This is a genomic window from Cellulomonas endometrii, assembly GCF_949769265.1.
GTDB classification, from domain to species: domain Bacteria; phylum Actinomycetota; class Actinomycetes; order Actinomycetales; family Cellulomonadaceae; genus Cellulomonas; species Cellulomonas endometrii.
This window is the reverse complement of sequence record NZ_CATKPC010000004.1, coordinates 1-230,686: the sequence shown is the minus strand read 5'-3', so window position 1 is coordinate 230,686 and position 230,686 is coordinate 1. Positions and strand designations below refer to the sequence as shown.

The window sequence follows — 230,686 nt, the reverse complement described above, 5'->3', positions numbered from 1 at the left end:
TCCCGAACTACACCCTGGTCGCCGACCTCGGCTGGCTGAACACCTACCAGGGCATCCTCGTGCCCGGGCTGGCCAGCGCGTTCGGCACCTTCCTGTTCCGCCAGCACTTCCTCACGCTGCCCACCTCGATCCTCGAGGCGGCGGAGCTGGACGGCGCCGGGCACTGGCGCAAGCTCTGGCGGTTCGTCGTCCCGATGAGCGCGCCCACGATCGCGGCGGTCACCCTCGTGTCCGTCGTCACCGAGTGGAACGACTACCTCTGGCCGTTCCTGGTCATCGACCGCGCCGACAAGATGACGCTGCCGATCGGCCTGACACTCCTGCAGAACATCGACGGCCTCACCAACTGGGGCGTGCTGCTGGCCGCCACGGTCGTCGTCACGCTGCCGATCCTCGTCGTCTTCCTGGTCCTGCAGCGCCGGCTCGTCGCCGGCCTCACCGCGGGGGCCGTCACGGGCTGACACCCGCCCAGCACCCCCCGCACCCCCGAGACGTGGCCGGTCCGCCGGCCGCCTGAGACGGCCGCGCCCCCGCGCGCCCGTCAGCCGAGCACCGCACCGCGGTGCACGACCCCCCGAAGGAGCACCACCGTGTCCCACCCCCAGAGGCGTCGCCGCGGTCTTCCCGCCCTCGCCGCTGTCGTCGCCGGCACGACCCTCGCCCTCACCGCGTGCGGCGGCCCGAGCACCGCCGCGAGCGGGTCGGAGGCGTCCGAGTCGACGGAGTCGACCGACTGGTCGCAGGTCGAGCCCGCCTCCGAGATCACCTGGTGGAGCAACCACCCCGGCCAGTCCCAGGCGGTGGAGGAGCAGCTCATCGCCGCGTTCGAGGCCGAGAACCCGGACATCACGGTGAACCTGGTCACCGCCGGCGCCAACTACGACGAGGTCGCCCAGCGCTTCCAGGCCGCGTCGCAGACCGACGAGAAGCCGGACCTGGTGATCGCGTCCGACGTGTGGTGGTTCCGCTACCACCTGAACGACCAGATCATGCCGCTCGACGACGTCTTCGAGTACCTGGACGCCGACGCCGAGGACCTGCAGCCGGGCCTGTACGGCGACTACGAGTACGACGGCCAGCACTGGGCCGCCCCGTACGCGCGGTCGACGCCGCTCTTCTACTACAACAAGACGATGTGGGAGGCCGCCGGCCTGCCCGACGAGGGCCCGGAGACCTGGGAGCAGCTCCAGGAGTGGAGCACCGCGCTGGAGGCCCAGGTGCCCGAGGGTGGCTCGCCGTTCGGCCTGAGCCTGGGCACGTCCTGGTCGGCCTGGTGGTTCGAGAACATGATCTGGGGCCAGGGCGGCCAGTACTCCGACGAGTTCGAGGTCACCCTCGACTCGGAGGAGGCGCTCGCGGGCGGGGAGTTCCTGCGCGACCTGTTCCACGGGGACCAGGCCATCGCCACGGTCTCCGCGGACGACTCGATGACGGACTTCGCGTCGGGCCTCATCGCGTCGACCATCGGGTCCACGGGCTCGCTCAAGGGCGCGCTCGACGCCGCGCAGTTCGAGGTCGGCACGGCCTACCTGCCCGACGGCCCGCAGGGCGGCGGCACGCCCACCGGCGGCACCGGCCTGGCGATCTCCTCCTCCAGCACCCCCGAGGAGCAGCTGGCGTCGGCGATGTTCCTGGAGTTCCTGACGAACACCGAGAACACCGCCACCTTCTCGCAGGCCACCGGCTACATGCCGGTCCGCACGTCGGCCGTCGAGTCCGACACCATGAAGGCCGTCTACGAGCAGTACCCGCAGTTCCGCACCGCGGTGGACCAGCTCGCCGAGAAGGCCCGCCCGCAGGACTACATCCGCGTGTTCGTCCCCGGCGCCGACGCGCTGCTGACGGACGCCCTGGAGCAGATCGTGCTGGAGGGCACCGACCCGGCCGCGGCGTTCGAGTCCGTCGCGCCGCAGATCGAGACGGCCTACCGCGAGAACGTGGAGCCGTACCTGTGACCGACGCCGTCACGACCGGGACCGGGGTCGCCCGCACGGGCGGCCCCGGCCTCGGGGTCCCCGCGGTCGTCGCGCACCGCGGGAACTCCGCGGTCGCGCCGCAGAACACCCTCGCCGCGTTCGAGGCCGCATGGCGGGCCGGCGCGGCGAGCATCGAGATCGACATCCAGCTCAGCGCCGACGGGCACGTCGTGGTCATCCACGACGACACCGTCGACGCGACGACCGACGGCCAGGGCGTCGTCGCCGAGCTGGGCCTCGACGCGCTGCGGTCCCTCGACGCGGGCTCGTGGTTCGCCGCGGCCTACGCCGGGCAGCGCGTGCCGACGTTCGCCGAGGTCCTCGACCTCCTGGCCCGCCGCCCCGGCATCGACCTGCTGCTGGAGCTCAAGGGCCCTTGGTCCGCCGAGCAGGTGCGGCCCGTCACCGACGCGATCAGCGCCGCGGGGCTGGCCGACCGGGTGATCGGGCAGAGCTTCTGGCCCGAGTCGGTGGAGGCGCTCGCGGAGGCCGACCCGGAGCTCCGCCGGGGGCTGCTGGTGTTCCAGGTCCCGGCCGACCCGGCCGAGCTGGTGCGGCTCTGCGCCGACCTCGGCGTCATGACGTGCAACCCGTACGGGCCGCTGCTGGTCGAGCACCCCGACCTGGTCGAGCGACTGCACGCCGCGGGCCTGCAGGTCATGGTGTGGACGCTCAACGAGCCGGAGCACTGGGCGGCCGCGACGGCGCTCGGCGTCGACGCGGTCATCACCGACCGCCCCGACCGGCTCGCGGGCTGGCTCGCCGCCCGCGCGTAGCCGCGGCACGGCCACCAGGCGCCGCGCACCGCGTCCCCACCTCGGACGCGGTGCGCGGCGGCCGGGGGCGGGGCGGTACCGTGGGGGCATGCTCCCCGCCACCCCGTCGCGTCCGTTCGGCGCGGTGCTCACCGCCATGGTGACGCCGATGCGGGAGGACGGATCGGTCGACCTGGACGCCGCCGTCTCCCTGGCCACGCACCTCGTGGACCACGGGCACGACGGGCTGGTGCTGAACGGCACCACCGGGGAGTCGCCCGCGACGCACGCCCCGGAGAAGGCCGAGCTGATCCGCGCGGTCGTCGACGCGGTGGGGGACCGGGCGGCCGTGGTCGCCGGCGCGGGCTCCAACGACACGCTGCACGCCGTCCGGATGGCCGAGCAGGCCGCCGACGCCGGCGCGGACGGGCTGCTCGTCGTGAGCCCGTACTACTCGCGGCCGTCGCAGACCGGCGTGGTCCGGCACATCCAGGCCGTCGCGGACTCGACCCCGCTGCCCGTCATGCTCTACGACGTGCCGGGGCGCACCGGGGTGCGGTTCGCGCAGCCGACGCTCGACGCGCTGGCCGCGCACGAGCGCGTCGTCGCGATGAAGGACGCCACCGGCGACCTCTACGCGGCCGCGACCGCTGCCGCCCGCACGGGGCTGGCCTGGTACAGCGGGGACGACTCGCTCTACCTGCCGTTCCTCGCGCACGGCGCGGCGGGCATCGTCAGCGTGGTCGGCCACGTCGCCGGCCCGCAGCTCGCCGCGATCACCGCGGCGCACGACGCGGGGGACCACGCCCGCGCCCTGCAGATCTTCCTGTCGATCGCACCGGCGGTCGACGCGCTGAACGGCCAGGGGTTCCAGGCGGTCGCGGCCAAGGCCGCCGTCTGGTCCCTCGGTCTGATCCCGTCCCGGCACCTGCGGCTGCCCAACGTGGCCGCCACGGACGAGGACGTCGAGGCGGTGCGCGCGGGTCTCCGCGCGGCCGGTCTCGCGGGCGTCCTCGCCACTGCGCCGTAACCGACCAGGAGAAGAATGTCCCACCCGCACCCTGACCTCGCCCTGCCGCCCGCCCTGCCCGAGGGCGGTCTGCGGATCGTGGCCCTCGGTGGCCTCGGCGAGGTCGGCCGCAACATGGCCGTCCTCGAGTACGACGGCCGGCTGCTCATCATCGACTGCGGCGTCCTGTTCCCCGAGGACCACCAGCCCGGCGTCGACCTGATCCTGCCGGACTTCGACTACATCGCCGACCGCATGGCCGACATCGACGGCATCGTGCTCACCCACGGGCACGAGGACCACATCGGCGCCGTCCCGTACCTGCTGCGCCTGCGCAAGGACATCCCGCTGATCGGCTCGCAGCTGACGCTCGCGTTCGTCGAGGCGAAGCTCAAGGAGCACCGGATCACCCCGCTGACCCTCGCGGTGAAGGAGGGGCAGACCGAGCAGGTCGGCGCCTTCTCGTGCGAGTTCGTCGCGGTGAACCACTCGATCCCGGACGCCCTGGCCGTGGCCGTGACCACGCCCGCCGGCACCGTGCTGCACACCGGCGACTTCAAGATGGACCAGCTGCCGCTGGACGGCCGCATCACCGACCTGCGCGCGTTCGCCCGCCTGGGCGAGAAGGGCGTCGACCTGTTCATGGTCGACTCCACCAACGCCGAGGTGCCGGGCTTCGTCGCCCCGGAGCGGGACATCGGCCCGGTGCTCGACGGGGTGTTCGCGACGTCCGCGCGCAAGATCGTCGTCGCGTCGTTCTCCTCGCACGTGCACCGCGTGCAGCAGGTCCTGGACGCCGCCGCCGCGCACGACCGCAAGGTGGCGCTCGTCGGCCGGTCGATGGTGCGCAACATGACCATCGCCGCCGAGCTCGGCTACCTCAAGGTGCCCGAGGGCGTGCTGGTCGACCAGAAGCGCATGGGGGACATCCGCGACGACGAGCTCGTGCTGATGTGCACCGGCTCCCAGGGCGAGCCCATGGCCGCGCTGTCCCGGATCGCCAACAACGACCACAAGATCTCGGTCGGCCTGGGCGACACGGTGATCCTCGCGTCGTCGCTGATCCCCGGGAACGAGAACGCCGTCTACCGCGTCATCAACGGCCTGACCCGGCTCGGCGCGCGCGTCGTGCACGGCGGCAACGCCAAGGTGCACGTCTCCGGCCACGCCAGCGCCGGCGAGCTCCTGTACTGCTACAACATCCTCAAGCCGCGCAACGTCATGCCGGTGCACGGCGAGGTCCGGCACCTGGTCGCGAACGGCGCGCTCGCCGTGAAGTCCGGCGTCCCGGCCGACCGCGTGGTGCTCGCCGAGGACGGCGTGGTCGTCGACCTGGTCAACGGGCGGGCCAGCGTCGTCGGCGCCGTGCCGTGCGGGTACGTGTTCGTCGACGGCTCCAGCGTCGGCGGCATCACCGAGGCCGACCTCAAGGACCGCCGCATCCTCGGGGACGAGGGCTTCATCTCGATCTTCGTGGTCGTCAGCAGCACCGACGGCAAGGTCCTGGCCTCCCCGCAGATCCACGCGCGCGGATTCGCCGAGGACACCGCGGTGTTCGAGGACATCCTCCCCGAGGTCGTCGCCGCGCTCGAGGACGCCACCCGCGGCGGGGCCGTCGACACGCACCAGCTCCAGCAGGTCGTGCGCCGCGTCGTCGGCCGCTGGGTGTCCAACCGCCTGCGCCGCCGGCCGATGATCATCCCGGTGGTCGTCGAGGCCTGAGCCCCGCGCGTCCCCGGCGCCCCGGCCCGGTCCCGCACGCCCCGGCGCGTGCGAGGCCGGGCCGTCGTCGTCCCTGCCGCGCGCGAGGTCGTCACTCGCGCACGAGGTCGTCACGCAGGACGGACGACCTCGGACCGATGTGACGACCTCGCCGGACCGGTCACGCGACCTCCGCGCCGCGGAACGCCGCCAGGCGCGCGTGCTCGGCGGCGACCGCCTCCTGGAGCCCGGCGTCCCACGGGACCCACGGGTCCAGCTCCAGGGCGAGCCGCCGGCCGCGCGCCCGCGGGCGCCACGTGCCGACGACGTCCCCGTCCGCGAGCACCGCGCCGGGCCGGCCGAGCACGGGCCACAGCGCCTTGTGCCGGTCGGCGTCCGTGACCAGCACGTGCCGGTCGCGCGCCTGCAGGAACAGGTCGTACGGGCCGAGCAGCCGGACGACCGGCGCGTCCCCGTCGCGGGCGGCGTCCTGCAGCGCCGGCAGGTCGTCGGCGAGCACCGCGACCTCGGCGCCGTCGAGCTCGACCGGGACCGCGTCGGCCGGCCACCGGCGCCGGACGTCCGCGGGCGGGGCGTCGAGGAACGCGGCCACGTGCTTCGGGTCGGTGGGACCCAGCAGGTGCAGCACGCCCCGGACGAGGTCGAACGGCCCGTCCGCGTCCGGTGCCTCGTCGGCGGGGCGCTCGACGGCGCCGACCTGCCGCGCCGGGAACCGCGGGGCGCGGCGCAGCACCGGGGGAGACGTGTCGGGCTCCAGCTCGAGCCCGCCGTGCAGCGCGGCCAGCCGGAACGGCATCTCCCACATGTGCGTGACGCCGCACGACCGGCACCACCGCAGGTACGGGCCCGGCAGCTCGCGGGTCATCCGGGTGGAGACGCCGCCCTTGTCGAGCGGCTCGTCGACGACCTCGCGCATGGTGCGTGCCACGCGCGCCAGGGCGTCGAGGGGCCGCAGGTCCGCGGCGCGCAGCGGCTTCGCGGCGTCGTAGATCCGCTTGCGCGCGTCCGCGTCGGAGTACGGCCGCACCGCGCGCTGCACGGCGGGCAGGTCCGCCCGGCGGTACGCGTGCGGGGCGCCCCGGACCGTCCAGGCGAGCGCGAGCGCGTCGTCCCACGCGTGCGCCGCGACGGGCACCCCGCGCAGCGCGAGCGCCCACAGCGCGCCGTCCGGGCCGGTGTCCTGCACCCCGAGGTCGAGCACGGCGGCGTCGGTGACGGCGCGGGCCGGGTCGACCGGGCGGTCGAGCTGCTGCACGCGCAGCCGGTGCCGGCGGACCTGGGCCGCGGTGACGACGGGGTTCCCCATGCGGCCCACCGTGCCACCGCGCACCGACACCCGCTACGGCGTGGGCGCCGCCCCGAGCAGGGCGGGTCCGGCCGCCCGCAGCGCGGAGGTGTACCGGGCGGCGCGCTGGTCCGGGGTGCCAGGCAGCAGACCGTGCAGCTCCAGCTCGACGAGCCCGTGCACGAGCGCCCAGAGCGTGAGCGCGGGCTCGCGGGCGTCGGCGGCGCGGCCGGAGCCGGCCAGGACCGCGGCGACGGCGGCGTGCAGGCGGTTCTCGAACGATGTTCCATAACAACGTTCGCGAACGCGAGGGGGTCGCCATGATCGAGCTCACGGACGCCGCGCGCGTCACCGCCGGGGTGGTCGCCCTGACGATCGTCGCCATCGAGTCGGGCGGTTGGTTCCTGCTGCGCGTCGTCACCGGGCGCGAGCCGGCGACCGACCTGCAGCGCTCGTTCTACCGGGCGGGCCACGCCCACGCCGGGGTGCTCGTCACGCTCGGCCTGGTGTGCCTGCTGCTCGGGGAGGCGACGGACCTCACGGGCCCGTGGCGCTGGCTCGCGCAGACCGGGGTGCTCGTCGGGGCGGTCGCGCTGCCGGCCGGCTTCTTCCTGTCCGCCGCGGGCCGCGGCCGCACCCGGCCGAACCGCGCGGTGGTGCTGCTGCCCGTCGGCGCGGTCGCCGTCGCCGCGGGCGTGGTGACGCTGGGCGTCGGGCTCCTGACCGCCTGAGCCGCACGGTGCTGCGCAGGGGCGCGGTGTGACGCCCGGCACCGACACGCGACCGCGGCGGGGCAGATCCGCGGGTCGCGGGGGCTCGGCGACTACCGTGAGGATCATGGCCGCCCGTCCGTCCTCCACCGCCACCCGTGCGGCGGCCCCCGCCCGCGCCCGCCCCCCGGCACCCGCCGCGCGCGCCGGCGGCGCCGCGAGCCACCCGCCCCGCCCCGCGACCCGCCCTCCCGCTGCGGATCGTGCGCGGCATCTGGATGGGCGGCGCGCACGTGATCGGCGGTGCCGCCCGCAAGGTCGGGCACGGCGCCCGCGACCTCGACCCCGCCCTGCGCCGCGACGGCGCCGCGTTCTTCCTGCTCGCGCTGGCGATCGTCGTGGCGGCGCGCGAGTGGTGGGGCCTGGACGGCATGGCGGGCGACGCGGTGCACGTGGTGGTCGCCGGGACGTTCGGCCGGGTCGCCGTCGCGGTGCCCCTCGCCCTGGTCGCCGTGGCCGTGCGGCTGATGCGGCACCCCGAGCAGAACCAGGCGAACTCCCGGATCGGCATCGGCCTGACCGCCATCACGCTCGCCGCGTGCGGGCTGGTGCACGTGCAGCAGGACCTGCCTGCCCCCGCGAACGGCTTCGAGGCGGTCCGCGACGCGGGCGGCATCGTCGGGTACCTGGTCGGCACGCCGCTGGTCAGCCTGGTCACCGCGTGGGCGGCCGTCCCGCTGCTGGTGCTGCTCGCGTTCTTCGGGCTGCTCGTCGTGACGGCGACCCCCGTCAACCAGATCGGCCCGCGCCTGCGCGGCGTGTACGACCGGCTCACCGGCAACCACCGCGACGAGGAGCCCGAGGACGACGACGCCCCGCTCGTCATCAACGCCGGCCACACGGCGGTCGAGGAGCCCCCGGCCAAGCCGCGGCGCTCGCTGCTGGGCCGGCGGAAGAAGGACCGCACCGAGGAGGAGCTCGAGGCCGACCGGCTCGAGGGCTACGCCGGTGACGAGGCGTTCGAGCGGGCCGCCTTCGTCGAGCGCGAGCGCCGGCGCCGCGAGGAGGAGGACGCCACCGCGGTCCTCGAGCCCGACGACGTGGCCCCCGACGTCGACGCCCCGCGCCCGCCCACCGCGCCGACGCAGGCGGTCACGGCCGTCGGTGCGGCGGGGGAGGCGGCGCGTCCCGAGCTCGTCGCACCGCCGACCACCGGCGTCCCGCGCGGCGAGCAGCCGGTGCTGGGCGGCGACGTCCTCTACACGCTCCCGTCGGAGGACGCCCTGGCCAAGGGCGCGCCGCACAAGGTCCGGTCCGCCGCGAACGACCGCGTCGTCGAGGCGCTCACCAGCGTGCTCGAGCAGTTCGAGATCGACGCCCAGGTCACCGGCTTCACCCGCGGCCCGACCGTCACGCGGTACGAGGTCGAGCTCGGCAAGGGCATCAAGGTCGAGCGGGTCACGGCGCTGTCGAAGAACATCGCCTACGCGGTGGCGAGCGCCGACGTGCGCATCCTGTCGCCGATCCCCGGCAAGTCCGCCATCGGCATCGAGATCCCGAACACCGACCGCGAGACCGTCTCGCTCGGCGACGTGCTGCGGTCCAGCGCCGCCCGCCGCACCGAGCACCCGATGGTCATCGGCGTGGGCAAGGACGTCGAGGGCGGGTACGTCACCGCGAACCTCGCGAAGATGCCGCACCTCCTGGTCGCCGGTGCGACCGGCGCGGGCAAGTCGTCCTTCGTGAACTCGATGATCGTCTCGGTCCTGATGCGTGCCACGCCGGACCAGGTCCGCATGGTGCTCGTCGACCCCAAGCGCGTCGAGCTCACGATCTACGAGGGCATCCCGCACCTGATCACCCCGATCATCACCAACCCCAAGAAGGCCGCCGAGGCCCTGGAGTGGGTGGTCCGGGAGATGGAGGCGCGGTACGACGACCTCGCGATGTTCGGGTTCAAGCACATCGACGACTTCAACGTCGCCGTGAAGGCCGGCAAGGTGAAGCCGCTGCCCGGCTCGGAGCGGAAGATCGCGCCGTACCCGTACCTGCTGGTCATCGTGGACGAGCTCGCCGACCTCATGATGGTCGCCCCGCGCGACGTCGAGGCGTCGATCCAGCGGATCACCCAGCTCGCGCGCGCCGCCGGCATCCACCTGGTGCTCGCCACCCAGCGGCCCTCCGTGGACGTCGTCACCGGTCTGATCAAGGCGAACGTGCCGTCCCGCCTGGCCTTCGCGACCTCGTCGCTCACCGACTCCCGCGTGGTGCTCGACCAGCCCGGCGCCGAGAAGCTGATCGGCCAGGGCGACGCGCTGTTCCTGCCGATGGGCGCCGCGAAGCCGATGCGCACCCAGGGTGCCTGGGTGAGCGAGTCGGAGATCCACGCGGTCGTCGCCCACGTGAAGACCCAGCTGAAGCCCGTGTACCGCGAGGACGTCGCGGTCGTCGCCGCGAAGAAGCAGGTGGACGAGGACATCGGCGACGACCTGGACCTGCTGCTGCAGGCCGCGGAGCTCGTCGTGACGACGCAGTTCGGCTCCACGTCGATGCTGCAGCGCAAGCTGCGGGTCGGGTTCGCGAAGGCCGGGCGCCTGATGGACCTGCTGGAGTCCCGCGAGATCGTCGGCCCCTCCGAGGGGTCCAAGGCCCGCGAGGTGCTCATCACGCCGGACGACCTGCCCGGGACGCTCGCGATGCTCCGGGGCGAGCCGGAGCCCGCGGCCGCGGGCAGCGGCGGCGGGGCTGCCGCGGACGACCGGTACGCCGCGCCCGAGGGCCGGATGCCGGGGGAGCCGCCGGAGGCCGTCGACTACTTCGACGACGCCGACGACCTGCGCTGACGGCGTCCGGCGCGGTTCCGCGCACCGCCTGCCCGTAGGCTGTGGGGGTGAGCCGCCCTTCGCCGATGAACGTCGCGAACCTCGTGACGGTGCTGCGCATCGCCGTCGTGCCGTTCTTCGCCTGGGCGCTGCTGATGGAGGGCGGCGACGACGTCGCCTGGCGGCTGGTCGCGACGGGCATCTTCGCCCTCGCGGCGGCGACCGACCGGCTCGACGGCTACCTGGCCCGGCGGCTCGGCCTGGTCACGGACCTCGGGAAGCTGCTCGACCCGATCGCCGACAAGGCCCTGATCGGCACCGCGCTCGTGGGGCTGTCGCTGCTCGGCGACCTCAGCTGGTGGGTGACCGGGGCGATCCTGGTGCGCGAGATCGGCATCACGATCATGCGGTTCTTCCTGCTGCGGTACCTGGTGCTGCCGGCCTCGCGCGGCGGCAAGATCAAGACCGTGCTCCAGTCCCTCGCCGTCGGGCTGTTCCTGCTGCCGCTCGACCACCTGCCGGTGGCCGTCCTCGTCGTGGCGAGCGTGCTCATGGGCGCCGCCGTGGTCGTCACCCTCGTGACGGGCCTGGACTACGTGCGGACCGCCGTGCGGGTGCACCGCGAGCACGTCGCCGGCACCGCGGACCCGGTGCCGTCGCCGCGGTGACGGAGACCGGTGCGGGCAGCGTCGCGGCGGAGCTGCTGGCGGCGCTGGAGGACCGCGGCTGGACCGTCGCGACCGCCGAGTCGCTCACCGGCGGGCTCGTGGCCGCCACCCTGGTCGACGTCCCCGGGGCGTCCCGCTCCCTGCGCGGGGGCGTCGTCGCCTACGCCACCGACGTGAAGGGCTCCGTGCTCGGGGTCGACGCGGGGCTGCTCGCCGAGCACGGCGCGGTGCACCCGGAGGTCGCCCGGCAGCTCGCGGAGCGGGTGCGCGGCGTCATGGGCGCCGACGTCGGCCTGGGGACCACCGGGGTCGCCGGCCCGGACCCCCAGGACGGTCGGCCGCCGGGCACGGTGCACGTCGCCGTCGCGACACCCGACGGGACCCTCGTGCGCACCCTCGCGCTCACGGGCGACCGGGCGGCCATCCGCGCCGCGACCTGCGCGGCCGTGCTGCGCGAGGCGCTGGAGGCCGTGCGCGGCGACCACGACGCCGGCGCCCCGGGAACACGGCGGGGCCCCGGCGCGTTGGGAAGATCGTGATGAACAGCAGGCCGTCCACCCGTCCAGGCGCTGCCCGTCGGGGCAGTGACATGTACGGTGGGAGCCTCCCCGAGCGGGGCCACAAGGGTGCCGCACTCGTCCGGACCGTCCCTGCGGGCGGACCGGCCGTGCGGCAGGAGCAGGATCGGGACTCGAGAGGGGGACGCCAGATGGTCGTATTGCGCCGAGAGATCGGTGACGTGCTGCGGGACGCCCGCCAGCGGCAGGGTCGCACCCTGCGCGAGGTGTCCTCCGCCGCCCGCGTGTCGCTGGGCTACCTCAGCGAGGTCGAGCGCGGTCAGAAGGAGGCGTCGTCGGAGCTGCTCGCGAGCATCTGCGACGCGCTGAACACGCCGATGTCGCTCGTCCTCCGCGAGGTCAGCGACCGCATCGCGGTGGCCGAGGGGCTGCTGATCCCGGACACGGTCCCGGTCGACCTCGCGTCGGCCCTCACCGGCCCGGACAGCCCCTGGAACCGCCGTCGCCCGGAGCTCACCCCGATCGGCTGATCCGCTCGCCGGTCCCACCCGAGCACCGTCCACGCCCGGTCTGCCCGCCCTCGCCGGCGGAGCAGGCCGGGCGTCGGCGTGCCCGGGGGGCGGAGGCAGGCCCGCGCCCCGCCGACGGCCGCCGCCGACGCCGGGTCAGGCGGGTGGCGCTCCCTCCGGCGGTCGCTGGCAGACGCCGCAGAAGTACGCCGGCCGTTCCGTGGGAGGCGTCCCCGCGAGGCCTCGCCGGATCGGCGCGCCGCACCGGCGGCACGGCTCGCGCAGCCGACCGTGCACCCACGTCGTGCGGCCGCGGTACGTCTCCCCGGTGGTCGAGGGCGTGGACGTGCCCACCGACCGGAGCATGATCGCCCGGGCCACGCGGAGCAGCCGCCCGGCGTCGGGGACCTCGTCGGCCGGCGTCCACGGCCAGATCCGCTCCAGGAACAGCGAGTCGGCCATGTAGATGGTGCCGATGCCCGCGACGACCGTCTGGTCCAGCAGCACCTCGCAGACCGGGGTCGCGCCGCGGGCGGCCCACCGGAGCAGCGCCTCGGGCAGCCCCGCGGTCTCGAAGTCGTCCGCGAGCAGGTCCGGCCCGAGGTGCCCGACGAGCGTGTGCTCGTCGCGGGTGGGCACCACGTCCAGCATCCCGATCAGCTCGCCGACCGCCGTCCAGGTGCTGTTGGCCAGCACCGCGCGGACCGCCGGGTTCGCGGCGCGCGCACCGGGGGAGCCGGTGCGGGCGATCCGCCAGGACCCGTCCATCCGCAGGTGGGTGTGCAGCGTCCGGCCGTCGTCGAACCGGGTGAGCAGGTGCTTGCCGTAGGACGCCGTGCCGAGCACGGTCCGGCCGACCAGGTCGACGGTGGCGGCCGTCGGCCAGCGCAGGTCCGCGCGGACCAGCTCCCGGCCGACGAGCGCCTGGTCCAGGCGGGTGGCGGTGCGCCGCAGGATGTCGCCCTCAGGCACCGGCGGTCACCGCGCACCCCGCAGCCGCATGCCCCGCGGTGTCGGCGCGAAGCCCACCAGGGTGAGCGCCCGGCCCAGCGCGGTGGTCTCCACGCCGCCGGACAGCAGCTCCTCGCCGTCCCCGCGCACCAGCGTCACGCGCCCGAGCCGCCCCTCCCGCACCGCGTCGGCGAGCCGGTCGGCGGCGAGGCGCAGGACGGTCTCGTCGTCGCTGAACGTGAGCACGGTCCGTCCGCCCCGCTCCAGGTAGAGGGCCAGCTCGCCGTCGACGAGCACCACGACCGACCCCGCCTTCCGCCCGGGGCGGTGGCCCGTGGCGGCGTCGGCGCGCACCGGCCAGCCGAGCGCGGCGCCGTACGGGTTCGCGGGGTCGGTCGCGGCGAGCAGCACCACGGAGCGGTCGGCGTCCGCGGGCACGGACTGCTCCGCGATCCGCTCGAGCTGCCGGGCGTCGGCGCGCAGCTGGTCCACCGCCCCGGGCAGCGCGAACTGGGAGCCGCCGAGGTGCTCCACGAAGTACCCGCGCCGCACCTGCCCCGCCTGCTCCAGCGCCGCGAGCACCCGGTACACGGCCGCGAACTGGTTCGAGACGCCCTCGGCGGGCGCCACCGCCCGGGTGAGGACGCCGTGCCGGTCGAGCAGCTGCGCGGCGAGGGCGTGCGCGCGGCGCGTGGGGTCGGGCTCACGGGTCGCGGAGCAGGACGGCCCAGCGCCCGCCCGCCTCGCCGCCGACCGCCACCCCTGCGGCGCCGCCCAGCCCGGTCCCGCCCAGCCCGGCGCCGCCCAGCCCGGTGCCGCGGAGCCCGAGGCCCGCGCCCCGCAGCCCGCGGGTCCCGTAGCGGCCCGTCGTCAGGGCCCGGGCGCGCGGCGGTGCCGACGAGGCCGTCCGGTGCGCCGTCCGCCCGCCGGCCAGCCGGGCGCGCAGCGGTGCCAGGCCGTCGTTGGTGACGAGGCCGGCCCACACGAGGTCCCAGAGCGCCTCGACGAGCGCCGCCTGGGACGGCGGGGTCTCCAGCTGCTCCGCGACCCGTGAGCCGAGGGCCCCGAGGAAGTACGCGCCGCCGCCGCGCAGGGCGTCCACCAGGGCGCGGTGCAGCGGTGTGTCGAGGTGCTCGGCCGGGGTGACCTCCTCGCCGGGCGGGGCGAGCAGCGGGAGGGTGAGGTCCGCGGTCGCCGCCAGGTGCAGGCTGACGAGCCCGTCCTTGCCGGGCAGGGTCCCGTGCCCGGCCCACAGCACCTCGCCGGCCGAGGTCAGCTCGTCGAGCAGGGCCGGGGTGTAGTCCGGCACGCGCGCGGGCAGCACGAGCGACTCCAGGGCGGACGCCGGCACCACGGCCCCGGCGAGCTGCTCGACCGCGCGCGCCAGCCCGTCGAGGCCCCGCAGCGCGCCCGGCCCGGGCCGGCCGGTGGCGTGCTGCCACGCGGGCAGGAAGCGGCCGAGCGCGACCTGCGGCACCGGCTCGACCTCCGAGCGCAGCGCGGCGAGCGACCGGCGGCGCAGCGTCCGCAGCACGTCCGCGTCGCAGTACTCGTCACCGACCCCGCCGAGCGCGTCGGGCCGCAGCCGGCCCTGCACCACCACGCCGGCGCGCTCGAGCGGCCGCAGCGCGGACTGCACCACCGCGGTGCCCAGGCCGAACCGCGCGGCGGCCTGCGCGGCGGTGAACGGCCCGTGCGTGCGGGCGTGCCGGCGCAGCAGGTCGCCCAGGGGGTCGGGCAGCACCTCGGTGAACACCTCCGGCACGCCCACCGGCAGGGCCACCCCGAGCGCGTCGCGCAGCCTGCCGGCGTCCTCGACGGCCGCCCACTGCTCGGCCTCGGCGGGCTGCACGCCGGAGATCCGGACGCGGATCAGCCGCCGCGCGTGCTCCAGGTCGGCGAGCCAGCCCGCGACCTCGCCCCGCACCTCCTCGCGGGTGCGGGCCTCGACGCCGGGGAGCGGCAGGGGGCCGTGCCGGCGCACGACGTCCGCGACCTGCTCCGCCGTCCGGGCCTGCCGGTCCGGGTCGGTCGCCGTGAGCTCGGCCTCGGTGCGGAGCACGGCGTCGGGGTCCAGCAGGTCCGCGATCTGCGACCCGCCGCCCCCGCCCAGCAGCTCGTCGAGCAGCGTGGGGTCCAGGGTCAGGGCGGCGGCGCGGCGCTCGGCCAGGGGCGCGTCCCCGTCGTACAGGAACTGCGCGGTGTAGCCGAACAGCAGGGACTGCGCGAACGGCGACGGCCGCGTCGTGGTGACCTCGACCACGCGGACCCGGCCGGCCGACACGTCCCGCATCAGCTCGATCAGGGCGTCGATGTCGAAGTCGTCCTGCAGGCACTCGCGCACGGCCTCGAGCAGGATCGGGAAGTCGGGGTACCGCGACGCGACGCTCAGCAGCTGCGCGGACCGCTGCCGCTGCTGCCACAGCGGCTGGCGCCGGTCGGGGCGCCGGCGGGGGAGCAGCAGCGCGCGGGCGGCGGCCTCGCGGAACCGCGCGCTGAACATCGCGGAGCCCCCGAGCTCCGCGCGGACCGCCTCGGCGACCTCCTCCGGCTCGATGAGCAGGTCGGCCGCGTCGACCGGGGCGGTCTCGGGCGCGCCGCCGCCGGCCGGTGAGCCGTCCGCGGACCACGCGTCCGGGGCGGACCAGCCGAGCAGGTCCCCGATCGGGTCGGAGGCCGCGGCCAGCATGTCCGGCAGCCGCAGGACGATGCCGTCGTCGGCGTGCAGGGCCGCCGCGTCGACGCCGAACCGCTCGCGCAGCCGGGCGCCGAGCACCAGCGCCCACGGCGCGTGCACGCGGGCGCCGAGCGGGGAGTGCACGACCACGCGCCAGTCGCCGAGCTCGTCGCGGAACCGCTCGACCACGACCGTGACGTCGCTCGGCAGCACGCCGGTGGCCTCGCGCTGCTCGCGGAGGTAGCCGAGCAGGTTGTCCGCTGCCCAGTCGTCGAGGCCCGCCTCGCGCACCCGCGCCCGCGCCTCCCCGTCGGGCAGGTCCGTGACCTCGCGGGCCCAGGCGCCCATCGCGCGGCCGAGCGACGCGGGCCGCCCCTGGGAGTCGCCCTTCCAGAACGGCAGCCGCCCCGGGACGCCCGGGGCCGGGGTGACGAGCACGCGGTCGGGGGTGATGTCCTCGATCCGCCACGTGCTGGAGCCGAGCGTGAACGTGTCCCCGACGCGGGACTCGTAGACCATCTCCTCGTCGAGCTCGCCCACGCGCTTGCCGCCGCGGGTCCGGCCCCCCGAGCGCTCCGCGTCGACCGGCACGTCCGCGGTCTCGGCGCCCGTGGCGAGGAACACGCCGTACAGGCCGCGGTCCGGGATCGTGCCGCCGCTCGTCACCGCCAGCCGCAGGGCACCGGGGCGGGCGCTGAGCACGTCGGTCGCGCGGTCCCACACGATCCGTGGCCGCAGCTCGGCGAACTCCTCGCTCGGGTAGCGGCCCGCCAGCATGTCGAGCACCGCCCGCAGCGTCGCGTCCCCGAGGGTCGCGAAGGGGGCGGACCGCCGGACCACCGCGGCCAGCTCGGCGACGGTCCAGTCCTCGGTGGCGACCATGGCGACGACCTGCTGCGCGAGCACGTCGAGCGGGTTCGCGGGCACGGACACCGGCTCGATCTGCCCGGCGCGCATCCGCAGCGCCGTCACGGCCGCGGGCACGAGGTCGCCGCGGAACGTCGGGAACACGACGCCGTGCGAGACCGCGCCGACCTGGTGCCCGGCGCGCCCGATGCGCTGCAGGCCGCTCGCGGCCGACGGCGGCGCGCCGACCTGCACGACCAGGTCCACCGCGCCCATGTCGATGCCGAGCTCGAGCGAGCTGGTCGCGACGACCGCCGGCAGCCGGCCGGCCTTCAGCTCGGACTCGGTGCGGGTGCGCTCCGCGCGGCTCATGGACCCGTGGTGGGCGCGGGCGATGATCGTGTCCGCGTCCCGGGCGTCGACGCCCACGGCAGTGCCGGACTGCGCGGTGACCTGCGCCGCCCAGAGCGTGCCGGGGTCGGGGACGTCCTCGCCCTGCCGCTCGGCCCACACCTCGTTCATCCGGGCGGTCAGCCGCTCGGCGCCGCGCCGGGAGTTGGTGAACACGAGGGTCGAGCGGTGCTCGGCCACGAGGTCGACGACCCGCTCCTCGACGTGCGGCCAGATGGACGGCCGCGTGCCGCCGGAGCCGGCGGCCTGGCCGGTGAGGTCGGCCTCGCCGGGGGCGAGCGGGGGCAGGTCCGCGTCCTTCGCCCGGGGCGCGCGGGTACCCGACCCGTCGTCGGGCAGCGGCGCGCCCAGGTCGGTGAGGTCCGGCACGGGCACGACCACGTCCACCTGGATGACCTTGGTCGACGGCGGCTGCACGACGACGACCTCGCGGCCGCCGTCCGCCGGCGCGCGCCCGCCCGCGAGGAACGCGGCCACCCGGTCGACCGGGGTCACGGTCGCCGACAGCCCCACCCGCTGGGCCGGACCCGGGCCGCCCGGGCGGTCGAGGAGCGCGTCGAGCCGCTCCAGCGAGACGGCCAGGTGCGCGCCGCGCTTGGTCCCCGCGACGGCGTGGATCTCGTCCAGGATCACGGTCTGCACGCCCGCGAGCCCGGCGCGGGCGCCCGAGGTCAGCACGAGGAACAGGGACTCCGGCGTCGTGATGAGGATGTCCGGCGGCTTCGTGGCGAACGCGCGCCGCTCGTTCGGCGGGGTGTCGCCGGTCCGCACGCCCACCCGCACGTCCGGGAGCGTCAGCCCGCGCCGGGTCGCCGCCTGCCGCACGCCCACGAGCGGGGAGCGCAGGTTGCGCTCCACGTCGGTCGCGAGCGCCTTCAGGGGCGAGACGTACAGGACCCGGCAGCGCTCGACCGGGTCGGCGGCCTCGTCCACCGGCTCGGCGGCGATCCGGTCCAGCGCCCACAGGAACGCCGCGAGGGTCTTGCCGGATCCCGTCGGGGCCACCACCAGCGCGTGCCGCCCGGTCGAGACCGCGTCCCACGCCCCCGCCTGCGCGGCCGTCGGCTCGGCGAACGCACCGCGGAACCAGTCCTGGGTCGACTCGGAGAACCGGCCGAGCACGTCGTCGGCGCTCCGGTCGGGCTCGGGGGGTGGTGTCACCGCGCCATTCTGTCCCCCGGCACCGACACCCGCGTGCCGGGCGCCTGGTCAGGGCGGCACCCGCTCACCGGGACGCCTGCGCCCGGAGCGCCTGCGGCCGGGGCGCCGGCCCTGCCATGATCGAGCATGCCGATCGACGAGGTGACCCAGGCCGCCGTCCACGCGCTGTGGGAGGCCGGGGCGCGGCACGGCCGGCCGCCGGCGCCCGTGCCGGAGGCGGACCCGTGGGACGCCGCCGACGTCGACGGGTCCGCGGACGCCCTCGACTCCGCGCGCGGCCGGGTCTCGGTGCTGTTCGACGGCGCGCCCGCGCTCGCGGTGCACCTGCATCGCGACGGCCGCGACACCGTGCGGGTGGAGGACGTGGTCGACCTGGAGGTGCCGCGCCGCGACGTGGTCGCGGTGGTCGACGCGCTGCTGGCGGGCCGGGCGCGCCGCCGTGCCACGGTGCGCGGGCTGTGGGGCAACCTGCTCGGCGTCCTGCTGAGCAACCCGGCGCCGTCGGACCTGGTCGTGCGCGTCGGCGGGGACGACGGCACGGCGCCGCGCGAGTACACCGGACCCGTGCTGCTCGCGGTGCCGCTCAGCGGCTGGCTCATGTCGCTGCGGGCGCCGGACTGACGGCGCAACCCGCACCGGCAGCGTCGTCGTGGTCATGAGGCGTGGACGAGGCTCCCAGGGTTCCAAATTCAGGGGAGGCGGGGAGCGTCGTCAGTGGTTTCCCCTACCGTGACTGTGCGGACATGATGGTGGCCGCCATGGGTGCCGACCAGTCTGTCGAGATCCTTGTTCTCCGAGCGACTAGGGGCAGCGGCACACGCGGCTCGTGACGATGAGGGCTGGATCACCACGATGAAACGGGCGCGTGAGGAGTCGCCGACATGAGCGCGGACCAAGCCGCATGACGCCACGGACGCCCGGTTACCCTCGATGAAGGCGCGGCGGCTTCGCACGCTCCTCGAGCGGAACCTTGGATACCGCACCGTGCGGTCGACCGGTTCGCACCGAACGATGCGGTCACCGGGAAGACCGACACTCACGTTCGCGTTTCATGAGGGAGACACAGTCGGCGGGCACCTTGTGCGCAACGTGCTTGTGAAGCAGGTAGGACTGACTGATGATGAGGCCAGGGAGGTGGTCCGCGGTGCCTGACACGGTGCATCTCATCGTGACGTTCGACGACGGTTGCATCTGGGCGGAGTCACCACAGCTGCCCGGGTTCGTCATGGCCCGTCCTACTCAGACCGAGTTTCTGAGGGACTACAAGCGTGTCCTCGGCGAGCTCGGCGTTCGACAGGTCGTGGGTCACAGCCAGCATCTGTACGAGACACCAGAGGGCATCGAGTACGCCCTGCGCTTCCGTGACGGCGTCGGCAGCGGCGAACGGGCCGCCCTGGCGAATGGAGTCCAGCGGATGCTGGCGACTGACGCTCGAGACGAGTTCCTGGCGGACAGCCGTACGGACGCCTCCGGTGTCGTCGTGATCGTATGCGCCCGCACCATCGACCAGCTCGGCGACATCTTCGAGGAGATCGACCAACGAGGCGAGACCATCGTCCTTGCCGCACCATGGGGCGCTGACATGGTCTGGACGACTCAGCTCGCTCATGGAGATCTCGCGGACAACCCTGGATGGATCTCTCTCGAGCAGTACGGTCTGAGTCACGAGAGCACGGTCGGGCAGCTGATCGCTGCGCTGGGCGACCCGTCCGCCGCCAAGAACCGCGTGTTGCTCGCGGTCTGAGGCGGCTCCTGCCCCTTCAGGCTTGGCTGTCCAGCGCGGTCGAGCTTCGGACCCTGGTGTCCACGAAGCGCGGCTCTCGGAGCGCTCTGGGCCAACTGTCGGCGCTGAGGGCCCTTGAATCGCGGGCATCGGACGGAAGTCGGTTTGAGGTCGCGCGTATGGGCACCGCGTCTCAACCGCCGAGCTCCGCGTCATCAGGTCAGGAGGATGAAAGTGCGCTACCGCGAGTTCTGGCAGCTCGTCGACGAGGTGCTGGGCAGCGCCCACGGCCGCGCCCTGGTCCGCGAGCTCGTGCTGCCCGCGCTCGGCGACCGGACCCCCGAGCAGGCGCTGGACGCCGGGGTGGAGCCCCGGGACGTGTGGCACGCCCTGTGCGACGAGCTCGACATCCCCGACCCGCAGCGGTGGGGGTCGGACCGCCACCGGCAGGCGCCCCCGCACCGCTGACGGCCCTGCCGCCCGCGCGCGGTCGCGTGGGAGGCTGACCTCGTGCCCGACGTCCCGCGCAGCCCCGGCCGCTGGTCGGTCACGCTCAGCGACGTCGGCGACGCGCTCCTCGGGCTGGTCACGACCGCGCTGGGGATGGGGTTCGCGATCGCCGTGGTCGACGGGGTGCACGCGACCAACCCCGGCTCGGTGCTCGTCGCCGCGGCCTGCGTCGCGGTCGGCGACCTCGTGCTGCGGCCGTCGCTGCGCGTGCTGGCGCGCGTGGGCGGCGCGATGGGCGCCCTCGTCGCCGGGCTGGGCGCGCAGGTGCTCGTCGCGTGGCTGGCGCTGACCCGCGTGCCGGGCCTCGAGGCGGTCAACCCGTGGGCGGTCGTGCAGGTGCTGGTCATCACCGCGTGCGTGATGGCGGTCGGCCGCTGGGTGTGGGGCGCGTCGGACTCCGACTACGTCGTCGGTGACGTGCTGCGGCGGGCGCGCTCGCACGCGCGCCGCGCGGGCGAGGGCGGTGGCGCGGTCCCGGACGAGCGGCCGCCGGGCCTGCTGGTCGTGCAGCTCGACGGGGTCGGTGCCGCGGTGCTGGCGCAGGCGGTCGACGCCGGGCTGGTGCCGACCATCGCGCGGTGGGTCGAGTCCGGGTCGCACCGCTCGCGGACGTGGTGGGCGCAGGCCCCGTCGACGACGCCCGCCAGCCAGGCCGGCCTGCTGCACGGCGCCGCGGACTCCATCCCGTCCTTCCGGTGGTGGGACCGCGAGACCGGGCGGCTGGTCGTCACCAACCACCCGGACGACGCGGCCCTGGTCGAGCGCCGGATGTCCGACGGGAGGGGGCTGCTCGCCGACGGGGGAGCGGCCGTCGCCACGATGTTCTCCGGGGACGCCGAGCGGCAGCTGCTCGTGATGAGCCAGGCCCGGCGCGGCATCGGGCCCGGCACGTCGTACCTGCGGTTCTTCGCCAGCCCGTTCGTGCTGGCCCGCGCCATCACCCTCACGTGCGGGGAGATGGTCAAGGAGCTGTACCAGGGCCGCCGGCAGCGGGTGCGGGACGTGCGCCCGCGCGTCCCCCGGCGCGGCTGGTACGTGGTGCTGCGCGGCGTGACCAACGTGCTGCTGCGGGACCTGGCGACGTCCCTGGTGGCCGAGCAGCTGGTCCGCGGCGCCCCGGTCGTCTTCGTGGACCTGGTCGACTACGACGAGATCGCGCACCACGCAGGCCCGACCCGGCCGGAGTCGCTGCGGGCGCTGGAGGGCCTGGACCGCGTGCTCGACACCCTCGTGCGGGTCGCCGAGGCGGCGCCCCGCGACTACCGCGTCGTCGTGCTGTCCGACCACGGGCAGTCGCTCGGGGAGACCTTCGCGCAGCGCACCGGCCGCGAGCTGGTCGACGTGGTGCGGCACCTCATGGCCGAGCCCGGCGTCGACGCGGTGCAGGCGGCGACGGACGAGGAGTGGGGCCCGCTCAACGCGTTCCTCAGCAGCGCGGCCGCGCGGCGCGGCGAGGACCGCGCGCCCGGTCGCCCGTCGATGGTGCTCGGACCGCACGGCCGGGACCGGCGCGAGGACCCCGACGGCTCCACGCCGTCCACGGGCGACGAGCCGCCGGACGTCGCGGTGGCCGGCTCCGGCAACCTCGGCATGGTCTGGTTCCCGCGGGCGGGGCGGCGGCTCGTGCTGGAGGAGGTGGAGCAGCGCTGGCCCGGGCTGGTGCGCGGGCTCGCGGCGACGCCCGGCGTGGGGCTCGTGCTCGTCGACACCGCCGCCCGCGGCCTCATGGCGATCGGCCCGGGCGGCGTCGCGTGGCTCGAGGTCGACGGGTCGGACGGGGCGCAGCCGGTGGACGGGGCCGACCCCGTCGCCCGGTACGGGTCGATGGCCGCCGGCGACCTGCGGCGGCTCGGCCGTCTCGAGCACGTCGGCGACCTGGTGCTGCTGTCGGACGTGACGCCCGGCGGGCACGTGCACGCGTTCGAGGGCCAGGTCGGCTCCCACGGCGGGCTCGGCGGCCCGCAGAACCTCGCGGTGCTGCTGCACCCGGCGGACCTGCCGCTCGACGACGACCTGCTCGACGCGGTCGGCGGGGAGCGGATGCATGTCGGCGCCGACCGGGTGCACGAGCAGCTGCTGCGCTGGTCGGCCACGCTGGGGCTCCGGCCCGGGGCGGCGCGGCGCGCGGCGCAGGACGCCGTCGGGGACGGCGCGCCGTGACGGCGGGCGACCCGACGGGCGCGGGCGCGACGGTGCGCTGGCTGGGCCACGCGACGGTCGTGCTCGACGTCGGGGGCGCCCGGGTGGTGACCGACCCGCTGCTGCGCCCGCACGCGGGGCTGCTCCGCCGCCGCACCGAGCCGCCCCGCCGGGAGGACTGGGCCGGTGCGGGCGCGGTGCTGGTCTCGCACCTGCACCACGACCACGCGGAGCTCGGCTCCCTGCGGCTGCTGGGGGGCTCGCCCGTGCTCGCCGGCCGGTCGAACGCCCACTGGCTGGCGCGCCACGGCGTCCCGGGCACGGTGGGCCTGGCCGCCGACGAGTGGTGGACGGTGCCCGGCACGGCCGTCCGGGTGCGTCCCGTGCGCGCCGACCACGGGCACCGGCCCATGCCGCACCGGCCGAACGGCACGCACGGGTTCCTGGTCGTCGCGCCGGGCTTGCGGGTGTGGTTCGCCGGGGACACCGCGCCGTACCCCCAGATGCGCCGGCTCCCGGACCTGGCGGGCGGGCCGATCGACCTGGCGCTGGTGCCGGTCGGGGGCTGGGGGCCGCGGCTGTCCGGCGGGCACATGGACGCGCACCAGGCCGCGGCGGTGTGCGAGCAGCTCGGGGTGCGGTGGGCGGTCCCGGTGCACTGGGGGACGCTGCACCCGCCGGCGTCCCGGCGGCTGCCACCGGGGTGGATGGACCGCGCCGGGCCGGCGTTCGCCCGCGCGCTCGCGCGGCGCGGGAGGGTCGAGCCGCTGCTGCTCGCCCCGGGGGAGGCGGTCCACCTGGGCGACGCCGTCGAGCGGCTGGGCGGCGCGGTCCCGGCGTCGTAGGGGCGGTCCCACGCCGGCGACGCGCCGGCGTGTCGGTCCAGCCCGGTCGAACATGTGTTCGGCTAGAGTGGTTCTCGGTGACGCGCCGCGAGGTCGGCGCGGCCCGCGAGACGTCCACAGGTGGGGCGTCGGGTGCGGGTCGTGGACGGCTCCGGGGTGCATGTCGGTGGTCGGGCATAGCGTCACCGCACGACACGGAGACCAGCCCCCGCAGGCGCAGCGCGACGCTGCACGAGACGCACGAGGTGGAACATCATGCCCGCTCCCCAGGACCGCGAGAAGGCCCTCGAGGCCGCCCTCAGCCAGATCGACCGTCAGTTCGGCAAGGGCTCGATCATGCGCCTCGGCGACGACGGCCGTGCCCCCGTCGAGGTCATCCCGACCGGGTCCGTCGCCCTCGACGTCGCGCTCGGCATCGGCGGGCTGCCACGGGGCCGCGTCGTCGAGATCTACGGCCCGGAGTCCTCCGGCAAGACGACCGTCGCCCTGCACGCCGTGGCGAACGCCCAGCGCGCCGGTGGCATCGCCGCGTTCATCGACGCGGAGCACGCGCTCGACCCCGACTACGCCAAGAAGCTCGGCGTGGACACCGACGCGCTGCTCGTGTCCCAGCCGGACACCGGTGAGCAGGCGCTCGAGATCATGGACATGCTGATCCGCTCCGGCGCGATCGACATCGTCGTCATCGACTCCGTCGCGGCCCTGGTGCCGAAGGCGGAGATCGAGGGGGAGATGGGCGACAGCCACGTCGGTCTCCAGGCGCGCCTCATGTCCCAGGCGCTCCGCAAGATCACCGGCGCGCTCAACGCGTCGGGCACCACCGCGATCTTCATCAACCAGCTGCGCGAGAAGATCGGCGTGTTCTTCGGCTCGCCCGAGACCACCACCGGTGGCAAGGCGCTCAAGTTCTACGCGTCGGTCCGCATGGACATCCGACGCATCGAGACGCTCAAGGAGGGCACGGACGCCGTCGGCAACCGGACCCGCGTCAAGATCGTCAAGAACAAGATGGCCCCGCCGTTCAAGCAGGCCGAGTTCGACATCCTGTACGGCGTGGGGATCTCCCGTGAGGGCGGCCTCATCGACATGGGCGTCGAGCACGGGTTCATCCGCAAGTCCGGCTCGTGGTTCACCTACGAGGGCGACCAGCTCGGCCAGGGCAAGGAGAACGCCCGCGGCTTCCTGCGGGACAACCCGGACCTGGCGGTGGAGATCGAGAAGAAGATCCTCGAGAAGCTCGGCATCGGTGCCAAGGTCGACGCGCCCGCCGGCGCGGAGGTGAAGGTCGACTTCTGATGTCGACCGAGCACGACCCGACCGGGGACGGGCGGGGGTCCCGGGGCGCGCGGCGCTCCGGGGACCTCGTGCCGTCCCCGGCGGCGCAGCCGGACGGATCAGCCTGGGCGGTGCCGGACGCGGCGGACTCGGCGTGGGAGGACGCGCCGGACGGCGGGCTGGCGGCGTGGGACGAGTCGGCCCTGGCGAGCGGTTCCGCGTGGGACGCGTCGGCCGGGCCGGGCGGTTCCGTGTGGGACGACGACGCTCCTGCCCCCGCGTCCGTCTGGGACGAGGCGCCGACCCCCGGGCCGGAGCGCAGGCGCACGGTGCGGGAGCGCAGGGACCCGGGGCCGTCGGCGCACGCGCCGGTGCCGACCCCGGCGCCTGCGGACGTCGCCCCGGCCCGGGAGACGTCGGAGGGCACCTCGACGGTGTCTGACTCGACGGTGCCGGACCAGGTCGCCGCGATCGCGGAGCGGCTGGCCGCGATCACGGGATCGTCGAGCAGCGCCCCGGGCGGGACGGGCGACCCCGACGACGCCGGTCCGGCGACCTCGCGGCAGCGCGGACGGTCGGCGGGACGCGGGTACGGCGGCGGTGCGGCCCGGCGGACCGGTGGCGGCCGTCGGCGTGCCCCGGCCGGCGAGCCCCCGGAGTCGGGCGCCGCGAGCACGGACGCCGAGCCGGACCCCGAGTCGGTGGCCCGGTCCATCGCGCTCCGTCAGCTCACCGCCGCCCCCCGCAGCCGCGCCCAGCTCGCCGAGGCGATGGCGAGGCGCGACGTCCCCGAGGACGTGGCCGACCGGGTGCTCGACCGGTTCACCGAGGTCGGCCTCGTGGACGACGTCGCCTACGCCGAGATGCTCGTGCGCAGCCGGCACGCCGAGCGCGGCCTGTCCCGCCGCGCGCTCGCGATGGAGCTGCGCCGCAAGGGCGTGGACGACGGCATCGCGCACGAGGCCCTGAGCCAGGTCGACGACGCCGACGAGGAGCAGGCCGCCCGCGCGCTCGCGCGCAAGAAGCTCCGCTCCACCCGGGGCCTGGACCGCGAGGTCCGGCTGCGGCGCGCGTACGGCGCGCTCGGCCGCAAGGGCTACGGCGGCTCGCTGGTGTCCCGCGTGGTCCGGGAGGAGCTCGCGGCCGAGGGTGCCGCGGACGACGACGCCGACGACGGAGGCGGCTGGCGGGCCTCGGGCGTCGACGACTGACCCGCCACGCCTCGCGCGGTCGCGCGCGTGACGGCCCGCGCTCTCGCGCGCGTGACGGCCGGCCGGACCCGCCGGGACGTCACGCTCCCCGGGACGGCGCCGCCCGTGGTGAACAATGGACGTCTCGCGCCGCTGGTCACGGGTGCCGGCCGCGGCCGGTCCCGTCCCGCCGGGCGCCGCGCGAGCCCGCCGCCGCGGACCCGCCCGGCCGCCGGGCGCAGCACCACCGATCAGGAGTGTGACCCATGCAGGACGTCGCGATCGTCGTCGGACTGCTCGCCGCGTGCCTGGTCGCGCTCATCCTCGTCCTGCTCGCCCGGCGGGAGGCCGCCGCCGTCCGGCAGCAGGCGCTGGAGGACGTGCAGTCGATCCGTGACGAGGCCCGCGCCGCGCTCGTCGACGCGCAGCGCCGGGAGGCCCGCGCCGTCGAGCGGGAGGAGAGCGCCGCGGTCGCCGAGCGCACCGCGACCGAGCGCGAGCGCGCCGCCCGCGCGGCCGAGGACGCCGCGGCCGAGCTCCGGCGCCGGGCCGCCGAGGAGACCGCCGCCGCGGCGGGCGCAGCCGCGGAGCGCACCTCGGCCGCGGAGCGCGCCGCGTCCGAGACGGTCGCCGCCGCCGAGCGCCGTGCCGCCGAGGCCCTCGCCGCCGCGGAGCGGACCGCCGTGGAGCGCGTCGCCGCCGCCGACCGGGAGGCCGTCGAGCGGCTCGAGGCCACCTCGGGGCTCACCGCCGCGGAGGCCCGCGCGGAGCTCCTGCGCCAGCTCACCGCGGAGGCCACCACCGCGGCGACCGCGTCCGTCCGCCGCATCGAGGCGCAGGCCCGCCGCACCGCCGAGGCGCGGGCGCGCCGGGTGCTCGCCACCGCGGTGCACCGGACGGCGGTCGCGACCAGCAGCCAGAGCACCGTGACGGTCCTGCCGCTGCCCTCGGACGAGATGAAGGGCCGGATCATCGGCAAGGAGGGCCGCAACATCCGGCTCTTCGAGGCCCTCACCGGTGTCAACGTGCTGGTCGACGAGGCGCCCGACTCCGTGGTGCTGTCGTGCTTCGACGCCGACCGCCGGGAGGTCGCGCGGGTGGCGCTCGAGGCCCTGATGGCCGACGGGCGGATCAACCCGCAGCGGATCGAGGCGGCGTACGCGGAGGCGCTCGCCGGGGCGGACGACCGCGCCGACGAGGCGGGGCACGACGCCGCCGAGCGGGCCGGCGTGCGGGGGCTCGACGAGCAGCTCGTGCGGGTGCTCGGGCGGCTGCGGCTGCGGACGTCGTTCGGGCAGAACGTGCTGGAGCACCTGGTGGAGTCGGCGCTGCTCGCCGCGCAGGTCGCCGCCGAGCTCGGGGCGGACGTCGAGGTCGCCCGGCGCGCCGCGCTGCTGCACGACATCGGCAAGGCGCTCACGGGCGAGGTCCCCGGCACCCACGCCCAGGTGGGCGCGGCGCTGGCCGCCCGGCACGGGGAGTCCGCCGTGGTGGTCAACGGCATCGCCGCGCACCACGACGAGGTCCCCGCGGAGACCGTCGAGGCGGTGCTCGTCCAGGTCGCCGACGCCATGTCCGCCGCCCGGCCGGGCGCGCGCCGGGAGGACGTCGACCAGCACGTCGAGCGGCTGGAGCAGCTCGAGGAGCTCGTCGCGGGCCACGCCGGCGTGCGGCGGGCGCTCGCGATGGCGGCGGGCCGGGAGATGCGGGTGGTCGTCGAGCCCTCGCAGGTGCCCGACACCGACCTCGGCCGGCTGGCGGTCGAGATCGCCCGGCACATCGAGCACGACCTGTCCTACCCGGGCGAGATCAAGGTGACGGTCGTCCGCGAGGTGCGCGCGAGCGCGACCGCGGGCTGACCGCCGGGTCCGGGACCGTCAGACCGGTCCCGCCCCGCCGGCGCCGGCCGCGAAGCCCCCGTACCCGCCGCCAGCCGATCCGGCCGGGAGCGTCGGGTCGACCGTGAGCTTCCCGGCGGTGCGGGTGCTGCGGCCCTGCAGCCAGACGGCGAGCCGGGTGAGCGACAGGTTCACCACGAGGTAGATGCCCGCGCCGAGCACGAACAGCGCCACGTAGTACGTGTTGCCGAAGTACTGGGCGTTGTTCTGCATCGCCTTGAGCAGCTCCGGGTAGCCGACGATGAAGCCGAGCGAGGAGTCCTTGAGCAGCACGACCATCTGCGCGATCAGGCTCGGGAGCATGGTCCGCACCGCCTGGGGCAGCAGCACGAGCCGCAGCGTCTGCGCGCGGGACAGCCCGATGGCGTAGGCGGCCTCGGCCTGCCCGCGGGGCAGCGACGCCAGCCCGGCGCGCAGGATCTCCGCGATGATCGCCATGTTGTAGACGGTGAGGCCGAACACGACGGAGCCGAACGCGTCCCAGCCGAACCCGAGCAGCGCGAACAGCATCATGAGCAGCACGGGCAGCCCGCGGAACAGCTCGATGACGGCGGTCGCGGGCAGCCGCAGCCACCGGTACCGCGTGGTCCGCCAGACGGCCAGGACGATGCCGAGCAGCAGCGCGAGCGGGGCGGCCACGGCGGCGGCGCGCAGGGTGGCGCCGAGCCCGCGGACCACCATGGAGCGCCAGACGTCCTCGGCGGACTGGTTCTTCGGCGGGTCGTACAGGACGTCCCACCGGTCGGCGCCGAACAGGCCGCGCTGGTCGGCGTACCGGAAAGCGAGGGCGAGCAGCACGATGATCAGCAGGCCGCCGACGATCGAGCCGATCCGCTCGCGGCGCCGGGCGACGGGTCCGGGCTGGTCGTACAGGACGGAGCTCATCTCGGGGTCCCCTCGGGCTCGTGAGCGCAGCGAACGAGGTCGTGGGGTGGGATCATCGGGCGAACGCCACCTTCCGCTCGAGGACCCCGGCCAGGTAGCCGGCGGGGACGGTGATGACCAGGTAGAACAGCCCGACGCCGGCGAGCGCCAGCGTCGCCTCGCCGGGGTTCGCCAGGGCGATCCGGCGGCCGGAGGCGAGCAGCTCGACGACCGCGAAGCCGGCGGCGACCGAGGTGTTCTTGGTCAGGGCGATGAGCACGTTGATCAGCGGGGGGATGACCGACCGCACGGCCTGCGGCAGCACCACGAGGCTGAGGGTCTGCCCGAACGTCAGGCCGATCGCGCGCGCCGCCTCGGCCTGCCCGACGGGCACGCCGTTGACGCCCGAGCGCACGGCCTCGCAGACGAACGCCGACGTGTAGGCGGACAGCGCGATCACGGCGGTCCAGAACCCGAGGGGCGGCAGGACGCCGAACTGCGGGGCGACGAACACCAGGAAGAAGAACACGAGCGTGAGCGGGGTGTTGCGCAGCACCTCGACCCAGAGCACCGCGAGCGCGCGCAGCGGGGCGACGGGGGAGACCCGCATCGCGGCGAGCACGGTGCCCACGACCAGGGCGATCGCCCCGGACAGGGCAGCGAGGCGCAGGGTGACGAGGAAGCCGCTCCAGTAGGCCGGCAGGTTGTCGGCGATCAGGTCCACGCAGGGTCCTCCACGAGAGGGTGCGGCGCCCGGCCCGCGGGTGCGGGCCGGGCGCCGGTGAGGTCAGTACCGGTCGACGGCGGGCGGCTCGGGCGTCGGCAGGACGGTGCCCGCGGTCGCCTCCCACGCCTCGGTCCAGCTGCCGTCCTCGAAGCTGGCCTCCAGGACGTCGTTGATCCACATCCGGAAGTCGGTGTCGTCGAGGGCGAGCCCGATGCCGTAGGGCTCCTCGGTGAACGGCTCGCCGCGCACCTCGAAGGTCGGGTCGTCGGCCGCGAAGCCCGCGAGGATCACGTTGTCCGTGCTCATCGCGTCGACCTGCCCGCCGCGCAGCGGCTCCAGGCAGTCGGAGTACGCACCGAAGGGCACGACCTCGGTGTCGGGGAAGTTCTCCAGCAGGTTCGCCTCGGGCGTCGAGCCGCTGACGGTGCAGACCTTCTTGCCCGCCAGGTCGTCCGGGCCCTGGATGTCCTCGTTGTCGGCGAGCGTGAGGATCGACTGCCCGGCCTCGTAGTACGGGCCCGCGAACGACACGACCTCCTTGCGGGCGTCGTTGATCGTGTAGGTCGCGATGACGAGGTCGACCTGGCCGGACTCGATGAAGGACTCGCGGTTCGCGGAGATGGTCTCCGTCCACTTGATGCCGTCCTCCGGGATGCCGAGCGCGCCGGCGATGATCTTGCCGATCTCGACGTCGAAGCCCTCCGGCGTGCCGTCCGGCCCGACGAGGCCGAACAGCGGCTGGTCGAACTTCGTGCCGATCGTGATGGAGCCGGCCTCGGCGAGCTCCGCCATGGTCGAGCCCTCGGGGAAGTCGGCCGCCTCCACCTCGGAGACCTCCGGGCTGGCGCCCTCGTCGGCGTCGTCCGAGCCGCCGCAGGCGGTCAGGGTGAGGAGGGCGGCTGCGGCGAGGGCGATCGGTCCAGCGGTGCGGGTTCTCATCGGGAGCTCCTTGCGTCGCGTGTCGGATGCGTGTCGTGTCGTGTCGTGCGGCTGGGTGCGGCTCAGTGGGTGAGGATCTTCGACAGGAAGTCCCGGGCGCGCTCGCTGCGCGGTGCGGTGAAGAAGGTCTCGGGGTCGGCCTCCTCGACGATGGCCCCGCCGTCCATGAACACCACGCGGTCCGCGGCGCGGCGGGCGAAGCCCATCTCGTGCGTGACGACGACCATCGTCATCCCCTCGGCGGCCAGCGCGACCATGACGTCGAGGACCTCGTTGATCATCTCGGGGTCCAGGGCCGAGGTCGGCTCGTCGAACAGCATGACCTTGGGCTCCATGGCGAGCGCCCGGGCGATGGCGACGCGCTGCTGCTGGCCGCCGGAGAGCTGCGCGGGCAGCTTGTCGGCCTGGCTCGCGACGCCGACGCGCTCCAGGAGGGCCATCGCGCGCTCCTTCGCCGGGGCGGCGCCCAGGCGCCGGACCTTGCGCAGGCCGAGCGTGACGTTCTGCAGCACGGTGCGGTGCGCGAACAGGTTGAACGACTGGAACACCATGCCGACGTCGGCCCGCAGCTTCGCGAGCGCGCGGCCCTCCGCGGGCAGCGGCACGCCGTCGAGCGTGATGGTGCCGGACTCGATGGTCTCGAGGCGGTTGATGGTCCGGCACAGCGTGGACTTGCCGCTCCCGGACGGGCCGATCACCACGACCACCTCGCCCCGGTGCACGGTCAGGTTCACGCCCTGCAGCACGTGCAGGGCGCCGAAGTGCTTGTTGACGTGGTCGAGGACGACGAGGGGCTCGCCGCTGTGGGAGGGGCGGGCCGGGGCCGGGTCGGGCTGTGCCATTCCTGGAACCTATGGGGCGCTTGTTAACTGCGCCACCCCTTCAGGTCACAGATGAGAAACGTCTCGGTCATGTCCGGGTCGTCCCGATGTCACTACGGCCGGACAGGCTGACGCACGCACGGACGGACGCGCGGATACGCGGACGTACCCTTGTCGGCGATGAGCACGACGACCACGCCCCCCGCCCGCACCGCGCTCGACGCACCGCCGTCGACGGCGGCGGCACCCGCGCGCACCTACCTGGTGAAGACGCTCGGCTGCCAGATGAACGTGCACGACTCGGAGCACATGGCGGGCATGCTCGAGCAGGCCGGCTACGTCGCCGCGTCGCCCGAGGCGGCGGCGGCCGAGGAGGCCGACGTCATCGTCATCAACACGTGCGCGGTGCGCGAGAACGCGGCCGACAAGCTGTACGGGAACCTCGGGCGCCTGGCCGGCACGAAGCGCGCGCGCCCGGGCATGCAGATCGCCGTCGGCGGCTGCCTCGCGCAGAAGGACCGCTCCGGCATCGTCGAGCGCGCGCCCTGGGTCGACGTCGTGTTCGGGACGCACAACCTCGACGTCCTGCCGGTGCTGCTGGAGCGGGCGCGGCACAACCGCGCGGCCGAGGTCGAGATCGAGGAGTCCCTCAAGGTCTTCCCGTCCACCCTGCCGACGCGCCGCGAGTCCGCCTACGCCGGCTGGGTGTCGATCAGCGTCGGCTGCAACAACACCTGCACGTTCTGCATCGTCCCGCACCTGCGCGGCAAGGAGCGCGACCGGCGGCCCGGCGACGTGCTGGCGGAGGTCGCCGCGCTGGTCGACCAGGGCGCCATCGAGGTGACCCTGCTCGGCCAGAACGTGAACTCCTACGGCGTCGAGTTCGGCGACCGGGGCGCGTTCGCGAAGCTGCTGCGCGCGGCGGGCACGATCCCGGGGCTGGAGCGGCTGCGGTTCACGTCGCCGCACCCCGCGGCGTTCACGGACGACGTCATCGCCGCGATGGCCGAGACGCCCGCGGTGATGCCGAGCCTGCACATGCCGCTGCAGTCGGGCTCGGACCGCGTGCTGCGCGCGATGCGGCGGTCCTACCGGTCGGAGAAGTTCCTCGGGATCCTCGACCGCGTCCGCGCGGCGATGCCGGACGCCGCCATCACGACCGACATCATCGTGGGCTTCCCGGGGGAGACCGAGGAGGACTTCGCCGAGACGCTCCGCGTCGTCGAGGCCTCCCGGTTCTCGTCGGCGTTCACGTTCCAGTACTCGCCGCGCCCGGGCACGCCCGCCGCCGACCTGCCGGACCAGCTGCCCAAGGCCGTCGTGCAGGAGCGGTACGAGCGCCTGATCGCGCTGCAGGACCGCATCGGGCTGGCCGAGGCCCAGCGCCAGGTGGGCCGCACCGTCGAGGTGCTGCTGGCCGAGGGCGAGGGCCGCAAGGACGGCGCGACCCGCCGGCTCTCCGGCCGCGCGGCCGACAACCGCCTGGTGCACCTGGCGCTCCCGGACGGGCTGGCGGAGGCCCCGCGGCCCGGCGACCTGGTCACCGTGGAGATCACGCACGCCGCCCCGCACCACCTGGTCGCGGACTCCGCGGTGCAGGGCGGCACGTTCGCCGTGCGCCGCACCCGGGCGGGCGACGCGTGGGAGCGGGCGCAGGCCGGCGGCGACGACCACGCGCACGGTGGTGCCGGCGACGCGTGCGGCACGGGCGGTGCGGCGGGCGGGCCCGCGGCGCCGGTCCTGCTCGGCCTGCCGACCATCGGCGTCGGCCCCCGCTGAGCCGGCGCCCCCGTCGTCAGATCTGCGGCGGCAGCAGCTGGTCGAACGACGCGAAGCTCTGCACCCCGGTGCCGAGCCCGCAGGAGATCAGCTGGTCCAGCTGCTCGACGGTGACGCCGTGCTCGAGGTCGGTCGACACCTCGCTGTAGACGGCGAGCTCGCCCTCCTCCTCGCGGAGGTAGAGCTTCGGCCAGATGCGCTCGCGGTTCCAGTCGTTCAGGGCCAGCGCGACCGCGCGGCGGCTGTCGACGGGGAGCTGGCGGTGCCAGCGCCCCCGGACCTGCAGGATCTCGTGCTGCTCGCCGAGCAGCAGGAACCAGAACCGGGAGTCGTTCCAGACCCCGGTGAGGTCGCCGTCGTCGTCGACCCGGTAGTGGTAGCCGCGGGCGGACAGCAGAGCCGCGACGCGGTCGCGGGTGAGCGGGGTGGGCTTCGCCTGCGGCGGCACCTTCCGCTCGGGCTGCGCCGCGGCGGGCCGGGTCGCGAGCACGCGGGACAGCCAGCCGGGGGTGCGGGGTTCGGTCACGGGGCCACCGCCGCCGGGTCGGGGTACAGCTCGTCGATCGCGTCGAAGAACGTGCTGGACGTGCTGAGCCCGCAGAACAGGATCTGGCTGAGCTGCGCGTCCGTGGCGCCGTGCTCCAGGTCGGTCGACACCTCGGCGACGACGTGCACCATGCCGTTGTCCCGGACCCGCACGTACGCCTTGGGCCAGATGCGCTCGGCGTTCCACTCGGTGCAGGCGTCGAGCACCTCCTCCAGCCGCTCGATCGTGATCTCCCGGTTCCACTGCCCGCGGACCTGGAGGATCTCCTGCCGGTCCCCGAACAGGAAGAAGTAGAACAACCGGCCGCGCCACAGCCCGCCGAGGTCCCCGTCGTTGTCCACGAAGTAGTGGAAGTCGTTGCGCTCGAACCACTGCACGATCCGCTCGGGCGACAGCGGGGTGGGGCGGCCGTCGTCGACTGCGACGCCGGCGGGCTCGGGGACCGGGCGCAGCCCGCCGCGGCCGGGGTTCGGCGGCACGGGGCCCGCCTGGTTCGCGGTCGCGGGACGGTCGGGCCCGCGGCGCGGCCGGCGGTTCCGGAACAGACCCATGCGCACACCCTACGCGCGGCGCCCGGGGGCGCCAGCGGCCCGCCGGAAGTTCACACATGCGGGGAGCGGGGGCGGCGATGAGGTGCCGCGGCCGGGCTAGGCTCGGACCACGACGGGTGCGCAGAGCCGCCACCTGCACCGACGCGAGCGCCGCGGTCCGGCTCAGGGCCGCACGACAGGACGAGGACGAGATGGGCTTCTTCACCAAGCCGGACGGCGACGCGGCAGGCCCGGGGCCGCAGGCGCTGTCCCACCAGCGGATCATCGACGTGCTGGACAGCCGCGACATGCGGTACGGCGTGGACGACGACGGCGACATCGGCGGCTTCTGGGACGGCCACCTCTTCTACTTCTTCCGCATGGGCGGCAACCAGGAGTACCTCCAGGTGCGCGGCCGGTGGAACCGCCGGGTCGGTACGGACCAGTACGCCCGCGTCGTGGACCTGGTGAACACCTGGAACTCCGAGAAGCTGTGGCCCAAGGGCTACGTGCGGGCGGAGGACGACGTCGTCGGGGTGTACGCCGAGCACACCGTGGACTACGAGCACGGCGTGACGGACGAGCAGATCGACCTGCACCTGGCGTGCGGCATCACCACGGCGCTGAGCCTGTTCGAGCACCTCGACGAGCACTTCCCCGCCGAGGCGGCCGCGGCGAAGGCCGCCGAGGCCGCCGCCGAGGACGGGTCCGCGTGACCCGGACACGATGACGGCCAGCGCCCCGCGGGCCTTCCAGGTCGACCTGCACGGCGTCGTCGACCTGCTCGCCCGGCACCTGTACTCCGGCCCGCGCGTCTACGTGCGCGAGCTGCTGCAGAACGGCGTCGACGCGATCACCGCGCGGCGGGCGCTCGACCCGGCGTGCCCCGCCACGGTCCGGCTCCGGCCGCTCGCCGACGGGTCGCTGCTGGTCGTGGACTCCGGCGTCGGCCTCACGCGCGCCGAGGCGGAGGAGCTCCTGGCCACCGTCGGGCGCTCGTCCAAGCGCGACCTGGACCTCGGGCTCGGTCGCGAGGAGTACCTGGGGCAGTTCGGCATCGGGCTGCTGTCGGCCTTCATGGTGGCGGACGAGATCGAGCTGGTGTCCCGGTCGGCCCGGGACCCGCACGCGCCCGCCGTCCGGTGGCGCGGGCACGCCGACGGCTCGTACGACCTGACCGAGCTGCCGGACGCCGGCCTGCCCGCGGGGAGCACCGTGCGGCTGCGCCCGCGGCGGGACATGGAGCACTGGCTCGCGGGGGAGACGGTCGCGGCGCTCGCGGCCGAGTTCGGGTCGCTGCTGCCGGTCGACGTGGCGGTCGAGGTGCCGCTGGGCACCGTGCCGGCGGTCCGGGCCGGCGACCACCCCGAGGACCTGCCCGGCGACGGCGCTCCGCGGGCCGGCCACGTCTGGCGGCGCGTGTCCGCCCCGGAACCGCCCTGGGCGCGCACGTACCCCGACGCGGCGGCCCGGGCCCGCGCGCTCGCGCAGCACTGCGAGCAGACGTTCGGCTTCACGCCGCTGGCGCACGTCGACCTGGAGGTCCCGCTCGCGGGCGTCACCGGCGTCGCGTACGTGCTGCCGGCGGCGGTCCCCCCGGGCGGCGGCGGGTCGCACCGGGTCTACCTCAAGCGGATGCTGCTCGGGGACCGCGTCGAGGGGCTGCTGCCCGAGTGGGCGTTCTTCGTGCGGTGCGTGATCGACGCCTCGGGGCTGCGCCCCACCGCCTCGCGGGAGCAGCTCTACACCGACGAGGTCCTGCTCGCCACGCAGGAGGCGCTCGCGGGGGCCGTCCGGTCCTGGACGCTGCGCACCCTGGAGCAGTCGACGGCGCTCGCCCAGCAGTTCGTCGCGACCCACCACCTGGCGGTCCGCTCCCTGGCGCTGACCGACGACACGATGCTCGACCTCGCGGCGCGGATCCTCCCGTACGAGACGACGGACGGGACGCTCACCCTCGCGGAGGTCGCCCAGGAGCACGGGCGCGTCGTCTACGCCCCCACGCTGGAGGACTACAAGCGGATCGCCCCCGTCGCGCGGGCGCAGGGCGTCGCGGTCGTCAACGCCGGGTACGTCTACGACGCCGACCTGCTCGCGCGGCTCGCCCAGCGGTCGCCCGGCGAGGTGCGGCCGCTCGGCGCCGGCGACATCGCCCAGGTGCTCGCCCCCCTCGCGCCGGAGCGGGAGCTCGCGACGCTCGACGCCGTGCGGGCGGGCGGCGACGTGCTGCGCCCGCTCGACACCGACCTGGTGCTGCGGACGTTCGAGCCGGCGGAGCTGCCCGCGGTGCTGCTGCACGACCGGGACGGCGACCACCAGCGGGACCTGCGAGCCGCGATGGCCGAGGCAGACGACGTGTGGAGCGACGTGCTGGCCGGGTTCGCCGAGCCCGCGGCCGCCCGCCAGCTCGTCCTCAACGACGCCAGCCCGCTCGTGCGCGAGCTGCTGGCCGCCTCGCCCGGCGAGGTGTTCGCCGCGGGGCTGCGCTCGCTGTACGTGTCGGCGCTCCTGCTGGCCGGCGAGCCGCTGCGCGCGCGGGAGTCCGCGCTGATGACCGGGTCGATGGCCGTGCTGCTCCGGGCGGGGCTGCAGGCCGCCACGGAGCCCGGGGAGGGCCACCGGCCCGACGACGAGACGGCCGGGGGACCGGCCGGGGAGGAGCGCGCGTGACCCGCACGCTGGACGAGGCGAACCGCGAGATCAGCCGGGTGCGGGAGATGCCCTACGGCCTCGCCCGCACGCAGGCCGCCGAGCGGCAGGTGCGGCTGGTCGACGCCGAGGGCCCCGACGCCGCGCGGGCCTACGCGCTGGGCACCCTCGTCGAGGCCTACCAGTGGGGCGGGGAGGTCGACCGGTCGTTCGTCGCGTTCGCCCGGCTGCTGCGCTGGTGGGACGAGCACCCCGAGCACTTCGACGCGCACGACCGGCACGGGCTGTTCTGGTCGTTCAAGTGGATGATCAGCGGCCTGGCGGACTTCCCGACCGTGCCCGCCGAGCAGATCGACCGGACGCTCGCCGACATGGAGCGCCGGTACGCCCTCGCGGGCAACGGCATGGATGCGGTGGCGTACGAGCGGTTCGCGTGGGCCCGCCGGCGGGGCGCGGCCGACGCCGAGGCGGCCTACCAGGTGTGGATCGCGACCCCGCGCGACGACTTCTCGCAGTGCGAGGCGTGCGACCCGGGCGACCGGGCCGCGTGGCTCCTGGCCACCGACCGCACCGAGGAGGGCATCCGGCTCATCGAGCGGACCCTCGAGCAGAACCCGTCCTGCGCGTCCGAGCCCGCCGACATGCTGTCGTACCTGGCGGAGGCCTACCTCGACGCCGGCCGCCCGCAGGACGCCGCCCGCACGCACCGCCGCGCCGTCGCCGCGCTCGCCGAGGCCCAGTCCGACATGGTGGGCGCGCGCGGCCGGCGGGTCCGGCTGCTCGCGCGCGGGGGGCAGGCCGACCGGGCGCTGCGGGCCGTCGAGGCGGACCAGCAGTACCTCACCGGCGGCGACACGCCGTACTCGCGGCTGGCCTACGCGCGGCTGGTCGGCGCGGCCACCCACGTGCTGCGTCCCGAGCACGGCGACCGGCCGGTCCGGCTGACGTCGGTCCCGGCGGCCACGGTCGCGGAGCTCGACGACTGGCTGCGTGCCCAGGCCGACGCCCTCGCGGCGCAGTTCGACGCCCGCAACGGCACCGCGGTCGAGAGCGAGGCCGTCGCGCGGGCGTGGCGGACCGAGCCCGCCGCGCACGCGCTGGACCTGGACGTGCTGCCCCGCGGGCTGACGTCCGGACCCGGCGCCGGGGTCGGGCCCGCGGTGGCCGTGGCGACGGGGCCGACGGGCGCGTCCGAGCCCGCGGGGCCGGCGGGCGCCGCGGAGCTGCTCGCGGCCGCCGAGCGGCTGTCGGCCTCGGGCGACACGGAGTCGGCGGCGGGCGCGTACCTGGAGGCGGCGGCCGCCGCCGAGTCGGCCGGCCTGCTCGTCGAGGCGGGGTTCGCCTACGCCGAGGCCGCGCACTGCGCGCAGGTGCTCGGCGACGACGACGGCGCGGCGTCGGGGTACGCCGCCGCGGTGGCGTACCTGCGGGCCGGCGGCCTGGCACCGGCCGGCGTCGTCCCGGTCGTGGTGGCCTGGGCCCGCGCGGCTGCGGCGACGGGGGAGTCCGAGCGGGTCCTCGCGGAGGCCGACCGGCTGGCGGCGTCGCTCGCCGACCCGGCGGGCGCCGTGGACCCCGCGGAGCGGGCGCCGGAGCTCGTGGCGCGGGACGAGGCCGCCCGGCGCCGCGCCGCGGCGGACCTCGACGACGCCGCCGCCCGGCTGCTGGCGACGCTCGGCGGGCCCGACCGGTCAGCGACCGCCGCGGTGCGCGCGCAGCAGGCGGCCGAGGCGTACGCCGGGCTAGGGGCGCTCGCGGACGCGGCGCACGCGTTCTGGCTCGCGGGGCGGCTGCACGACGACCTCGGCCACGTCGAGGAGGCGGTCTGGCACCTGGAGTCCGCGATGGAGGGGTTCGAGGCCGCGCGGCGGCGCGGCCCGCACGGGGAGGTCGCGAACGCCCTGGTCGAGGTCCTGCGCCGCACCGGCCAGACCGCCCGCGCCGACGACCTGGCCCGGACCCTCACGTCCTGACGCGACGCGTGCGGGCGCGGGCGACGGGGTCCGGGCGGGATACCGTCGGGGGGTGCGTGCGGCCGTGGTGTTCCTGCCCGACACGGCCCTGCTCGTGCGCGGGGCCGCGGGCCGCGCCGACCCCGGCGCCGGGCTGCGCGACGCGGCTGTCGCGGCGCTGCGGGCGGCGGCACCCGGACCCGGGGGGCGGGTCGTGGTGGTCGCGCCCGGGGGCCGTGCTCGGGAGCTGACCCACCCCGTCGGGCCCGGGCTGGGCGCCGCCGGGCTGCGGCTGCCGGAGGACGGTCGCCCGGCCGCCGAGCCGTCCCGCCGCGCGGACGTGCCGGCGTCGGTCGCCCTCGTGCTGCTGGACGAGGCCGGGATCGGCGCCCCGGTGGCCGTGCACGAGATCCCGCGGGCCGACCCTCCGGCCGCCGGGACGCTGCGCGCGCTCGGCGCCGGCCTCGCGGCGGACCTGGTCGTGGTGGTCGGCTCCCCGAGCGCACGGCACGGGGCGGAGGCGCCGCTCGCCGACGACCCGCGCGCGGCCGACGTCGACGCCGCGCTCACCGCCGGCCTCGCGGCGGGCCCGTCCGCGCTCGGCGCCGCCCTCACCGCCCTCGGGCCCGGCGGCGGCGGCGCGCTCGCGGTGAGCGGCTGGGCGCCGTGGCAGGTCGCCCTCGGCCTGGTCGGGTCCGCCCCCGTGCAGGTCGCCGCGCACACCGCCGCCGTCGTGGCCGGCGCACCGCACGTCGTCGCCGCCTGGCACGCCGTCGCGGCGGGGCGCGCCACGGCCCCGACCGCGACCGGCAAGTCCGACCTGGGCGTGGCGCTCGCGGAGCAGCTCGGCGGGGAGGTCCTCAACGCCGACGCCCTGCAGCTGTACCGCGGGATGGACGTCGGCACCGCCAAGCTGACCCCTGCCGAGCGCCGCGGGATCCCGCACCACCTGCTCGACGTGCTCGACCCCCACGAGGACGCCTCCGTCGCCGGTTACCAGCAGGACGCCCGGGCGGCGGTCGCGGGGATCGCGGCCCGGGGGCGCCGGCCCGTGGTCGTCGGGGGCTCGGGGCTGTACGTGCGGGCGCTGCTGGACCGGATCGACTTCCCGGGCACGGACCCCGCGGTGCGGGCCGGGCTGGAGGCGCGCGTCGAGGCGGAGGGCTCGCGCGCGCTGCACGCGGAGCTGGCCCGGCTCGACCCGGTCGCGGCCGAGGGCATCGGCCCGCGCAACGCGCGGCGGGTGGTCCGGGCCCTGGAGGTCATCGCGCTGACCGGCCGGCCGTACTCGGCGAACCTGCCCGGGCACGACTACGTGCGCCCGACGGTGCAGATCGGTCTCGACTGCGACCGCGCCGTCCTCGACGAGCGCGTGCAGGCGCGCGTCGACCGGATGTGGTCGGCGGGGCTGGTCGACGAGGTGCGCGGCCTGCTCGGGCGCGGCATCGGCCGCACGGCGTCGCGCGCCGTCGGGTACGCCGAGGTGCTGGCGGCGCTGCGGGGCGAGATCACCGAGGACGAGGCCCGCGCGCAGGTCGTCGCGGGGACGCGCCGGCTCGCGCGCAAGCAGATGGGCTGGTTCGGCCGCGACCCCCGGGTGCACTGGCTGGACTCCCGCGACCCGGACCTCGTGGCCCGCGCCCTGGACCTGGTCGCCGCGGCGGACGCGGGCGACCTCGGACCGGCCACGGACGACCCGGCCCCGCGCCGTAGTCTGGGCTCATGACCGCCCCCGCCAGCACGTCCACGCCCGCGACGGCCGGCACCGACCGGGTGCTGCGCGTGTCCAAGGGGCACGGGACGCAGAACGACTTCGTGCTGGTCGACGGCCGCACGGGCACGGCGCTGGACGCCCAGCTGGTGCAGGCGCTCGCGGACCGGCGGGCCGGCGTCGGCGGCGACGGCGTGATCCGGCTCGTGGCCAGCGCGGACCTGCCCGAGGGCGCCGCGGTGCTCGCGGAGGACCCGGCGGCGACGTGGTTCATGGACTACCGGAACGCCGACGGCTCCATCGCCGAGATGTGCGGCAACGGCGTGCGGGTCGTGGCGGAGTACGCCCGGGCGCTCGGGCTGTGGGACCCCGCGGGCGGCGAGCTCGTGCTCGGCACCCGGGCGGGGGTGCGGCGGGTCCGCGAGGCGGCCGGGCCGGCGGGCGAGGCCTGGTACGCCGTGGACATGGGCCCGTGGCACCTGCCGGGCGGCGCGGACGCCGCGACCGCCGGCGCGGACGCGCAGGTGACGGTCGCCGGCCTCGACGTCCCCCGCGCCGCGCTGAGCGTCGACGTCGGCAACCCGCACACGGTGCTCGCGCTCGCCGACGACGCGGAGCTCGCCGCGGCCGACCTCACGCGCGCCCCGGCCGTCGAGCCGCTGCCGCCGCACGGCACGAACGTCGAGCTCGTCGTGCCGCTCGGCGAGGACCGGGCGGCGGACGGGACGGTGGTCGGCCGGGTGCGGATGCGCGTGCACGAGCGCGGCGTCGGCGAGACCCGCTCGTGCGGGACCGGTGCCTGCGCCGCGGCGCTCGCGGTCCGCGCGTGGGCGGGGCCGCAGTCGCCGGACGTGTGGCTGGTGGACGTCCCGGGCGGCACCGTGCGGGTCGCGGTGCTGCCGGACGGGCACGTGGAGCTCGCCGGACCGGCGGTGCTGGTCGCCGACCTCGACGTCGACCTGGACGCGCTGGCCGTCTGACCGTCGCTGACCGTCTGGCCGCCGCAGCAGGGCGCGCCGGGAACACGACGGCCTCCTGTGCCGTTGCCGATCGACGTGACCACCGACGCCGCGCCGCACCCGGCGCCCGCCCTCGACGCGGCCGCGCTGCGCCGCCCGCTCGGCGCGACGGCGACGTTCCTCCAGCTCTCCTCGGGCTTCTGCGCGCCCTGCCGGGCGACCCGCCGGGTCCTGGAGCGGGTGGTCGCGACGACGGACGGGGTGGCGCACGTCGAGGTCGACGTCGCCGACCGCGCGGACCTCGCGGAGCGGTTCGCGGTCACCGAGACGCCCACGGTCGTGGTGCTCGACCGCGACGGCGCCGTCGTCGCCCGGGCGACCGGCGTCCCGAGCCTGGCGCAGGCGCGCGCCGCGGTGGCGGTGCTCGCCTGAGGCGGCCCCGGGCGGCGGCGCGGGCGTCAGCCCCGCACGACCCGCAGCACCCGGAACCCCCGGTCGGTCGCGACCCGGTCGACCGTCGCGACGCCGTCCAGCTCGGTCGCCAGCCAGCGCAGCAGCGAGTCCGAGCCCAGGTTCTTCGCCACGACCAGGTACGCCTCACCGCCCGGGAGCAGGCGGTGCAGCCACTGCCGCAGCATCGCGTGCAGCGTCTCCTTGCCCACCCGGATCGGCGGGTTCGACCAGATGGCGGCGAACCGCACGTCGTCGGGCACGTCCTCGGGCCGCACGGCCGTGACGTGCGGCAGCTCCAGGCGCTCCGCGTTCCGCCGGGTCAGGTCGAGCGCCCGCTCGTTCACGTCCACCGCCCACACCCGGGCGTGCGGCGCCCGGAGCCCGAGGCTCAGCGCGACCGGTCCCCAGCCGCAGCCGAGGTCGAGCAGATCGCCCTCGCGCGGCGGGTCGGGCACGTGCCGCAGCAGCACCTCGGTCCCGCCGTCGAGGTGGTCGGGGGAGAACACGCCGCCGGCCGTCTCGACCGGCACGTCCCGCCCGGCCAGGTGCACGGTGCGCGCGCGGCGCTCGTCGGGGGAGGCGGGCTCGGCGGTGAAGTAGTGCTCGGTGCCGGTCACGCCCGCGACCTTATCGCCGCGTCAGCCCGTGGCGAATTGCCTCGCGGACGCCCCGGCCGCGTGCCACGCTGGAACCCGGGCCGCTGCGGCGGCCCCGCCTGATCCACGACCCGTAAGGAACCGCGTGAACGACGCCCAGAACCCCACGACTCGCGAGCAGGACGTCCCCGACGCCCCGGTCGACGCGCAGCAGGCCGCGCGCGACGCCCAGCGGGTCGCCGACGACGTCGTGGCACGCGTGCTCGCCCGGGCGGGCACCGCGGTCCACGAGGGGGACACGGTCCACACCACCTACGACGGCGACCAGCTGGACCTGGAGGAGCGCACGTCGCTGCGCCGGGTCGCGGGCCTGTCCACGGAGCTCGAGGACGTCACCGAGGTCGAGTACCGGCAGCTGCGCCTCGAGCGCGTCGTGCTGGTCGGCCTGTGGGGCTCCGGGTCCCAGGAGGCCGCGGAGATCTCCCTGCGCGAGCTCGCGGCGCTGGCCGAGACGGCCGGCTCCGAGGTGCTCGACGGGCTGCTGCAGCGCCGGCACACCCCGGACCCGAGCACGTACCTCGGCTCCGGCAAGGCGCAGGAGCTCGCCGGCCTGGTGGCGTCGGTCGGCGCGGACACCGTGGTCGTCGACGGCGAGCTCGCCCCGTCCCAGCGTCGCGCGCTGGAGGACGTGGTGCGCGTCAAGGTCGTCGACCGCACGGCGCTGATCCTCGACATCTTCGCCCAGCACGCCAAGTCCCGGGAGGGCAAGGCCCAGGTCGAGCTCGCGCAGCTGGAGTACCTGCTCCCGCGCCTGCGCGGCTGGGGCGACTCGATGTCCCGGCAGGCCGGTGGCCAGGTCGGCGGGGCCGGGGCGGGCATGGGCTCGCGCGGTCCCGGTGAGACGAAGATCGAGCTCGACCGCCGCCGCATCCGCGACCGGATGGCGAAGCTGCGGCGCGAGATCGCCGCGATGGAGCCGGCCCGGCAGACCAAGCGCGCCTCGCGCCGCAAGAACGCGATCCCGTCCGTGGCGATCGCCGGGTACACCAACGCCGGCAAGTCGTCCCTGCTGAACCGGCTCACCGACGCCGGCGTGCTGGTCGAGAACGCCCTGTTCGCGACGCTGGACCCGACGGTCCGGCGCGCGCAGGCCGCGGACGGCCGCGTGTACACGCTCGCCGACACCGTCGGGTTCGTGCGGAACCTGCCGCACCAGCTGGTGGAGGCGTTCCGGTCGACGCTCGAGGAGGTCGCGGACGCGGACCTCGTGCTGCACGTCGTGGACGCCTCGCACCCGGACCCGGAGGGGCAGATCGCCGCGGTGCGGCACGTGTTCGCCGACATCCCGGGCGCGATGGACGTCCCCGAGATCATCGTGCTGAACAAGGTCGACCTCGCCGAGCCCGAGGCCGTGGCCCGCCTGCGCTCCCGCGAGCACGGCGCGGTCGTCGTCTCGGCGCACACGGGCGAGGGGATCGACCAGCTGCAGGCCGTGATCGCGGACCAGCTGCCGCGGCCCGGCGTGACCGTCGACGTCGTCATCCCGTACGACCGCGGCGACCTGGTGCACCGGGTGCACGAGAGCGGCGAGATCGACGTCGAGGAGCACACGCCGCTCGGCACCGCGCTGCGCGGCCGGGTGGACCAGGGCCTCGCGACGGAGCTCACGCAGGCGGCCGTCGAGGTGCACTGACCGCTCGCCCGACGCGACTACCCTTGCCGGGTGCCTGAGCCCACCCCCGACGTCGACGCCCTGCTCGACGTGGCGGTGGCGGCGCTCGGCGGCAGCCCGCGCGAGGGCCAGCGGCGCATGGCCCGGGAGGTCGCGGAGGCGGTCGAGAAGGGCGAGCACCTCATGGTGCAGGCCGGCACCGGCACCGGGAAGTCCCTGGGCTACCTGGTGCCGTCCGTGCGGCACGCGGTGCTCGCCGACGAGCGCGTGGTCGTCTCCACGGCGACGCTCGCGCTCCAGCGGCAGGTGATGACGCGGGACCTCCCGCTCGTCGCGGACGCGCTCGCGCCGCAGCTGCCCCGGCCGCCGCGCGTCGCCCTGCTCAAGGGCTGGCACAACTACGTCTGCGTGCACAAGACCGGCGGCGGCTACCCGCCGGACGACCAGGGGATGCTGTTCGACCTCGGCGACCGGGGCGCGGCCGACCACCCCTCCACGACGGACGCCGCGGACGGCGAGGCGCCCGAGAAGGAGTCCCTCGGCGCGCAGGTCGTGCGGCTGCGGGAGTGGGCGGAGGAGACGGAGACCGGCGACCGGGACGACCTGGTGCCGGGCGTCAGCGACCGCGCGTGGCGCCAGGTGTCGGTGACGTCGCTGGAGTGCCTGGGCCAGCGGTGCCCGCTGCTCGAGGAGTGCTTCCCGGAGCGGGCCCGGGCGGCCGCGCGCGCGGCCGACGTGGTGGTGACGAACCACGCGATGCTCGGCATCGCGGCGTCGGGCTCGCCGCACGTGCTCCCGGAGCACCAGGTGCTCGTCGTCGACGAGGCGCACGAGCTGGCCGACCGGGTCACCGCGCAGTCGACCGCGGAGCTGTCCGTCGGCACCGTCGAGCACGCGGGCCGGATGGCGCGCCGGCACGGCGGGATCGCCACGACCGACCTGGACGGCGCCGCCGCGGCGCTGGGCGCGGCGCTGATCCACCTGCCCGAGGGCCGGTTCACCCAGGGGCTCCCGGAGGGGACGCGGCAGGCCGTCGCGCAGGTCCGGGACGCGGCCCGCGGGCTGCTGTCGGCCCTGCGCCCCGAGAAGCCCGCGGCGGGCGAGGCGGCCCCGGCCGACTCCGGCCTGAAGATCGCGACGTCGGCCGTGCTCGCGCTGTTCGAGGTCGCCGAGCGGATGGCCGCCGACGCCTCCGACCAGCGGTACACCGTGCTCTGGTGCTCCCGCGGCGAGCGGGACGGCGCCACGCGGCTGTACACGGCGCCGCTCGCCGTCAACGGCCTGATCCGCACGCACCTGCTGGCCGGGCGGGCGTCCGTGCTCACCTCCGCCACGCTCAGCCTGGGCGGGGAGTTCCGCGCCATGGCCCGCAGCATCGGGCTCGAGGGGGCGGGCGAGGCCGCGGCGGCGACGGCGTCCGCGGCGACCGTCGCGGTGGCGGCGCCGGGCGGGAGCGAGGGCACGACGCCGCCGGACGCGCTCGACGTGCCCGCCACGGCGGCGAGCACGCCCTCGGCCACCGCCACGCTCCCGTGGCACGGCGTCGACGTCGGCAGCCCGTTCGACTACCCGCGGCAGGGCATCCTCTACATCGCGCGCCGCCTGCCGCCGCCCGGCCGGGAGCCGGCGACCGACGCGCAGCTCGACGAGATCGAGGCCCTGGTGACGGCCGCGGGCGGGCGGACGCTCGGCCTGTTCTCGTCCCGGCGCGCGGCCGTCACGGTCGCCGAGGCGATGCGCGAGCGCCTCGACGTGCCGGTGCTCGTGCAGGGCGAGGACCAGCTGCCGACGCTCGTGCGGCAGTTCGCCGAGGACGAGCCCACCTGCCTGTTCGGCACGCTGTCGCTGTGGCAGGGCGTCGACGTCCCGGGGCGGTCCAACCAGCTGGTGATCATCGACCGCATCCCGTTCCCGCGGCCCGACGACCCGGTGAAGTCCGCCCGGTCGGAGGCCGTCGCGGCGTCGGGCGGCAACGGGTTCATGTCGGTGGCGGCCACCCACGCGGCGCTGCTGCTGGCCCAGGGCGCCGGCCGGCTGATCCGCTCCGTGCACGACCGGGGCGTCGTGGCGGTGCTGGACCCCCGGCTGTCGACGGCGCGCTACGGCGAGTTCCTGGCCCGGTCGCTGCCGGCGTTCTGGCGCACCACGGACCGCGAGGTCGCCCTCGGTGCGCTGCGCCGGCTCGCCGTGGAGGACCCGGCGCCCGCCGTCGAGGAGCCGAGCGCCGCCCCGGGCCGCTAGCCTCGTGAGCAGGGCGCCGACCGGCGCCGGGGCACCGAGGAGGACCGCCGATGAGCGAGCAGACGAACGACGTCGAGGGCGACGAGCTCGGCCTGGCGGGCAGCGCCGTCGCCCCCCGCCGCACCACGAAGCTGGCGGTGGTCGGCGCGGGCGCCGTGGGCTCGACGATGGCGTACGCGGCGCTGATGCGGGGTGCCGCCCGCAGCGTCGTGCTCTACGACATCAACAAGGCCAAGGTCGAGGCCGAGGCGCTGGACCTCGGGCACGGCATCCAGTTCATGCCGATGGCCGAGGTGATCGGCTCCGACGACATCGCGGCGTGCGCGGACGCGGACGTCGTCATGATCACCGCGGGCGCCAAGCAGAAGCCCGGGCAGACGCGGATCGACCTGGCCGAGGCGACCATCTCGCTGGTCAAGAAGATCCTGCCGTCGCTCGTCGAGGTCGCCCCGAACGCCGTGTACGTCATGGTCACGAACCCGGTGGACATCGTCACCTACGCCGCGCTGCAGTTCTCCGGCCTGCCGCCGACGCAGCTGTTCGGCTCCGGCACCGTCCTGGACTCCTCCCGGCTGCGCTACCTCATCGCGCAGTACACCGGCGTGGCCGTGCAGAACGTGCACGCCTACATCGCGGGGGAGCACGGCGACACCGAGCTCCCGCTGTGGTCGTCGGCGACCATCGGCGGCGTGCCGATCCTCGACTGGAACGCCATCGAGGGCCACGTGCCGCTGACGCACGAGGTCCGCGAGTCGATCGCCCGCGAGGTCGTCGACTCGGCCTACCGGATCATCGCCGGCAAGGGTGCGACCAACTACGCGGTCGCGCTGGCCGGGTCCCGGATCATCGAGGCGGTCATGAAGGACGAGCGGCGCATCCTGCCGGTGTCGTCGCTGCTGGACGGCTACCACGGGATCAGCGACGTGTGCCTGTCGGTCCCGACGGTGGTCGGGCGGTCCGGGGTCGGCGAGCGGCTCCAGGTGCCGATGTCGACCGACGAGCTGGCCGGTCTGCGCCGGTCCGCCGAGTCCCTGCGGGCGGTCGCGCGGCGCTTCGGCCTCTGAGGCGGGCTCGGGGCCCCGGCTTCAGCCGACGGGGCTCAGCGCGGGCTCCGTGCCCCGGGCGCGCGCGGGCCGGACGAGCGGGTGCTCGACCGCCCCGGCGGCGTCCCGCAGGGCGCTCAGGGCGGCGGCGACCGCCGGTACCCGCGCCGTGCCCTCGTCGGTCACGGCCTCGACGACGCGCGCCGGGAGCGCGGGCGCGCGGTGCACGGTCACGCCGGGGTGCGGCAGCACGGCCAGCGCCAGGCCCGGCAGGGTCGCCACGCCCAGCCCCGCCCGGACCAGACCGACCACCGCGAGGTAGTCGTCGGTGGCGTAGTCGACGCGGGGGCTGAAGCCCGCCCGCTCGCACGTGCCCACCAGCTGGGCGCGGCACTGCGGGCAGCCGGCGATCCACGGGCGGCCGGCGAGCTCCGCCAGGTCGACCTCGGAGCCCGCCGGCCGGGCGTCCGTCGCCGGCAGCAGGACCACGACCTCGTCGCGCAGCAGCGGGACGCGGACCCGGCGGGGCTCGTCCGGGGCCGGGGCGGTGGCGTCGCGGAACGTCACGGCGACGTCCACACGTCCGGCGTCCAGCTCGGCCAGCGCCTCCGGGGGCTCGGCCTCCGTGAAGGTCGACGCCAGGCCGGGGTGCCGCGTCCGCAGCGTCGCCAGCGCTCCGGGGAGCAGCGCCGCCGCGGCGGACGGGAACGCCGCGACCCGCACGCGGCCGGCCCGCAGGCTGGCCACGGCGGCGACCTCCTCCAGCGTCGCGTCGAGCGCGGACTGCACCGCGGGGGCGTTGCGGGCGAGCACGTGCCCGGCCTCGGTGAGGCGGACCCCCCGGCCCGCGCGGACGACCACCGGCGTGCCGACGGCGCGCTCGATCATCCTGAGCTGCTGGCTGGCGGCGGGCTGGGTGAGGCCGAGCGCGTGCGCGGCGGCGGTCACGCTGCCGGTCTCGTGCACGGCGTGCACGAGGCGCAGGGCGGCGATGTCGAGCGTGCGGGCGGGCATGGCCCGGAGCGTAAGCCCTGCCTATGGATCCGGTCGGAAAACGTGGTTGCGTGCATGGGCCGGAACCGGGGACAGTCGAGGGCATGCGCTCGCTCGACGACCTCCGCTCCGAGTTCGACCCCGCCCCCGGGTACCTCAACGCCGCGACGGCCGGGGTCGCCCCCCGGCGGACCGTCCGCGCGCTGAACGAGGACCTCGCGCGCTGGGGCGCGGGCGGCATCGACGTCCCGCGGTACGAGGCCGCGGTGGCCACCGCGCGGGCCCGGTTCGCCACGCTCGTCGGCGTGGCACCCGCCCGGGTGGCGATCGGTGCCCAGGTGTCCGTCATGGCGGGCGTGGTGGCGGCCTCGCTCCCCGACGGCGCGGAGGTGCTGTGCGTCGAGGGCGACTTCTCCTCCATGGTGTTCCCGTTCCTCGCGCAGGGGCCGCGGCTCCGGGTGCGGCACGTCCCGGCGGACCGGCTCGCCGACGCCGTGACGCCCGGCACCGCGCTCGTCGCGTACTCGCTGGTGCAGTCCGCCACGGGCGCGGTGCTGGACGACGACGCCGTCGTCGGTGCCGCCCGGGCCGCGGGAGCCCGCACGCTGTGCGACCTGACGCAGGCGGCGGGGTGGCGCCGCGTGGACGCCGGCCGGTACGACGTCAGCGTCACCGCGGCGTACAAGTGGCTGTGCGGGCCGCGGGGCGTCGGGTTCCTCACCGTCACCGAGGAGGCGCAGGACGAGCTGCGCCCGGTCCAGGCGGGCTGGTACGCGGGGGAGGACCCGTGGGCGTCCTGCTACGGGCCGACGATGCGCCTGGCCGCCGACGCCCGGCGGTTCGACGTGTCCCCGGCGTGGCAGGCGTGGCTCGGCGCGGCCGAGTCCCTGGACGCGTTCGCCGGGACGGACCCCGACGCCGTGCGGGCGCACGCCGTGGGGCTGGCGGACGCGTTCCGCGCCGGGGCGGGGCTCGCGCCAGGGGACAGCGCCATCGTCACCCTGCCCGATCCCCAGGGGGCGCTCCGGTGCGCCTTGGAGGAGGCCGGCTGCCGCGTGGCCGGGCGCGCGGGCCGGGTGCGCCTGGCGTTCCACGTCTGGAACGACCCGGCCGACGTGGACCGGGCTCTCGACGCGCTCGCCGGCGCGTCGGCGGTGCCCACCGCCTGACGGGCCCGGGCCGCCCGGCCGCGAGGGCCGAGGCGGCGCGGGCCGGAGGCCGAACGGCTCAGAGGCTGCGCAGCACCGAGACCACGCGGCCGAGCACCTGCGCCTGGTCGCCGTCGATCGGGGAGTACGCCGGGTTCTGGGGCAGCAGCCACACGTGCCCGTCGGCGCGCTTGAGGGTCTTGACCGTGGCCTCGCCGTCGAGCATGGCCGCGACGATCTCGCCGTTCTCGGCCACCGGCTGGCGCCGGACGACCACCCAGTCGCCGTCGCAGATCGCGGCGTCGATCATCGAGTCGCCGACGACCTTCAGCAGGAACAGCTCGCCGGCGCCGACGAGCTGGCGCGGCAGCGGGAACACGTCCTCCACCATCTGCTCGGCGAGGATCGGCCCGCCGGCGGCGATCCGGCCGACGACCGGGACGTACGCGGCCTCGGGCGCGCCCTCGCGCAGCGCGCTGTCGGCGTCGCCGATGCCGGGCACCCCGGGCAGCGTGGCGACGCCGCGGGAGTCGTCGGGCTGCACGACCTCGATCGCGCGGGGGCGGTTCGGGTCGCGGCGCAGGTAGCCCTTGCGCTCGAGCGCCGTCAGCTGGTGCTTGACGCTCGACGGGCTCGTGAGGCCGACGGCGTCGCCGATCTCGCGCATGCTCGGCGGGTAGCCGCGGGACTCCACGGAGGCACGCACCGTCTCCAGGACGAGCCGCTGACGCGGGGTCAGGCCGTCACCCTCGCCGAGCTCCACCACCGTCACGGCCCCGTCGTCGGGACCCGCCGCGGCGTCCGTTCCCTGGCTCGCCATGTCCACTCCCGTCCTCGCGGCGCCCGCGGCGCCGTGCCGGCCTGCTCGTCCCGCACCGCGCGTGCTGCGCCGGTGCGGCGTCCGCACCCGAACCGCCTGGTCACCACCGTTCCCGTGGGCCCGGTGAGGGGCCGTCCGGCGGTCGTGTCAGTGCCTCGTGGTGCGCTGTACCCCGTTGCCCCGAGCGTAGGGCGCGGCGGCGGGTGGATCAAACACCTGTTCGATCGTGTCTCGACATCGTGGGCGGGACGTGGTTACATCGTACAAACGTTCGAACGAACAGGTGTTCGACGGGCCCGAGGGCCCAGGAGGGGAGTGGTGGGGATGAGCGCCATCGCAGTGCAGCCGCGGTTCGTGCCGGGGGTCGGCGTCCGCCGGGCACCCGGGGCGGCCTCGCCGCAGCGGGCGTCCGTGCCCGCCCGGGCGGCCGGCGTCGCGCACGTCCCCGGCGTCGCGCAGGTCTCCGGCACCGCGCCGGTCGCCAGCGCCGCGCACGCAACCGCCGCACCCCTCCGTCCTCTCGGTGCCCGATCCGGTGGTGCGCGTTCCGCCGACGCTCGCCCCGGAGCGGCGCGGCGCGACGCCGCGGCGGGGGGTGTCGCCGTCGGGGAAGGACGGCTGCACCTCACTCGCCGCGGCCGCGCCGTGCTCGTCCTGCTGGCGCTCCTCGTCGTGGCCGCGGGGGTCATGGGCGGCCGCGCGGTGGCCGACGCGCCGCAGCGGGCGACCGAGGTGACCACGCACGCCGTCCAGGCCGGCGAGACGCTGTGGGAGATCGCCGCCGACGTCGCGGCGCCGGGCGAGGACGTCCGCGACGTGGTCCTGCGCCTGCAGGAGCTGAACGCCCTGGCGGACGGCTCGCTCCAGGCGGGCCAGGTGCTCCTTCTGCCCGCGGGGGCGTGACGGGAACGGTCCTGGTCAGGGCGCCGCGCATGTCTCGGTGAGATAACGAAACCCGAGGCTTGCGTAATTGATTCGGCCGCCTCTAGGGTGGTGCCACCTCGAACGGCTGGCTGGGGGGCTCGCCGCGGGGGACGCATCGTCGTCGCGGTCCTCGGACCCGTCGCAGAGGCGTGCAGCAACCGTCCTGACGAGGCGAGTCGTCCGGACGAGACGGGACGGGGGCGTCCCCACGAGGGTGGCCGCGCACAGCGGCCACCCTCGTCGTCTGTCCGGGGAACACCGGACGGCCGGACGCGTGTTGCACCGGCGCGCGGGCGGGTCCTACGGTGTCCCGGTCGTCCGGGCGGGCGCCGCACCGACGCCGGCCGCCGACCCGGCCCGCGACCTACCCCGGAGGAGGCGTCCATGCACTGCCCGTTCTGCCGTCACGCCGACTCCCGCGTCGTGGACTCCCGCACGTCCGACGACGGCCTGTCGATCCGCCGCCGCCGCCAGTGCCCGCAGTGCAACCGCCGCTTCACCACGATCGAGACGGCCAGCCTCTCGGTCGTCAAGCGGTCCGGCGCCACCGAGCCGTTCAGCCGCGAGAAGATCGTCAACGGCGTCCGCAAGGCCTGCCAGGGCCGGCCCGTCAGCGAGGACGACCTCGCCCTGCTCGCCCAGCGCGTCGAGGAGACGCTGCGGGCGAGCGGCAGCGCCGAGCTGGACGCGTACGAGATCGGCCTCGCGATCCTGGGTCCGCTCCGCGACCTCGACGAGGTCGCCTACCTGCGGTTCGCGAGCGTCTACCAGGCATTCAGCTCGCTGGACGACTTCGAGGCCGCGATCACCGTGCTGCGCGCGGAGAACGAGGTGGCGGACGCCGCGCGCAAGGCCGCCGCGGGTGCCGGCGACGCCGGCGCGGGAGACGCGGAGCAGACCCCGGCGTCCTGACCGCCCCGGCCGTCGCGCACGGGGCGGACGGGGCGGACGGCGCACGCCCGCCGGTCAGGCCGGCGTCCCGCCACCGTCCGGGCCGTGCCAGGTGAGCGCCACGACGCACACGTCGTCCTCCGCGCCGTGGTGGGGCAGGGCCGCGTCGACGACCCGCGCCACGTCCAACCCGCGGCGCCCGGCCGGGCCGCCGCCGGTGCCGACCTGCTGCCCGACCAGGAGCGCGAGCGCGGCCAGGCCGGCCGGGAGGGTGCGGGTGCGGCGCTCGACCAGCCCGTCCGTGTAGAGCACCAGGGTGTCGCCGGCGCCGAGGCGGGCGTGCGCGGACGTCCGGGCGCCGAGGCCGGTCAGCCCGAGCGGCGTCGACCGGGCGCCCCACAGGTACGACGTGCTCCCGTCCGCCCGGAGCACCAGGGGCGGGAGGTGACCGGCGACGGCGAACTCGAGGTCCCCGGTCCGCAGGTCCAGCTGCGTGTGCACGGTGGTCGACATGAACCCGGACCCGGCGTGCTCCACGAAGTGGTCGAGGTGCTCGAGCACGAGGTGCGGTCGCACGTCCGGCCCGGTGACGGCACGCCCCGCGCTGCGCAGCTGGCTCATCGTCGTGGCCGCGTGCAGGCCGCGACCGACCACGTCGCCGACGGTGACGGCCAGCATCCCGTGGCGCACCGCGAAGGCGTCGAACCAGTCGCCCCCGACCTCCAGGTCCCGCACCCCGGGGCGGTACTCGGAGGCGATCGTGAACCGCGGGTCGGCGGGGATGTTCGTGGCGAGCATCGCCCGCTGGAGCTCGAGCGCCACGGACGCGTGCTGGTCGAAGAGCCGCGCCCGGTCGAGGGCGGACGCGGCCTGGTGTCCGGTCGCGGCGAGCAGGTCCGGGTCCAGCGGGTCGGCGCCGGGCCGGCCGGACGGGCGCACGCGCAGCACGCCGAGCAGGCGCGTCCGGCCCCGCAGGGGCACGACCAGGCAGCCGTCGGCCTCCCGTCGCACGGCGTCCCCCGCGACCGGCACCCGCTCGGGGCGCTCGCCGGGTGTACCGGCGCGCGGGGTCCACACGCCGTCGGCGACGGTCCAGAGCGTCACGCCGGCACCGCCGAGCGTGAGGGCGAGGGTGTCGACGACGGCGTGCGCCACCGAGTCCACGTCCGCCGCCTCCGACAGCTCGGACGCGAGCCGCTGCAGGACGTGCACGTCGCCGACGGCGCGGTCCGCGGCGGTGCGGGCGGCGAGCAGCTCGTGCTCGTACCGGGAGCGCTCGGCGGCGCCCGACAGCGCGACGTCCACGGTGCCGTCGTCCTCCCGGACCACGGCCGTGAGCAGCACGGGCATCCTGCGGTCCGGTGCGCGCAGCTCGACCGCGACCTCCTCCACCCGGCCCTGCATGTGCAGCAGCGGCGCGACGTGCGTCTCCCAGTAGATCCGCCCGCCGACCGACAGCAGCGCCGCGAGGCGGACCGTCCCCACCAGCTCGGCGGCCGGACGCCCGACCCACCGGGCGAAGGTGGCGTTGGCGTCGAGCACCGTCCCGTCGGCGTCCAGGCGCAGCAGGGCCACGGGGGCGGCGTCCCACGCGCCGGCTCGCTGCTCCGCGTTCACCGGTCGAGGTACCCCCGCATCGCCGTGACCAGCGCGTCGGGCGCGCTCAGGTTCGGGCAGTGGCCGACGGCGTCGAGCAGGACCAGCTCGGCGTCGGGCAGGTGCGCGGCGACGTACTCGCCGACCTCGACGGGCGCGATGGCGTCCTCGCGGCACTGGACCACCAGCGTCGGCGTGCGGACGTGGGGGAGGTCCGCGCGGTTGTCGGACAGGAACGTGGTCCTTGCGAAGCGGCGGGCGATCGCCGGGTCGGTCCGGCAGAACGACCCCGTGAGCTCCGCGCCCAGCTCGGGCCGGTCGGGCCGGCCCATGATGACCGGCGCGATGAAGGCCGACCAGCCCAGGTAGTTGTCGTCCATCGTCGCGAGCAGCTCGTCGATCTCGTCCCGCGTGAAGCCCCCGCGGTAGCCGTCGTCGTCGATGTACCGGGGGCTGGGTCCCACCATCACCAGCCGGCTGAAGAGCTCCGGCCGGGCGGCCGCGGCGAGGGCGCCGATCATCGCGCTGACCGAGTGGCCGACGAACGTCACGGGGCCGCACCCGAGGTGCTCGAGCAGCCGCACGACGTCCTCCGCGTACCCGGTGAGGGAGGAGTGCCGCCGGGGGTCGTAGGCGGACAGGTCCGAGCCGCCCGCGCCGAGGTGGTCGAACAGGACGACCCGGTGCGTCCGCTCGAACGCCGGTGCGACGAACCGCCACATGGTCTGGTCGCACCCGAAGCCGTGGGCCAGCACCAGCACCGGCCCGTCGGCACGGCCCGTGCTGGTCACGTGGTGCTGGGTGGCGGGGTCCATGCTCGGATCGTAGGTGCGGGGCCGGCGCACGTCCGCCCCCGGCCCTCTCGTGTCGCCCGTGGGCGCCCGGCGGCGGCGGCCGTACTACGGTCGTCGGGTGATCCCTGCCGACCTCGCGCTCCTGCACGCCCCCGGAACCCCCGCGCTGGCGCCCGACGGCTCGATCGCCGTCGTGTCGCGCACCGCGCCCGACCTCGACGCCGACGAGTACACCGGCCAGCTGTGGCGGCTCGCGACCGACGGCTCCGCGCCCCCGGTCCGGCTGACCCGCGGGCACCGCGACACGGACCCGCAGGTCTCGCCCGACGGCCGCTGGGTCGCGTTCCTGCGCGCCGAGCCGAAGGGCCGGCCGCAGCTGCACGTCGTCGAGGCGGCGGGCGGCGAGCCCGTCCGGCTCACGGACGCGCCGCTGGGCGTCCAGACCGCCCGGTTCTCGCCCGACGGGACCGTGCTGGCGTTCCTGGCACGCGTCCCGGACGAGGGCCGGTACGTCGCCGACGGCGACCCCTCGGCCGAGCGGCCCCGGCACATCACCACGCTCCCGTACCGGCACGACGGCGTCGGCTACACCCGGGACAAGCGGCGGCAGCTGTTCGTCGTGGACGTGCCCGCCGACCCGGCCGTGCGCTCGACCCTCCCCTCGGGTGACGGCGCGGAGCCCGCGGCGCGGCAGGTCACGTGGGGGGACGTCGACGTCGACACCCTCGCGTGGCTGCCCGACGGCCGGCACGTCGTCGCGGTGGCCGCCCGGCACGCCGCCCGCGACGAGGACCTGCGCAGCGACGCGGTCGTCGTCGACACCGCACCCGGTGGGGACGGCGAGCTGCGCCCCCTGACCGACGCGGACGCCGGGAGCACCCTGGCGGTCGCCGCGGCCCTGCCGGACGCGGACGGCGCCGCGCTGTGGCTGCTCGCGCAGGACATGGGCCCGACGGGCCGCGACTTCGTCGCCCGGCAGACCATGCTGTTCCGCCTGGAGCTCGCCGCAGCCGCCGCCGGTCCCGCCGCCGCCGGGTTTCCCGTGCGGCTGACCGACCCCGAGGCGGTCGACCTGGACCCGGGCACGTTCGCCGTGACGGCGGACGGGGTGCTCGCCGGCGTGCTGCACCGGGGCACCGTGCTGCTGCGCGAGCACCGGGCGGACGGGTCCACGCGGGACCTCCTCGACGGCACCGTCGCCGTGCACGGCGTCGCCGCGTCGGCCACCGCCCCGGTGGCGGTCGCGACGGTCGCCGGACCGCTCACGTCGGGCGACGTGCACGCCGTGGACCTCGGCACGGGGGAGTCGCGGGTGCTCACCGACTGGTCCGCGCCGCTGCGCGCCACCGGGCGGCTCCGCGAGCCCCGGGAGCTCACCGCGACAGCGCCCGACGGGTACCCGGTGCACGGCTGGGTGGTCACGCCGGACCCGGAGCGGTTCGCGGGCCCGCACCCGACGATCCTCATGATCCACGGCGGGCCGTACGCCCAGTACACCGTGGCGCTGTTCGACGAGGTGCAGACGCTCGCCGAGGCCGGCTACGCCGTCGTGTACGGCAACCCGCGCGGCTCGGCCGGCTACGGGGCGTCGCACGGGTCGGCGATCCGTCGCGCGTTCGGCACGGTCGACACCGACGACGTCCTCGCCCTGCTGGACGCGGCGCTGGCCGACCCCGCGCTGGACTCGGACCGGGTGGGCGTCATGGGCGGGTCGTACGGCGGCTACCTCACGGCGTGGCTGACCACCCGCACGGACCGGTTCGCCGCGGCGGTCGTGGAGCGCGGGTTCCTCGACCCGGTGAGCTTCGTCGGGTCCAGCGACATCGGCTGGTTCTTCGGGCTCGAGTACCTGGGCGACGGCGACGACGACGAGGCCCGCTCCGCGGTGGCCGCGCAGTCGCCGATGGCGCACGTGTCCCGCGTGACCACGCCGACGCTCGTGATCCACTCCGAGCAGGACTGGCGCTGCCCCGTGGAGCAGGGTCAGCGGTGGTTCGCCGAGCTCAAGCGGCGCGGCGTGCCGTCCGAGCTGCTGCTGTTCCCGGGGGAGGGCCACGAGCTGACCCGGTCGGGCCGCCCGCAGCACCGCCTGGTCCGGTTCGAGCACGTGCTCGACTGGTGGGCGCGGAACCTGCCGGTCACCGCCGGCTGACGCCCCCGGGGACCACGACGGACCCGAGGACGACGACGGCCCCGCACCGGCGAGGTGCGGGGCCGTCGTGCGTCACGCGTCAGGCGGTGCCGGCCATCAGGTCGTCGCGGACCACCCGGCGCAGGACCTTGCCGATCTGGGAGCGCGGCAGCTCGGTGAGGATGACGAGCTCGCGGGGGACGGCGTACCGGGCGAGCCGGTCGGTGCACCACTCGCGGACCGCGTTCAGGTCCACGTGCGCGCCGAGCTCGGTGACGATCGCCGCGACCACCTTCTCGCCCAGGTCGCCGCCCGGCAGCCCCACGACGGCGACGTCACGGATCCCGGGCATCGTGCGCAGCCGCTCCTCGACCTGCGAGGGGTACACCTTGAAGCCGCCGGTGACGATCATCTCCTTGATCCGGTCGACCAGGACCACGAAGCCGTCGTCGTCGAGCCGCACCACGTCGCCCGTGCGGAGCCAGCCTCCCTCGAGCAGCTGCTCCGCCGTCTCCTCGGGCCGGCCCCAGTAGCCCTGGAACACCTGGGGCCCGCGGATCAGCAGCTCGCCCTGCTGCCCGGGCTCGACGTCGCGGGTCGGGTCCTCCTGGTCGACGACGCGGATGTCGGTGCTCGGGAACGGCAGGCCGAGGGCGCCCGGGCGCCGGTCGGGGGACAGCGGGCTGCCGAGCGCGACGGGGGAGGTCTCCGTCATCCCGTAGCCCTCGATCACGAGCCCGCCGGTGAGGGCCTCCCACCGGTGCGCGGTCGCGGGGGACAGCGACATGGCGCCCGAGATCGCGTACCGGAACGACGTCAGGTCCGCACCCTTCTTCTCCGCCGCGGCCGCGAGCCGGTCGAGCATGGGCGGCACGGCGGGCAGGAACGTGCCGGGGCGCCGCTTCTGGGCGGACAGCACGGCGGCCGGGTCGAACTTGGGGAACGCGACGAGGGTGGCGCCGACGCGCGTGGCGTAGGTCAGGCAGAGCGTGAGCCCGAAGGCGTGGAAGAACGGGAGGATGCCGTAGATCGTCTCGGTGCCCGCCTCCGCCTGGGTCCACGCCTGGCCCTGCACCGCGTTCGCGACCAGGTTCCGGTGGGTCAGGACGGCGGCCTTCGGGGTGCCGGTCGTGCCGCCGGTGTACTGCAGCAGCGCGACGTCCCGGGAGGTGGGGCGCGGGTGGTCCACCGGCAGCGGCGGGGCGGCGGCGACGAGCCGGTGCCAGACCGGGGTGCCGGCGGGCAGGGCGGCGCGCAGCGCGGCGCGGGTGGCGCGGGCGGACGGCACCGGCAGGCGCAGGGCGAGCCGCTTCACCGCGGGCAGGTCGGCGGACACGTCGACGGCCACGACGGTGCGGAGGTCCGTGCCGGGCTGCGACTCCAGCGCCGCGGCGACGGCCTTCTCCCACACGAGGGCGACGGTCGCGCCGGAGTCGGCCAGCTGGTGGCCGAGCTCCCCGGCGCTGTACGTCGGGTTGTGCTCGACCACGACGGCGCCGAGCCGCAGCGCGGCGTAGAACGCGACCATGTGCGAGGTGCAGTTCGGCAGCGCGATCGCCACCCGGTCGCCCGCGCGCACGCCCAGGTCGCGCAGCACGGTGGCCCCGCGGGCGACGGCGTCGGCGAGCTCGGCGTAGGTGGTCGCCGCGCCCAGGAAGTCGACGGCCACCCGGTCGGGCCAGGCGGCCGCCGACCGGTCGAGAGCGTCGAGCAGGGGCTCGTCCGGCACGTCGACCTCCGGCGGGACGCCGGGGGCGTAGGAGGAGTGCCAGGGTCGCGTGAATGCGGTCACGAGCCCACCGTAACCTACGCGGCCGTAACCTACGCGGGCGTAACCCGGGACTTCCGGGTGGGTGGTGTGCAGGTCGCCGCGCCGCTCACAGGTCCGAGGACCGCGAGCCCCACAGGTTGATCCCCGAGTCCACCGCGTGCCGGTCGATCTCCGCCAGCTCCGCGTCCGTGAGCGCCGGGCCGCGCACCGCGGCGAGGTTCTCGTCCAGCTGCTCCGGCGTCCGGGCGCCGAGCGCCACCGACGTCACCCGCGGGTCCCGCAGGACCCAGGCGATCGCAAGCTGGGCGAGCGACTGCCCCCGTGCCTCCGCGACCGCCGCCAGCGCCCGGACCCGCGCGAGGTTCTCCTCGCTCAGGTACTCGGCGCGCAGCGGCCCGCCCCGCGCGGCGCGGGAGTCCTCCGGCACGCCGCCGAGGTACTTGCTGGTGAGCATGCCCTGCGCGAGCGGCGAGAACGCCACGACGCCCAGCCCGGCGTCCGACGCCACGTCGAGCAGCGCCCGGCCGCCGGCCGCGTCGTCGGGCTGCTCGACCCACCGGTTCAGCATCGAGTAGGACGGCTGGTGCAGCGCGAGCCGCAGCCCCATCGACTCCGCGACCCGGACGGCGTCCTGCGTCCTGCGCGCGGAGTAGGAGGAGATGCCCGCGTACCGCGCGCGGCCGGAGTCGACGGCCGTCCGCAGCGCCCCGATCGTCTCTTCCAGCGGGGTGCTCGGGTCGAACCGGTGGCTGTAGAAGACGTCGACGTGGTCGGTGCCGAGGCGGCGCAGGGACTGGTCCAGCGACGCGAGCAGGTACTTGCGGGACCCGTGCTCGCCGTACGGGCCGGGCCACTGCCGGTACCCGGCCTTCGTCGCGAGGAGCAGCTCGTCCCGGTACGGCGCGAGGTCGGTGGCCAGCAGCCGGCCGACGCTCTCCTCCGCGGCACCGGGCGGCGGGCCGTAGTTGTTCGCGAGGTCCAGGTGCACGACGCCGCGGTCGAACGCGCCGAGCACGAGCGCGCGCTGGTCGGCGAACGGCGTGGCGTCCCCGAAGTTCTGCCACAGCCCCAGCGTCACCGCCGGCAGGTCCAGCCCGGTGCGGCCGGCCCGGCGCAGGGGGAGACGGTCGTGACGGTCGGGGTCGGCGAGGTGCACGTCCCCGACCGTATCGGGCCGGGGCGTCAGGAGACGACGCGCAGGCGGATGGTCTCCGGGCGGGACCGCAGCGCCTCGACGACCTCGCGCTCCACCGAGCCGGCGTCCGTGACCACGTAGCCGACCTCGCCGCGGGTGGCGAGCAGCTGGCCCTCGATGTTCGCGCCGTGCTCCGCGAGCGTCTGGTTGACGGCCGCGAGCACGCCGGGCACGTTGCGGTGCAGGTACGCCAGCCGGTGCACGCCCTCGCGCGGCTCCAGCGTGAGGTTCGGCAGGTTGACGCTGAGCATCGTCGTGCCGGTGCCGAGGTAGTCCCGCAGCTTGTTGGACACGAACTGGCCGATCGCCTCCTGCGCCTCCTCCGTGGAGCCGCCGGTGTGCGGGGTCAGGATCACGTTGGGCAGGCCGCGCAGCTCGGACTCGAACGGGTCGCCCTTGCGCTTCGGCTCGACGGGGAACACGTCGACCGCCGCACCGGCGACGTGGCCGGACAGGACCGCGTCGCGCAGGGCGGCGTAGTCGACCACGAAGCCGCGGGACAGGTTGAGGAAGATCGCGCCCTCCCGCATGCGGGCGAACTGCTTCGCGCCGAACAGCCCGGCGTTGCCGCTGCGGCCGTCGACGTGCAGCGTGACGATGTCGGCCACGTCGAGCAGCTCGTCGAGCGAGTCGGCGCGCCGCGCGTTGCCCAGGGCCAGCTTCTCGGCGGTGTCGTAGAACACGACCGACATGCCCAGGTTCTCGGCCAGCACCGACAGCTGGGTGCCGATGTTGCCGTAGCCGATGATGCCCAGCGTGCGGCCCCGCACCTCGTGCGAGCCCTCGGCCGACTTGTTCCAGACGCCGTCGTGCATCGAGCGGTCGAGCACGGTGAGGCGCCGGGTCAGCGCGATGATGTCGGCGAGCGCGATCTCCACCACCGAGCGGGTGTTGGAGAACGGCGCGTTGAACACCGCGACGCCGCGGGACGCCGCCGCGTGCAGGTCGACCTGGTTGGTCCCGATGCAGTACGCGCCGATCGCGACGAGGTCCGTCGCGGCGTCCAGCACGGCCTCGGTGACCTGCGTCTTGGAGCGGATGCCCAGCAGGTGCACCCCCTGCAGGGCCTCGATCAGCTCGGACTCGTCCAGCGCGCCGGAGCGCGTGACGACCTCGTAGCCGGCCGCCTCCATGATGGCGCGGGCCTGGGGGTGCAGGTTCTCGAGGAGCAGGGCGCGTAGCACGCCCCTATGGTGCGCCTCGCCGCTCCCGGCTCCAAGCCGGTCCCGGTCCTCGGACACTCAGTCCCCGTCCGGCCCGTGCCACCCCGCCGGCAGCGGGCGGGAGTGCACCACGCGCAGCCCCTGCGTCGGGCGGGTCATCGCCACGTACAGGTCACCGGCGCCGCCCTTGAGCACGTCCGCCGGCTCGACCAGCACCACCACGTCGAACTCCAGGCCCTTGCTCTGCGTGGGGGTCATCAGCGTCAGCGGCGCGTCGAGGTCCGGCGCCCCGGCGCGGGTGGCGCCGGCCCCGGGCAGCACCGCGGCCAGCACGCGCACCGACTCGGGGGCCGCGATGACCGCCACGCGCCCGGCGCCGTTCGCGTCCCGCACCTCCGCGAGGGCCTCCTCCGCGACCCGTGCCACCGTCTCCGCGACCTGCGCGGCGTCGACGCTCTCGGTGCGCAGCGCGTCCTCGACGTCCCGCGCGGAGGTCGTCGGGCTCAGGGGCAGCCCCGCCGCGCGCCCGACGCGCTCGGCCGTCCGGGCCACCGACGCCGGCGTGCGGTAGTTGACGGTCAGCTCCGCGAGCCGCCACCCGCCCGCGAGCACGCGGTCGAACGTGGCCGCCCAGTCCCGCGTCCCGGCGGCCGTCGAGGTCTGCGCGACGTCGCCGACGACCGTCAGCGAGCGGGTCGGGACCCGGCGCAGCACCATCCGCCACGCCATGGGGGACAGCTCCTGGGCCTCGTCGACGACCACGTGGCCGTACGTCCACGTGCGATCGGCTGCGGCGCGCTCGGCGGTCGTCAGGGCGGGTCCGCTGGACGCGAACCGGTCGGCCAGCAGCTCGGCGGACACCAGGCCGCCCCCGGACTGCTGGAGCACCTGGCGCGCGTAGTCGAGCTCCTGCGCGCGCTGCGTCGCGTCGTGCTTGGCCTGCGCCCGCGCGGCCTGGTCGTCCTCGCCGAGGAGCTCGGCCGCCTCGTCCAGGAGGGGCACGTCCGCCGCGGTCCACGGCGCGTCGGCGTCGCGCAGCAGGGCCGCGCGCTCGTGGGCGGAGAGCTCGGGCGCCGCCGCGTCCAGCCGGGCCGGCCGGGACAGGAGCGCCGCCACCAGGCCCTGCGCCGTCAGCGGCATCCACGCGAGGTTCAGCGCGACGCGGATCTCCCGGGTCGTGCGCAGCTCCTCGATGATCTCGCCGCGCTCGTCCGGCGCGACCGACCAGCCGAGCTGGCTGACGTACTGCTCGGCGAGCCGACCCAGCATGTCGCGCACGAACGTCACGCGCGCCTGGTTGTGCGGCCGGTGCCCGCGGCGGGCGTGGGCGATCGCCGACCGGACGTCGTTCGGGCGCACCACGATCGTGCGGCCGTCGATCTTCACGGTCGTCGGCTGCTCCGGCACCCGCTGCCGCTGGCGCACGGCCCGCTCGATGATCCGGCGCCACACCAGGCGGCCCTTGATCTCGGCGACGACGTCGTCCTCCTCGCCGGAGGCCACGAGGCCCGGGAACAGCTCGCCCACCGTCGTCGACACGACGCCGGTCTCGCCGAGCGAGGGCAGCACCTGGTCGATGTACCGCAGGAACGTCCGGCTGGGCCCGAGCAGCAGCACGCCGGAGCGCTCCAGCGTCCGGCGGTGCGCGTAGAGCAGGTAGGCCGCGCGGTGCAGCGCCACGGCCGTCTTCCCGGTGCCCGGGCCGCCCTGGACGATCAGCGCGCCCGCGAGCTCCGCGCGGATGATCGCGTCCTGCTCCGCCTGGATCGTCGCGACGATGTCGCCCATCCGGCCGGTGCGCCGCGCCGCCAGCGCCGCCAGCAGCGCGCCCTCACCCGACAGCTCGCCGAGCTGGTCGGCCGCGTCGCCGTCCGCCAGCGCGTCCAGGTCCAGGACCTCGTCCTCGAGCCCGGTCACCCGGCGTCCGCGCGTCACCAGGTGCCGGCGCTGCAGCACGCCGTCGGGCTGCGCGGACGTGGCCCGGTAGAACGACTGGGCCGCGGGCGCGCGCCAGTCGGTCAGCAGCGACGCGTGCTCGGCGTCGTTCAGCCCGATGCGGCCGATGTACCGGCGCCCGCCCTCCGACAGGTCGAGCCGCCCGAACGCGAGGCGGTCCTCGACGGCCTCGAGCCGGGCCAGCCGGTCCTCGTAGAGCGTCGCGAACGCGTCCCGCTCGGAGCGGTTCTGCGGGGAGCCGGACGGGCCGACCCGGCGCACCTCCGCCAGGCGCTCGCGGGTCTGCTCCCGCAGCTCGTCGAGCCGCGCGTACAGCCGGTCCACGACCTGCTGCTCGGCGGCCAGCTGCGCCTCGATCCCGCTCACGCCTGCTCCCGTCGGTCGTCCTGCCGCGCGTGTCCGCCGGGGTGCACCCGGCGCGAGCGGCCGTCCATTATCCGCCATCGCCGGCGTGCCGTGTCACGCACGTCCGCGTCCGGCCACCCGTCCGGCCGCACCTGCGAGGACGCGTGTCCGGACGCGGGAAGAGGTGGGTGGCCCGCGGTGTTGTGATCCTCGGAACGCCGTCGCAGCGACGGCACAGCTCTTCGCGACACCAGGAGGACCCATGCTGGACCCGAGCGAGATCTACGCCGTCGACCCGGTCGTGGCCGCCGAGGTCGAGGCGCGGGCCGCGGGAGGCAGCGGGCCGGTGCTCGTGCACGCGGTGCGGGGCTTCGTCGACGCCGGCGGCGCCGGGCGGCTCGCCGCCGAGCACCTGACCGAGCAGCTGTCGAGCGAGCGGCTCGCGACCTTCGACGTCGACCAGCTGCTCGACTACCGCTCCCGGCGCCCCACCGTCACGTTCGACTCCGACCACTGGGGCGAGTACGACGAGCCGGAGCTCGCGATCGACCTCGTGCGCGACACGTCCGGGGTCCCGTTCCTGCTCCTGCACGGCGTCGAGCCCGACGTGCAGTGGGAGCGGTTCGCCGCGGCGGTGCGCCAGATCGTCGAGCGGTTCGACGTCCCCCTGACGGTCGGCATGCACGGGATACCCATGGGCATCCCGCACACCCGGCCGCTCTCGGTCACCGCCCACGCGAACCGCCCGGAGCTGGTCGCCGACTACACGTCCTGGTTCGGGACCGTGCAGGTGCCGGCCGACGCCGGCTCGCTCCTGGAGATCCGGCTCGGCCAGTCCGGGCACGACGCCATGGGGTTCGCGGTGCACGTCCCGCACTACCTCGCGCAGTCGCCGTACCCGCAGGCGAGCATCACCGGCCTCGAGCACGTGCAGCGCGCCGCGGGGCTGGAGCTCGACCTGGGCGAGCTGGCGTCCGCCGCCGAGGAGACGCTGCTGGAGGTCGAGCGGCAGGTCGAGGACTCGCCCGAGGTCGCCGCCGTCGTGCACGCGCTCGAGCAGCAGTACGACGCGTTCAGCCGGAACATCGGCCGGCCCAGCCTGCTGGCCGAGACCTCCGAGATCCCTACCGCGGACCAGCTCGGCGAGGAGTTCGAGCGGTTCCTCGCGGAGCAGGGCGGCGAGAACCCGGGGCGCTGACCCCCGCACGACGACCGCGCACGGGCGCGGCGGTCCGGCACGGCAGAATGGCTGCACGTGACCTCCGACCGCCGCGCTCTGCTCGTCTGGTCCGTCGGCGTCGGCGCCTACGTCGTCGCCATCATGAACCGGTCGTCGTTCGGCGTCGCGACGCTGGAGGTCACCGAGCGGTTCGGCATCTCGTCCGCGCTGCTCGCCACCGTCGCCGTCGCGCAGCTGGTGGTGTACGCGCTGCTGCAGGTGCCCGTCGGCGTGCTGCTCGACCGGTACGGCCCGCGCGTGCTCGTCGCGACCGGCGCGCTGGGCATGGCGCTCGGCCAGACGGTCCTGGCGCTCGCGCCGTCCGCGACCTGGGTGCTCGCCGGCCGGGTGCTGGTCGGGGCCGGTGACGCGCTGACGTTCGTCTCGGTCGTCCGGCTGGTGCCGGCGTGGTTCGCGGTCCGGCGGGTCCCGCTGATGACGCAGCTCACCGGGTCGGTCGGCCAGGTCGGGCAGGTGCTGTCGGCGGTCCCGGTCGTGGCGCTGCTGCACGCCGAGGGCTGGCGGACGACGTTCCTGTCGGTGGCGGCGGTCGGCGTCGTCGCGGCGGTGGCCGTGCTCGCGGTCGTGCGGGACGCGCCGGAACCGCCGCAGGTCGCGGACGCCGGCCGGTCGGCCCGCGGGCGCCGCGTGGGCCTGCTGCGGCGGCGCGTCGGCCCGGCGCGGGTGCGCCCGCCCCGGGAGCCGCGGGCGCTGCGGGCGGTCCTGCGGGACCCCGGCGCCTGGCTCGGGTTCTGGATGCACCTGTCCGGGCAGTTCAGCAACCACGTCGTCGTGCTCCTGTGGGGGTTCGCGTTCTTCGTCGAGGGGCAGGGGCGCACCGCGGGGGAGGCCAGCGCGCTCCTGACGCTCAACGTGGTCGCGGCGGTCGTCGCCGGGCCGGTCGTCGGCGTGGTCGTCGGCCGTCACCCGTCGGCGCGGACGCCGCTCGCGCTCGGCACCTCCGTCGCGATCGGGCTCGCGTGGCTCGCCGTCACGGTGCCCGACGTCCCGGTGCCGGCGGGCGTGCTGGCGCTGTTCGTCGTCGTGGTCGGCGTCGGCGGGCCGACGTCGCTCGTGGCGTTCGACGTGGCGCGGTCGTGCACCCCGCCGCAGCGGCTCGGGACGGCGACCGGGTTCGTCAACACCGGCGGCTTCGTGGGTGCGCTCGTGACCATGCTCGTCGTGGGCGTGGTGCTCGACCGCGTCGGGGGCGGCGCGCGCGACCTCGACGCGTTCCGGGCCGCGTTCGCGTGGGTGGCCGTGCCGTGGGCCGTCGGCGTGGTCGGCATGCTGGTCGGCCGCCGCCGGGCCCGCCGGGCCCACCCGGGGCTCGTGGTCTGACGCGGGGGCGGTGCGCGTCTCGGCTCCCGGCGCTGCCTGTCGCCGCCCGACGTGGCCCGTGGTCGTCCTGTGACCGTTCCGTGACCGGATCGTTGTCGGGGAGCCGGATCCCGGGCGGGAAGAACCATGGCGCGCCGATGACCTGCGTGAGAAGATCGCCGTGTTGCAGTGACGTACTGACGCTTGACCGGCGCCGGCGGGAACCCCTCGGGGAGAGCCCGGCGGCACCTTCCAGCCATCCGGCTGGTGCACCCGGTGCAGGACGCGGGATAGGCATTGCGGCACGGTCCGGGGCACGGGGCCCCGCATCGTCACCGGATGGACAGAAGGACAAGAACATGGCACAGGGTGCTGTCAAGTGGTTCAACGCTGAGAAGGGCTACGGGTTCATCGCCCAGGACGGCGGCGGCGCCGACGTCTTCGTCCACTACTCGGCCATCGACTCCTCGGGCTACCGCAGCCTCGAGGAGGGTCAGCGCGTCGAGTTCGAGATCACGCAGGGCCCCAAGGGCCCGCAGGCCGAGCAGGTCCGCCCGCTCTGATCCGACGGACGCGCCCGTCACCGACGGGCTCTCCGTGACGAGGCCGCATCCCTTCGGGGGTGCGGCCTCGTCCGCGTCCGGGGTCGCCGCCGCCGCTCGTCCCCGGTGCCGGTCGCGCTCGGTGCCGGTCGCGCCCGGTGCCGGTCGCGCCCGGTGCCGCTAGCCCGCGTCGACGTCGCCGTCGGGCTCCACCTCGGGCGCCGCGTCGCGCAGGGGCGGGGTCCGGCCGACGAACGCGCGCAGCTCGTCACCGGCCAGCAGCCGGGCCGGCACGGGCAGCGACCGCAGCGCCCGGGCCAGCGGGGCGCTCGCGAGCACGTCCGGGTCGTCGGTGCCGACCACGAGCAGGTTGCCGTACCGGCGGCCGCGCAGCAGCGCCGGCTCCGACACCACGCCCACGTGGGCGAACACCGTCGCGACGGTCGCCGCCTCCGCGCGCGCCAGGGCGAGCGGGGGCCGGTCGGCGCAGTTCGCGAGGTAGACGCCGCCGGGCCGCAGCACCCGCGCGACGTCCCGGACGAACTCCTCGGTCGTGACGTGCGGGGGCGTGCGGTCACCGGCGAACACGTCCCGCAGCACGGCGTCGGCGCTGGAGCCCGGCAGCGTGGCGAGCTCCGCCCGCGCCTCGCCCGCGCGCAGCCGCAGGGCGGGCGAGCGGGGCAGGTCGAACCACTCCCGCACCAGCGAGACCAGCACCGGGTCCAGGTCGACGGCGACCTGGCGGGCGCCGGGGAACCGGGAGTGCGCCCAGCGGGCCATCGCGCAGCCGGCAGCGCCCAGGTGCACGGCGCGGAACGGGCCGTCGGCCGGCGGCAGGTGGTCGAGGACGGCCGCCATCTGCTGCATGTACTCGAAGTCGAGCCGCTCGGGGTCCGCGAGGTCGAGGTGCGAGCTCGGCACGCCGTTGACCAGGAGCGTGACGGCGTCCGGGTCGTCCGGGGAGGTCTGGACCTCGGCGGTGCCCGTCGCGATCGGGACCGGCCCCTCGGGCCACGCGGGCGTCCGGCGCGCAGCGGCCCGTGTCGGTGGTCGGTGGGAGGCTGGCCTGCCGGATCGGTCACGGGACGCCATCGCCCCACCGTACGGGTTGACGCGTTCGAACAGGTGTTCGATACTGGGGAAGTCGAGAGAGGGAGGTGCGCGATGCCGGTCAACACCCTTCGTGCCCCGCGGAGCGCCGCACCGGGGCTGTCCGGCCGCGCGGCGGAGCTGCTGCAGCGTGCGGACGCCGAGCTGGTCGCGGCGCAGTTCTCCCCGGAGCCCTGGGAGCAGTTCACGCACGCCCACCTCGCCGCGCTGCGGGCCGGTGCCGCGGTGCTGGCCGAGCGGCAGCCGCTGTCCGGCCGGCGCGCCCCGCGGACGGTCTGGGAGCTGCTGGACCAGGTCGCGCCGGAGCTCGGTCGCTGGTCCAGCTACTTCGCAGGCGGCGCCGGACTGCGCGCCGCGATCGACGCCGGCCGGTTCGACGCGGTGAGCGCGGCGCGCGCCGAGCAGGTGCTGTGCCACGCGGAGGACTTCCTGGACATCGTGCGCCAGGAGCTCGAGGCCGCGGGCATGGCCGGCGGCATCGGCGAGGCGCGCGCCGGATGAGCAGAGGCCCCCGCTCGCAGGAGGCGCGGCGGGACTGGGGCGCCGAGGAGGACGGGTGCTCGATCCTGCACGTGGACATGGACGCCTTCTTCGCGTCCGTGGAGCTCGCGCGGCGCCCCCACCTCCGCGGCAAGCCGGTGATCGTGGGCGGCTCGGAGCGGTCGGTCGTGCTCGCGGCGACCTACGAGGCCCGGGCGTTCGGCGTGCACTCGGCGATGCCGATGTCGGCCGCGCGCCGCATGTGCCCGCAGGCCGTCGTCGTCCCGCCCGACCACCACGCGTACGACGAGGTCTCGCGCAGCGTGATGAGCATCCTGCGCGACGTCACCTCCCTGGTCGAGCAGGTGAGCGTGGACGAGGCGTTCCTCGACGTGAGCGGTGCGCGCCGGCGCCTCGGCAGCCCGACCCGGATCGCCGCGCTCGTCCGGGAGCGCGTGCAGGCGGAGCACGACATCACCTGCTCGGTGGGGGTCGCGGCCACGAAGTTCGTCGCGAAGCTCGCCTCCGGGCACGCGAAGCCGGACGGCGTGCTGCTCATCCCCAAGGACGCGACCGTGTCCTTCCTGCGGGTGCTGCCCGTCGGTGCCCTGTGGGGCGTGGGGGAGCGCACAGCGGCCTCGCTCGAGCGCTGGGGCATCCGGACCGTCGCCGAGCTGGCGGACAGCGACGTCGGCACCGTGCAGCGGGCGGTCGGCCGCGTGGCGGGCGCGCATCTGTACGACCTGGCGTGGGGCCGGGACCCGCGGCCCGTCACGCCCGGCCGTGAGGAGAAGAGCGTCGGCGCGGAGGAGACCTTCGCGGTCGACGTCCGCGACATGCGCGTCGTGGAGAGCAAGGCGCTCGAGCTCGCCGACCGGTGCGCCGGCCGGCTGCGCGCGCAGGGGCTCGCGACCCGGACGGTGTCGGTGAAGGTGCGGACCTCCGACTTCCGGACGCTCACCCGCTCGCGGACGCTGCCGCAGCCGTCGGACGTCGGGCGGGAGATCTACCTCGCGGCGAGGGAGCTGCTCGCCGCGGCGGACCTCGGCGGCCTCCCCGTGCGGCTCGTCGGCGTGCGTGCGGAGGGGCTGGTCCCGGCCGCGGACGCCGTGCGGCAGCCGACGCTCGAGGAGGCGGTGGCGGAGAACGTCGACGCCCGCCGCGACGCCGAGCGGGCGATGGATCTGGTGCGCGAGCGGTTCGGCCGGTCGGCCATCGGCGCGGGCACCCCCGCGGTCGGGCGGACCGTGCGGCGGGGCGACCCGCGGCAGCCCGGAGACACCGGCGAGGCGCCGTTGCAGCCCGAGCGCCCGATGTCACTCGGGACGGGTGAGGCGCCGACTACCGACTTCCGCGAACGCCATCTATCCTGAGGCGAAGAAGTCCCGACGGCGGAGCACGGGGGTCGGAATGCCTCTCTCCGAGTACGAACAACGTGTACTGGAGCAGATGGAGCGTCAGCTCACGTCTGACGATCCCCGGCTCGCGAACACGCTCACCTCGCGTGGTCGACGGCCGGTCCTGCGGTATGTCCTCGGCGGCATCGGTGCCGTCGTCGGCCTGCTGCTGCTCGTGGGCGGCGCCGCGTCGTCCGAGGTGTGGCTCGGGGTCCTGGGCTTCGTCGTCATGTTCGCCTCCGTCGCGATCGCGTTCACGCGTCCGCGTCGGGCCGGTGGACCTGTCGGTGTCGTCCGTCCCGACGGCACCGCGACGCGGCCGGCGCCCCCGAAGAAGAAGAGCTTCATGAACCGCATGGAGGACCGCTGGGACCGGCGTCGGGAGCAGGGGCGCTGACCCCTTCCCCGCTGGGCTGAGCGGCCGCCAGGCGGCACCGGCTCGGACGATCACGCGCGCCCGGACCCGGCCATGCGACCGATCGGCGCCGCTCGGCCCGCGACGGCCGCGACCGGCGGACGTCCGCAGTCGGCCGAGGTCGGCACCTCGTGGCCGACGTCGGCAGCTCCCGGTGCCGACCTGGGCCGCGGAGTGCCGATCTCGGCGAAACGACGTCGGCGCGGTGCGCGTCACGCCTGCGCGGGGAGCGCCTCCGGCGACTCGCCCCGGGTGGACGTGCTCACGTCGGTCAGCACCGTCGCGATCCACTCCTGCAGCTCCGCCGGCTCGTGGGCGTCCGGGTCGGGGGCGTACCGGTCGCGCTCCACGGCGCGGGCCAGCGCGGTGAGCGCCCGGTCGCCGTCGGGGGAGAGCGGGCGCCCGCGGCGCGCCAGCACCTGGTCCCGCACGGAGGCCGCGGCCTGCCGCGGGGTGTGCGCGTCGGACCAGGTGATCCCGGCGCGCTGCAACCGGTCGCGCAGGCGCCGCCACGCGAGCTCGGGGGTCAGCCGGTGCGCGGGGCCGCGGCGCCGCCGCAGCGCGAGCGCCCCGAGGGCCGCGGCGACGCCGGCGACCAGGAGTGCGACGACGACGAACGGCGCCCGTGAGGCGTCGTCGGTGGTGCCGCCGGGCAGGCCGCTCCCCGAGCTGCCGGGCGCGGTGCTGGCCCCGGCGGAGGGCACGGCGTTCGGCAGGGGGACGGCGGCGCTGGGCGAGGACGACGGCGCCGTGGCGCTGTACGGGTTGCTCCACGCGGGCGGCGGGCCGGTCTGCACGGCGGGGGTCGGCTCGAAGCGCACCCAGCCGGTGCCGGGGAAGTACAGCTCGGGCCAGGCGTGCGCGTCGGCCCCCGTCACCCGGTACACCTGGTCGGAGCCGATGTCGCCGGGCAGGAACCCGACCCCGAGCCGGGCGGGGATGCCGAGCGTGCGGGCCAGGACGGTCATCGCGGTGGCGTACTGCACGCAGTACCCGCGCCGGCTCTCCAGGAAGTCCCAGACGGCGTCGTCGGTGGTCGCGGCGTCGACGGAGGTGTCGTAGCGGAACCGCGTGCCGTCCCGGAAGTACGTCTGGAGCGCGAGCGCCTGGTCGTAGGCGGTCTCTGCGCCCGAGGTGACCTCGGCGGCGAGGGCGCGCAGGTCGTCCTCGTGCTCGGTCCCGGGCACGTCGAGGTATCCGTCGACGTCGTCGGGCAGGTCGCCGGTCGAGGTGCGGAGCAGCTCGGGGCTGAGGTCCGGCACCTCGACGAGCATCTGGTACGTCGTGCCGACCTCGGTGCGGTCCCGGCCGACGACCTCGTCGCGGGCCGGGTCGTAGCTCCAGGCACCGTCGATGTCGACCGTGCGCGGGAACGTGCTGACGGGCAGCCGCTGCTCCCGCAGGGCGCCGACCTCGACCCGCACGTCGGCCAGGGTGCCTCGCCCGGCGTCGGGCGCGGCGCCGACCAGCTCCGGGTCGGAGGACAGGAGCCGCTCCGGGTCCCACTCGGCGAGCTGCGCCTCGGGGTCGCGCTGCCAGGTGCGGCCGTCGAAGTCGCGGAGCGTGAACGACCGCAGCGGGCCGACGAGCGACGCCGTCGCGGCGGGCGCGTCGCTCTCGTCGTCGTCCGAGCGCACGCCGTCGACGGTGTAGCGGAGGACCACCTGCGACGACTGCTCCCGCAGGCTGTCCCGCAGGTCCAGGTCGTCGGCCAGCCGGACCGGGCCGACGGCGCCCGTGCCGACGTCCGGCAGCTCCAGCCACGACCACGCGGGCACCGCGGCGACGACCGGGCCGGCGGCCAGGGTGACCACGACCAGCCCGGCGGCGCCGGTGACCACGACCGCCGCCCGGCGTGTGCCGCGCTCCCGGCTCACGGGCACCTGCGCGAGCGCGAGCAGCAGGAGGTACAGGAAGCCGGTCGCCGCCAGCGCCCACGTGCTGCCGGGGAACCCGAGGACGACCGCGGGGGTCCACACCGCGAGGTACGCAAGCCCGGCGAGCGCGGGCATGCCGCAGCCCACGGCGAGCAGGTCGGCCGCGAGGAACACGAGCAGCGCCGCGCCGACGAGGACGAGCTCGACCGGCGGCCACACCGGCATGGGCACCACGGACGTCTCGATGAGCTGCGTGGCCTGGCCGAACAGCTGGCCGGCGCGCTCGACGGTCCCGGGGCCGGGGAGCAGCGGGTTCGACCCGGGTGGCGTCGCGTACCAGGCGAGCAGCCCGTACGCGCCGGCGACGAGCCCCGCGAGGGACGGCAGCCACGTCGACCGGGTGATGCTGCGGACGCCGCCGACGACGGCGGCCGTCCCGGCGACGGCGAGGGCGGCGTGCCAGGACCAGGAGCCGCCGGCGAGCAGGCCGGAGAGCGCGCCCAGCGCCGTGCAGGTGGCGAGGGCGACCAGGGCGGTGGCGGCCGGGGACCGCCACCCGCTGCGCAGCGCCGTGCCCCCGGTCATCGCCCGCCCCCGGTCATCGCGTGCTCCCGGTCAGCCGCCACCAGGTCTCGGCGAGGTCCTCGCCCGGGACGGCCTGGACCACCCGCCAGCCGGCCCGGCGCAGGGAGCGGGCCGTCGCGACGGCGTGCTCGTCGTGCTCGCCCCCGCGGACGACGGCCCAGGCCGGGCGGGTCTGGCTGACGCCTGCCAGGGCGGCGCGCCCGGCGGGGCCCTGCGCGCCGAGGACCGCGACGACGAGGCCGAAGCCGCCGTCGGCGTCGTCGAGCCCCCGGATCTCCGCGAGCAGCGCCCGTTCGGCGGTGGCGGCGTCGGGCCGGCCGCCCAGGTCAACGGTCGCCTCCAGGAGCTGCGCGCGCCCGGGGGCCTCCATGCGCACCGCGCGCGGGTCGTCCATGGCGGCGCCCGTGAGCAGGTGCGTCGGGTGGCCCGCGGCGTGCAGCGCGACCGCGACCGACGCGGCCAGCGAGATGCTCCACTCCAGCGCGTCGCCGGGGGCCGGCTGGTCCAGCAGCACGGTGACGGGGCGCATGCCCGCGCGCTCGTCCGAGCGCACGACGAGCTCGCCCCGCCGCGCGCTGCTGGGCCAGTGCACCCGGCGCAGGTCGTCGCCCATCCGGTAGTCGCGCAGCGCGGCGTCGTCGGCCGCGGGGGACCGGGCGCCGACCACCGACCGCTCGGGCTCGGCGACCAGCAGCTCGCGGGGCACCGGCAGGTCCACCACGGTCGGCCAGACGGTGACGGTCTCGCGGTCGCCCAGCGTCGCCTGCACCCGCGCGACGCCGAAGGGGTCGGTGCGGGACACCACGAGGGGGCCGAGCGCCCACCGGCCGCGGCGGGTGGCCAGCACGGGGTAGCGGAGCCGGACGGCCCGCGGCTCGCGGGCGACGGTGGCGCGCAGCGGCCGGCCCCCGGACAGCTCGACGGCCGCCTGCTCGCGCAGGCGCAGGTCGGTGAGCCGGGCCCGGGAGGCGCCGCGGGCCAGCGCGACCTCGACCTCGACGTCGGCGGTGCGGCCGACGTGCACCGGGTCGGGCCGCACGGAGCGGCGCGTCTGCAGCCCGCGCCCGCGGCCGGGGTCGACGACGCCGACGCCGATCAGCCCGAGGACCACCAGCAGCACGGGCAGCGTGCCGATGGTGAGGAGGTCGGTGGACCCGAACGCGGTCCCGGCGGCGCCCACGACGAGGCCGAGGACCACGAGGCCCACGCCGCGGCGGGTCGGGCGGAGCCGCATCAGCCCGCGGCGGTCCGGTCGCGGACCGCCGTGCGCACCGGGGCGGGGACGCCGGTGCGCGCGACGAGGTCGCCGATCACGTCCTGCGCGGTGCGCCCGGACAGGCGGGACTCCGCGCTGAGGATCACGCGGTGCGCCAGCACCGGCTCCGCCAGCTGCTGGACGTCGTCCGGGAGCACGTGGTCGCGGCCGCCGACCGCCGCCAGGCCCTTGGCGGCGCGGAGCAGCTGGATCGCGGCGCGGGGGGAGGCACCGAGGCGCAGGGCCGGGTCCTCGCGGGTGCCGGAGACCAGGTCGACCACGTACTGCTTCACCGCGGGGGACGCGTAGAGCTGCCGGGTGACCGCGATCAGCCGGCCCACCTGGGCGGCGTCGGTGACGGGGGACAGGTGCGCGAGCGGGTCGGACGTCTCCTGGAGGTCCAGCATCGCGAGCTCGGCCTCCTCGCTCGGGTAGCCGACGGTCAGGCGGGCCATGAACCGGTCGCGCTGGGCCTCGGGCAGGGGGTAGGTGCCCTCCATCTCGACCGGGTTCTGGGTCGCGACGACGAGGAACGGGTGCGGCAGGGGGTAGGTCGTGCCGTCGACGGTGACCTGCGCCTCCTGCATCGACTCCAGGAGGGCCGACTGCGTCTTGGGGGAGGCGCGGTTGATCTCGTCCCCGATGACGATGTGCGAGAACACGGGCCCGGGGCGGAACTCGAACTCCTGGGTGGCCGCGCGGTAGATCGTGACGCCGGTGAGGTCGCTCGGCAGCAGGTCCGGCGTGAACTGGACCCGCCCGACGGTGCAGTCGATCGTGCGGGCGAGCGCCTTGGCGAGCGTGGTCTTGCCGACGCCGGGCACGTCCTCGAGGAGCAGGTGCCCCTCGGCGAGCAGCACGGCGACCGTGGTCCGGACCAGCTCGGGCCGGCCGGTGACGACGCGGTCGATCCCCGCGCGCATCCGGTCGGTCACGTCGATGAGCTCGTCCATCTCGGACGTGCCGGGCAGTGCTCGCGGCATGGGACCCCCTCGGTCGGCTGGGGGAAGCCTAAGCGGCCGGGCCGCTGCGTGGGGGGTGCTCCGGTTCCCTCCCTCCTCCACATCCCCCCACCCGGCCGGTGCGGGGCCGCTCCACGGTGCTCCACGGCACTCCCGGCTCGGGGCAGGGCGCAGGTGCGTCCTGGCCGGAAACCGCTGGTGACCTGCGCCGATGCGCTGGCTGCGGCGATTCGCCCCGCCGCGAACCACGGTCGCGCGGTGGCGCCAGCGCCGTCCGGTCCGCCCCGCGTCCTCCACCCCGCTCCACCGCTGCTGACCTGGGCGGACGCCTCAGAATCACCCGCCTGCCGCCGATTCCTCCGTTACAGGTGGAGTGAAGTGGAGTACCGTGGAGCCACAGGGTGCCGAGGGGTGCCCGGGGGCGCGGTCCGGGGGAGGTGGACGTGGGGTTCGAGCAGGCGCTGGCCGGTATCGGCGCCTCTGTGCCCTTCCTCGGGACGCACACACCGAAGCTGGACGACAAGGGGCGGCTGATCCTCCCGGCCAAGTTCCGCCCCCAGCTCGCCCAGGGCCTGGTCATGACCCGGGGCCAGGACCGCTGCCTGTTCCTGCTGCCGCTCGACGAGTTCGCGCGGATGCACGACAAGCTCCGGCAGGCCCCGGTGACGAGCAAGCAGGCGCGGGACTACCTGCGCGTGTTCCTCTCCGGCGCCTCCGACGAGGTGCCCGACAAGCAGGGCCGCATCTCGATCCCGTCGATGCTGCGGACCTACGCCGGCCTGGACCGGGACGTCGCCGTGATCGGCGCCGGCACCCGCGTCGAGGTCTGGGACCTGCAGGCGTGGGAGACGTACCTGGCGCAGCAGGAGGCCGGGTACGCCGAGACCGCCGAGGAGGTCTTCCCCGGCGCCTTCTGACCGACGCACCGCACCACCCCGGACCACCGCACCACCCGCACCGCCCGCTGGACCCGCACGAGACGCACCACCACCGCCCGGTGAGACCTCCCCCCGGCAGCTCTGACGCACTTCCCCGGCGTCAGAGGGCCGGTGGGGGATCTGGTCGGACGGCGGAGGGGCTGCCCGACCACCCCGGTCCAGCGCGACGAGCACCACGCAGCACCGCACCACGCAGCACCCCACCGCAGCACCCCACCGCAGCACGGCCGAGAGGAGGCCCGCATGACCGAGCGCGACCCCGCGTCCCGGCACACGCCGGTGCTCCTGCAGCGCTGCCTGGACCTGCTGGCCCCGGCGCTCGCGGAGCCCGGCTCGGTGCTGGTCGACGCCACGCTCGGCATGGGCGGGCACACCGAGGGCGTGCTGGCCGCGATGCCGCACGTGCGGGTGGTCGGCATCGACCGCGACCCGGAGGCCCTGCGGCTCGCGTCCGGCCGGCTGGAGCGGTTCGGCGACCGGTTCACCCCGGTGCACGCGGTGTACGACGAGATCCCGGACGTGCTGGACGAGCTGGGGCTGCCCGGCGTGCAGGGCGTGCTGATGGACCTCGGCGTCTCGTCGCTGCAGCTGGACGAGGCGGAGCGCGGCTTCTCCTACGCGCAGGACGCGCCGCTGGACATGCGGATGGACCCGACGCGCGGCCTGACCGCCGCGGAGGTCCTCAACACCTACAGCGAGGCGGACCTCACGCGGGTGCTGCGCGAGTACGGCGAGGAGCGGTTCGCCGGCCGGATCGCCCGCCGCATCGTGCAGGCGCGGGAGAAGGCGCCGGTCGAGCGGTCGGGCGAGCTGGTCGACCTCGTGCGCGCGGGCATCCCGGCGGCGGCGCGGCAGACCGGCGGCAACCCGGCGAAGCGCACGTTCCAGGCCCTGCGCATCGAGGTGAACGACGAGCTGGCGGTGCTGGCGCGCGCGGTGCCGGCGGCGGTCGAGTCGCTGGTGGTCGGCGGCCGCATCGTCGTGGAGGCCTACCAGTCGCTCGAGGACCGCCTGGTGAAGCGGGCGTTCGCCGCGGGGGCCGAGATCAGCGCCCCGCCCGGGCTGCCCGTCGTGCCGGACACCCACGAGCCGTACCTGCGGCTGCTGACGCGGGGCGCGGAGGAGGCCGACGAGGCCGAGCTCGCCCGCAACCCGCGCTCGCAGTCCGTGCGGCTGCGCGGGGCGGAGCGGGTGCGGGCGACGCCCGAGCACCTGCGCCCCGCTGCCCCCGACGACCGACCCCGCGGCGGCCGCAGCACCCGCCCCCGTACCGGACCGAGGAGAACCGCATGAGCGCCGAGCAGGCCGCAGCGCGGGTGCCTGCCCCGCGCGTCCGCCCCCGTCCGTCCGCCGAGCCGGCCCAGGCGCCGGCGCGCCCGCGGCTCCGGCTCGTTCGCCCGCCGGCCCAGGCACGCACGCACGTGCCGTTCGTGGTCACGTGCATGGCGATCCTCGCGGCGGCGCTGCTGTCCGCGCTGCTGCTCAACACCCAGCTCGCGGCGGGCGCCTACGCCACGCGCACCATGGACGTCCGCCTCGCGGAGCTGGCCCGCACGGAGCAGCAGCTCTCGGCCGAGATCGACGCGAACAAGGCCCCCGCGAACCTCGCCCAGCGGGCGCGGGAGCTCGGCATGGAGCCCGCCGGCCCGACGGCCTGGCTGCGGCTGGCCGACGGCACGGTGCAGGGCGGCGCGGGAGCGGGCCAGTGACGGCGCCGACCCGCCGGTCGAGCGGCCCGGCGCGCCCGGCCCGTCCCGGCGGGGCCGTGCGTCCCGCTGCTCGTGCCGCCAGCGCCGTCCCGACGCAGCGCGGCCCGGTCGGCCCCCGCGGCCCCCGGCGTCCCGGCGGCCCGAGCGTCCGGACCCTCAACCGGCGCCGCGGCGTCCTGGTCGTGGTGGTGGCGCTGCTGCTGTCCGTGTTCTCCGGCCGGCTCCTGTGGCTGCAGGGCTTCCAGGGCGACGCGATCGCCGCCGAGGCGCTCGAGGACCGGCTGACGACCGCGCAGATCGTCGCGGCGCGCGGCCAGATCACCGACTCCCAGGGCGAGGTGCTGGCGACCTCGGTGGACCGGTTCGACATCGTCGTCAACCAGAAGCAGGTCGCCACCTGGTCGGCGAAGGTCGACGGCGAGACCTACTCCGGCGCGGCGGGCGCGGCGCAGCTGCTGGCCCCGCTGCTCGGCGTCAACGCCGCGGAGCTGGGCGCGAAGCTGGACGGCGACGCGGGGTGGCGCAAGGTTGCCGACAACGTGCTGCCCGAGGTGTGGCAGGCGGTCAGCGAGCTGCGGATCAACGGCATCAGCGCCGAGCAGGTCGCCCAGCGGATGTACCCGAACGGGAACCTGGCGGGCAACATCCTCGGCTGGGTGAACGGCGAGGGCGTCGGCGCGCAGGGCATCGAGGCGATGCTCGACGAGGAGCTGTCCGGCACGCCCGGCACCACGACGTACGAGCGCGGTCGCGGCGGCCAGCAGATCCCGGGCGGCTACGAGGAGTCCACGCAGGCGACGGACGGACGCAGCGTGCAGCTGACGATCAACGCCGACCTGCAGTGGAAGGCCATGCAGGCGATCGAGGCGCAGGTCGCGGCGACGGGCTCGGACTCGGGCTCGATCGTGGCCCTCGACCCGAAGACGGGCGAGATCCTCGCGATGGCCGAGTCGCGCACCGTCGACCCGAACAACCCCGGCGCCACCACGGACCTGCTGGGCGGGTCCAGCGCGGTGTCCGACGTGTTCGAGCCCGGGTCGACCGCGAAGGTCATCACGATGGCCGCCGCGATCGAGACGGGTCTGGTCGACCCGCTGAGCCAGTTCGAGGTGCCGTACCAGTACACGACGTCGAACAACCAGACGTTCAAGGACTCGCACGAGCACAGCGGCCTGCGGCTGACCACCACCGGCATCCTCGCAGAGTCGTCCAACACCGGCACCGTCATGATCGGCCAGAACATCCCGCAGCAGGTCCGCTACGACTACCTGTCGAAGTTCGGGTTCGGCCAGCGGACGGGCATCGAGCTGCCGAACGAGTCGCCGGGCATCCTCAAGCCGGCGGAGGACTGGGACGGCCGGTCGAAGTACGCCGTGCTGTTCGGGCAGGCCGTGTCGTCCACCGCGCTGCAGGCCACCGACGTGTTCGCGACCATCGCGAACGACGGCGTCCGGATCGCGCCGCACCTCGTCAAGGGCTGGTACGAGCCGGACGGCACGTACACCCCGGCGGCGGCGCCCACGGCCACTCCGGTCGTGTCGCAGACCACCGCGGACACCGTGCTCACGATGATGGAGAGCGCGGTCGACGAGGGCACCGGCTCGTCGGCGAACATCCCGGGCTACCGGGTGGCCGGCAAGACCGGCACCGCGCAGTCGTGGGCGGCGGACGGCTCGCAGGGCATCACCGCGTCCTTCATCGGCGTCGCGCCGGCCGACGACCCGGCGATCGCGCTCAGCGTCGTGCTGCACAACCCGCGGACGTCCGAGTGGGGCGGCACCGTGGCCGCGCCCGTGTTCTCGGAAGTGGCCGGCTACGCCCTCACCGAGCTCGGCGTCGCGCCCAGCGGCACGCCGCCGCAGCTGTTCCCGACCACCTGGTGAGGCACGCGTGAGCACCGTCCGTCACACCGTTGCGGTCGCGGGGGTCACCGACCTGCGCGGTAGATTCTCCCTATGACGTCCCCGCAGGGCCGGCTGCGGCCGGAGCAGCCCCGAAGCCGCCGGGTCGCCGACCTCGCCGACGCCTTCGGGCTCCTCCGGGCCGGCGCGCCGGTGCCGTCGGACCTCGTGACCTCGGGCATCACCGTCGCCAGCGGGGACGTGCTCCCCGGCGACGTCTTCGTCGCGGTGCCCGGCGCGCACACCCACGGCGCCGCCCACACGCCGCAGGCGGTCGGCGCGGGAGCCGTGGCGGTCGTCACGGACGCCGCCGGTGCCGGGCTGCTCGCGGACCTCGCGGCGGACCAGCCGGCGCTGCGCGCGCTGCCCGTCCTCGTGACCGACGACCCCCGGGCCGTGGCCGGACCGATGGCCGCGTGGCTGCACGACCACCCGGGCCGTCGCCTCGCCACGGTCGGGATCACCGGGACCAACGGCAAGACCACCACCACCTACTTCGTCGACTCGGCCCTGCGCCGCGCGCACGAGCGCACGGTGGTCATGGGCACCGTCGAGCTCCGGATCGGCGACGAGGCGATCGAGAGCCCGCGCACCACCGTCGAGGCCCCGGTCGTGCAGTCGGTGCTGGCGCTCGGGCTGGAGCGCGGTGCGACCGCCGCCGCGATGGAGGTGTCGTCGCACGCGCTCGCGCTCGGCCGGATGAACGGCCTGGAGCTCGGCGTCGCCGGCTTCACCAACCTGCAGCGCGACCACCTCGACTTCCACGGCGACATGGAGGGCTACTTCCAGGCGAAGGCCCAGCTGTTCCGCCCCGGGCACGCCCGCCGCGGCGTGGTCGTGGTCGACGACGAGTGGGGCCGCCGGCTCGCCGCCGAGGCGGAGATCCCCGTCGAGACCGTCGCCACGCACGTGGGCACGCCCGAGGCGCAGACCGCCGACTGGGCGGTCGTCGACGCCGAGATCGGGCTGGACGGCGTGGGGTCGACCTTCACGCTGCGCGGGCCGGACGGCGTCGAGCACGCGGCGGCGAGCCCGCTGCCCGGGCTGGTGAACGTGTCCAACGCCGCGCTGGCCGTCGTGCTCGCGCACCGCGCCGGGGTCGACCTGGACGTCGCGATCGACGCGGTCGGCAGCTCCCAGGGCGTGCCGGGCCGGATGGAGCGCGTCATCGAGCGCCGCGGGGGCCCGTCGGCCCGCCCGCTGTGCCTCGTGGACTACGCCCACACGCCGGACGCGCTCGTCCTCGCCCTCGAGGCGGTGCGCCCGATCACGCCCGGCCGGCTGGTCCTCGTGTTCGGCTCCGACGGCGACCGCGACCAGGGCAAGCGCCCGATCATGGGCCGGATCGCCGCGCGCCTCGCCGACGTGCTCGTCGTCACCGACGAGAACCCCCGCTCGGAGGACCCCGCGTCCATCCGGGCGGCCATCCTCTCCGGGGTCCGCGACGAGCGCCCCGACCTCGCCGACGTGCACGAGGCCACCAGCCGCACGCAGGCCATCCACGACGCCCTCGACCTCGCGACGGAGCTGGACACCATCATCATCACCGGCAAGGGCCACGAGCCGACCCAGGAGATCGCCGGGGTCTTCCACCGGTACAACGACCGCGACGTGCTGCGGGCGGCCGACGCCGCCCTGACGGCGCGCGAGGGGCGGCAGGCGCAGGAGCAGCACGCGTGATCGCGATGACGGCGGCGCAGGTGGCGGCCGCGACGGGTGGCCGGCTGTCCCCGAAGGACCTGGACCCCGCGACGGTGGTGACCGGGCCGGTGGTCGTCGACTCCCGGCAGGTCCAGCCCGGCTCGCTCTTCGTGGCGCTGCCCGGCGAGCACGTGGACGGCCACGACTACGCCGGCGCCGCGGTGCGCGCGGGCGCGGGCCTGGTGCTCGCCGCGCGGCCGCTCACCCACGACGGGCCGGACGACGGCGGCCCCGTCCCGCTCCCCGCGGTCGTGGTGGACGACGTCGAGAAGGCGCTCGGCGACCTGGCGCGCGCCGTGCTCGCGCAGCTCCGGGAGGCCGCGGTCGAGCCCGGCGGCACCGACCTGCGGGTCATCGGCGTGACGGGGTCGGTCGGCAAGACCACGACGAAGGACCTGCTCGCGCAGCTCTGCGCGGCGGCGGGCCCGACGGTCGCGCCGGAGAAGTCCTTCAACAACGAGATCGGCCTGCCGCTGACCGTGCTCCGCGCGGACGAGCAGACCCGGTTCCTCGTCCTCGAGATGGGGGCGTCCGGCATCGGGCACCTGCAGTACCTCACGGAGATCGCCTCGCCGGACGTCGCGGTGGTGCTGGTCGTCGGGCACGCGCACCTCGGCGGCTTCGGCGGCATCGAGGCGGTCGCGCGGGCGAAGGCCGAGATCGTCGAGGGCCTGGTGCCCGGGGGCGTCGCGGTGCTGAACGCCGACGACCCGCGGGTGATCGCGATGGCGGAGAAGGCCCCCGGGCCGGTCGCCACCTTCGGGACCACGTCCGCCGCCGACGTGCGCGCCGTCGACCTGAGCGTGGACCGCGCCGGACGCGCGGCGTTCACGCTCGACGCCGGGCCCGTGCCCCCCGTCGAGGACGGCCCCGCGGGGGAGCGGCGCCGGGCCGACGTGCGCCTGCGCCTGGTCGGCGAGCACCACGCCCACAACGCGCTGGCCGCCGCCGCCGCCGCGCTCGCCGTCGGCATCCCGCTGGAGGACGTCGCGGAGGGGCTGAGCGCCGCCGACGCGCTGAGCCCCCACCGCATGCACGTGGTCGAGCGCGCCGACGGCGTCACCGTGGTCGACGACTCGTACAACGCGAACCCCGACTCCATGCGGGCCGCGCTGCGCGCGCTGGCCGTGCTGTCCGGGCGTGAGCGCCGGTCGATCGCCGTGCTCGGCGAGATGATGGAGCTCGGCCCCGACGCGCGCGCCGAGCACGAGGCCATCGGCCTGCAGGTCGTGCGCCTCAACATCGACCTGACGGTCGTCGTCGGCACGGGCGCCCAGGGCATCGCCGCGGGCGCCGTCCGCGAGGGGTCCTGGGGCGACGAGGTCGTCATGGTGCCGGACGTGGACGCCGCCGCCGAGCTGCTCGAGCAGGAGCTGCGCCCCGGCGACGTCGTGCTGGTGAAGTCCTCGCAGGACGCCGGGCTGTGGCAGCTCGGCGACCGGCTGACGTCCGGGACGGGAGTGCGCGCGTGATCTCCGTCCTCATCGCCGGCGGCGTCGCCATGGTCGTCGCCCTGCTGGGCACCCCGCTGTTCATCAACTTCCTGGTCAGCAAGCAGTACGGCCAGTTCATCCGCCAGGACGGCCCGACCGCGCACTACACCAAGCGCGGCACGCCGACCATGGGCGGCGTCGTCATCATCGCCGCGACGCTGCTCGGCTGGGCGGTGGCCGCGGTCGCCACCGGGAACCTGCCGAGCGCGTCGGCCGTGCTGGTCCTGTTCCTCATGACCGGCCTCGGCGTGGTGGGGTTCCTGGACGACTTCATCAAGATCTCCCGCCAGCGCAGCCTCGGGCTGTCGGCGCGGTGGAAGATCGTCGGCCAGGGCTTCGTCGGCATCACGTTCGCGGTGCTGGCGCTGCAGTTCCCCGACGCGACGGCGCGCACCCCCGCGTCCACCAGCATCTCGTTCATCCGCGACACCAACCTGGACCTGGCGTTCGCCGGGGCGACGCTCGGCGCGATCCTGTTCGTGGTCTGGGCCAACTTCCTCATCACCGCGTGGTCGAACGCCGTGAACCTCACGGACGGCCTGGACGGGCTCGCGACGGGCGCCTCGCTCATCGTGTTCGGGTCCTACGTGATCGTCTGCGTGTGGCAGTTCAACCAGCGGTGCGCCCTCACCGGGGGCGCGCGGTGCTACGACACCCGCGACCCGCTCGACATGGCGGTGGTCGCCGCGGCCATCACCGGCGCGTGCTTCGGCTTCCTGTGGTGGAACGCCAGCCCGGCGAAGATCTTCATGGGCGACACCGGCTCGCTGGCGCTCGGCGGGGCGCTGGCCGGCCTGTCGATCGTCACCCGGACCGAGGTGCTCGCGGCGATCATCGGCGGCCTGTTCGTCATCATCGTGATGTCCGACGTCATCCAGATCGGGTTCTTCAAGCTGACCGGCAGGCGGGTGTTCAAGATGGCACCGCTGCACCACCACTTCGAGCTCTCGGGGTGGGGCGAGGTCACGATCGTCATCCGGTTCTGGCTGATCGCCGGGCTGTTCGTCTCGCTCGGCGTGGGCATCTTCTACGCCGAGTGGGTGGCGGGCTGACCGTGGCCGGGGACCCCGCGGGGCTCACGCGCGCCCGGCTCGCGTCGGCGCGGGTCGTCGTCGCCGGGCTGGGCGTCTCCGGGCGCGCCGCCCGGGACGTGCTCGGCGGGCTCGGCGCGACGGTGACCACGGTGGACGACCGCGCCGCGGACGCCGACGCGCGCGACGTCCCCGCGTTCCTGGCCGGCGGCGGGCTCGAGGGCGTGGACGTCGTCGTCGCGTCCCCGGGCTGGCCGCCCGCGCACCCGCTGCTGGCCGCCGCGCGCGACGCCGGGGTGCCGGTGTGGAGCGAGGTCGAGCTCGCGTGGCGGCTCCGGGTCGACCGCGACACCGGCGACGGGCCCGCGCCGTGGCTGGCCGTCACGGGGACCAACGGCAAGACCACCACCGTCGAGATGCTCGCCTCGGTGCTGCGGGCCGCCGGCCGGCGCACCGCCGCGGTCGGGAACGTCGGCACGCCCGTCGTGCTCGCGGCCACCGACCCCGCGCTCGACGTGCTGGCGGTCGAGCTCTCCTCGTTCCAGCTGCACCACACCACGTCGATGGCCGCCCAGGCCGCCGTCGTGCTCAACGTCGCGGCGGACCACCTGGACTGGCACGGCTCCCTGGAGGCGTACGCCGCCGACAAGGGCCGGGTGTACGAGGGCGTCGAGGTCGCCTGCGTCTACAACGCCGCCGACCCCACCACCGAGCACCTGGTCCGCGAGGCCGACGTCGCCGACGGTGCCGTCGCCGTCGGCTTCACCCTGGGTGCGCCGTCGGTCGGGCAGCTCGGGCTGGTCGACCGGGTGCTCGTCGACCGGGGCTTCGCCACGCTGCGGCACACGCACGCCGCGGAGCTCGCGACGTTCGACGACCTCGCCCACCTGGCCGGCCCCGACGGGCTCGCGCCGCACGTCGTGCAGAACGCCCTGGCGGCCGCCGGCCTCGCGCTCGCGCACGGCGTGCCGCCCGAGGCGGTCCGGGAGGGCCTGCGCGCCTACGAGCCCGGCGCGCACCGGATCGCGACCGTCGCCGAGGTGGACGGCGTCCGCTGGGTGGACGACTCCAAGGCCACGAACGCCCACGCCGCCGCCGCCGCGCTCGCCGCGTTCGCGCCGGGCAGCGTCGTGTGGATCGCCGGCGGCCTGGCCAAGGGCGCGACCTTCGACGAGCTGGTCGCCTCGCGCGCGGACCGCCTGCACGGCGTGGTCCTCATCGGGGTGGACGCCGCCCCGCTCGCCGACGCGCTCGCCCGACACGCCCCCCAGGTCCCCGTCGTGCGCGTGGATCCCGGTGACACTGGGACGGTGATGACCCGCGCCGTGACCGAGGCCCGCCGCCTGGCGGACTCGCGCGCCGGCGACGGCACCACCGTCCTGCTGGCGCCGGCGTGCGCCTCGATGGACCAGTTCTCCTCGTACGCCGCGCGAGGAGAGGCGTTCGCCGCCGAGGTCCGCGCCCTGCTCCCGAGGGGGTGACCCCGGCCCCGATGGCCCAGACGACCCACGCCCCGGCCGACGCCGCGGCGACCCCGACGCCGTCGCGGCTCGGGCAGTGGAACAGCGCCGTGACGAGCTACTACCTGCTGGTCGGCGCCACCCTGCTGCTGCTCGTGCTCGGGCTGGTCATGGTGCTGTCGTCGTCCTCCGTCGAGGCGCTGGCGAGCGGAGAGTCCCCGTACTCGGTGTTCTTCAGCCAGGCGCAGTACGCCGTCATGGGGCTGCCGCTCATGTGGGTCGCCTCCCGCCTGCCGGTACGCGCGTACCAGCGCCTCGCGTGGCCACTGCTCGCCGTCGGCCTGCTCGCCCAGCTTCTCGTCTACACCCCGCTGGGCGTGGGCAAGGGCGGCAACCAGGGCTGGATCGCCATCGGCGGGTTCTCGGCGCAGCCGTCGGAGGCGCTCAAGCTCGCGCTGGTCGTGTGGCTCGGGGCGGTGCTGGCGCGCAAGCAGCCGATGTTCGACGACTGGAAGCACGCGGCGGTCCCGGCGCTGCCGATCGCCGCGGGCGCCGTCGGCATGGTCCTGCTCGGCCACGACCTCGGCACCGCGATCATCATGCTGATCCTCGTGGCGGGGGCGCTGTTCGTCGCCGGGGTGCCCATGCGGATCTTCGCGGGCGCGTCGGTCGCCGCGGGCCTCGCCGTCGCCGTCCTCGCGATCGGCAGCCGCAACCGCGTCAGCCGGATCACCGACTGGTTCAGCGGCAACTGCGACCCGACCGCCGGCTGCTACCAGACGAAGCACGGCCTCCAGGCGCTCGCCACGGGCGGCTGGGCCGGCCTCGGCCTCGGCCAGAGCCGCGAGAAGTGGTCCTACCTGCCCGAGGCGCACAACGACTTCATCTACGCGATCATCGGCGAGGAGCTCGGCCTCATCGGCACGCTGCTCGTGCTCGCCCTGTTCGGGGTGCTCGCGTTCGCGATGTTCCGCATCATCGCCCGGCACCGCGACCCGTTCGCGCAGATCGTCACCGGCGGCGTCGCGGCCTGGATCATCGGCCAGGCGCTGGTGAACATGGGCGTCGTGGTCGGGCTGCTGCCGGTGATCGGCGTCCCGCTGCCGCTCGTCTCGGCGGGCGGCTCGGCGCTGATCACGACCCTGGTGGCGCTCGGGGTCGTGATCTCGTTCGCCCGGACCGAACCCGGCGCCGCGGAGGCGCTCGCCGCGCGGCCCAGCGTCGTGCGGCGCTCGCTCGCGGTGATCGGCCGCACCCGTGCCTGACCGCCGGACCCCGCGGGCCCTGCCCGCACCGCACCAGCCGCACCGCCCGCACCACCGGCGCCACCGCGCCTGAACCGGAGGACCACGTGACCGCACCCGACGCCCCGCAGGACCTCCCGGCGGAGGGCTCGGCGGACGACGCGGCGGCTCGGCCCCGCGCGGTGCTGCTGGCCGGCGGCGGGACGGCCGGGCACGTGAACCCGCTGCTCGCGGTCGCCGAGGAGCTGCGCGCGCGCGACCCCGAGCTGCGGCTCGCGGTGCTCGGCACCGCGGAGGGCCTCGAGTCCCGGCTCGTGCCCGAGCGCGGGCTCGACATGTACGAGGTGCCGAAGGTCCCGCTGCCGCGCCGGCCCACACCCGACTGGTTCAAGCTGCCGCGTCTGCTGCGGACCGCGATCGACGCCGCCGGCGCGGCGATCGACGACCTCGGCGCCCTGGCGGTCGTCGGCTTCGGCGGGTACGTCTCGACCCCCGCGTACCTCGCGGCGCGGTCGCGCGGCATCCCGGTGGTCGTGCACGAGCAGAACGCCCGGCCCGGGCTCGCGAACCGGCTCGGCGCGCGCGGTGCGGCCGCCGTGGCCGTCACCTTCCCCGGCACGCGCCTGCCGCGGGCGCAGGTCACGGGGCTGCCGCTGCGGCCCGAGATCGTCCGCCTGCTCGCCGAGCGGGCCGCCGACCCGGGCGCCGTGCGCCGCCGTGCCGCCGCGGAGCTCGGCTTCGACCCCGACCGGGTCACCCTGCTCGTGACGGGCGGCTCGCTCGGCGCCGTCTCGGTCAACCGCGCGATCGCCTCGCAGGCGCGGGCGGTGCTCGCCACCGGGGCCGAGGTGCTGCACCTGACCGGCGCCGGCAAGGCCGAGGCCGTGCGCGCCGCGGTCCGAGGGGTGCCCGGCGCGGAGCGGTACCACGTCCGCGAGTACCTGGCCGAGATGGAGCAGGCGCTCGCCGTCGCGGACGTCGTGCTGTGCCGCTCCGGCGCGGGCACCGTCGCCGAGCTCGCCGCCCTGGGCATCCCCGCCGTCTACGTCCCGCTGCCCGTCGGGAACGGCGAGCAGCGGCTCAACGCGCAGCCCGTGGTCGCCGAGGGCGGCGGCCTGCTCGTCGCCGACGAGGCGCTGACGGGGGAGTGGATCGCGGAGCACCTGCTGCCGCTGCTCGCCCCCGCCGCCGCCGCGACCCGGCAGGACATGGGCGCCGCCGCCGCGCGGGTCGGCGTGCCCGACGCGGCCGCCCGGGTGGCGGACCTCGTCGAGGACGTGCTCGCGGACGCGGAGCGGCGGCTCGCGGAGGCCGAGCGGCTGGAGGCGGAGCGCCAGGAGGCCGAGCGGGTGGCGGCGGCGGAGGCGGCCGAGGCCGAGCGGCTGGCGGCGGAGGCGGCCGAGGCCGAGCGGGCGGCCGAGACGGAGCGCGCGGCAGCGGGGGTCGCGGCGGGTGCTGCCGGCGACGGCGGTGCGCAGACCCCGGCAACGGTGCCCCCGGGGCGGACGCCCCCGGTCCCGCGACCCCGTCGTGGACGCCAGCCCCCGCCCCCCCGCCCCCCGCGGGTCTCGCCGGGCTCGGCCGGGTGCACCTGGTCGGCGTCGGCGGTGCCGGCATGTCGGCCGTGGCGGGCCTGCTCGCCGCCCGCGGGCTGACCGTGTCGGGTTCGGACGCGAAGGAGGGCCCGGCGCTGGCGGGCCTGCGCGCGGCGGGTGTCACGGTGCACGTCGGTCACGACGCCGCGCACGTCGAGGACGTCGACTCCGTGGTCCTGTCGAGCGCGATCCGGGAGTCCAACCCCGAGCTCGCGCGCGCCCGGGAGCGCGGCCTGCCGGTCCTGCACCGGTCCGAGGCGCTCGCCGCCCTGATGACCGGGCGCATCGGCATCGCGGTCGCCGGGGCGCACGGCAAGACGACGACCTCCACGATGGTCGCCGCGGCGCTGACGGCGGCGGGGCGCGACGACGTCGTCCTCGACCCGTCCTACGCGATCGGCGGCACCGTGCTGACGGCCGACGGCGCGACCCCCGGGTACCGCACGGGTGCGGGCGAGGCCTTCGTCGCGGAGGCCGACGAGTCCGACGGCTCCTTCCTGGCGTACGCGCCCGCGGTGGCCGTCGTCACGAACGTCGAGCCCGACCACCTGGACCACTACGGGTCCGCCGAGGCGTTCGAGGCGGCGTTCGAGGCGTTCGCCGACCGGGTCCTCGACGGCGGCGCGCTCGTCGCCTGCCTCGACGACCCCGGCGCCGCGCGGCTGGTCGCGGCCGTCCGGGACCGGCTGACCCGGCGCGGCGTCCGCATCCTGACCTACGGCACCGACGCGGCCATCGGCACCGACGAGCACGGGCCGGACCTGGTGCTCGGCCCGGTGCGGCCCGAGGGCGGCGCCTGGCACGTCACGCTCACCTCGCGCTCCGCCGAGGTGCCCGGCGCGGACCTGACGCTGGCCGTGCCCGGCGAGCACAACGCCGCGAACGCCGCGGCCGCCTACCTCGCGGCGTGGGCCGTGGGCGCCGACCCGGACGCCGTCGTGCGCGGGCTGGGCGAGTTCCGCGGCACGGGCCGCCGGTTCGAGGACCGCGGCACCGTCGCCGGCGTGCGCGTCGTCGACGACTACGCGCACCACCCCACCGAGGTCGCCGCCCTGCTCCGCACGGCCCGCGGCGTGGTCGGCGACGGCCGGGTCCACGTGCTGTTCCAGCCGCACCTGTACTCGCGCACCCGCACGTTCGCCACCGAGTTCGGCGCGGCCCTCGACCTCGCGGACACCGTCGTGGTCACCGACGTCTACGCGGCGCGCGAGGACCCGGACCCGGAGGTCTCGGGCGACACGATCGTCCGGCAGGTCCCCACCCCCGGGCGCGCGGCCTTCGTCGCCGACCGGCACGAGGCGGCCCGCACGGTCGCCGCAGCGGCGGCGCCGGGCGACCTCGTCCTGACCGTCGGCGCCGGGGACGTCACCGAGCTGGGGGCCGTGGTCCTGGCGGCGCTCGACGCGACCTCCGGCGCGCCCGACGCCACGTCCGGCGCGCCCGACGCCGCGGCCGACGCGCTCGACGCAACCTCCGGCGCGCCCGACGCCACGCCCGGAGCGGAGCAGGCGTGACCCCGCAGCGCCCGCGTCCCCCCGCACCCCGGCCCGCGCCGCCGCGCGCGCGCCCGGGGTCGGCGGCGGGCGCGACCGCTGCGCAGCCCAAGGCCGGGCAGCCCAAGACGGGGCAGCCGAGGACCGCGCAGCCGAGGACGGGGCAGCCGACGACCGCGCAGCCGACCGCCCCGACCGCGTCGGTCCCCGCGTCGACGGCTCCCGCGGCTTCCGGCGGCCCGGCGCCGCGCGCGCCCCGGACGGCCGGGCAGCCGGCGACCGGGCGCCGCACCTCGGGCTCGGCCGTGGCCGCCCGCACCGGCGCGTTCCCGGTGCGGCCGCCCGTCGTGAGCCAGGGCTCGGCCGCGCGGTTCGCCGAGCGCGCGCGTGCCCGTCGCCGGCTGGCGTGGCGCCAGATCCTCATCGCCGCGGGGTCCGTGGCGGCGGTCGGCGCGCTGGCGTGGCTGCTCCTGCTGTCCCCGGTGCTCGCGCTCGACGCGGAGCAGATCCGCGTCTCCGGCGCGGGCACGGTGGTCGCGGTGGACCAGGTGCACGCGGTGGTCGACACCGAGGCGGGCACCCCGCTGCCGCGCCTCGACACCGCCGCGCTGCGCTCGGCCCTGCTCGACGTCCCGGGCGTCCGGGACGCGCAGGTCACCCGCGACTGGCCGCACGGCCTGTCGGTGGCGCTCGTGTCCCGCGAGCCCGTCGCCGCGGTCCCGGAGGCCGCCGACGTCGTGGCGGCCGCCGAGGGGGACGAGGCGGCGGAGGACGGGGGCTACGCCCTGGTCGACGAGGAGGGCGTCAAGGTCGGGCGCGCCGACACGCCGCCGGAGGGGCTGCCCGTCGTGGAGGTCCCGGTCGGGGAGGCCCGCATCCTCGCGGCGACGCTCGGGGTGCTCGAGTCCCTGCCCGACACGCTGCTGGTGGACATCGGCCAGGTCTCGGCGGGGACCCAGGACACGGTGCGCCTGGTGCTGCGCGACGGGGCCACGGTCGAGTGGGGGAGCGCCCAGGACCCGGCGCTCAAGGCGGCGGTCCTGCAGGCCCTGCGCACGGCACCGGACACGGCGGGTGCGGCGCGGTACGACGTGTCGGCGCCGACGATGCCGGTCGTCGGGTGATCCGGTCCCGACACGCGCGCGCCGGTCGTTGAACGGCTCGGTCGCGGCACATACCGTCACGTCTAGACAGAACTGACATAACTATAACCCTCTAGTTGAGGGTGAAGGTTCGTCGACATCGCAACGAGAGGCACCCACCGTGGCAGCTCCGCAGAACTACCTGGCGGTCATCAAGGTCGTCGGCATCGGCGGCGGCGGCGTCAACGCCGTCAACCGGATGATCGAGGTCGGCCTCAAGGGTGTCGAGTTCATCGCCATCAACACCGACGCCCAGGCCCTGCTCATGTCCGACGCCGACGTCAAGCTCGACGTCGGCCGCGAGCTCACCCGCGGGCTCGGCGCCGGCGCCGACCCCGAGGTCGGCAAGAAGGCGGCCGAGGACCACGCGGAGGAGATCGAGGACGTCCTGCGCGGCGCCGACATGGTCTTCGTCACCGCGGGCGAGGGCGGCGGCACCGGCACCGGCGGCGCGCCCGTCGTGGCCCGGATCGCGCGCTCGCTCGGCGCGCTCACCATCGGCGTCGTCACGCGCCCGTTCACCTTCGAGGGCCGCCGCCGCACCGTGCAGGCGGACTCCGGCATCGAGGCGCTGCGCGCCGAGGTCGACACCCTCATCGTCATCCCGAACGACCGCCTGCTGTCGATCTCCGACCGCTCGGTCTCCGTGCTCGACGCCTTCCGGTCCGCCGACCAGGTGCTGCTCTCCGGTGTCCAGGGCATCACGGACCTCATCACCACGCCGGGCCTGATCAACCTCGACTTCGCGGACGTGAAGTCCGTGATGCAGGGGGCGGGCTCCGCGCTCATGGGCATCGGATCGGCGCGCGGCGAGGACCGCGCGGTGCAGGCCGCGGAGCTGGCGATCTCCTCGCCGCTGCTCGAGGCCAGCATCGACGGCGCCCACGGCGTGCTGCTGTCCATCCAGGGTGGCTCCGACCTCGGCCTGTTCGAGATCAACGAGGCCGCGCGCCTCGTGCAGGAGGCCGCGCACCCGGAGGCCAACATCATCTTCGGTGCGGTCATCGACGACGCCCTGGGCGACGAGGTGCGCGTGACCGTCATCGCCGCCGGGTTCGACAGCGGCTCCCCGACGGTCCGGCGCGACGCCCGCGGGCTCGGCCAGGTGGCCGCTGGGGCGGGGGCCGGCCGCCCGGCGGCGATCCCGCCGTCGGCCGCGGTGCCCACGACGACCGCCGCGCACGCCGCCGTCCCGCCGCGCCCCGTCGGGCCGGACGACGACCGCCCGTCGGACGTCCCCGCGTTCCTCACGCCGGACCAGGCCAGCACCAGCCAGCTCGAGGTCCCGCGGATCTTCGAGGAGGAGGTCGCGCGCCGCAAGGACGACGACCTCGACGTGCCGGACTTCCTCAAGTAGTCGCCGTGCCGCTCCCCGTGCTCGAGGTCGACCTCGGCCCGGGCGTGCGTGCCGGCTTCACCACCCGCCACGGCGGGGTCAGCGCCCCGCCCTGGGACACGCTCGACCTCGGCCTCAACGTGGGGGACGACCCGCAGCACGTCCGGGCCAACCGTGCCCGGGTGGCCGGGTGGGCCGGCGTGCCGCTCGCGTGGGCGAGCCAGGTGCACGGCACCACGGTGCACGTGGTGGGCGGGCCCGGGGACGCGGCGCGGGACACGGTCGGCGAGGCGGACGCACTGGTGTCGGCCGACACCGGCACCGGCGTCGGGGTCCTCGTCGCGGACTGCGTCCCCGTGCTGCTCGCCGACGCCGAGGCCGGGGTGGTCGGCGCGGCGCACGCCGGCCGGCGCAGTCTGGCGGCCGGTGTCGTCCAGGCGGCCCTCGCGGCGATGGTCGCGCGGGGTGCCGACCCGCGCCGGGTGCGCGCGGCCGTCGGGCCCGCCATCAGCGGCCCCCGGTACGAGGTGCCCGAGGCGATGCAGCGGGAGGTCGCGGCCGTGGTCCCGGAGACGGCGTGCCGCACCGACCGGGGCACCCCCGGCCTGGACCTGCCGGCGGGCGTCGCCGCGGTGCTGCGCCGGGCGGGCGTCGCGGAGGTGCTGCTCACCGGGTGGTGCACGGACACCGACGAGCGGTTCTTCTCGCACCGGCGCGCGCAGCGGGCCGGCACCACGACCGGCCGGTCCGCGGGAGTCGTGGCACTGACCGGGGGATGACCCGCGCCGACACACCGCGTGTCGCAACCGGGCCGCACCCGGGCGCGTTGCTAGCGTGACGACGCAGGACACATCAGTTTTTTCGGGGATGGAGCAACCGCGATGGCCGGAGCGCTGCGCAAGACCATGCTGTACCTCGGGCTTGCCGACGACCGTGGCGAGCACGACCAGTACGTCGACGAGTACGACGAGCCGGAGGCGACGGTGGGACAGGACTACGAGGCCGAGGTCACGCCGCTGCACCGGACGGCCATGCCCGTCGAGCGGCCCGTGGCCCCCGCGCCGCGCCACGACGGCGAGGTGCGGCGGATCACGACGATCCACCCCCGCTCGTACAACGACGCGCGCAAGATCGGCGAGGCGTTCCGCGAGAACACCCCGGTGATCATGAACCTCTCCGACATGGACGACTCCGACGCGAAGCGCCTGGTCGACTTCGCGGCGGGCCTGATCTTCGGCCTGCACGGGGCGATCGAGCGGGTCACCAACAAGGTGTTCCTGCTCTCGCCGTCCTCGGTGGAGATCACCGGCGACGGGCGGCCCGCGGAGGCCTCCCGTGCCGGCTTCTTCAACCAGAGCTGACCGGGACAGGGGAGACTGGGACGCGTGACCTTCGTCCTCGGCCTGCTGCAGCTCGTCGTCCTGGCCTTCATCCTCGTCCTGTTCGTGCGCCTGGTCCTGGACTGGGTGCAGTACTTCGCGCGGGAGTGGCGCCCCCGCGGTGCCGCTCTCGTGGTGGCGGAGGTGACCTACTCGGTCACCGACCCGCCGCTGCGTGCCCTGCGCCGCGTGCTCCCGCCGCTGTCGCTCGGCTCGGTGCGCCTCGACCTGGCGTTCCTGGTGCTGATGCTCGGCTGCTGGTTCCTGCTCAGGCTGCTGGGCTGGCTGGCCGTATGACCGGCACGACGGCGCAGCGCACCGGCCCCCGGGCCGATCAGACGACGGGCCCCGCGTGGCGGGTCGCGTGCAAGTCCCACAATGTCCGCTACGGTGGCCCGAGGTGGTCGGCGGACTACCACCGGCTCGACCCAGTACGACCGAAGAGGTGACGACGATGGCCCTGCTGACAGCAGACGACGTCCTGAACAAGAAGTTCCAGGCGACCAAGTTCCGCGAGGGGTACGACCAGGACGAGGTCGACGACTTCCTCGACGAGGTCGTGAACACCCTCCGGGAGACCCAGAACGAGAACGAGGACCTCAAGGCGAAGCTCGCCGCGGCGGAGCGCCGCATCGCGGAGCTGAGCCGGCAGGGTGCCCAGGCGGCGCCCGCCCCGAAGCCCGAGCCGGTCGTGGAGAAGCCCGCGCCCGTCGTGGCCGCCGCTCCCGCCCCGGCCCCGGTCGTGTCCGCCCCGGTCGCACCGCCGCAGCAGCGGCAGAGCGAGCCCGAGTCGGCGACCGGCATGCTCGCCCTGGCCCAGAAGCTGCACGACGACTACGTGCGCAGCGGCCAGGAGGAGGGCGACCGCATCGTCAACGAGGCGAAGGGCCAGGCCCAGCGCATCGTGCGTGAGGCGGAGGAGACCTCCGCCCGCACGCTCAGCGAGCTGGAGCAGGAGCGTTCGGTGCTCGAGCGGAAGATCGACGAGCTCCGGGTGTTCGAGCGGGACTACCGCACGCGCCTCAAGAGCTACCTCGAGAACCTGCTCGGTGACCTCGACAACCGGGCCAGCGCGCTCCCGCAGCGCGGCGCCCAGGGTGCGACGCCGTCCGGCGACCGCATCTGACGCAGAGCGCGCCCGGCTGAGCCGCCGCTCGTCACCCACGACACACCACGCCCGCTCGTTCGGGCGTGGTGTGTTGTGCGTCCAGGCCGTGGGCGCATAGTCTCTGCGGACTCATCTGAGGAAAGAAGGACCCACGTGGCCATCAACGACTCGCTCAGTGCGCCCGCTCCCCGCGCGCTCCCCGACCTGACGGACGCGGCCACCCGGTTCCCGGTCCGCGCGGGGGAGGACCCCTGGACCGAGCAGGAGGTCCAGGAGATCGCCGCCGAGCTCGTCGCGGAGGTCGACCGGCTGACCGCGGAGCTCGCGGCCGCCGACCAGGGCCTGTCCGAGCTCCTGCGCAACTCCGGCGACGGCGCGGGAGACGACCAGGCGGACTCGGGGTCCAGCGCCCTGGAGCGCGAGCACGAGCTCACGCTGGTGAACAACACCCGGGACATGCTGGAGCAGACCACCCGCGCCCTGGCGCGCATCGACGCCGGCACGTTCGGCCGGTGCGACTCCTGCGGCGAGGCGATCGGCAAGGCGCGGGTGCAGGCGTTCCCGCGCGCCACGCTGTGCGTGTCCTGCAAGCAGCGCGAGGAGCGTCGCTGACGTCGCCCCGCACCACCCGACGGCCCCCGGTGACCCCGGGGGCCGTCGTGCGTCGTGGGGTGGTCGTGCCCCGCGAGGTCGTCGTGCGTCCCGGGTGCCCGGCGCGCCCGTAGACTCCTGCGCGATGTCCGCCACCTCCGGCCCCGAGCCCGACGGCACGCGCCCCGGCGCCGTGCGTCCCGCGTCCGAGCCCGCCACCGTGCCCGCGCCCGTGCCCGCCCCCGCGCCCGAGCCCGCCGGCGCGTCCGAGACCGCCCTCGAGCCCACGCCCGCGCCCGTCCCGCCGGCCCGCCGCCGGCGGCTCGTGGTCGCGCTGGTCGTGCTCGCCGCGGTCACCCTGGTGCTCGACCAGGCGACGAAAGCCTGGGCCCTGCAGGCGCTGGACGAGGGCGTGCGCCGGCAGGTCGTCGGCGACCTGCTCGGCCTGCAGCTCCTGTTCAACCCCGGCGCCGCCCTCGGGATCGCGACCGGCGCCACGTGGCTGCTCACGCTCGTCGCGATCACGGTCGTCGTGGTGATCGTCCGCGTGTCGCGCCGGCTGGGGTCCCGCGGCTGGACCGTCGCGCTCGGGCTGCTGCTCGGCGGCGCGCTCGGCAACCTCACCGACCGGATGATCCGCGAGCCCGGGGTCGCCCGCGGGCACGTCGTCGACTTCATCGCCTACGGGGACCTGTTCGTGGGCAACGTCGCGGACATCGCGATCGTGGCCGCGGCCGGCCTGCTCATGCTCCTGTCGCTGCTCGGCGTCCGGCTCGACGGGACGCGCGAGCCCCGCCGCTCGGACGCGCCCGACGCCCCTGCGACCGAGACCCCCGCGGTCGCCGCGGCCGCCGACGAGACGCGGGGGACCGATGGCTGACGTCCGCACCCTGCCCGTCCCGGACGCGCTGGCCGGCGAGCGCGTCGACGCGGCGCTGTCCCGGATGCTCGGGCTGTCCCGCACGCGTGCGGCCGAGCTCGCCGAGGGCGGGTTCGTGCGCGTCGACGGCGTCGCGGTGGGCAAGTCCGCGCGGCTGCCGGGCGACGCGTGGCTCGAGGTCGAGATGCCGTCGCCCGAGACCGCCTCCCGCGCCGTGGCGTCCGAGGAGGACGTGCCGGCCCTGCGGGTGGCGTATGACGACGACGACCTGGTGGTCGTGGACAAGCCGGTGGGCGTCGCGGCCCACCCGTCGCCGGGCTGGACCGGACCCACGGTGATCGGCGTCCTCGCGGCGCGCGGGTACCGGATCTCGACGTCCGGTGCCGCCGAGCGGCAGGGCGTCGTGCACCGCCTCGACGTCGGCACGTCGGGCCTCATGGTGGTCGCGAAGAGCGAGCACGCCTACACGGTGCTGAAGCGCGCGTTCAAGGAGCGCACGGTCGACAAGGTCTACCACGCGCTGGCCCAGGGCCATCCGGAGCCGACGACCGGGACCATCGACGCGCCCATCGGCCGGCACCCCGGGCAGGACTGGAAGTTCGCGGTCACGGCCGACGGCAAGCCGTCGGTGACCCACTACGAGGTCCTCGAGATGCTGCCCGCCGCCTCCCTCACGGAGGTGCACCTCGAGACGGGCCGCACGCACCAGATCCGCGTGCACTTCGCGGCGCTGCGCCACCCCCTGGTCGGGGACCTGACGTACGGCGCGGACCCCGCGCTCGCGCAGCGCGTCGGCCTCACCCGGCAGTGGCTGCACGCGATGCGGCTGGGGTTCGCGCACCCCGCGGACGGCCGGCACCTCGAGGTCACGAGCGAGTACCCGGAGGACCTGGCGCGGGCGCTCGAGACGCTGCGCGACGGGTACCGCTGACCCGCCGGGCGTGACGTCCGTCGCGTCGGCTCGCGCCGCGCGCGAGGCGTGACGGGGGGTGTCGGAGGCGGCACCTAGGATGGCGGGCATGGCATCTGGCACGCGCAAGGACTCCGACTTCGTCCACCTGCACGTGCACTCCGAGTACTCGATGCTCGACGGTGCGGCGCGGGTCGGGGAGATGCTGGCGGAGGCCCAGCGGCTCGGCCAGTCGGCCATGGCGATCACCGACCACGGCTACCTGTTCGGCGCGTTCGACTTCTACTCGCAGGCCCGCAAGCTCGGCATCAAGCCGATCATCGGGGTCGAGGCGTACGTCACGCCGGGCACCAGCCGCTTCGACCAGACGCGCGTCCGGTGGGGCGAGGCGCACCAGGCCGCCGACGACGTGTCGGCCCGCGGCGCGTACACGCACCTCACCCTGCTGTCCCGCACCACCGAGGGCATGCACAACCTGTTCCGGCTCGGCTCGCTGGCCTCGCTCGACGGCCAGATGGGCAAGTGGCCGCGCATGGACCGCGAGCTGCTGGAGACGTACAGCGAGGGCCTGATCGCGACGTCCGGCTGCCCGTCCGGGGAGGTGCAGACCCGGCTGCGGCTCGGCCACTACGACGAGGCCGTGCGCGCCGCGGGCGAGCTGCAGGACGTGTTCGGCAAGGAGAACTTCTTCGTCGAGGTCATGGACCACGGCCTCGAGGTCGAGCGCCGCACGGTCAAGGACCTGCTGCGCCTGGCCGAGACGATCGGTGCCCCGCTGGTCGCCACCAACGACCTGCACTACACGCGCAAGGAGGACGCGCACGCGCACGAGGTGCTCCTCGCCGTGCAGTCCGGCTCCACCCTGGACGAGCCGACCTACGACCAGGGCGGCTCCCGGTTCGCGTTCGGCGGCGACGGCTACTACGTGAAGTCCGCGGAGGAGATGCGCCGCACCTGGGCGGAGCTGCCCGAGGCCTGCGACAACACGCTCCTCATCGCCGAGCGGTGCGAGGTCGAGTTCCCGACCGGCGCCAACTACATGCCGCGGTTCCCCGTCCCCGAGGGCGAGGACGAGAACTCCTGGTTCATCAAGGAGGTCGAGCGCGGCCTGCAGCGCCGGTACCGCGGGAACGTCCCCGACGACGTGCGCAAGCAGGCGGAGTACGAGACGGGCGTCATCGTCCAGCTCGGGTTCTCCGGCTACTTCCTCGTGGTCGCCGACTTCATCGGCTGGGCGCGCGAGCAGGGCATCCGCGTCGGACCGGGCCGTGGGTCCGCCGCCGGGTCGATGGCGTCGTACGCGATGGGCATCACCGAGCTCGACCCGCTGCAGCACGGCCTGATCTTCGAGCGGTTCCTCAACCCCGAGCGCGTGTCCTGGCCCGACGTCGACGTGGACTTCGACGAGCGCCGGCGCGGCGAGGTCATCCGGTACGTGACGGAGAAGTACGGCGACGACCGCGTCGCGCAGATCGTCACCTACGGCACCATCAAGGCGAAGCAGGCCCTCAAGGACTCCTCGCGCGTGCTCGGCATGCCGTTCGCGATGGGGGAGAAGCTCACCAAGGCCATGCCGCCCGCCGTCATGGGCAAGGACATCCCGCTGTCCGGCATGTACGACCCGGAGCACCCGCGCTACGCGGAGGCGGAGGAGTTCCGGCAGGTCGTGCAGGCGGACCCGGAGGCGCAGCGCGTCCTGGAGACCGCCCGCGGCCTGGAGAACCTCAAGCGCCAGTGGGGCGTGCACGCCGCCGGCGTCATCATGTCCAGCGAGCCGCTGATCGACATCATCCCGATCATGAAGCGCCCGCAGGACGGGGCGATCATCACGCAGTTCGACTACCCGACGTCCGAGGGCCTCGGCCTGATCAAGATGGACTTCCTCGGGCTGCGGAACCTCACGATCCTCGACGACGCGCTGCGCAACATCACCGCGAACGGCAAGGACGCCATCGAGCTGGAGGACATCCCGCTCGACGACAAGGCCACCTACGAGCTGCTCGGCCGGGGCGACACCCTCGGCGTGTTCCAGCTCGACGGCGGCCCGATGCGCGCCCTGCTGCGCCAGATGCGCCCCGACAACTTCGAGGACATCTCCGCGGTCATCGCCCTGTACCGGCCCGGGCCGATGGGCATGAACTCGCACACCAACTACGCGCTGCGCAAGAACGGGCTGCAGCCGAACACGCCGATCCACCCGGAGCTCGAGGAGCCCCTGGCGGAGGTCCTCGACGGCACCTACGGCCTCATCGTCTACCAGGAGCAGGTGCAGAAGGCCGCGCAGGTCCTCGCCGGCTACTCCCTGGGTCAGGCCGACCTGCTGCGCCGCGCGATGGGCAAGAAGAAGAAGGAGATCCTCGACAAGGAGTTCGTGCCCTTCGAGGCGGGCATGAAGGAGCGGGGGTACTCCACCGCGGCGATCAAGGCGGTGTGGGACACCCTCGTCCCGTTCGCCGGGTACGCGTTCAACAAGGCGCACTCCGCCGGGTACGGCGTCGTCTCCTACTGGACGGCGTTCCTCAAGGCGAACTACCCGACCGAGTACATGGCGGGCCTGCTCACGTCCGTCGGCGACGACAAGGACAAGTCGGCGCTGTACCTCAACGAGTGCCGCCGCATGGGCATCACCGTGCTGCCGCCGGACGTGAACTCGTCGTCCGCGCTCTTCACGGCCGTCGGGGACGACATCCGGTTCGGCCTCACCGCCGTCCGCAACGTCGGCGCCAACGTCGTCGACGCGATCGTCCGCACCCGCGAGGAGAAGGGCGACTTCACGTCGTTCACGGACTTCCTCGACAAGGTGCCGGCCGTCGTCTGCAACAAGCGGACCATCGAGTCGCTGATCAAGGCCGGGGCGTTCGACTCCCTCGGGCACGCCCGCCGGGCGCTGCTGCTGGTGCACGAGCAGGCCGTCGAGTCCGTCATCGGCGTCAAGCGCAAGGAGGCCGAGGGGCAGTTCGACCTGTTCGCCGACCTCGGGGGCGACGACGGCCCGGGCTTCTCGGTGCAGGTGCCCGACGTGCCGGACTGGGACAAGAAGCAGCGCCTGCAGTTCGAGCGGGAGATGCTCGGCCTGTACGTGTCCGACCACCCGCTGTCCGGCCTGGAGCACGTGCTCTCCGCCGCGGCCGACGTCTCCATCGCGACGCTCAACGCCGACGAGGCGCGTCCCGACGGGTCGACCGTCGTGGTCGCCGGCCTGGTGACGTCCCTGCAGCGCAAGATGTCCAAGCAGGGCAACCCGTGGGCCGCCGTGACGCTGGAGGACATGGAGGGCTCGGTCGAGATCATGTTCTTCGGCGAGACCTACCTCGCCTACTCGACCGTGCTCGCCGAGGACGCCGTCATCGTGGTGCGCGGACGGGTGCGCCGGCGCGACGACGCGATGCAGCTGCAGGCGATGGAGGTGTCCCTGCCCGACCTGTCGGCCGTCGCGGACGCGCCTGTCGTCGTGACGCTGTCCGAGGCCCGGTGCATCCCGCCGGTGGTCGAGCGGCTGCGGGAGGTCATCTCCACGCACCCCGGCATCACCGAGCTGCACCTGCGGGTGACGCGGCCCGGCGGCCGGACGACCGTGCTCCGCGCCGGGGAGGCGCTGCGCGTCGAGCGGTCGCCGTCGCTGTACGGGGACCTCAAGGCGCTGCTCGGGCCGGGCTGCCTGCAGTCCGCGCAGACGCCCGTCGGAGTCTGACGGCCGACGCCGTCCGGGTCAGCCGACCTGGGCGGTGTTCGAGCCCCGGGGGTCGTCGACCTCGACGACGTCGCCGCGGTGCAGCTGACGGCCGCGGCGGGTCTCCGGCTCGCCGTTGACCTTCACCTCGCCCTCCTCCAGGAGGGTGCGGGCGTCCGCGCCCGAGTCGGCCAGGCCGGCGAGCTTGAGGAACTGGCCGAGGCGGATGGTGTCGTCGGAGATCGGCACGATGGTCACCGGCCCATCCTGCCAGCGCGCCGGACAAGCGCGCCGCGCGGCGGGCGGGTGCCGGGCCCGCGGCCGGTGGGCGGGGCACCCCGGCCCGGCGGGCACGCCTAGACTCGGGCAGGTGATCTCCCGCATCGACCTGCGTGGTCGCAGCCTGTCCCGCCGTGAGCTGCTCGAGGTGCTGCCCCGGCCCGAGCTCGACGTCGAGTCCGCCACCGCGGCCGTCGAGCCGATCCTCGCCGACGTCCGCGCACGCGGCGCCGCCGCGCTCCGGGACCTCGCCGAGCGCTTCGACGGGGTCCGGCCCACCCACCTGCGGGTCCCGGCCGACGCCATCGCCGCGGCCGTGGACGTGCTCGACCCGGCCGTGCGCGCCGCGCTGGAGGAGACGATCCGGCGGGTGCGGACCGTGCACGCCGCGCAGCGCCCCGCGGAGCACACCGTCCAGGTCGCGCCCGGCGCGCAGGTGCGGCAGCGGTGGATCCCGGTGCGGCGGGTCGGGCTGTACGTGCCCGGTGGCCTCGCGGTCTACCCGTCGTCCGTGATCATGAACGTCGTCGCCGCGCAGGAGGCCGGTGTCGGCTCGCTCGTCGTGACGTCCCCGCCGCAGAAGGACGCGGGCGGCCTGCCGGACGCCGTCGTGCTCGCGACGTGCGCGCTGCTGGGCGTCGACGAGGTGTACGCCGTCGGCGGCGCGCAGGCCGTCGGGATGCTGGCGTACGGCGCGGCGGGCTCCGACGACGTCGACGGGGTGACGCTGTGCGAGCCGGTCGACGTCATCACCGGCCCCGGCAACGTCTACGTCGCCGCGGCGAAGCGCCTGGTGCGCGGGGCGGTCGGCATCGACGCGGAGGCGGGCCCGACGGAGATCGCCGTGCTGGCGGACGGCACCGCGGACGCCGACCACGTCGCCGCCGACCTCGTCTCGCAGGCCGAGCACGACCCGCTGGCCGCGTCGGTGCTGGTCACCACGTCGATCGAGCTGGCGGGCGCCGTCGAGTCGAAGCTCGTGCACCGCGTGCAGAGCACCCGGCACGCCGCCCGCGTCGCCCAGGCGCTGTCCGGGCCGCAGTCGGCGATCGTGCTGGTGGACGACCTGGACGCCGGGCTGGACGTCGTCAACGCGTACGGGGCGGAGCACCTGGAGATCCAGACCGCCGACGCCGCCGCGGTGGCGGAGCGGGTGACCAGCGCGGGCGCCATCTTCGTCGGCGCGTACTCGCCGGTGTCCCTGGGGGACTACATGGCCGGGTCGAACCACGTGCTGCCCACGGGGGGCTGCGCCCACTTCTCGTCCGGCCTCGGCGTGCACTCGTTCGTGCGGGCCGTGCAGGTCGTGGAGTACGACGCGGACGCCCTGCGGGAGGTCGCCGGGCGGATCGTCGCGCTGGCGGACGCCGAGGGCCTGCCCGCGCACGGCGAGGCGGTCCGCGCGCGGTTCTGAGCCCGCGACGTCGTGGGGTTCCGGGCGGTCCTCCTCGACTTCCGGGGCACTCTCGTGCCCGCGCCGACGTACCGCGATCTCGTGCGCCGCGGGCTGGCGCGGGTCGGGCGGGCGTCCGAGCCCGAAGATGTCGAGGCGGTGCTCACGCTGCTGCGCGCCGGTGACCGCTCGCTGGTGGAGGCGCCCGACGTCGATGCGGACGCGGAGCGGCACCGAGCCGCTCACGACCACTGGTTCCGGACGGCGCGGATCGATGAAGGCCTCGCCGCTGCGCTGTACGCGGTTGAGTCTGACGTGGCCGCGTCGCCGTTCGCCTGCGACGCGGCACCGGTGCTGTCCGCGCTCTCGGCGGCGGGGGTGGCGCTCGCGGTGGTCAGCGACATCCACGTCGACCTCCGCCCTGCCTTCGCCGCGCAGGGGGCAGCCGGCGGCGGGTCGCTCGCCGATCTGGTGAGCGCATGGGTGCTGTCGTTCGAGGTCGGCGCGTCCAAGCCGGACCCGCGGGTTTTCCGGGCCGCGCTCGACGCGCTGGGCGTGCCCGCCGCTGGTGCCCTCATGGTCGGCGACCGCGGGGCGTGGGATGGCGCAGCCGCCGAGCTGGGGATGACCGCGCTGGTGCTGCCGCCGCTGACCTCCCCGGAGGAACGCCGGCTGCACCGCGTGCTGGACCTCGCGCTGCCGCGCTGATCCGTTGCCGGGTGCCCTGAGGCGCACCCGTGGAGTGGTTTGTCTGCCCGGTACTGGACTGGACACTCGGCGTTGTGCCGAGCCGCGCTGCCCAGCGCGGCCGGCCGGACGGCGTCAGCCCACGCCGAGCACGAACGGCAGCACCGCCGCGGCCCCGGCCTGCCGCAGCAGCCGCGCCGCCACGGTGAGCGTCCACCCGGAGTCGGTCCGGTCGTCGACCAGCACGACCGCGCGGCCGGGCAGCCCCTGCGCGGCCGCCGGGCTGAGGTCGAGCTCGAGGCGCCGGGCGACCGCCGCCAGCCGGTGCGCGGAGTTGACGTCGTGCCGGCTCGGCGGGCTGTCCGGGCGCGGCGCCACCGCCCCGACGAGCGGGACGCCGAGGTGCCGCGCGACGCCCTCGGCGAGGTGCTGCACCAGCGCCGGCCGGGTGCTGGACCGGACCAGGACGACCCCCTCGGGCGGCTGCTCCGGCCGCCACGCGTCCAGGGTCGCCAGCACCGGGTCGCGCAGCGCCACGGGGAGTCCCGCCTCGGGGTCCGGCTCGCCGCCGAACAGGTCGCGCAGCAGGCCGCCCCAGCCCACGGAGTCCAGCCGCGCGACCGCCCGCCCGGGCTCGGCGCCCTCGTCCGCGGCGATCCGGCCCTTGAGGTCCACGCCGAGCGTCGCCATGCCCGAGGGCCACTGCCGCCGCGGGTCGACGGGGACGCCGGCGGCCGTCAGCAGCGCCTGGGCCCCGGCGACGTGCTCCGCGTCGGGGACGGTCCCGACGGTGGCACCGGTGCACCGGTCGCACCGTCCGCACCGCCAGCCCGCGCCCTCGGGCCCGGCCAGCTCGGGGTCGTCCAGCGCGCGACGCAGGTGCGCCATCCGGCAGCCCTCGGTCGTGACGTAGTCGACCATCGACTGCTGCTCGGCCCGGCGGGTGGCGGTGACCCGGTCGTAGCGCTCGGCGTCGTACGACCACGGCTGCCCGGTCGACTCCCACCCGCCGCGGACCCGGCGGACCGCACCGTCGACGTCCAGGACCTTGAGCATCTGCTCCAGCCGGGACCGGCGCAGCGAGACGTGGGTCTCGAGCGCGGCGGTGGACAGCGTGCCGCTCTCGCCCAGCGCGCGCAGCGCCGCCCGGACGTCCTGCTCCGGCGGGAACGCCGTGGAGGCGAACCACTCCCAGATCGCGCGGTCCTCCCGCCCGGGCAGGAGCACGGCGGTCGCGCGCCCGCCGGAGGCCTCCGCGGCGCGGCCCGCGCGGCCGACCTGCTGGTAGTACGCGATCGGGGAGGAGGGGGCGCCGACGTGCACCACGAACCCGAGGTCCGGCTTGTCGAAGCCCATGCCGAGCGCCGACGTCGCGACGAGGGCCTTCACGCGGTTCGCGAGCAGGTCGGCCTCGGCGACCTCGCGCTCGGCCGGGTCGGTCTGGCCGGTGTACGAGCGGACGTCGAGCCCCGCGGCCCGCAGGTGCTCGGTGACCTGCTGCGCCGCCGCGATGGTGAGGCAGTACACGATGCCGGAGCCCTCGAACGCGGGCAGGTTCTGCGCCAGCCACGCGAGCTGCGCCGCGGTGTCGGGCAGCCGCACCACGGACAGGTCCAGGCTCGACCGGTCCAGGGGCCCGCGGAGCACGAGCACGTCGTCCCGCACCGCCGTGCCGAGCTGCTCGGCGACGTCCGCGGTCACGCGGGCGTTCGCGGTCGCCGTGGTCGCGAGGACCGGGATCCCGTCGGGCAGCTCCGCGAGCAGGGTGCGGATCCGGCGGTAGTCGGGCCGGAAGTCGTGGCCCCAGTCGGAGATGCAGTGCGCCTCGTCGATCACGACCAGGCCGGCGTCGGCCGCGAGCCGGGGCAGCACCTCGTCGCGGAACGCGGGGTGCGTGAGGCGCTCGGGGGAGACGAGCAGCACGTCGATCTCGCCCGCCGCGATCCGGGCGTGCACCTCGTCCCACTCGGTGACGTTGGCGGAGTTCAGGGTGGCGGCGCGCACGCCGGCGCGCTGCGCGGACGCGACCTGGTTGCGCATGAGCGCGAGCAGCGGCGAGACCAGCACGGTCGGGCCGGCCCCACGGGCGCGCAGCAGGGCCGTCGCGACGAAGTACACCGCCGACTTGCCCCACCCGGTGCGCTGCACGACGAGCGCGCGGCGGTGCCCGGTGACGAGCGCGTCGATCGCGCGCCACTGGTCGTCGCGCAGCCGGGCGTCCTCCCGGCCCACGAGGCGGCGCAGGACGGCCTCGGCCTCGTCGCGCAGGTCGGATCCGGTCACGGGGTGCTGCTGGGTCTCGGTCATCGCCACCGACCCTAGCCACGGCCCCCGACACGTGTGCGCCCGGGGCGACGGCCTGTGGACGCCGCGCCGGCGCGTCCCGGGCACGCGGATACGATCGCCGGGTGACTGCCCCCGACCTCGCACCCGAGCCCGGCGCCACGGGCGTGCTCCCGGTGCTCCCGGTGCGCCCGGAGCTCGCGGGCAGCGCGCCGTACGGCGCCCCGCAGCTGGCCGTGCCGCACCTGCTCAACGTCAACGAGAACCCGTACCCGCCGTCGCCTCAGGTCGTGGCGGACATCGCCGCCGCCGTGGCCGAGGCCGCCGCGGGGCTCAACCGCTACCCGGACCGCGAGTTCCTCGCGCTGCGCGGCGACCTCGCCGACTACCTGGCGGTCGAGTCGGGCGTCCGCGTGGCGCCGGAGCAGGTGTGGGCGGCCAACGGGTCGAACGAGGTGATGCTTCACCTGCTGCAGGCGTTCGGCGGCCCCGGTCGCACCGCGGTGTCGTTCGCGCCGACGTACTCGATGTACCCGGAGTACGCCCGCGACACGCACACCCGCTGGGTGACCGGCCGGCGCACCGACACGTTCGACGTGGACCCGGCCGAGGCCCGCGCGCTCGTCGCGCGCGAGGAGCCGTCCGTCGTCCTGCTGACCAGCCCGAACAACCCGACCGGCACCGCGCTGGCGCTCGACACGGTCCGCGCGGTGCTGGACGCCGCGGCCCGGGTGCCGGGCGGCTGCGTCGTGGTGGTCGACGAGGCCTACGCGGAGTTCCGGCGCGAGGGGGTGCCGTCGGCGCTCACGCTGCTGGCCGAGCACCCGCACCTCGCCGTCAGCCGCACGATGTCCAAGGCGTTCGGGCTCGCCGGCGCCCGCGTCGGCTACCTGGCGGCGTCCCGGGAGCTCGTCGACGCCCTGCGCGTGGTGCGGCTCCCGTACCACCTGTCCGCGGTGACGCAGGCGGTCGCCCGCGCCGCGCTCCGGCACGCCCCGGAGCTGATGGCCCAGGTCGGGTCGCTCCGCGCGGAGCGCGACCAGCTCGTGCTCGACCTGCGCGACCGCGGGATCCGGGTCGCGGAGTCGGACGCGAACTTCGTGCTCTTCCAGGTGCACGAGGACCGGCACCAGGTGTGGCAGGCGCTGCTCGACCGCGGTGTCCTGATCCGCGAGGTCGGTCCGGAAGGATGGCTCCGGGTGTCGGTCGGCACCCCGGAGGAGACCGCGGCGTTCACCGCCGCGCTGTGGGAGGTGCTGGGACTGTGAGCACGACGACGGGCGGGCGGACCGCGAGGATCGAGCGCACCACGAGCGAGTCGAGCGTGGTCGTCGAGGTCGACCTCGACGGCACGGGGCGCACGGACATCAGCACCACGGTGCCGTTCTACGACCACATGCTCACCGCCCTGGGCAAGCACTCCCTCATCGACCTGACGGTGCGGGCCACGGGTGACACGCACATCGACGCGCACCACACCGTCGAGGACGTCGCGATCTGCCTCGGCGAGGCGCTGAAGCAGGCGCTGGGCGACAAGCGGGGCATCGCCCGCTTCGGCGACGCCACCGTGCCGCTGGACGAGGCGCTCGCGCAGGCCGTCGTGGACGTGTCCGGGCGCCCGTACCTGGTGCACTCCGGCGAGCCCGCGGGCCAGGAGCACCACCTCATCGGCGGCCACTTCACCGGCTCGCTGACCCGGCACGTGCTCGAGTCCATCGCCCACCACGCCGCGTTCGGCATGCACGTGCGCGTGCTCGCCGGCCGGGACCCGCACCACGTCGTGGAGGCGCAGTTCAAGGCGCTGGCCCGTGCGCTGCGGGCGGCGGTGGCGCTCGACCCGCGGGTCGACGGCATCCCGAGCACCAAGGGCGCGCTGTGACCGCCGGCGGCCCGGACCTGCCGGACCTGCCCGACGACCTCGGCTTCGAGATCCCGGACGACCTGTCCGGGCTGGACGCCGCCGCCGCGGAGCCCGACGAGCCGGTGGTCGCCCTCGTGGTGACCCAGGTCGCCGGGGCGCGCCCGCTCGCCGCGGCGTGCTCGATCGCCGGCGTGGACGTGGACGCGGTGCCGTCCCCGGTCGGTGCGCTCGCCGTGCTGCGTGACACCGCGGACGCCGCGCGCACGGCCGAGGCCGCCGGCGCGATCTCGAAGATGCTCGGGCAGTCGCCGGTCGTCCTGCTGGACCGCCGCAGCGGCCGGATCTCCGCGAGCCGCTGGATCGGCGGCGAGCGGGACGACGACCTGCCCCCGGGGCTCGTGCTGTCCGGCGCGCCGGAGGTGCTGGAGGACCTGCTGGTCGGTGCGACCCCGGTCTCCGAGGTCGACGGCGTCGAGACGAGCGTCGGCATGTCGCGGTGGGCCGCGATGCGCGCGCTGTCGGCGGGCCGGCGCCACAAGGACTGACGCCGCCCGCCCGGGCTGCCGGCGCCCGGCGGGTCCGCGCACCGGACGCGGGCGGCCGGTGCCGGCCGATCCGACTACCCTGTGGTGGTGCCCAGCCAGCCTCGCGTCGTCGTCCTCGACTACGGATTCGGGAACGTCCGCTCGGCCGTGCGCGCCCTCGAACGGGTCGGCGCCCAGGTCGAGCTCACGTCCGACGCGAAGCACGCCGCCGACGCGGACGGGCTCGTCGTCCCGGGCGTCGGTGCGTTCGCCGCCGTGATGTCCGGCCTCCGCGGGGTCCGCGGCGACCAGATCGTCGACCGGCGCCTCGCCGGCGGCCGCCCCGTGCTCGGCATCTGCGTCGGCATGCAGGTCATGTTCGACGACGGCGACGAGCACGGCGTGCGGACCGACGGCCTGGGGGAGTGGCCCGGCACCGTCGACCGGCTCGAGGCCGACGTCGTGCCGCACATGGGCTGGTCGACCGTCGACGCCCCCGAGGGCAGCCGGCTGTTCGCGGGCATCGAGGACGAGCGGTTCTACTTCGTGCACTCCTACGCCGCCCGCAGCTTCCCGCTGGCCGACACCGCCGACCCCGAGCGGATGGCGCCGCCGCTCGTGACGTGGTCCGACCACGGCGGGCGGTTCGTCGCCGCCGTCGAGAACGGGCCGCTGTCCGCGACGCAGTTCCACCCCGAGAAGTCCGGGGACGCGGGCGCCCAGCTGCTGAAGAACTGGGTCGACTCGCTCGACTGAGCGCGCGGCCCGTCCCCACCGTCCCGCACCCCGGGCACCGAACCCCGCACGACCGCACCGCCGCACCGCGCACGCCCCCGAACGAGGAGTCCCATGTCCGACCGTCTGCAGCTCCTGCCCGCCGTCGACGTCGCCGACGGCCAGGCCGTCCGGCTCGTCCAGGGCGAGGCCGGCTCGGAGACCTCCTACGGCGACCCGCTCGCCGCCGCGCTCGACTGGCACGCCGGCGGCGCCGAGTGGATCCACCTGGTCGACCTCGACGCCGCCTTCGGCCGCGGGTCGAACGCCGACCTGCTGGCGGACGTGACGCAGGTGCTCGCGGGCAAGGGCGTGAAGGTCGAGCTGTCGGGCGGCATCCGCGACGACGCGTCGCTGGAGCGCGCGCTCGGCACCGGCGCGACCCGCGTCAACCTCGGCACCGCCGCCCTCGAGGACCCGGAGTGGACCGCCGACGCGATCTCCCGGCACGGCGACGCGATCGCGGTCGGCCTCGACGTCCGCGGCACGACGCTCGCGGCGCGCGGCTGGACCCGCGAGGGCGGTGACCTGTGGGAGGTGCTGGCCCGGCTCGACGCCGCGGGCTGCTCCCGGTACGTCGTCACCGACGTCACCAAGGACGGCACCCTGCGCGGCCCGAACGTCGACCTGCTCCGCGAGGTCTGCTCCCGCACGGACGCGCCGGTCGTGGCCTCCGGCGGCATCTCGTCGCTGGACGACCTGCGGGCCCTGCGCGCGCTCGTGACCGAGGGCGTCGAGGGCGCGATCGTCGGCAAGGCCCTGTACGCCCGGGCGTTCACCCTGCCCGAGGCGCTGGACGTCGCCGGGCGCCCGTGACCGGCAGGGAGCTGCCGCCGACGTCGGCGTTCGCCGGCGACGACGGCAGCGCCGACCCCCGGGTCGTGGCGGCGCTCGACGCCGTCGCCGCCGGGACCGGGACCGCGGCGGGGGTCGTGGCGGCGCTCGCCGGTACCCGGGTGCTCGTCCCGGTGCTGGCGGAGCTGGAGGCGTCGGAGACGGTCGAGGTCGCCGGGCACGCGCACACCGTCGACAAGGAGGCGTCCGCGGGCATCGTCGCCCTGCAGGCCCCCGACGGCCGGACGGCGCTGCCGGTGTTCTCGTCCGTGGCGGCGATGGCGGCGTGGCGCTCCGACGCCCGGCCCGTGCCGACCGAGATCGCGCGCGCCGCGCTGTCCGCGGTCGACGAGGGCTGGGAGCTGCTCGTGCTCGACGCGGGCGGCCCGACGACGGTGCTCGTCCCGCGGCCCGCGGTGTGGGCGCTCGCGCAGCAGCAGCCCTGGCGCCCCGCCGTCGCGGACGACGGCACGGGGCCGGCGGTCGACCCGGAGGTGCGGGACGCGGTCCGCTCGGCCGTGCTCGCCGCGGTCGGGCCGGTAACCGCGGAGGCGTCGCGGCGCTCGCTGTTCCGGCGTCCCGCAGCCCCGGCGTCGCCCGTGGTCGACGTCGACGCGGTGCCCGGGAACCGCGCGGAGGTCGCCGTCGTGCTGACCCTCGTGCCGGGCCTGGACCGCACGGCGCTCGACGCGGTGCTGGCGCGCGTGGGGGAGGCGCTCGCCGCTCAGGAGGCGGTCGCGCAGCGCGTGGACTCGCTCGAGGTCCGGCTGCGCTGAGGCGGTCGGGCGGGCCGCCTCACCGGCGCCGGCGACGCAGCGCCCACGACAGCGCGAGCACCGCCACCGCTCCGACGACCTGCCCGCCGAGGATCACCCGGTTCAGGTCGAGCGCGGGCTGCCAGCGCACGCCGTCCGCGGCGATGACGTAGACCCCGAGCGGCTTCACGCGGGCCGCGAACGCGCCGGCGTCCGCCTGCGCGCCGCCCCGTCCGGAGGGGCGCGCGCCGCCGAGCCCGTGGCCCGGCCGGCCGTGCCACAGCCCGCGCGCGGCGACCTCGGGTGACCCCGCCGGTGCGCCGGAGCCGCCGTCGCCCGCCTGCGCCGGCAGGTCGTCCGCCGGGCCCTCCGCCCCGGGCGCCGGTGATGCGACCGCGACCCCGGGAGCCGTCGGGCCGCCGCGGGCGCCGCGGCGCAGCCCGAGCCGCGCGTCGCCGTGCGCGTCGGCGGCGGCGTGCCCGCCCATCACCTTCGCCACCGGCACCACCAGGGTGCCCTCGTGCGCGTACGGCTCCCCGAAGACGCGGCGCACGGACAGCAGGTCGTCCGCGGCTCGGGTCAGGGCGGACAGGTCGAGGCGGGAGTCGTCCGGCATGGTGGTCCTCCGATGCGCAGGTGCGTCCCTCCACCGTGGCACGACGCCCCCGGCCGCACCAGGGGCCGCGCGCCGGCGGCTCCGGGTCCCGGGCTCAGCCCTCGCAGGAGGTGGTGGCCGTGAACGAGGCCTCGTCCGCCAGCAGCTGGCGCAGGGTGCTGACGGGGACGACGAAGCTCTGGCCGGTCGAGTTCTTCGCGTACACGACGCCCACCACCCGTCCCTCGGAGTCGAGGACCGCGGAGCCGGAGCTGCCGGGCTCGACCTCGGCGTTGGTCACGAGGACCTGGCCGAGGTTCTCGTTCAGCGGGTCGGTGGTCGCACCGATGACCTGCCCGCTCGTCACGGTCAGGGCGCCGCCCTCCGGGTAGCCGACGACCGTGACCTCGTCGCCCGGGTCGGGGTCGGCGTCCGCGAGGCCCGGCGCGGTCGGCAGCGGGTCGGCGGTGCGCACCACGGCGAGGTCGGCGAGCGCCGCGGTGGACGACGCCGTGACCGCGACGTCCCGGCCGTCGTACGTCGACAGCTGCAGGTCCGCCGAGTCCGCCACGACGTGCCGGTTCGTGATGAGGGTCGACTCGTCGATCGCGAAGCCCGACCCCGTCGACAGGGAGTTGCAGCCGACGTTCCGGATCCGCACGGCCATCCGCTGCGCCGCGTCGAAGCCGTCGGGGGACAGGTTGCCGGAGGACGACGGGGTGGCGACGGGGACGCTCGACGGCACGAGGTCGGTCGGCGCGGGGCCCGGCATCGGGGGCAGGACGCCGCAGCCCGCCAGGAGCAGCACGACGACCACGCCGCCCGTGCGGGTGGTGCGGGCGGTGCGGCTCACCCGGTGGCCCCGGCCGCGAGCTGGCGCTGGAGCTCGGTGTTCGCCTCGGTGGCGACGGCGCAGACGCCCTGCACGTCGCCCTTGAACCGCGCGAGGTCCGCCGGGTCGTAGGCCGCCGCGTCCTCGAGGTAGGTGATCAGCTGGTTCTGCGCCTCGATGCACGTCGACAGCGCGGAGGCGACGTTGGCCGCCGCCTGGGAGACCCGCTGCTGGTAGTCGACGAGCTGCCGCTGGACCTCCCGGTCGTCGCCGACCTGGGCCTTCTCGTCGGCGAGCTCGGTGATCCGGGTCTGGGCCGTCGCGAGCTGGTCGTTCACGGCGGCGAGCTCCCCGACCGTGCCCTCGTGCTCGGTGCGCAGCGTCGCGAGCTCGGTCCCGATGGTCCGCGCCTGGTCCTCGACGTCCTGCGCGTACTCCTCGTACCGGACCGTGCGGACCCACAGGTACGCGGACAGCGCGGTGACGAGCACCAGCAGGACCGACAGGACCACCACGGCCCAGGGCCGGCGGCGACGCGGCGGCGCGGGTGCGACGTGCGCGTGGTCGTGCGGGGGGCGCGCGGGCTCGGCGGGACGGACGCCGTCGGCGTCGTCGGGGTGCACCGCGGTGGGGCCGGGGGCGGTGCCGGGGCCCGGCCACGACGAGGACCCGGTCGGCCGCGGCGGGCCGGTCGGGTCGAGCGGCCCGGTGGCAGACGTCACGGCACCACCATACGGTCGCCCGCCGAGGACGTGCCCAAGATCACCGCGGGCCGGACGGCGCGCCCGGCGCATTCCGGTCGTCGGGGGCGGGCCGGGCAGGACAGAATCCTCGGGTGTCCCTCGCCCCCTACGCCCGCCTGCTGCGCCTGCCCGGTGTCCTGCCCCTGGTCCTCGTCGCCTTCGTCGCCCGCGTCCCGCACGCGATGACCGGGGTGGTGCTCACCCTGCACGTGGTGGGCCCGCTCGGCCTCGGGTACGCCCGCGCCGGCCTGGTCGCCGCGGCGATGACCGTCGGCGTGGCGATCGGGTCCCCGTGGCGCGGCCGCCGGGTGGACCGGCTCGGGCTGCGCCGGGCGCTGCTGCCCTCGGTGGTCATCGAGTCGGCGGTGTGGCTGATCGCGCCGCGGCTCGGGTACGAGGCGCTGCTGGTCGCGGCCGTCGTCGCGGGGGTGTTCCTGGTGCCGGTGTTCTCCGTGGTGCGGCAGTCGCTCGCGGTGCTGGTGCCGCCGGAGCAGCAGCGCACCGCCTACGCGCTCGACTCGGTGGGCACCGAGATGACCTTCATGCTGGCGCCGACCGTCGGGGTGCTCGTCGCGACCCAGGTGTCCACGACCGCCGCGCTGACGCTCGTCGGCGTCGCCACGGTGGGCGCCGGGCTGCTGCTCATGTGGTTCAACCCGCCGACGCGGTCCGCCCAGACCGGTGCGGGGCCCGCGCCCGCCGGTCGCCCCGGCCGCCTGCTCACCCCGGGCCTGCTCGTCGTCCTGGCCGCCGCGTCCGCCGCCGCCCTGATCCTCAACGGCACGGACGTCGGCATCGTCGCGGCGCTCGAGGGCTGGGGGCAGGAGCCCGCGGTCGGCTGGATGATCGCGCTGTGGTGCGTCGGGTCGGTCGTCGGCGGGCTGGTCTACGGCGCCCAGAAGCGCGAGCTGCACCCGCTGGCGCTGGTGGCCCTGCTCGGCGCGGCCACGCTCCCGGCGGCGCTCGCCCAGACGCAGGCCCAGCTGGCGGTCGCCGTCGTGATCGCGGGCCTCCCGTGCGCCGCGGCGCTGTCGGCGATCAACGCGTCGCTCGTCCGCATGGTCCCCGAGCACCGGCGCGGCGAGGTCATGGGCTGGAGCGGGACCGCCAACACGGTGGGGGCGGCCCTCGGTGCGCCGGTCGTCGGCGCGGTGATCGACTCGTTCGGCCCGTGGTCCGGGTTCGCGGCGGCGGGCGGTGTCGGGCTCGTGCTGTCGGTGCTGGGGCTCGTGGTGCTGGCGGCGGTGCGTCGCCGCTCCGGGGGCGTCGCGGCCGCGCCGGCGGTCGAGCGTGCCGGGACCGCGCCGGAGGGCGTCGTCCCGACGCCGGCACCCGCGGGTGCGGACGACGTGCCGGCCCGCCCGCTCCCGCAGGACGCGCCGACCGCCGGCTGACGCACCCCGCCGGGACCGCGCGGGGGCGGGCCGCCCGCGACGCGGGTCAGGACACGTAGCCCGTGAACTTCTCGCCGGGGCCCTCGCCGGGGGCGTCCGGGAACGGGCTCGCCTCGCGGAACGCGAGCTGCAGCGACCGCAGGCCGTCGCGCAGGGAGCGGGCGTGCTGGTTGCCGATGTCGGGGGCCGAGGCGGTGACCAGCGCGGCCAGGGCGGTGATCAGCTTCCGGGCCTCGTCGAGGTCCAGGTAGTCGCTGCCCGCGGTGTCGTCGGTGTCGGGGGACAGGCCGCACTTGACGGCGGCGGCGCTCATCAGGTGCACGGCGGCGGTCGTGATGACCTCGACCGCGGCGACGTCGGCGATGTCGCGGGTGGCGGTCGAGGGGTCGGGGGTCTCGCTCATGCGGGCGATCCTCTCATCGCCGGAGCGGCGACCGCGGCACGACGACGCCCGCCGCCCGGGACTGCTCCCGGACGGCGGGCGTCGTGCTGCAGGGCGCTGTCGCCCGGGTCAGGCGACCGGGGTGCTCGCGGTCGCGGGCTCGCCGGTCTCCTGCGGGGCGGTGCCGGCCAGCGCGGCGGCGAGCGCGGCGCCGAGGCCGGCGTCCACGTTCGTCCAGTACTGGACGGCGCGGGCGCGGATGACGTCGCTCTTCACGCCGCCCACGTGGCCGGTGATCGTCTCGAGGAACCGGGCGCGGGCCGCGTCGTCGAACACCTCGCGGTACAGCGTGCCGGCCTGGCCCCAGTCGTCGTCCTCCGGGTGCAGGGTCGCGGCGGAGCGCACCATCTCGCCGTCCGACTCCCAGCCGCCGGACTCGGCCGCGCGGGCCGGGTCCGCCGCCGGGCCGCCGATGGAGTTCGGCGCGTAGACCGGGACGTCGGGCGCGTTGAACGAGTACCGCGCGGCGCCGTCCTTGGAGTACGAGTGCACCTCGGACCGCGGCGCGTTCACCGGCAGCTGCTGGTGGTTCGTGCCGACGCGGTACCGGTGGGCGTCCGCGTAGGAGAAGATCCGCGCGAGCAGCATCTTGTCGGGGCTGGTCGCGATGCCCGGGACGAAGTTGCTCGGCGCGAACGTCGCCTGCTCGATCTGCGCGAAGTAGTTCTCCGGGTTGCGGTTCAGCTCCATCACGCCGACCTCGATGAGCGGGTAGTCCGCGTGCGGCCACACCTTCGTCAGGTCGAACGGGTTGAACCGGTAGGTCTTCGCGTCCTCGTACGGCATGACCTGGACCGACAGCGTCCAGCGCGGGAAGTCCCCGTCGGCGATGTGCTCGAACAGGTCGCGGATGTGGTGGTCCGCGTCCGACCCGGCCAGCTGCGCCGCCTCGTCCGCCGTCAGGTTGTCGATGCCCTGCTGCGTCGTGAAGTGGTACTTCACCCAGAACCGCTCGCCGGCCGCGTTGATCCACTGGTAGGTGTGCGAGCCGAAGCCGTCCATGGTCCGCCACGACCGCGGCAGGCCGCGGTCGCCCATCAGCCAGGTGACCTGGTGCGCCGACTCGGGGGACAGGGTCCAGAAGTCCCACTGCATGTCGTTGTCGCGCAGGTTGGAGCCGGGCAGGCGCTTCTGCGAGCGGATGAAGTCGGGGAACTTGATGCCGTCGCGCAGGAAGAACACCGGGGTGTTGTTGCCGACCAGGTCGTAGTTGCCCTCGGACGTGTAGAACTTCAGCGCGAAGCCGCGGGGGTCCCGCCACGTGTCGGGGGAGCCGTGCTCGCCGGCCACGGACGAGAACCGCGCGAGCATCTCCGTGGCGACACCCGGCTGGAACAGGGCCGCGCGGGTGTACCGGCTGACGTCGCCCGTGGTCGTGAAGGTGCCGAAGGCTCCGCCGCCCTTGGCGTGCACGACGCGCTCGGGCACGCGCTCGCGGTTGAACTGCGCGAGCTTCTCCACCAGGTAGTGGTCGTGCAGGACGATCGGGCCGTCGGCGCCGACCGACAGCGAGTGCGCGTCGGAGGCGACCGGGGCGCCGGAGTTGCTGGTGGTGGGGTGGACCTGGGTCACACGTGTCCTTCCGGGTCGGCGGCACGCCGTGCGAGGGCGTGCCGGGGACCGGTGGGGCGGGGTCGCCCGACCGGTGGTCAGTGGTGATCGGTGGTGCTGCGCCGGTGCGGGGTCAGCCCGCCGCGCGGCAGTCGGGGCACAGGCCCCAGAACGTGACCTCGGCGGTCTCGACCGTGAAGCCCGAGGTGGAGCTGGGTGTGAGGCAGGGCGCCTCGCCGACGGCGCAGTCGACGTCGCCGACCGCCCCGCACTGCCGGCAGACGATGTGGTGGTGGTTGTCGCCGACGCGCCGCTCGTACCGGGCGGGGTGCCCGGCGGGCTCGATGCGACGCAGGATCCGGGCGTCGGTGAGGGCGTGCAGCACGTCGTACACCGCCTGGACGGAGACCGTCGGCAGGGCGGTGCGGGCGTGCCGGAGGACGGCGTCCGCGTCAGCGTGCGGCAGCGCCTCCACGGCCTCGAGGACCGCGAGGCGGGGCGCCGTCACGCGGAGCCCGCGCTCCCGGAGGACGTCGGCGGGCGACGCAGGCGCTGGCGGCGCCGGCGGCGTCCCCGGTGCGTGCTGGTCGAGTGTCACGAGCACCACCTTGGCACGCTTTCTGGAATGGTTCAAGGAGGTATCTGACGGCGTGTCACGTCGGCCCGCGGGCGCGGTCGGCTCCCGACCCGGCCGGGGCGCGGGCTCTGGTACAGTTGTCTGCGACTGGCCTGGGTCGGACTGCGTCCTCGCACTCGCGGGACGCCGGACGATCCAGGTGCACAAGTGGAGCTGATCCCACCTGAGTCCCGCCCGACCGGTTCGCCGGCGACAGGGTCCAGGTCCCGGTCCAGGCCGTGCGCCCCTCGCGGGGAGCCCGGCCCGACGGCGTACCGCCTCGCGTGGCGCGCCGTGGATCCGATCGGCCCCCGCCTGTGCCCAGGTCCGGGGGCCGTCCTCGTTCCTGGCGGTCGTCACGACGACTTCGAGGAGCACCACATCAGCGAGCCCCGCATCAACGATCGGATCCGCGTCGCCGAGGTCCGCCTGGTCGGCCCGAACGGCGAGCAGGTCGGCATCGTCCGCGTGGAGGACGCACTGCGCCTGGCCCAGGACGCCGACCTCGACCTGGTCGAGGTCGCCCCGGACGCCCGTCCGCCCGTCTGCAAGATCATGGACTACGGCAAGTTCAAGTACGAAGCAGACATGAAGGCCCGCGAGGCCCGGCGCAACCAGAGCAACACGGTTCTCAAGGAGATCCGGTTCCGGCTCAAGATCGACCCGCACGACTACGGCACCAAGAAGGGCCACGTCGAGCGGTTCCTCGCCGCGGGCGACAAGGTCAAGGTCATGATCATGTTCCGTGGCCGTGAGCAGTCGCGCCCCGAGATGGGCGTGCGCCTGCTGCAGCGGCTGGCGGCCGACGTCGCCGAGCTCGGCTTCATCGAGAGCATGCCGAAGCAGGACGGCCGCAACATGATCATGGTGCTCGGCCCGGTGAAGAAGAAGGCCGAGCAGAAGATCGAGCAGCGCAAGGCCCGCGCCCAGCGCGAGCCGCTGCCGCAGGCCGCCGAGGACGAGGCCGTGCAGGACGAGGCGCCGCAGACCGCGGCCCCCGCCGCTGCGCCGGCCGCTGCCCGGCACCCGCCGCTGCCCCGGCTCCCGAGCCGGCCGCCGCGCCGGGCCGGAGGCCGAGCCCGCTGCTCCGGCCCCTGCCGCCGCGCCCGCGCCCGCTGCTGCGCCGCGTCCGGCTGCGGCGCCGAAGCCCGCACGGCCCCGAGGCCGGCTGCCGCGCCCGCCCGGCCGCCGCCCCGAAGCCCGCCACGGCGCCGAAGCCGGCCACCCGGCCCGCGACGCCCGCCGCACGCCCGACCCCCAGCCCCGCGGCCGGGACGACGGCGACGCCCACCCCGCGGCCCGCGCCGCGGCCGGCACCCAGCCCGCGCCCCTCGGCGCGACCGGCCCCCCGGGGCCAGTCGTCCGGCGGGTCGCAGAACGCCTGACCAGCACCACCATCGCCCGGACCCCGCCGGGACCGGACGGACGAGTCGCGCCCCTCGGCGCGATGCGACGACAAGGAGACACGGCAGCCATGCCGAAGAACAAGACGCACTCCGGTGCGAAGAAGCGCTTCCGGATCACCGGAACCGGCAAGATCATGCGCGAGCAGGCCAACGCCCGCCACCTGCTGGAGCACAAGTCCAGCCGTCGCACGCGCCGCCTCGCGGCCGACCAGGTCATGTCGCCCGCCGACGCCCCCAAGATCAAGAAGCTGCTCGGCAAGTGACCCGTCGGCGCGCGAGCGCCGCGGCCCCACGCCGACCTGATAACGAAGCAAGGAGCATCACGTGGCACGCGTGAAGCGGGCGGTCAACGCCCAGAAGAAGCGCCGGGCAACCCTCGAGCGCGCCAGCGGCTACCGCGGGCAGCGCTCGCGCCTGTACCGCAAGGCCAAGGAGCAGGTCACCCACTCCCTCGTGTACGCCTACCGCGACCGCAAGGCGCGCAAGGGCGACTTCCGCAAGCTGTGGATCCAGCGGATCAACGCGGCGGCGCGCGAGCAGGGCATGACCTACAACCGCCTCATCCAGGGCCTTAAGCTCGCGGGTGTGGAGGTCGACCGTCGCGTGCTGGCCGACATGGCCGTCAACGACGCGCCGGCGTTCAACGCGCTGGTCCAGGTCGCCAAGAACGCGCTGCCGGCCGACGTCAACGCGCCGCGCGCCGCGGCCTGACGCACCGCAGCACCCGCGCAGCGCCGGTCCGCCGGCGCCACGCATCCTCGAGACCCCCGCGAGCCCCCGGGCACGCGGGGGTCTCGCGCGTCCGGAGAGCCCCGGGCGCGGGTCTGCCCCTCCCCGGCCGGGGGGCTGAGCCCGGAGGCGAGTGCGCCTCGGGGTGGGGACTGCGCCCGGTAGCGGAGACTGCGCCCGCTGCAAGGGGCGCAGTCCCCGCGGAGGGGCGCAGTCCTTGTGCGGGGGCGGTTGCGGGGCGACCGCCGGAGCGGCGTGCCGGGGCGGCCTGCCGCACGGGTGCCGGGACGGGCGGTGCCGGGATCGGCCGGCCGGGGACGGCGCGGGCGCCGGCCGGTCGGACCGGTGCGGGAGGATGGTCCCGTGTCCAGCACCTCGCACGCCGGCCCCGGGGCCGCTCGCCCGCCGCTCGCCCCCCTGCTCGCGAACCCGCACGCCGACCGCGTGAAGGCCGTCCGTGCCCTCGCGGCGCGTGCGGGCCGCCGGCGCGCGGGCCGGTACCTGGTGGAGGGGCCGCAGGCGGTGCGGGAGGTCGTGCGCTGGGCGCCGCACCTCGTCGTCGACGTGTACCTGACGCAGGAGGCCGCCGACCGGTACGCGGAGATCGTCGAGGACGCGGCGGCGGCCCGGCTGCACCTGCACCTCGGCACCGACGAGGTGCTGACCGCGATGTCGCCCGACGCGCAGGGTGTCCTCGCGGTCGCGGACGCCGCACCGGGGGAGCGCCGCCCGGACGACACCGGCCTCGTCGGCCCGCTGGACGCCGGCGCCCTCGACGCCGTGCTCGCCACCCGGCCGTCGCTCGTCGCCGTGCTGGCGCGCGTGCGGGACCCCGGGAACGCCGGGACGGTGATCCGCGTCGCGGACGCGGCCGGTGCGGACGCCGTGGTCATCGCCGGGGAGAGCGTCGAGGCGACGAACCCGAAGGTCGTCCGGTCCACGGCCGGCTCGCTGTTCCACCTGCCGGTGGTGTCCGGGGTCCCGGTCGCGGACGCGGTGGTCGCCCTGCGCGCCGCCGGGCTGGCCGTGCTCGCGGCGGACGGCTCCGGGGACCTCGACCTGGACGACCTGCAGGACGCCGCCGCCCGGGACGCCGGGACGGGTGCCGCGGCCGACCTGCGCGCCCCGACCGCCTGGCTGTTCGGCAACGAGGCGTGGGGTCTCCCGTCCGAGGACCGCGACCGCGCCGACGCCGTCGTCCGGGTGCCGCTGCGGGGGCGGGCGGAGTCCCTGAACCTCGGCACGGCGGCGGCCGTCTGCCTGTACGCCTCGTCGCGCGCGCACCGCTGACGGTCGGGAGCGCGCGCCCCGCGCCCGGTCACCCCGGGTCGGGCATGCTGGTGCGGTGCGCGTCTTCGCGGGCCTGTGGCCCACACCGGAGGTCCGGCAGCACCTCGCCGGGGCGCTGACGACGGCGATCGGCGTCGACCCCGAGGCGGCACCGGGGCGCTCCGGCCCGGACGGGGTCCGGTGGACGGCGGCGGAGAACTGGCACGTCACGCTCGCGTTCTTCGGCGACCTCGGCGAGGGCCGGGTGGACCTGCTGGCCGAGGAGCTCGCCGACGTGGCGGCCGGCGGGCACCCGTTCGACCTGGCCCTGACGGGCGCCGGGGTGTTCGCGCACCGGACCCTCTGGGCGGGCGTCGGCGGGGAGGTGGAGGCCGTCCACGCGCTGGTCGACGGCTGCCGGGTCGCCGGGGAGGCCATCGGTGCCCGGCAGGACGACCGCGTGCGGTCCCGCCCGCACCTCACGCTCGGCCGGGTCGCGCAGCCCCGCGGGGGCCGCCGGCGCCGGGACCTGGCGGTGCCCGACCCGGGCGACCTTCTCGTGCACGCGCTGGCGGTGTACCGGGGGCCGCGGTGGCCGGTCACGGAGCTGGTGCTCGCCGAGTCGCGTCCGGGCGAGGGGCGCGCGGGCGGGCCCCTGTACCGGACCCTCGCGGCGTGGCCCCTCGGGGCCGAGGGCGCGGCCTGACCCGGCGCGCCGCCGCTCAGCCGGCCGCGGGCCGCCCGGCGATCACGTCGAGGTCGCGGACCGCGTAGCGGTGGTGCTCCCACTCCTCCTCGAGGACCACGTGCAGGCACGACAGCACGGTCTCCGGCTGCCCCGGGGCCCAGGGGTTCGCGCGGGTCTCCGCGAGCAGCTCGGGCGTCGCGTCGGCGAGCAGGTCCCGCACCATCGCGACCCGGCCGGCGCGCACCTCGAGCACCTCGGCGTACGTCGGGGCCCGCGTGGTGAACACCGACGCGTCGTAGCCGTCCGTCGCGTACTCGGCGTTCGGGAGGCCGTACGGGTGGTACGGCTGATCCACCCCGAGGACCGCGCCTCGCAGCCACGTGTCGGTCGCCATCACCAGGTGACGCAGGGTCTCGGCGAACGACCACTCGCCCGCCACGGACACGTCGACCGTGCCGGCCGGCATCGCGGCGACGCGCTCGAGCGTGGCCTCCCAGGTGCGCTCGACGGCCGCCCACGCGGCACGCAGGCCGTCGGGGTCGTCGGCGCGCCGGGCGGAGCGGCCCGGGAACCGCCGGTCCAGCTCGGCCCGGACGAACGGCACCACGTCCACCCCGTTGACGAGCAGGGAGCCGCCGTCGAGCAGCCACGGGGCGTCCAGGTCGGCGCCGTCCAGCTCGACACCGCGCATGACCGCCCCCGACAGGTCCGCCCGCACGAACCGGGCGCCGCGCAGGTCGGCGTCGACGAGCTGCGCGGCGCCGTCGTCCGGACCCGTTGGTGCGGCGGCCATGGTCTCTCCTCGTCGTCCGCCGGGAAAGGGTGGCCCGCGGCCCGGGCCCCTGTGGCAGCATGGCACGCGTGACTGACACGCCCTCGCGGTCGAGCCGCCGATTTCCCGGGCCCGTTCCCGGGTCCGTCGTCGGCTCCCGCTGACGCGCAGCACAGGTCCCGTCCGGCTCCGCCGCGGACGGTTCCCGGGCCCCGGAGCGGGCGCCACTAGACTCGCCCGTTGGCCGGTGCGTTCGCGCGGGGTGCACCCCCGCTGCGACCGTCGCGCCGCCGCTCCCGCTGTGCCAGCAGAGAAGGTCTGGATGTCCACGCCCGACACACCCCTGTCCCCGCTCGACGCCGACGCCGTCGAGCACGCCGTGTCCGACGCGCTGGCGGCGCTCGCCGCCGCGCGCGACCTCGACGAGCTGAAGGCCGCCCGCCTCGCGCACACCGGCGAGCGGAGCCCCCTGGCCCTCGCGAACCGTGCCATCGGCGGCCTGGCCCCGGCCGACAAGGCCGTCGCCGGGAAGACCGTGGGCCAGGCGCGCGGCCGGGTCAACGCCGCGATCGCCGCCCGGGAGGCCGAGCTCGCCGCCGAGCGCGACGCCCGCGTGCTCGCGGAGGAGTCGGTCGACGTCACGCTGCCGTCCGACCGCCGGGCCCGCGGCGCCCGCCACCCCCTGGAGCTGCTGCAGCAGCGCGTCGCCGACGTGTTCGTCGCCATGGGCTGGGAGATCGCCGAGGGCCCCGAGGTCGAGGCCGAGTGGTTCAACTTCGACGCCCTGAACTTCGGCCCCGACCACCCCGCCCGGCAGATGCAGGACACGTTCTACGTCGCCGCGCCGGACGGCGAGCCGGACCCGCACCTGGTGCTGCGCACGCACACCTCGCCGGTGCAGGCGCGCAGCCTGCTCGAGCGGGACCTGCCGCTGTACGTCGCGTGCCCGGGCCGGGTGTTCCGCACCGACGAGCTCGACGCGACGCACACCCCGGTGTTCCACCAGGTCGAGGGCATCGCGGTCGACAAGGGCCTGACGATGGCGCACCTCAAGGGCACCCTGGACCACTTCGCGAAGGCGATGTTCGGCCCGGACGCGCGGACGCGGCTGCGCCCGTCGTTCTTCCCGTTCACGGAGCCCAGCGCCGAGATGGACCTGTGGTTCCCGCAGAAGAAGGGCGGCCCCGGCTGGATCGAGTGGGGCGGCTGCGGGATGGTCAACCCCAACGTCCTGCGCGCGGCGGGCGTCGACCCCGAGGTGTACTCCGGCTTCGCGTTCGGGATGGGCATCGAGCGCACGCTCATGCTGCGTCACGAGATCGCGGACATGCACGACATGGTGGAGGGCGACGTGCGCTTCTCCACCCAGTTCCGGGCGGTGATCTGATGCCTCGCATCCCCCTGACGTGGCTCGCCGAGCACGTCGAGCTCCCTGACGACATCACGGCCGAGCAGCTCGCCGCCGACCTGGTCCGCGTGGGCCTGGAGGAGGAGGCCGTGCACCCGGCCGCCGTCTCGGGCCCGCTCGTGGTCGGGCGCGTCGTCGAGCGCGTGCCGGAGCCGCAGAAGAACGGCAAGACGATCAACTGGTGCCAGGTCGACGTGGGTGACCACAACGGCACGGCCGAGGACGGCTCGCGCACCCCGCGGGGCATCGTGTGCGGCGCGCACAACTTCGACGTGGGCGACCACGTCGTCGTGGCGCTGCCCGGCACGGTGCTGCCCGGCCCGTTCGCGATCGCGTCCCGCAAGACCTACGGCCACGTCTCGGACGGCATGATCTGCTCGTCCCGCGAGCTGGGCCTGGGCGAGGACCACGACGGCATCATCGTGCTGTCGGAGCTCGGCATCGAGGCCGCCCCGGGGACCGACGCCCGCGCCCTGCTGGGGCTCGGCGAGGAGGTCCTGGAGATCAACGTGACCCCGGACCGCGGCTACTGCTTCGCGATGCGGGGCGTCGCCCGTGAGTACTCGCACGCGACCGGTGCGGTGTTCACCGACCGCGGGCTGGTCGGCGCGGCCGGTGCGGACGGCGTCGCGACGACGGGCGGCTTCGCGGTGGAGCTGCGCGACGAGGCGCCCGTGCACGGCGTCCCGGGCGCGGACCGGTTCGTCGCGCAGGTCGTGCGGGGCGTCGACGCGAGCGCGCCGTCGCCGTCGTGGATGCAGCAGCGCCTGACGCAGGCGGGCATGCGCCCGATCTCGCTGGCCGTCGACGTCACGAACTACGTGATGCTCGACCTCGGGCAGCCGCTGCACGCCTACGACCTGGCCACCCTGGCGGAGCCGATCGTGGTCCGCCGGGCGCGCGCGGGGGAGCGGCTGACGACGCTCGACGGGGTCGACCGGGCGCTGGACGCCGAGGACCTGCTCATCACCGACGGGCCGGACGCCGGGCGCGTGCTCGGGCTGGCCGGCGTGATGGGCGGTGCGGACACCGAGGTGTCCGCGTCCACCACCGACCTGCTGATCGAGGCCGCGCACTTCGACCCGGTGACGATCGCGCGCACCGCCCGGCGGCACAAGCTGCCGAGCGAGGCGAGCAAGCGGTTCGAGCGGGGTGTCGACCCGCAGCTGCCGCGCGCGGCGGTGGCCCGGGTCGTCGAGCTGCTCGCCGAGCACGGCGGCGGCACGCCCGACCCGGTGCTCACGGACGTCGACCGCACGACCCCGCCGCCGGTGCTGACCCTGCCCGTGGCCCTGCCCGGCCGGCTGATCGGCCTGGACCTGGACGTCGCGGCGGTCACCGGGTACCTGCGGGCGATCGGCTGCACGGTCGGCGAGGTCGTCGGTGCCGGGGCGGACGCCGTGGTGCCGGTGACGGTGCCGACGTGGCGTCCCGACCTGACCGAGCCGGTGGACCTGGTCGAGGAGGTCGCGCGCCTGCACGGGTACGACGTCATCCCGTCGGTCGTGCCGCGCTCGCCGGTCGGGCTCGGGCTGACGACCGCGCAGCGCCGCCGCCGCCGCGTCGCCGACGTGCTGGCGGACACGGGCTGGGTCGAGACGCTGTCCTACCCGTTCGTCGGGACCGCGCAGCTCGACGCGCTGTCGCTGCCCCAGGACGACGAGCGCCGGTCGATGCTGCGGCTCGCGAACCCGCTGTCGGAGGAGCAGCCGTACCTGCGCTCGTCGCTGCTCGTGACGCTGCTCGACACGGCGCGGCGGAACGTCGCGCGCGGGACCACGGACCTCGCCGTGTTCGAGGTCGGCGCGGTGACCCTGCCGCGTGCGGGCACGGCCTCGGCCCCGGTCCCGCCGGTGGCCGCGCGTCCCTCGGACGACGTGCTCGACGCGATCCGCGCGGCCGTTCCCGCCCAGCCCCGGCACGTCGCCGGCGTGCTGACCGGCCTGCGGGAGCCCGCCGGCTGGTGGGGCGCCGGGCGTGCGGCCGACCACGCCGACGCGATCGACGCGGTCCGGCTGCTCGGCGAGACCCTGGGCGTCGAGCTGCTGGTCGAGGCCGACACCGACCGGGCGCCCTGGCACCCCGGCCGCTGCGCGCGGTTCCGCACGGTCGACGGGGCGCTCGTGGGCCACGCCGGCGAGCTGCACCCGAAGGTCGTGACGGCGCTCGGCCTGCCCGCCCGGGCGTGCGCGTTCGAGGTGGACCTCGACGTGCTGCTCACCGCCGCGCCGCGCGGTGAGGTCGTCGCCCACGAGGTGTCGACCTTCCCGGTGGCCAAGGAGGACGTGGCGCTCGTCGTGCCGGACTCCGTGCCGGTGGCGGACGTGCTGGCGGCGGTGCGCGACGGCGCGGCCGCGAGCTCGGCGGGCGACGTGCTCGAGAGCGCGCGGCTGTTCGACGTGTACGCCGGCGAGCAGGTGGGCGCCGGGCACCGGTCGCTCGCGTTCGCCCTCCGGCTGCGCGCGGCGGACCGCACGCTGACGGCGGACGAGACCGCGGCGGTGCGCGAGGCGGTCGTCGCGGAGGCGCAGCGGCGGTTCGGCGCGACGCTGCGCGCGTAGCACCGGTACGACGACGGCCCCCACCGGACGTGCGCCCGTGCCCCGCCGTGACGCCCGTCCGGACCACCCCCGGCGCCCCGGCGTTCACCCGATCGCAACCTTCGTGTCCCTCCCTCGTGCTTGTCTATCCGGACATACCGCCCATACGTTGTCACCGGCTGTGTGACGACTGTGATGCGGCCTGCTGACGAGGGCATCGCCCCGGGGGATCGGAGAACATCGGTGAGCGCTGTACGCACACGCACGAGGTGGGTGGCGAGCCTCGCCGCCGTGGGGGCGTTGGTCGGGGTACCCCTCGCCGCGACCCCCGCGGTCGCGGCGGAGGACACGCACACGATCGCGCAGGTCCAGGGGACGGGCGACGCCTCCCCGCTGGCCGGGCAGACCGTCACGACGACGGGAGTGGTCACCGCGGTCTACGCGACGGGCGGCTACCGCGGGTACGTCATCCAGACGCCGGGCACCGGCGGCGGCACCGACCCGGCGGCGCGGACGGCGTCGGACGCGGTGTTCGTCTTCTCGCAGGCGACGGCCGGCGCCGTGGCGATCGGCGACCTGGTGCAGGTGACCGGCGCGGTCTCGGAGTACCAGGGCCTGACCGAGATCACCGTCGCGAGCACCGCCGGCCTGGTGCACCTGGACGGCGACGCGGCCGTCGAGCCGGTCACCGGCACCTGGCCCGCGGACGCCGCGGCCCGCGAGGCGCTGGAGTCGATGCTCTACCTGCCGTCGGGCGACCTGACGGTGACCAACACCTACAGCACGAACCAGTACGGCGAGGTCGGCCTGGCCGCCGGGGCGACGCCCCTCCTGCAGCCCACCGAGGTCGCGCGCCCCGGCACCCCGGAGTACGACCAGGTCGTGGCGGAGAACGCCGCGCGCGCGGTGGTGCTCGACGACGGCGCCAGCACCAACTTCCTGTCGGCCGCGAACACCGGCCTGACCCCGCCGTACGTGTCGCTGGAGGACCCGGTGCGCGTGGGCGCGGCGGCGACCTTCACCGCCCCCGTGGTCGTGGACTACCGCAACAACCTCTGGAAGCTGAACCCGACGCTGCCGCTGGACGCCGCGAACCCCGCGTCCGTCCCGGTGACCTTCGAGGACGACCGCACCGCGGCGCCGGAGGACCTGGGCGGCGACGTGACGGTCGCGTCGTTCAACGTGCTCAACTACTTCACGACGCTCGGCGCGGACACGGCGTCCTGCGTCGCGTACCCGGACCGCACGGGCGACCCCGTCACCGTGCGCGAGGGCTGCGACCAGCGCGGCGCGTGGGACCCCGAGGACCTGCAGCGCCAGCAGGACAAGATCGTCGCCGCGATCAACGCCCTGGACGCGGACGTGGTCGGCCTGATGGAGATCGAGAACTCCGCCCGGGTCGACGGCGTGCCCGACGAGGCCCTCGCCACCCTGGTCGAGGCACTGAACGCCGCCGCGGGCGCGGGGACGTGGGCGTACGTGCCCTCGTCGGCCGAGCTGCCTGCGGCGGACCAGCAGGACACCATCACCAACGCGCTGATCTACCGCCCGGCGGCCGTCGAGACCGTGGGCGAGGCCCGCGCGCTCGGCACGCAGTCCGGCGACGACCAGGCGTTCGGCAACGCGCGCGAGCCGATCGGTCAGGCGTTCGCCCCGGTCGGCGGCGGCGAGGAGCTGTTCGTGGTGGTGAACCACCTGAAGTCGAAGGGCTCGGCCGGCCCGTGGGCGGGCGACGCCGACACCGGCGACGGCCAGGGCGCGTCCAACGAGTCCCGCGTCCGGCAGGCGCAGGCGCTGCGCGACTGGGTGCCCACGGTGCAGGGCGACGCCGAGGCGGTCGCGCTGCTCGGCGACTTCAACTCCTACACCCAGGAGGACCCGCTGCAGGTGCTGTACGAGGCGGGCTACACCGACGCCACGACGGCGCTCGACGCGGGGGAGTACTCGTACTCGTTCTCCGGCCTGTCGGGCTCGCTGGACCACGTGCTGCTGAACGCGGCGGCCCTGGACCGGGCGACGGGCGCGGACGTCTGGAACATCAACGCGGGCGAGTCCGTGGCGCTGGAGTACAGCCGCTACAACGCGCACGGCACGCTGTTCTACGCGCCGGACCCGTACCGGTCCTCCGACCACGACCCGGTGCTCGTCGGGCTCGACGCGGGCGACACCGCCCCGGACGGCCCGGTGGACCTCACGCTGCTGAACATCAACGACTTCCACGGCCGGATCGACGCCAACACGGTGGCGTTCGCGGGCACGGTCGAGCAGCAGCGGGCCCAGGCGGAGGCGGCGGGCGGCGGCGCGCTGTTCCTGTCCGCCGGCGACAACATCGGGGCGTCGCTGTTCGCCTCCGCGGTCGCCGACGACCAGCCGACGATCGACGTGCTGAACGCCCTCGACCTGGGGGCGTCCGCGGTCGGCAACCACGAGTTCGACCGCGGGTTCGCCGACCTGGTCGACCGCGTGATTGCGGGCGGCACGAACGCCGAGTTCCCGTACCTGGGCGCCAACGTGTACGCGAAGGGCACCCAGGACCCGGCGCTCGACGAGTACGCGCTGATCGACGTGGACGGCGTGCAGGTCGGCGTCGTCGGCGCCGTCACGCAGGAGACGCCGTCCCTGGTCAGCCCCGGCGGCATCGCGGACCTCGACTTCGGGGACCCGGTGGACGCCGTCAACCGCGTCGCCGCGCAGCTCTCCGACGGCGACGAGGCGAACGGCGAGGCCGACGTCGTCGTCGCGGAGTACCACGAGGGCGCGGGGGCCGGCACGCCGGACGGCGCGACCCTGGAGGAGGAGATCGCCGCGGGCGGCGCCTTCTCGGAGATCGCGACGCTCACCTCGGCCGACGTGGACGTGGTGTTCACCGGCCACACCCACAAGCAGTACGCCTGGTACGGCCCCGCCGCACCGGACACCGAGGGCGAGTGGACCCGGCCGATCGTGCAGACCGGCTCGTACGGCGAGAACATCGGCAAGGTCACGCTGACCTACGACCCGGCGACCGACGCCGTCTCCGCGCTCGCGGGCTCGAACGTCGCGCGCCTCGCCCCCGCGGCCGGCCAGACCCCGGCCGACTTCCAGGCCGCGCTCGTCGCGCAGTACCCGCGGGTCGCGGAGGTCAAGTCCGTCGTGGACGCGGCGATCGCGGCCGCCGCCGTGGTGGGCAACCAGCCGAAGGGCTCGGTCACCGCCGACATCACCACCGCCTACTCGGGCGGCGGCTACACCGGTCCCGGCGGCACGTACGTCGGCACCACGCGTGACGACCGCTCGAAGGAGTCCGCGCTGGGGAACCTGGTGGCCGACGCGCTGCTGGAGACCCTGGCGTCCGACGAGCGGGGCGGCGCGCAGATCGGCGTCGTCAACCCCGGCGGCCTTCGGGCCGAGCTGCTGTACGCGCCCGACGGCACGATCACCTACGCCGAGGCCAACGCGGTCCTGCCGTTCGTGAACAACCTCTGGACGACGACGCTCACCGGCGACCAGGTCGTCACGATGCTCGAGCAGCAGTGGCAGACCAACGCGGACGGCACCATCCCGTCGCGGCCGTACCTGCAGCTCGGTCTGTCGGACAACGTCTCGTACACCTACGACGAGACCCAGCCGCTGGGCAGCCGCATCACCTCGGTGACGGTCGACGGCGCGCCGATCGACCCGGCCGCGGAGTACCGGATCGGGACGTTCTCGTTCCTGGCCCAGGGCGGCGACAACTTCCGGGTGTTCGCCGAGGGCTCCGGCACCGCCGACTCCGGGCTGATCGACCGGGACGCGTGGATCGCGTACCTCGAGGCGAACCCGGGCCTGTCGCCCGAGTTCGACGAGCGGGCGGTCGGCGTCCCGGCCCTGCCCGAGGAGGTCGCCGCGGGCGAGGAGCTCGCGTTCCCCGTGACGGGGCTGGACCTGACCAGCCTCGGCGCCCCGCAGAACACCTCGCTCGACGTGCAGCTGGACGGCACGTCGATCGGCTCCGCGGCGGTCACGGCCGGCGCGGCGCAGGTGGCCGTGACCGTCCCGGCGGGCACGACGGCCGGGGCGCACACCCTGACCCTCGTCGCCGCGCCGAGCGGCACGACGGTGACGCTGCCGCTCACCGTGGCGGAGCCGGAGGGCCCGGTGCTCACGCCCTCCACGACGACGCTGTCGGCCAGCCGGTCGACGCAGCCGTACGGGAGCTGGCTGCCCACGCTGCTGGTCGCGCGGGTCCAGGTCGAGGGCACGTGGTTCCCGTCCGGGACGGTCGAGTTCCGCGAGGGTGACCGCGTGATCGGCCGGTCGCCGGTGGTCCTGGGCCTCGCGCTCGGCACCGTCCCGCGCACGGCGCCGGTCGGGGGGCACCAGTACACGGCGACGTTCGTGCCCTCGAAGCCGGACGTGGTCGCGGGCAGCACGAGCGCCCCGGTGACGGTGACCGTCCGGCGCTGACCCGCCGGAGGCCGGTACGACGAGGCCCCGCCCCCCGGGACGCTCCCGGGGGGCGGGGCCTCGTCGTGCGAGGGGCCGGCCGGCTCAGATCGCGCAGCCGTCGGGCCCGCAGGCCTCGCCCTCGGCGGTGCCGGCCAGCGTCGGGATGGTCACCCGCGGGTGGGCGTCCTGCCACGCCTGGGCGAGCAGGCGGGCGAACACCTCGACGGGCTGCGCGCCCGAGACGGCCAGCCGCCGGTCGGCGACGAAGAACGGGACGCCCTGTACGCCGATGGCCGCAGCCTCGGCCTCGTCGGCGCGGACGGCGCCCGCCCCCGCACCGGACGCCAGCGCCGCGCGCACGGCGTCGGTGTCGAGCCCGGCCTCGCCGGCGACGGCCACCAGCACGTCGAGGTCGTCGACGACGCGGCCGTGCTCGAAGTGGGCGCTCATCAGCCGCTCGACGACGTCCGCCGCCGCGCCGGCGCCGCCCAGCTCGCCCGCGACGTGCACGAGCCGGTGCGCGTCGAAGGTGTTGGCCGGGACGACCGCGTCGAAGTCGTACGCCAGCCCGACCTCGGCGGCCACGGCCGTCACCTGCGCGAACATCTGCCGGACCTGCTCCACGGGCATGCCCTTGCGCTCCGCGAGCATGGTCGCCTCGGTCAGCCCGGGGTGCGCGGAGGACGGCTCCGCGTCGGGCTGCAGCTCGAAGGACCGCCACGTCACGCGGACGTGCTCGCGGTGCTCGAAGGCCTCCAGCGCGGCGGCGAACCGGCGCTTGCCGATGTAGCACCAGGGGCAGGCGATGTCGGACCAGATCTCGACGGTCAGCTCGGTCGTGTTCGTCATGCGGTGAGGAGCACCTTTCCGGTGGTGGCGCGGCCCTCGAGCGCGCGGTGCGCCTCGGCGGCCTCGGTGAGGGGGAACGTCGCGCCGACCCGGACGTCGAGCGTGCCGGCGGCGACGGCGTCGAACAGCTCGCCGGCCCGCCAGGTCAGCTCCTCCCGGGTGGCGGTGTGGTGGCCCAGGGTGGGCCGGGTGAGGAACAGGGAGCCCAGGGCGTTGAGCCGCTGGGGGTCGAACGGCGGCACGGGGCCGGACGACGCGCCGAACAGCGCGAGCCCGCCGCGGCGGCGCAGCGACGCCAGCGAGGCCTCGAAGGTGTCGCGGCCGACGCCGTCGAACACCGTGTGCATGCCCGCACCGCCCGTGAGGTCCCGCACGATCTCCGGCAGCTCGGTGCCGAGGTCGCCGAGCTCGGTGTACCGGATGACCTCGGCGGCCCCGGCGGCGCGGGACAGCGCCTCCTTCTCGGCGGAGCCGACGGTCGTGATCACGCGCGCGCCGCGGGCGACGGCGAGCTGGGTGAGCAGCAGGCCGACGCCGCCGGCGCCCGCGTGCACCAGCACGTCCTGGCCGTGCTGCACCGGGAACGTCGAGGTCACGAGGTAGTGCGCGGTCATGCCCTGCAGGGGCAGCGCGGCGGCCACCTCGTCGCCCACGCCGTCCGGCACGGGCAGCGCGATCACCTCCGGCACCACGACGAGCTCCGCGTAGGACGACGGGGCCGACGCCCACGCGACGGTGTCGCCGACCGCGAAGTCCCGGACCTCGCGGCCCACGGCCTCGACGACGCCCGCGCCCTCCGAGCCGGGGACGTGCGGGAACGGCATCGGGTAGGTGCCGTTGCGGTGGTAGACGTCGATGAAGTTGACCCCGGCGGCGCTCACCCGCACGAGCAGGTCGCGCGGCCCGAAGAACGGGTCGGGGATCTCGTCGGGCGCGAGGACGTCGGGCCCACCGGGCTCCGTGGCGAGGACTGCGTGCATGTGGCCTGCAACGGCGCGGGCCGGCGGGGCATTCCGGCCAGCGTCCCGGGGCGGCGTCAGCGCACGACGGAGCCGATGCCCTGCTCGCCGAGCCAGCGCACCGCCGCGAACGTCCACTCGCCCGCGGTCTGGCCGATCGCGAGGTTCAGGCCGTGCGCTCCGCGGGGGAACACGTGCAGCTCCGCGGGGACGCCGTGCCGCCGCAGCGCCCGCATGGCGGTGAGCGAGTGCTCGACGCCGACCGCGGCGTCCTCCGCGGTGTGCCACAGGAACGTCGGGGGCGTCGCCGCGTCCACGCGGTTCTCCACGGACAGCGCCCGCGCCGGGGCGTCGTCGGGGCTCCCGACCAGGTTCAGCCGCGACCCGAGGTGCGGGTGGTCGACCAGGGAGATGACCGGGTAGCAGAGCACCGCGGCGTCCGGCCGGCGCACCTCCGCGGGGTCGATCCCCGCCAGCGCCGCGGCGTCCGCGAGCTCGGCGTCGGTGGCGGTCGCGGCCGTCCCGGCCAGGTGCCCGCCCGCCGAGAACCCGAGGACCGCGACCGGCCCGTCGACCGGCTCGCCCCCGCGGCGGCCGGCGCGCAGGTCGGCCAGGGCGATCAGCACCTCGTGCAGCGCCGCCGGGTAGCGGGCGGGCGCCACGGGGTAGTCGAGCCAGTGCGCCCGCACCCCGGAGGACGCGAGGAACGCCGCGACGGGGCCGGCCTCGTCGGCCGCGCGCATCTGGTAGCCGCCACCGGGCAGCACCAGCACCGCGCCGCGCCCCGGCCCGGCGACGGGGGGACCGTCGTGCAGGACGGCACGGGCGGCGGAGTCGGGCTGCGCGGCAGGGTCGGGCACGGCGGGAGCGGGGGTCTCGGACGTCACCCGCCCGACCCTAGACGCGCGGCACCCCGCACCTGCATGGATAGGTGTGCATCCGGATGTATGCTCATGCACATGTCCTTCTCCGTCGCGGTCGCCGGCGCCTCCGGGTACGCCGGCGGCGAGACCCTGCGCCTCCTGCTCGGGCACCCCGACGCCGAGATCGGCGCGCTCACCGCGCATTCCAACGCCGGCACCCGCCTCGGCGCTCACCAGCCGCACCTGCGGGCGCTCGCGGACCGGGTCCTGACCCCGACGTCCGTCGACGAGCTCGCCGGCCACGACGTGGTGGTCCTCGCGCTGCCGCACGGCGCCAGCGGGGAGATCGCCGCGGCGCTCGCGGACCGGGGCGACGACGCGCTCGTGGTCGACCTCGGCGCGGACCACCGGCTCACCGACCCCGAGGCCTGGCGACGGTTCTACGGCACCGAGCACGCCGGGACCTGGCCGTACGGCATGCCCGAGCTGCTGCACGCGGGGGAGTCCGCGCCGTCGGCGCAGCGCGCCGCGCTGGCGCGGGCCCGCCGGATCGCCGTCCCGGGGTGCAACGTCACCGCCGTGACGCTCGCGCTCCAGCCGGGCGTCGCCGCCGGCCTCGTCGACCCCGCGGACGTCGTCGCCGTGCTGGCCGTGGGCTACACCGGCGCCGGCCGCACCCTCAAGCCGCACCTGCTCGCCTCCGAGGCGCTCGGCTCCGCGCAGCCGTACGCGGTCGGCGGCACCCACCGGCACATCCCCGAGATCGCGCAGAACCTGGGTGTCGCCGGCGCCGCGCGCACCGGCCTGTCGTTCACCCCGGTGCTCGTGCCGATGTCCCGCGGCATCCTCGCCACCGTGACGGCCCCGCTCGCCCCCGGCGCGGACGCCGCGTCGGTGCGCGCCGCGTGGGAGGCGGCCTACGGCGGCGAGACGTTCGTCGAGCTGCTGCCCGAGGGGGAGTGGCCCACGACCGCCGCCACCACGGGCGCGAACACCGCCCTCGTGCAGGTGGCGGTCGACGAGGCCGCCGGCCGGGTCGTCGCGCTGTGCGCCCTGGACAACCTGGTCAAGGGCACCGCGGGCGCCGCGGTGCAGTCGCTGAACGTCGCGCTCGGCCTGCCCGAGCGCACCGGACTGACCACCGAGGGAGTCGCCCCGTGACCGACATCGAGCCGCAGGGCGTCACCGCCCCGGCCGGATTCCGGGCCGCCGGCGTGACCGCGGGCCTCAAGGCCTCCGGGAAGCCGGACGTCGCGCTGGTCGTCAACGACGGCCCCCTGCAGGTCGCCGCGGGGGTGTTCACCTCGAACCGCGTGGTCGCCGCGCCGGTGGTCTGGTCGCGCCAGGCGGTGTCCGACGGCGTCGCCACCGCCGTCGTGCTGAACTCCGGGGGCGCCAACGCCTGCACCGGCCCCGAGGGCTTCCTCGACGCGCACCGCACCGCGGAGCACGTCGCCGAGGTGCTGGGCGCCTCGGCCGGGGACGTGCTCGTCTGCTCGACCGGCCTGATCGGCGAGCGGCTGCCGATGGACCTGCTGCTCGGCGGGGTCGACGCGGCGGCGGGCGCGCTGTCCGCCCAGGGCGGCCCGGACGCGGCGACCGCGATCATGACCACCGACACCGTCGCGAAGACCACCGCGGTGGTCGGGGACGGCTGGACCGTCGGCGGGATGGCCAAGGGCGCGGGCATGCTCGCCCCCGGGCTGGCCACGATGCTCGTGGTCCTCACCACCGACGCGGTGGTCACCGCGGAGCAGGCCGACGCCGCGCTGCGCGGGGCCACGCGCACCACGTTCGACCGGGTGGACTCCGACGGCTGCATGTCGACGAACGACACCGTCCTGCTGCTCGCGTCCGGCGCGAGCGGCGTGACCCCGGACCCCGAGGCGTTCGCCACCGCCGTCGCGGCCGCGTCCGCCGACCTCGCCCGGCAGCTCGTCGGCGACGCCGAGGGCGCCTCGCACGACATCGCCGTCACGGTGACCGGCGCGACCAGCGAGGAGGCCGCCGTCGCGGTCGCCCGTGCGGTCACCCGGTCGAACCTGTTCAAGGCCGCGGTGTTCGGCAACGACCCGAACTGGGGCCGCGTGCTCGCCGCCGTCGGGACGGTCCCGGAGGACGTCGCGCCGTTCGACGCCGCGCTGCTCGACGTCGCCATCAACGGCGTCCAGGTGTGCCGCGCCGGCGGCGTCGGTGACCCCCGCGAGGGCGTCGACCTGGCCGCGGCCCGCGAGGTGCGCGTCGACGTCGACCTGCACGCCGGCGACGCCACCGCGACCGTCTGGACCAACGACCTGACGCACGACTACGTCCACGAGAACAGCGCGTACTCGACATGAGCGACACCACCCCGGTCCCCGAGGACTTCGTGTTCAACACCCGCACGGACCTGCGCCCCGACCAGAAGGCCGAGGTGCTGATCGAGGCGCTGCCGTGGCTGCAGCGGTTCGCGGGCGCCCTCGTGGTCGTGAAGTACGGCGGCAACGCGATGGTGGACGACGACCTCAAGCGGGCGTTCGCGGAGGACATGGTGTTCCTGCGCCAGGTCGGCCTGCGGCCGGTGGTCGTGCACGGCGGCGGACCGCAGATCAACGCCATGCTCGACCGGCTCGGCATCGCGTCCGAGTTCCGCGGCGGGCTGCGCGTGACGACCCCCGAGGCGATGGACGTCGTCCGCATGGTGCTCACCGGCCAGGTGTCGCGGGAGCTGGTCGGGCTGCTGAACGCGCACGGCCCCTACGCGGTCGGCCTGTCGGGCGAGGACGGCGGCCTGCTCCGGGCCCGGCGCCGCACCGCGACGGTCGACGGCGAGCAGGTGGACGTCGGCCAGGTCGGGGACGTCGTCGAGGTCAACCCCGGTGCCGTGCACGACCTGCTGGACGCGGGCCGCATCCCCGTCGTCTCGACCGTCGCCCCCGACATCGACGACCCGACGCAGGTGCTCAACGTCAACGCCGACACCGCGGCGGCCGCGCTGGCCGTCGCGCTCGGCGCCCGCAAGCTGATCGTGCTGACCGACGTCGAGGGGCTCTACACGAGCTGGCCGGACCGCACCTCGCTGGCCCGCCGGATCCGCGCCGGCGAGCTCGCCGACCTGCTGCCGTCCCTCGACGCGGGCATGCGGCCGAAGATGGAGGCGTGCTGGCGCGCGGTGCAGGGCGGCGTGGGCCGCGCGCACGTCATCGACGGCCGGCAGGCGCACTCCATCCTGGTCGAGGTCTTCACGTCCGACGGCATCGGCACGATGGTGCTGCCGGACGACGAGCCGGTGCCCTCGCCGTTCACCGCCCCGATCCCGCAGGTCGCGGCCCCGGCGGTCGACGTCCCGACCCTCCACCAGAACCCCGAGGTGAGCTGAGTGACCGAGCAGCACCTGACGCCGGAGCCGCCCGACTTCGCCGCGCTCGCGGGCCGCGACTCCGTGGCGCACTGGACCGAGCGGTACGGCCACGCGCTGATGGACACGTTCGGCGCGCCGCAGCGCGTGCTGGTCCGCGGCGAGGGCCCGTACGTCTGGGACGCCGACGGCACGCGCTACCTCGACCTGCTCGGCGGCATCGCGGTCAACTCCCTGGGGCACGCGCACCCGACCCTGACGGCGGCGATCTCGGCGCAGCTGGGCACGCTCGGCCACATCTCGAACTTCTTCGCGAGCCCGACGCAGATCGCGCTCGCCGAGCGGCTGCTGGAGGTCGCCGACGCCCCCGCGGGCTCCCGGGTGTTCCTCACGAACTCCGGCACCGAGGCGAACGAGGCGGCGTTCAAGATGGCGCGCCGCAACAGCGAGGGCCCGGGCGGCGTGCGCCGCACCCGCGTCCTCGCGCTCGAGGGCGCCTTCCACGGCCGGTCGATGGGGGCGCTGGCCCTGACCTCCAAGGCCGCCTACCGCGAGCCGTTCGAGCCGCTGCCCGGCGGCGTGGAGTTCCTGCCGTTCGGCGACACCGCCGCGCTGGAGGCCGCGTTCGAGGGTGCCGACGGCGACCGGGTCGCCGCGGTCTTCCTGGAGCCGATCCAGGGCGAGGCCGGCGTCATCCCGCTGCCGCCCGGGTACCTGGTCCGGGCGCGCGAGCTCACCGAGGCCCACGGCGCCCTGCTGATCCTCGACGAGGTGCAGACGGGCATGGGCCGCACCGGCACCTGGCTCGCGCACCAGCACGCGCACCTCGGCGGCGGCATCCGCCCCGACGCGGTGACGCTCGCCAAGGGGCTCGGCGGCGGGTTCCCGGTCGGCGCCGTGGTCGCGTACGGGGAGCGGGCGGCCACGCTGCTCGGCCGCGGGCAGCACGGCACGACGTTCGGCGGCAACCCCGTCGCGTCCGCCGCGGCGCTGGCCACGATCGGTGTCGTCGAGCGGGACGGGCTCCTGGCCCACGTCACCGACCTGGGCGCCTGGTGGCGGTCCGAGATCGCCGGCCTGGGCCACCCGCTGGTCGCGGAGGTGCGCGGGGAGGGCCTGCTCATCGGCATCCAGCTCACCGACGCGGTCGCCGCCGACGTGGCCGCCCGAGCCCTGGCCGCCGGGTTCATCGTCAACGCCTGCACGCCGAGCACCGTCCGGCTCGCCCCGCCGTACGTGCTGACCCGCGAGCAGGCGGCGACGTTCACCCGGTTCCTCGCGGACCTGCCGCACGACCTGGGTCAGGAGCACGGCGCATGACCCCCCGGAGCTTCCTGCGCGACGACGACCTGAGCCCGGCCGAGCAGGCCGAGGTCCTGGAGCTCGGCCTCGCGCTGCGCGCCGACCGGTTCGCGAAGCGGCCCCTCGAGGGGCCCCGCGCCGTCGCGATCATCTTCGACAAGCCGACCCTGCGCACCCAGGTGTCCTTCACGGCCGGCGTCGCCGAGCTCGGCGGGTACCCGCTGGCCGTCGACGGCAACCTGGCGCGGATCGGCGTGCGGGAGTCCGTCGCGGACACCGCGCGGGTGCTCGGGCGGCAGGTCGCCGCGGTCGTCTGGCGGACCTACGCGCAGTCCCGGCTGGAGGAGATGGCGGCGCACGCCGGCGTCCCGGTCGTGAACGCGCTGACCGACGACTTCCACCCGTGCCAGATCCTCGCGGACCTGCTCACGCTCGCGCAGCACTGGGGCGGCGTGCCCGCGCTGGCCGGCCGCACGCTCGCGTACACCGGCGACGGCTCGAACAACATGACGCACTCCTACCTGCTCGGCGGAGCGACGGCGGGGATGCACGTGCGGATCGCCACGCCCGCCGCGTACCAGCCCCACGCGGACGTCGTCGAGGCCGCGGCCGCGATCGCCGCGCGCACCGGCGGCTCGGTCGAGGTGACCGACGACCTGGCGAAGGCCGTCACGGGCGCGGACGCGGTCGCCACCGACACCTGGGTGTCGATGGGGCAGGAGGCCGAGGCCGCGGAGCGCGAGCAGCCGTTCGTCCCGTTCCGGCTCGACTCGGCCGCCCTGGCCCTCGCGGCGCCCGGCGCGCTGGTGCTGCACTGCCTGCCCGCCTACCGCGGCAAGGAGATCACCGCCGAGGTGCTGGACGGTGAGCAGTCGGTGGTCTGGGACGAGGCCGAGAACCGGCTGCACGCGCAGAAGGCGCTGCTGACCTGGCTCCTGGAGCGCTCGTGACCGCCGCCACCGGCCCCGTCGAGGAGCCGCTCGCCACCACGGGCCGCGTCCCGGCGACCAAGGCCGCCCGGCACGCGCTGATCCGCGACCTGCTGTCCCGGCAGTCCGTGCACTCGCAGTCCGAGCTCGCCGACCTGCTGGCCCACCAGGGCGTGACGGTCACGCAGGCCACGCTGTCCCGCGACCTCGTCGAGCTGCGCGCGGTGAAGATCCGCACGCCCACCGGCGCGCTCGCCTACGCGGCGCCGGGGGAGGGCGGCGACCGGACCCCCGCGCCCGTCGTGGACGCCGAGGCGCTCGCCTCCCGGCTGGCCCGGCTCTGCTCCGAGCTGCTGGTCACCGCCGAGGCGTCCGGCAGCCTCGTCGTGCTGCGCACCCCGCCCGGCGCGGCGCAGTTCCTGGCCTCGGCCATCGACCACTCCGTCCTCCCCGGCGTGCTCGGCACGATCGCCGGGGACGACACCGTCCTCGTCATCGCCCGCGAGGGCGCCGACGGCCCCGAGGGGACCGCGCTGGCGGCCCGGTTCCTCGAGCTCGCGACGACCGGCTGACGCCCCGTCGCCCCCCGACCACTCCTGCACGACCGGACACACGAAAGAGAAGACACATGACTGAGCGCGTCGTCCTCGCCTACTCGGGCGGCCTGGACACCTCCGTGGGCATCGGCTGGATCGCGGAGGCGACCGGCGCCGAGGTGATCGCCGTGGCGGTCGACGTCGGCCAGGGCGGCGAGGACCTCGAGGTCATCCGCCGGCGCGCGCTGGACTGCGGCGCGGTCGAGGCGTACGTCGCCGACGCCCGCGACGAGTTCGCCGCCGAGTACTGCATGCCGGCGCTGCGGGCCAACGGCCTGTACCTGGACAAGTACCCGCTGGTGTCCGCGCTGTCCCGCCCGGTCATCGTCAAGCACCTGGTGCGCGCCGCGCGGCAGTTCGGCGCCACGACCGTCGCGCACGGCTGCACGGGCAAGGGCAACGACCAGGTGCGGTTCGAGGTCGGCATCACCTCGCTCGCCCCGGACCTGAAGTGCCTCGCCCCGGTCCGCGACCTCGCCCTGACCCGCGACAAGGCCATCGAGTTCGCCGAGCGCAAGAAGCTCCCGATCGCGACCACCAAGCACAACCCGTTCTCGATCGACCAGAACGTCTGGGGCCGCGCCGTCGAGACCGGCTTCCTCGAGGACATCTGGAACGAGCCGACCAAGGACGTCTACACCTACACCGACGACCCCACGTTCCCGCCGGTCGCGGACGAGGTCGTCATCACGTTCGAGCAGGGCGTGCCCGTCGCGCTCGACGGCCAGCCGGTCACCCCGCTGCAGGCGATCCAGGAGATGAACCGCCGCGCGGGCGCCCAGGGCGTCGGCCGGATCGACATCGTCGAGGACCGCCTCGTGGGCATCAAGTCCCGCGAGGTCTACGAGGCCCCCGGCGCGATGGCGCTGATCGCCGCGCACCAGGAGCTCGAGAACGTCACCGTCGAGCGCGAGCAGGCCCGGTTCAAGCGGACCGTCGAGCAGCGCTGGACCGAGCTGGTCTACGACGGCCAGTGGTTCTCGCCGCTGAAGAAGTCGCTCGACACCTTCATCGACGACACCCAGCGCTACGTCTCCGGCGAGATCCGCATGGTGCTGCACGGCGGCCGCGCGACGGTCACCGGGCGCCGCTCCGAGTCCTCGCTGTACGACTTCAACCTGGCCACCTACGACTCCGGCGACTCGTTCGACCAGTCCGCGGCGCGCGGGTTCATCGAGATCTACGGCCTGTCGTCCAAGCTCGCCGCCGCGCGCGACGTGAAGTTCGGCAACGCGGAGGACCTGGGCTCGCAGGGCGGCATCGGCGGTACCGGTGCCTGAGCAGGCGGGCGCTCTCTGGGGCGGCCGGTTCGCCGGCGGCCCCGCCGACGCGCTGGCGGCCCTGTCCAAGTCCACCCAGTTCGACTGGCGGCTCGCGCCCCAGGACATCGCGGGGTCCCGCGCCCACGCGAGGGTCCTGCACGCGGCCGGGCTGCTGGACGACGCGGCGCTGGCGGGCATGCTCGACGCCCTGGAGCGGCTGCGCGCCGACGTCGAGTCGGGGGCGTTCGTCGCCGCCGAGTCCGACGAGGACGTGCACGGCGCCCTGGAGCGCGGCCTGATCGAGCGCGCCGGGGCGGACCTCGGCGGGCGGCTGCGCGCCGGGCGGTCCCGGAACGACCAGATCGCCACGCTGGTGCGGATGTACCTGCGGGACGAGGCGCGGGCCATCACCGGCCTGGTGCTCGACGTCGTGGACGCGCTGATCACCCAGGCCGAGGCCGCGGGCGACGCGGTGATGCCGGGCCGCACCCACCTGCAGCACGCCCAGCCCGTCCTGCTCGCGCACCACCTGCTCGCCCACGCGTGGCCGCTGCTGCGCGACGTCGAGCGGTACGCCGACTGGGACCGCCGCGCCGCGGTGTCGCCGTACGGCTCCGGAGCGCTCGCCGGCTCGTCGCTCGGCCTCGACCCGGCGGCCGTCGCCGCGGAGCTCGGCTTCGACGCCCCGGTGGAGAACTCGATCGACGGCACCGCCTCCCGGGACGTCGTCGCGGAGTTCGCCTGGGTGTCCGCGATGCTCGGCGTCGACCTGTCCCGGATCGCCGAGGAGGTCGTCCTCTGGTCGACGCACGAGTTCGGCTTCGTGCAGCTGGACGACGCGTACTCGACCGGGTCGAGCATCATGCCGCAGAAGAAGAACCCGGACGTCGCGGAGCTCGCGCGCGGCAAGGCCGGCCGGCTGGTCGGCGACCTCACCGGGCTGCTGACGACGCTCAAGGGCCTGCCGCTCGCGTACAACCGCGACCTGCAGGAGGACAAGGAGCCGGTGTTCGACCAGGTCGACACCCTGACCGTCCTGCTGCCCGCGTTCGCCGGGATGATCGCCACGCTCCGGTTCGACACCGAGCGGATGGCGTCGCTCGCGCCGCGGGGGTTCTCGCTCGCGACCGACATCGCGGAGTGGCTGGTCCGGCAGGGCGTGCCGTTCCGCGTCGCGCACGAGGTCGCGGGCGCGTGCGTCCGGGCGTGCGAGCAGCACGAGCCGCCGGTCGAGCTCTGGGACCTGACCGACGACGAGCTCGCGGCGATCTCGGAGCACCTCACGCCTCAGGTGCGCAGCGTGCTGTCGGTGGAGGGCTCGGTCGCGTCGCGGTCCGCGCACGGCGGCACGGCACCGGTCCGGGTCGCCGAGCAGCTCCAGCGGGCCCGCGCCCGCGCGGCGGAGCTCCGCGGGCGCTGAGCCCCCACATGGCGGACCCCACCACCCGGCAGGAGGGGCACGAGGACGCGGCCGGCGTCGTCGTGCCCCTGCTGCTGTCCGCGCCGCCGAGGCTCGGCAGGGTCCGGGTGGTCGCGATCGACGGGCCTGCCGGCTCCGGCAAGACCACCTTGGCCGCCGCGGTCGCCGCGGGCTGCGCCGCCGCCGGCGCGAGCGCGCAGGTGGTGCACATGGACGACCTCTACGCCGGGTGGACGGGGCTCGACGGCGACCTGTGGCCGCGGCTGTCGGCCCAGGTGCTCGAGCCGCTGCGCCGCGGCCGCCCCGGCCGGTTCCAGCGGTACGACTGGGAGGCCGGCCGGTTCGCGGACTGGGTGGACGTCCCGGCGCCCGACGTGCTGGTGCTGGAGGGCTGCGGGTCCGGCCGGCGGGACGGCGCCCCGGACCTCGGGGTCCTCGTGTGGGTCGAGGCGGAGCCCGCCACGCGGCTCGAGCGCGGGCTGGCGCGCGACGGGGCCGGCGCGCGCCCGCACTGGGAGCGCTGGATGCGCGACGAGGCGGCGCACTTCGAGCGCGAGGGCACGCGCGGACGGGCCGACGTCCGCGTGGACGCATGGGGCAGGATGGCCCGGTGAGCTCGACGGGACCCGGTACCGAGGCGGTGTCCGGCGTGCCCGGGATCGTGCCCGCCCGCGTCTGGTACTCCCGACCGGTGCTCGCCGTCGCGCCGGACCTGCTCGGCGCCTACCTGACCGTCCGCTCCGACGAGGGCGACGTCACCGTCCGCCTCACCGAGGTCGAGGCCTACGACGGCGAGGCGGACCCGGGCTCGCACGCGTTCCGCGGCCGCACCGCGCGCAACGCCGTGATGTTCGGGGAGCCCGGTCGGCTCTACGTGTACCGGCACCTCGGCCTGCACCACTGCTTCAACGTCGTCACCGGGCCAGCAGGGTCGGCGTCCGCGGTCCTGCTCCGCGCGGGCGAGGTCGTCGACGGCGTGGGCCTGGCGCGCGCCCGGCGGGCGAGCTCGGGCGTCGTCGACTCCGACCGGCAGATCGCCCGGGGTCCCGCCCGCATGGCCGTCGCCCTCGGCATCGCGATGGAGGCGAACGGCGCCGACATCACCGAGCCGGGCGGCCGCATCGTCCTGCACCGCGACCCGGACGCCGTGACCCCCGCCTACGCGACCGGCCCGCGCGTCGGCGTGGCCGGCGCCGGCGGCGACCCCGCGCGCCACCCGTGGCGGTTCTGGATCACCGGGGAGCCCACCGTGTCCGCCTTCCGGCCGGCGTATCGCCGGCCGGCGTCGGGAAGCAGCCCGCAGCGCGGGACGACGCCGGCATGACCCGACCCGCCGACGGCGCGGCCACCGAGCCGCGCGACCACCTGGAGCACTGACGTGACGCACATCCTCGACGAGCTCGCCTGGCGCGACCTCGTCTCCCAGACCACCGACCTCGACGCGCTGCGCGCGGCGCTCGACGCCGGACCGGTCACCCTCTACTGCGGCTTCGACCCGACCGCGCCCAGCCTGCACATCGGCAACCTGGTGCAGATCCTCACCGTCCGGCGCCTGCAGGACGCGGGGCACCGGCCCGTGGCCCTCGTCGGCGGCGCGACCGGCCTGATCGGCGACCCCAAGATGGCGGGGGAGCGCACCCTCAACGAGCCCGACGTCGTCGCCGGCTGGGTCGAGCGCATCCGGCGGCAGATCGCCCCGCTGCTCCGGTTCGACGGCGAGAACGCCGCGACCCTCGTGAACAACCTCGACTGGACCGCCCCGATGTCGGCCATCGACTTCCTGCGGGACGTCGGCAAGCACTACCGGCTGGGCACGATGCTCGCGAAGGACACGGTCGCCCGGCGGCTGAGCTCGGACCAGGGCATCTCGTTCACCGAGTTCAGCTACCAGATCCTGCAGGGCATGGACTACCTCGAGCTGTTCCGCCGGCACGGGGTCACGCTGCAGACCGGTGGCAGCGACCAGTGGGGCAACCTGCTCTCCGGCGTCGAGCTGGTCCGCAAGGTCGAGGGCGCGGCGGTCCACGCCCTCACCACCCCGCTGATCACGAAGGCCGACGGCACGAAGTTCGGCAAGACGGAGTCCGGCACCGTCTGGCTGGACCCGGAGCTCACCTCGCCGTACGCCTTCTACCAGTTCTGGCTCAACGCCGACGACGCCGACGTCGTGCGCTACCTCAAGGTCTTCACCTTCCGGACGCCCGAGCAGATCGGGGAGCTGGAGCAGGCCGTCGCCGAGCGGCCGGCAGCCCGCGAGGCGCAGCGGGCCCTGGCGTACGACGTCACGTCCCTGGTGCACGGGGTCGACGCGACGGAGAAGGTCATCGCGGCCAGCCGCGCGCTGTTCGGGGGCGGCGACCTCGCCGAGCTCGACGCCGCGACCCTGGGTGCGGCGGTGGCCGAGCTGCCCACGGCCGAGGTCGCGGTGGGCGACCCGGTCGTCGACGTGCTGGCCGCCACCGGGCTGGTCGCGAGCAAGGGGGCGGCCCGCCGGGCGATCGCCGAGGGCGGCGCATCGGTCAACAACCGCAAGGTGACGGACGACGCCGCCGTCGTCGAGGCGGGGGACCTGCTGCACGGGCGGTGGCTCGTGCTGCGGCGGGGCAAGCGGACGCTCGCGGTCGCGCAGGTCGGGGCGACGTCCGACTGACACCCACGTTCTCGTGGCACGACCGAGGGGCGGCCCCGTTCCGACGGGACCGCCCCTTCGTCGTCCCGGGTCGGCCCGCGGCGAGGGGTTGCGCGCTCAGCTGCGACGGCGCATCCTGGGTGCAGAGCGACGGGCGTCACACCGGCCCCGTCGTGGTGAACCAGGGGTCACCCCGGCGGGCCGGGCGCGAAAGCGCAGGTCAGACGGGGTGCGGAGTGCGTGCGCGGCACTGGAGCCCGCCGGCTTGACGGTGAGCGAAACGTCCGCGTAATGTTCTCCGAGTCGCCCGGCAGGGAGGAACGGACACCGAGGATCAACCCGGTGGCTGGTCCCGCGGGTGGCCACCCCCTCGGCAAGATCGACAGGCGCCTCGGCGTCCGGACGGTCGTGCCGGGACCGGGCAGAAGGACACGCAATGTCGGAATGAACGCCGACAATGCGGGCCGGAAAGCCTGGTAGAGTGAAGGAAAGCCTCGCCGGAAAGAACAAGCCGGCAAGGCGGTCCAGAAACTCTGGTAGAGTTGAGAAACGCCAGGCCGGTTCGAAAGAGCGGCAGGGCGGGACAAAAACTCTGATAGAGTTCAGGACGAGCCGAGTCGAAGGAAACGACGACAAAGCCCGCCAGGAACTCTGGTAGATTGGAACCGAGCCTCCGGCCAGGAGCCCGCAAGGGTGAGTGGGGGATGCGCGTCTGTTCTTTGAGAACTCAACAGTGTGCCAAGTAGTTGATGCCAAGATGGTTCATCGGCTCGGGTGGTCGCCTCATTCGGGGTGGACGCGAGAGTGGGTGAGTCTTGGTTGACGTGTGATCGGCCCTGCTCCGTCTGGGTCGGTTGCACAACAGCCGAATTCAACTGACTGCCTTGTCGCCAGCGACGGGGTGGTCGTTTCGTGTGTCGGTGGATCGCCGCTTTCGGGTGGTGGTTGCCATGTAGACATTAACGGAGAGTTTGATTCTGGCTCAGGACGAACGCTGGCGGCGTGCTTAACACATGCAAGTCGAACGGTGAACCCCAGCTTGCTGGGGGGATCAGTGGCGAACGGGTGAGTAACACGTGAGTAACCTGCCCCTGACTCTGGGATAAGCCTTGGAAACGAGGTCTAATACCGGATACGTGACGCTCAGGCATCTGATGCGTCTGGAAAGATTTATCGGTCAGGGATGGACTCGCGGCCTATCAGCTTGTTGGTGGGGTAACGGCCCACCAAGGCGACGACGGGTAGCCGGCCTGAGAGGGCGACCGGCCACACTGGGACTGAGACACGGCCCAGACTCCTACGGGAGGCAGCAGTGGGGAATATTGCACAATGGGCGCAAGCCTGATGCAGCGACGCCGCGTGAGGGATGAAGGCCTTCGGGTTGTAAACCTCTTTCAGCAGGGAAGAAGCGAAAGTGACGGTACCTGCAGAAGAAGCGCCGGCTAACTACGTGCCAGCAGCCGCGGTAATACGTAGGGCGCAAGCGTTGTCCGGAATTATTGGGCGTAAAGAGCTCGTAGGCGGTTTGTCGCGTCTGCTGTGAAAACTCGAGGCTCAACCTCGGGCTTGCAGTGGGTACGGGCAGACTAGAGTGCGGTAGGGGTGACTGGAATTCCTGGTGTAGCGGTGGAATGCGCAGATATCAGGAGGAACACCGATGGCGAAGGCAGGTCACTGGGCCGCAACTGACGCTGAGGAGCGAAAGCATGGGGAGCGAACAGGATTAGATACCCTGGTAGTCCATGCCGTAAACGTTGGGCACTAGGTGTGGGGCTCATTCCACGAGTTCCGTGCCGCAGCAAACGCATTAAGTGCCCCGCCTGGGGAGTACGGCCGCAAGGCTAAAACTCAAAGAAATTGACGGGGGCCCGCACAAGCGGCGGAGCATGCGGATTAATTCGATGCAACGCGAAGAACCTTACCAAGGCTTGACATACACCGGAAACTTCCAGAGATGGTTGCCCCGCAAGGTCGGTGTACAGGTGGTGCATGGTTGTCGTCAGCTCGTGTCGTGAGATGTTGGGTTAAGTCCCGCAACGAGCGCAACCCTCGTCCTATGTTGCCAGCACGTGATGGTGGGGACTCATAGGAGACTGCCGGGGTCAACTCGGAGGAAGGTGGGGATGACGTCAAATCATCATGCCCCTTATGTCTTGGGCTTCACGCATGCTACAATGGCCGGTACAAAGGGCTGCGATACCGCGAGGTGGAGCGAATCCCAAAAAGCCGGCCTCAGTTCGGATTGGGGTCTGCAACTCGACCCCATGAAGTCGGAGTCGCTAGTAATCGCAGATCAGCAACGCTGCGGTGAATACGTTCCCGGGCCTTGTACACACCGCCCGTCAAGTCACGAAAGTCGGTAACACCCGAAGCCGGTGGCCCAACCCTTGTGGGGGGAGCCGTCGAAGGTGGGACTGGCGATTGGGACTAAGTCGTAACAAGGTAGCCGTACCGGAAGGTGCGGCTGGATCACCTCCTTTCTAAGGAGCATCTGACACGCCGGCCCACTGGGTGCGGGGTGCAGAGGCCAGGCTCGGACCGTATGCGTCCGGGGTGGTGCTCAAGGGTGGAACATCAACTACGGCGGCCGTGGTGGTCAGCACCGCGTCAGTACCTCGCTCCTTGTGGGTGGGTGGAACCTCGCATCGCTGGTCGGATCGGTCGCCTGGCACGCTGTTGGGTCCTGAGGGAACAGCCCGCTTTGGGGGTGTTGCTTCATGACGGGCCCGGTCGGTCGGTCGAACCGTCCGCCACTTCGGTGGTGGGTAGGCGCCGGCAGCTGGTCGGGGATCGTTCGTTGTTTGAGAACTGCACAGTGGACGCGAGCATCTTTTAAAGTAATGTCTTTGTGGTCAAGTTTTTAAGGGCACAGGGTGGATGCCTTGGCACTAGGAGCCGAAGAAGGACGTTGTAGCCTGCGATAAGCCTCGGGGAGTTGGCAAACGAACCGTGATCCGAGGATGTCCGAATGGGGAAACCCCGCACGAGTCATGTCGTGTGACCCGCACCTGAATATATAGGGTGTGTGGGGGGAACGCCGGGAAGTGAAACATCTCAGTACCGGCAGGAAGAGATATTCCGTGAGTAGTGGCGAGCGAAAGCGGATGAGGCCAAACCGTATGCGTGCCAAGCCGGCAGGCGTTGCGTGTACGGGGTTGTGGGACCTTTCAGATGATTCTGCCGAGTCATCAGGGAGTCAGAAAGTCGCGTTATAGTCGAAGGGCATTGAAAGGCCCGGCACAGAGGGTGGTACCCCCGTAGACGAAATGACGTGACCTCCCGAAGGGGATCCCAAGTAGCACGGGGCCCGAGAAATCCCGTGTGAATCTGGCAAGACCACTTGCTAAGCCTAAATACTACCTAGTGACCGATAGCGGACAAGTACCGTGAGGGAAAGGTGAAAAGTACCCCGGGAGGGGAGTGAAATAGTACCTGAAACCGTGTGCCTACAATCCGTCGGAGCCTCCCTAGCAGGGGTGACGGCGTGCCTTTTGAAGAATGAGCCTGCGAGTTAGTGGTACGTGGCGAGGTTAACCCGTGTGGGGAAGCCGTAGCGAAAGCGAGTCCGAATAGGGCGACACAGTCGCGTGCTCTAGACCCGAAGCGAAGTGATCTAGCCATGGGCAGGTTGAAGCGCGGGTAAGACCGCGTGGAGGACCGAACCCACCTGGGTTGAAAACCGGGGGGATGACCTGTGGTTAGGGGTGAAAGGCCAATCAAACTTCGTGATAGCTGGTTCTCCCCGAAATGCATTTAGGTGCAGCGTCACGTGTTTCTTGCCGGAGGTAGAGCTACTGGATAGCCGATGGGCCCCACCAGGTTACTGACGTTAGCCAAACTCCGAATGCCGGTAAGTGAGAGCGTGGCAGTGAGACTGCGGGGGATAAGCTCCGTAGTCGAGAGGGAAACAGCCCAGACCACCAGCTAAGGCCCCTAAGCGTATGCTAAGTGGGAAAGGATGTGGAGTTGCACAGACAACCAGGAGGTTGGCTTAGAAGCAGCCACCCTTGAAAGAGTGCGTAATAGCTCACTGGTCAAGTGATTCCGCGCCGACAATGTAGCGGGGCTCAAGTATACCGCCGAAGCTGTGGCATTCACACTTGCGCTAGGCCTTCGTGGTCCAGGCGTGTGGATGGGTAGGGGAGCGTCGTGTGGCGGGTGAAGCTGCGGGGTAACCCAGTGGTGGACGCCACACGAGTGAGAATGCAGGCATGAGTAGCGAAAGACGGGTGAGAAACCCGTCCGCCGAATGACCAAGGGTTCCAGGGCCAGGCTAATCCGCCCTGGGTAAGTCGGGACCTAAGGCGAGGCCGACAGGCGTAGTCGATGGACAACGGGTTGATATTCCCGTACCGGCGAAGAACCGCCCATACCGAGCCCGGTGATGCTAAGCGCCCGAGCCCGCACACCGTCTCCTTCGGGAGACACCGTGCGGGGGAGCGCGCGACCCGATCCGGTAGTAGGTAAGCGTATTAACAGGAGTGACGCAGGAAGGTAGCCCAGCGTGGCGATGGTAGTCCACGTCCAAGGCCGTAGGGCGAGTGGTAGGCAAATCCGCCACTCATCAAGCCTGAGAACCGATGGTGACAGCGTATGCTGGATGATTGGGTGATCCTATGCTGCCGAGAAAAGCTTCGACGCGAGGTTCTAGCCGCCCGTACCCTAAACCGACTCAGGTGGTCAGGTAGAGAATACCAAGGCGATCGAGAGAATCGTGGTTAAGGAACTCGGCAAAATGCCCCCGTAACTTCGGGAGAAGGGGGGCCTGAAGCGTGTACCGGCTTGCCCGGGAAGCGTGGAGGGCCGCAGAGACCAGGGAGAAGCGACTGTTTACTAAAAACACAGGTCCGTGCGAAGTCGCAAGACGATGTATACGGACTGACGCCTGCCCGGTGCTGGAAGGTTAAGAGGACGGGTCAGCCGCAAGGCGAAGCTCAGAATTTAAGCCCCAGTAAACGGCGGTGGTAACTATAACCATCCTAAGGTAGCGAAATTCCTTGTCGGGTAAGTTCCGACCTGCACGAATGGCGTAACGACTTCTCCGCTGTCTCAACCGCGAACTCGGCGAAATTGCACTACGAGTAAAGATGCTCGTTACGCGCAGCAGGACGGAAAGACCCCGGGACCTTTACTATAGTTTGGTATTGGTGTTCGGTGCGGCTTGTGTAGGATAGGTGGGAGACTGTGAAGCCGGCACGCCAGTGTCGGTGGAGTCAACGTTGAAATACCACTCTGGTCGCTCTGGATATCTAACCTCGGTCCGTGATCCGGATCAGGGACAGTGCCTGATGGGTAGTTTAACTGGGGCGGTTGCCTCCTAAAATGTAACGGAGGCGCTCAAAGGTTCCCTCAGCCTGGTTGGCAATCAGGTGGCGAGTGCAAGTGCACAAGGGAGCTTGACTGTGAGACTGACAGGTCGAGCAGGGACGAAAGTCGGAACTAGTGATCCGGCGGTGGCTTGTGGAAGCGCCGTCGCTCAACGGATAAAAGGTACCCCGGGGATAACAGGCTGATCTTGCCCAAGAGTCCATATCGACGGCATGGTTTGGCACCTCGATGTCGGCTCGTCGCATCCTGGGGCTGGAGTAGGTCCCAAGGGTTGGGCTGTTCGCCCATTAAAGCGGTACGCGAGCTGGGTTTAGAACGTCGTGAGACAGTTCGGTCCCTATCCGCTGCGCGCGCAGGAAACTTGAGAAGGGCTGTCCCTAGTACGAGAGGACCGGGACGGACGAACCTCTGGTGTGCCAGTTGTTCCGCCAGGAGCACGGCTGGTTGGCTACGTTCGGAAGGGATAACCGCTGAAAGCATCTAAGCGGGAAGCCTGCTTCAAGATGAGGTTTCCACGCCCCCTCGAGGGGTGAGAGGCTCCCGGCTAGACCACCGGGTAGATAGGCCGGATGTGGAAGAGGGGACGCAAGACCCTCGCAGCTGACCGGTACTAATAAGCCGACAACTTCACCACAACACTTTTTGTTGCTACGCGTCCACTGTGCGGTTCCCGAACCACGAGCACGCCCCCACCTCGATGTGGGGGTCCCGTGCTTGACATGTTCGACAGAGTTACGGCGGTCATAGCGAAGGGGAAACGCCCGGTCCCATTCCGAACCCGGAAGCTAAGCCCTTCAGCGCCGATGGTACTGCACTCGCCAGGGTGTGGGAGAGTAGGACGCCGCCGGACACCATTCACGAAGAGCCACCCCATTCGGGGTGGCTCTTCGTGTTTCCCCGACCATTCCCACCCGCGCCGACGACGCGCGCGCCCGCCCCCCCTCCGGGCGGTGGTCCCCGGTGCGCCGAGATGACATCGCGCGCCTGCGCCCGAGGTCGCACGCACAGGCCACCGCTGTCATCTCGGCGCAGCGTGTTCGGCTCCAGGTCTGGCGGTGGCACGGGGCCGCACGTGGCCTCGGCTTCGTGGTGTCGTTGGTCACCCCGGTGCGTTCAACCCGGCTCGCGTTCACCGGAGCCCGCGGGGTGGAGTGCGGCTCTGACGTGTGGTTCGACCGGCCCGGAGCTCGACGGAGAGGGAGAGCGGCCGGCCTGGAGCAGGGGCGAGACGGCGTTCTGTGGCCGTGGCGGTGCCGCGGGCCCGCACCGATGTGGGGCGCGGGCGGTGCGGATGAGACGATGGTCAGCGGTCGAATGACGAGGAGAAGCTGGATATGAGCAGCGACGAGCGCGGGACGCGTTCGGCGGACGAGGGCGATCGCCGAGACGGCGGTGGCGTCGGGCGCTACGGCAACCGGAACGGGGCGCGCCCCACGGGTGATGCCCGCCCGGCACGAGCCCCTCGGGTGGCGGGTCAGCGCGGTCGTGCCGGCGCCGGTGAGCGAGACTCCCGGCGGACCACCGACGATCGGAGCGGTGGCTTCTCCGGTTCCCGACCGCAGAACGGCGGTCGTCCGGCGTTCCGCGACGATCGCGGCTCCGGCGGTGCCTCCCGCGGTGAGCGTGGCGGTCGTCCCGGGGCCGAGCGCTCCGGTGGGTACCCGCGTGACGACCGTGGTGGTCGTCCGGCTGGTGGCGGGTACCCGGGTGACCGCTCGAGCCGTCCTGCTGGTGGCGGGTTCCAGCGTGACGACCGTGGAGGCCGTCCCACTGGTGGCGGGTACCAGGGTGATCGGTCGAGCGCCGGGTACGACCGGGACCGTGGTGAGCGCACCGGTGGCGGGTTCCCGCGTGACGACCGTGGTGGTCGTGCCGGTGGTGAGCGCACCGGTGGTCACCAGGGTGACCGTGGTGGTCGTCCGGCCGGTGGCGGGTACCAGGGCGGGCGGCCCGGCCGTCCTGCTGGTGGCGGGTTCCAGCGTGACGACCGTGGAGGCCGTCCCACTGGTGGCGGGTACCAGGGCGATCGGCCGAGCCGCGGGGACGACCGCGATCGCGGTGAGCGCACCGGCGGGTACCAGGGTGACCGTGGTGGTCGGCCTGCTGGTGGTGGGTACCAGGGTGACCGCCCGGGCCGTCCTGCCGGCGGCGGCTACCAGCGCGACGAGCGTGGGGGTCGCCCCGGTGAGCGGACCGGCGGTTCCCAGGGGGATCGCTCCGGCGGTGGGTACAACCGCGACCGCGGGGAGCGCACCGGTGGCTACCAGCGGGACGACCGTGGTGGTCGTCCGGCCGGTGGTGGCGGGTACCAGGGGGACCGCCCGCGTGCTGCCGGGGCTCGTGACGACCGCGGCGGGTTCCGGCGCGACGACGACCGGCGCACGGGGGCTCCGCGGGACGACCGTGGCGGGTTCCGCAGCGAGCGGCGTGACGGTGGCGACAGCGGCTCGTTCCGTCGGCCCGCCGACGCCGGGGCCGAGCGTCCCCGCAGCGCGTACCAGGATCGTCCGCGTCGTGACTCGGGCGAGCGGGCCGGTGGCTTCCAGGATCGTCCGCGTCGTGACTCGGGCGAGCGGGTTGGTGGCTTCCAGGATCGTCCGCGTCGTGACTCGGGCGAGCGGGTTGGTGGCTTCCAGGATCGTCCGCGTCGTGACTCCGGCGACCGTCCGGGCTTCCGCCGTGACGGCGACTCGCGCGGTGAGCGACCGGGTGGCTTCCGCAGGGAGGGTGACTCTCGCGGGGACCGCCCTGGTGCCCGTCGCACCGACGACCGCGGCGCGCGGACCGGTGCGCCGGACCGCGCCTCCGGGCCGCGCGGCCCCCGCCGCGACGACGCGGAGCGCCGGCCGAGCCGGCCCCCGCAGCCCGCGCGGGTCTACGGGCCGGACATCCCGGACGACGTCGAGTTCGGGATGCTGGACCGTGACGTCCGGGCGCGCCTGCGCACCCTGAGCAAGGACAACGCGGGGATCGTGGGCCGGCACCTCGTGATGACCGGGCGCCTGCTGGACGAGGACCCCGAGCTCGCGTACGAGCACGCCCAGGCCGCAGTGCGGCACGGTGGGCGCGTCGACGTGGTGCGGGAGGCGGCGGGACTCGCGGCCTACCGGACGGGACGGTTCGCCGAGGCGCTGCGCGAGCTGCGCACGGTGCGGCGGCTGAACGGGTCGTCCGAGCACCTCGCCGTGATGGCGGACTGCGAGCGCGGCCTGGGGCGCCCCGAGCGGGCCCTGACCCTCGCCGCGTCGCCCGAGGCCGAGACGCTCGACACCGAGGCCCGGGTCGAGCTCGCGATGGTCGTGAGCGGCGCGCGCCTCGACATGGGCGACCCGGACGCGGCGATCGCCGCGCTCGCCGGGATCGCCACGGGTCCGGTGCGCACGCTGCTCGCTGCCCGCGTGGCGCAGGCGCGCGCCGACGCGCTGCGGGCCGCGGGGCGGACCGACGAGGCCGACGCGACCGTGGCCGCGGTGCCGCCGTCGCTGCTCGCGCAGGTGACGGACGGGGACGAGGTGGAGGAGGACGTCGTCGTCTTCGACCTCGCCGACGACGAGGTCGATGGGGACGACCTCGATGCGGACGACACGGCTGCCGCCGACAGGGCCGCCGACAGGGCCGCGGACGACACTGCCGACGCCGACGACACTGCCGACGCCGACGACACTGCCGACGCCGACGACACTGCCGACGCCGACGACACTGCCGACGCCGACGACACTGCCGACGCCGACGACACTGCCGACGCGGATGACGCCGACGACGAGTCCGACGCGGATGGCGGCAGCGACACGGACGGCACCGACGCGGACGACGCCGAGTCCGACGGCCCCGACGCCGGCACCGACGACGCCCGCACGGACGACGCCCCCGAGGGCGTGAACGACACGGAGGACGAGTGACCGACGCACGTCTGATCGGCAGCGACATCCCGCTCGCCGAGCGCTACGACCTGGCCCTGGTCGACCTGGACGGGGTCGCGTACCGCGGCCACGAGCCGATCGAGGGGGCGTCGGCCGGGCTGGCGGGCGCCCGGTCGGCGGGGATGCGCCTGGTGTTCGTCACCAACAACGCGTCCCGTGAGCCGGAGTCCGTGGCGGAGCAGCTGACGTCGCTGGACATCCCGACGGAGCCGGGTGACGTGCTGACGGCCGCCCAGGCGGCTGCGGCGCTGCTGTCGACCCGGCTGCAGCCGGGCGCGAAGGTGTTGGTGGTCGGCGGGGCCGGCCTGGTGACCGCGGTGACGGCGGCGGGGTTCACCGTCGTCTCGTCCGCGGACGAGCACCCGGACGCGGTGGCCCAGGGCTTCGCGCCGGAGGTCGGCTGGAAGCAGCTGGCCGAGGCGGCCTACGCGGTGTCGGGCGGCGCGTGGTTCGTGGCGAGCAACCTGGACCTGAGCCTGCCGACCGCGCGCGGGTTCGCGCCGGGGAACGGCGCGCTCGTCGGGGCGGTGCAGGCCGCGACCGGTGTCGTGCCGGACAGCGCCGGCAAGCCGGCGTCGACGATGTACGAGATCGCCGTCGAGCGGGCCGGTGCACGGGAGGCGCTCGTCGTGGGCGACCGCCTGGACACGGACCTCGCGGGTGCCCGCACGGGCGGCTTCGCGGGCTTGCACGTCCTCACGGGCGTCAGCACCGCGCGCGACGACGTCCTGGCCCCGCCGGCGCTGCGGCCGCACTACATCGCGGCGGACCTCGGCGGCCTGCTCGTCCCGCACCCGGAGCCGGTGCGCGCGGCCGAGGGCTGGTGGACGTCGGGTGAGGCCGCGGCCCGCGTCGTCGACGGCCGCCTGGAGCTCGCCGAGCGCGCCGCGGGGGTCGACCTGGTGCGGGCTGCGTGCGCCGCGGCGTGGGCGGCGGTGGACGCGGGGGAGACCCTGGACCCGCAGTCGGTCCCGGAGCTGGGTGTCGCGCCGGAGGACGCCGCGGGCGTGGGCGCCGGCCGGTAGCCTGGCCGGCAGTGCGGGGGGCGGCGTGGCCGGGTCACGGCCACGCCTGGCGAGCACGGTCGAGCAGCCGCCGGTGGCGGAGTGGGGAGTGGGTGTCGTGGAGCCGACGGGCGACCAGACGGTGGACCAGGCGCTGATGCGCCTCACGGAGGTCACCGAGCTGGGGCTGCGCGAGCAGCTGGCCGTGTTCGACGCCGTGCACACGGCCCTGCAGGACCGCCTCGCCGACGCGGAGGGCTGACGCGGGTGGCGACGCGAGTCGACGCCGCCCTCGTCCGCGACGGGCTGGCCCGCTCCCGCCGGCACGCGGCCGAGCTGATCGCCGCCGGCCGCGTCACCGTCGACGGCCGCCCCGTGCGGCGCCCGGCGGTGCCGCTCGCCGACGACCAGCACGCGCAGGTCGCCGCCGGTCCGGACGGTCCCGACGACGACTGGGCGTCCCGCGGCGCGCACAAGCTGCTGGGCGCGCTCGACGCGTTCCCCGACGCGGTCGTGGCGGACCGGGTCTGCCTGGACGCGGGGGCCAGCACCGGGGGGTTCACCGACGTCCTGCTGCGCCGCGGCGCCCGTCGGGTCGTGGCCATGGACGTCGGGCACGGGCAGCTCGTCGACCGGCTGCGCGCCGACCCCCGGGTGGACGTCCGCGAGGGGGTGAACGTCCGGTACCTCGCGGCGGGAGACCTCGAGCCGGCGCCGGCGCTGGTCGTCGCCGACCTGTCGTTCATCTCGCTGACGCTGGTGGTCCCCGCGCTGGCGGCGGTCGCGGCACCCGAGGCGGACCTGGTGCTCATGGTGAAGCCGCAGTTCGAGGTCGGGCGCGAGCGGCTCGGGTCCAGCGGCGTCGTGCGCAGCGCGGAGCAGCGGGTCGAGGCGGTGCTCGGCGTGGCGTCGGTCGCCCGGGCGCACGGGCTGGTGGTCGCCGGGGTGGCGCGCAGCCCGCTGCCAGGCCCCAGCGGCAACGTGGAGCTGTTCCTGTGGCTCCGTCGCGGCGGGACGGCTCCGGAGGCCGGCGGGGAGGACGAAGGAGCACTCGCGGAGCGGGTGCGGCAGGTCGTGCTGGACGAGAGAGGTGCAGGCGCATGAGCAGCAGGCGGGTCCTGGTCGTCACGCACAGCGGGCGGCCCGAGGCGGTGACCGCGACCGAGGAGGCCGTGACCGCCCTGACCGCGGCCGGGTTCACGCCCGTGCTGTCGGGGGAGGACATCCCCGGCATGGCGTTCCACGACATCGAGCTGGCGATGATCCTCGGGGGCGACGGCACGATCCTGCGCGCCGCCGAGCTCGCGCGCGGCGCGGGGGTGCCCCTGCTGGGGATCAACCTCGGGCACGTCGGGTTCCTCGCGGAGAGCGAGCGGGACGACATCAAGGAGGCGGTCCGGCGGATCGCCTCGGGGGACTACACCGTCGAGGAGCGCACGACCCTCCAGGTGCAGGTCCAGGTGCCCGGGATGCGGGACCCGCTCACCGGCTGGGCGCTGAACGAGGCCGCGCTGGAGAAGGCCGAGCCCGCGCGCATGGTCGAGGTGGTCATCGAGGTCGACGACCGACCGCTGTCGAGCTTCGGCTGCGACGGCGTGGTCCTGGCGACGTCCACCGGGTCGACCGCGCACGCGTTCTCCGCCGGCGGCCCCGTCGTCTGGCCGGAGGTCGACAGCCTGATCGTGGTGCCGCTGTCGGCGCACGCGCTGTTCGCCCGCCCGCTGGTGGTCGGGCCCCGGTCGGTGGTCGCGGTCGAGGTGCTGACCCGGTCGCCCTCCCCGGCGGTGCTGGTGTGCGACGGGCGGCGGCGCATCGAGGTGCCGGCGGGGTCGCGCGTCGAGGTCCGGCGCTCGCCGGTGCCTGTGCGGCTGGCGCGGCTGACCCCGGCGCCGTTCACCGACCGGCTGGTGAACAAGTTCGACCTGCCCGTGGTGGGCTGGCGGGGACGGCCGCACGACGGGCCCGCGCGGGAGCGCGGGAACGGCCGCGCCGACGGATCGACGGACGGGGACTGAGCGCGTGTTCGAGGAGATCACGATCAGCGACCTGGGTGTCATCACCGGCGCCCAGATCCGGCTGCACCCGGGGCTGACGGTGCTGACCGGGGAGACGGGCGCCGGCAAGACGATGGTGCTGACCGGCCTGAACCTGCTGCTCGGCGGCAAGGCCGACCCGGCCACGGTGCGCACCGGTGCGGCGTCCGCGGTCGTCGAGGGCCGCGTGGTCGTCCCCGCGGGGTCGCCGGTGCTGGCCCGGGCGGAGGAGGCGGGCGCGGCGGTCGACGACGACGGCGGGCTCGTGCTCGTCCGGACGGTCGGGGCGGCCACCGACGGGGCGCCCGGTCGGTCGCGCGCGCACCTCGGCGGGCGCTCGGTGCCGCAGGCGGTGCTCGGCGAGCTGGCCGAGTCCCTCATCACGGTGCACGGGCAGCAGGACCAGGCCCGGCTGCGCTCGCCCGCGCACCAGCGGGAGGCGCTCGACGCGTTCGCCGGGGCCGCGCACGGCGCGCTGCTCGCCGAGTACCGGCAGGCGTGGTCCGAGCGCGCCCAGCTGCAGGCGACCATCGACGACCTGACCTCCCGGCGGCAGGACCTCGCGCGGGAGGCGGAGCTGCTGCGCCTCGGGCTGGCGGAGGTCGAGCGGATCGACCCGCAGCCGGGGGAGGACGCCGCGCTCGCGCAGGAGATCGAGCGGCTGGAGCACGCCGAGGACCTGCGGACGGCCGCGTCGGGCGCGCACGCGGCGCTCGTCGGCGACGACGACTCGGCGGACGACACGGCCAGCGCCGCAGGTGCCGTCGAGCACGCGCGGCGGCTGCTCGACCAGGCGGGGAGCCACGACTCCCGGCTCGCGGAGCTCCGGGACCGGGTCGCCGAGGCCGGCTACCTGCTCGCGGACGCCGCCACCGAGCTGTCGTCGTACCTCCAGGACCTCCAGGCCGACCCGCTGCGGCTCGACACCGCCCAGAACCGACGGGCGGAGCTCGCGGCGCTGACGCGCTCCTACGGCGAGGACGTCGAGGCGGTGCTCCGGTGGGCGGACGAGAGCAGCCGCCGCCTCCTGGACATCGGCGACGGCGACGAGAAGGTGGTCGAGCTCACGGCGGAGCGCGACGCCCTCGACGCGCGGCTCACGGACCTCGCGCGGCGCATCGGCGCGGCCCGGCGGGAGGCCGGCGCGCGGCTCGCGGACACCGTGTCGGCGGAGCTGGCCGGGCTCGCCATGGCGGGTGCGCGGCTCGAGGTGCGGGTCGAGCCCGCGACCGAGCTGGGGCCGCACGGTGGAGATGTGGTGGAGATGCTCCTCGCCGCGCACGCCGGCGGACCGGCCCGCCCGCTCGGCAAGGGCGCGTCCGGCGGGGAGCTGTCGCGGGTGATGCTGGCCCTCGAGGTGGCGCTCGCGACGTCGCCGGACCAGGGCGAGGACCGGCCCGGCACCTTCGTCTTCGACGAGGTCGACGCCGGCGTCGGCGGGCGCGCGGCGACCGAGGTGGGGCGCCGTCTCGCGGCTCTGGCGCGGGGTTCGCAGGTGCTGGTGGTCACGCACCTCGCGCAGGTCGCGGCGTTCGCCGACCGGCACCTGGTCGTCACGAAGTCGCGGGACGGGGCGGTCACCGCGTCCGACGTCCGGGAGGTCGTGGGGGAGGACCGGGTGCGCGAGCTGGCCCGCATGCTGTCCGGCCAGGAGGAATCCGGTACGGCGCGTGCGCACGCAGCGGAGCTTCTGGAGCTGGCGGACGTGGCACGATGAACCGCGATGAAACTCCTGCCCTCGCGTAGACGCCACGCCGCGCCCCAGGGGGGCGAGCTCACCGGCCCGGCCCGGGTCGACCCTCGGACCAAGACGCTGACCAAGCGGCTGCGACCCGGGGACATCGCGGTGATCGACCACGTCGACATCGACCGGGTCTCCGCCGAGGCGCTCGTCGCCTGCCGGCCCGCCGCGGTGCTGAACGCCGCCCGCTCGACGTCGGGCCGCTACCCGAACCTCGGCCCGGACATCCTCGTGTCGGCGGGCATCCCGCTGATCGACGACCTCGGCCCCGACGTCATGACGATCCGCGAGGGGCGCACGCTGCGCCTCGAGGGCGGCGCCGTGCACGACGGCGACCGGCTCGTCGCCGAGGGCGTGGTGCAGACCGAGCAGACCGTCGCGGTCGACCAGGCCGCCGCGCGCGAGGGCCTGTCCGTCCAGCTCGAGTCGTTCGCGGCCAACACGATGGACTACCTGCGCCGCGAGCGGGACCTCCTGCTCGACGGCGTCGGCGTGCCGGACATCACGACCCAGATCGACGGCCGGCAGGTCCTCATCGTGGTGCGCGGGTACCACTACAAGGAGGACCTGGTCACGCTGCGCCCGTACATCCGCGAGTACCGCCCGGTGCTCGTCGGGGTGGACGGCGGCGCGGACGCGATCCTCGACGCCGGCTGGACGCCCGACATGATCGTCGGCGACATGGACTCGGTGTCCGACCGGGCCCTGCGGTGCGGCGCGGAGATCGTGGTGCACGCGTACCGCGACGGCCGCGCGCCGGGCCTGGCGCGCGTGGACCAGCTCGGGGTGCCGCACATCGTCTTCCCGGCGACCGGCACCAGCGAGGACGTCGCGATGCTGCTGGCCGACGACAAGGGCGCCGAGCTCATCGTCGCCGTCGGGACGCACGCCACCCTCGTCGAGTTCCTGGACAAGGGCCGCTCCGGCATGGCCAGCACGTTCCTCACCCGGCTGCGGGTGGGCAGCAAGCTCGTGGACGCCAAGGGCGTGTCCCGGCTGTACCGGAACCGGATCTCGAACCTCCAGCTGACGCTGCTGGTCCTGGCGGGCCTGCTGGCCCTGGGCGTCGCCCTGGCGTCGACCACGGCGGGTCAGACGCTGATCGGCCTCACGGGCGCGCGCTGGGACGACTTCGCGTCCTGGCTCGGGTCCCTGTTCAGCGGGACCCCATGACGCCTGCCGGCCCCGCGCCGACCCGACCCGACACCTCCCGTGCCGCCCTCGTGCCGGCACCCGACCGAGAGCTCGCACAGTGATCGACTTCCGCTACCACCTCGTCTCCCTGATCTCGGTGTTCCTGGCGCTCGCCGTGGGCATCGTGCTCGGCGCCGGCCCGCTCCGCGAGAGCATCGGCGACACGCTGACGGGTCAGGTGGACCAGCTGCGCGCGGACCGCGACGACCTGCGCACCGAGCTCGAGGCCTCCGCCGCCGACCTGGCCGCGAGCAACGCCTACATCACGGCCGCGGGGGCGGAGCTCGTCGACGGCACGCTCACGGACCGGCGCGTCGCGGTCGTGTCGCTCGGCACGGTCGACGGCGACGCGCTCGCCGCGATCGAGAGCCAGCTCACCGACGCCGGCGCGACCGTCAGCGCGCACGCCACGCTGACCGAGGCCTGGTCGTCGAGCGACCTGCGCTCGTTCCGGCAGGCGCTGGTCAGCAGCATCTCGACGTACCTGGACCCGCAGCCCGCCGACGACGCCTCGGTGGACACGACCCTCTCCGAGGCGCTCGTCCAGGGCCTCACCGGCGGCGAGGCGGCGGACCCCGACCGGCTGAGCTCCGCGTCCGGCACGCTGCTCGAGTTCCTCACGACCGGCGACGACCCGCTGGTCACCGTCGACGAGGAGGTGACGGCGCCCGCGGACGCGATCGTGCTCGTCTCCCCGGCCGTCGCCCCCGACGCCGTGCCCGCCGACGAGACCCCCGACGCGGAGGAGGCGCAGGCCGCCACCGACGCGCAGATCGCCCTGGCGCGGGTCGCGCAGGCCCGCTCGGAGGGCGCGGTCGTCGTCGACGGCCCGCTCGTGGAGGGCTCGCTGGTCGCCGCGATCGTCGGCGACGAGGGCGCCGCGGGCGACCTCACGACCGTCAGCGACGCGGACACGGTGGCCGGCCAGGTCTCCGTCCCGCTCGCGCTGAACGCCCGGATCGGCGGCACCAACGGCCACTACGGGCACGGCGACGACCTCACCACGGTCCCGTCCGCGGGCATCCTGCCGCCGCCGGACCGCACGCCCACCTCCACCGGTGACGCCGGCACGTCCGGGGACGCGGCGGGGGCCGAGGGGTGAGCGTCGCCCGCCGGATCGCCGGCGCCGTCACGGCACGGCTGACCACCACCGTCGTCCGCGGACTCCTCGACGACGACCCGCCCGGCGGCGCGCGACTGTGGGAGCGCACCAACCACCGCGGCGAGCCCGTGAGCCTGCTCGGCGGCCCCGCCGTCGCCGCCGGTGTGCTCGCCGGCGGGCTCGTCGGGGCGTCCGGCGCCCGCGACGGCGCCGCGCTGGCCGTGGCGACCACCACGGCGACGGCCTTCGGCCTGGTGGACGACCTCACGGAGGACCGCGAGGGCACCGTCCGCAAGGGGCTGCGGGGGCATCTCGGTGCGCTGGCCCGCGGCGAGGTCACGACCGGCGGCCTCAAGGTGCTCGGCATCGGGGCCGGTGCGCTCGTCGCCGCCGCGCTGAGCCGCCCGCACGACCCCCGGCCGTCCGGGCGGGCCGGCGGCGCGCTGACCCGGCTGGCGGACGTCGCGGTGGACGGCGCGCTCATCGCCGCCAGCGCGAACCTCGTCAACCTGCTCGACCTGCGGCCCGGCCGTGCGCTGAAGGCCGCGGGCATCGCCGCCGCGCCTGCCGCGCTGCTCGGCGGTCCCGCGGGCGGCCCTGCCGCCGCCGTGCTCGGCGCGGTCGTGGCTGAGCTCCCCGACGACCTCGCGGAGCGCGACATGCTCGGCGACTCCGGGGCGAACGCCGTCGGCGCGGTGCTCGGCACGGTGGCCGTGCAGCAGCTCCCGCGGCCGCTGCGCCTCGCGCTCCTGGCCGGCGTCGTGGGGCTGACGGTCGCCTCCGAGAAGGTCAGCTTCACCGCGGTGATCGCGCGCACGCCCGTGCTGCGGGAGATCGACGCGTGGGGTCGCCGGCCGGCGCACGTGCCGCACCCGGTGCCGCCGCGCGCGCCGGAGGCGGCCGACGCACCGGGCGAGCCCGACGCGGACGGGGTGCCCGGGCGGTGAGCCGCCGCCGGGCCGTCCTGTCCGGCCTGGCAGGCGCCGCGGCCCTCATCTCGGTCGTGACGATCGTCAGCCGGCTGCTGGGTTTCGCCCGCAACCTGGTGTTCGCCAGCTCGGTGGGCGTCGGCGAGGTCGGCGACCTCTACAACTGGGCCAACGTCCTGCCGAACGTCCTGTTCGAGGTCGCCGCCGGCGGGGCCCTCGCCGGGGCGCTGATCCCGGTGATCGCCGGGCCGCTCGCCCGCGGCATGCGCGACGACGTCTCCCGGATCGCGTCGGCGATGCTGGGCTGGACGCTCGGCGGCCTGGCGGTCCTCGGCGCCCTGCTCGCGCTGGCCGCGGAGCCCATCGCCGCGCTCGCGCAGACCTCGACCGGTGCGGAGCGCGATCTCGTGACGTTCTTCGTCCGGGTGTTCGCGGTCCAGCTGCCGCTGTACGGCCTCGCGGTCGTGCTGTCCGGCGTCCTGCAGGCGCAGCGCCGGTTCTTCTGGCCCGCCTTCGTGCCCGTGCTCTCGAGCCTCGTCGTCATCGTGACCTACACGGCCTACGGCCGGGTGCTCGCCGGCGCCGACGTCGACGCCGCCACGGGCGACGTGACGCTCCTGCCCGACGGGGCGGCGGCGCTGCTGGCGTGGGGCACCACGGCCGGCGTGCTCGCCATGGGGCTGCCGCTGCTCGTGCCCGTGTGGCGCTCCGGGGTCCGGCTGCGGCCGGCGCTGCGGTTCCCCGAGGGGGTGGCCGCCCGGGCGCGGGCGCTCGCGCTGGCGGGCATCGGGGGCCTGGTCGCGCAGCAGGCGGCGGTGCTCGCCACGCTGCAGCTGTCCCGGTCCTACGGCGGCCCCGGCGCGCTGAGCGTCTACCAGACGATGGTCCAGCCGACGTACCTGCTGCCGTACGCGGTGCTGGCCGTGCCGCTCGCGACGAGCACCTTCCCGCGCCTCGCCGCGGCCGCCTCCCGGGGCGACCGCGCCGGGTACGCCCCGCTCGCGTCCGTGACGACCCGCGCGGTCCTGGTCGCGGGCGCCGTGGGGGCGGCGCTCCTCGTCGCGGTCGCGCCGGCAGCGGTGACGGTGTTCTCGGCGATCGGCAACGGCGACCCCGACCTGATCGCCGCGGTCGCCCCGGCGCTCACCCTGATCGCCCCCGGCCTGCTCGGCATGGGGCTGATCTTCCACGTGTCCCGTGCGCTCTACGCCCTCGAGCGCGGGCGCCTGGCCGTCCTCGCCGTGAGCGTCGGCTGGGTGACCGTGGTCGTGGCGTCCTGGGTGGCGTGCGCCGTGCTGGTGCCGGGGGAGCGGGACGCGCCGGCGACGCTGCGCGCCCTGGCGACCGGCAGCTCCGTCGGCATGCTGGTGGCCGGGGCCGCGCTGGTCCTCGTGCTGCGGCACGCGGCCGGTCGCGCCGCGGTCACCGGGGTGCTGCGGACGCTCGCGGTGCTCGTCCTGGGCGGCACGGTCGCCGCGCTCGCGGGCCGCTGGACGGTCGACGCGGTGCAGCGGTTCACCGACGGGGTGCCCGGCGCGCTGGCGGCGGCCGCGGGCGGTGGGGCGCTCGCCGCGGCGGTCGTCGTCGCGCTGGTCTGGGCCGCCGACCGCTCCACCATCACGGGGCTGCTGCGGCGCGGCGGCCCGGCCGGCGACCACCCGGTCCACCCGGTGCCCGGCCCCGGGCCCGACGAGCAGCAGGAGGCGGGACGATGAGGGTGCTCCAGGTGCTGGGGTCGAGCGCCGGCGGTGTCGCCCGGCACGTGGCGCAGGTCGCGGCGGGGCTCGCGGCGCAGGGCGACCACGTCGTCGTCGCCGGGCCGTCGTCGCTCGCCGGGCTCGTCGCCCCGGCCGGGTCGGGCGTCCGGTTCGAGCCCGTCGAGATCGCGGACCGGCCGCACGCGTCGGACGCCCGCGCCGTCGCCCGGATCGCCGCGCTCGCCCGGGACGCCGACGCCGTGCACGCGCACGGGCTCCGCGCCGGGGCGCTGACCGTGCTGGCGGTCCGGTCGCGGCCGGGCCGCCGGGCGCGCGTCGTGGTGACGCTGCACAACCTGCCGGTCGGCGGCCGGGCGATCCGGGCGGTGTCCACGGTGCTCGGCCAGGTCGTCGCCCGCGGGTCGGACGTGGTGCTCGGCGTGTCGGGCGACCTGGTCGCGCTCGCGCGGTCCCAGGGGGCGCGCGCGGCGCACCGGGCGCTCGTGCCCGCCCCGGGCCGTCCCGCGCCGGCGGGGGACCGCGACGCCACCCGGGCGGCACTCGGGCTGGAGCCCCACGACGACCTCGTCGTCACCGTGGCGCGCCTGGCGCCGCAGAAGGGCCTCGACACGCTCGTCGGCGCCGCGGCGGAGGCGGTGCGGGTGCGGCCGCGGCTGCACTGGGTCGTCGCGGGGGACGGGCCGCTGCTCGACGACGTCACCGACCAGGCGGCGCGGGCGGGCGCGCCGGTGCGGCTGCTCGGCCGGCGCGAGGACGTCGCCGACCTCATGGCCGCCGCCGACGTCGTCGCCTCCGCGGCGGTGTGGGAGGGGCAGCCGCTGGCGCTGCAGGAGGCGCTCGCGCTGGGCGCGGCGGTGGTGGCCACGGACGCGGGCGGCACCCGCGAGGTCACCGGCGACGCGGCGGTGCTCGTGCCCGTCGGCGACGCGGCGGCGCTGGGGGCGGCCGTGGCGGAGGTCCTCGCGGACGAGCCGCGGCGCACGGCCCTGCGCGCCGCGGCGACGGCGCGCGCGGCGACGCTGCCGACCGTGCCGGACGTCCTGGCGCAGCTCCGCGAGGCGTACGCGCGCTGAGTCGTGCCGGGAACCGCCCGCGCTGGTCGCTCCCGGCTGCTCCCGGTTGGAACGTTCGAGCAGACACGCCGTGGGTGTGTCCGCTCGAACGTTCCACCCGGTGTGGCGCCCGGGTCGGAGCGGGCCGGGACGGGGTGCTCGGCGGGTGCGTCGCCGCTCGCGCGGCGGGGCGGTGCGCGTGTCGCGCGGGTCACGCCCCGCGCGGGCCCGGACTCGGGTACAGTGGAAGCCCGTGGCAGAGCGCGCAAATCGACTCTCCGGGCGGTCGGACTCCACGACCCGGCACATCTTCGTCACGGGAGGCGTCGCCTCCTCACTGGGCAAGGGCCTGACCGCCTCCAGCCTGGGACGACTCCTGCGGTCCCGCGGTCTGCGGGTGACCATGCAGAAGCTCGACCCCTACCTCAACGTCGACCCCGGGACGATGAACCCGTTCCAGCACGGCGAGGTCTTCGTCACCGAGGACGGGGCCGAGACGGACCTCGACGTCGGTCACTACGAGCGGTTCCTGGACGTCGACCTCGTCGGCTCCGCGAACGTCACGACCGGCCAGGTCTACTCGCACGTCATCGCCAAGGAGCGGCGCGGCGAGTACCTCGGCGACACGGTCCAGGTCATCCCGCACATCACCGACGAGATCAAGAACCGGATGCGGTCCCAGGCCGCGGACGACGTCGACATCATCATCACCGAGATCGGCGGCACCGTCGGCGACATCGAGTCGCAGCCGTTCCTCGAGGCGGCCCGCCAGGTCCGGCACGAGCTCGGCCGGGACAACGTCTTCTTCCTGCACGTCTCCCTGGTGCCGTACATCGGCCCGTCGGGCGAGCTGAAGACCAAGCCGACCCAGCACTCCGTGGCGCAGCTGCGCAGCATCGGCATCCAGCCCGACGCGATCGTCCTGCGGTCCGACCGCGAGGTCCCGCAGTCCATCAAGGCGAAGATCGCCCTGATGTGCGACGTCGACACCCAGGGCGTCATCTCCTGCGTCGACGCGCCGAGCATCTACGACATCCCGCGGGTCATCCACTCCGAGGGCCTGGACGCCTACGTCGTGCAGCGCCTCGGCCTGCAGTTCCGGGACGTCGACTGGAGCGGCTGGGACGACCTGCTCGAGCGGGTGCACCAGCCCGCGCACCACGTCGAGATCGCGCTGGTCGGCAAGTACATCGACCTGCCGGACGCGTACCTGTCGGTGACCGAGGCGCTGCGAGCCGGCGGCTTCCACCACAACGCCAAGGTGAAGATCCGCTGGGTCCCGTCCGACGACTGCCAGACGCCCGACGGTGCGCAGCGCGCGCTCGGTGGCGTGGACGCCGTCCTGGTGCCCGGCGGCTTCGGCGTGCGGGGCATCGAGGGCAAGCTGGGCGCGCTGCGCTGGTCCCGCGAGAACAAGGTGCCGACGCTCGGCATCTGCCTGGGCCTGCAGACGATGGTCATCGAGTACGCCCGCAACGTGCTCGGGCTCCCGGGTGCGTCCTCCTCGGAGTTCGACGCGGACCCGGCCGACCCGGTCGTCGCGACGATGGCGGAGCAGCTGGCGATCGTCGGCGGCGAGGGCGACCTCGGCGGCACCATGCGCCTGGGATCGTACGAGGCGGTGCTGACCGAGGGCTCGGTCGCGGCCGAGGCCTACGGGTCGACGCGCGTCACGGAGCGGCACCGGCACCGGTACGAGGTCAACAACGCGTACCGCGACCGCCTGGAGGAGGCCGGCCTGGTCATCTCCGGCGTCTCGCCGGACTCGTCGCTGGTGGAGTTCGTCGAGCTGCCCCGCGACGTGCACCCGTACTACGTGTCCACGCAGGCGCACCCCGAGTTCAAGTCGCGGCCCACGCGGTCGCACCCGCTGTTCGCCGGCCTGGTCGCGGCGGCCCTCGCCGCCAAGGCGGAGCCCGTCGGCGCGGGCAAGGCGAAGTCGCGGTGACGGTGGAGCAGGGCGGGCCGGTCGACCGGCCCGCCCCGCGGCCCGTCCTGGAGCACACCGACGTCTACCACGGCAAGATCTGGGACCTCGTGTCCGAGACCGTGGACCTCGGCGAGTCCCAGGTCGTGCGCGAGTTCGTCGACCACCGGGGCGCGGTCGCGGTGATCGCGCTCGACGAGGACGACCGCGTCCTGCTGCTGCAGCAGTACCGGCACCCGGTGCGCTCCGAGCTCTGGGAGCCGCCGGCGGGGCTGCGTGACGTCGAGGGCGAGCCCCCGCACGTCACCGCCGCGCGCGAGCTGGCCGAGGAGGCCGACCTGCGGGCCGGCACGTGGCACCTGCTCGCCGAGTTCATGTCGTCCCCGGGTGCGACGAACGAGGAGATCCTGGTCTACCTCGCGCGGGACGTCTCCGAGGTGCCCGAGTCCGAGCGGTTCACCCGCGAGGACGAGGAGGCCGGGATCGTCCTGCACTGGCTGCCGCTCGACGAGGCGGTCGAGGCGGTGCTCGCCGGTCGGATCCACAGCCCGAGCGCCGTGGTCGGCGTGCTCGCCGCGGCCGCCGCCCGGGACCGCGGCTGGAGCACGCTGCGTCCGGTCGGCTGACGGCTCCCGCCGGAGGCGCAGCGGCGCGCGTAGCCCGAACGGCTGACGCGCGCCGCTGACCCGTCAGGGGGACGCCGCACGCGCCGATGGGAGACGTGTGCGAGCGTCCCCGGGGTCCCACGGGGCCGGCGCGCGCCTGTTCCTGGCCGCGACCCACACCGCGGGAGCGCTGGGCGTGTGCGCCGCGCTGTGCCTGGTCAGCGCGGTGTGGCCGCCGTCCCGGGTGACGCCCGTCGGGGTCTGGTACGCCGCGGCGGCCTCGCTGGCGGCGGTGGCGGCCGGGGTGCTCGTGCTCCGGCGGCGGCCGCGCGCCCCGCTGGTGGCCCTCGTGGTCGCCGTCGTGATCGGCGGCGTGCTGGTGTGGAGCTGCCGGACGCTCGCCGGGGTCGTGACGACGAGCCTGGGCCTGGTCGCCGCCGGTCAGGCCGCCGCGCTGCTCGGCGGGAGGCAGACGGTCCGCGCGCTGCTCGGGCTCGTGGTCGTCGCGCTCGGCGCGGGCATGGCGGCGTCCCCGGTGCCGTTCCGGCCGGTCACGTGGCTGGTGCTGGCGTCCACGACGGTCGCCATGAGTGCGCTCGTGTCGTTCCTGGTGACCCGGCTGCGGGTCATCGCCACCACCGACGACCTGACGGGTGCCCTGACGCGTGCCGCGTTCGACGAGCGGGCGGGCGTCGTGCTGCACGGCGCCGCCCGGCGGGGCGTCCCCTCCAGCGTCGTGTGCCTGGACGTCGACGACTTCAAGGAGGTCAACGACACCCGGGGCCACCAGGCGGGCGACGAGGTGCTGGTGCGGCTGGTGGAGACGTGGCGCGGGGCGCTCGGCCGGGACGACGTGCTCGGCCGGATCGGCGGGGACGAGTTCGCCGTCGTGCTCACGGGCCGGACCGCCGACGGCGCCCAGGCGTGGGCGCACGCGGCCGGTGCCCTGCGGACCGCCGAGGACCCGACGTGGAGCCACGGGGTCGCGCAGGTGCGCGCCGGCGAGCCGGTGCACGACGCGCTCGCGCGCGCCGACTCCGCGATGTACGCCAGCAAGGGCCGGCGCGCCGACGCGGTGCACTGACCGGGTACGTCGACCGGGTCGGCGCCGACCTCACCGGCTGGTCGCCACCCGGTACTGCCCGTTCGCCAGCGGGACGAACACCAGGAGGAACACCGCCGACCAGATCAGCGTGTACACCTCGGGGTTCTGCAGGGGCCACGCGGTCGGCTCGGGCGTGCCGGGCGGGATGTTGCCGAACAGCTCCCGCGCGGCCTGGGTCACCGCGGAGACGGGGTTCCACTCCGCGAACGTCTGCAGGGGCGCCGGCAGCGTCTCGAGCGGGACGAAGGTGTTCGCGACGAAGGTCAGCGGGAAGATCACGATGAACGAGGCGTTGTTGACGACCTCGGGGCTCGGCACCAGCATGCCGATCCACGCCATGATCCAGGAGATCGCGTAGGCGAACACGAGCAGCAGGGCGAACCCGGCCAGCGCGTCCAGCGCCGAGGACCGGATCCGCCAGCCCACGACGAGCCCGGTCAGCCCCATGACGATCAGCACGATGACGTTGTTCACCACGTCGGAGAACGTGCGCCCCGTGAGCACCGCGGACGGCGCCATCGGCAGCGACCGGAACCGGTCGAGGATGCCCTTCTTCAGGTCCTCCGCCAGCGCTGCCCCGGTGACCGTCGCCCCGAAGATCACCGTCTGCGCAAAGATCCCCGCGATGAGGAACTCGCGGTAGGCCTGCCCGCCGCTCTCCTGGTCGATCGCGCCCCCGAAGACGTAGGAGAACAGCAGCACGAACATGATGGGCGAGAGCGTGGTGAAGACCAGCAGGTCGGGCACCCGCTTGATCTTGATGATGTTGCGCTTCGCGACGACGGCCGCGTCGCCGATCACGTGGGGGACGGCCATCACGCACCTCCGTGCGAGTCGGGGTCGCCGTCGGAGTCGGCGGCCTTGCCGGTCAGCGCGAGGAAGACGTCGTCGAGGGTCGGGCGGCGCAGCCCGACGTCCTCCAGCCGGACCTGCCGCTCGTCCAGGCGGCGCAGCGCCTCGCTGAGCACCTCGGGGCCGCCGGACACCGGCATGACGAACGACCGCCGGCCGCTGTCGACCGCGGGCGCGCCGACGCCGAGCGGGGTGAGCACCTCCGAGACGTGCCCGAGGAACGCGACGTCCGCGACGGTGAGCTCGAGGCGCTCGCCGCCCACCTGCCGCTTGAGCTGGTCGGCCGTGCCCTGCGCGATGATCACCCCGTGGTCGATGACCACGATCTCGTCCGCGAGGACGTCCGCCTCCTCCAGGTACTGCGTGGTCAGCAGCACGGTCGTGCCGCCGGAGACCAGGGTCTGGATGACGTCCCACATCTCGGTGCGCCCGCGCGGGTCGAGCCCGGTGGTGGGCTCGTCGAGGAAGATCACGGGCGGGTCGGCCACCAGCGCGCCGGCGAGGTCGAGCCGGCGCCGCATGCCGCCGGAGTACGTGCGCGTCGGCCGGTCCGCGGCGTCCTCCAGCCGGAACGACGCCAGCAGCTCGCGCGCCCGCTCGCGGGAGCGGCGCTTCCCGAGGTGGTAGAGCCGCCCGATCATGTCGAGATTCTCGAAGCCCGACAGGTACTCGTCGACCGCGGCGTACTGCCCCGACAGCCCGATGCGACGCCGCACGGCCGCGGGGCGGCGCAGGACGTCGACGCCCATGACCTGGGCCTCGCCGGCGTCCGGACGGAGCAGCGTGGACAGGACCCGGACGATGGTGGTCTTGCCGGCGCCGTTGGGGCCCAGCAAGCCGAGCACGGTGCCGGTGGGCACCGTGAGGTCGACGCCGTCGAGGGCGGTGACGCCCTTGTAGCGCTTGACGAGCCCGCGGGCTTCGATGGCCTGTTCCATGCGCCCGAGCCTAGATGTGACCTACGACACACCAGAAGATGCAGCGTCACCCCCGCAGATGGCCCAGCACCGCCGCGGCGACGTCCCGGGGGCGGCGCTCGGGGAGCCAGTGGCCCTCGTCGAGCACCACCTGCGCGAAGGACCCGTCGACGTACGCGGCCGTGCCGGCGACGGAGCGGGGCGAGAAGAAGGGGTCGTGCCGGCCCACGACGTGGGTGGTCGGGACCCGGACCGCCGGCGCCGCCGCCCGGGACCGGCAGCGCCCGGTACCAGGCGAGCGCCGCGCTCAGCGCACGGGGCTCGGACATCCGGGCGACGTAGCGGTCCGCGGCGGCGTCGCCGAGGCCGGAGCGGGTCAGCGCCCGCCGCAGCCGCCGGCCGCCGTGCGCCAGCAGCACCCGCTCCGGCACGCCCGGCACCTGGAACGCCGCCACGTAGGCGGACCGGAGCAGCTGGTGCCCGCGGCGGGCGGCCGCCGCCATCGCGGCCGGGTGCGGCGTCGACAGCGCCGTGAGGGACGCGACCCGGTCCGGCCGCCGGGCGGCCAGCGCCCACGCGACGACCCCGCCCCAGTCGTGGCCCGCGACGTGGGCGCGCGGGGTGCCCGCGGCGTCCAGGAGGGCGACGACGTCCGCCACGAGCTCGGGGACCGCGTACGGCCGGCGCCCCGGCGGCCGCGCGCCGGGGGAGTAGCCCCGCTGGTCCGGGACGAGCACCCGGACCCCGGCGGCCGTCAGCAGCGGGACGACGGCCTCGAAGGCCGAGGCGTCCTGCGGGAAGCCGTGCAGCAGCACCGCGACCGGTTCGCCGGGAGCCGCCCCGTCCGGGGGCGTCGGGCGGTGGTCACGGACGTCGAACCGCAGGCCGTCGCGGGTGAAGGAGTCCACGCCGCGAGCAGAGCACGACGGCCCGGGGAGCGCGAGCCGGACGCCGCGGCCCGGGCGTCGGCGGCGGGGTCAGGCGCGGGTGCGGAACGTCAGCAGGTACCGGGCGGTCCCGCCGGCGAGCAGCGCCGCGCCGAGCATGTGCAGCAGCACGAGCAGGACCGGCAGGTCGGTGGCGACCTGCACGTAGCCGATGACGCCCTGCAGCGCGACGAGCGCGACCATGACCCACCCGCGCCGCCGGAGCACCGCCGGCCCGCGGCGGTTCAGCACCAGCAGGGCGACGAGCACGGCGACGAACAGCCACACCGACGCGGCGTGCACCCGCGCCATCAGGTACGGGTCGACGGCGATGCGGTAGCCGATCTCCTCGTCGCCGGAGTGCGGCCCCGCGCCGGTGGTGATCGCACCCAGCACGAGCACGACCGTCAGCAGGGCGCCGAGCACGGGGGCGAGCCGGCGCGCGAGGGGCCCGACGACGGGCGTGGCGGGGCCGTCGCCCTCGCGGCTGCGGTGCACCAGCAGCGTCGAGGTCACCACGAGCAGCATCGAGACGAGGAAGTGCAGGCTCACCCAGGCCGGGTGCAGGTGCAGCAGCACGATGACGCCGCCGATGACCGCCTGCGCCGCGACGCCGACCAGGGGCGCGAAGCCGAGCCACCGGTAGGACCGGACGCGGTCACGGTCGCTCCACACCAGGACGGCGACGGCGATCGCGATCACGCCCAGCACGCCGGTGAGGGTCCGGTTCCCGAACTCGACGAACGGGTGGTACGTCGCGGCCTCGTGGAACCGCGGGGTGAACTGCCCCGGCTCGCACTGGGGCCACGTCGAGCAGCCCAGCCCGGAGCCGGTCAGGCGCACCGCGCCACCGGTCACGACGATGCCGATCTGCCCCACCAGGTTCGCCACCAGGACGGGGTAGGTGAGACGCCCGCGCCACGTCGCGAACCGGGAGGACGCGGGGCGGGAGGCGGGCGCTGCGGCGACGTCGGAGCTCACGCGGACCAGCCTACGGGCCGTGCCGTCGCCCTCGTGCGCCCGCGCACGAGGCGTCCGTCACCCGGGTCAGTCCCAGCGGAACCAGCGGCGGACGCACCACGCCAGGGCGAGCGTCCACGCGGCGAGTGCCGCGAGGTGCGCCGCCGGGAACGCGCCGTCCACGAGGGCGGAGCGCAGCGCCTCGCCGAGCGCGCCCGGCGGCAGCCACTGGGCCACCGCGGCCCACCCGGACGGCAGGTCGGCGACGGGCAGCACGACCCCGCCGACGACGGCCAGCACGACGAGCAGCAGGTTCGCGACGGCGAGCACCGCCTCGGCCCGCAGGGTCCCGGCCAGCAGGAGCGCCAGCGCCGTGAACGCCGCGACGCCGAGCAGCAGCGCCAGCACGGCCGGGGCGATGCCCGCGGGCGCCGGGTGCCAGCCGAGCGCGAGCCCCGTGCCGCCGACGACGACGACCTGGAGGGCGGCGACGGCGAGCACCGCGAGGACCTTGCCCGCGAGCAGGCCGCCCCGGCCCAGCGGCGTCGTGGCGAGCAGCCGCAGGACGCCGTTGCGGCGGTCGAACGCCGTCGCGATCGCCTGCGACGTGAGCGACCCGGCCATGACGGCGAGCCCGAGGACGCCGGGCGTCACGACGTCGATGCGCGGGGCGCCGCCGGTGCCGATCTCGATGAACGAGGCGCGGCCGAGGGCGATCAGCGCGACCACCGGGATGATGAGCGTGACGAGCAGCTGCTCGCCGTTGCGCAGCACCGCCAGGGTCTCGAAGCGGGCCTGGGCGAGCACCCGGCGGGCGGGCGGCGCGGCGCGGTCGACGGGCGCTGCGGGCTCGACGGGCGCGGCGCGGTCGAGGGGCACGGTCATCGCAGGTTCCGTCCGGTCAGGTCGAGGAACACGTCCTCGAGCGTGCGGACGCCCGCGTCGACGCGGGCGAGCAGCACGTCCTGCGCGGCGCACCAGCCGGCGAGCGCCGCCACGAGGGCGGGTGACGCGGGGGCGTCGACGGCGTAGGACCCCGGGGCGGTCTCACGGACCGCCGTCGGGGCGCCGGAACCCGCGGGCGTCAGGGCGAGCCCGAGGTCCGCCACGGGCAGGCCGGCCGGCGCGCGGAACGTCAGCGTCGCGCCGTCGGGCCCCGCGAGCAGCTCCGGCACGCTGCCGTGCGCGATGACCCGGCCGTGGTCCACGACGGCGATCTCGTCGGCCAGCGCCTCGGCCTCGTCCATGAGGTGCGTGGTGAGCAGGACGGCGACCCCGTCGGCCCGGAGCTCCTCGACCAGGGACCAGACGGCGCGCCGGGCCTGGGGGTCCATGCCGGCGGACGGCTCGTCGAGGAACACGACGTCGGGCCGGCCGACGACGGCGGTCGCCAGCGCCAGCCGCTGCCGCTGGCCGCCGGACAGCCGTCGCACGGTGGTGCGGGCGAACGTCGTGAGCCCGAGGCGCTCGGCGAGCTCGCCGACGTCCCGGGGCTCGGCGTACATCGCGGCGACGTGGCGCAGCACGCCCAGCGCGGGGACTCCGGTCGGCAGGCCCGCGTCCTGCAGCATCACGCCGACGCGGGGACGCAGGGCGCGGGCGTCGGCGACGGGGTCGAGCCCCAGGACCCGGACCGAGCCGGCGTCCGGGGTGCGCAGGCCCTCGCAGCACTCCACGGTGGTGGTCTTGCCGGCGCCGTTCGGGCCGAGCACCGCGGTCACCCGTCCGGGCGACGCGTGCAGGTCCAGCCCGTCGACGACGGCCCGGCCGTCGTACCGCTTGACGAGCCCGCGGACCTCGACGGCCGGCGGGGTGGAGGACTGGCCGAGCACCCCGCGAGTGTAGGGGGCGCGGACTGTGGTGAGGCGAACCTTGCTTGCCAGGACTTATTTCGGCAACAAGGATGTTGCCGATATCGGGAGCCCGCACCAGGGCCCCCGGGGGAGCGCGTGCCGGCAGGCGCGGGGATCCCCGACAGCCGCGCAGCAGCGATCCGGAGGTGTGTGCATGAGCCCGATCACGCCGGCACCCGAGCACGCCGCCCCGTCGCTCGACGCCGACTGTCCCACCGAGGCCCTGAGCACGGCCGCGGGCACCACCGTGATCGCCGCGGCGCCCTCCGCCGGACGGCACGCGGACGCCGACTCCGAGGCCGGGACCCGGCGCCGCGTGCTCGACCTGATCGTCGCCGACGGCCCCGTGTCCGCCGTCGAGCTCGCCGCCGCGCTCGACCTCACCGCCGCCGCCGTCCGCCGCCACCTGGCGGTGCTCGAGGGCGACCAGCAGATCGCCGTGCACGACGGCAGCGCCCACCCCGGCCCCGCGCGCCGCGGGCGCCCGGCCAAGCGCTACGTCATCACCGCCGCGGGCCAGGCCGCGCTGAGCCAGCAGTACTCCGAGCTCGCGTCGCAGGCGCTGCGGTTCGTGGCCGAGATCGGCGGCGCGGACGCGGTGCGCAGCTTCGCCGAGAAGCGGGTCCACGACCTCGAGGTCCGGCACGCCGACGCGCTCGCCGAGGCCGGCGACGACCCGGTGCTCCGGGCGCGGGTGCTGGCCGAGGGGCTGGCCCTCGACGGGTTCGCCGCGACCGCGCGCCCGGTCCCCGGCGGCCACGCGATCCAGCTGTGCCAGGGCCACTGCCCGGTGCAGGACGTCGCGACCGAGTTCCCCGAGCTGTGCGAGGCCGAGGCGCACGCCTTCTCGCGGATGCTCGGCGTGCACGTGCAGCGCCTCGCGACCCTCGCCCGCGGCGGTCCCGTGTGCACCACGAACATCCCGATCACCCCGGTCCGGCGCGCCGCGCCGGGCACGGCACCGGGCACCGCCGCGGCAGCGCCGCCGGTCCCACCGCCCACCGACACCCCCGCCCCCGACCCGAGCCCCCGCCCCGTGCCTCTCACGGAAGGACGATGAGATGACGACGACCGACACCGGCCGCCCCGCCGAGCCGATGACCCAGGACGAGGCGATCGCCTCGATCGGGAACTACGGCTACGGCTGGCACGACGCGGACACCGCCGGCGCCACGGCGCAGCGCGGCCTCTCCGAGGACGTCGTGCGCAACATCTCGGCGCTCAAGAACGAGCCCGAGTGGATGCTGAAGACGCGCCTGAAGGCGCTGCGCCTGTTCGACAAGAAGCCGATGCCCTGGTGGGGCGCGGACCTGTCGGGCATCGACTTCGACAACATCAAGTACTTCGTGCGGTCGACCGAGAAGCAGGCGACCTCGTGGGAGGAGCTCCCCGAGGACATCCGCAACACCTACGACCGCCTGGGCATCCCGGAGGCCGAGAAGCAGCGCCTCGTCGCCGGCGTCGCCGCGCAGTACGAGTCCGAGGTCGTCTACCACCAGATCCGCGAGGACCTGGAGGCGCAGGGCGTCATCTTCGTCGACACCGACACGGGCCTGCGCGAGTACCCCGAGCTGTTCGAGCAGTACTTCGGCTCCGTGATCCCCCCGGGTGACAACAAGTTCGCGTCGCTGAACACCGCGGTGTGGTCGGGCGGCTCGTTCGTCTACGTGCCGCCGGGCGTGCACGTCGAGATCCCGCTGCAGGCCTACTTCCGGATCAACACCGAGAACATGGGCCAGTTCGAGCGGACGCTGATCATCGCGGACGAGGGCTCGTACGTGCACTACGTCGAGGGCTGCACCGCGCCGATCTACCAGTCGGACTCGCTGCACTCCGCGGTGGTCGAGATCATCGTGAAGAAGAACGCCCGCGTGCGGTACACGACGATCCAGAACTGGTCGAACAACGTCTACAACCTCGTGACCAAGCGGGCGACCGCGGCCGAGGGCGCGACGATGGAGTGGGTCGACGGCAACATCGGCTCCAAGGTCACCATGAAGTACCCGGCGATCTACCTGCTGGGCGAGCACGCCCGCGGCGAGACGCTGTCCATCGCCTTCGCGGGCGAGGGCCAGCACCAGGACGCCGGATGCAAGATGGTGCACGCGGCGCCGCACACGTCGTCCTCGATCGTGTCGAAGTCGGTGGCGCGCGGCGGTGGCCGCACGTCGTACCGCGGCCTCGTGCAGGTGCTGGAGGGCGCGAGTCACTCCGCGAGCAACGTGCTCTGCGACGCGCTGCTGGTCGACCAGATCTCGCGCTCGGACACCTACCCGTACGTCGACGTCCGCGAGGACGACGTGTCGATGGGTCACGAGGCGACGGTCTCCCGCGTGAGCGAGGACCAGCTGTTCTACCTGATGTCCCGCGGCATGACCGAGACGGAGGCCATGGCGATGATCGTGCGCGGGTTCGTGGAGCCCATCGCGCGGGAGCTGCCCATGGAGTACGCCCTCGAGCTGAACCGCCTGATCGAGCTGCAGATGGAAGGGGCCGTCGGCTGATGTCGACCACCACACCGACCGAGTCCGGCGCGCCCGCCGGCCTGTCCACCGACCACTCCCGCGCGACCGCCGACGGGGCCCACAGCCACGGCGTCGGCGGCGTCCCGCAGTCGTCCCGCGCGGCCCGCGCCACCTCGTTCGAGGTCGCGGACTTCCCGGTGCCGTCCGGGCGCGAGGAGGAGTGGCGGTTCTCGCCCGTCGACCGCCTGGCCCCGCTGTTCGCCCCCGAGTCCGGCCGGCTGACCGGCCACGGCGTCCTCACCACGGTCGTGAACGCGCCCGAGGTCGAGGTCGAGATCGTGGACCGCGACGACGCGCGGCTGGGCCGGGCCGGCGAGCCCGGCGACCGGGCCGCGGCCGTGGCCTGGGCGTCGTTCCCGCGCGCCACCGTCGTGACCGTCCCGACCGAGGCGGTCGCGTCGACCGTCACCTCGGTGCGCGTCGAGGGCGTCGAGGGCCAGCTCGAGCCGACCGGCAGCCACCTGCTGGTGCACGCCCAGCCGATGTCCGAGGCGACGGTCGTCATCGACCACGTCGGCTCGGCGCTGCTGACCGAGACGGTCGAGGTCGTGGCCGAGGACGGCGCGCACCTCACGGTCGTCTCCGTGCACGACTGGGACCCGGGCACGGTGCACGCCGCCGCGCACCGCGTGAAGCTCGGCCGCAACGCCACGGTGAAGCACATCGTCGTGACGCTGGGCGGCGACGTCGTGCGGATCACGCCGGACGCCGAGTTCGCCGGCGAGGGCGGCTCGGTCGAGATGCTCGGCGTGTACTACGCCGACGCGGGCCAGCACCAGGAGCAGCGGCTGTTCGTCGACCACGCGGTGCCGAACTGCAAGTCCCGGGTGGCCTACAAGGGCGCGCTGCAGGGCGAGGGCGCGCACACCGTGTGGGTCGGCGACGTGCTGATCCGCGCGGCGGCCGAGGGCACCGACACCTACGAGCTCAACCGCAACCTGGTCCTCACGGACGGGGCGCGCGCGGACTCCGTGCCCAACCTCGAGATCGAGACGGGCCTCATCGAGGGCGCGGGCCACGCCAGCGCCACCGGCCGGTTCGACGACGAGCAGCTGTTCTACCTGCGCGCCCGCGGCATCCCGGAGACGGACGCCCGCCGCCTGGTGGTGCGCGGCTTCTTCGCCGAGCTGATCAACCAGATCGGCGTGCCGGAGATCGAGGAGCGGCTGATCGACGCGATCGAGCGCGAGCTGGCGCAGTCGATGTCGGAGTTCTCCGGTGCGGCCGTGGTCACCGGCGGCGACCTCGCGAGCGACATCACGCCCGAGACGGACGGCGAGCGCGCCATCCTGAACGAGCCGGCGTCGGTCACCTCGCTGCGCCCCGTCGAGGACGGGACGGCATGACCGCTCAGCTCGCCTGCATGACCTCCGACGTCCCCGAGGCCGGCACGTTCCGTGTCGAGCTCGAGGGGCCGTCCGGCGTCGTCGAGGTCGCGGTCGTCCGCGACGAGGACGGCGCGCTGCACGCCATCAGCGACATCTGCTCGCACGGCGCGGTCTCGCTGTCCGACGGCGAGGTCGAGGGCTGCACGGTGGAGTGCTGGCTGCACGGGTCGCGGTTCGACCTGCGCACCGGCGAGCCGCTGGGCCCCCCGGCCGTCCGCCCCGTCCCCGTCTACCCCCTGACCGTCGACGGCGAGCGCGTGCTCGTCGACGTCGACGGCGCCTGAGCTTCCCGAGGAGAACCTGAGCATGTCCACCCTGGAGATCCGCGACCTGCACGTCAGCGTCGAGACGAAGGAGGGCCCCAAGCCCATCCTCCGCGGCGTCGACCTCACCATCGGCAGCGGCGAGACGCACGCCATCATGGGCCCGAACGGCTCCGGCAAGTCGACCCTGGCGTACTCGCTGGCCGGCCACCCGAAGTACGAGGTGACCTCCGGCACCGTGACGCTCGACGGCGAGGACGTCCTCGCGATGTCCGTCGACGAACGCGCCCGCGCCGGCCTGTTCCTCGCCATGCAGTACCCGGTCGAGGTGCCGGGCGTGTCGGTGTCGAACTTCCTGCGCACCGCCAAGACCGCGATCGACGGCGAGGCGCCGCCGCTGCGCAGCTGGATCAAGGACGTCACCGTCGCGATGGACAAGCTGCGCATGGACGCGACGTTCGCCGAGCGCTCCGTCAACGAGGGCTTCTCCGGCGGTGAGAAGAAGCGCCACGAGATCCTGCAGATGGAGCTCCTGAAGCCGCGGTTCGCCATCCTCGACGAGACCGACTCCGGCCTGGACGTCGACGCGCTGCGCATCGTGTCCGAGGGCGTGAACCGCGTGAAGGAGAACTCCGAGATCGGCGTGCTGCTGATCACGCACTACACGCGCATCCTGCGCTACATCAAGCCGGACTTCGTCCACGTGTTCGTCGACGGGCGCGTGGCCGAGGAGGGCGGCCCGGAGCTGGCCGAGCGGCTGGAGAACGAGGGCTACGACCGGTTCCTGACGTCGGGCGCGTCCGCCTGACGACCGGGCCGGACCCGGGCCGGGACGGCAGCACGACTGCCGTCCCGGCCCCACCCCCGAGGGCGACGGGGCACGACGCGACCGCACGGGACCGACGAGCAGGGACGAGGACGACGAGATGACCGACACGCTGGACCGGACCTCGGGCGCCGACGGCGCCGCCGGCGCGCCCACGCTGGGTGCCGCCGAGCTGGCCGCCGTGCGGGCGGACTTCCCCCTGCTGCAGCGCACGGTCCGCGACGGCCGCCCGCTGGTCTACCTGGACTCCGGGGCCACGTCCCAGAAGCCGGACGTGGTCCTCGACGCCGAGCAGGACTTCTACACGCAGCGCAACGCCGCGGTGCACCGCGGGGCCCACCAGCTCGCCGAGGAGGCGACCGAGGCCTTCGAGACGGCGCGCCACCAGGTCGCCTCGTTCGTGGGCGTCGCGGACGACGAGCTGATCTGGACGTCGAACGCGACGGCCGGCCTGAACCTCGTGGCGTACGCGATGTCGAACGCGACGCTCGGCCGGGGCGGCGAGGCGTCGCGGCGGTTCGCGCTCGCGCCGGGCGACGAGATCGTCGTCACCGAGGCCGAGCACCACGCGAACCTGGTGCCGTGGCAGGAGCTCGCCGCCCGCACCGGCGCGACGCTGCGCTGGCTCGGCGTCGACGACGACGGGCGCATCCGGGCCGACGACCTCGACACCGTCGTCACCGACCGCACCCGCGTGCTGGCGTTCTCGCACGCGTCGAACGTCACCGGCGCGATCACGCCCGTCGAGCGGTTCGTCGCCCGGGCCCGGGAGGTCGGCGCGCTGACCGTGCTGGACGCGTGCCAGAGCGTCCCGCACCTGCCGGTCGACCTCGCCGCCCTGGGCGTCGACTTCGCCGCGTTCTCCGGGCACAAGATGCTCGGCCCCACCGGCGTCGGCGCGCTGTACGGCCGCCGCGAGCTGCTGGAGGCCATGCCGCCCGTGACCACCGGCGGCTCGATGGTCGAGGTCGTCACCATGGAGGCCACGACGTACGCCCCGCCGCCGCGCCGGTTCGAGGCCGGCACCCAGATGGTCTCGCAGGCCGTCGGCATGGGCGCCGCCGCGACGTACCTGGCCGAGCTCGGCATGGACGCGGTCGCCGCCCACGAGCGGCACCTCGCCGGGCTGCTGCTCGACGCCGTGGCGTCCGTGCCGGGCGTGCGGGTGATCGGCCCCACCGAGAACCGCGACCGGCTCGCGACCGTGTCGTTCGTCGTCGACGGGGTGCACGCGCACGACGTCGGCCAGGTGCTGGACGACGCGGGCGTGGCCGTCCGGGTCGGGCACCACTGCGCGCAGCCGCTGCACCGCCGGTTCGGGGTGGCCGCCACGGCCCGCGCGTCGGCAGCCGTCTACACGACGGACGAGGAGATCGCGGTGTTCCGGGAAGCACTGGCGGGGGTCCGGACGTTCTTCGGACTGGAAGACTGAGCGCCATGCACGAGGACGGACACCGATGAGCACCGGCTCCATGGAGCAGCTGTACCAGCAGCTGATCCTCGACCACGCCAAGCACCCCGCCCACCGCGGCGCCCAGGAGGCGTTCGACGTCGAGGTGCACCACGTCAACCCCACCTGCGGCGACGAGGTCACCCTGCGGGTGCGGCTCGACGCGGGGGAGTCCGGCTCGCCGGTGATCGGCGAGCTGACCTGGACCGGTCAGGGCTGCTCGATCTCGCAGGCGTCCGCCTCGGTGATGTCCCAGGCGGTGTCCGGCGCGTCCGTCGAGGCGGCGATGGCGATGTCCGCCGACTTCCGCGAGCTGATGGACTCCCGCGGCGTGCTGCCGGAGAAGTTCGAGGACGACCGGCTCGACCAGGCGCTCGAGGACGCGGTCGCGTTCGTCGGCGTCGCCCGCTACCCGGCCCGCATCAAGTGCGCCCTGCTCGGCTGGGCCGCCATGAAGGACGCCGTGGCCCAGGCCGCGGCGCAGACCACCCAGACCACTCAGGAGGAGGGGCGATGAGCGACACGACCGCACCCCAGGCGACCGGCCAGGCCGACGCCACCGGTGCAGCGCCCGCGAACGTCGCGGACATCGAGGAGGCGCTCCGGGACGTCATCGACCCCGAGCTCGGCATCAACGTCGTCGACCTCGGGCTCGTCTACGGCATCGCCGTGGAGCCGAACCGGCACGTCACGATCGACATGACTCTCACGTCGGCGGCCTGCCCGCTGACCGACGTCATCGAGGACCAGGCCGGCTCGTCCCTCGAGGGGCTCGTCGACTCGTTCCGGATCAACTGGGTCTGGATGCCGCCGTGGGGCCCGGAGAAGATCACCGACGACGGCCGCGCGATGATGCGGGCCCTCGGGTTCAACATCTGACGCACGTCACCGACGGCCGGTCGCCCCGCGGGGTGGCCGGCCGTCGTCGTGCCCGGGGGCGCCGTCAGGGGTTGGCGACGGCGAACGTGTCGCACGCCGCGAGGCTGCCCTGCTCGTAGCCGGTGGTGAACCACCGCTGGCGCTGCTCGCTCGAGCCGTGGGTCCAGGTGTCCGGGTCCACGCCCCCGCCGGACTGCTGCTGGATGTGGTCGTCGCCGACGGCGGCCGCGGCGGACAGCGCGTCGGCGAGCTGCTGCCGGCTGATCGGCTCCAGGAACGTCACGCCGGTGTCGGGGTCGACCGTCGTGGCCGCGTGCCCCGCCCACAGGCCGGCGTAGCAGTCAGCCTGCAGCTCGACGCGCACGGAGTCGGAGTCGTCCCCGGTCCCGGAGCGGTCCGCGCGGTCGAACACGCCGGTGAGCTGCTGGACGTGGTGCCCGTACTCGTGCGCGACCACGTACATCTCCGCCAGCGAGCCGCCGGACGCCCCGAACCGCGAGGACAGCAGGTCGTAGAACGACAGGTCCAGGTAGATGGTGCGGTCCGGCGGGCAGTAGAACGGCCCGGTGCTCGCGGACGCCGCCCCGCAGCCGGTGTCGGTGGCCGCGGTGAACGAGACCACGCCCGGCTGCACGTCGGCCTCCGCCACCTGCAGCCCCGCCGCGGGCAGCGCGTCGGTCCAGTACGCGTCGAGGGACTGCACCGTGGCCGAGAGCCGGCACTCGCGCTCGGCGTTCGCCTGCTCGGCGGTGCAGGCGCCGATCTCGCTCACCTGCTCCCCCGCGGAGCCGCCCCCGCCGCCCGTGGCGCCGGAGAAGAGCTGGCCCGGGTCGCCGCCGAGCAGCACGACCAGCGCCACGAGCACGAGGCTGCCGATCCCCCCGCCCACGGCGACGCCCCGGCCGCGGCCCCCGCCGCGGCGGGAGGTCACGCGTCCGCCCTCGAACCGGCCACCGTCCTGGAACGTCATGTGCGGGAACGTAACCGCGCCCGCGGCGGTCCGCGCGTCGAGACGGTCGGCTCAGTCGACGATGCCGCGCGCCGCCAGCGCCTCGCCGAGGTCGCGCGCGCGCCCGACGACCCGCAGGACCGCCGGCGTCAGCCACACGCGCGGGTCGCGCTCCAGGCCGCGGGCGCGGGCGGCGTCGCGGACCTCGTGCACGGTGCGGGCGATCTCCGGGACCGTCCGCAGGACCAGCGCGACCGCGACGGCGACCACGTCCGGGGGCAGCCCGAGGCGGCGCAGGGGCCGGGCCGCGCGGGTGAGCGCGTCCAGCATCCGGTCGGCGGGCGTCGTGGCCGTCACGACGGCGGCGGCCAGCACCAGCGTGAGCAGGTCGGCCACCACCTCCACCGCCGGCGCCCACCCGCGCGCCCACGCCTGGTACGCGCCGGCGAGGACCGCGGTGACGAGCACGGGCAGCAGACCGCGGAGCGTCGCCCGCGGCGGCAGGGCCGCGAGGAGGGCGGCGAGCAGCACCGCGGCCAGGAGGCCGAGCGCCGCCGGGACGCCGTGCGTGAGCACCACGGCGCCGCCGAGCAGGGCGAGCGCACCGAGTTTCGCACCGACGGGCGCCCCGTCCAGCGGCGTGCGCGCGGTGCGGTGCGCGCCGAGGAGCGTCACGCGAGGTCGTCGCTTCCGGTCGAGGTCGTCCCGTGGGACGGACGACCTCGAGCAGGACTGACGACCTCGCCGCCGGAGGCGCCGGTGACGGGCGCGGACATCAGGGCCCGGTAGGCGGCCAGCGTCGTGGCGGGTGCGCCGTCGTGGACGACGCGGCCCCCGTCCACGACGAGCACGCGGTCCGCGCGGGCGGCGGCGTCGAGGTCGTGCGTGACCTGGACGACCTGCTGCGGCAGCCCCGCCAGCAGCTCGTGGACCACCTGGCGCCAGCGCAGGTCCAGCAGGGTGGTGGGCTCGTCGCAGACCAGCACCGCCGGCTCGGTGGCGAGCACCGCGGCGAGCGCGAGCAGCTGCCGCTGGCCGCCGGACAGCGCCCGGACCGGGACGTCCGCGCGCTCCGCCAGGCCGACGCGGGCGAGCGCCTCACGGGCGCGGGCGTCGCGCTCCCGGGCGGGCACCCCGAGCCGCCGCAGGGACAGCGCGACGTCCTCGACGGGGGTCGGCATGACGATCTGCGCGTCCGGGTCGGTGAACAGGAAGCCCACCCGGCGCCGCACGGCCGCGCCGTCCCGGGCGGTGTCCAGCCCGTCGACGCGCACCGTGCCAGCCGACGGCAGCGTCAGGCCGTTCAGCAGCCGGGCGAACGTCGACTTGCCCGAGCCGTTGGCGCCGACGACCGCGACCCGGTGCTCCGTGAGGGTGCACGTGACCGGGCCGAGCAGCGTCACGACGCTCTCGCGGCCGCGCGGCCCGGGGGCGTACGCGGTGACGACGGCGCCGTCGAGCGCGATCACCGGCCGCGCAGCAGGTCCGGGAACGCGCGCAGCGCGGCGGCGGCCACGACGGCGGCCAGCGCGTTCTTCACCAGGTCCCCGGGCAGGAACACCGCGCCCGCGGCGAGCGCCTCGGAGGGGGACAGGCCCAGCCGCCAGCCCATGACCGCGATCCCGAGCGGGTGCACGGTCAGCAGCGTCGCCGCGGCCGCCGCCCCGAACAGCGCGGGGACCCGCCACCGCGGCCGCACGCGACGGGCCAGCAGGCCGAGGGCGCCCGCCACCGCGGCGGCGAGCGGGAACGCGAGCAGGTAGCCCGCCGACGGGCCGCCGAGCACGCCCAGGCCGCCGACGGCCCCGGAGAACACCGGCAGCCCGGCGAGGCCGACCGCGACGTAGAGGAGCAGCGCCAGCGCGCCGCGCCGCGGGCCGAGCACCAGGCCCGTCAGCACGACGCCGAACGTCTGGAGCGTGATCGGCACCGCGCCCCCGGTGGGGATCGCGGGCAGCACCGCGCACACCGCGACGAAGGCGGCGAACGTGGCGACCAGCGCGACGTCGGTCGCGCGCGAGCTGCGGGTGACCGGGACGGGCAGGACGGCGGCGGCCGTCGCGCCGGCGGGCGCCCCGGACGGCACGGCGTCGGGGCGGGGCGTGTCGGACATCGGCTGCCTCGCAGAGGGTCGGGTCGGGACGGTACGCGGTCACGCTAGCCGCCGCCCGGGGCCGCGTCGTTCGTCGCCGGGGCCAACGCGCGGGCCGCGCCGCTGTGGGTTCCGGCGAACGCCCGCAGGGGTGCCGCGGGAATTCTCGTCGTCGGTGCCGCGCTGGCCCTCGTAGAATGGCGGGCGTTTGTGCCGACTCTGCGACGACGCGCGCGGCGAATCAGCGGTCCGCGCGGTGCACGGCGGAGGGACGAGGGAACCAAGTGATCACAGCCCAGGGCGTCGAGCTGCGCGTGGGAGCGCGCGTGCTCCTGTCATCGGCGACCTTCCGGGTCGCGCCGGGCGACCGGATCGGCCTGGTCGGGCGCAACGGCGCCGGCAAGACCACGCTCACCAAGACGCTCGCGGGGGAGGGCCAGCCCAGCGGCGGCACGATCTCCCGGAGCGACGACGTCGGCTACCTGCCGCAGGACCCGCGGTCCGGTGACCTGTCCACCCTCGCGATGCACCGGGTGCTGTCGGCCCGCGGCCTGGACGAGGTCGTCGCGGCGATGCGGGAGACCGAGCTCGCGATGGCGTCGGCCGACGACGAGACCCGCGAGGCCGCCATGGAGCGCTACTCGCGGCTCGAGGCCCGGTTCACCGCCGGCGGGGGCTACGCCGCCGAGAGCGAGGCGCACCGCATCACGTCCAACCTCGGCCTGGACGACCGGGTGCTGGGCCAGCCGCTCGGCACGCTGTCCGGTGGCCAGCGCCGCCGGGTCGAGCTCGCGCGGATCCTGTTCTCCGGCTCGGGCACGCTGCTGCTCGACGAGCCGACCAACCACCTCGACGCCGACTCGATCGCCTGGCTCCGGGACTACCTCAAGGTCTACCCGGGCGGGTTCATCGTGATCAGCCACGACGTCGAGCTGCTGCGCGCGACCGTGAACAAGGTGTTCCACTTGGACGCCAACCGCGGCGAGCTCGACCAGTACAACCTGGGCTGGGACGCGTACGTCCAGCAGCGCGAGACGGACGAGAAGAGCCGGCGCCGCGAGCGGGCCAACGCCGAGAAGAAGGCCTCGGTGCTGCTCGCGCAGGCGGACAAGATGCGGGCGAAGGCCACCAAGGCGGTCGCCGCGCAGAACATGGCCCGCCGGGCCGAGCGGATGCTCGCCGGCCTCGACGAGGTCCGGGTGTCCGACAAGGTCGCCAAGCTGCGGTTCCCCGAGCCGGCGCCCTGCGGCAAGACCCCGCTCACCGCGGCGGACCTGTCGAAGTCGTACGGCTCGCAGGAGGTGTTCGCGGGCGTCGACCTGGCGATCGACCGCGGCTCCCGCGTCGTCGTGCTCGGGCTGAACGGCGCCGGGAAGACCACGCTGCTGCGGATGCTCGCGGGCCTGCAGGAGTCGGACACCGGCGAGGTGAGGGCGGGGCACGGGCTCAAGCTCGGGTACTACGCCCAGGAGCACGAGACGCTCGACATGGACCGCACCGTCGTCGAGAACCTCCGGTCGTCCGCGCCCGACCTCACGGACACCCAGGTGCGCTCGGTGCTCGGGTCGTTCCTGTTCTCGGGCGACGACGCCGACAAGCCGGCCGGCGTGCTGTCCGGCGGCGAGAAGACCCGCCTGGCGCTCGCCGCCCTGGTCGTGTCCTCGGCGAACGTGCTCCTGCTCGACGAGCCCACCAACAACCTCGACCCGGCCAGCCGCGAGGAGATCCTCGCCGCGCTGCGCGGGTACACCGGCGCCGTGGTGCTGGTCAGCCACGACGAGGGCGCGGTCGAGGCGCTGCAGCCGGAGCGCGTGGTGCTGCTGCCCGACGGCGACGAGGACCTCTGGAACCCGTCCTACCTCGACCTCGTCACGCTCGCCTGAGCTGGCACCGCCCCCCGGTGGAACGTCCGGACCGACACGCCGACGGTGTGTCCGTCCGGATGTTCCACCTGAGACGGCTCAGCGGGACTGGGAGTCGATCAGCGCGTCCTCGGTCTCCTCGTCCGACGGTCGGCGGCGGCGCGGTGCCACCGGCGGCACCGGGGCGCGCGGCGTGCTGCCGTCGCCGGCGGCCGCGCCCTCGAGCAGCTCCCGGCGGGCCAGCCAGCCGAACGCGACGAGCGACCCGACCGAGAACGTCCACCACTGGAACGCGTACGACAGGTGCGAGCCGGGGTCGACGCTCGGCTCGGGGAGCGCGCCCAGGCGCTCGGCGGCCGCCGGGTCCTCGTCGACGACCGCGCCGTAGCCGCCGTACGACTCCGCCTCCGACCCGCCCGCCGCCAGCACCTGCGCGACGTCGATCGCCTGGACCTGACCGGCGGGCGCCGACCGGTCGCTGGCGGGCTCGTCCGCCCGCAGGTGCGCGGTGACCGTGACCTCGCCCGGCGGCGGCTCGGGGACGGCGACCTCGCCGCTCGCGTCGTCGTCCCAGGCGACCCAGCCGCGGTCGACGACCAGCACCGAGCCGTCCGCGAGCTCCAGCGGCACGAGCACGTGGAACCCGGGCTGGCCGTCGACGGGCCGGTTGCGCAGCAGCACCGCGGCGTCGGCGTCGTAGGTGCCGGTGACCGTCGCCTGCCGCCAGACGTCGCCCGGGTCCAGGACGGCGCCGGGCTCGGGCAGCAGCTCGCCGAGCGGCACGGCGTCGGCGGCGAAGTTCTGCTTCACCAGCTGGATCGCGGCGTCACGGGCGACGTGCCGGTGCCACTGCCACCGGCCCAGGAAAACGCACGCGACGGACACGGCGACCGCCACCAGCACCAGGCCGACCGCGCGGCGCGCGGCGGGGTTGCCCCGGAGCGTCATCGCAGCCCCGGTGCGCCGGGGAAGCCGGGGAGCCCCAGCCCCGGCCGCTGCCCCTGCTCCACGCGCGGCAGGTCCGCGACGGGCACGGTGTCCTGCCAGAACGCGCGCACGCGCAGGTACTCCTCGAGGTGCTCGCGGTGCTCGTCGCACGCGAGCCACACCTTCCGGCGGTCCGGGGTGTGCAGCTTCGGGTTGTTCCACAGCACCCCCCAGGTCGCCTCGGCGCGGCAGCCGCGGGCGCTGCAGATCAGGTCGTCGACGGCGTCGGGTGCCGCGGCGGTCATCGGGGTCCTCCGGCGGGGTGGTCGCGGGGCTCGTCGTCCGGCCGGGTGGGGTGGTCCGGTCGGTGGGGTCGTCGGGTGGGGCGGGCGCCTCGGGTGGCGCGGGCGCCTCGGCACGGGACCGGCCGGGGAGCGGCTGGCCACGGCGTCGCCGCGGGTCCCGCGTCGAGCATCGGCGGGGGCCCCGGGACGGGCCCGGCGTCGCGGCGCTCACGCCCCGCGTTCGCGAACAGCACGGCGGAGTACGGCAGCACCACGGCCCCGACGATCAGGACGAGGCTGACCCACATCGGCACGTACTGCCAGAGCAGCACGGCCAGCAGGAAGCAGACGATCCGGATGCCCATCTGGATCAGGTACCGCCGCTCGCGCCGCGCCTGGTCGGCGGCGAGGGGTTCGGGCGCGCTCGTGATGCTCTGCGCCGCGTCGGGGGTCCGCCTGCTCACACCTGATCGTAGGCGCCGCCCGCGGGTCCGGCGCGCTCCCGGCGGCACCTGGCGGCCGTGTCGGGGGCGCCCGCGATACTGCGGGCATGTACGTCGAGAGGCCGTCGCGCGGGGTGCCCGGCGCGGTGGCGTGGTCGGTGTCCGCGGCCGCGGCCGGCGGTCGCGTGCTGCCCGACGGCTGCATGGACCTCGTGTGGGCGGACGGCCGGCTCCTGGTCGCCGGGCCGGACACCCGCGCGCACTCCGCGGCCCCGGTCGCGCCCGGCAGCCCGGTGCTGGGCGTGCGGCTCCCGCCCGGCGCCGCACCCGTGCTGCTCGGCGTGCCCGCCCGGGCGCTGCGCGACCAGCGGCCGGACCTCGCGGACGTGTGGGGCGCCCGGGTCGCCCGCCCGTGGCTCGACGCGGTGGCCGAGGGCGGGGTCGCGGCGCTCGAGCGACGCATCGCGGCGCGGCTGGCGGAGCGCGGGGGGCGACCCGCGGACGTCGCGGCGGTCGCCCGGCTCGTCGGTGCCGGCATCGGGGCGGCCGAGGTCGCGGACCGGGCCGGCGTGACCCCGCGGACCCTCCACCGCCGGTGCCAGGACGCGTTCGGGTACGGGCCGCGCACGCTCGCGCGCGTGCTGCGGCTGCAGCGGGTGCTGCCCCTGCTCGACGCCGGGATCCCGCTGGCCGACGTCGCGCAGCGCGCGGGGTACGCGGACCAGCCGCACCTGTCGCGCGAGGTCCGGGCGCTCACCGGCCGGTCGCCCGCGGCCCTCGCGTCCGACCGCGCGGCGGGCTAGCAGCCGCCGGGCAGGCAGCCGCCCGGGCCTGACCCCGCCCGGGCCGGCCGGGGTCAGGCGCTGGGGTCAGGCGGTCGCGGCGAACAGGTCCACCGCGGTGCCGTCCGGGTCGTGGAGGACGGCGTAGCGCTGGCCCCAGACGGCGTCCCACGGCGGCAGGTGCCCGGCGAAGCCCGCGTCGACCATCCGCGCGTACGTGGCGTCCACCTCCGCGGGGTCGGCGCACGCGAAGGCCAGCGCGGCGCGGTGCCCGCCGGCCGGCGGCTGCCAGCCCGGGTCGAAGGAGCGCACGACGTCGACGGTGTCCCACGCGAGGCGCAGGCCGCCGGGCAGGGCCACCTCCACGTGCGGCGCGGCGTCCGCGTCGGCCGGCACGTCGAGGCCGAGGGCCCGGTAGAACGCGAGCGTGCGGGGCAGGTCGGTGGCGACGAGCCCGATGAGGTCCAGGTGCGGTGTCATGCCCCGACGGTAGGGCCGGCGCCCGCCGCGGGTCGTGAACGTTTCGGACACGCCCGCCGGTCCTGCTGCCCGGCGGCGAGCGGACCGGCGCCTTGTGCGAACCGGACAACCGGGGCGCGCCAACCTGTGCCGCGCCGGTGCACCGCCGTCGCGGGGGCGTCGGCTAGCGTCGACTTCCGTGTCCGAGACCTCGCAGACCACCAGCCCCCGCCCGGAGCCGCGCAGCGTGCTCGTGACCGGCGCCAACCGCGGGATCGGCCGCGCGATCGCCGAGCGGTTCCTGGCGAACGGCGACAGGGTCGCCACCCTGGCCCGCAGCGGCGGCGCCCCGGACGGCGTCCTGACCGTGACGGGCGACGTCACCGACACGGCGTCCGTGGACGCGGCGTTCGCGGAGGCCGAGGCGCAGCACGGCCCGGTCGAGGTGCTCGTCGCGAACGCGGGCGTGACCCGCGACGGCCTGCTCATGCGGATGAGCGACGAGGACTTCGAGCAGGTGCTCGACGTGAACCTCACGGGGGTGTTCCGCTGCGTGCGCCGGGCCTCCAAGGGCATGATCCGCCTGCGCCGCGGCCGCATCGTGATGATCGGCTCGGCGGTCGGCCTGTACGGCAACGCGGGCCAGGTCAACTACGCGGCGACGAAGGCCGGCCTGGTCGGCATGGCCCGGTCCGTCACACGCGAGCTCGGCGCCCGCGGCATCACGGCGAACGTCGTCGCGCCGGGCTTCATCGAGACCGCCATGACCGCCGAGCTCCCGCAGGACCGCCAGGACGCGTACCTGTCCTCCATCCCGGCGGCGCGGTTCGGCGCGGTCGACGAGATCGCTGCGGCCGTGGAGTTCCTCGCGTCGCCCGCCGCCGGCTACATCTCCGGCGCGGTGCTGCCCGTCGACGGCGGCCTCGGCATGGGCCACTGACCTCCCTCACCCCGAACGAACGGAACGGAACCACCATGGGTCTCCTCGACGGCAAGAAGCTCCTCGTCACCGGTGTCCTCACCGACGGCTCCATCGCCTTCCACGTCGCGCGCCTCGCGCAGGAGGAGGGCGCCGAGGTCGTGCTCAGCTCGTTCGGCCGTCAGTTCCGCCTGACGCAGGCGATCGCGCGCCGGCTGCCGAAGGAGGCGCCGGTCGTGCAGCTCGACGTCACCGACGCGGACGACCTGGCCGCGCTCGGCGACCGGGTCCGCGAGCACGTCGACCACCTGGACGGCGTCGTGCACTCGATCGGCTTCGCGCCGCAGTCCGTCATGGGCGGCAACTTCCTCGCCGCGCAGTGGGCCGACGTGGCGACCGCGCTCGAGGTCTCCGCGTTCTCCCTGAAGTCGCTCGCCACCGCCACGCAGCCGCTGCTCACGAACGGCGGCTCGATCGTCGGCCTCACGTTCGACGCCCGGTTCGCCTGGCCGGTCTACGACTGGATGGGCGTCGCCAAGGCCGCCTTCGAGTCGACCTCCCGCTACCTGGCGCGCGACCTCGGCCCGTCCGGCATCCGCGTGAACGTCGTGTCCGCCGGCCCGATCCGCACCACGGCCGCGAAGTCCATCCCCGGCTTCGAGTCGATGGAGGGCGGCTGGGACGGCCGCGCGCCCCTGGGCTGGGACGTCCACGACCCGGAGCCGACCGCCCGCGCGGTGGCCGCGCTGCTGTCCGACTGGTTCCCGAAGACCACCGGGGAGATGGTGCACGTCGACGGCGGCGTGCACGCCATGGGTCAGTAGTCGTGCGACGCTGGTGCGCGTGAATCCCGCGCACCAGCTCGTCCTGCTCCGCCACGCCAAGGCGGAGCACCCGGCCTCCCTCGACGACCAGCTCCGCCCGCTCGCGCTCGCGGGGCGCAAGCAGGCCTCCGAGGTCGGCGTCGCGCTCGCGGCGGCCGGCGTCGTGCCGGACGTGGTGCTGGTGTCCTCGGCCGTGCGGACCCGTCAGACGTGGGACCTGGTGCGCGCGGGTCTGGGCCTGCCGGCCGAGGCCGCGCGGCTGAGCGACGAGCTCTACACCGCCGGCGTGCGCGCGCTCGTCGGCCTGCTGCGCGAGGTCGAGGAGTCCGCGGGCACCGTCCTGGTCGTCGGGCACGAGCCGACCGTCTCGCAGACCGCCGCCGCGCTGGCCGGGCCGGGGTCGGACGAGGCAGCGGTCGCGCAGGTGCGGGTCGGGGTCTCCACGGCGGCGTACAGCCTGCTCGACGTGCCCGGGCCGTGGGCGGAGCTGGTGCCCGACGCCGCCCGGCTGCTGCGCGTGGTCGCCCCCGCCTGACGCCGCGGCTGCCGCCCGGAGGGCGCGCCGGCCGGAGAGTCAGCGGAACGGCGGCAGGTCCAGGACCGCGTCGAGGCGGTCGCGGACGACGGCGTCGGCCTGCTCGCACACCACCGGCTTGGCGTTGAACGCGATGCCGAACGCCGCGGTGGCGAGCATGTCCAGGTCGTTGGCGCCGTCGCCGATCGCGATGGTCCGGTCCAGGGGGATCCCGGCATCGGCGGCGTACTCGCGCAGGGTGCGGGCCTTCACCGCGCGGTCCACGACCTCGCCGGCGACCCGGCCGGTGAGGGCGCCGTGCTCCACCTCGAGGGCGTTCGCGTGGAACCGGGGGATGCCGAGCCGCTCCGCCAGCGGCGCGACGACCTCCACGAACCCGCCGGACACCAGCCCGACGGGCCAGCCGCGGCGGTCCAGCTCGGCGAGCAGCTCCACGGCGCCGGGGGTCACGACGACCTCGTCCAGCACCTCGGCGAACACCGAGACGGAGAGCCCGGCCAGCGTGGCGACCCGGGCCCGCAGCGACTCGGTGAAGTCCAGCTCGCCGCGCATGGCCCGCTCGGTGATCTCCCGGACCTCGTCCTGCGACCCGGCGTGCGCGGCCAGGAGCTCGACGACCTCCTGGGTGATCAGCGTCGAGTCGACGTCCATGACGACGAGGCGGGGCGGTCGCGGCTGGCTCACCCGGGCAGGCTACCGAGGCCGCTCACGCCGCCGCGCGGGCGTCCACGGCCGGCGGACGCCCGCGCGGCCGGGCGTGTCAGAGCTCGACGACCGCGCCCTTCGGGACGACCGTGATGCCCGACTCGGTGACGGTGAAGCCGCGGGCCTCGTCGTGCTCGCGGTCGATGCCGACGCGGGCGCGCTCCTGGACCACGACGTTCTTGTCGAGGATCGCCCGGTGCACCTGCGCGTACCGGTTCACCTGGACGCCGTCCATCAGCACCGAGTCCGTGACCTGCGCCCACGAGTGCAGGTACGTGCCGGGCGACAGCACCGAGCCGGAGACCGTGGCCCCGGAGACGATGACGCCGGGGGAGACGATCGAGTCGGCGGCGTGCCCGAGGCGACCGGCGCCGGCGTGCACGAACTTGGCCGGCGGGAGCCCGGTGTACCCGGTGTAGACCGGCCACTCGTCGTTGTACAGGTTGAACACCGGCTCGATCGAGATGAGGTCCTGGTTCGCGTCGTAGTACGAGTCCAGGGTCCCGACGTCGCGCCAGTACTGCCGGTCCCGGTCGGTGGAGCCGGGCACGTCGTTGTGGATGAAGTCGTAGACCGCCGCGGTCCCGCGCTCGACGAACGCCGGCACGAGGTCGCCGCCCATGTCGTGCCGGGACGTCGGGTTCTCGGCGTCCTCGGTGACGGCCCGGATCAGGGCGTCGGTGTTGACGACGTAGTTTCCCATCGACGCGAGGATCTCCTGCGGGGAGTCCGGCAGCGCGACCGGGTCGGACGGCTTCTCGCGGAACGCGGCGATCTTCGTCGGGTCCGACGGGTCGGTCTCGATGACGCCGAACTGGTCGGCCATCCCGATGGGCTGCCGGATGCCCGCGACGGTCATCTCGGCGCCGGTGGCGATGTGCTGGTCCACCATCTGCGAGAAGTCCATGCGGTACACGTGGTCGGCGCCGACCACGACGACGATGTCGGGCCGCTCGTCGTCCAGGATGTTGAGGCACTGGTAGATCGCGTCGGCGCTGCCGAGGTACCAGTGCTTGCCGACCCGCTGCTGCGCGGGCACGGGGGAGACGTAGTTGCCCAGCAGGGTGGACATGCGCCAGGTCTTCGAGACGTGCCGGTCGAGGCTGTGCGACTTGTACTGGGTCAGCACGACGATGTGCAGGTACCGCGAGTTGACGAGGTTCGACAGTGCGAAGTCGACGAGGCGGTAGATGCCCCCGAACGGCACGGCCGGCTTGGCGCGGGCGGCGGTCAGCGGCATGAGCCGCTTGCCCTCTCCACCTGCGAGGACGATTGCCAGGATGCGCGGCGCTGCCATGCCCTGACCCTAGAGCCACGACCGGGTGCTCGGCGAGGCGAACGGGAGGTTCCGCGCTAGCGTGTCGCAGGTGAGAGTCGACCTGCTGACCCGCGAGTACCCCCCGCACGTCTACGGCGGCGCCGGTGTGCACGTCGCGGAGCTCGCCGCGGTGCTGCGGCGCAGCGTCGACGTGCGGGTGCACTGCTTCGACGGGCCGCGCGACGAGCCGGGCGTCACGGGCTACGACGTGCCGTCGGCGCTCGCGGACGCGAACCCCGCGCTGGCGACGCTCGGCGTGGACCTGTCGATCGTCGACGGCGTCGGCCGCGGCGACGGCCCGGCGACCGACCTCGTGCACTCCCACACCTGGTACGCGAACCTCGCCGGCCACCTGGCGTCGCTGCTGCACGGCGTCCCGCACGTGGTCTCGGCGCACAGCCTGGAGCCGCTGCGCCCGTGGAAGGCCGAGCAGCTCGGCGGCGGGTACGCGCTGTCGTCGTGGGCGGAGCGGACGGCGTTCGAGTCCGCGGCCGCGGTCATCGCCGTGAGCGCGGGCATGCGCGAGGACATCCTGCGCTGCTACCCCGCGATCGACCCGGAGCGGGTGAAGGTCGTGCACAACGGCATCGACCTGACGGGCTGGCGCCGGCCGGAGACGGACGACGAGTGGGCCGCGGCCCGCGCGGTCGCGGTGGAGAACGGCATCGACCCCGACCGCCCCGCCGTGGTGTTCGTCGGGCGGATCACCCGGCAGAAGGGCCTGCCCTACCTGCTGCGCGCGGCCGAGCAGCTGCCGCCCGAGGTGCAGCTGGTGCTGTGCGCCGGGGCGCCGGACACGCCGCAGATCATGGCCGAGGTCACCGGGCTGGTCGAGCAGCTGCGGGCGCGGCGCGAGGGCGTGGTGTGGATCGAGCGGATGCTGCCCCGCCAGGAGCTGGTGTCCGTGCTCGCGACCGGGACGGTGTTCGCGTGCCCGTCGGTCTACGAGCCGCTCGGCATCGTGAACCTGGAGGCGATGGCCGTGGGGCTGCCCGTGGTGGGCACCGCGACGGGCGGCATCCCCGAGGTCGTCGACGAGGGCACCACCGGCTGGCTCGTGCCGATCGAGCAGGTGCAGGACGGCACCGGCACGCCCGTCGACCCCGACCGGTACGTCGCCGACCTGGGCGCCGCGCTCGCGGAGGCCGTGTCCGACGCCGAGCGCGCGCGGGCGTGGGGCGTCGCGTCGCGCCAGCGGGTGGAGGACCACTTCTCGTGGGACGCCATCGCCGAGCGGACGCTGGACGTGTACCGCTCCGTCCTGCGCTGACGCCCGCGCGGGCTGAGCGGCTGCGCGGCGCTCAGGCCCGCCGCGGGTCCGGCGCGTCCGCCGCCGGGTGCGTCGCGACGGCCAGCGCCCGGCGCGCGGCCCGGTCGACGTCCCGCAGGGCGCTGTGCCGCTGGTCCGCCTGCCAGAGGTTCACCGCGGCGCCGTCGTCGGACGTGGCGATGTCGACGATGGCGCGCAGGCGCAGGGCCGACCCGATCACGCGCACCCGCCGGGGCTCCAGCCCGGGCGGGAGCACGCCCAGCGCGTCGGGGGTCGACCGCAGCGCGGCGATCTGCTCTGCGGCGTCGGGCCGCCACCGCGCCACGTCCAGCGAGACGAGCGCCTCGGTCGCCCGGGTCAGGGCCGTCGCGAGCTCCCGCTCCGCCTCGGCGAGCGTGCCGACCTGGCCGACCAGCGCCTGGCGCCACGGCGGCACCGCGTGCAGCTGCCAGGTCACCAGGTGGCCCACCTCGAGCGCGCTGCCGAACTGCTCCACTCCGGGGACCGCCGCGAAGTCGCCGTCGGGCGTGCTGACCAGGACGGCCTCGCCGGCCTCCTGCGCCGGGCCCGCCACCGCCGCGGGCGCACCGGCGGGGTCGCCGGGGGCCGGCAGCACGGCGGCGACCGTGCGCGGGCCGCTCGCCCACGCCGCGACGAGGTCGGCGAGGGTCGCGCCGCCGCGGGGCTCGCCGGAGCCCAGCCCGGGCACGCCCGCCTCCGGCACGGTCACCCGGTGCGGCTCGTCGTCGCCCTGCACCGCGTCGAGCGTGCGCTGCACCGGCCCGGACCCGGCGCCGGGCTCGGCGAGCCAGAGCGCGAGCAGCACGGAGCGGGGCAGGGCGAGGGAGGTGCGGTCCACGCCACCAACGTACGACCACGTCCCGGCGCTCCCGGGCAGCTAGGGTCTGGTGTCCATGACCGACGTGCTCCACCTGCAGGACGTGACCATCCGGCGCGGCACCACGACGATCCTCGACGCGCTGTCCTGGACGGTCCGCGAGGGCGAGCGCTGGGTGGTGCTGGGGCGCAACGGCGCGGGCAAGACGACCGTGCTCCAGGTGGCCTCCGGGCGGATGCACCCGACCTCGGGGACGGCGGACCTGCTGGGCTCCCGGCTCGGCCGGGTCGACGTGTTCGAGCTGCGACCGAGGATCGGCCTGGCCAGCGCGGCGCTCGCGGAGCGGATCCCGGGCGGGGAGATCGTCCGCGACGTCGTGCTCACCGCGGCGTACGGCGTCACCGGCCGCTGGCGCGAGGCGTACGAGGACGTCGACGAGTCCCGCGCGACCGACCTCATGGCGGCGTTCGGCGTCGAGCGGTTCGCGGACCGGCGGTACGGCACGCTCAGCGAGGGGGAGCGCAAGCGCGTGCAGATCGCGCGGGCCCTCATGAGCGACCCGGAGCTGCTGCTGCTCGACGAGCCCGCCGCGGGCCTGGACCTCGGGGGGCGCGAGGAGCTGGTGAGCGCCCTGGCGGAGCTGGCCGCCGATCGCCGCTCGCCCGTGCTCGTGCTGGTCACGCACCACGTCGAGGAGATCCCGCCGGGCTTCACCCACCTGCTGCTGCTCGCGGACGGCCGGGTGCACGCCGCCGGGCCGGTCGACGAGGTGCTGACGAGCGAGAACCTGTCCGGCGCGTTCGGCACCCCGCTGCGCGTCGAGAAGACCGACGACCGCTGGACGGCGCGCGGCTCCCGCTGACGCCGGCACCGCCCCGCGGACGGTTTCCCCTCGTCGAGGTCAAGAAATCGTCTAGGATCGGTGGTGAGCGGCGTGGCGTCGCCGCCGACGACGACGGTGCCGGACGGGCACACCCCACGGAAGGGGGCCGACGATGGGCTGGTTGTGGTGGCTCGGTGGCGCGCTGCTGTTGGGCGTCGCGGAGATGTTCTCGCTCGACCTGATCTTCCTCATGCTCGCGTTCGGCGCGCTCGGAGGTGCCGCCGCGAACGCGCTCGGTGCGCCGCTCGCGGTGCAGATCGTGGTCGCCGCGGTGACGTCGCTGCTCATGCTGTTCGCGCTGCGGCCGTTCCTGCTGCGGCGCCTGCGGGAGCGCACCCCGCTCGTGGAGACGAACTCCGCCGCCCTGGTCGGTCGCTCGGCCGTGGTGGTCGCGCCGACCGACGTCGCCGGCGGCCGCGTGAAGCTGGCGGGCGAGGTGTGGTCGGCGCGCGCGCTGGCCGACGGGGAGTCCTTCCCGGCCGGCACCGAGGTCCGCGTGGCGCGGATCGACGGCGCCACCGCGGTGGTCGCGGCGGCCGACCGGCCCGCGACGGCCGACGGGTCGGGTCCGCCCGGCGCGCCCGCCGGCATCTGAGACGACGGGCGCGACCGACCGGTCGCGCCTGGAGGAGGACGGCCCGGGTGACGGGCCGGTGCAGGGAGGAGACGCAGTGGACGACCCGAACGTCGGCGCGATCGTGGGATGGGTGTTCCTGGGCATCCTGGCGGTCTTCGTCGTGGTGACCCTGGCGCGTGCCGTGCGCATCGTGCCGCAGACCGTCGCGCTCCTGGTGGAGCGGCTCGGCCGGTACAACCGGACGCTGGACGCCGGCCTGCACCTGATCATCCCGTTCGTCGACCGGGTCCGTGCGGGCGTCGACCTGCGCGAGCAGGTGGTGTCGTTCCCGCCGCAGCCCGTGATCACCTCCGACAACCTGGTGGTCAGCATCGACACCGTCATCTACTTCCAGGTGACGGAGCCGAAGTCGGCGGTCTACGAGATCGCCAACTACATCACCGGCATCGAGCAGCTGACGGTCACCACGCTCCGCAACGTGATCGGCTCGATGGACCTCGAGCAGACCCTGACCAGCCGCGACCAGATCAACGGCCAGCTCCGCGGCGTCCTCGACGAGGCGACCGGCAAGTGGGGCATCCGCGTGAACCGCGTCGAGCTGAAGAGCATCGACCCGCCCGCCTCCGTCCAGGGCGCGATGGAGCAGCAGATGCGCGCCGAGCGCGACCGCCGTGCCGCGATCCTCACCGCGGAGGGCGTCAAGCAGTCGCAGATCCTCACCGCGGAGGGCGAGAAGCAGGCCGCGATCCTGCGGGCCGAGGGCTCCGCGCAGGCGGCCATCCTGTCCGCCGAGGGCGAGTCCCGCGCGATCCTCCAGGTCTTCGACGCCGTGCACCGCGGCGACGCCGACCCGAAGCTCCTCGCGTACCAGTACCTGCAGGCGCTGCCGAAGCTGGCGGCCACCCCGGCGAACAAGGTGTGGATCGTGCCGTCCGAGCTGACCGGCGCGCTCGGGCAGTTCACGAAGGGCTTCGCCGGCGCGTTCGGCGGCTCGGGGGACGACGAGGGCGCGGCCACGGAGGCGCGGCCCGCCGGGTCGTCGCCGCTGAGCCCGCAGGACCTGCCGCCGATCGCGCTGACCGACCCCAAGGAGGCGCTGGCCGAGGCCCGGCGCGAGTCCGAGGCCGCGACCGCCGACGCGACGAGCGCCGGCACGTTCAGCGGCCGGCCGTTCGACCCGGTCGCGGAGGCGGGCCAGCGCCCGCGCCCCGGCACCTCGGCCCCCGCGCAGCCGCCGGTGCCGCCGGTGCCGCCCGTGCCGCCGGCGGAGCCCGACGCGGGGCAGGCCGCGCCGCCCGCCCCGTGACGGTGCGGGCGCCCGGCCGCTGACCCCGGCGCCTGCACGGCGACGCCCGCCGCGCACCCGCGCCGGCGGGCGCCGTCGTGCGCGGGGACGCGGCGGTGACTGGACGAGTGAGTGCTCACTCACTTAGGGTGGCGGCGTGGAGGAGCCCCGAACCGGTCGCGCGCGGCCGATGAGCCGCGACGAGCGTCGCGACGCCATCGCCGTCGCGACGATCCCGCTGCTCGAGCGGCACGGCTCGCAGGTGTCGACCCGGCAGATCGCCCTCGCCGCCGGCGTCGCCGAGGGCACGCTGTTCCGGGCTTTCGACGACAAGGTCGAGCTGCTGACGGCCGCGGCCTCGCGCGCCCTCGACCCGGCCGCCGGCGTCGCGGAGATCGACGCCCTGCCCCGCGCCGGCGGTCTCGCGGCGGAGCTCACCCAGGTCGCCGAGGTCGTCGCCGCGCGCGGGCGGCGGGTGCGGCGCGTGATGTTCGCGGTGCACGGGGTCCTCGCGTCGGAGGAGGGTCGCCGGGCGGCCGCCGTCCGGGGGGCGCGCGGCGCGGACGTCCTCGGCCGCTCCCTCACCGGAGGCCCCGGCACGCCGCACGCGCTCCCGCACGGGCCGGGCCGGGACGTGCGGCTGCGCGCCCTGACGGAGTCGCGCGCCGCGATCGCCCGGCGGCTGGCGCCGTACCGGGACGAGCTGCGCGTGGAGCCCGAGCGGGTCGCCCAGCTCCTGCTCGCGACGATCATGGGCCAGGGGCCGCCGCTCGTGCCGGAGGAGGCCGAGCTCGCCGTCGCCGACCTGGTGGACGTCCTGCTGCACGGCGCCGCCCGCACCTGACCGCACCCCGCACGCACCGGGAGTCCCATGCTGCTCCGCCTGCTCCGCGAGTACCTGCGGCCGTACCGCTCGCAGGTCGCGTCCGTGCTGCTGCTCCAGCTCGCGCAGACCATCGCCACGCTGTACCTGCCGAGCCTGAACGCCGACATCATCGACAAGGGCGTCGCCGTCGGCGACACCGGCTACATCCTGCGGATCGGCGTCCTGATGCTCGGCATCAGCCTGCTCCAGGTCCTGTGCTCGATCCTGGCCGTCTACTTCGGCGCGCGCGTCGCGATGTCGTTCGGCCGGGACCTGCGCGAGGGGCTGTTCACCCACGTGCAGGAGTTCTCCGCCCGCGAGGTCGCGCAGTTCGGGGCGCCCTCGCTCATCACCCGCACGACCAACGACGTGCAGCAGGTGCAGATGGTCGTGCTGCTGACGTTCACGATCATGGTGATGGCGCCGATCATGCTGGTCGGCGGCGTCGTCCTCGCGCTCCAGGAGGACGTGGCGCTGTCCCGGCTGCTGCTCGTGGTCGTGCCGGTGCTGGGCGTCGTCGTCGGGCTGATCGTCAGCCGGATGGTGCCGTACTTCCGCGTGATGCAGCAGCGGATCGACGGGATCAACCGCGTCATGCGCGAGCAGATCACCGGGCTGCGGGTCATCCGGGCGTTCGTGCGGGAGCGGCGGGAGGCCGAGCGGTTCGGTCAGGCCAACGACGCGCTGTTCGACACCTCGCTGCGCGTCGGCCGGCTGATGTCGCTGATGTTCCCGGTCGTCATGCTCATCATGAACGTCACCAGCGTCGGCGTGCTGTGGTTCGGGGCCGGGCGGATCGACGCGGGGGAGATGCAGGTCGGGGCCCTGACGGCGTTCCTCAGCTACATCATGTACATCCTGATGGCGGTCATGATGTCGACGATGATGTTCGTGATGGTGCCCCGGGCCGTCGTGTCCGCGGAGCGCATCGCGGGGGTCATGGACACCGAGTCGTCCGTCGTCCCGCCGGCCGCACCCGTCCGGCTCGCGCAGCCGCGGGGGCGCGTCGAGCTGCGGGACGTCGAGCTCCGGTACCCCGGGGCGGAGCGTCCGGTGCTGCACGGGGTCGACCTGGTCGCCGAGCCGGGGGAGACCACCGCGGTGATCGGCTCCACCGGGTCGGGCAAGACGACGCTGGTCAACCTGGTGCCCCGCCTGTTCGACGCCACCGGCGGCAGCGTCCTGATCGACGGGGTCGACGTCCGGGACATCGCCCCGCAGGACCTCTGGCGGCTGATCGGGCTGGTGCCGCAGCGCCCGTACCTGTTCAGCGGCACGGTCGCGTCGAACCTCCGGTACGGGAACCCCGACGCCACCGACGACGACCTCTGGCACGCGCTCGAGGTGGCGCAGGCCCGGTCCTTCGTCGAGGAGCTGCCGGAGCGGCTCGACGCCCCGATCGCGCAGGGCGGCACGAACGTGTCCGGCGGGCAGCGCCAGCGGCTGGCCATCGCGCGGGCGCTGGTCAGCAAGCCGGCGATCTACCTGTTCGACGACTCGTTCTCGGCGCTCGACTACGCCACCGACGCGGCGCTGCGGACCGCGCTCGTGCCCGAGACCCGGCACGCCGCGGTGATCGTCGTCGCGCAGCGGGTGGCGACCATCCGCGACGCCGACCGGATCGTGGTGCTCGAGGAGGGCGCGGTGGTCGGCACCGGCACCCACGCGGAGCTGATGGCGAGCTGCCGGACCTACCAGGAGATCGTGTTCTCCCAGATCAGCGCGGAGGAGGCGGCGTGAGCGCCGAGGACGAGGCCCGCACCGAGACCGCACCCGCCGCGCCGCGCCGGATGCCCGGGCGCGGCATGGGGCCCGGCGCGGGACTGGGCATGCCCGGCGAGAAGTCGCTGAACTTCCGCGCGTCGGGGCGGCGGCTGCTCGGCGTGCTGCGCCCGGAGCGCTGGCGGCTCGTCGCCGTGGTGCTGCTCGGCATCGCGTCGGTGGCGCTCGCGGTCACCGGCCCGAAGGTGCTCGGCAGCGCGACGGACGTCATCTTCGACGGGGTCGTGGGGCAGCAGCTGCCCGCGGGCGTCACGAAGGCGGAGGCGATCGAGGGGCTGCGCGCGCAGGGGCAGGACCGGCTCGCCGACATGCTCGGCGGGATGGACGTCGTGCCCGGGCAGGGGGTCGACTTCACGGCCCTGCGCGGCCTGCTCCTCGCGGTCGTCGCGATCTACGTGGCGTCGTCCCTGTTCGGGTACCTGCAGGGCCTCCTCACGACGGGCGTCGTGCAGCGGGTGGTCTACCGGCTGCGCGAGGACGTCGAGGCGAAGCTCGGCCGGCTGCCGCTGCGGTACTTCGACGGGCAGCCCCGCGGCGAGGTGCTCAGCCGCGTCACGAACGACATCGACAACGTCGCCCAGACGCTGCAGCAGACCCTGTCCCAGCTGATCACGGCGGTGCTGACCGTGGTCGGGGTGCTCGCGATGATGGTCTGGATCTCCCCGCTGCTCGCGCTCGTCGCCCTCGTCACCGTGCCGCTGTCCGTGGTGGTCACCGCCGCGATCGCGAAGCGGTCGCAGCCGCAGTTCATCGCGCAGTGGCGGTGGACGGGGTCGCTCAACGCGCACATCGAGGAGATGTACACCGGTCACGCGCTGGTCAAGGTGTTCGGGCGCCAGGAGCAGGCGATCAGCCAGTTCCACGACCAGAACGGCGAGCTGTACGCGGCGTCGTTCAAGGCCCAGTTCATCTCCGGGATCATCCAGCCCGCGATGGGGTTCCTCGCGAACCTCAACTACGTGGTCGTGGCCGTGGTGGGCGGGCTGCGCGTCGCGTCGGGCTCCCTCACGCTCGGCGACGTGCAGGCGTTCATCCAGTACTCGCGGCAGTTCACCCAGCCGATCACGCAGATCGCCTCGATGATGAACCTGCTGCAGTCGGGCGTCGCCTCCGCGGAGCGGGTGTTCGAGCTGCTCGACGCCCCGGAGCAGGAGCCCGACCCGGCCCGGCCCGCGCGGCTGCCCGAGCGGGTGCGCGGACGCGTGGTGTTCGAGGACGTGTCGTTCCGGTACGTCCCGGGGACGCCGCTGATCGACGGCCTGTCGCTGGTCGCGGAGCCCGGCCAGACGGTCGCCGTCGTCGGCCCCACCGGCGCCGGCAAGACCACGCTGGTGAACCTGCTCATGCGGTTCTACGAGATCGACGGCGGGCGCATCACGCTCGACGGCGTCGACACCCGCGAGCTCACGCGCGACGACCTGCGCTCCCGGGTCGGGATGGTGCTGCAGGACACCTGGCTGTTCGGCGGCACGATCCGGGACAACATCGCGTACGGGGTCGAGCAGCCGGACGAGGACCGGATCGTCGAGGCGGCCGTCGCGACGCACGTCGACCAGTTCGTGCGGGCGCTGCCCGACGGCTACGACACGGTGGTCGACGACGAGGCGGCGAACCTGTCCGCCGGCGAGAAGCAGCTGCTGACCATCGCGCGGGCGTTCCTGGCCGACCCGGCGATCCTCGTGCTCGACGAGGCGACGTCCTCGGTGGACACCCGCACCGAGGTCCTCGTGCAGCAGGCGATGAGCACGCTGCGCTCCGGGCGGACCTCGTTCGTCATCGCGCACCGGCTGTCGACGATCCGGGACGCCGACGTGATCCTCGTGATGGAGCACGGGTCCATCGTGGAGCAGGGCTCGCACGACGAGCTGCTCGCGGCCGGCGGTGCCTACGCGCGGCTGTACGCGAGCCAGTTCGCGGCGGCGGTCGCCGTCGAGGACTGACGGGCGCGGCGGGCCCGGCGGGCGCGGGCCGGGCCCGGCGGGCGCGGGCCGGTCCCGCGGGTCCGGGCCGGTCAGTCCGCCGGGCGGTCGGAGTAGCCGGCGGCCAGGGCGTGCAGGAACGCCTCCTCCGCCTCGTACGGCGCCGTCGCGGCCGTCTCGCCGTCGTCCTCCAGCGGCAGCAGCTGCTGGAGCGCGCCGGCGTGGGCGTTGACCAGGTCCAGCACCGCGGCGCGCCACTCCTCGTTCGACCGGGGTGCCGGTCCGGGCGTCGCGTCGAGACCGAGCAGCGCCGCGTCGACGGGCGTCCCGGCGGCGGACGCCGCCTCCAGGGCCCGTCCGACCGACGCCTCGACGTGCTCGTCGTCCTCGACGCAGGCCAGCAGGGCGGTCCAGTGGTCGCTCATGCGAGCCATCGTGCCCCGGACCTGCGCGGTCGGCGACCGCGAGCCGGGTCGGGGCGCCGCTGCGACGCGGCTGCGAGGCCGCTGCGAGGGTGCGGGTCTGTGCTGGTCCCGCACGCCGCGGCGCAGCCCGTGGCCCGATCCCCAGGAGGACCGCATGACCACGACCGCGACGCAGGCCGGCCCGTCGGACCTGTTCGAGCCCGTCGGCGGCACGACCGAGGAGGTCGCCGCCCGGGTCATGGCGGCGAGCCTGGGAGCGCAGGAGCTCGCGGCCGTCCACGCGGGCGAGCGCCTGGGCTGGTATCGCGCGCTCGCCCAGCACGGCCCCTGCCGGGCCGAGGAGCTCGCGGCGCTGACGGCGACGCACGGGCGCTACGTGCGGGAGTGGCTCGAGCACCAGGCGGCGGCCGGGTACCTGACGGTGGACGGTGACGCGTTCGCCCTCACGCCCGGGGCGGCGGAGGTGCTGACCGACGTCGACTCCGCGGCGTACCTCGCGCCGCTCGGGCGGATGCACGCCGCGAGCGGGCGGGTCGTCGACGACCTGCACGCGGCGTACCGGTCGGGCGGCGGCGTCTCGTGGGAGCGGCTCGGGGCCGACGCCCGGGAGGCGCAGGCCGCGCTGAACCGGCCGTTCTTCCTGCACGGGCTCGCCGGCCTCGTCGCCGAGGCGCTGCCCGAGCTCGACGGGCGGCTGCGAGCGGGGGCTCGCGTCGCGGACATCGGCTGCGGGGAGGGGTGGTCGTCGGTGGGGCTCGCGCTCGCCCACGAGGAGGTCGAGGTGACCGGGATCGACGTGGACGCGCCGTCGGTGGAGGCGGCGCGGCGGCACGCGGCGGCCCTCGGCGTGGAGGACCGGGTGCGGTTCGTCGCGTCGGACGCGGCGGCGGTCGAGGCGGGCGGGGACCGCTACGACCTGGTCACCGCGTTCGAGTGCGTGCACGACATGGGCGACCCGGTCGCCGTGCTGCGGGCGGCGCGGGGCCTCGCGGCGCCCGACGCCTGGGTGCTGGTGGTGGACGAGCGGGTGGAGCCGGAGTTCACGGCGCCCGCCGGCCCCCTGGACCGCTGGTTCTACGGGTTCTCGCTGGGCGTCTGCCTGCCCGACGGGCTGTCGCACACCGGCGGCGTCGGCACCGGGACGGTGATGCGCCCCGCGACGCTGGAGCGGTACGCCCGCGCGGCCGGGTTCTCAGCCCTCGAGGTCCTGCCGGTCCGGCACGACCTGTTCCGGTTCTACCGCCTCCACCTCTGACCCCCCGATCCGGTCGGCCGCGCGCGACAGGTCCTGGGCGCGCCCCTGCGCGACGAGCAGCCGCAGCCGGCGGGCCCCGAGCTGCTCGCCCAGGTCCGCGCGGACGGTGGCCAGCGCGTCGGCCTCGACCCCGTAGGTCTCCGGCAGGTCCGGCGCGGTGACCGTGCCGAGCAGGCGGGCGGCGTCCTCGGGCCTGCCCAGCCGGAGCAGCAGCGGGACCGCGTTGCGCAGCGCGGTGAGCAGGTGCGTGCGGTCGCCGGTGGGCGCCCACGCCCGGGCGAGGTCGAGCAGCTCGTCCAGGGCGCCCGCCGGGTCGGGCCGCCGGGCGACGGCCGCGACGGTCGCCGCGCGCGCGACCCCGGACAGGTACCGGTTGCCGGTCCCGTCCGCCAGCGCGCGCGCCTCGCCCAGCGCGCCGAGCGCCGCCTCCGGGTCGGTGCGCGCCAGCACCTCGCCGGTGCTGAACGCGAGCCAGCCCCGGTCGGTGGGCGCGGAGTGCACGGGGTGGACGGCGTGCTCGAGGGCGGCCAGCGCGGTGCGGGCCTGCGTCGGCCGGTCCCGGTAGGCGGCGACGAGCACCGGGTACGTCAGCCCCACGGCGCGGTAGTGCGGGTCGCCGGCGTGCTGGGCCGTGGCGGCGATGCGGGCGCCCAGCGCCACGGCCTCGTCCGTCCGGCCCTCGAACAGGGCGAGGTCCGCGAGCACCTCCAGGGCGTGCAGCCGGTCGGCGACGTCGGTCGCGGTCGCCAGGGCGGCAGCGGCGCGCCGGCCGGCAGCGGCCCGGTGGCCCTGCACCAGCGCCCGGGCGGCGAGCGCCGCCAGCACCGCGGGCGCGTCCTCCCGGCCGGGGACGGGCCAGGCGAGCACGTCGGTGCGCAGGGCGTCGACGGCGTGCACGTGCAGCGCGCGGGTCAGCCGGACCGCGACCTCGGGGTCGTGGGTCGCGGACCACGCGTGCGCGAGGCGCAGGTCGGGCAGCAGCTCGGTCACCCGGGCGCGGGCATCCGCCTCGCCCGGCCCGCGCAGCGCGTGGTCGGCCTCGCGCGCGACGCCCAGCAGCACCGCCGCGTGCCGGGCGCGCAGGTCCTCGGGCGGCGGGCCCACCACCGCGCGCACCGTCTGCAGCATCCGGTAGCGGGTGCGGCCGCGGGCGTCGTCCCGCACGAGCAGCGACGCGGCCGCCAGCTCCTCGGCGGTGGTGGCCGGCACGTCCAGCACCCGCGCCGCGAGGTCCGGGGGGCAGGCCGTCGCGAACACCGGCCACCCGTCGAGGGCGCGGCGCGCGTCGGGCGGCAGCAGCTCGCGGGACCACGCGACCACCGCGCCCAGCGACCGGTGCCGCGCCGGGGCGTCCCTGCGGGGGGAGGCGAGCGCGGCGAGCGCCGCCAGCCGGGCGTCGAGCAGGTCGGCGACGTCGGCGACGCTCAGCGTGGCGGTGCGGGCGGCCGCCATCTCGAGCGCGAGCGGGAGCCCGTCCAGGCGGGCGACGACGCGCTCGACCGGGTCGTCACCGTCGTCGTGGTCGTCGTGGTCGCCGTGCTCGCCGGCCGGCGGGGCGGGTGCGGGCGCGTGGCCGCCGGCGGCCCGCGCGCGCTCGCGGAACAGCACCGCCGCGGGCGAGTCGGGGCCCGTCGTGCCGAGCGGGGCGACGGGGACGACGTGCTCGCCCGCCACGCCCAGCGGTGTCCGGCTCGTCGTCAGCACGCGCAGCGGACCGGGCTCGGACAGCAGCAGGTCGACGCACTCGGCGACAGCCGCGGGCAGGTGCTCGCAGTTGTCCAGGACCAGCAGGAGCTCGCGGCGCCCCGCCCGGGACAGCGTGCGCGCCGGCGGGTCCTCCGGGTCGGCGTCCAGCGCGGCGGCCACGGCCGCGGGGACGGCGGCGGGGTCGCGCACGGCGCCCAGCTCGAGGAACCGGGCCGGCGTCGCGGCGCGGGCGGCGGTCTCCAGGGCGAGCCGGGTCTTTCCCACGCCACCGGGACCGACGAGCGTGACCAGCGCGACCCGCCCGAGGAGCGTCAGCACCGCCGCCACGTCGTCCTCCCGCCCGACGAAGGAGGTGCGCGGTCGCGGGAGCGGGGAGGCGGCCGGGCGCCGGGGGGCGTCGGGTGCGTGCCCGGGTGCGTGGACCGGCGAGCGGTCCGGTGCGTGGTCCCGCGGGGCCCGGCCGGCGGACGGCGCGTCGGGACGGGTCGATCCGGTCCCGCCGGTCCCGCCGGTCCCGCCGGTCCCACCGCGCACCGGCGCGGCGAGCGGCCGCCGGGGGCGTCCCGCCGCGAGGGCGGCGGCGTGCGCCGTCTGCAGGTCGTGCGAGGGCAGCAGCCCGATCTCGTCGAGCGCGGCCGCGGCCCGCAGGTAGGCCAGCACCGCCTCGCCCGCGCGGCCCTCGGCGGTCCGCGCCCGGACCAGCAGCGCCCAGGCCCCCTCCCGGTAGGGGTCGCCGTCGAGCGCCCGCTCGGCCGCCTCGGCCGCGCGTGCCGGGTCCGAGGTGAGCAGCGCCCGTGCCAGCGCCTCGTGCGCGCCCCGGCGTGCCGCCTCCAGCCGCTCGGCCTCGGCCTGGACCTCCGGCAGGTCCGCCTCCGCGCCGAACGCCGGCCCGCGCCAGAGCGCGAGGGCGTCGGCGAGCATGTCGGCGGTCGCACCCCCGGGGAGGCGGTGCCCGGCGTGCACCGCCTGCCGCACCGCCCGGTCGAACCGGTCGGCGTCGAGGTCCTGCGGGTCCAGCCGGTACCCGCCGGGGACGGCCCGCAGGTCCGCGCCGACCAGCGCACGCACGCGTGACGCGTGGCTGTGCAGGGTGTGCTCGGCGCTCGGCGGCGGCCCGTCCGGCCAGAGCGCGACGATGAGGCGCTCGCGCGGGACCAGCGCCCCGCGGTGCGCCAGCAGGACCGCCAGCAGGGCGCGCTGCCGCGAACCGCGGACGGGTTCGCTCCCGCCGGCGGTCACGAGCTCCACGGGACCCAGGACCCCGTACCGCATGGGCTGATGGTAGGGGTGCGGCAGCCCTGCGCGGCAGGGGGCGGCGGCCGGGCTGCCGCGGGGAAGAGCGCGCGCCGGGCGGGCCGGGGCCGAAGGGCGGCGGCAGCGTGCCGGGAACCGCCGCACCGAAGGGACGCCACGCCGCATGGCCCTCGACACCACCCCGACCACCGACCGCACCCGCGCCGCCCGGCTGCTCGACGCCGCCGAGCCGCTCGACGCGCGCTGGCTCGCGCTCTACCGCGACCTGCACGCGCACCCGGAGCTGTCCGGGCGGGAGCACCGCACCGCCGCCGCCCTGGCTACGGAGCTGCGCGCCTCGGGGCTCGAGGTCACCGAGGGCGTCGGCGGCACCGGCGTCGTCGGGGTCCTGCGCAACGGCGACGGACCGGTGGTGATGCTGCGCGCGGACATGGACGGGCTGCCGGTGCTGGAGGAGTCGGGCGTCCCGTACGCGAGCCGGCACACGGACGTGAACCCGGCGGGGGAGACCGTCCCGACGATGCACGCGTGCGGGCACGACATGCACGTCACCGCCCTCGCCGCGGCGGTCGACGCCCTGGCGGGGGCGCGCGAGGCGTGGCGCGGCACGCTGCTGGTCGTCGGTCAGCCCGCGGAGGAGACGGCGAGCGGGGCGAACGCGATGCTCGCCGACGGGCTGTTCACCCGGTTCCCGAAGCCCGACGTGGCGCTCGGGCAGCACGTCGGCCCGCTCCCCGCCGGGGTGGCGAACCACTCCCGCGAGCTGCTGATGGCGGCGGCGTGCACCCTCGACGTGACGATCCACGGCCGCGGCGGGCACGGCTCCCGGCCGTTCGTCACCGTCGACCCGATCCTCACCGCGGCCTACGCGGTCACGCGCCTGCAGGCGATCGTCGCCCGCGAGACCTCGCCCGAGGACCCGCTGGTCGTGACCGTCGGGACCTTCCACGCCGGCACGAAGTCGAACATCATCCCGGACACCGCGACGTTCACCGTGAACCTGCGCGCGCGGTCCGACGCGTCGATGGAGCGGGCGGTCGCGGCCGTCCGGCGGATCGTCGAGGCCGAGGCGGCCGCCGCCGGGTGCCCGCAGCCGCCGACCATCGGGATGCGCGAGAACCCGCCGGCCACGGTCAACACCGCCGAGGTCGTCGACCGGGTGATGGCGGCGCAGGCCGCCGTCATGCCCGACGGCGCCGTCCGGATCGCCGACCCGCTGATGGGGTCCGAGGACTTCTCGGAGTACGGGCTGCCGAAGGGCCGGTACGCGGGCGACCCGGTGCCGTACGCGTTCTGGTTCTGGGGCGGCATGGACCCGGCCCTGTTCCCCGCCGGCTACACGACAGGCGTGGTGCCGTCGGTCCCGGGCAACCACACGGCGCAGTTCGCGCCGCTCGACGCGCCGACCCTCGCGGCCGGCCGGCGCCTGCTGGTCGCCGCCGCCCTGGAGTTCCTGGCCTGACCGCGTCGGGGGGATGATGGCGGGCGTGCCCGCGCTCGACATCGTCCACCTGACCGACCCCGACGACGAGCGGCTCGCCGACTACGTCTCCCTGACCGACGTCGCGCTGCGCTCGCGGCACGAGCCCGAGAAGGGCCTGTACATCGCGGAGAGCTCCACGGTGCTCGGGCGCGCGCTCAGCGCGGGGCACCGTCCCCGGTCGGTGCTCGTCTCGCCGCGGTGGCTGCCGGACCTCACCGCGATGCTCGAGTCCCGCGACCCCGACGGCGAGCCGGTGCGCGTGTACGTCGCCGAGCCGGCCGTGCTGGAGGCCATCACCGGCTTCCACGTGCACCGCGGGGCGCTCGCCGCCATGCACCGGCCGCCGCTGCCGACGGTCGCGTCGGTGCTGTCCGGCGCGCGCGGGGGAGCGGGCGCGCGGCGGGTAGCCGTGCTGGAGGACGTCGTCGACCACACGAACGTCGGCGCGGCGTTCAGGTCCGCCGCGGCGATCGGCGTGGACGCCGTGCTCGTCACCCCGCGCTGCGCGGACCCCCTCTACCGTCGCTCGGTCCGGGTGTCGATGGGCACGGTGTTCCAGGTCCCGTGGACCCGGATCGACCCGTGGCCGTCGGGCGTCGAGGTGCTGCGCGAGGCCGGGTTCGTCACCGCGGCGCTGGCGCTCTCGGACGACTCGATCGGCCTCGACCAGCTGGAGGCCGACCCACCGGAGCGGCTGGCCCTCGTGCTCGGCGCGGAGGGCGACGGCCTGAAGCCGGCCACCATCGCGGCGGCGGACCTCACGGTGCGGATCCCGATGGCCGGCGGGGTGGACTCGCTCAACGTCGCGGCGGCGGGCGCGGTGGCGTTCTGGGCGACGCGCGTGCGGGACTGACCGCCGTCAGCGGGTGGATCGCGCAGCCCGCATGAGAGCGTCCATCGCCCGACCCGCACGCACGGCGCGGTCCCTGCTCACGGGCTGGTGGCTGTAGCCCGCCAGGGTCTTCATCGCGAGCAACGCCCGGAGGTGGGTCGCGGCCTCCTTGTCGACGCTCGCGAGCAGGGTCACCGCGGCGGCGTGGTCCTCGCCGCGTGAGTACCGCCCCAGACGCGCGGCGCACACGACGTCGCCAGCCGCGATCCCGGCGTGCACGCACAAGGTGACGTAGGCGTCCGCGACCTCCGACGCCTCGTCGGCCAGGTCGTGGACCGAGGCCGCGGCCTCGGCGAACTGCTCCGCCTTGGCCATGCGTCCGCGTCGGACGGTGTCGTCCGCCTGAACGGCTCGGCCGGTCACCGGCGGGCCCCCGTCGCCTCGCGGACGGTGCGGCGCAGCCACGTGGTCGGTCCCGCGACCGGGATCTCCTCGTCGAGGAGCGACCGCAGGACCGGGTCGCCGGCGGCGGCGCCGGCCCGGACCTCCGCCTCGGTCATCTCCAGCACGCGGGCGTCGTTGCCCGTCCACCGCGTGACCACCGCGGCGAGGGAGCCGGTCTGCTCCTCCCACCGCGCGTCGTCCACGTCGCCGTCCGGGCGGACCACGAAGAGGTCGATGTCGCTGTCGACCCTCATGTCGCCCCGTGCGGCGGAGCCGAACAGCGCGGCGTACACCGGCCGAGGGGACCAGGCGGCGAGCACGCCGCGGAGCCGCTCCAGCAGCGTGGCGCGCTGGCGCGCAAGGGCCAGGATGGCCTCGGCGGCGAGGTGGTCGCGGTTGAGGCGGTACTGGACGGCGCGACCGACCTGCTCGCCGTCGACGATGCCCTGCGCTGCGAGACGGTTGAGCACCTTGCGGATTCCCTCCACCGAGTGCTGCGGGATCAGGCGGGCGAGCTCTCCGGACGTGAACCCGGCGTCAGCGCGGGCGAGGGCCGCGAGCACGTCGCCGTCCACCGTGGGCGTGACGACCTCGAGCGGGTGCTGCACGAGCACGGGACCACCTCCTCGACACCCACGATAGTACGCATGAGCGCACTATCATGGGTGTTCGGCAGTGTGGGCCTCAGGCGCCGCGGCCGGTCTTGCCCTGGAGGCGGTCGATCATCTCCGACGCCTGCGCCTTGGTGAGGTCGTCGGGGACCTCCTCGCCGGCCTCGCGGGCGAGCGTGCTCAGGTAGGAGCGCTGCGGGCCGGTCATGGGCTCGTCGCCGGTGGTCCAGTCGGCGGGGTCCTTGGTGGCGTCGGTCGTGGGGTCCGGGGTCTGGTCGCTCATGGCGCCACGCTAGGTCGGCCCCCGGGCGTCCGCACGGTGTGCGCGACGAGCGGGCGCACGCGCGGTCCCGGACGACGTGCGGGCGCGCGGGCCCGGTGCGAGTCTGGGACGTCGCCGCGCGCGACCCCCCGCACCCGAGAGCACCGAGGATCCCGTGAGCACCACCCCCGCGCCGGTCACGACGCAGGCGCCCGACGAGCCGCACCCCTCCCGCCGTGGACCGTGGGGGACGTCCCCCGCGGTGTTCTGGCCGTCGGCGGCGCTGGTCGTCGTGGTGGCCGGCCTGACGATCGCGTTCCCGCGGACCGCCGAGGTCGTGGTCGGGCGGATCCAGTCGGACGTGATCAACGCCTTCGGCTGGTACTACGTGCTCCTCGTCGCGGGGTTCGTCGCCTTCGCCCTCTGGGTGGGGGTCGGCCGGTGGGGGGACATCACCCTCGGGCAGGACGACGACGTCCCGCAGTACCGGCTGGGCACCTGGTTCTCGATGCTGTTCGCCGCGGGCATGGGGATCGGCCTGGTGTTCTGGGGGGCCGCTGAGCCGCTGAGCCACTTCGCGAACCCCAAGCCCGGCACCACCGGCACGCCCGAGCAGCTCGCCCAGACCGCGATGTCGCAGACGTACCTGCACTGGGGCGTGCACGCGTGGGCGGTGTACGTGGTCGTGGGCCTGGCGCTCGCGTACATGATCCACCGCCGGCGACGGCCCGTGTCGATCCGGTGGGCGCTCGAGCCGCTGCTGGGCGACCGGGTGCGCGGCCGCGTCGGGGACGCCGTCGACGTCGCGGCCGTCGTCGGCACGGTGTTCGGCGTGGCGACCTCGCTCGGGCTCGGCGTCCTGCAGATCTCCGCCGGGCTGGAGCACATCGGCCTGGCGGAGTCGTCGACGGCGCTCCAGGTGGTCCTCATCGTCGTCGTCACGGCGCTGGCGACCGGCTCGGTGGTGTCCGGGCTCGACAAGGGCCTGAAGTGGCTCTCCAACATCAACGTGACCCTCGCGGGCGTGCTGCTGGTCGCGGTGCTGCTGCTGGGCTCGACGCTGTTCCTGCTGCGGGAGTTCGTCCAGTCCATCGGCGTCTACCTGGCCAACGTGCTGCCGATGACGTTCAACGTCTCCGCCTACGCCGGTGCGGAGGGGGAGGCGTGGCAGGCGGCGTGGACGACGTTCTACTGGGGCTGGTGGATCTCCTGGGCCCCGTTCGTCGGGGTGTTCATCGCCCGGATCTCCCGCGGGCGCACCGTCCGCGAGTTCGTCGGCGGGGTGCTGCTCGTGCCCACCCTGGTGACGTTCCTGTGGTTCTCCGTGCTCGGCGGCTCCGCGCTGCACCAGGAGCTGGTCGGCGGTGGCGGCCTCGTCGGGCCCGACGGCGAGGTGGTGCCGGAGAACGTGCTGTTCGACCTGCTGGGCGGGCTGCCGGCCGGGACGGTCCTGTCGGTGGGCGCGATCATCCTGGTGGCCCTGTTCTTCATCACGTCCGCCGACTCCGGCGCGCTGGTGATCGCCATGCTGTCCGCCGGGGGTGACCCGGACCCGCGGCGGGCGATCCGGGTCGTGTGGGCCGCCCTGATCGGGGTGCTCGCGATCGCGCTGCTCCTCGCCGGCGGGCTGACCGCGCTGCAGACGGCGGCGATCCTCATCGCGCTGCCGTTCAGCGTCGTGATGATCGCCATGGTCGTGTCCGTCTCCCGGGCGCTGCACGCCGAGCACACCGCCGTCGTGCGGGCCGAGCGGCACCGGGTGCGGGCCGCGCTGACCGCGCACGTCGTGGAGCAGGTGTCCGACCAGATGTCGGAGCAGGTCTCGGAGCAGGTGGCTCACGAGGTCGGGGTGCACCTGCGGGACCGGCTGCGCCGAAGGCGCCCGTAGTCCCGCGCGCCGGTACCGTGGTCGGTCGGCGCGCGCCCGTCCGGCGCCCGCGACCACCCCCGCGCCAGGAGCAGCACCCCCCCATGACGTCAGCACCACCGCCCGTTCGCGTCACCGCACCGGGGAGCCCGACCGGCTCCGCCCGCGAGGACGGGCTCGGCCACGGCCTGCGGCCCCGGCACCTCACGATGATGGGCCTCGGCTCGGCGATCGGGGCGGGGCTGTTCCTGGGCAGCGGCGTCGGGATCGCGACCGCGGGGCCGGCGGTGCTGGTCTCCTACGCGATCGCCGGCGTGCTGGTGGTGCTCGTGATGCGGATGCTCGCCGAGATGGCGGCGGCGGTCCCGGCCAGCGGCTCGTTCTCGGTGTACGCGGAGGCGGCGCTGGGCCGGTGGGCCGGGTTCACGCTCGGCTGGGTGTACTGGTTCACGCTGATCATGGTGCTCGGCGCCGAGATCACCGGCGTGGCCCGCATCGTCACGGGCTGGGCGCCCGGCGTCCCGCAGTGGGCGGTCGCGCTGGTCGTGGTCGCCCTGTTCGCCGTGGTGAACCTGGCCGGCGTCCGCCGGTTCGGGGAGCTGGAGTTCTGGTTCGCGCTGGTCAAGGTCGCGGCGATCGTGGTGTTCCTCGTGCTGGGCGTGCTGCTCGTGCTCGGGCTGCTGCCGGGCACGGACCCGGTCGGCACCACGAACCTGCTGGGCCACGGCGGGTTCGCGCCGCAGGGGGTCGGGGGAGTGGCCGCGGGGCTGCTCGTCGTGGTGTTCGCGTTCGGGGGCATCGAGATCGTCACGATCGCCGCCGCGGAGGCGCAGGACCCGCAGCGCGCGGTCGGCCGGGCGACGCGGACGATCCTGTGGCGGATCCTGCTGTTCTACGTCGGCTCGGTCGCGATCATGGTGCTGGTCCTGCCGTGGGACGCGCCCGTGCTGCAGGAGGGGCCGTTCGTCGCCGTGCTCGACGCGGCGGGGCTGCCGGGGGCGGCGCGGCTGATGGAGGCCGTGGTGGTCGTGGCGCTGCTGTCGGCGTTCAACGCGAACGTGTACGCGACGTCGCGGATGGCGTACTCGCTCGCCGGGCGGGGCGACGGGCCGCGGGTGCTGCGCCGGGTGTCGTCCCGCGGGGTGCCGTGGGTGGCGGTCCTGGTGTCCGTGGCGTTCGGGGTGGTCGCCGTCGGGCTGAACTGGGCGCTGCCCGACACGCTGCTCGGCATCCTGCTCAACGCGGTCGGCGCGGCGCTGCTGGTCGTGTGGGTGCTGGTGGCGGTCGCGCAGCTCCGGCTGCGCCCGCGGCTCGAGGAGCAGGCCCGGGCCCGCGGCGAGGCGCTGCCCCTGCGGATGTGGGGGTACCCGTGGCTGACGTGGGCCACCCTGGCCGCGCTCGCGGGGCTGGTGGTGCTCATGCTCGCCGACGGCGCCGCGCGGGGTCAGCTGCTGTCGACGGCGGTGCTGGTCGCGGTGGTGCTCGGCCTCTACGGAGTCACGGCGCTGGTCCGCGGCCGCGCGCCCCGCTCGGCGCCGGACGCCTCGCGCTAGACGCCGCGGAGCAGCCCCACCGCGATGGCGGCCATCACCAGCGCGATGACGCCGTCCAGCACCCGCCAGGCGCCGGGGCGGGCGAACAGGGGGCGCAGCAGCCGCGCGCCGAAGCCCAGGCCGGTGAACCAGAGCACGCTGCCCAGCACGGCGCCGCCGCCGAACCACCAGCGCTGCTCGCGGTGCGTGCCGGCGACCGATCCCAGCAGCACGACGGTGTCCAGGTACACGTGCGGGTTCAGCCAGGTCAGCGCCAGGCACGTCGCGAGGACCGGCCACAGGCGGGTCGGGGCGTCGCCGTCCTCGGCGGTGAGCGCGCCCGCGGGCCGGATCGCGCGGCGCGCCGCCACGACCGCGTAGCCGAGCAGGAACACCGCCCCGGCGACGCGGGCGACGGCCAGCACGCCGGGCGCCCGGTCGACCAGCGCGCCGAGCCCGCCGACGCCCGCCGCGATGAGGAGCCCGTCGGACACCGCGCACACCGCCACGACGGGCAGCACGTGCGTGCGTCGCAGGCCGACGCGCAGCACGAACGCGTTCTGCGCGCCGATGGCGACGATCAGGGACAGGCCGAACACGAGTCCTTGGGCGGCGGCGAGGGCGGGAGGCACGGCATCGACGGTAGGGTCCGGTTCGGCATCAGTCCAACGACTGGTGGCGATGGTTCATCAGTGACGCTGATGTCGATCTCCGTCCTTCGACCGAGGCGACCAGTCCGAGGCCGCGGATAGCGTGGCCGGACCGTCCCGTCCGCACACCCTCAGGAGTCCGTCGATGCCGTTCCTGTCCCGCCCCGTCGTCGCCGCCGTCACGGGCGTGGCGACGACCGCGTACTACGCCACGCCCGACGTGCTCCGGAGCCGGCGGGCGCGCGGCGTGGCCAAGGTCGCGCTCTCGGCGGTGATCGTGGCGGCCGCGGTCCCGGAGGCGCGTCGCGGCGGGAAGGCGGCCGCCGACGGGCCGGCGATCGTCGAGGACAGCGCCGAGGAGAGCGCCGGGACGCCCGGCTGGCGGGCAGCGCTCGGCTCGCTCTCCCCGGCCCGCCGGGCGGCGCTGGCCGTCGTGCCGGCGGCCTTCCTGGCGGCGTCGGTCGCCTCGACCGTCGCCGCCGAGCGGTGGGTCTTCCGCCACGGCGAGGCCCGGGCCGCGGCGGGTCGCCGCCTCCCGCACACCGCGCCCGCGCTCGCGTACGGCGCGCTCGCGGCGGCGCTCGCGCTCCTCCCGCCGGGGTCGGACCCCGACGCGAGGGTCTGAGCCGCCGGTGGCCGACGTCGACCTGCCCCAGCTCCGCGCGCTGCTCGCGGTCGTGGACGAGGGCTCCTTCGAGGGCGCCGCCGTCGCGCTGCACCTCACGCAGTCCGCCGTCAGCCAGCGCATCCGCGCCCTGGAGACGGCGGTCGGCCAGGTGCTGGTCCGCCGCACCCGTCCCGCCGGCGTCACCGACGCGGGCGCCGTCTACCTGCGCCTGGCGCGGCAGGTGCAGGGCCTCACCGACGAGGCCCGCGCGGCCGTCACCGCCGACGAGCGCGCCGGCCGCCCGGTCCTCCCCGTCGCCGTGAACTCGGACTCGCTCGGGACGTGGGTGCTGCCGGCGCTCGCGCCGCTCGCCGCCGACATCCTGTTCGACCTGCACCGCGAGGACCAGGACCACTCCGCCGACCTGCTGCGGGACGGCACGGTCGTCGCGGCCATCACCACGGCGGCCCGCCCGGTCCAGGGCTGCACCTCGCACCGGCTCGGCGTGCTCCGCTACCGGCCGATGATGGCGGTCGACCGAGCGGCCGAGCACCTGCCCGGCGGTCCGACGCCCGACGCGCTCGCCGCAGCGCCGCTGGTGGTGTTCGACCGCAAGGACGACCTGCAGGACGGGTACCTGCGCGAGCGCGGCGTCGACCCGGCGCTGCCGCCCCGGCACCACGTCCCGGCGTCCGCGGACTTCGTGCTCGCCGTCCGGCTGGGGCTCGGGTGGGGGATGCTCCCGGAGCGCGACGCCGCGGCGGGCGAGCGGGACGGCGTCCTCGTCGACATCGACCCCGGCCGGCACGTGGACGTCACGCTGCACTGGCAGCAGTGGACGCTGCGCACCGCGGCCCTCGACCGCACCGGCGCCGCGATCCGGGCCGCCGCCGCGGCGTACCTGCGCTGACGGGCGCGGGACCGGCGGGACCTCGGCGGTCCTGCACCCTGGCCAGCCGGTCCGCGGCGTGGGAGGATCGCCGCGACCGCGCGCCCGGGCAGGGCGCGCGGGAACGCGTGTCCACCTCGGCGGCACGCCGGTGCCACTGCCGAGAGGCGGTCCGTGTGCGGCGGACGACGAACCGGATAGCTGTGGAGCAGGCGGAGGGCGCGACGGTCGTGCGCCTCACGGGGGAGATCGACGCGGCGTTGCGGGGGCAGGCGGGCGCGGCGCTCGCGGCGGCGCTGGGCGGGGGCCGCCCGGTGGTGCTGGACGCCGCCGGCATCCGGTTCGCCGACTCGACGGGGGTCGCGTTCCTCCTGACGTGCGCCCGCGCGTGCGAGCGGGCGGGCCTGGCCGTGACGCTGCGGGACCCGCCGCCGCAGGTCGTGCGGGTGCTGCGGCTCCTCGGTGTCGAGGACCTCCTGCCCACGGTGCGGTCGGCCGACGAGCGCGTCGTCGTGCCTGGTGGGAGAGTGGGCGCCTGACGGTCTTCGGTCACGAGAGTCCGCGACGGGGCGGACGACTCGTGCACCCGGCTGCGGTCTCCTGTCACCCGGTCGTCGTGACCGCGCGCCCCGGCAGGGCGCGTCGGGTGGCGTGTGTCCAGCGCGACGGCACACCGCGGGGCCAGGGGCGATGGAGGCGGTCCGGTGCGCTCAGCAGCAGGGACCATCGTGGCGGAGCAGGCGGACGGCGTCACGGTCGTGCGCCTGTCCGGGGAGATCGACGGCGCGCTGCGCGACCAGGCCAGCACGGCCATGGCCCGCGCGCTGACGGCCGGCATGCCGGTCGTCCTGGACGCCAGCGGGACCCGGTTCGTGGACTCGCGCGGCGTGGCGTTCCTCATCCAGTGCGCCCGCGCCTGCGAGCAGGTCGGGCTGACGGTGACGCTGCGCGACCCGCCGGCCCAGGTGCGGGGTGTCATCGCGTACCTGGGCGCGGAGGAGATCCTGCCGCTCGCGCGCGCGGACCGGCCCGCGGCAGCCGCCGCAGACGCGTGACGGGCGCGGGTCCGGTGGAGGACCCGCGCCCGTCGCGGTGGCGTGCGTGCCGGCGCGTCAGGCCGGCTCCACCTCCTCGAGGATCGCCGCCAGCTCCTCCCGGGTCGTCGAGGCGAGCACCCGCTGCACGCGCTCGCCGTCGGTGAACACGAGGGCGATCCGCGACAGCAGCTCCAGGTGCTGGCCGCCGACCCCCGCGATGCCCACGACGACCCGCACCGGGTTGCCGTCCCAGTCGACCGGCTCCTCGTACCGGATCAGGCAGAGCGCCGACCGGCGGATCTCGCCCTTGGCCTCGTCCGTCCCGTGCGGGATGGCCAGGAAGCTGCCCATGTACGTGGACACCACCCGCTCCCGGTCGAGCATCGCCTCCACGTACTCCGGGTCGACCGCGCCGGAGGCGACGAGCAGGTCGCCGGCCTCTCGGATGGCCTCGGTCTTCGTGGTGGCGCGCCCCGCCGGCACGATCAGCTCCGCGCTGAGGGTCCCGGTCATGACTGCGTCCTCTCCGCCGTCTCCTGCTGGGCCGCGCGCACGACGTCGTCGTACACGGGGCTGCTGAGGAAGTTGTCCACCGACACGTGCCGCGCGCTGGGTGCGTGCCGTCGTGCGCGGTCGGTCAGCTCCCGCTGGGTGATGACCAGGTCGACGTCGTCCTCGAGGTTCGCCACCGCCCGGTTCACCACGGAGATGTCGCTGCGGCCGGCCTTCTTGAGCTTGTCCCGCAGGATGCTCGCGCCCATCGCGGACGACCCCATGCCGGCGTCGCACGCGAATACGACGGACCGCACGGGCCGGGCACCCGCCGTCTCGTCGGCGACGGTGGCCGAGGCGGCCCCGGAGCCGGCGGTCTGCGAGAGCGCCCCGAGTGCGGAGGACGACTTCCCCTTGTTGGCCTCGGTCTGCGCGATGGCGGCCTCGAGGTCGCCGCCGCCCGACGCGAGGTCCCGCTTCCGGGACGCCCGCAGGATGACCGCGGCGACCAGGAACGTCACCACGCAGGACAGGACGACGGACAGGGTCACGCCGACGAAGGAGTCACGGGGCGTCGCGGCGTACACCGCGATGATCGACCCCGGGGCCGCGGGGCCGCGCAGGCCGCTGCCGAACACCACGTTCGTGGCGATGCCCGTGGCGCCGCCGAGGATCGCCGCGATGATCAGCGTCGGCTTCATCAGCACGAACGGGAAGTACACCTCGTGGATCCCGCCGACGAACTGCACGATCGCCGCGCCGGGGGCCGACGACCGCGCCGCCCCGATGCCGAAGACCGAGTAGGCGAGCAGGATGCCCAGGCCGGGGCCGGGGTTCGCCTCCACCAGGAACAGCAGCGACTTGCCGGTCTCGACGACCTCCGAGGCGCCGAGCGGCACCAGGACGCCGTTGCCGATGGCGTTGTTCAGGAACAGCACCTTGGCCGGCTCGACGACCACCGACATCAGCGGCATGAGGTGGTTGTCGGCCATCCAGCCCACCAGGCTGCCCAGCCACTCGGACACCTGGGTGATGATCGGCGCGAACCCGAAGAACGCCCCGACGGCCATCGCCGCGCCCGCGATGCCCGCGGAGAACATGTCCACGAGCATCTCGAAGCCCGGCCGGATGCGGCCCGCCCAGAGGCCGTCGATCTTCTTGATCACCCACGCCGCGGCGGGGCCGACGATCATGGCCCCGAGGAACATCGGGACGGTGCTGCCGGTGATCATGCCGACCGCGACGATGGAGGCGACGACGCCGCCGCGCTCCTTGTAGACGATGCGGCCGCCGGCGTTCGCGATGAGGATCGGCAGCAGGTACGTGACCATCGGCCCGACCATGCCGACGTACTGCTGGAACGTCGTCCCGCCCTCGGCGAGCGCGAGCTGGGTGGCCGCGCCCTGCCAGCTGCCGGCGTCGTCGGCGTTGCCGAACCCGCCGAGGATCTCGTTCGGCAGCCAGCCGACGGCGATGAACAGCGAGGTGATGAGCCCCCACGCCAGGAACGCCGGGAGGTTCGGCATGATCATGGCGCTGAGGAACGCGCCGAACCGCTGGACGCGGACCTGGGCCTGCTTGGCTCGCGAGGGGGCGGGGGCGGCCGCGGCGGTGGTGGCGGACATGGTCAGGCCCCCGGTCGGGGGGTCGGCCGGGCGCTGCGGCCCGGCGCGGAGTGGATCGGCATTGACCTGCTCCTTCTGGACTGGCGTGACGGGCGGACCGTCACGGCTCGATGGTGACCTTGATGCCCGCACCGGAGCGGACGACGTCGATGCCCTCGGCGACCTGGTCGAGCGGCAGCCGGTGGGTGATGAGGTCGGCGACGGGCACGCTGCCGTCGGCGATGTGCGCGAGCGCCTGGCGGTTGTGCTCCGGGCTGGACCCGTTCGCGCCGAACACCGCGAGCTCGCGGTAGTGCACGAGGTTCGAGTCGAAGGTGATGGTCGGCCGGTCCTTGGGCAGGCCGCCGAAGAGGCTGAGCCGGCCCTGCGGCGCGAGCATCTGCAGCGCCTGCTCCTGCGCGGCCCCGGACGCGGCGGCGGTGATGACGACCGACGGGCCCCGGCCGTCCGTGGCCTCCTTGACGGCGGCGACCGGGTCGACCTCGCCGGCGCAGATCGCGACGTCGGGCCGGACGACCGCGGCGGCCAGGTCGAGGCGCTCGCGGCTGAGCTCGACCAGGATCACCGTCTCGGCCCCGCGCGCCCGGGCCAGCCGGACGTGCAGGCAGCCGATCGGGCCGGAGCCGACCACGACGACCGTGTCGCCCTTGCGGACGTCGACGATCTCCTGGGCGTTGATCGCGCAGGCGAACGGCTCCGCGACGGAGGCCTCCGCGTAGGAGACGTTCTCCGGGATGCGGTTCAGGCCGTCGACCTTCAGCACCTCGCGCGGCACGATCATGTACGGCGCGAACCCGCCGTCGAAGTCGTAGCCCATCGAGACCTGGTTCGGGCAGATGGTCATGGCGCCGCTGCGGCAGAACTCGCACTCGCCGCACGGGATGGCCGCGATGACCTGCACCCGGTCGCCGGGGACCCAGCCCTCGACGCCGGCGCCGACCTCGACGACCTCGCCCGCGATCTCGTGCCCCATGACGCGGGGCGGCACGATGCGCTGGTGCCCGGACGTCGAGATCTTCACGTCGGTGCCGCACATGGAGCAGGCGCGGACGCGGATCTTGACCTCGCCGTCGGCGGGGGACGGCTCGGGGCCCTCCTCCAGGCGCACGTCGCCGGGGGCGTAGAAACGGAAGACCTTCATCGTTCTCCTCGGTGTCCGGACGGCGCTGCAGTGCGCCGTCCTGGGTTCTCAGGCCCGCACGACGCGCGGGCCGGCCGTCTCGATCTCCTCGGCGAGCTCCGGCGCGACGCCGGAGTCCGTGACCACGGCGTCGACGCTGCTCAGCGGCGCGACCACCGCGAGCTCCGTGCGGCCGATCTTGGAGTGGTCGGCGAGCACGACCGTCCGGGCGGCGGCCCGGACCAGCGCCCGCTTGATCGCCGCCTCGGCGAGGTCCGGCGTCGACAGCCCGTCCTCGACGGTCAGCCCGTTGGTGCCCAGGAACGCCACGTCGACCCGGACGTCGGCGAGCGCCCGCTCCGCCCAGGTGCCGACGGCGGCGAGCGTCCGCCGCCGCACGGTGCCCCCGATGAGGTGCAGCGTCACGTTCGGCAGCGCGGCGAGCGCGGTGGCGACCGGCAGGGCGTGGGTGACGACGATCAGCTCGCGGTCGGCCGGCAGCATCTCCGCGAGCCGCACGGTCGTCGAGCCGGCGTCGATGAGGACGGAGCCGCCCGCCGGCAGCTCGTCGAGGGCGGCCTTGGCGATGCGGTCCTTCTCGGCGGCGAGCACGTTCTCGCGCTGGGCGAGCGCCGGCTCGTAGCCGAGGCGCTCGACGGGGACGGCACCGCCGTGCACGCGCCGCAGCAGCCCCATGCGCTCGAGCGCCGTCAGGTCGCGCCGGACCGTCTCGGGCGTGACCGCCAGGTCGTCGGCGAGCCGCGCGACCTCGACCCGGCCGGCGGAGCGGGCGGTCGTGAGGATCACCTGGTGGCGTTCCGGGGGGTACATGACGACGGTGTCCTGGTCCTCGTGCCGGCGGCAGCGGTGCCGCACCGGGCGGTGGCCGCCCTGGCAGGACTCACTGTGGCGTGGGTCACCCGCCGGAGTCAACAGGATCGGAGAAACTCGGACCGATCCGGACACAGAGGCGGGGCCAAACACAGGGCGCGCGGCTCGTGACCCCAGGAACAAGCCAGCGGTGCCGTGCGTTGAGGAGGGCGGTATGAAGAAGCGATACGAAGACCTCGAGCAGGACGACGGCACGGTCGTGCGCTACCAGCGGCACGACAACGGCGGCGGGTTCGTCGCCAAGGGCGCCGTCGTCGACGACAGCGCCTACGTCGCGGAGTCGGCGTGGGTGGACCCCGGGGCGCGCGTGGAGGCGCGCGCCCGCATCGGGCAGCACTGCTGGGTGGAGCCCGGCGCGCACGTGGAGGTGGCCGCGACGGTCGGCTCGCACGTGCACCTCGGACGGGGTGCGCGCGTCGGTGCCGGGTCGACGGTGGGCCTGCGCAGCGAGGTCGGGCCGGACGCCCGGCTGGAGCCCCGCGCCGTGGTCGAGCCGGAGACGCGCGTCGAGCCCGGCGCGGTCGTGCCCGGTCCTCGCCGGCTGGACCGGCGGCTCACCGCCTGACGCGTCCGCCGGGCACCCGGCCGCGCGCCTAGCGTCCCGCCGGCGTCCGCTCGCCCGCGCGCACCGCGAACGGCAGCGTGTTGCCCGCGGGCGGCAGCGGGCACGTGCCGTGGTCGCTGAACGCGCACGGGGCGTTCTCGGCGCGGTTGAGGTCGAGCACCACCGTGCCGTCGGCCTCCGGGCGGACGGCGAGCACCCGGAACGCGGCGGTCTCGCGGCCGTTGGTGGCGTCGCGGAACCAGATCGCCGGGTGGCTGCCGCCCGCGACCTGCAGCGCGTGCTCCACGCCGTCGTGCGCGAACCGCACGAGGCCGGCGACGGCCTGCACGTGGCGCACGCCCGCCGCGACGGAGCCGGTCTCGGCGACCGCGCCGTCCTCGGCGGGGACGAAGGTGCCGGTCAGGCGCCACTGCGGGTCGTGGTCGAACCGTGGGACGCCCGTGAAGGCCCGCAGCGCGGGGGCGTGCGGGTCGCGCACGCGGACGCCGCGGGTCAGCGGGCCGCGCCCCAGCGGCTCGAGCAGCCGGTCGCCGTGCCGGAGGTGCCCGGTGGCGCCCGCGTCCGCCGTCCACACCGTCGTGACGGCGGTGACGGGCGCGGCGTCCAGCGTGACGGCCGGGTCCGGCGCGGTGCCGGGGTCCACGTGGATGCCGTCTGCGTCGGCCCACCACGTCCCGGGCAGGTCGCCGAGCCCGGCCGGCACCGGCCCCAGCCAGTGCAGGGCGGTGAGGCTCAGCCAGCCGTGCGGGCGCGCGAGCTCGGCGTCGCGCGCGGCGGCCCACGCGCGCCAGGCGGCGGCGTCCGTCGTCGCCGGGTCGTCGAGCCGTGCGGGTGTGCCGGGCATCGCGTGTCCTCCTGCTGCGCGGTCGTCGGGCCGCTGCGGTCGCGCCACGCTAGCCACGGCCGGTGACGCCGTCGCGCCGCGTGCCCGTCCGTGAGACGACGTCACCGGCCGGGACGGCCGTCGCGTGGTGACCTACGTCCCACGCCGGCGGTCGCGGGACGGACCACGCTGCTCTGCGTCGGCCCGCGGACCCGACGCGGAGGGAGCCTCATGCCCGGTGCCGAGCCCCGGCACGCGCCGCCCGAGCCCCTCGCCGCGGCGCGGCGGGTGCAGCTGCTCCGCGCGCTGCACCGGCGCGGGTCGAGCACCGTGGGGGAGCTCGCCGTCGAGGTGGGGCTGCACGAGAACTCGACCCGGGAGCACCTGCGGCTGCTGCTGGACGCGGGCTACGTGGCGCGCGAGGCCGGCCCGCCGGTCGGGCGCGGGCGGCCCCGCATGCGGTACCGCGCGGTGCGCGCCCTCCCGTCGCAGGACCTCGCGCCCGCGCCGCAGGAGGCCGCCGCCCGCGACGCCGCGGCCGTCGCGCAGGGTGCGCTCGCGCGGGCGCTGCTCGACGGCTACGGCACCGCCGCGCGGGACGTGGCGGAGTCCGCGCGCCGGCACGGGTTCCGGGCGGGCGCGGCGCTGCCCGGCGGGACGCCGCCGACCCCTGGGCCGGGCGGCGACGCGGGCGCGGGCGCCCAGCTGGCAGACCTGACCGCGCACCTCGAGCGCCTGGGGTTCGACCCGGAGCTCCGGCCGGGTGCGTCGGCCTACCACCTGCGGCGCTGCCCGTTCCTCGACCTGGCCCGCGAGCGCCCGGAGGTGGTGTGCCAGGTGCACCTGGGGCTGGCGCAGGCGCTGCTGGCCCGGACCGGTGGCCCGGTGCGCGCCGAGGGGATCGAGCCGTTCGCGGCCCCGGGCCTGTGCGTGCTGCGGCTGGCGGGCGCGCCCGAGGCCTGACGGCGGGTGCGGCAGGGAGGCCCTGGGCCGTTGGGCCCAATTACCACGGTCGGGGCCGTTGAAAACTGTGCGCATGACCCCGCCCCCGCACCCGCCGCCGCCCCCGACCTCGGGCACGTCCTCGTGGTCGGCGCCGGGATGGTCGCGCACCGCTTCGCCGAGCAGCTCTGCCGCCGCCCCGACGCCGGCGCGTTCCGGATGACCGTCGTCGGCGACGAGCCCTGCCTGCCGTACGACCGGGTGCACCTCTCCGACGTGTTCGGCGGCCGGGCGGACGAGGACCTGGCGCTCGACGACGCCCCGTGGCAGGACCCGCGCGTCGAGCTGGTCGTCGGGGACGCCGCGGTGGCGCTCGACCGCACCACCCGGACCGTCCGGACCGCGTCGGGCCGGCAGCTGACCTACGACACCCTCGTGCTGGCGACCGGGTCCCGTGCCTGGGTGCCGCGCACGGAGGGGACCGACCTGCCCGGCGTGCTCGCGTACCGGACCGTCGCCGACGTGGGGGCGCTGCGCGACTGGGTCGCCGGCCGCTCGGCCGCGCTCGGCCGTCCGCTGCGCGGGGCCGTCGTGGGCGGCGGCGTCCTGGGCCTGGAGGCCGCCGCGGCGCTGCAGACGCTCGACGTGCTGCCCACCGTCGTGGAGTTCGCCGACCGGCTCATGTCCGTCCAGCTCGACGCCGGGGGCGGCGAGGCCCTGCGCGTCCTCGTCACGGGCCGCGGCATGGAGGTGCGGACCTCCGCCGCCGCGACCCGGGTGGTCGCGGCCGGCGACGGCGCGGTGGGCGGGCTGGAGCTGTCGACGGGGGAGACCGTCCCCACCGACGTCGTCATCTACTCCACGGGCATCCGGCCCCGCGACCGGCTGGGCCGCGAGGCCGGTCTCGCGGTCGCGGAGCGCGGCGGCATCGTGGTCGGCCCGACGTGCCGGACCTCCGACCCGGCGGTCTGGGCGATCGGCGAGTGCGCGAGCCACGACGGCGAGTGCGCCGGGCTGGTCGCGCCGGGCAACGCCATGGCGGACGTCGTGGTGGACCGGCTGTGCGGCGGGGACGCGGTGTACACGCGGGCCCCGGACGGCACGAAGCTCAAGGGCGTCGGCGTGGACGCGGCCAGCTTCGGCGACGTCCTCGCGCTGACCCCGGGGGCGCTGGAGGTCACGTTCGCCGACCCGGTGGCGCGCACCTACCGCAAGCTCGTGGTCTCCGACGACGCGCGGGTGCTGCTGGGCGGCGTGTTCGTCGGCGACATCGCGCTGTACTCGTCGCTGCGGCCGCTGCTGGGCCGGCCGCTCGGGGCGGACCCGTCGGCGTTCCTCGCCCCCGAGGGCGGCGCGGCGCCGGCGCAGGCCGACCTCCCGGACGACGTGGTGCTGTGCTCGTGCTCGAACGTCTCCGCCGGGACGGTGCGCGCGGCCGTCACCGAGCACGGCTGCCGCAGCGTGGGCGAGGTCAAGACGTGCACCCGAGCGGGCACCGTCTGCGGCTCGTGCGTGCCGCTGCTGACCACGGTCGTGAACCGCACGCTGGAGCGCGCCGGGATCGCGGTGTCGACGGCGATGTGCGAGCACTTCGCGATGTCCCGCGCGGAGCTGTTCGCGCTGGTCCGCACCGAGCGGCTGCGGACGTTCTCCGAGGTCGTCGCCCGGCACGGGCAGGGGCGCGGGTGCGCGGTCTGCCGGCCGGTGGTCGCGTCGATCCTGTCCTCCCTCGGCATCGGCCACGTCCTGCAGCCGGACCAGGCGCCGCTGCAGGACACCAACGACCACCTGCTCGCGAACCTGCAGAAGGACGGCACCTACTCCGTCGTCCCGCGCATGCCCGGCGGGGAGGTCACCCCGGAGAAGCTGCTCGCGCTGGCGGAGGTCGCGCGCGACTTCGGGCTGTTCACGCGGGTCACCGGCGCGCAGCGCATCGCGATGTTCGGCGCCCGCCAGGACCAGCTCCCGGCGATCTGGCGGCGGCTCGTCGACGCCGGGTTCGAGTCCGGGCAGGCGTACGGCAAGTCGCTGCGCGCGGTGAAGACCTGCGTCGGGCAGGCGTGGTGCCGGTTCGGGGTGCAGGACTCGGCGAGCATGGCCGTCCGCCTCGAGCTGCGGTACCGGGGGCTGCGGTCGCCGCACAAGTTCAAGGTCGGCGTCTCGGGCTGCGCCCGGGAGTGCGCGGAGGCCCGCGGCAAGGACGTCGGCGTCATCGCGACGGAGAAGGGCTGGAACGTCTACGTCGGCGGCAACGGCGGCTTCACGCCGCGGCACGCCGACCTGCTCGCGGAGGACCTGGACGACGAGACGCTCGTGCGGGTGGTCGACCGGTTCCTCGCGCTCTACGTGCGCAGCGCCGACCGCCTGCAGCGCACGGCGGCGTGGGTCGCGGCGTTCCCGGGCGGGATCGCCGAGCTGCGCCGGGTGGTCGTCGACGACGCCCAGGGCATCGGCGCCGAGCTCGAGGCCGAGGTCCAGCGGCACGTCGCCGGGTACGTCGACGAGTGGCGCGCCACGCTCGAGGACCCCGAGAAGCTCCGCCGGTTCACGCCGTACGTCAACGCGCCCGGGCTCGGCGACCCCGACCTGGCCTACGTGCCCGAGCGCGGCCAGGCGCGCCCCGCCCGGCCGGGCGAGACGGGCAGCCCCGACCTGCTGACCGCCCGTGCCAGCGCCGTCACCCTGGAGGTCGCCCCGTGAGCACCGTCCCCCCGACCGAGGGCCCCGTGCGGGTCTGCCGGCTCGACGACCTGCTGCCGGAGCGCGGCGCCGGCGCGCTGCTCGGCGAGCACCGGGTGGCGCTGTTCCGCCTCGCCGACGACCGCGTCGTGGCCGTGCAGCAGCGGGACCCGTACTCCGGCGCGAACGTGCTGAGCCGCGGGATCGTCGGCGACGTGGCCGGCACGCCGACCGTGACCTCGCCGATGTACAAGCAGGTGTGGGACGTGCTGACCGGCGCGTGCCTGGACCCGGTCGGCAAGGAGCCCGTGGACCTGCGCTGCTACCCGGTGACGGTCGTCGACGGCGACGTGCTCGTGGCGGTGGCGTCATGACGCTCCTCGCGGGCCTCGACGTCGCCGGGCGGCCGGTCCTGGTCGTCGGCGGCGGGCCGGTCGCCGCTCGCCGCGCCCGCACCGCGGTCGACGCGGGCGCGGACGTCCTGGTGGTCGCCCCGGAGGTGGTGGACGACCTGCTGGAGCTGGAGGCCTCGGGCGTGGTGCGGCTGCGGCGCCGGCCGGTGCGCGAGGCGGACGTCGCGGACGTGTGGTTCGTCTGGACCTGCACCGGCCTCGCCGCCGTGGACGACGCGGTGGTCGGCTGGGCGAGCGCGCGCCGGGTGTTCTGCGTCGCCGCCGCCGACGCGCGGACGGGCACCGCCCGGACGCCGGCCGCCGCGCGCATCGGCGGGCTGCTGGTCGGCGTGCTCTCCGAGGGCGTCCCCGACCCCCGTCGTGCCGCCGCGGTGCGCGACCGCATCGTGCTCGCGCTGCTCGACCCCGCCACCGACACCCGCGCGGGCCGCCCGGAGTCGACCGGCCCCGACGTGCTGCAGCCGGGCGAGGTCGCGCTGGTCGGCGGCGGGACCGGCGACCCGGCCCTGATGACGGTCCGCGCCCGCACGCTGCTCGCGCAGGCCGACGTGGTGGTCACCGACCGGCTCGGGCCCACCTCGGTGCTCGCCGAGCTGCGGGAGGACGTGCGGGTGATCTCCGTCGGCAAGGCGCCCGGCGTCCACACGCTGCCGCAGGCGGGCATCAACGCGGTCCTGGTCGAGCAGGCGCTGGCCGGCCGCCGCGTCGTCCGGCTGAAGGGCGGCGACCCGTTCCTGTTCGGGCGCGGCGGCGAGGAGGTGCTCGCGTGCCGGGCCGCGGGGGTGCCGGTGCGCGTGGTGCCCGGCGTGACGTCCGCCGTGGCGGCCGCCGAGGCCGCCGGGATCCCGGTGACGCACCGCGGGACGAGCGCCCGGCTGCACGTGGTCAACGGCCACGGCTCCCTGACGGAGCTCGACCTCGCCGCGCTGCGCACGCCCGACGTGACCGTCGTCGTGCTCATGGGGCTGTCGTGGCTGGACCGCCTCACCGCCGAGGCGCTGGCGGCCGGGGTCGACCCGGCGACGCCCGCCGCGGTGGTGTCCCGCGCGACGCTGCCCGACCAGCGGGTGGTCCGGGCGCCGCTGTCCGGGCTCGCCGCCCGGTGCGCCGCCGAGGGGCTGCCGTCGCCCGCCGTCGTCGTGGTGGGCGAGGTCGCGCGGCCGGGGCTGCTCGACCCGCTGCTCGTGGCGGGTGCGGGCCTCCAGGACGCCGGGGCCGGCGTCGCCCTCGCGGGGGCTGGGCGATGACGGCCCCGGTGCTCGTCGCCTGCGCGCACGGCACCCGCAGCGCCGAGGGCCGGGCCACAGTGCGCGCGCTCGCGGCGGACGTGCGGGCGCTGCGGCCCGGGCTGCGGGTGGTCGAGGCGTTCGTCGACGTGCAGGAGCCGGCGGTCGGCGACGCCGTCCGCGACGTCCTGGCCGCCCGCGTCCCGGGCGCGACCGGGACCGGCGCGGTCGTCACCCCCCTGCTGCTGTCCACCGGGTACCACGTGCGGCACGACATCGGGGCGGCGGTGGCCGGGCTGCCCGCGACGGCCGCGGAGCCGCTCGGGCCGGACGAGCGCCTGGTCGCCGTCCTGCTGCAGCGCCTGGCCGAGGCCGGTGCGCGCCCGGGTGACGCGGTGGTCGTCGCCGCGGCCGGCTCCAGCGACCCCGAGGCGGCGCGCGCCGTCCGGGTCGTGACGGACGCCGTCCGCGAGGCGTGGCAGGGGCCGGTGACCGTCGGCTTCGGCGCGTCGGCGACGCCCGGCGTGACCGACGCCGTCGCGGCCGCCCGCGCCGCCGGCGCGCAGCGGGTCGTCGTCGCCGCGTACCTGCTCGCACCGGGGCACTTCCACTCCGCGCTCGCGGCCGCCGGGGCCGACGTGGTGACCGCGCCGCTCGGGCCGCACCCGCTGCTCGCGCAGGTCGCGCTGGACCGGTACGACGAGCAGGTCGCCCGGTCTGCCGGCCCCGGGGCGGCGACGGCCTGACGCGCGGGTCCGCGCGGGGCTGCCGATACTGGGGCGATGCCGACGATCGCCCAGCTCGCCGCCCGCACCGAGGACCGCATCAACTCCGTCGTCGGCCGCGCCCTCGCGCGCCGCGGCTACACCCCGCGCCTGGTCACCTACCCGTCGTACGGGACCGTCGACCGGGTCCGTGCCCGCGGCCGCGTGCTGCTCACCGCGCCCGACGCGCCGACCCCCGGGAGCGTCGCGCGGCGGGGCTGGCGCAACCTGCTGTCCGCCGAGCTGCCGGGCGCCGTCGTGCGGGTGCGGACCGAGCCGGGCGGGCCGGACCTGGTCGTGACCCGCACCGACCGCAGCGGGTACGTCGACGCCCCGGTGGACATCGCGCTCGAGCCCGGCTGGCGTCAGCTGTGGATGTCCGTCGACGGCGGGGACGGCGAGGTGCCCGCGCCGGTGCAGGTGGTGGACCCGGCGGCCACGCACGCGATCGTCAGCGACATCGACGACACCGTGCTGGTGACGATGGTGCCGCACCCCCACATCGCCGCCTGGAACTTCCTGGTCCGGTCCGAGGCGCGGCGCAAGGCCGTCCCCGGCATGCCGGAGCTGTACCGGGACCTCACCGCGTCGCACCCCGCCGCCCCGGTGTTCTACCTGTCGACCGGCGCGTGGAACACCGCGAGCGCCCTCGCGCGGTTCCTCGACCGCGTCGGCCTGCCGCAGGGCTCGCTGCTGCTCACCGACCTGGGGCCGACCGGCACCGAGCTGTTCCGGTCGGGGCGCGCGCACAAGTCCGCGACGCTGCGCCGGCTGGCCGAGGAGCTGCCGCACCTGCGGTGGATCCTCGTGGGCGACGACGGCCAGCACGACCCGCAGGTCTACGAGACGTTCGCCGCGGAGCACCCCGGGAAGGTGGCGGCGATCGCCGTGCGCGAGCTGTCGGTGCAGGAGCAGGTCGCCCAGAACGGCCTGCCGGCGCCGACGCCCGCGACGCGCAGGGCGGTCGACGACCTGGACCGCTCGTCGGTGGTGCTCGCGCACGCACCCGACGGGAACGCCCTCGCGGAGCAGCTCCGCGAGGCGGGCGTCATCGCGTAGCCGACGCCGCCAGGGCGTCCTGGCGGCCGAACACGTCCTTGAGTGCCCGGCGTGCCGCGTACCAGCCGGACAGGCCGTGCACGCCGGGCCCCGGCGGGGCGGACGCGGAGCACAGGTAGACGCCCGGCGCCCCGCTCGCGAACGGGTCGAGCCGCAGCGCGGGCCGGGTCGCCATGCCCCACACGGAGATCACGCCGCCCGCGATGTCGCCGTGCACGAGGTTCGCGTCGTGCTCCGACAGCCGGGCCGCGGGGATGGCGTGCGACGCGACGACGGTGTCGCGGAACCCGGGGGCGAACCGCTCGACCTGCCGCAGCACCGCCTCGGTGGGGTCCACGTCCGAGCCGGCGGGCACGTGCGCGTACGCCCACACCGGGCGCAGGCCGGCCGGCGCACGGCCCGGGTCGACGACCGCCGGGTCGGACAGCAGCGTCAGCGGGTGCTCGGCGTGCCGGCCGCGGCCGACCTCGACCTCTGCTGCGACGACCTGGTCGCGGGTGCCGCCGAGGTGCACGGTGCCGGCGCGGCCCACCTCCGGGTGCGCCCACGGGATCGGGCCGTCCACCACCAGGTCGACCTTGGCGGCGGCGTTGCCGTACCGGAAGCCCGCGTACGCGCGGACCAGGTGCGGCGGCATCGCGTCGCCGAACACCTGCGCGACGGTGCGCGGGGCGGTGTCGAACAGGTACGCGCGGGCCGGGGGCAGGTCCGCGCGCCGGGCGACGGGGTGCCCGGTGACGACCCGGCCGCCGAGCCGCACGAGGTCCGCGTGCAGGGCGTCCACGATCGACTGCGAGCCGCCGCGGACGACCGGCCAGCCGTGACCCGCGTGCGACAGCGTGGTGAGCAGCATGGCGGTCCCGGCCGCCGCGAGCGACGGCAGCGGGGTGATGGCGTGCCCCGCGACGCCGGTCAGCAGCGCCGCGCCCTCCTCGGTCCGCAGCGTCGACGGCACGAGCGCGGTTCCGTTGCGGAGCGCCCCCAGCGCGAACTGCACCGCGGTGACCACGGACCGGGGCGTCGCGCCGGCCGGGATGCTGCGGTGGTCGCCCAGCACGAGGGCGACCACGTCCCGCCACCGCTCGGACAGCGGGCCGAACAGGTCGCGCCAGGCGTCGCCGTCCGGGCCCAGGTTCTCCGCCGTGCGGTCCAGGTCGTGGTACGCCACCGCGGCCCGGCCGCCGTCGAGCGGCTGCGCGAACGACGCCTCCGGGGTCAGCAGGTCGAGGCGCTCGTGCAGGCCCAGGGCGCGGAAGAACGGCGACGCCCACGCCATGGGGTGCACCGCCGAGCAGATGTCGTGCCGCACCCCGGGCGCCAGCCCGAGGTCGAGGGTCCGCGAGCCGCCGCCGACGGTGTCCTGGCCCTCCAGCACGAGCACCTCGAGGCCCGCGTGCGCGAGCGTGACCGCCGCCGCCAGGCCGTTCGGGCCCGCGCCGACCACCACCGCGTCGACCTCCCGCCCGCCGGCGACGGGCTCCGCCGCCCGGGCCGACCGCCGCGCGGGGGCGGCCCCCGCGCGTGCGCCGTGCCGCGGGGCGGCCGCGCTGCCGGTGGGGCCAGGTCGGTCGGGTCCGGGCGTGCTGCCGTGTCGCGAGGTCACGAGCCCGACGGTAGGCGCGATGCTCGCGGCGCGCAGGCCCAGGAGCCCCTCAGGCCTTGCCGACCTCGCGTGCCAGGCGCACGGCCTCCACCACGCCACCCGTCCACGGCTCCCCGTGCCCGGGCAGGACGACCTGCGCGCCGGTGGCCGCCAGCGCGTCCAGCGTCGCGAGGTTGAGCGCGCTGTCGGCCGTGGCGGCGCCCGCGACGATCCGCGGCCCGGTCCGCCCGGTGTACGGGTCGAGCGTGACCAGGGCGTCGCCGGACAGCAGCACGCCGGAGTCGGGCATGTGCAGCGCCACGTGCCCGTAGGTGTGCCCCGGGCAGGCGATCACGCGGGGGCGGCCCGGGACCTTGAGCTTCTGGCCCGGGACGAGCGACCGGACCACGCGCACGCCCTTCACCCGCGCGGCACCGGCGCCGAGCATCGCGGCGAGGATGCGCGCGGCGCGCGGGTGCGACAGCGGGTAGATCGCGCGGGGGTTCTCGTGCGCGTAGCGGTACGGGTGCGCCGCCAGGCGGGCGTCCTCGGGGTGCACCCAGACGTCGACGCCGAGCTCGTGCAGCGCCCGGCGGGCGAAGCCCACGTGGTCGAAGTGCGCGTGGGTCAGGACGAGGGCGCGCACGTCCGCCGGCGTGCGGTCCACCGCCGCGAGCGCCCGCGGGAGCATCGACCACATGCGGGGCAGCCCGGCGTCGACGACGGTCGCGCCGCGCTCGTCGGCGAGCACGTAGCAGTTGACGTAGGCGTGCTCCAGGCGGGCCACGCCCGGGGCGGGCACGGTGATCTTCACGGGACGCTCCTCTCCTGCGCCGCGACGGGCTCGTCCGGGCGGGGCACCTCGTCGTCGGTGCGGAACCCGATGGCCTTGTGCGAGCCGTCGCAGAACGGCTTGATGCCCGACGCCCCGCACCGGCACAGCGCCACGGTCGCGCGGCGGCGGGGGACGACCCGGCCCGGGCAGACGCCGCAAGGCTCGCCGTCTTCGGCGAGCAGCTCGAGGACCCCGTCGCCCCGCCGGTCACGACGACGTGGGTGCAGGTGAACGCGGCCGCCGACTCCGTGCTGGAGCGGATGACCGTCAGCGGCGAGGACCCGGCCGACGCGCTCGCCGACCTGCAGGAGCAGGCGAC

Annotated in this window: 202 protein-coding genes, 3 rRNA genes and 3 pseudogenes (1 of these 208 cut by a window edge); 141 read left to right on the top strand and 67 right to left on the bottom strand. The window is 75.4% G+C overall.

All coding sequences use genetic code 11. The annotated features are described in order from the left end of the window. From QNH85_RS06945 to QNH85_RS06925, 5 genes are all read left to right on the top strand, one after another. Window positions 1–461, top strand: the final stretch of a protein-coding gene (locus tag QNH85_RS06945) for a carbohydrate ABC transporter permease (RefSeq protein WP_282945466.1). 466 nt of this gene lie to the left of the window's left edge; 461 of the gene's 927 nt are visible here — the last part of the coding sequence; the start codon falls outside the window, past its left edge; its stop codon occupies window positions 459–461. Between the two features lie 129 nt (window positions 462–590). Next, the gene (locus QNH85_RS06940; RefSeq protein ID WP_282945465.1) at window positions 591–1,955 is read left to right on the top strand and encodes an ABC transporter substrate-binding protein; all 1,365 of its coding nucleotides are present in this window, start codon (window positions 591–593) and stop codon (window positions 1,953–1,955) included. After that, window positions 1,952–2,752: a glycerophosphodiester phosphodiesterase gene (locus tag QNH85_RS06935; protein WP_282945464.1), complete on the top strand. Its 801-nt coding sequence runs from the start codon at window positions 1,952–1,954 to the stop codon at window positions 2,750–2,752. The genes QNH85_RS06940 and QNH85_RS06935 overlap by 4 nt, the downstream gene beginning before the upstream one ends. Before the next feature lie 88 nt (window positions 2,753–2,840). Then, entirely contained in the window at window positions 2,841–3,761 is a 921-nt protein-coding gene (gene dapA / locus QNH85_RS06930; RefSeq protein ID WP_282945463.1) for a 4-hydroxy-tetrahydrodipicolinate synthase, read from the top strand. 15 nt (window positions 3,762–3,776) lie between these two features. Next, window positions 3,777–5,462, top strand: a complete 1,686-nt coding sequence (locus QNH85_RS06925; protein ID WP_282945462.1) for a ribonuclease J — start codon at window positions 3,777–3,779, stop codon at window positions 5,460–5,462. 160 nt (window positions 5,463–5,622) lie between these two features. Here the strand turns inward: QNH85_RS06925 and QNH85_RS06920 are convergent, their stop codons facing one another. Next, window positions 5,623–6,768: a DNA glycosylase AlkZ-like family protein gene (locus tag QNH85_RS06920; protein ID WP_282945461.1), complete on the bottom strand. Its 1,146-nt coding sequence runs from the start codon at window positions 6,766–6,768 to the stop codon at window positions 5,623–5,625. Window positions 6,769–6,801: 33 nt separating this feature from the next. Further along, on the bottom strand, window positions 6,802–7,014 hold the full coding sequence (locus tag QNH85_RS06915) for a WHG domain-containing protein (protein WP_282945508.1): 213 nt from the start codon (window positions 7,012–7,014) through the stop codon (window positions 6,802–6,804). A gap of 53 nt (window positions 7,015–7,067) precedes the next feature. Here QNH85_RS06915 and QNH85_RS06910 point away from each other — a divergent pair, with 53 nt between their 5' ends. From QNH85_RS06910 to QNH85_RS06890, 5 genes are all read left to right on the top strand, one after another. After that, the gene (locus QNH85_RS06910) at window positions 7,068–7,478 is read left to right on the top strand and encodes a hypothetical protein (protein WP_282945460.1); all 411 of its coding nucleotides are present in this window, start codon (window positions 7,068–7,070) and stop codon (window positions 7,476–7,478) included. 239 nt (window positions 7,479–7,717) lie between these two features. After that, window positions 7,718–10,300, top strand: a complete 2,583-nt coding sequence (locus QNH85_RS06905) for an FtsK/SpoIIIE family DNA translocase (protein ID WP_428830373.1) — start codon at window positions 7,718–7,720, stop codon at window positions 10,298–10,300. 65 nt (window positions 10,301–10,365) lie between these two features. Then, entirely contained in the window at window positions 10,366–10,947 is a 582-nt protein-coding gene (pgsA, locus tag QNH85_RS06900) for a CDP-diacylglycerol--glycerol-3-phosphate 3-phosphatidyltransferase (protein WP_282945506.1), read from the top strand. Continuing rightward, complete coding sequence (locus QNH85_RS06895; protein ID WP_282945459.1) at window positions 10,944–11,486, top strand: CinA family protein; 543 nt, start codon at window positions 10,944–10,946, stop codon at window positions 11,484–11,486. The genes pgsA and QNH85_RS06895 overlap by 4 nt, the downstream gene beginning before the upstream one ends. A gap of 170 nt (window positions 11,487–11,656) precedes the next feature. Further along, on the top strand, window positions 11,657–11,995 hold the full coding sequence (locus QNH85_RS06890) for a helix-turn-helix domain-containing protein (RefSeq protein WP_282945458.1): 339 nt from the start codon (window positions 11,657–11,659) through the stop codon (window positions 11,993–11,995). Between the two features lie 135 nt (window positions 11,996–12,130). Here the strand turns inward: QNH85_RS06890 and QNH85_RS06885 are convergent, their stop codons facing one another. Together QNH85_RS06885 and QNH85_RS06880 are read right to left on the bottom strand one after the other, a co-directional pair. Then, window positions 12,131–12,946 carry a DNA-formamidopyrimidine glycosylase family protein gene (locus QNH85_RS06885; protein ID WP_282945457.1) on the bottom strand — a complete coding sequence of 272 codons (816 nt, stop codon included), beginning with the start codon at window positions 12,944–12,946 and terminating at the stop codon, window positions 12,131–12,133. A gap of 6 nt (window positions 12,947–12,952) precedes the next feature. Then, window positions 12,953–18,020, bottom strand: a pseudogene (locus tag QNH85_RS06880) (Lhr family helicase). Window positions 18,021–18,146: 126 nt separating this feature from the next. On the opposite strand from QNH85_RS06880, the gene QNH85_RS06875 reads away from it, so the two are divergent. From QNH85_RS06875 to rny, 9 genes are all read left to right on the top strand, one after another. After that, window positions 18,147–18,641 (top strand): hypothetical protein, encoded by a 495-nt coding sequence (locus tag QNH85_RS06875; protein ID WP_282945456.1) that lies wholly within the window; start codon window positions 18,147–18,149, stop codon window positions 18,639–18,641. Window positions 18,642–18,950: 309 nt separating this feature from the next. After that, on the top strand, window positions 18,951–19,172 hold the full coding sequence (locus tag QNH85_RS20000; RefSeq protein ID WP_428830366.1) for a type II toxin-antitoxin system HicA family toxin: 222 nt from the start codon (window positions 18,951–18,953) through the stop codon (window positions 19,170–19,172). After that, complete coding sequence (locus QNH85_RS06870) at window positions 19,165–19,764, top strand: hypothetical protein (protein WP_282945455.1); 600 nt, start codon at window positions 19,165–19,167, stop codon at window positions 19,762–19,764. The genes QNH85_RS20000 and QNH85_RS06870 overlap by 8 nt, the downstream gene beginning before the upstream one ends. Before the next feature lie 213 nt (window positions 19,765–19,977). After that, window positions 19,978–20,211: a DUF3046 domain-containing protein gene (locus tag QNH85_RS06865; protein ID WP_213280872.1), complete on the top strand. Its 234-nt coding sequence runs from the start codon at window positions 19,978–19,980 to the stop codon at window positions 20,209–20,211. Between the two features lie 42 nt (window positions 20,212–20,253). Then, the gene (locus QNH85_RS06860) at window positions 20,254–22,413 is read left to right on the top strand and encodes an alkaline phosphatase family protein (RefSeq protein WP_282945454.1); all 2,160 of its coding nucleotides are present in this window, start codon (window positions 20,254–20,256) and stop codon (window positions 22,411–22,413) included. Then, window positions 22,410–23,237: an MBL fold metallo-hydrolase gene (locus QNH85_RS06855; RefSeq protein ID WP_282945453.1), complete on the top strand. Its 828-nt coding sequence runs from the start codon at window positions 22,410–22,412 to the stop codon at window positions 23,235–23,237. The genes QNH85_RS06860 and QNH85_RS06855 overlap by 4 nt, the downstream gene beginning before the upstream one ends. Window positions 23,238–23,492: 255 nt before the next feature. Then, on the top strand, window positions 23,493–24,533 hold the full coding sequence (recA, locus tag QNH85_RS06850) for a recombinase RecA (protein WP_213280875.1): 1,041 nt from the start codon (window positions 23,493–23,495) through the stop codon (window positions 24,531–24,533). Beyond that, the gene (locus QNH85_RS19930; RefSeq protein ID WP_346016296.1) at window positions 24,533–25,723 is read left to right on the top strand and encodes a RecX family transcriptional regulator; all 1,191 of its coding nucleotides are present in this window, start codon (window positions 24,533–24,535) and stop codon (window positions 25,721–25,723) included. The genes recA and QNH85_RS19930 overlap by 1 nt, the downstream gene beginning before the upstream one ends. Window positions 25,724–25,968: 245 nt before the next feature. Then, window positions 25,969–27,561 carry a ribonuclease Y gene (rny, locus tag QNH85_RS06840; RefSeq protein ID WP_282945452.1) on the top strand — a complete coding sequence of 531 codons (1,593 nt, stop codon included), beginning with the start codon at window positions 25,969–25,971 and terminating at the stop codon, window positions 27,559–27,561. Window positions 27,562–27,579: 18 nt separating this feature from the next. On the opposite strand, the gene QNH85_RS06835 is transcribed toward rny, so the two are convergent. From QNH85_RS06835 to QNH85_RS06820, 4 genes are all read right to left on the bottom strand, one after another. Then, on the bottom strand, window positions 27,580–28,485 hold the full coding sequence (locus QNH85_RS06835) for an amino acid ABC transporter permease (protein ID WP_282945451.1): 906 nt from the start codon (window positions 28,483–28,485) through the stop codon (window positions 27,580–27,582). A 52-nt stretch (window positions 28,486–28,537) separates the two neighbouring features. Further along, window positions 28,538–29,188: an amino acid ABC transporter permease gene (locus tag QNH85_RS06830; protein ID WP_282945450.1), complete on the bottom strand. Its 651-nt coding sequence runs from the start codon at window positions 29,186–29,188 to the stop codon at window positions 28,538–28,540. A 63-nt stretch (window positions 29,189–29,251) separates the two neighbouring features. Further along, the gene (locus tag QNH85_RS06825) at window positions 29,252–30,130 is read right to left on the bottom strand and encodes a glutamate ABC transporter substrate-binding protein (RefSeq protein WP_282945449.1); all 879 of its coding nucleotides are present in this window, start codon (window positions 30,128–30,130) and stop codon (window positions 29,252–29,254) included. A gap of 62 nt (window positions 30,131–30,192) precedes the next feature. Then, on the bottom strand, window positions 30,193–30,972 hold the full coding sequence (locus QNH85_RS06820) for an amino acid ABC transporter ATP-binding protein (RefSeq protein ID WP_282945448.1): 780 nt from the start codon (window positions 30,970–30,972) through the stop codon (window positions 30,193–30,195). Between the two features lie 159 nt (window positions 30,973–31,131). Between QNH85_RS06820 and miaB the strand changes: the two genes are divergently transcribed. After that, the gene (gene miaB / locus QNH85_RS06815; protein ID WP_282945447.1) at window positions 31,132–32,730 is read left to right on the top strand and encodes a tRNA (N6-isopentenyl adenosine(37)-C2)-methylthiotransferase MiaB; all 1,599 of its coding nucleotides are present in this window, start codon (window positions 31,132–31,134) and stop codon (window positions 32,728–32,730) included. 16 nt (window positions 32,731–32,746) lie between these two features. Here the strand turns inward: miaB and QNH85_RS06810 are convergent, their stop codons facing one another. Continuing rightward, window positions 32,747–33,256, bottom strand: a complete 510-nt coding sequence (locus tag QNH85_RS06810; protein WP_249668981.1) for a type III secretion system chaperone family protein — start codon at window positions 33,254–33,256, stop codon at window positions 32,747–32,749. After that, window positions 33,253–33,828: a type III secretion system chaperone family protein gene (locus QNH85_RS06805; RefSeq protein ID WP_213280887.1), complete on the bottom strand. Its 576-nt coding sequence runs from the start codon at window positions 33,826–33,828 to the stop codon at window positions 33,253–33,255. The genes QNH85_RS06810 and QNH85_RS06805 overlap by 4 nt, the downstream gene beginning before the upstream one ends. 116 nt (window positions 33,829–33,944) lie before the next feature. Between QNH85_RS06805 and QNH85_RS06800 the strand changes: the two genes are divergently transcribed. The 6 genes from QNH85_RS06800 (at window position 33,945) to QNH85_RS06775 (ending at window position 41,510) form a co-directional block, all read left to right on the top strand. Continuing rightward, on the top strand, window positions 33,945–34,523 hold the full coding sequence (locus QNH85_RS06800) for a type III secretion system chaperone family protein (protein WP_282945446.1): 579 nt from the start codon (window positions 33,945–33,947) through the stop codon (window positions 34,521–34,523). A gap of 10 nt (window positions 34,524–34,533) precedes the next feature. Continuing rightward, window positions 34,534–36,477, top strand: coding sequence for an HSP90 family protein (locus QNH85_RS06795; protein ID WP_282945445.1), 1,944 nt, complete (start codon window positions 34,534–34,536; stop codon window positions 36,475–36,477). Continuing rightward, window positions 36,474–38,429 (top strand): hypothetical protein, encoded by a 1,956-nt coding sequence (locus QNH85_RS06790; protein WP_282945444.1) that lies wholly within the window; start codon window positions 36,474–36,476, stop codon window positions 38,427–38,429. Before QNH85_RS06795 ends, QNH85_RS06790 begins: the two co-directional genes overlap by 4 nt. A gap of 712 nt (window positions 38,430–39,141) precedes the next feature. Then, complete coding sequence (gene miaA / locus QNH85_RS06785) at window positions 39,142–40,134, top strand: tRNA (adenosine(37)-N6)-dimethylallyltransferase MiaA (RefSeq protein WP_428830372.1); 993 nt, start codon at window positions 39,142–39,144, stop codon at window positions 40,132–40,134. Then, entirely contained in the window at window positions 40,131–41,099 is a 969-nt protein-coding gene (gene dapF, locus QNH85_RS06780; protein ID WP_282945443.1) for a diaminopimelate epimerase, read from the top strand. The genes miaA and dapF overlap by 4 nt, the downstream gene beginning before the upstream one ends. A 57-nt stretch (window positions 41,100–41,156) precedes the next feature. Then, the gene (locus QNH85_RS06775) at window positions 41,157–41,510 is read left to right on the top strand and encodes a TlpA family protein disulfide reductase (protein WP_282945442.1); all 354 of its coding nucleotides are present in this window, start codon (window positions 41,157–41,159) and stop codon (window positions 41,508–41,510) included. 26 nt (window positions 41,511–41,536) lie between these two features. Here the strand turns inward: QNH85_RS06775 and QNH85_RS06770 are convergent, their stop codons facing one another. Continuing rightward, window positions 41,537–42,148, bottom strand: coding sequence for a class I SAM-dependent methyltransferase (locus QNH85_RS06770; protein WP_282945441.1), 612 nt, complete (start codon window positions 42,146–42,148; stop codon window positions 41,537–41,539). A 229-nt stretch (window positions 42,149–42,377) separates the two neighbouring features. On the opposite strand from QNH85_RS06770, the gene hflX reads away from it, so the two are divergent. From hflX to QNH85_RS06755, 3 genes are read left to right on the top strand one after another with little or no spacing between them, the layout of a single operon-like run. Beyond that, window positions 42,378–43,820, top strand: a complete 1,443-nt coding sequence (gene hflX, locus QNH85_RS06765; protein ID WP_282945504.1) for a GTPase HflX — start codon at window positions 42,378–42,380, stop codon at window positions 43,818–43,820. 30 nt (window positions 43,821–43,850) lie between these two features. Further along, window positions 43,851–46,040 carry an ATP-dependent DNA helicase gene (locus QNH85_RS06760; RefSeq protein ID WP_282945440.1) on the top strand — a complete coding sequence of 730 codons (2,190 nt, stop codon included), beginning with the start codon at window positions 43,851–43,853 and terminating at the stop codon, window positions 46,038–46,040. Between the two features lie 50 nt (window positions 46,041–46,090). Further along, on the top strand, window positions 46,091–47,104 hold the full coding sequence (locus tag QNH85_RS06755; RefSeq protein WP_282945439.1) for an L-lactate dehydrogenase: 1,014 nt from the start codon (window positions 46,091–46,093) through the stop codon (window positions 47,102–47,104). Between the two features lie 21 nt (window positions 47,105–47,125). Here QNH85_RS06755 and QNH85_RS06750 read toward each other — a convergent pair whose 3' ends face one another. Further along, window positions 47,126–48,097 carry a LysR family transcriptional regulator gene (locus QNH85_RS06750; RefSeq protein ID WP_282945438.1) on the bottom strand — a complete coding sequence of 324 codons (972 nt, stop codon included), beginning with the start codon at window positions 48,095–48,097 and terminating at the stop codon, window positions 47,126–47,128. 83 nt (window positions 48,098–48,180) lie between these two features. On the opposite strand from QNH85_RS06750, the gene QNH85_RS06745 reads away from it, so the two are divergent. Beyond that, window positions 48,181–49,245 carry an aminotransferase class V-fold PLP-dependent enzyme gene (locus QNH85_RS06745; protein ID WP_282945437.1) on the top strand — a complete coding sequence of 355 codons (1,065 nt, stop codon included), beginning with the start codon at window positions 48,181–48,183 and terminating at the stop codon, window positions 49,243–49,245. A 58-nt stretch (window positions 49,246–49,303) separates the two neighbouring features. Here the strand turns inward: QNH85_RS06745 and lexA are convergent, their stop codons facing one another. Beyond that, window positions 49,304–50,044 carry a transcriptional repressor LexA gene (gene lexA, locus QNH85_RS06740; protein ID WP_282945436.1) on the bottom strand — a complete coding sequence of 247 codons (741 nt, stop codon included), beginning with the start codon at window positions 50,042–50,044 and terminating at the stop codon, window positions 49,304–49,306. Between the two features lie 324 nt (window positions 50,045–50,368). On the opposite strand from lexA, the gene QNH85_RS06735 reads away from it, so the two are divergent. Continuing rightward, a complete protein-coding gene (locus tag QNH85_RS06735) occupies window positions 50,369–50,947 on the top strand; it encodes a LysM peptidoglycan-binding domain-containing protein (protein WP_282945435.1) in 579 nt (192 codons plus the stop codon). A 405-nt stretch (window positions 50,948–51,352) separates the two neighbouring features. Continuing rightward, entirely contained in the window at window positions 51,353–51,880 is a 528-nt protein-coding gene (nrdR, locus tag QNH85_RS06730) for a transcriptional regulator NrdR (RefSeq protein ID WP_213280905.1), read from the top strand. A gap of 54 nt (window positions 51,881–51,934) precedes the next feature. Here the strand turns inward: nrdR and QNH85_RS06725 are convergent, their stop codons facing one another. Together QNH85_RS06725 and QNH85_RS06720 are read right to left on the bottom strand one after the other, a co-directional pair. After that, a complete protein-coding gene (locus QNH85_RS06725; protein WP_282945434.1) occupies window positions 51,935–53,476 on the bottom strand; it encodes a SpoIIE family protein phosphatase in 1,542 nt (513 codons plus the stop codon). After that, complete coding sequence (locus QNH85_RS06720; RefSeq protein WP_282945433.1) at window positions 53,473–54,270, bottom strand: alpha/beta fold hydrolase; 798 nt, start codon at window positions 54,268–54,270, stop codon at window positions 53,473–53,475. Before QNH85_RS06720 ends, QNH85_RS06725 begins: the two co-directional genes overlap by 4 nt. Before the next feature lie 97 nt (window positions 54,271–54,367). On the opposite strand from QNH85_RS06720, the gene QNH85_RS06715 reads away from it, so the two are divergent. After that, window positions 54,368–56,401: a S9 family peptidase gene (locus QNH85_RS06715; RefSeq protein ID WP_282945432.1), complete on the top strand. Its 2,034-nt coding sequence runs from the start codon at window positions 54,368–54,370 to the stop codon at window positions 56,399–56,401. 79 nt (window positions 56,402–56,480) lie between these two features. On the opposite strand, the gene QNH85_RS06710 is transcribed toward QNH85_RS06715, so the two are convergent. From QNH85_RS06710 to QNH85_RS06695, 4 genes are all read right to left on the bottom strand, one after another. After that, window positions 56,481–58,172 carry an AMP-binding protein gene (locus QNH85_RS06710; RefSeq protein ID WP_282945431.1) on the bottom strand — a complete coding sequence of 564 codons (1,692 nt, stop codon included), beginning with the start codon at window positions 58,170–58,172 and terminating at the stop codon, window positions 56,481–56,483. 85 nt (window positions 58,173–58,257) lie between these two features. Beyond that, window positions 58,258–59,307, bottom strand: a complete 1,050-nt coding sequence (locus tag QNH85_RS06705) for an aldo/keto reductase (protein WP_282945430.1) — start codon at window positions 59,305–59,307, stop codon at window positions 58,258–58,260. A 26-nt stretch (window positions 59,308–59,333) separates the two neighbouring features. Beyond that, on the bottom strand, window positions 59,334–60,530 hold the full coding sequence (gene serA, locus QNH85_RS06700; RefSeq protein ID WP_282945429.1) for a phosphoglycerate dehydrogenase: 1,197 nt from the start codon (window positions 60,528–60,530) through the stop codon (window positions 59,334–59,336). Window positions 60,531–60,587: 57 nt separating this feature from the next. Next, on the bottom strand, window positions 60,588–62,831 hold the full coding sequence (locus tag QNH85_RS06695) for a HelD family protein (protein ID WP_282945428.1): 2,244 nt from the start codon (window positions 62,829–62,831) through the stop codon (window positions 60,588–60,590). A 241-nt stretch (window positions 62,832–63,072) separates the two neighbouring features. Here QNH85_RS06695 and QNH85_RS06690 point away from each other — a divergent pair, with 241 nt between their 5' ends. The 3 genes from QNH85_RS06690 (at window position 63,073) to QNH85_RS06680 (ending at window position 65,912) form a co-directional block, all read left to right on the top strand. Next, window positions 63,073–64,008 carry a proteasome assembly chaperone family protein gene (locus QNH85_RS06690; RefSeq protein WP_213280915.1) on the top strand — a complete coding sequence of 312 codons (936 nt, stop codon included), beginning with the start codon at window positions 63,073–63,075 and terminating at the stop codon, window positions 64,006–64,008. A 57-nt stretch (window positions 64,009–64,065) separates the two neighbouring features. Continuing rightward, a complete protein-coding gene (locus tag QNH85_RS06685; RefSeq protein ID WP_282945427.1) occupies window positions 64,066–65,370 on the top strand; it encodes an MFS transporter in 1,305 nt (434 codons plus the stop codon). A 338-nt stretch (window positions 65,371–65,708) separates the two neighbouring features. After that, a complete protein-coding gene (locus tag QNH85_RS06680; RefSeq protein WP_154731012.1) occupies window positions 65,709–65,912 on the top strand; it encodes a cold-shock protein in 204 nt (67 codons plus the stop codon). Between the two features lie 159 nt (window positions 65,913–66,071). Here the strand turns inward: QNH85_RS06680 and QNH85_RS06675 are convergent, their stop codons facing one another. Beyond that, complete coding sequence (locus QNH85_RS06675) at window positions 66,072–66,983, bottom strand: spermidine synthase (RefSeq protein ID WP_282945426.1); 912 nt, start codon at window positions 66,981–66,983, stop codon at window positions 66,072–66,074. A 72-nt stretch (window positions 66,984–67,055) separates the two neighbouring features. On the opposite strand from QNH85_RS06675, the gene QNH85_RS06670 reads away from it, so the two are divergent. The 3 genes from QNH85_RS06670 to QNH85_RS06660 are packed head-to-tail and all read left to right on the top strand — an operon-like array spanning window position 67,056 to window position 69,275. Then, the gene (locus QNH85_RS06670) at window positions 67,056–67,502 is read left to right on the top strand and encodes an SAV_6107 family HEPN domain-containing protein (protein WP_282945425.1); all 447 of its coding nucleotides are present in this window, start codon (window positions 67,056–67,058) and stop codon (window positions 67,500–67,502) included. Further along, window positions 67,499–68,854: a DNA polymerase IV gene (gene dinB / locus QNH85_RS06665; protein WP_282945424.1), complete on the top strand. Its 1,356-nt coding sequence runs from the start codon at window positions 67,499–67,501 to the stop codon at window positions 68,852–68,854. The genes QNH85_RS06670 and dinB overlap by 4 nt, the downstream gene beginning before the upstream one ends. Before the next feature lie 37 nt (window positions 68,855–68,891). After that, on the top strand, window positions 68,892–69,275 hold the full coding sequence (locus QNH85_RS06660) for a DUF3040 domain-containing protein (RefSeq protein ID WP_213280922.1): 384 nt from the start codon (window positions 68,892–68,894) through the stop codon (window positions 69,273–69,275). A 230-nt stretch (window positions 69,276–69,505) separates the two neighbouring features. Here the strand turns inward: QNH85_RS06660 and QNH85_RS06655 are convergent, their stop codons facing one another. Genes QNH85_RS06655 through QNH85_RS06645 form a run of 3 tightly spaced genes read right to left on the bottom strand, consistent with a single transcriptional unit; the run spans window position 69,506 to window position 73,993 of the window. Continuing rightward, complete coding sequence (locus tag QNH85_RS06655) at window positions 69,506–71,755, bottom strand: DUF3488 and transglutaminase-like domain-containing protein (protein WP_282945423.1); 2,250 nt, start codon at window positions 71,753–71,755, stop codon at window positions 69,506–69,508. 13 nt (window positions 71,756–71,768) lie between these two features. Next, window positions 71,769–72,962: a DUF58 domain-containing protein gene (locus tag QNH85_RS06650; protein WP_282945422.1), complete on the bottom strand. Its 1,194-nt coding sequence runs from the start codon at window positions 72,960–72,962 to the stop codon at window positions 71,769–71,771. Window positions 72,963–72,988: 26 nt separating this feature from the next. Beyond that, the gene (locus QNH85_RS06645) at window positions 72,989–73,993 is read right to left on the bottom strand and encodes an AAA family ATPase (protein ID WP_213280926.1); all 1,005 of its coding nucleotides are present in this window, start codon (window positions 73,991–73,993) and stop codon (window positions 72,989–72,991) included. 461 nt (window positions 73,994–74,454) lie between these two features. Here QNH85_RS06645 and mraZ point away from each other — a divergent pair, with 461 nt between their 5' ends. The 21 genes from mraZ (at window position 74,455) to dnaE (ending at window position 99,574) form a co-directional block, all read left to right on the top strand. Next, window positions 74,455–74,889, top strand: coding sequence for a division/cell wall cluster transcriptional repressor MraZ (gene mraZ / locus QNH85_RS06640; RefSeq protein ID WP_249668996.1), 435 nt, complete (start codon window positions 74,455–74,457; stop codon window positions 74,887–74,889). Between the two features lie 264 nt (window positions 74,890–75,153). After that, the gene (rsmH, locus tag QNH85_RS06635) at window positions 75,154–76,203 is read left to right on the top strand and encodes a 16S rRNA (cytosine(1402)-N(4))-methyltransferase RsmH (RefSeq protein ID WP_282945421.1); all 1,050 of its coding nucleotides are present in this window, start codon (window positions 75,154–75,156) and stop codon (window positions 76,201–76,203) included. After that, entirely contained in the window at window positions 76,200–76,619 is a 420-nt protein-coding gene (gene ftsL, locus QNH85_RS06630) for a cell division protein FtsL (RefSeq protein ID WP_213280929.1), read from the top strand. Before rsmH ends, ftsL begins: the two co-directional genes overlap by 4 nt. Beyond that, a complete protein-coding gene (locus QNH85_RS06625; protein WP_282945420.1) occupies window positions 76,616–78,502 on the top strand; it encodes a peptidoglycan D,D-transpeptidase FtsI family protein in 1,887 nt (628 codons plus the stop codon). Before ftsL ends, QNH85_RS06625 begins: the two co-directional genes overlap by 4 nt. A 72-nt stretch (window positions 78,503–78,574) precedes the next feature. Further along, window positions 78,575–80,200, top strand: a complete 1,626-nt coding sequence (locus QNH85_RS06620) for a UDP-N-acetylmuramoyl-L-alanyl-D-glutamate--2,6-diaminopimelate ligase (RefSeq protein ID WP_282945419.1) — start codon at window positions 78,575–78,577, stop codon at window positions 80,198–80,200. After that, on the top strand, window positions 80,197–81,693 hold the full coding sequence (locus QNH85_RS06615) for a UDP-N-acetylmuramoyl-tripeptide--D-alanyl-D-alanine ligase (RefSeq protein WP_282945418.1): 1,497 nt from the start codon (window positions 80,197–80,199) through the stop codon (window positions 81,691–81,693). Before QNH85_RS06620 ends, QNH85_RS06615 begins: the two co-directional genes overlap by 4 nt. Continuing rightward, complete coding sequence (gene mraY, locus QNH85_RS06610; RefSeq protein ID WP_282945417.1) at window positions 81,690–82,766, top strand: phospho-N-acetylmuramoyl-pentapeptide-transferase; 1,077 nt, start codon at window positions 81,690–81,692, stop codon at window positions 82,764–82,766. Before QNH85_RS06615 ends, mraY begins: the two co-directional genes overlap by 4 nt. 2 nt (window positions 82,767–82,768) lie before the next feature. Then, window positions 82,769–84,226 carry a UDP-N-acetylmuramoyl-L-alanine--D-glutamate ligase gene (gene murD, locus QNH85_RS06605; protein WP_282945416.1) on the top strand — a complete coding sequence of 486 codons (1,458 nt, stop codon included), beginning with the start codon at window positions 82,769–82,771 and terminating at the stop codon, window positions 84,224–84,226. Between the two features lie 11 nt (window positions 84,227–84,237). Further along, entirely contained in the window at window positions 84,238–85,470 is a 1,233-nt protein-coding gene (gene ftsW, locus QNH85_RS06600; RefSeq protein ID WP_282945415.1) for a putative lipid II flippase FtsW, read from the top strand. 86 nt (window positions 85,471–85,556) lie between these two features. Beyond that, entirely contained in the window at window positions 85,557–87,104 is a 1,548-nt protein-coding gene (gene murG, locus QNH85_RS06595; RefSeq protein ID WP_346016295.1) for an undecaprenyldiphospho-muramoylpentapeptide beta-N-acetylglucosaminyltransferase, read from the top strand. Then, a complete protein-coding gene (gene murC, locus QNH85_RS06590; protein ID WP_282945414.1) occupies window positions 87,065–88,558 on the top strand; it encodes a UDP-N-acetylmuramate--L-alanine ligase in 1,494 nt (497 codons plus the stop codon). The genes murG and murC overlap by 40 nt, the downstream gene beginning before the upstream one ends. A 284-nt stretch (window positions 88,559–88,842) precedes the next feature. Then, on the top strand, window positions 88,843–89,661 hold the full coding sequence (locus QNH85_RS06585) for a cell division protein FtsQ/DivIB (protein ID WP_282945413.1): 819 nt from the start codon (window positions 88,843–88,845) through the stop codon (window positions 89,659–89,661). A gap of 139 nt (window positions 89,662–89,800) precedes the next feature. Beyond that, window positions 89,801–91,036, top strand: a complete 1,236-nt coding sequence (ftsZ, locus tag QNH85_RS06580) for a cell division protein FtsZ (RefSeq protein ID WP_282945412.1) — start codon at window positions 89,801–89,803, stop codon at window positions 91,034–91,036. Between the two features lie 5 nt (window positions 91,037–91,041). Then, complete coding sequence (pgeF, locus tag QNH85_RS06575) at window positions 91,042–91,794, top strand: peptidoglycan editing factor PgeF (protein ID WP_282945411.1); 753 nt, start codon at window positions 91,042–91,044, stop codon at window positions 91,792–91,794. A gap of 102 nt (window positions 91,795–91,896) precedes the next feature. After that, window positions 91,897–92,376, top strand: coding sequence for a cell division protein SepF (locus QNH85_RS06570; RefSeq protein WP_213280937.1), 480 nt, complete (start codon window positions 91,897–91,899; stop codon window positions 92,374–92,376). Between the two features lie 24 nt (window positions 92,377–92,400). Next, window positions 92,401–92,691, top strand: a complete 291-nt coding sequence (locus QNH85_RS06565; RefSeq protein ID WP_282945410.1) for a YggT family protein — start codon at window positions 92,401–92,403, stop codon at window positions 92,689–92,691. Window positions 92,692–92,848: 157 nt separating this feature from the next. Further along, the gene (locus tag QNH85_RS06560) at window positions 92,849–93,520 is read left to right on the top strand and encodes a DivIVA domain-containing protein (RefSeq protein WP_282945503.1); all 672 of its coding nucleotides are present in this window, start codon (window positions 92,849–92,851) and stop codon (window positions 93,518–93,520) included. A 135-nt stretch (window positions 93,521–93,655) separates the two neighbouring features. Then, window positions 93,656–94,114 (top strand): TraR/DksA family transcriptional regulator, encoded by a 459-nt coding sequence (locus tag QNH85_RS06555; protein ID WP_213280940.1) that lies wholly within the window; start codon window positions 93,656–93,658, stop codon window positions 94,112–94,114. A gap of 124 nt (window positions 94,115–94,238) precedes the next feature. Then, entirely contained in the window at window positions 94,239–94,973 is a 735-nt protein-coding gene (locus QNH85_RS06550) for a signal peptidase II (protein WP_282945409.1), read from the top strand. Then, on the top strand, window positions 94,966–95,904 hold the full coding sequence (locus tag QNH85_RS06545) for an RluA family pseudouridine synthase (RefSeq protein WP_213283852.1): 939 nt from the start codon (window positions 94,966–94,968) through the stop codon (window positions 95,902–95,904). Before QNH85_RS06550 ends, QNH85_RS06545 begins: the two co-directional genes overlap by 8 nt. Window positions 95,905–95,992: 88 nt before the next feature. Continuing rightward, window positions 95,993–99,574: a DNA polymerase III subunit alpha gene (dnaE, locus tag QNH85_RS06540; RefSeq protein WP_282945408.1), complete on the top strand. Its 3,582-nt coding sequence runs from the start codon at window positions 95,993–95,995 to the stop codon at window positions 99,572–99,574. Between the two features lie 18 nt (window positions 99,575–99,592). Here the strand turns inward: dnaE and QNH85_RS06535 are convergent, their stop codons facing one another. Then, window positions 99,593–99,811, bottom strand: a complete 219-nt coding sequence (locus QNH85_RS06535; protein ID WP_282945407.1) for an RNA-binding S4 domain-containing protein — start codon at window positions 99,809–99,811, stop codon at window positions 99,593–99,595. Between the two features lie 112 nt (window positions 99,812–99,923). Here QNH85_RS06535 and hisD point away from each other — a divergent pair, with 112 nt between their 5' ends. Beyond that, on the top strand, window positions 99,924–101,246 hold the full coding sequence (gene hisD / locus QNH85_RS06530; RefSeq protein WP_282945406.1) for a histidinol dehydrogenase: 1,323 nt from the start codon (window positions 99,924–99,926) through the stop codon (window positions 101,244–101,246). Window positions 101,247–101,258: 12 nt separating this feature from the next. Beyond that, on the top strand, window positions 101,259–101,933 hold the full coding sequence (locus QNH85_RS06525; RefSeq protein ID WP_282945405.1) for an HAD family hydrolase: 675 nt from the start codon (window positions 101,259–101,261) through the stop codon (window positions 101,931–101,933). Between the two features lie 114 nt (window positions 101,934–102,047). Here the strand turns inward: QNH85_RS06525 and QNH85_RS06520 are convergent, their stop codons facing one another. Next, a complete protein-coding gene (locus QNH85_RS06520) occupies window positions 102,048–104,219 on the bottom strand; it encodes a RecQ family ATP-dependent DNA helicase (protein ID WP_282945404.1) in 2,172 nt (723 codons plus the stop codon). Window positions 104,220–104,320: 101 nt separating this feature from the next. Between QNH85_RS06520 and QNH85_RS06515 the strand changes: the two genes are divergently transcribed. The 6 genes from QNH85_RS06515 to QNH85_RS06490 all read left to right on the top strand — a co-directional run bounded on the left by QNH85_RS06515 (window position 104,321) and on the right by QNH85_RS06490 (window position 108,964). Next, a complete protein-coding gene (locus QNH85_RS06515; protein WP_249669453.1) occupies window positions 104,321–105,463 on the top strand; it encodes a histidinol-phosphate transaminase in 1,143 nt (380 codons plus the stop codon). Further along, a complete protein-coding gene (gene hisB, locus QNH85_RS06510) occupies window positions 105,460–106,074 on the top strand; it encodes an imidazoleglycerol-phosphate dehydratase HisB (protein WP_213283847.1) in 615 nt (204 codons plus the stop codon). Before QNH85_RS06515 ends, hisB begins: the two co-directional genes overlap by 4 nt. Beyond that, window positions 106,071–106,601: a hypothetical protein gene (locus tag QNH85_RS06505; protein ID WP_282945403.1), complete on the top strand. Its 531-nt coding sequence runs from the start codon at window positions 106,071–106,073 to the stop codon at window positions 106,599–106,601. The genes hisB and QNH85_RS06505 overlap by 4 nt, the downstream gene beginning before the upstream one ends. 87 nt (window positions 106,602–106,688) lie before the next feature. Further along, window positions 106,689–107,336, top strand: a complete 648-nt coding sequence (gene hisH / locus QNH85_RS06500; protein ID WP_282945402.1) for an imidazole glycerol phosphate synthase subunit HisH — start codon at window positions 106,689–106,691, stop codon at window positions 107,334–107,336. A gap of 93 nt (window positions 107,337–107,429) precedes the next feature. Then, complete coding sequence (gene priA, locus QNH85_RS06495) at window positions 107,430–108,170, top strand: bifunctional 1-(5-phosphoribosyl)-5-((5-phosphoribosylamino)methylideneamino)imidazole-4-carboxamide isomerase/phosphoribosylanthranilate isomerase PriA (protein ID WP_213283845.1); 741 nt, start codon at window positions 107,430–107,432, stop codon at window positions 108,168–108,170. Continuing rightward, window positions 108,167–108,964, top strand: a complete 798-nt coding sequence (locus tag QNH85_RS06490) for an SseB family protein (RefSeq protein ID WP_282945401.1) — start codon at window positions 108,167–108,169, stop codon at window positions 108,962–108,964. Before priA ends, QNH85_RS06490 begins: the two co-directional genes overlap by 4 nt. A gap of 19 nt (window positions 108,965–108,983) precedes the next feature. Here the strand turns inward: QNH85_RS06490 and QNH85_RS06485 are convergent, their stop codons facing one another. The 3 genes from QNH85_RS06485 to QNH85_RS06475 all read right to left on the bottom strand — a co-directional run bounded on the left by QNH85_RS06485 (window position 108,984) and on the right by QNH85_RS06475 (window position 111,092). After that, window positions 108,984–109,559, bottom strand: a complete 576-nt coding sequence (locus tag QNH85_RS06485) for a hypothetical protein (protein WP_282945400.1) — start codon at window positions 109,557–109,559, stop codon at window positions 108,984–108,986. A 94-nt stretch (window positions 109,560–109,653) separates the two neighbouring features. Further along, window positions 109,654–110,391, bottom strand: a complete 738-nt coding sequence (locus QNH85_RS06480) for a S1C family serine protease (protein WP_282945399.1) — start codon at window positions 110,389–110,391, stop codon at window positions 109,654–109,656. Further along, complete coding sequence (locus QNH85_RS06475; protein WP_282945398.1) at window positions 110,388–111,092, bottom strand: hypothetical protein; 705 nt, start codon at window positions 111,090–111,092, stop codon at window positions 110,388–110,390. The genes QNH85_RS06480 and QNH85_RS06475 overlap by 4 nt, the downstream gene beginning before the upstream one ends. Window positions 111,093–111,205: 113 nt before the next feature. Here QNH85_RS06475 and QNH85_RS06470 point away from each other — a divergent pair, with 113 nt between their 5' ends. Beyond that, window positions 111,206–112,507, top strand: a complete 1,302-nt coding sequence (locus tag QNH85_RS06470) for an MFS transporter (RefSeq protein WP_282945397.1) — start codon at window positions 111,206–111,208, stop codon at window positions 112,505–112,507. A gap of 46 nt (window positions 112,508–112,553) precedes the next feature. Here QNH85_RS06470 and QNH85_RS06465 read toward each other — a convergent pair whose 3' ends face one another. From QNH85_RS06465 to QNH85_RS06455, 3 genes are all read right to left on the bottom strand, one after another. Then, the gene (locus QNH85_RS06465; RefSeq protein WP_213283842.1) at window positions 112,554–112,910 is read right to left on the bottom strand and encodes a DUF1844 domain-containing protein; all 357 of its coding nucleotides are present in this window, start codon (window positions 112,908–112,910) and stop codon (window positions 112,554–112,556) included. 108 nt (window positions 112,911–113,018) lie between these two features. Next, the gene (locus QNH85_RS06460) at window positions 113,019–114,521 is read right to left on the bottom strand and encodes a catalase (protein ID WP_282945396.1); all 1,503 of its coding nucleotides are present in this window, start codon (window positions 114,519–114,521) and stop codon (window positions 113,019–113,021) included. Window positions 114,522–114,633: 112 nt separating this feature from the next. Further along, entirely contained in the window at window positions 114,634–115,008 is a 375-nt protein-coding gene (locus tag QNH85_RS06455; protein WP_249669455.1) for a Fur family transcriptional regulator, read from the bottom strand. Window positions 115,009–115,284: 276 nt separating this feature from the next. Here QNH85_RS06455 and infC point away from each other — a divergent pair. The 5 genes and pseudogenes from infC to thpR all read left to right on the top strand — a co-directional run. Beyond that, a pseudogene (infC, locus tag QNH85_RS06450) lies at window positions 115,285–115,944 on the top strand (translation initiation factor IF-3); the annotation flags it as partial. 646 nt (window positions 115,945–116,590) lie between these two features. Beyond that, window positions 116,591–116,785, top strand: a complete 195-nt coding sequence (rpmI, locus tag QNH85_RS06445) for a 50S ribosomal protein L35 (RefSeq protein ID WP_213283610.1) — start codon at window positions 116,591–116,593, stop codon at window positions 116,783–116,785. Between the two features lie 61 nt (window positions 116,786–116,846). Continuing rightward, the gene (gene rplT, locus QNH85_RS06440) at window positions 116,847–117,233 is read left to right on the top strand and encodes a 50S ribosomal protein L20 (RefSeq protein ID WP_213283593.1); all 387 of its coding nucleotides are present in this window, start codon (window positions 116,847–116,849) and stop codon (window positions 117,231–117,233) included. 381 nt (window positions 117,234–117,614) lie between these two features. Next, entirely contained in the window at window positions 117,615–118,541 is a 927-nt protein-coding gene (locus QNH85_RS06435; protein WP_282945394.1) for a TrmH family RNA methyltransferase, read from the top strand. A gap of 55 nt (window positions 118,542–118,596) precedes the next feature. Continuing rightward, window positions 118,597–119,226, top strand: a complete 630-nt coding sequence (gene thpR, locus QNH85_RS06430; protein WP_282945393.1) for an RNA 2',3'-cyclic phosphodiesterase — start codon at window positions 118,597–118,599, stop codon at window positions 119,224–119,226. Between the two features lie 16 nt (window positions 119,227–119,242). Here thpR and QNH85_RS06425 read toward each other — a convergent pair whose 3' ends face one another. Then, window positions 119,243–120,001 (bottom strand): DinB family protein, encoded by a 759-nt coding sequence (locus QNH85_RS06425; protein WP_282945392.1) that lies wholly within the window; start codon window positions 119,999–120,001, stop codon window positions 119,243–119,245. A gap of 301 nt (window positions 120,002–120,302) precedes the next feature. Between QNH85_RS06425 and pheS the strand changes: the two genes are divergently transcribed. The 3 genes from pheS to QNH85_RS06410 all read left to right on the top strand — a co-directional run bounded on the left by pheS (window position 120,303) and on the right by QNH85_RS06410 (window position 128,353). Then, entirely contained in the window at window positions 120,303–121,367 is a 1,065-nt protein-coding gene (pheS, locus tag QNH85_RS06420; protein WP_282945391.1) for a phenylalanine--tRNA ligase subunit alpha, read from the top strand. Then, the gene (gene pheT / locus QNH85_RS06415; RefSeq protein WP_282945390.1) at window positions 121,367–123,949 is read left to right on the top strand and encodes a phenylalanine--tRNA ligase subunit beta; all 2,583 of its coding nucleotides are present in this window, start codon (window positions 121,367–121,369) and stop codon (window positions 123,947–123,949) included. Before pheS ends, pheT begins: the two co-directional genes overlap by 1 nt. Window positions 123,950–124,123: 174 nt before the next feature. Further along, window positions 124,124–128,353: an ExeM/NucH family extracellular endonuclease gene (locus tag QNH85_RS06410; protein ID WP_428830365.1), complete on the top strand. Its 4,230-nt coding sequence runs from the start codon at window positions 124,124–124,126 to the stop codon at window positions 128,351–128,353. 84 nt (window positions 128,354–128,437) lie between these two features. On the opposite strand, the gene QNH85_RS06405 is transcribed toward QNH85_RS06410, so the two are convergent. From QNH85_RS06405 to QNH85_RS06395, 3 genes are read right to left on the bottom strand one after another with little or no spacing between them, the layout of a single operon-like run. Beyond that, the gene (locus QNH85_RS06405) at window positions 128,438–129,184 is read right to left on the bottom strand and encodes a DsbA family oxidoreductase (RefSeq protein WP_282945388.1); all 747 of its coding nucleotides are present in this window, start codon (window positions 129,182–129,184) and stop codon (window positions 128,438–128,440) included. Further along, window positions 129,181–130,164 carry a quinone oxidoreductase family protein gene (locus tag QNH85_RS06400; protein WP_282945387.1) on the bottom strand — a complete coding sequence of 328 codons (984 nt, stop codon included), beginning with the start codon at window positions 130,162–130,164 and terminating at the stop codon, window positions 129,181–129,183. Before QNH85_RS06400 ends, QNH85_RS06405 begins: the two co-directional genes overlap by 4 nt. A 56-nt stretch (window positions 130,165–130,220) precedes the next feature. After that, entirely contained in the window at window positions 130,221–131,030 is an 810-nt protein-coding gene (locus QNH85_RS06395) for an alpha/beta hydrolase (protein ID WP_282945386.1), read from the bottom strand. 66 nt (window positions 131,031–131,096) lie between these two features. Between QNH85_RS06395 and argC the strand changes: the two genes are divergently transcribed. The 28 genes from argC (at window position 131,097) to QNH85_RS06255 (ending at window position 166,118) form a co-directional block, all read left to right on the top strand. Beyond that, entirely contained in the window at window positions 131,097–132,167 is a 1,071-nt protein-coding gene (gene argC / locus QNH85_RS06390) for an N-acetyl-gamma-glutamyl-phosphate reductase (RefSeq protein WP_282945385.1), read from the top strand. Beyond that, window positions 132,164–133,345, top strand: a complete 1,182-nt coding sequence (gene argJ / locus QNH85_RS06385) for a bifunctional glutamate N-acetyltransferase/amino-acid acetyltransferase ArgJ (RefSeq protein WP_282945384.1) — start codon at window positions 132,164–132,166, stop codon at window positions 133,343–133,345. The genes argC and argJ overlap by 4 nt, the downstream gene beginning before the upstream one ends. After that, complete coding sequence (gene argB, locus QNH85_RS06380) at window positions 133,342–134,364, top strand: acetylglutamate kinase (RefSeq protein WP_213283603.1); 1,023 nt, start codon at window positions 133,342–133,344, stop codon at window positions 134,362–134,364. The genes argJ and argB overlap by 4 nt, the downstream gene beginning before the upstream one ends. Further along, window positions 134,365–135,663 (top strand): acetylornithine transaminase, encoded by a 1,299-nt coding sequence (locus QNH85_RS06375; protein ID WP_282945383.1) that lies wholly within the window; start codon window positions 134,365–134,367, stop codon window positions 135,661–135,663. Then, window positions 135,660–136,595, top strand: coding sequence for an ornithine carbamoyltransferase (argF, locus tag QNH85_RS06370; protein WP_282945382.1), 936 nt, complete (start codon window positions 135,660–135,662; stop codon window positions 136,593–136,595). The genes QNH85_RS06375 and argF overlap by 4 nt, the downstream gene beginning before the upstream one ends. After that, window positions 136,592–137,146 carry an arginine repressor gene (locus QNH85_RS06365; RefSeq protein ID WP_213283605.1) on the top strand — a complete coding sequence of 185 codons (555 nt, stop codon included), beginning with the start codon at window positions 136,592–136,594 and terminating at the stop codon, window positions 137,144–137,146. The genes argF and QNH85_RS06365 overlap by 4 nt, the downstream gene beginning before the upstream one ends. A gap of 56 nt (window positions 137,147–137,202) precedes the next feature. Further along, window positions 137,203–138,450: an argininosuccinate synthase gene (locus tag QNH85_RS06360; protein WP_282945381.1), complete on the top strand. Its 1,248-nt coding sequence runs from the start codon at window positions 137,203–137,205 to the stop codon at window positions 138,448–138,450. Further along, complete coding sequence (gene argH, locus QNH85_RS06355; protein WP_282945380.1) at window positions 138,443–139,852, top strand: argininosuccinate lyase; 1,410 nt, start codon at window positions 138,443–138,445, stop codon at window positions 139,850–139,852. Before QNH85_RS06360 ends, argH begins: the two co-directional genes overlap by 8 nt. A gap of 8 nt (window positions 139,853–139,860) precedes the next feature. Beyond that, window positions 139,861–140,466: a uridine kinase family protein gene (locus QNH85_RS06350; protein ID WP_282945379.1), complete on the top strand. Its 606-nt coding sequence runs from the start codon at window positions 139,861–139,863 to the stop codon at window positions 140,464–140,466. Then, a complete protein-coding gene (locus QNH85_RS06345; RefSeq protein WP_282945378.1) occupies window positions 140,463–141,176 on the top strand; it encodes a DNA-3-methyladenine glycosylase in 714 nt (237 codons plus the stop codon). Before QNH85_RS06350 ends, QNH85_RS06345 begins: the two co-directional genes overlap by 4 nt. Before the next feature lie 54 nt (window positions 141,177–141,230). Further along, entirely contained in the window at window positions 141,231–142,502 is a 1,272-nt protein-coding gene (gene tyrS / locus QNH85_RS06340; RefSeq protein WP_282945377.1) for a tyrosine--tRNA ligase, read from the top strand. Between the two features lie 938 nt (window positions 142,503–143,440). Next, window positions 143,441–144,961, top strand: a 16S ribosomal RNA gene (locus QNH85_RS06335). 370 nt (window positions 144,962–145,331) lie between these two features. Beyond that, window positions 145,332–148,443 (top strand): 23S ribosomal RNA (locus QNH85_RS06330). A gap of 99 nt (window positions 148,444–148,542) precedes the next feature. Continuing rightward, a 5S ribosomal RNA gene (gene rrf, locus QNH85_RS06325) occupies window positions 148,543–148,659 on the top strand. The 16S, 23S and 5S rRNA genes sit together here, the layout of an rRNA operon. 2,062 nt (window positions 148,660–150,721) lie before the next feature. Beyond that, window positions 150,722–151,708, top strand: coding sequence for a hypothetical protein (locus QNH85_RS06320; RefSeq protein WP_282945376.1), 987 nt, complete (start codon window positions 150,722–150,724; stop codon window positions 151,706–151,708). Continuing rightward, entirely contained in the window at window positions 151,705–152,754 is a 1,050-nt protein-coding gene (locus tag QNH85_RS06315; protein ID WP_282945375.1) for an HAD-IIA family hydrolase, read from the top strand. Before QNH85_RS06320 ends, QNH85_RS06315 begins: the two co-directional genes overlap by 4 nt. A 73-nt stretch (window positions 152,755–152,827) precedes the next feature. After that, on the top strand, window positions 152,828–152,995 hold the full coding sequence (locus QNH85_RS06310) for a hypothetical protein (RefSeq protein WP_213282701.1): 168 nt from the start codon (window positions 152,828–152,830) through the stop codon (window positions 152,993–152,995). 5 nt (window positions 152,996–153,000) lie between these two features. Continuing rightward, a complete protein-coding gene (locus QNH85_RS06305) occupies window positions 153,001–153,837 on the top strand; it encodes a TlyA family RNA methyltransferase (RefSeq protein ID WP_282945374.1) in 837 nt (278 codons plus the stop codon). Then, complete coding sequence (locus QNH85_RS06300) at window positions 153,834–154,748, top strand: NAD kinase (RefSeq protein WP_282945373.1); 915 nt, start codon at window positions 153,834–153,836, stop codon at window positions 154,746–154,748. The genes QNH85_RS06305 and QNH85_RS06300 overlap by 4 nt, the downstream gene beginning before the upstream one ends. A 4-nt stretch (window positions 154,749–154,752) precedes the next feature. After that, complete coding sequence (gene recN, locus QNH85_RS06295; protein WP_282945372.1) at window positions 154,753–156,483, top strand: DNA repair protein RecN; 1,731 nt, start codon at window positions 154,753–154,755, stop codon at window positions 156,481–156,483. Window positions 156,484–156,489: 6 nt separating this feature from the next. After that, a complete protein-coding gene (gene steA / locus QNH85_RS06290; RefSeq protein WP_213282697.1) occupies window positions 156,490–157,680 on the top strand; it encodes a putative cytokinetic ring protein SteA in 1,191 nt (396 codons plus the stop codon). A gap of 79 nt (window positions 157,681–157,759) precedes the next feature. Beyond that, window positions 157,760–158,803 carry a copper transporter gene (locus QNH85_RS06285; RefSeq protein ID WP_282945371.1) on the top strand — a complete coding sequence of 348 codons (1,044 nt, stop codon included), beginning with the start codon at window positions 157,760–157,762 and terminating at the stop codon, window positions 158,801–158,803. Further along, a complete protein-coding gene (locus QNH85_RS06280; RefSeq protein ID WP_282945370.1) occupies window positions 158,800–159,750 on the top strand; it encodes a hypothetical protein in 951 nt (316 codons plus the stop codon). The genes QNH85_RS06285 and QNH85_RS06280 overlap by 4 nt, the downstream gene beginning before the upstream one ends. After that, a complete protein-coding gene (gene murJ / locus QNH85_RS06275; protein ID WP_282945369.1) occupies window positions 159,747–161,447 on the top strand; it encodes a murein biosynthesis integral membrane protein MurJ in 1,701 nt (566 codons plus the stop codon). Before QNH85_RS06280 ends, murJ begins: the two co-directional genes overlap by 4 nt. Beyond that, entirely contained in the window at window positions 161,444–162,523 is a 1,080-nt protein-coding gene (locus QNH85_RS06270) for a glycosyltransferase (RefSeq protein WP_282945368.1), read from the top strand. The genes murJ and QNH85_RS06270 overlap by 4 nt, the downstream gene beginning before the upstream one ends. Before the next feature lie 232 nt (window positions 162,524–162,755). Then, window positions 162,756–164,450, top strand: a complete 1,695-nt coding sequence (gene pyrG / locus QNH85_RS06265) for a CTP synthase (protein WP_213282693.1) — start codon at window positions 162,756–162,758, stop codon at window positions 164,448–164,450. Window positions 164,451–164,452: 2 nt separating this feature from the next. Then, the gene (locus tag QNH85_RS06260) at window positions 164,453–165,055 is read left to right on the top strand and encodes an NUDIX domain-containing protein (RefSeq protein WP_428830371.1); all 603 of its coding nucleotides are present in this window, start codon (window positions 164,453–164,455) and stop codon (window positions 165,053–165,055) included. Between the two features lie 97 nt (window positions 165,056–165,152). After that, window positions 165,153–166,118, top strand: coding sequence for a GGDEF domain-containing protein (locus tag QNH85_RS06255; protein ID WP_282945366.1), 966 nt, complete (start codon window positions 165,153–165,155; stop codon window positions 166,116–166,118). A 30-nt stretch (window positions 166,119–166,148) separates the two neighbouring features. Here the strand turns inward: QNH85_RS06255 and QNH85_RS06250 are convergent, their stop codons facing one another. From QNH85_RS06250 to QNH85_RS06220, 7 genes and pseudogenes are all read right to left on the bottom strand, one after another. Further along, window positions 166,149–166,955, bottom strand: coding sequence for an ABC transporter permease (locus tag QNH85_RS06250; RefSeq protein ID WP_282945365.1), 807 nt, complete (start codon window positions 166,953–166,955; stop codon window positions 166,149–166,151). After that, window positions 166,955–167,929: an ATP-binding cassette domain-containing protein gene (locus QNH85_RS06245; RefSeq protein ID WP_282945364.1), complete on the bottom strand. Its 975-nt coding sequence runs from the start codon at window positions 167,927–167,929 to the stop codon at window positions 166,955–166,957. Before QNH85_RS06245 ends, QNH85_RS06250 begins: the two co-directional genes overlap by 1 nt. Before the next feature lie 46 nt (window positions 167,930–167,975). Next, entirely contained in the window at window positions 167,976–168,137 is a 162-nt protein-coding gene (locus QNH85_RS06240) for an alpha/beta fold hydrolase (protein WP_282945363.1), read from the bottom strand. Between the two features lie 19 nt (window positions 168,138–168,156). Beyond that, window positions 168,157–168,723, bottom strand: a pseudogene (locus QNH85_RS06235) (alpha/beta fold hydrolase); the annotation flags it as partial. A gap of 162 nt (window positions 168,724–168,885) precedes the next feature. Then, window positions 168,886–169,815, bottom strand: a complete 930-nt coding sequence (locus QNH85_RS06230; protein ID WP_282945362.1) for a COX15/CtaA family protein — start codon at window positions 169,813–169,815, stop codon at window positions 168,886–168,888. Window positions 169,816–169,881: 66 nt separating this feature from the next. After that, window positions 169,882–170,679 carry an ABC transporter permease gene (locus QNH85_RS06225; protein ID WP_282945361.1) on the bottom strand — a complete coding sequence of 266 codons (798 nt, stop codon included), beginning with the start codon at window positions 170,677–170,679 and terminating at the stop codon, window positions 169,882–169,884. Beyond that, entirely contained in the window at window positions 170,676–171,626 is a 951-nt protein-coding gene (locus tag QNH85_RS06220; protein ID WP_282945360.1) for an ABC transporter ATP-binding protein, read from the bottom strand. Before QNH85_RS06220 ends, QNH85_RS06225 begins: the two co-directional genes overlap by 4 nt. A 175-nt stretch (window positions 171,627–171,801) precedes the next feature. Between QNH85_RS06220 and QNH85_RS06215 the strand changes: the two genes are divergently transcribed. From QNH85_RS06215 to QNH85_RS06180, 8 genes are all read left to right on the top strand, one after another. Then, the gene (locus QNH85_RS06215; RefSeq protein WP_282945359.1) at window positions 171,802–172,707 is read left to right on the top strand and encodes a helix-turn-helix transcriptional regulator; all 906 of its coding nucleotides are present in this window, start codon (window positions 171,802–171,804) and stop codon (window positions 172,705–172,707) included. 1 nt (window position 172,708) lies between these two features. Then, entirely contained in the window at window positions 172,709–174,151 is a 1,443-nt protein-coding gene (gene sufB / locus QNH85_RS06210) for a Fe-S cluster assembly protein SufB (protein WP_213282684.1), read from the top strand. After that, window positions 174,151–175,518, top strand: coding sequence for a Fe-S cluster assembly protein SufD (sufD, locus tag QNH85_RS06205; RefSeq protein WP_282945358.1), 1,368 nt, complete (start codon window positions 174,151–174,153; stop codon window positions 175,516–175,518). The genes sufB and sufD overlap by 1 nt, the downstream gene beginning before the upstream one ends. Next, window positions 175,515–175,844, top strand: coding sequence for a non-heme iron oxygenase ferredoxin subunit (locus QNH85_RS06200; protein WP_282945357.1), 330 nt, complete (start codon window positions 175,515–175,517; stop codon window positions 175,842–175,844). The genes sufD and QNH85_RS06200 overlap by 4 nt, the downstream gene beginning before the upstream one ends. Before the next feature lie 22 nt (window positions 175,845–175,866). Continuing rightward, entirely contained in the window at window positions 175,867–176,631 is a 765-nt protein-coding gene (sufC, locus tag QNH85_RS06195; RefSeq protein WP_213282681.1) for a Fe-S cluster assembly ATPase SufC, read from the top strand. 118 nt (window positions 176,632–176,749) lie between these two features. Next, entirely contained in the window at window positions 176,750–178,081 is a 1,332-nt protein-coding gene (locus tag QNH85_RS06190; protein ID WP_282945356.1) for a SufS family cysteine desulfurase, read from the top strand. 25 nt (window positions 178,082–178,106) lie between these two features. Beyond that, on the top strand, window positions 178,107–178,616 hold the full coding sequence (gene sufU, locus QNH85_RS06185) for a Fe-S cluster assembly sulfur transfer protein SufU (RefSeq protein ID WP_282945355.1): 510 nt from the start codon (window positions 178,107–178,109) through the stop codon (window positions 178,614–178,616). Beyond that, entirely contained in the window at window positions 178,613–178,978 is a 366-nt protein-coding gene (locus QNH85_RS06180) for a metal-sulfur cluster assembly factor (protein WP_282945354.1), read from the top strand. The genes sufU and QNH85_RS06180 overlap by 4 nt, the downstream gene beginning before the upstream one ends. A gap of 64 nt (window positions 178,979–179,042) precedes the next feature. Here the strand turns inward: QNH85_RS06180 and ypfJ are convergent, their stop codons facing one another. The 4 genes from ypfJ to QNH85_RS06160 are packed head-to-tail and all read right to left on the bottom strand — an operon-like array spanning window position 179,043 to window position 182,040. Continuing rightward, on the bottom strand, window positions 179,043–179,948 hold the full coding sequence (gene ypfJ / locus QNH85_RS06175; RefSeq protein ID WP_282945353.1) for a KPN_02809 family neutral zinc metallopeptidase: 906 nt from the start codon (window positions 179,946–179,948) through the stop codon (window positions 179,043–179,045). A 51-nt stretch (window positions 179,949–179,999) separates the two neighbouring features. Next, window positions 180,000–180,602 carry a CbiQ family ECF transporter T component gene (locus tag QNH85_RS06170; protein ID WP_282945352.1) on the bottom strand — a complete coding sequence of 201 codons (603 nt, stop codon included), beginning with the start codon at window positions 180,600–180,602 and terminating at the stop codon, window positions 180,000–180,002. After that, on the bottom strand, window positions 180,599–181,396 hold the full coding sequence (locus QNH85_RS06165; RefSeq protein WP_282945351.1) for an energy-coupling factor ABC transporter ATP-binding protein: 798 nt from the start codon (window positions 181,394–181,396) through the stop codon (window positions 180,599–180,601). The genes QNH85_RS06170 and QNH85_RS06165 overlap by 4 nt, the downstream gene beginning before the upstream one ends. Next, window positions 181,393–182,040, bottom strand: a complete 648-nt coding sequence (locus tag QNH85_RS06160) for a biotin transporter BioY (protein WP_282945350.1) — start codon at window positions 182,038–182,040, stop codon at window positions 181,393–181,395. Before QNH85_RS06160 ends, QNH85_RS06165 begins: the two co-directional genes overlap by 4 nt. 263 nt (window positions 182,041–182,303) lie before the next feature. Here QNH85_RS06160 and QNH85_RS06155 point away from each other — a divergent pair, with 263 nt between their 5' ends. Further along, complete coding sequence (locus QNH85_RS06155) at window positions 182,304–183,902, top strand: ABC-F family ATP-binding cassette domain-containing protein (protein WP_213282675.1); 1,599 nt, start codon at window positions 182,304–182,306, stop codon at window positions 183,900–183,902. Window positions 183,903–183,980: 78 nt separating this feature from the next. Here QNH85_RS06155 and QNH85_RS06150 read toward each other — a convergent pair whose 3' ends face one another. Genes QNH85_RS06150 through QNH85_RS06140 form a run of 3 tightly spaced genes read right to left on the bottom strand, consistent with a single transcriptional unit; the run spans window position 183,981 to window position 185,556 of the window. Then, a complete protein-coding gene (locus tag QNH85_RS06150; RefSeq protein ID WP_282945349.1) occupies window positions 183,981–184,829 on the bottom strand; it encodes an SURF1 family cytochrome oxidase biogenesis protein in 849 nt (282 codons plus the stop codon). Next, on the bottom strand, window positions 184,826–185,113 hold the full coding sequence (locus QNH85_RS06145) for a hypothetical protein (RefSeq protein ID WP_282945348.1): 288 nt from the start codon (window positions 185,111–185,113) through the stop codon (window positions 184,826–184,828). Before QNH85_RS06145 ends, QNH85_RS06150 begins: the two co-directional genes overlap by 4 nt. Further along, window positions 185,110–185,556, bottom strand: coding sequence for a DUF3099 domain-containing protein (locus tag QNH85_RS06140; protein ID WP_282945347.1), 447 nt, complete (start codon window positions 185,554–185,556; stop codon window positions 185,110–185,112). The genes QNH85_RS06145 and QNH85_RS06140 overlap by 4 nt, the downstream gene beginning before the upstream one ends. A gap of 86 nt (window positions 185,557–185,642) precedes the next feature. Between QNH85_RS06140 and QNH85_RS06135 the strand changes: the two genes are divergently transcribed. After that, window positions 185,643–186,338 carry a helix-turn-helix transcriptional regulator gene (locus tag QNH85_RS06135; RefSeq protein WP_282945346.1) on the top strand — a complete coding sequence of 232 codons (696 nt, stop codon included), beginning with the start codon at window positions 185,643–185,645 and terminating at the stop codon, window positions 186,336–186,338. Between the two features lie 66 nt (window positions 186,339–186,404). On the opposite strand, the gene QNH85_RS06130 is transcribed toward QNH85_RS06135, so the two are convergent. Beyond that, window positions 186,405–186,797: a VOC family protein gene (locus tag QNH85_RS06130; RefSeq protein ID WP_282945345.1), complete on the bottom strand. Its 393-nt coding sequence runs from the start codon at window positions 186,795–186,797 to the stop codon at window positions 186,405–186,407. Between the two features lie 178 nt (window positions 186,798–186,975). Here QNH85_RS06130 and fabG point away from each other — a divergent pair, with 178 nt between their 5' ends. From fabG to QNH85_RS06115, 3 genes are read left to right on the top strand one after another with little or no spacing between them, the layout of a single operon-like run. Further along, window positions 186,976–187,716 carry a 3-oxoacyl-ACP reductase FabG gene (gene fabG / locus QNH85_RS06125; RefSeq protein WP_282945344.1) on the top strand — a complete coding sequence of 247 codons (741 nt, stop codon included), beginning with the start codon at window positions 186,976–186,978 and terminating at the stop codon, window positions 187,714–187,716. Between the two features lie 35 nt (window positions 187,717–187,751). Beyond that, entirely contained in the window at window positions 187,752–188,519 is a 768-nt protein-coding gene (gene fabI / locus QNH85_RS06120) for an enoyl-ACP reductase FabI (protein ID WP_213282668.1), read from the top strand. Window positions 188,520–188,538: 19 nt separating this feature from the next. Next, window positions 188,539–189,054, top strand: a complete 516-nt coding sequence (locus QNH85_RS06115; RefSeq protein ID WP_282945343.1) for a SixA phosphatase family protein — start codon at window positions 188,539–188,541, stop codon at window positions 189,052–189,054. Window positions 189,055–189,093: 39 nt separating this feature from the next. On the opposite strand, the gene serB is transcribed toward QNH85_RS06115, so the two are convergent. Both serB and glgC read right to left on the bottom strand, forming a co-directional pair. Next, window positions 189,094–189,738, bottom strand: a complete 645-nt coding sequence (gene serB, locus QNH85_RS06110) for a phosphoserine phosphatase SerB (protein WP_282945342.1) — start codon at window positions 189,736–189,738, stop codon at window positions 189,094–189,096. Between the two features lie 76 nt (window positions 189,739–189,814). After that, a complete protein-coding gene (glgC, locus tag QNH85_RS06105; RefSeq protein WP_213282667.1) occupies window positions 189,815–191,056 on the bottom strand; it encodes a glucose-1-phosphate adenylyltransferase in 1,242 nt (413 codons plus the stop codon). 70 nt (window positions 191,057–191,126) lie between these two features. On the opposite strand from glgC, the gene glgA reads away from it, so the two are divergent. Continuing rightward, window positions 191,127–192,347, top strand: a complete 1,221-nt coding sequence (gene glgA, locus QNH85_RS06100; protein ID WP_282945341.1) for a glycogen synthase — start codon at window positions 191,127–191,129, stop codon at window positions 192,345–192,347. 31 nt (window positions 192,348–192,378) lie between these two features. Here the strand turns inward: glgA and QNH85_RS06095 are convergent, their stop codons facing one another. After that, window positions 192,379–193,206, bottom strand: coding sequence for a hypothetical protein (locus QNH85_RS06095; RefSeq protein ID WP_282945340.1), 828 nt, complete (start codon window positions 193,204–193,206; stop codon window positions 192,379–192,381). 55 nt (window positions 193,207–193,261) lie between these two features. Between QNH85_RS06095 and QNH85_RS06090 the strand changes: the two genes are divergently transcribed. The 6 genes from QNH85_RS06090 (at window position 193,262) to QNH85_RS06065 (ending at window position 200,517) form a co-directional block, all read left to right on the top strand. After that, complete coding sequence (locus QNH85_RS06090; protein WP_213282664.1) at window positions 193,262–194,047, top strand: ABC transporter ATP-binding protein; 786 nt, start codon at window positions 193,262–193,264, stop codon at window positions 194,045–194,047. Between the two features lie 133 nt (window positions 194,048–194,180). Then, window positions 194,181–194,663 carry an NfeD family protein gene (locus QNH85_RS06085; RefSeq protein WP_213282663.1) on the top strand — a complete coding sequence of 161 codons (483 nt, stop codon included), beginning with the start codon at window positions 194,181–194,183 and terminating at the stop codon, window positions 194,661–194,663. Between the two features lie 76 nt (window positions 194,664–194,739). Further along, on the top strand, window positions 194,740–195,951 hold the full coding sequence (locus QNH85_RS06080; RefSeq protein ID WP_282945339.1) for an SPFH domain-containing protein: 1,212 nt from the start codon (window positions 194,740–194,742) through the stop codon (window positions 195,949–195,951). A 136-nt stretch (window positions 195,952–196,087) separates the two neighbouring features. Continuing rightward, the gene (locus tag QNH85_RS06075) at window positions 196,088–196,774 is read left to right on the top strand and encodes a TetR/AcrR family transcriptional regulator (protein WP_282945338.1); all 687 of its coding nucleotides are present in this window, start codon (window positions 196,088–196,090) and stop codon (window positions 196,772–196,774) included. A gap of 27 nt (window positions 196,775–196,801) precedes the next feature. Then, window positions 196,802–198,535 (top strand): ABC transporter ATP-binding protein, encoded by a 1,734-nt coding sequence (locus QNH85_RS06070; protein ID WP_282945337.1) that lies wholly within the window; start codon window positions 196,802–196,804, stop codon window positions 198,533–198,535. Between the two features lie 50 nt (window positions 198,536–198,585). After that, window positions 198,586–200,517 carry an ABC transporter ATP-binding protein gene (locus QNH85_RS06065; RefSeq protein ID WP_428830370.1) on the top strand — a complete coding sequence of 644 codons (1,932 nt, stop codon included), beginning with the start codon at window positions 198,586–198,588 and terminating at the stop codon, window positions 200,515–200,517. A gap of 71 nt (window positions 200,518–200,588) precedes the next feature. On the opposite strand, the gene QNH85_RS06060 is transcribed toward QNH85_RS06065, so the two are convergent. Further along, a complete protein-coding gene (locus tag QNH85_RS06060; protein WP_282945336.1) occupies window positions 200,589–200,921 on the bottom strand; it encodes a hypothetical protein in 333 nt (110 codons plus the stop codon). Between the two features lie 154 nt (window positions 200,922–201,075). On the opposite strand from QNH85_RS06060, the gene QNH85_RS06055 reads away from it, so the two are divergent. Continuing rightward, entirely contained in the window at window positions 201,076–202,176 is a 1,101-nt protein-coding gene (locus tag QNH85_RS06055; protein WP_282945335.1) for a class I SAM-dependent methyltransferase, read from the top strand. Here QNH85_RS06055 and QNH85_RS06050 read toward each other — a convergent pair. Continuing rightward, window positions 202,114–205,155: an AfsR/SARP family transcriptional regulator gene (locus QNH85_RS06050; RefSeq protein ID WP_282945334.1), complete on the bottom strand. Its 3,042-nt coding sequence runs from the start codon at window positions 205,153–205,155 to the stop codon at window positions 202,114–202,116. The genes QNH85_RS06055 and QNH85_RS06050 overlap by 63 nt on opposite strands. Window positions 205,156–205,300: 145 nt before the next feature. On the opposite strand from QNH85_RS06050, the gene QNH85_RS06045 reads away from it, so the two are divergent. Further along, on the top strand, window positions 205,301–206,599 hold the full coding sequence (locus tag QNH85_RS06045; protein WP_282945333.1) for an amidohydrolase: 1,299 nt from the start codon (window positions 205,301–205,303) through the stop codon (window positions 206,597–206,599). 16 nt (window positions 206,600–206,615) lie between these two features. Beyond that, window positions 206,616–207,473 carry a TrmH family RNA methyltransferase gene (locus QNH85_RS06040; protein ID WP_282945332.1) on the top strand — a complete coding sequence of 286 codons (858 nt, stop codon included), beginning with the start codon at window positions 206,616–206,618 and terminating at the stop codon, window positions 207,471–207,473. A gap of 6 nt (window positions 207,474–207,479) precedes the next feature. On the opposite strand, the gene QNH85_RS06035 is transcribed toward QNH85_RS06040, so the two are convergent. The 3 genes from QNH85_RS06035 to QNH85_RS06025 all read right to left on the bottom strand — a co-directional run bounded on the left by QNH85_RS06035 (window position 207,480) and on the right by QNH85_RS06025 (window position 208,790). Next, a complete protein-coding gene (locus QNH85_RS06035; protein ID WP_282945331.1) occupies window positions 207,480–207,827 on the bottom strand; it encodes a hypothetical protein in 348 nt (115 codons plus the stop codon). 44 nt (window positions 207,828–207,871) lie between these two features. After that, on the bottom strand, window positions 207,872–208,510 hold the full coding sequence (locus QNH85_RS06030; protein ID WP_282945330.1) for a nucleotidyltransferase domain-containing protein: 639 nt from the start codon (window positions 208,508–208,510) through the stop codon (window positions 207,872–207,874). Between the two features lie 70 nt (window positions 208,511–208,580). After that, complete coding sequence (locus QNH85_RS06025) at window positions 208,581–208,790, bottom strand: DUF3072 domain-containing protein (RefSeq protein ID WP_282945329.1); 210 nt, start codon at window positions 208,788–208,790, stop codon at window positions 208,581–208,583. Between the two features lie 154 nt (window positions 208,791–208,944). On the opposite strand from QNH85_RS06025, the gene QNH85_RS06020 reads away from it, so the two are divergent. Further along, on the top strand, window positions 208,945–210,657 hold the full coding sequence (locus QNH85_RS06020; protein WP_428830364.1) for a BCCT family transporter: 1,713 nt from the start codon (window positions 208,945–208,947) through the stop codon (window positions 210,655–210,657). An 83-nt stretch (window positions 210,658–210,740) separates the two neighbouring features. Then, the gene (locus QNH85_RS06015; RefSeq protein WP_428830363.1) at window positions 210,741–212,189 is read left to right on the top strand and encodes an amino acid permease; all 1,449 of its coding nucleotides are present in this window, start codon (window positions 210,741–210,743) and stop codon (window positions 212,187–212,189) included. Here QNH85_RS06015 and QNH85_RS06010 read toward each other — a convergent pair. After that, window positions 212,186–212,800: a LysE/ArgO family amino acid transporter gene (locus tag QNH85_RS06010; RefSeq protein ID WP_282945328.1), complete on the bottom strand. Its 615-nt coding sequence runs from the start codon at window positions 212,798–212,800 to the stop codon at window positions 212,186–212,188. The two genes, QNH85_RS06015 and QNH85_RS06010, sit on opposite strands and share 4 nt — an antisense overlap. Before the next feature lie 163 nt (window positions 212,801–212,963). Here QNH85_RS06010 and QNH85_RS06005 point away from each other — a divergent pair, with 163 nt between their 5' ends. The 4 genes from QNH85_RS06005 (at window position 212,964) to QNH85_RS05990 (ending at window position 215,369) form a co-directional block, all read left to right on the top strand. Continuing rightward, window positions 212,964–213,443 carry a hypothetical protein gene (locus QNH85_RS06005; protein WP_282945327.1) on the top strand — a complete coding sequence of 160 codons (480 nt, stop codon included), beginning with the start codon at window positions 212,964–212,966 and terminating at the stop codon, window positions 213,441–213,443. Between the two features lie 7 nt (window positions 213,444–213,450). Then, window positions 213,451–214,335, top strand: coding sequence for a LysR family transcriptional regulator ArgP (locus QNH85_RS06000; RefSeq protein ID WP_282945326.1), 885 nt, complete (start codon window positions 213,451–213,453; stop codon window positions 214,333–214,335). Window positions 214,336–214,517: 182 nt separating this feature from the next. Next, window positions 214,518–214,853: an STAS domain-containing protein gene (locus QNH85_RS05995; RefSeq protein WP_282945325.1), complete on the top strand. Its 336-nt coding sequence runs from the start codon at window positions 214,518–214,520 to the stop codon at window positions 214,851–214,853. A gap of 165 nt (window positions 214,854–215,018) precedes the next feature. Continuing rightward, entirely contained in the window at window positions 215,019–215,369 is a 351-nt protein-coding gene (locus QNH85_RS05990) for an STAS domain-containing protein (protein WP_282945324.1), read from the top strand. A 57-nt stretch (window positions 215,370–215,426) separates the two neighbouring features. On the opposite strand, the gene QNH85_RS05985 is transcribed toward QNH85_RS05990, so the two are convergent. From QNH85_RS05985 to QNH85_RS05970, 4 genes are all read right to left on the bottom strand, one after another. After that, complete coding sequence (locus tag QNH85_RS05985; RefSeq protein WP_282945323.1) at window positions 215,427–215,864, bottom strand: PTS mannitol transporter subunit IIA; 438 nt, start codon at window positions 215,862–215,864, stop codon at window positions 215,427–215,429. After that, on the bottom strand, window positions 215,861–217,468 hold the full coding sequence (locus tag QNH85_RS05980) for a PTS mannitol transporter subunit IIBC (protein WP_282945322.1): 1,608 nt from the start codon (window positions 217,466–217,468) through the stop codon (window positions 215,861–215,863). Before QNH85_RS05980 ends, QNH85_RS05985 begins: the two co-directional genes overlap by 4 nt. Before the next feature lie 100 nt (window positions 217,469–217,568). Beyond that, the gene (locus QNH85_RS05975; protein ID WP_282945321.1) at window positions 217,569–218,609 is read right to left on the bottom strand and encodes a zinc-dependent dehydrogenase; all 1,041 of its coding nucleotides are present in this window, start codon (window positions 218,607–218,609) and stop codon (window positions 217,569–217,571) included. A gap of 48 nt (window positions 218,610–218,657) precedes the next feature. Then, window positions 218,658–219,419 (bottom strand): DeoR/GlpR family DNA-binding transcription regulator, encoded by a 762-nt coding sequence (locus tag QNH85_RS05970; protein ID WP_282945320.1) that lies wholly within the window; start codon window positions 219,417–219,419, stop codon window positions 218,658–218,660. Between the two features lie 214 nt (window positions 219,420–219,633). On the opposite strand from QNH85_RS05970, the gene QNH85_RS05965 reads away from it, so the two are divergent. Continuing rightward, a complete protein-coding gene (locus tag QNH85_RS05965) occupies window positions 219,634–220,044 on the top strand; it encodes a transferase (protein WP_213283575.1) in 411 nt (136 codons plus the stop codon). A gap of 28 nt (window positions 220,045–220,072) precedes the next feature. On the opposite strand, the gene QNH85_RS05960 is transcribed toward QNH85_RS05965, so the two are convergent. After that, window positions 220,073–220,888: a DUF1684 domain-containing protein gene (locus QNH85_RS05960; RefSeq protein ID WP_282945319.1), complete on the bottom strand. Its 816-nt coding sequence runs from the start codon at window positions 220,886–220,888 to the stop codon at window positions 220,073–220,075. A 210-nt stretch (window positions 220,889–221,098) separates the two neighbouring features. Between QNH85_RS05960 and QNH85_RS05955 the strand changes: the two genes are divergently transcribed. From QNH85_RS05955 to QNH85_RS05930, 6 genes are all read left to right on the top strand, one after another. Next, window positions 221,099–221,830: a helix-turn-helix transcriptional regulator gene (locus QNH85_RS05955; RefSeq protein ID WP_282945318.1), complete on the top strand. Its 732-nt coding sequence runs from the start codon at window positions 221,099–221,101 to the stop codon at window positions 221,828–221,830. Window positions 221,831–221,968: 138 nt separating this feature from the next. Beyond that, entirely contained in the window at window positions 221,969–224,509 is a 2,541-nt protein-coding gene (gene nirB / locus QNH85_RS05950) for a nitrite reductase large subunit NirB (protein ID WP_282945317.1), read from the top strand. Then, window positions 224,506–224,862 (top strand): nitrite reductase small subunit NirD, encoded by a 357-nt coding sequence (nirD, locus tag QNH85_RS05945; RefSeq protein WP_282945316.1) that lies wholly within the window; start codon window positions 224,506–224,508, stop codon window positions 224,860–224,862. Before nirB ends, nirD begins: the two co-directional genes overlap by 4 nt. After that, entirely contained in the window at window positions 224,859–226,148 is a 1,290-nt protein-coding gene (cobA, locus tag QNH85_RS05940) for a uroporphyrinogen-III C-methyltransferase (protein WP_282945315.1), read from the top strand. The genes nirD and cobA overlap by 4 nt, the downstream gene beginning before the upstream one ends. Beyond that, window positions 226,145–226,873 (top strand): sirohydrochlorin chelatase, encoded by a 729-nt coding sequence (locus tag QNH85_RS05935; RefSeq protein WP_282945314.1) that lies wholly within the window; start codon window positions 226,145–226,147, stop codon window positions 226,871–226,873. Before cobA ends, QNH85_RS05935 begins: the two co-directional genes overlap by 4 nt. A 36-nt stretch (window positions 226,874–226,909) precedes the next feature. Further along, window positions 226,910–227,950 (top strand): App1 family protein phosphatidate phosphatase, encoded by a 1,041-nt coding sequence (locus QNH85_RS05930; protein WP_282945313.1) that lies wholly within the window; start codon window positions 226,910–226,912, stop codon window positions 227,948–227,950. Here QNH85_RS05930 and QNH85_RS05925 read toward each other — a convergent pair. The 3 genes from QNH85_RS05925 to QNH85_RS05915 all read right to left on the bottom strand — a co-directional run bounded on the left by QNH85_RS05925 (window position 227,940) and on the right by QNH85_RS05915 (window position 230,594). Continuing rightward, complete coding sequence (locus QNH85_RS05925) at window positions 227,940–229,397, bottom strand: phytoene desaturase family protein (protein WP_282945499.1); 1,458 nt, start codon at window positions 229,395–229,397, stop codon at window positions 227,940–227,942. The two genes, QNH85_RS05930 and QNH85_RS05925, sit on opposite strands and share 11 nt — an antisense overlap. Window positions 229,398–229,602: 205 nt before the next feature. Then, on the bottom strand, window positions 229,603–230,346 hold the full coding sequence (locus tag QNH85_RS05920; protein WP_282945312.1) for an MBL fold metallo-hydrolase: 744 nt from the start codon (window positions 230,344–230,346) through the stop codon (window positions 229,603–229,605). Beyond that, window positions 230,343–230,594, bottom strand: a complete 252-nt coding sequence (locus QNH85_RS05915) for a CDGSH iron-sulfur domain-containing protein (RefSeq protein WP_428830369.1) — start codon at window positions 230,592–230,594, stop codon at window positions 230,343–230,345. Before QNH85_RS05915 ends, QNH85_RS05920 begins: the two co-directional genes overlap by 4 nt. Window positions 230,595–230,686 lie beyond the last annotated feature (92 nt).

Coding starts and splice junctions, on each gene's coding strand:
- dapA (WP_282945463.1), top strand. CDS start 2,841: ATGCTCCCCGCCACCCCGTCGCGTCCGTTCGGCGCGGTGCTCACCGCC.
- QNH85_RS06925 (WP_282945462.1), top strand. CDS start 3,777: ATGTCCCACCCGCACCCTGACCTCGCCCTGCCGCCCGCCCTGCCCGAG.
- QNH85_RS06920 (WP_282945461.1), bottom strand. CDS start 6,768: ATGGGGAACCCCGTCGTCACCGCGGCCCAGGTCCGCCGGCACCGGCTG.
- QNH85_RS06910 (WP_282945460.1), top strand. CDS start 7,068: ATGATCGAGCTCACGGACGCCGCGCGCGTCACCGCCGGGGTGGTCGCC.
- pgsA (WP_282945506.1), top strand. CDS start 10,366: ATGAACGTCGCGAACCTCGTGACGGTGCTGCGCATCGCCGTCGTGCCG.
- QNH85_RS06890 (WP_282945458.1), top strand. CDS start 11,657: ATGGTCGTATTGCGCCGAGAGATCGGTGACGTGCTGCGGGACGCCCGC.
- QNH85_RS06875 (WP_282945456.1), top strand. CDS start 18,147: ATGCCGATCGACGAGGTGACCCAGGCCGCCGTCCACGCGCTGTGGGAG.
- QNH85_RS20000 (WP_428830366.1), top strand. CDS start 18,951: ATGAAGGCGCGGCGGCTTCGCACGCTCCTCGAGCGGAACCTTGGATAC.
- recA (WP_213280875.1), top strand. CDS start 23,493: ATGCCCGCTCCCCAGGACCGCGAGAAGGCCCTCGAGGCCGCCCTCAGC.
- QNH85_RS19930 (WP_346016296.1), top strand. CDS start 24,533: ATGTCGACCGAGCACGACCCGACCGGGGACGGGCGGGGGTCCCGGGGC.
- rny (WP_282945452.1), top strand. CDS start 25,969: ATGCAGGACGTCGCGATCGTCGTCGGACTGCTCGCCGCGTGCCTGGTC.
- QNH85_RS06835 (WP_282945451.1), bottom strand. CDS start 28,485: ATGAGCTCCGTCCTGTACGACCAGCCCGGACCCGTCGCCCGGCGCCGC.
- QNH85_RS06825 (WP_282945449.1), bottom strand. CDS start 30,130: ATGAGAACCCGCACCGCTGGACCGATCGCCCTCGCCGCAGCCGCCCTC.
- QNH85_RS06820 (WP_282945448.1), bottom strand. CDS start 30,972: ATGGCACAGCCCGACCCGGCCCCGGCCCGCCCCTCCCACAGCGGCGAG.
- miaB (WP_282945447.1), top strand. CDS start 31,132: ATGAGCACGACGACCACGCCCCCCGCCCGCACCGCGCTCGACGCACCG.
- QNH85_RS06805 (WP_213280887.1), bottom strand. CDS start 33,828: ATGGGTCTGTTCCGGAACCGCCGGCCGCGCCGCGGGCCCGACCGTCCC.
- QNH85_RS06795 (WP_282945445.1), top strand. CDS start 34,534: ATGACGGCCAGCGCCCCGCGGGCCTTCCAGGTCGACCTGCACGGCGTC.
- dapF (WP_282945443.1), top strand. CDS start 40,131: ATGACCGCCCCCGCCAGCACGTCCACGCCCGCGACGGCCGGCACCGAC.
- QNH85_RS06755 (WP_282945439.1), top strand. CDS start 46,091: ATGAGCGAGCAGACGAACGACGTCGAGGGCGACGAGCTCGGCCTGGCG.
- QNH85_RS06750 (WP_282945438.1), bottom strand. CDS start 48,097: ATGCCCGCCCGCACGCTCGACATCGCCGCCCTGCGCCTCGTGCACGCC.
- QNH85_RS06745 (WP_282945437.1), top strand. CDS start 48,181: ATGCGCTCGCTCGACGACCTCCGCTCCGAGTTCGACCCCGCCCCCGGG.
- lexA (WP_282945436.1), bottom strand. CDS start 50,044: ATGGCGAGCCAGGGAACGGACGCCGCGGCGGGTCCCGACGACGGGGCC.
- QNH85_RS06735 (WP_282945435.1), top strand. CDS start 50,369: ATGAGCGCCATCGCAGTGCAGCCGCGGTTCGTGCCGGGGGTCGGCGTC.
- nrdR (WP_213280905.1), top strand. CDS start 51,353: ATGCACTGCCCGTTCTGCCGTCACGCCGACTCCCGCGTCGTGGACTCC.
- QNH85_RS06720 (WP_282945433.1), bottom strand. CDS start 54,270: ATGGACCCCGCCACCCAGCACCACGTGACCAGCACGGGCCGTGCCGAC.
- QNH85_RS06690 (WP_213280915.1), top strand. CDS start 63,073: ATGCTGGACCCGAGCGAGATCTACGCCGTCGACCCGGTCGTGGCCGCC.
- QNH85_RS06680 (WP_154731012.1), top strand. CDS start 65,709: ATGGCACAGGGTGCTGTCAAGTGGTTCAACGCTGAGAAGGGCTACGGG.
- QNH85_RS06675 (WP_282945426.1), bottom strand. CDS start 66,983: ATGGCGTCCCGTGACCGATCCGGCAGGCCAGCCTCCCACCGACCACCG.
- QNH85_RS06670 (WP_282945425.1), top strand. CDS start 67,056: ATGCCGGTCAACACCCTTCGTGCCCCGCGGAGCGCCGCACCGGGGCTG.
- dinB (WP_282945424.1), top strand. CDS start 67,499: ATGAGCAGAGGCCCCCGCTCGCAGGAGGCGCGGCGGGACTGGGGCGCC.
- QNH85_RS06660 (WP_213280922.1), top strand. CDS start 68,892: ATGCCTCTCTCCGAGTACGAACAACGTGTACTGGAGCAGATGGAGCGT.
- QNH85_RS06655 (WP_282945423.1), bottom strand. CDS start 71,755: ATGACCGGGGGCACGGCGCTGCGCAGCGGGTGGCGGTCCCCGGCCGCC.
- QNH85_RS06645 (WP_213280926.1), bottom strand. CDS start 73,993: ATGCCGCGAGCACTGCCCGGCACGTCCGAGATGGACGAGCTCATCGAC.
- rsmH (WP_282945421.1), top strand. CDS start 75,154: ATGACCGAGCGCGACCCCGCGTCCCGGCACACGCCGGTGCTCCTGCAG.
- ftsL (WP_213280929.1), top strand. CDS start 76,200: ATGAGCGCCGAGCAGGCCGCAGCGCGGGTGCCTGCCCCGCGCGTCCGC.
- QNH85_RS06620 (WP_282945419.1), top strand. CDS start 78,575: ATGACGTCCCCGCAGGGCCGGCTGCGGCCGGAGCAGCCCCGAAGCCGC.
- ftsW (WP_282945415.1), top strand. CDS start 84,238: ATGGCCCAGACGACCCACGCCCCGGCCGACGCCGCGGCGACCCCGACG.
- murC (WP_282945414.1), top strand. CDS start 87,065: ATGTCGGCCGTGGCGGGCCTGCTCGCCGCCCGCGGGCTGACCGTGTCG.
- QNH85_RS06570 (WP_213280937.1), top strand. CDS start 91,897: ATGGCCGGAGCGCTGCGCAAGACCATGCTGTACCTCGGGCTTGCCGAC.
- QNH85_RS06560 (WP_282945503.1), top strand. CDS start 92,849: ATGGCCCTGCTGACAGCAGACGACGTCCTGAACAAGAAGTTCCAGGCG.
- QNH85_RS06550 (WP_282945409.1), top strand. CDS start 94,239: ATGTCCGCCACCTCCGGCCCCGAGCCCGACGGCACGCGCCCCGGCGCC.
- QNH85_RS06545 (WP_213283852.1), top strand. CDS start 94,966: ATGGCTGACGTCCGCACCCTGCCCGTCCCGGACGCGCTGGCCGGCGAG.
- dnaE (WP_282945408.1), top strand. CDS start 95,993: ATGGCATCTGGCACGCGCAAGGACTCCGACTTCGTCCACCTGCACGTG.
- QNH85_RS06520 (WP_282945404.1), bottom strand. CDS start 104,219: ATGACCGAGACCCAGCAGCACCCCGTGACCGGATCCGACCTGCGCGAC.
- priA (WP_213283845.1), top strand. CDS start 107,430: ATGTCCGACCGTCTGCAGCTCCTGCCCGCCGTCGACGTCGCCGACGGC.
- QNH85_RS06485 (WP_282945400.1), bottom strand. CDS start 109,559: ATGCCGGACGACTCCCGCCTCGACCTGTCCGCCCTGACCCGAGCCGCG.
- QNH85_RS06465 (WP_213283842.1), bottom strand. CDS start 112,910: ATGAGCGAGACCCCCGACCCCTCGACCGCCACCCGCGACATCGCCGAC.
- rpmI (WP_213283610.1), top strand. CDS start 116,591: ATGCCGAAGAACAAGACGCACTCCGGTGCGAAGAAGCGCTTCCGGATC.
- QNH85_RS06425 (WP_282945392.1), bottom strand. CDS start 120,001: ATGGCCGCCGCACCAACGGGTCCGGACGACGGCGCCGCGCAGCTCGTC.
- pheS (WP_282945391.1), top strand. CDS start 120,303: ATGTCCACGCCCGACACACCCCTGTCCCCGCTCGACGCCGACGCCGTC.
- pheT (WP_282945390.1), top strand. CDS start 121,367: ATGCCTCGCATCCCCCTGACGTGGCTCGCCGAGCACGTCGAGCTCCCT.
- QNH85_RS06410 (WP_428830365.1), top strand. CDS start 124,124: ATGCGGCCTGCTGACGAGGGCATCGCCCCGGGGGATCGGAGAACATCG.
- QNH85_RS06405 (WP_282945388.1), bottom strand. CDS start 129,184: ATGACGAACACGACCGAGCTGACCGTCGAGATCTGGTCCGACATCGCC.
- QNH85_RS06400 (WP_282945387.1), bottom strand. CDS start 130,164: ATGCACGCAGTCCTCGCCACGGAGCCCGGTGGGCCCGACGTCCTCGCG.
- argC (WP_282945385.1), top strand. CDS start 131,097: ATGCACATGTCCTTCTCCGTCGCGGTCGCCGGCGCCTCCGGGTACGCC.
- argB (WP_213283603.1), top strand. CDS start 133,342: ATGAGCGACACCACCCCGGTCCCCGAGGACTTCGTGTTCAACACCCGC.
- argF (WP_282945382.1), top strand. CDS start 135,660: ATGACCCCCCGGAGCTTCCTGCGCGACGACGACCTGAGCCCGGCCGAG.
- QNH85_RS06360 (WP_282945381.1), top strand. CDS start 137,203: ATGACTGAGCGCGTCGTCCTCGCCTACTCGGGCGGCCTGGACACCTCC.
- QNH85_RS06350 (WP_282945379.1), top strand. CDS start 139,861: ATGGCGGACCCCACCACCCGGCAGGAGGGGCACGAGGACGCGGCCGGC.
- QNH85_RS06320 (WP_282945376.1), top strand. CDS start 150,722: ATGCTGGACCGTGACGTCCGGGCGCGCCTGCGCACCCTGAGCAAGGAC.
- QNH85_RS06300 (WP_282945373.1), top strand. CDS start 153,834: ATGAGCAGCAGGCGGGTCCTGGTCGTCACGCACAGCGGGCGGCCCGAG.
- steA (WP_213282697.1), top strand. CDS start 156,490: ATGAAACTCCTGCCCTCGCGTAGACGCCACGCCGCGCCCCAGGGGGGC.
- QNH85_RS06270 (WP_282945368.1), top strand. CDS start 161,444: ATGAGGGTGCTCCAGGTGCTGGGGTCGAGCGCCGGCGGTGTCGCCCGG.
- QNH85_RS06250 (WP_282945365.1), bottom strand. CDS start 166,955: ATGGCCGTCCCCCACGTGATCGGCGACGCGGCCGTCGTCGCGAAGCGC.
- QNH85_RS06245 (WP_282945364.1), bottom strand. CDS start 167,929: ATGGAACAGGCCATCGAAGCCCGCGGGCTCGTCAAGCGCTACAAGGGC.
- QNH85_RS06225 (WP_282945361.1), bottom strand. CDS start 170,679: ATGACCGTGCCCCTCGACCGCGCCGCGCCCGTCGAGCCCGCAGCGCCC.
- QNH85_RS06215 (WP_282945359.1), top strand. CDS start 171,802: ATGAGCCCGATCACGCCGGCACCCGAGCACGCCGCCCCGTCGCTCGAC.
- sufB (WP_213282684.1), top strand. CDS start 172,709: ATGACGACGACCGACACCGGCCGCCCCGCCGAGCCGATGACCCAGGAC.
- sufD (WP_282945358.1), top strand. CDS start 174,151: ATGTCGACCACCACACCGACCGAGTCCGGCGCGCCCGCCGGCCTGTCC.
- QNH85_RS06200 (WP_282945357.1), top strand. CDS start 175,515: ATGACCGCTCAGCTCGCCTGCATGACCTCCGACGTCCCCGAGGCCGGC.
- sufC (WP_213282681.1), top strand. CDS start 175,867: ATGTCCACCCTGGAGATCCGCGACCTGCACGTCAGCGTCGAGACGAAG.
- QNH85_RS06190 (WP_282945356.1), top strand. CDS start 176,750: ATGACCGACACGCTGGACCGGACCTCGGGCGCCGACGGCGCCGCCGGC.
- sufU (WP_282945355.1), top strand. CDS start 178,107: ATGAGCACCGGCTCCATGGAGCAGCTGTACCAGCAGCTGATCCTCGAC.
- QNH85_RS06180 (WP_282945354.1), top strand. CDS start 178,613: ATGAGCGACACGACCGCACCCCAGGCGACCGGCCAGGCCGACGCCACC.
- ypfJ (WP_282945353.1), bottom strand. CDS start 179,948: ATGACGTTCCAGGACGGTGGCCGGTTCGAGGGCGGACGCGTGACCTCC.
- QNH85_RS06160 (WP_282945350.1), bottom strand. CDS start 182,040: ATGTCCGACACGCCCCGCCCCGACGCCGTGCCGTCCGGGGCGCCCGCC.
- QNH85_RS06150 (WP_282945349.1), bottom strand. CDS start 184,829: ATGACGCTCCGGGGCAACCCCGCCGCGCGCCGCGCGGTCGGCCTGGTG.
- QNH85_RS06145 (WP_282945348.1), bottom strand. CDS start 185,113: ATGACCGCCGCGGCACCCGACGCCGTCGACGACCTGATCTGCAGCGCC.
- QNH85_RS06135 (WP_282945346.1), top strand. CDS start 185,643: ATGTACGTCGAGAGGCCGTCGCGCGGGGTGCCCGGCGCGGTGGCGTGG.
- QNH85_RS06130 (WP_282945345.1), bottom strand. CDS start 186,797: ATGACACCGCACCTGGACCTCATCGGGCTCGTCGCCACCGACCTGCCC.
- fabI (WP_213282668.1), top strand. CDS start 187,752: ATGGGTCTCCTCGACGGCAAGAAGCTCCTCGTCACCGGTGTCCTCACC.
- glgC (WP_213282667.1), bottom strand. CDS start 191,056: ATGGCAGCGCCGCGCATCCTGGCAATCGTCCTCGCAGGTGGAGAGGGC.
- QNH85_RS06090 (WP_213282664.1), top strand. CDS start 193,262: ATGACCGACGTGCTCCACCTGCAGGACGTGACCATCCGGCGCGGCACC.
- QNH85_RS06085 (WP_213282663.1), top strand. CDS start 194,181: ATGGGCTGGTTGTGGTGGCTCGGTGGCGCGCTGCTGTTGGGCGTCGCG.
- QNH85_RS06070 (WP_282945337.1), top strand. CDS start 196,802: ATGCTGCTCCGCCTGCTCCGCGAGTACCTGCGGCCGTACCGCTCGCAG.
- QNH85_RS06065 (WP_428830370.1), top strand. CDS start 198,586: ATGCCCGGGCGCGGCATGGGGCCCGGCGCGGGACTGGGCATGCCCGGC.
- QNH85_RS06060 (WP_282945336.1), bottom strand. CDS start 200,921: ATGAGCGACCACTGGACCGCCCTGCTGGCCTGCGTCGAGGACGACGAG.
- QNH85_RS06055 (WP_282945335.1), top strand. CDS start 201,076: ATGACCACGACCGCGACGCAGGCCGGCCCGTCGGACCTGTTCGAGCCC.
- QNH85_RS06050 (WP_282945334.1), bottom strand. CDS start 205,155: ATGCGGTACGGGGTCCTGGGTCCCGTGGAGCTCGTGACCGCCGGCGGG.
- QNH85_RS06045 (WP_282945333.1), top strand. CDS start 205,301: ATGGCCCTCGACACCACCCCGACCACCGACCGCACCCGCGCCGCCCGG.
- QNH85_RS06040 (WP_282945332.1), top strand. CDS start 206,616: ATGGCGGGCGTGCCCGCGCTCGACATCGTCCACCTGACCGACCCCGAC.
- QNH85_RS06035 (WP_282945331.1), bottom strand. CDS start 207,827: ATGGCCAAGGCGGAGCAGTTCGCCGAGGCCGCGGCCTCGGTCCACGAC.
- QNH85_RS06025 (WP_282945329.1), bottom strand. CDS start 208,790: ATGAGCGACCAGACCCCGGACCCCACGACCGACGCCACCAAGGACCCC.
- QNH85_RS06015 (WP_428830363.1), top strand. CDS start 210,741: ATGACGTCAGCACCACCGCCCGTTCGCGTCACCGCACCGGGGAGCCCG.
- QNH85_RS06005 (WP_282945327.1), top strand. CDS start 212,964: ATGCCGTTCCTGTCCCGCCCCGTCGTCGCCGCCGTCACGGGCGTGGCG.
- QNH85_RS05985 (WP_282945323.1), bottom strand. CDS start 215,864: ATGACCGGGACCCTCAGCGCGGAGCTGATCGTGCCGGCGGGGCGCGCC.
- QNH85_RS05980 (WP_282945322.1), bottom strand. CDS start 217,468: ATGTCCGCCACCACCGCCGCGGCCGCCCCCGCCCCCTCGCGAGCCAAG.
- QNH85_RS05975 (WP_282945321.1), bottom strand. CDS start 218,609: ATGAAGGTCTTCCGTTTCTACGCCCCCGGCGACGTGCGCCTGGAGGAG.
- QNH85_RS05970 (WP_282945320.1), bottom strand. CDS start 219,419: ATGTACCCCCCGGAACGCCACCAGGTGATCCTCACGACCGCCCGCTCC.
- QNH85_RS05965 (WP_213283575.1), top strand. CDS start 219,634: ATGAAGAAGCGATACGAAGACCTCGAGCAGGACGACGGCACGGTCGTG.
- QNH85_RS05960 (WP_282945319.1), bottom strand. CDS start 220,888: ATGCCCGGCACACCCGCACGGCTCGACGACCCGGCGACGACGGACGCC.
- QNH85_RS05955 (WP_282945318.1), top strand. CDS start 221,099: ATGCCCGGTGCCGAGCCCCGGCACGCGCCGCCCGAGCCCCTCGCCGCG.
- nirB (WP_282945317.1), top strand. CDS start 221,969: ATGGTCGCGCACCGCTTCGCCGAGCAGCTCTGCCGCCGCCCCGACGCC.
- cobA (WP_282945315.1), top strand. CDS start 224,859: ATGACGCTCCTCGCGGGCCTCGACGTCGCCGGGCGGCCGGTCCTGGTC.
- QNH85_RS05935 (WP_282945314.1), top strand. CDS start 226,145: ATGACGGCCCCGGTGCTCGTCGCCTGCGCGCACGGCACCCGCAGCGCC.
- QNH85_RS05930 (WP_282945313.1), top strand. CDS start 226,910: ATGCCGACGATCGCCCAGCTCGCCGCCCGCACCGAGGACCGCATCAAC.